The following is a 182188-nucleotide window of genomic DNA, read 5'->3' on the forward strand; positions in this document are numbered from 1 at the left end:
CGATCCATGAAATCGACAACAAGGTCGGGCACCTGCATCGTCGAGCTTTCCGAGATTTCCAGGATCAGTCGATCCCCAATCGTGGAATCTCGTTTCAGGGACCGCTCCAGTACGCGGGACCAGCGGGCGAACCCGATCGACCGTGCCGACATGTTGATGGACAGGCGAATATCCGGGTTTCGGGCAAGGGCGCGCAAACCCATTTCCAGAGCGACGCAATCCAGTTCCCGTCCAATCGGCGTGTTTTCGACCTGAGGCATGAACTCACGGGCCGGTATGACCCGTCCTGTTTCATCGAGAACGCGGATGAACCCTTCGTAAAACGCGATCTCATGCGGGGGCTGCGCCTGTACCACCGGCTGAAACGCCAACTTGCACTGTTTGTGTTTCACCGCATCGGTCGCCATCTGCACAACCGAACGGTCGCGGGCAGAGACCGCCGAGGTCAATGGGTTCTCGGACCCTTCTGGCAGATCTGCGAGTTTCTTGTCGCGCATAGGCGCCGGTCCCAGACTGTTGCTGAAAAAGATTCAGCCCCAATGTCAGAGCAAACAGATGAATCTGCGGTTAAGACGAGACAGATTTCGGGAGATTTGGGTTCAGCGTGCGGCTTGCCAGGCGCGAGTAAAGGACGCCGCTGCGCCAATCAGGGCGCCCATAACGCCAAGCACCATCATGGCAAAGCCCAGGACGATCAATGCAGTCACGGCGCTGCCGATTGCAGCCAACATCGCCAGAACGAGACCCAGAAGCCCAATAAACGTCGATACAGTTGTTACACGGGTCATTCGGATCTCCGGTCACTCATACACAAGTCATGAAGTCCGATATGGCCTATGAGGCCCGGATTTCAAGTCCTCCGAGCCGCGCTCACGAGAGTGTCAGGCGCGTTCTGCCTGTGTATTGGGCGGATTTTCGTCGAATTGCTCGAATCCGGGCGTCCCGCGATCCTCGGGGTGCCGGGCCAAGTGCTTTTGCTTGATCTGTGTGGAGTTGTCCCGGCTGCCATCGTGGCTGTAGCCCGGTGGCGCAAAGCAATAGGCCAATCGTTGGCGCAGTGTCAGGCCCGGCTGCGTTGCATCACGCCAGATGCCGACCCATTCGTGGAAAGCGACACGCAGCGGGTTGAACGTTCCGATATTGTGCACCAGCCCATAGTCGACGCGGTCGTCGTCCTGCTCGGGAACGAAGGTGCCAAACAGTTTGTCCCAGATGATGAAGACGCCCGCATAGTTGCAGTCAAGGTAGCGGGCGTTGCGCCCGTGATGAGCCCGGTGATGGCTGGGCGTATTCATGACCGCTTCGAACCAGCGGGGCATTTTGCCGATGGCCTCGGTGTGGATCCAGAACTGGTAGATCAGGTTTAGCCCGCCCACGAACAGAACCATCGCGGGGTGAAATCCCAACAGGATCAAGGGTGCCCGTACGACCATCATGAAGGTGAACGTGTAGGTCCAGGTTTGCCGCAATGCGGTGGTCAGGTTGTAGTGCTGTGAACTGTGGTGGTTCACGTGGCTGGCCCAGACCCAGCGAATGCGATGGCCAAATCGGTGCACCCAGTAATATCTCAGGTCATCCAGTACAAAACACAGGATAATGACGGGGATCGACGTCCCAAGGTTCAACGGCGTGATTTGCCACAGCCACATGAAAAACGCATAGGCAATGAACCCCAGCAAGAATCCGGACGCGATGTTGCCCGCGCCCATGATCAGTGAGGTCACCGCATCGCGGGTTTCATAGCGCCCGCCTTTGCCTTTGATCGCAATCCACAGAAATTCGATCAATATGGCGGCAATGAAAAACGGTACAGCCCATTGCACGGCGTCGGGAAAGCTAATGGTATCGGTCATGCGGGCTCCATCAGATGTCGCCAGTGACGGCGCTCTATTTCGTCGAGGTGGACGAGGACACTGGGCGTGGCAAAGTCGTGAAACTGAAATTCAAAGCCCTTGGGGTGTTCGATCCAGTCAAAATCCAGCAGATGCCGGGCGACCGTATCCGCGCCGAATGACCACAGCAGGCCTGCCCCTGTTTCCGTCCGGATCAGCGCAGCCAAGCCATCGTGAGAAACCGTGACATCAATCACGGCATCACCGGGGAAATGGCGCGACCAGTCAGCATGTGCCGTATCCTGCGTCAACACACGCCGATCCGACCGCCCGGTCAAATGCAACAGGATGGTTATTCCGGCGATACCTCCGACCACAAGGACCAAAAGAATTTCCAGCGGCATTCCGTCCTCCCCGGCGACAGAGTGCAAAGCGGGCCGGAGACTGTCAAAGGTGGCGTTGCGTCAGCCGCGTTCCAGTCGTTCCAGAATCTCGTGCTGCACAACCCTTTGAACAAAGGGCACCAGCCCTTCAGGGCCAGAGGCCCGATCTTTGAGATGGATGCAGATATCAGGGCGGCGCGCGGCGATGATGCCCACCATTTCGCCGCGCACGGCGTCATCCAACCCGGCGCCCATTATGGCGCAGGAAATGCGCGGCTCAGCCTCCAACTGCCGACGGACCTCGTCCTGGTCATGTGCCCCCAGCCATTGAATCGGCAAATGGTCCAGTTGCCGGGCCACGTCCCCAATCACATTCGGCAGTCGCCCAATCAGCAAAACCACCGGTTTCATCGCAGTCTCCCTTCCAATGTTTGCCAACAAAAAAACCGGCCCATTGGGGCCGGCTTCAGTCTAGCACAAACGATTAAGAAAGGCCTGCGGCGTCAGCTGTTTGCCTCAACCAGTGTCGAAATGATCGCCTTGGCGCTGTCCGAGTTCCACTCGGCATCGCCGATCAGCCGCGCGATTTCATTGCCGTCCGGATCGATGATCACCGTGATGGGCAGGCCGATGACGCCCATTTCCCGGGCGACGGCCTGTTTCGGGTCCTGATGGCGCGGAAGGTTGGTGATCCCGTTTTCTTCGAAGAATTTCTTGATCCCGGCGGGTGAATTGCGCCCGGTCGCCAGTGTCAGAACCTCGAACCTGTCACCGCCAAATTCCTCCTGCAACTCAGCAATCTGGGGCATTTCCTTGCGGCAGGGCGCGCACCAAGTGGCCCAGAAGTTCAGCAGTACATATTTGCCCTTGTAGTCCTCAAGTGTCGCCGTGCCGCCCTCATCCTCGAGCATGAACTCGACGGCTTTGACCGGTTTGGGCTCACTGTGCAGGATCAACCGCTTCAGGCTGTCTTCGCGCAATGGGCCCAGCGTTTCGGCATCGGTGGCCAAGGCCGCGTTTGCACCCAGCGCAAGGGCCATATAAAGGGGGATCAGACGAAATAGGCGCATATCAACTCCGGGTTTTCTTACATGACCGATCAATCCTCGAACCAGATGTGGGGCGGCCGCTTTGCCGCCGGTCCGGACGCGATCATGGAGGCAATCAACGCCTCGATCGGGTTCGATCAGCGGATGGCAGCCCAGGACATTGCAGGCTCGCGCGCCCATGCCGCCATGTTGGCTGCCACAGGCGTCATAAGTGATAGTGATGCGCAGGCTATTCGGGAAGGGCTGCTCACCGTTTTGTCAGAAATCCAGAGCGGCACGTTTCAGTTCTCGACCGCGCTGGAAGACATTCACATGAATGTCGAGGCGCGGCTGAAAGAGGTGATTGGAAAGCCCGCAGGCCGTCTGCACACGGGCCGGTCGCGCAATGACCAGGTGGCGACCGATTTCAAACTTTGGGTGCGCGATCAGTTGGACGCGGCTGAAACCGGCCTGCTGGCCTTGATCCGCGCGCTTCTGGCGCAGGCCGAAGCCGGGGCCGATTGGGTCATGCCCGGCTTTACGCATCTACAAACCGCACAGCCGGTGACTTGGGGCCATCATATGATGGCCTATGTCGAGATGTTTGGCCGCGACCTGTCCCGCGTCCGTGATGCGCGGGCGCGGATGAACGAATCCCCCTTGGGGGCTGCCGCGCTGGCTGGAACGTCTTTTCCCATCGACCGTCACATGACGGCCGAAGCGCTGGGCTTTGACCGTCCCGCAGCCAATTCGCTGGACGCCGTCAGCGATCGGGATTTTGCGCTGGAGTTCCTGTCGACCGCCTCAATCTGTGCCGTGCATCTGTCGCGCTTTGCCGAAGAGCTGGTGATCTGGTCTTCGGCCCAGTTCCGCTTTGTTACTCTGTCCGACCGGTTCTCGACCGGATCGTCGATCATGCCGCAGAAGAAAAACCCGGATGCGGCGGAACTGATCCGCGCCAAGGTGGGCCGGATTTATGGCGCAAATACTGCGCTGATGATGGTGATGAAGGGCCTGCCACTCGCCTATTCCAAGGATATGCAGGAAGACAAGGAACAGGTCTTTGATGCTGCAGACAACTGGATGCTGGCGCTGGCAGCAATGGAGGGCATGGTCAAGGACATGACCGCCAACCGCGCCAGTTTGGCGGCGGCAGCGGGCTCGGGGTTTTCAACCGCGACCGATCTGGCCGACTGGCTGGTCCGCGTGCTGGGTCTGCCGTTCCGCGATGCGCACCACGTTACCGGAGCGTTGGTGGCCATGGCCGAGGACAACGGCTGTGATCTGCCGGACTTGGCCCTTGAGGACATGCAGTCTGTCCATGCCGCTATAACAGATGACGTCTATTCTGTTCTTACGGTCGAAAATTCGGTAAACTCCCGACAGTCCTATGGTGGTACGGCGCCGGATCAGGTGCGTGCCCAGGTCGACCGATGGAAAGCGATAGTATGATGACGTTTCTGCGTGTGATCCTTGTCGTTGCAGCTGCTGCGACGCTTGCGGGCTGCGGCGTTGATGGTGAACCGGTGCAACCAACCGTCAGCGCGAATGTTGGTGTTGGCTCAAGCGGCAGTTATGTTGGCGGCGGTGTCGGGCTGAATCGAGGCCCTCTCGGGATTTATCTGGGTTTCTGACCTCAGGGCTTGTTGTAAACCGGGTTGCCTGGCCTTAGTTGTGAATACATACGCCTTGGTGCTTAAGGCGAGACTATTGGTGATAAAAACAGCATGAAACCCATCGCACTACTCCTGACTCTTGTTGTGTTGGCGGCGTGTGAGCCGTCCACGGCGCCGCGGCCCGAACCAGAGGCTGAACCCAGGCAGTCGGGCACGGGCTTTTCCGTTTCGGGCTATGGCCGTTTTGGAGTCTCGACGGAGTTCTAGAAACGGCGATTGCCGCATTGGGCGCGGAATCAATTGATCTGCTTACCACTTTTGGTCTAAGCGCGCGGTCATGGATCACTTTCTCTACCGCGACGGCGCGCTCTACGCCGAGGATGTCCCGATTTCCGAGATTGCTGCCGCGGTCGGAACCCCGTTCTACGTGTATTCGACCGCCACGCTTCTGCGGCATTTCAAACTGTTTGACGATGCGCTGGACGGAACCGACCACCTGGTTTGCTATGCGATGAAGGCGGCCAGCAATCAGGCGATCCTCAAAACGCTGGCTCAGGCGGGGGCCGGCATGGATGTGGTCTCGGGCGGGGAATACCTGCGCGCCAAAGCTGCCGGTGTGCCCGGCGACAAAATCGTATTCTCAGGTGTTGGGAAAACCGAGGATGAAATCCGCCTGGCGCTGACCGGTGGTGTCAGGCAGTTCAACGTCGAATCCGAGCCAGAGATGGAAGTGATCAACGCGGTCGCGCTGGGTTTGGGAGTGACCGCGCCGATCACTGTTCGGGTGAACCCGGATGTGGATGCCAAAACCCACGCAAAGATCGCGACAGGGAAATCTGAAAACAAATTCGGCATTCCGATCTCACGTGCGTCAGAAGTGTACGCCCACGCGGCCAGCCTTCCCGGTCTCGAGGTGATCGGCATCGATGTTCATATCGGCTCGCAATTGACGGAGTTGGAGCCCTTTGAACAGGCCTATGCCAAGGTCGCGGAACTGACCGAGCGGTTGCGGTCCGAGGGCCACAATATCAGCCGCCTTGATCTGGGCGGCGGCCTGGGCATCCCCTACACCCGCTCGAACGACGCACCACCCTTGCCACTGGAATACGGCGCCATGATCAAGAAGACACTGGGTCACCTGGACTGCGAGATCGAGATTGAACCGGGCCGTCTGATCGCAGGTAATGCCGGGCTGATGGTGTCCAAGGTCATCTATGTCAAATCCGGTGAAGGCCGGGATTTCCTGATTCTGGACGGGGCGATGAATGACCTGATCCGCCCGGCGATGTACGAGGCGTATCACGATATCGTCGCCGTCAACGAGCCCGCACCCGGAGTCGAGCAACGCCCCTTTGATATCGTTGGCCCGGTTTGCGAAACGGGTGACACATTTGCCAGAGCGCGCAATATGCCGCCACTCGAACCCGGTGATCTGATCGCATTCCGCAGCGCCGGGGCCTACGGCGCGGTGATGTCCAGTGAATACAACACCCGTCCCCTTATCCCCGAGGTGATGGTGCACGGGGATCAATTTGCAGTTATTCGTGAACGCCCGAGCTTTGACGAAATCATAAACCGCGATACCATACCTGTGTGGCTTTGACGCGATAACCGCGCGGGCCGGATCAGGAGGCGCGCCTTGACCGACAGATCAAACCTGCCAGTTCCACGTCTGCCCTTGTGGCTGACGCATCTGGGGATGCTGGCCGAACAGGTTTTGCGCGCGTTTTGGCCGGTTTTTTCGATTTTAATGGCCATTTTGGCAGTTTTGATGCTGGGCATGCAGGACCACGTGCCTGTCGAACTGGTGTGGGGTGCCGGCGCTGTTGTTTTGGTTGGTCTCGGTGTGGCTACTGTCACCGGGATCAGGCGATTCCACATCCCGTCCAGCGCCGAGGCACTTGCGCGGCTGGATGAAACCCTGCCGGGCCGCCCCATTCAGGCATTGATGGACGATCAGGCCATTGGTGCGACGGATGCGGACTCTGTGTCGCTGTGGCAGGTCCACAAGGCGCGGATGGCGGACCGTGCGTCGCAGGCGGAGGCGGTGAAACCGGACCTCAGGCTGGCGGCCCGGGATCCCTATGCGCTGCGGTACGCAGCCCTGTTGGCGCTGGTGGTTGCGGTGTTGTTTGGCTCGGTCTGGCGTGTCGGGTCGGTTGCCGATATGGCGCCGGGCGCCGCTGTGGCCGGGCAAGGCCCGACCTGGGAAGGCTGGGTCGAGCCGCCGCGCTACACAGGCCTGCCAACGCTGTATCTGGCAGACCAATCCGGTGCGGACTTGTCCGTACCTCAAGGCAGCCGCATCACCCTGCGGTTTTACGGCGAGGTTGGTGCGCACAGCCTGACGGAAACGGCATCTTCGACAGGGACAGAGGCCGCAACGGAGCCCGAACAGGAGTTCGTCGCGGAAAAATCCGGCCAGTTGCGCATCGATGGACCGGCTGCGCAGAACTGGGCGCTGGATGTGACCGCGGACATGCCGCCGCAAATCTCGGTTGCGGGCAGAGCCGAGTCCGAGGCGGGCGGGCAGATGAAACTGCCGTTTGCGGCCAGCGATGACTACGGTATCGTCTCCGGTTCGGCGCGGATCGAGCTTGATCTGGCGACGGTGGATCGGCGCTATGGCCTGACCGTCGATCCCGAGCCGCGTGACGTGATCGAAGTCGAGTTGCCGATGCCCATCACCGGTGACCGGGCCGATTTCACCGAAGATCTGATCGAAGATTTTTCGCAGCACCCTTGGGCGCATCTGCCGGTCAGGATCACATTGATGGCGCAGGACGCGGACGCTCAGCAGTCTGCGTCTGAACCATATCAGACCGACCTGCCCGCCCGTCGGTTCTTTGATCCGCTTGCCGCGGCAGTTATTGAGCAGCGGCGGGACCTGTTGTGGGCGCGTTCGAACGCAACGCGTGTCGCGCAGATGTTGCGGGCTGTCTCACATCTTCCGGAAGACCTGTTCCGATCCGACACCGCCTATTTGCGGTTGCGCGTTGTGTTGCGGCGGCTGGAGACATTTGATCGCTACGGAGCTCTGGACTTCAAACAACAAGAAGAAATCGCTCAGGCCCTGTGGGAATTGGCCGTGCTGATCGAAGACGGGACGCTGGCGGATGCGCTGGAGCGGATGCGGCGGGCTCAGGAACGTCTGACCGAGGCAATGCAAAACGGGGCCAGCGACGAAGAAATAGCCGAACTGATGCAGGAACTGCGCGAGGCGACGCAGGACTACATGCGGCAACTTCAGCGGCTGGCGCAACAGGACGGCCAGGACGGCGAACAGCAGCCCGGTCAGAACGGTGAAACCCTGCAGATGACGCAGGATGACCTGCAGCGCATGATGGACCGTATTCAGGAGTTGATGGAACAGGGCCGCATGGCCGAGGCCCAGCAGGCGTTGGAAGAGTTCCAGCAGATGATGGAAAACATGCGGGTTACGCAGGGACAGGGTCAGGGCGGCCAATCCGAAGGCCAGCAAGCGATGGAAGGCCTTGCCGAAACCCTGCGTGAACAACAAGGCCTCAGCGATCAGGCCTTCCGCGATCTGCAGGAGCAGTTCAATCCCGGCGCTCAGGCTGGCGAAAGTCAGGGCAACGAAGGCCGATCCGGGGGTCAGGGCCGGGGCCAAAGCCACGAAGGTCAAGGCGGTCAGGGTCAGGGCGCGGACCAGCCCGGAGAAGGCCAGCAGGGCCAGGGTTCGCTTGCGGACCGCCAACAGGCGCTGCGCGATGAGTTGAGACGGCAGGAGCAAGGCTTGCCTGGAACTGGAACGCCCGAGGGCGAAGCGGCGCGTGACGCTCTGGGTCGTGCCGGTCGGGCCATGGATGACGCCGAAGAGGCTCTGCGCAGCGATGATCTGGCCGAAGCCATCGATCGCCAATCCGAAGCGATGGAAGCGCTGCGTGAAGGCATGCGTTCGCTGGGCGAGGCCCTTGCGCAGAACCAGCAAAACCAGCCGGGGCAGGGCACTCAGGAAGGCGACATGCAGGCCAACAACCGTGATCCGCTTGGCCGCAATCCAGGGGCAACGGGATCGATATCGACGGATGAAAACCTGCTTCAGGGCGAAGATGTTTATCGCCGCGCCCGAGAATTGCTGGATGAAATCCGCCGACGCACCGGTGAGCAGGACCGGCCAAAGATCGAACTGGAATACCTCAAACGGTTGCTGGAGCGGTTCTGATCGATCAGAGTTTTGAGCATTGCAGACCTTTAGGTCGTGTTACGCGCTATTCCGAAACATTCAAAAGCGTCGCGTCGCGCATTTTGGGCCAAACGTCTAACATTACTGACCCAATGGCGGCCATGCGGACTAAAGCCGGCATCTGCCCGCAGGAGTTCAACGTCTGCTCATTGAAATTCGATCACCACTGACGGTGCGCTTCGCCGAGCCTCACCATGGTACACGGCTTCGATGTTGTTGCCGTCGGGGTCGAGCACGAAAGCAGCGTAGTAACCTGGGTGATAAGGGCGCTCACCGGGTGCACCGTTGTCGCGGCCACCATGATCCATGGCTGCACGGTAAAACGCATCTACCGTCGCACGGTTCTTTGCCTGGAACGCAAGGTGGTGACGCCCGGTCAGAACGCCAAGGGACGCAGGGCTCTCAGCCGAGGAGACGACGAGTTCATCTGCCCAGAAAAAATCCTCGTTCGTGTTGACGATGGGGATATCCAACACCGCCAGAGCCGCCGTGTAGAAGGTACGGCTTGCCTGCAAGTCGTGCACAACAAGCTGCAGGTGGTCGATAAGCCTACCGCGATGAAGTTGATTGGTTTCCAAGGTCCTTCTCCCTATGCAAAGAACGTTTGAAACGTTCTCCTTAACGGTCGATCCTGGCGAAGATGGTCGAAGACCGAGTGGAGCCAAGAATGCGTCGGGGCATCAGCGATCAACCCCGTAGTTCAGTTCCTGGGAACATATGCAGCTGCCGTCACCAGTCGCCTGACGTCTCTCAAGCCCACCTTGCCTTTATAGAATTTGCTGTCCTTGTTCGCTTCCATGATTGCGTCGCAAAGGCTCTCAGGGTCGGCCTTGGCAACGGATGCGGCACTGACGTGGCCGGTGGCCAGCAATGCCCTCGCGAATTTCGGGCTGACCCACTGAATCCGGCACAGATCAGAGATTGCGACGAGGTCCGTCAATTCGGAGACGGTCACGCCGATTTTGGTCGCCAGCACGTCGACCCCATCTTGCGCAGCATCGAATAGCTTTTTGGTGTTCGTGAGGCCCGCCTCTTTCAGACGCACGGCAAAGCTCCCTTCCAGCCAGTCGATCTCATTCAGGGATCTTGGTTTCGGGAAGAATCCACCGACCGTTCGTTTGAGCAACCGAAGGTAACCTGAATGGACACCGGATGCTTCTGACAAAGATGCCAGCGAGTTTGGTGACTTGAGCGCGGCGCGAAGACCCGCAAGCGACGCTACACCTGTGGTGCGAAGGGCGGTAAGTTTGGCGTCGAGTTCATCAAGCAAAGGCTTCTGGCTTGGAATCAGATCGGAGGTTTCCAGCCGTTTCTGCAAATCGTTCAAATCGGTTGCGTTATCGTCCAGGTAATAACGTGTCACGGTTTTTCCTTGAGGATCGCTTCGGCATTAACAGCCAAAGAACGACCTCCGAAATGAAGCTACGGTCGCAGGTTTACCTTGTGCTTTCTTGGGCAAGTTTTCTGGCCTGTAAAGAGACCCACCAGATCACACCCGCTCCAATCAGGAAGATTCCGAAGCCGGCAAAGAAGAGGCAGATAAAGAGCATCGGTGACATAACCATATGACCCTCGATTCAATGCGTTGAGTTCTCTGTTCTTAAACCGAGCTTAACAGTGGTGCGGTAGGCAAGCGTTGACACATATCAATCAGCACATTGATCTGCAAAGCCGTTTTCGTTCGACGATGTTATTGGAAGAGCATCGGAGCAGTGCTGCAGGCATATCCAGACATTCGGCCTTTTCGCAGCACATGTAACTCTGGGCTCGATCCAGCACAGCCCGAAACCTTGTCCGTATTTGGAATTTGGGTCAGTTTATGACGTGAAGGTCAATTTCGTCTGATGCTCAACACAGATTGCGCGTCAATTTTGTGACGCGCCAGACCCCGCTTGAGTCTCGAGCCAGATACGGGCCTGATCCACTAGCGAAACGTAGGGCTTCAGAACGGGTTCAGCCTGTGGAACGGCTTCGCTGATCTGTTGGGCGTTGCCATAGATCAGGTACAGCACCACCCCGATGATCAGGATCAGGGCAAAGCCACGCACAAACCCGCCGGACTTACGCACGGGTTCTTCGGGCGCTGCCTCAGCCTCGTCGCTGCGGAGGCTGGAATTGATGGCATCAACATCCGGCAGAGCGTCTTTCTGCCCTGAATCCTCTGCCGTTTCGGTTGCAGAAGGGCGTTTGGGTTCGACTTTTGGCTCTGGTGGCGTGTCCAAGGCGAGGTCGGGCTGGCTTTCGAGCGTCACACCTTCCTGCGCGCGCAACTTTGACTCGCGCGCGGCCTCTTCCTGAAGGATAGTCGCGACCGCAGGATCCACGTTCCCCGAAGTGGATGCGGCGGGCTTTTCCGTCTCTGGCTCCGAGTCCGGTTCGGGTTTTGTAGCGGTTTCGGGTTCTGCGTCGGGCGCCTCGTTCGTGGTGTCTGCCTCAGCCACATCGGTGTCAGCGGTTTCGACCTCTGCCGCATCTGCCAATGCAGGCTCCGGTGACGGTTCCGCTTCGTCGGGATACTTGGACTGAAACCATGTGTGATCACAATTCGAACACTGCACATCCCGGCCATCTTCCGGGATGACCTCGTCCGGAACCTCGTATTGGGCACCGCAATTCGGACATGTAAGACGCATGCTGCCTCTCTTGGCCTGTCTGCCGGCCTTATGGTGGTTTTTTCAGGGATGATATTCCGTTAAAACCCAACAGCAAAGGGCGTTTTCGGTTTCACAGGGCAAGTGTCACCAATTCGACCCGGTGCGGGCATTGAAACCGCAACCCTGCTCGGGCATGAAGAGCGACAGAAAAACTTGGGGGCACCCGTGATCGAGCTGGAGAATGTCAGCTACACTTATGGCGACGGTGAATTGCTAAGCAATGTTTCGGTGCAATTGCAGCCGGGTTCATTTCATTTCCTGACGGGCCCGTCAGGGGCCGGCAAGACCACGCTTCTCAAGCTTTGTTACGGCGCGTTGCTGCCGACATCGGGGCGGCTGAGCGCATTTGATCAGGATATCTCGGCGCTTGACCGGGATCAGATGGCTCTGTTGCGCCGTCGTGTTGGCGTGGTCCATCAGGACTGCCAGTTTCTGGATCACATGACACTGGCCGAAAACGTGGCCCTGCCCCTGATGGTATCCGGACGTGCGGAACATGCCGAGCAGGATAACCTGACGGAGCTGTTGAACTGGGTGGGGCTGGGTGGCCGTCTTGAGGCGCGACCGCCGGAACTGTCGGGCGGCGAACGGCAACGCGCCGCGCTGGCCCGTGCTGTCATCCTGTCGCCCGATGTGGTTCTGGCTGACGAACCCACCGGCAACGTGGATTGGGAGATGTCTCAGCGCCTGTTGCGTTTGATGATTGAGTTGAACCGGATGGGCAAAACCGTACTGATCGCCACCCATGACCTCAGCTTGATCCGGGCAGCGAAAAGCCAGGTTCAGGCCCGGGTCCTGCGCATTTCGCAGCGTCAACTGCAACTGGCGGGGGCGGATCTATGAACTCTGGCGACATCCGCAACCTGCTGCACAGGGACAAACGTGCTGATCGTGTGGTCCCTCCAACAGGGTACACCGCTCAACTCACACTGTTTGTGTCCGGCGCAATGGCGTTCCTCGCGGTCTTTGCCCTGGCGCTCTCACTTGCCTCGGGCCGGATCGCGGATCGCTGGGCCACGGAACTGGCCGGGGCCGCGACGGTGCGCATCAACGCACCGGCAGACCAAATGGCCGCACAGACCGATGCGGCTCTGACGGTTTTAGGCCAAACCCCCGGCGTGGCTTCTGCCCGCGCTTTGACAGCTCAGGAGCAGGCGGCACTGTTGTCGCCATGGTTCGGGCCAGATCTTCCACTGGATACGTTGCCCATTCCGCAGTTGATAGAAGTTGTTGAAGGCGACCCGGGACTGGATACCATGGGCCTGCGCCTGCGGTTGGGGGCCGAAGTGCCCGGCGCCGTTCTGGACGATCACACCAGATGGCGCGAACCTCTGGTTGATGCGGCAACGTCGCTGCGACGGCTGGGCTGGATTTCCATTCTGCTGATCGGTGGCGCAACGGCGGCCATGATCACATTGGCGGCGAATGCCTCGCTGGCGGCGAACGCACAGATCATCGGGGTTTTGCGGCAGATCGGCGCGCGTGACCGGTTCATCGCGGGCGCTTTCGTACGGCGCTTTACCTTCCGGGCGTTTTTTGGCGCACTGGTTGGAACCGTTCTGGGCATGATCGGCGTATTGCTCCTGCCGGACGCCTCCGACGCGGGCGGGTTTTTGACCGGATTGGGCTTTCAGGGTATTGGCTGGATTCTTCCAGGCCTTATCCCTGTGTTGGGTGCCGTGGTTGCGTTCTTTGCCACCTGGACTGCAGCTCGCCGCAAGTTGAAGGAGCTTTCCTGATGTCCATGGCCGTTCAATGGGTCCGCTCACTGATCTTCATGATCGTGATCTACATCTGGATGCTGATCCTTGGGATCCTGTTCTTGCCGTATGCCGTCTTTTCCAAGCGTGGTGCATTGCAGGCCTGCAAGACATACGCGCGTACAACCATATGGCTGGCCCGATGGATGGTCGGTATCCGGTGCGAGGTGCGGGGCATTGTCCCGGAAGACGAGGTGGTGGTCGGGGCCAAACACCAGTCGTTTCTCGACATAATCATCATTTTCAACGCGGTCCCGCACGGCAAGTTCATCATGAAACGTGAACTTCTGTGGACGCCGATCATTGGCGTATACGCCCGTCGACTGGGTTGCATTCCCGTTGATCGCGGCAAGAAAGGTGCGGCTGTGGCCAAGATGGTCCAGGACGTGGCCAAGGAGTTCACGGAACCCGGCCAGCTTGTGATTTATCCGCAGGGCACACGGGTCGCGCCCGGCACACACAAACCTTACAAGGTTGGCACCGCAATTCTGTATGAAGGTCTCGGGTTTCCCTGCATCCCGGCGGCCACAAATGCAGGTGTATTCTGGCCGCGCACTGGTGTTCTGCGCAAACCCGGGCTCGCAATCGTCGATTTCCTCGATCCGATTGAACCGGGTGTCGCGCGGGATGATTTTCTGGAACGCCTGGAGTCGGTGATCGAAGCACGGTCGGGTGAATTGATGCGGGAAGTGGGGTTTGATCCGGATGGAGTACATTGAGGACATAACCGCCCTTGAGGCGCTGTATGGCACACCCGGCGCGCCGGCCACGCGCAAAGTCGCTGACCGTCTGACGCCGCTTTACAGAAAGTGGATCATGGCGTCTCGACTGTGCATTCTGAGTACCGTGGGTCCAGAAGGTGTCGATGGCAGCCCACGGGGCGACGATGGGCCGGTTGTTCTGGAGCTTGATCCAAATACGCTGGCGCTGCCGGATTGGCGCGGCAACAACCGTCTGGATTCACTGCGCAATATCGTTCGCGACCCGCGCGTCTCTCTGATGTTCATGGTACCGGGATCGAACAACGTGGTACGGCTGAACGGTACTGCGCGATTGACGGCTGATGATGCGTTGCGGGCCCGGTTCGAGAAGAAAGGCAAACGCCCTGCGACTGTGATTGTTGTTGAAATCAACGAAATCTACACGCAATGCGCGCGGGCTCTGATGCGTGCGGGTACGTGGAGTGGCGATCACAGCGTCACAGAATTGCCGACCGTTGGCGAAATCCTTGCCGAAATGACGGCTGGTGAAGAAGGTGGCGCGCAGTATGATCAGGACTGGGGCCCGCGCGCCGCCAAGACGATGTGGTAAGGGCCAGAGGTCGGCTGCATGTCAAACTGCAGCCGCTCCAATTCTGGACACTTTTTCAATCCAACGCTCGACGCTGCCCGGCTTTGGATAGCTTGCGCCCGCAAAATATGTGAACCGGGTTGGCTTGAAGCCGACGAACCCCAAGATCTGATCGCGAACCTGACGAATAAGGGCCTGGCGATAGATCAGGCGCATGAACCAGCCCGGTGTGTCAGATGTCAGGATCACACGCGCCGTACGCCCGGTCAGCATAGGGGCTGGTAAGCCGATCTTGGTGGTGTTTCGTGTGTCGAATGTACGCCCTGGAATGAACATCCGGTCGATCAGCCCCTTCAGCTTGGCGGGCAGACCGCCCCACCACATGGGCGTTGTCAGGACCAGATGGTCGCTCCACTCGATGTCCTGCAGGACGTTTTCCAAGACCGGCTCCAGCGGCTTGAAGTCGTGATAGTTGCCCTGACCAAAGTCATGATCGAACTGCAAATCGCTCAGATGGACCATCCGAACCTCATGCCCTTTGTTCTGCGCGGCATCCGCGTAGGTCTGAGCAAAGGTGCGCGACAGGCTGCTTTCGGCAGGGTGTCCGTCGAGGATGAAGATCTTTTTGGTGTGCATGGGGTATCTCCTAAAAATGACCACGGTCAGTTTATAGAATCAAAACATGACCACGGTCAATAATAAATTTGACCACGGTCAAAAAACATGCAAACTGGTCGTATGCAAAAGACGATTCAGAAACGTACTCTCAAGACACGCGCCAAACTGCTTGCTGCTTCGGAAGACGCGATTGAGCGCCACGGCTACCAAGCCTTGCGGGTAGAGGAAGTGGTGAAGGCCGCGGGCGTTGCAAAAGGCACCTTCTTTGCGCATTTCCATGACAAAGATGCGTTGATGGAAACCCTCATTGGCCAGCGTCTTGGCGCAATCCTTGATCAGATAGAAGCCAGAAGGGCACCAGAAACGGTGTCCGAACTGATCGAGGCATTGTCACCCGTTCACAGTTTCATGACCTCAGAACGCTATGTTTTTGATCTGCTGTTGCGCTATTCCGGGGCGGCGGCTATCGCCGAGATCGGCCCGATCGCCCATTGTTTCGCGCGTTATTTTCGCGTGGTAGAAAACTGGCTCAGGCAGGCCGATGTCCGCCAAGACGTATCTGCCGATCTGCTTGCGGAGGGCGTTCAGGCCTTTGCTGTTCAGGCGATGTCACTGAAGTTCTGCGCCTTGCACGAGGCGCAGCGTTTTGAGGACAGGCTCGATGACTATCTCGAAGCCTGGCTGACCCCGGCGCAGTAATCGCCGGGGCCAATTGCTCAGCTGTGAATAGGTCCGTCGCCGCAGGCAAGGGCCGCTTCGCGCACGGCTTCGGAATAGGTCGGGTGGGCATGGCATGTCAGCGCCAGGTCTTCCGCCGAGGCGCCGAACTCCATCGCAACGCACACCTCGTGGATCAGATCACCCGCCGCCGGACCGATGATATGGGCGCCCAGAATGCGGTCGGTTTCCTTGTCGGCCAGAATCTTCACAAACCCGTCTGCAGCAAAATTCGCCTTGGCGCGACCATTGCCCATGAACATGAACTTGCCGACCTTGTAGGCGCGGCCCTGTTCTTTCAGGGTCTCTTCGGTTTCTCCGACATTGGCCACTTCGGGCCAGGTGTAGATCACCCCCGGAATGACGCCATAGTTCACATGGCCATGTTTCCCGGCAACCTGCTCGGCTGCGGCGATGCCTTCGTCCTCGGCCTTGTGGGCCAGCATCGGGCCTTCGGTGACGTCGCCAATTGCGTAAATGCCCGAAACATTTGTCTGCCAGTCAGCGCCAACCTTGATCTGGCCGCGCGGCGTCATCTCAACACCCAGCGCCTCAAGCCCCAATCCGTCCGAGAACGGCTTGCGTCCTGTCGAGACCAGAACGGTATCGGCGTCGATCACATGCTCGCTGTCATCTTTGCGAAGCTTGTAGGTCACCTTGGCCTTGGTTTTTGTGGCTTCGGTCTTTTGAACCGCTGCGCCCATAACAAACTTCAGGCCCTGCTTCTTGAGAATGCGCTGGAAGGTTTTCTGCACCTCGGGGTCCATGCCCGGCGTGATCACGTCGAGGAATTCGATCACCGTCACTTCGGTGCCCAAACGCTGATAGACAGAGCCCAGTTCCAGCCCGATCACACCCGCCCCGATCACGACCATCTTCTTCGGAATCTTGCCCAGCGACAGCGCACCGGTCGAGGTCACAACAACCTTTTCATCCACCTCGACACCGGGCAGCGACGCGGGTTCCGAGCCCGAAGCGATGATGATGTTCTTGGCTTCGTGCAGATCGTCACCCACCTTGACCTGGCCAGCAGCAGGGATCGACCCCCAGCCTTTCAGCCAATCGATCTTGTTCTTCTTGAACAGGAACTCGATGCCCTTGGTATTGCTTTCAATGGTGTCCTCTTTGTAGGCCTGCATCTGTTTCCAATCGACCGAAGGGCTTTTGCCCTTCAGGCCCATCTTGGCAAAGTTATGCTCGGCCTCGTGCAACTGGTGGCTGGCATGCAGCAATGCCTTTGACGGGATACAGCCCACATTGAGGCAGGTTCCGCCCAGCGTCTCGCGCCCTTCAACCACGGCGGTTTTCAGCCCCAGCTGGGCACAGCGGATGGCGCAGACATAGCCGCCGGGGCCCGATCCGATTACGATGACGTCATAGTTTGCCATGAAGGGTCTCCTTGAGTATTCGGGCTGTCACAGGGCATAAACCTCTGAACAATTTTGTACATCAGCAGCATCACAATAGCACCGCCAAAAGCATAAAGGTCGTGGCCAGGAACCCGGCGAACCAGATGACAGTCCGCCAGGGTTTCAGGCCGTAGTAGTAGGCCGGGATATAAAGAACACGGGCCGCCAGATAGATCCATGCGCACGCGGCTGTGAAGCCGCTGGCCGTACCGCTCAACGTGACGACCACGCAGGCGATCGTGAACAGGATCAATCCCTCGAAATGGTTGTCCAGCGCCCGGTACAAACGCGCCGTCCCCTGCGACAGCTGATCCTCAATCGGTCCACCCAACCGGTCACGATCCCGAGCCGACGTAGTCTTTCCGGGGCCAAGCTCCAAATTGGCGGGGATTGCCATAAGCACATACTGCACGACCTGCAACAGCGCGGCCAATGTCAGGGCGGTGAGTTCAGGGGTCATGGGCGACCATCTTGGAAAACGTCGCCCAAACAAGTTGGAGGCGGGCAACCGGTCGGGTTTATGTCCAGTCGGGAGTGCATGGTTCAGACAGGTGTCAGCACTTTGACCTGAATATGCGCCACGCCACCGCGCTCGTGATGCATAGCCAGTTCCTCCGACTCGATGAAACTTTGCGCCCGGTCCAGATCGCTGATCTCGAACAGCGCCACCGCGTGGTCTTTTTGGTCAGGATCTTTCCAGATGTGAAGGTCGCGAATGCCCGCGGCCTCTCTCATGGGTTTGTCCTCGCGGAACACTTTCAGCCAGACATCGAAGTCGGCCACATCGGCCTGCCAGAGTACATGTGTTGCCATGATTACAGATCCATCAACAGGCGGCGCGGGTCTTCCAGCGCCTCTTTGACCCGGACAAGGAACGTCACCGCGCCTTTGCCGTCGACGATCCGGTGGTCATAGGACAGCGCCAGATACATCATCGGACGGATCACGACCTGACCGTTGATGGCCATCGGACGGTCCTGGATCTTGTGCATGCCCAGAATACCCGACTGCGGCGGGTTCAGGATCGGCGAGGACATCAGCGAGCCATAGACACCACCGTTCGAGATGGTGAAAGTGCCGCCTTGCATCTCTTCCATGCTCAGCTTGCCGTCACGGGCGCGCTTGCCCTTTTCAGCGATGGCTTTTTCGATCGCGGCGAAGGACATCGAGTCCGCATCGCGGATAACCGGAACCACCAGACCCGTGGGCGTACCGGCGGCCACGCCCATATGGACAAAGTTCTTGTAGACGATGTCGGTGCCGTCGATCTCGGCATTCACCTCGGGCACTTCCTTCAGTGCGTGGCAGCAGGCCTTGGTGAAAAAGGACATGAAGCCCAGACGAACCCCGTGCTTCTTCTCGAACTGATCCTTGTACTGGCTGCGCAGGGCCATCACCTCGGTCATGTCCACCTCGTTATAGGTGGTCAGCATGGCGGCGGTGTTCTGGCTGTCTTTCAGGCGCTTGGCGATGGTCTGACGGAGGCGGGTCATCTTGACCCGTTCCTCGCGCGCTGCATCACTGGCGGCAACCGGTGCACGTGGGGCCGGAGCAGGGGCTGTGGCGGGCGCCGGGGCTGGTGCGGCGGCGGTTGCCACGGCACGCGCCACGTCTTCTTTCATGATGCGGCCATCGCGGCCCGTTCCCGCGACCTGAGCCGCAGACAGTCCGGCCTCGGCCATGGCTTTTTCTGCTGAGGGCGCATTGGCCACGTCCTTGCTTGTAGCGGCTGCCGCCGGGGCTGCGGCCGCGGCAGGGGCGGGTGCCGGGGCAGCACCGGCGCCCGATCCCGAAATTACCGCCAGTTTGGCCGCTGCATCGACAGTAGCGCCTTCGGGTGCGACGATTTCCGCCAGAACGCCAGCGGCGGGGGCGGGGACCTCGACTGACACCTTGTCGGTTTCCAACTCGCACAGCATTTCATCCTGCGCGACTGCGTCACCCACTTGTTTGAACCAGGTCGAGACGGTGGCTTCGGTGACCGATTCACCTAGCGTGGGCACCATCACGTCGACGCTGCCTGCACCAGCTGCCGGCGCGGGCGTTGCTGCAGGCGCAGGGGCTGCGGCCGGGGTAGGAGCAGCGCCTTCTCCTGCCGTTATGGTGGCGAGCAGAGCGTCCACGCCAACGGTCTCACCTTCGGCGGCGACAATCTCGCCCATGACGCCTGCGGAGGGGGCGGGAACTTCGACCGTCACCTTGTCGGTTTCAAGCTCACAGAGCATCTCATCCACGGCGACCGCGTCGCCGGGTTTCTTGAACCAGGTCGCAACCGTGGCTTCGGTGACCGACTCGCCAAGCGTGGGAACACGAACTTCAATCGTCATCGCTTACTTTCCTTCGAGGCTTAGCGCTTCGTTAACCAGCGCTTCTTGTTGGGCTTTGTGTTGGCTGGCCAGACCCGTTGCGGGTGAGGCCGACGTTGCGCGGCCGACGTAACGTGGCCGTTTGTGATCTGCACCGATCCGGGTCAGGACCCATTCGATATTGGGTTCGATAAAGGTCCAGGCGCCTTGGTTCTTGGGCTCTTCCTGACACCATATGATCTCGGCACCCTTGAACCGCTCTAGTTCATTGATCAGCGAATGCGCCGGGAACGGATAATACTGTTCGATCCGCAGCAGGTAGACATCGTCGATGCCCCGTGCATCGCGCTCTTCCAGCAGGTCGTAGTAAACCTTGCCCGAACACATCACGACGCGTTTGATCTTGTCATCGGCAACCAGCTTGGTGTCCGAATTCCCGTGCTGCGCGTCATCCCACAGCACCCGGTGGAAACTGGACCCGGTCGTGAATTCCTCGGCCGTGCTGACGGCCAGCTTGTGGCGCAGCAGCGATTTCGGGGTCACCAGGATCAGTGGCTTCCGGAAGGTGCGGTGCAACTGACGGCGCAGGATGTGGAAATAATTCGCGGGCGTCGTACAGTTCGCGACGATCCAGTTATCCTGTCCGCACATCTGCAAAAACCGTTCCAGCCGGGCCGAGCTATGTTCAGGCCCTTGCCCTTCGAACCCGTGCGGCAACAGGCAGACCAGACCGGACATGCGCAACCACTTGCTTTCGCCCGAGCTGATGAACTGGTCGAACATGATCTGCGCGCCGTTGGCGAAATCGCCAAACTGCGCCTCCCACAAGACAAGCGCGTTCGGTTCCGCCAGAGAATACCCATACTCAAAGCCCAGCACCGCGTATTCGCTGAGCATCGAGTCGATCACCTCGTAATGCGACTGTCCGGGGCGAACATTGTTCAGCGGGTAGAAGCGTTCTTCGTTCTCCTGATGAACGAAGCCCGAGTGGCGTTGGCTGAACGTGCCCCGTGTCGCATCCTGACCGGATAAACGAACCGGATAGCCTTCGGTCAGCAAAGAGCCAAACGCCAAAGCCTCACCGGTCGCCCAGTCAAAACCCTTGCCGGATTCGAACATCTGTTTTTTGTGTTCCAGCAGGCGACCAACTGTCTTGTGCAGCGCGATGTCCGACGGGGCGTGTGTCAGCGCCTTGCCGATCTCGGCAAAGGTTTCCGGCGCAATCGCTGTATCGCCGCGCACATACTCATCTTTGTTCTTGTCCAGATGTGACCAGCGCCCATCCAGCCAGTCGGCTTTGTTGGGTTTGTAATCCTTCCCCGCGTCGAACTCATCGTTCAGATGTGCCTGGAAGGCGGCCTTCATATCCTCGATCTCACCCTCGGGGATCAGGCCATCTTTGACCAGGCGCTCAGTGTACAGAGACAGCGTGGTCTTATGCGTCTTGATCTTCTTGTACATGATCGGGTTGGTGAACATGGGCTCGTCGCCCTCGTTGTGGCCAAACCGGCGGTAGCAGAAAATGTCGATGACGACGTCCTTGTGGAACTTCTGACGGAACTCGGTGGCCACCTTGGCGGCATGCGTGACCGCCTCAGGGTCGTCCCCGTTCACGTGGAAGATCGGCGCTTCAACCATTAGCGCGATATCCGTTGGATACGGGCTGGACCTGCTGAAATGCGGTGCAGTGGTAAAGCCGATCTGGTTGTTCACCACGATATGCATTGTACCGCCGGTTTTGTGCCCGCGCAGGCCGGACAGGCCAAAGCCCTCGGCCACAACGCCCTGGCCGGCAAAAGCCGCATCCCCGTGCAGCAGGATCGCCATCACCTTGGTTCGATCCGTGTCTTTCAACTGATCCTGTTTGGCGCGAACCTTGCCCAGAACCACCGGGTTTACGGCCTCAAGGTGCGAGGGGTTGGCGGTCAGTGACAGGTGAACTGAGTTTCCGTCAAACTCCCGGTCGCTGGATGCCCCGAGGTGATACTTCACGTCGCCCGACCCGTCTACGTCTTCGGGCTTGAAGCTGCCGCCCTGGAATTCGTTGAAGATGGCGCGGTAGGGTTTGCCCATCACGTTGGCCAGAATGTTCAGACGACCCCGGTGCGGCATGCCGATCACGATATCGCTCAGGCCCAATGCACCGCCGCGCTTGATAATCTGCTCCATCGCGGGGATCAGAGCCTCGCCGCCGTCCAGACCAAAACGCTTGGTGCCCATGTATTTGACGTGCAGGAATTTCTCGAAGCCTTCGGCCTCGACCATCTTGTTCAGGATCGCCTTACGACCCTCTTTGGTGAAGGCGATTTCCTTGCCATATCCCTCGATCCGTTCCTTCAGCCATGCGGCCTGTTCAGGGTCCGAGATGTGCATGTATTGCAGCGCGAAGGTGCCGCAATAGGTGCGTTTCACGATCTCGACGATCTGGCGCATGCTGGCCATCTGCAGGCCGAGCACGTTGTCGATAAAGATCGGGCGATCCATGTCGGCATCGGTAAAGCCGTATGTCTTTGGGTCCAGTTCCGGGTGGGTGCTGGCCTTGCGCATGCCCAGCGGATCCAGATCAGCGGCCAGATGACCCCGGATGCGATAGGCCCGGATCAACATCAGGGCGCGCAGACTGTCCAGAACGGCGCGTTTGATCTGATCGTCGCTGACCTCGACGCCTTTGTCCTCTGCCTTTTCCTTGATTTTTTTGCCTGCCGCCTTGGCGTCGATCTCGGCCCATTCCCCGGTCAGCGCGCCCGTCAGATCATCGGTTGGCATCGGAGGCCAGTCGGTTCGCGCCCAGGAAGGTCCTTCGGCCTCACGCTGGACGTCCGGCGTAGCGTCACCCATGGCCTTGAAGAACTCGGCCCAGGCGGCATCCACTGCGCCGGGGTTCTTGGTGTACTGGGCATAGAGCTGCTCCAGATATTCGGCATTGTGCCCTTGCATGAAGCTTGAGGCATGGAACGCGGTGTTGGGCGTATGTTCGGTCATTGGGCTACCTCATATGGGTTGGGACCGTATTGATTGGTGCCGTGGTCAGAGTTTCTGGACAGAAAGAATATGCCGATTACCAAAGCGATCAAAAGAACGACGGCGCTGATTTGCCAAGGCAATACGAAGAAAGAGGCAATGATCAACGCGAGTATTGCGAGATAACCCAAGCCTCGCCAGCCGGAAGTTCCAATGTCGTGCAATCGCCGAGTGAATACGGCGATGAATGGCACGAAAGTGACTAGGGTGAACAAGTTTTCCAACCAATGAGCTTCGGTACTGAGGAAGAAATTCAGACCAAACTTGATGGCTAAAGTTCCACCTCCACTTTGAACATACGACTGGATGACACTACTGATAACTGAAAGGAAAAGTACGAACCACCAGAACTCGGAGCGCGACGCGCGGCCCGAGAAAGTGTAGTATTTTGCAAAGCAGGTTTTGACTGCTTGGCTCGGGCTCATGCGTTTACCTCATTTGGGTTGGGACCGTATTTGTTGGTGCCAGGATCACTGGGCCGTGTCAGCCACCATAACACCAGAAGGGGCGACACCAGCAAAACCAGCAGTGTCGGAATGACGATCAGCAAGGTGGCTTCTGTGAACAGAGTATCGAACCTGCCGCCATGAAACTGGTTGGCGACCCCGATGCCAAAGATCAGAACCGCAAAGGCCCCAACGATCAGCAGGATCGGCAGCAGAGCATAAAGCCCACTTCGCCCGGTATCATGCATCCGTCGCCACGCGACGGCCAGATGCGGGAAAAAGACGATCAGGCCAACGATGCTCTGCACCGGCCCTGAGGAGGTGGCCGCGACGGACTTTGACGCCTCGGTTTCAGTCACTGCGACCTGAGTGAAGAACTGCCAGTCGATGATCCCGGCAATGATGCTCCAGATCATGATGAACAGGAAAAAGAACCAGTATTCGGGCCGCGCGGCACGCCCCGAGAAGGTGAAGAACTTGGAGAAACAGGTGCGGATGGCGTCAGAGAAGGTCATGGGGTTACCTCACTGAGGCTTAGTGGGAGAGATACTGATGACTGCCGGTGGCAGAGCATCGAAGATTTGCGGATCGAATGTTCTTCTGGATTCGGGGAGCTCGATTGTCGTCGACGAATAGAGCGTTCTGAGTGTCGGTTCGTCCAGATTGGCGGCAAAGATCTTTGCGTTGCCCGCCGTTCCAAACAAGGCTGTCACGCCGTCCCGGTTGCTCTTTGGCATGTCCTCGGGCCATTTTTCTGCAAAACTGTCGAACTGTGTTACGGCGTCAAGGATGGTGCTGGGTCCCGCCATGATGCAATAACCCTTACCGAGGCTTACGCCGAGAACTGCCAGTTGGTACTCGCCTTTGCTATATGCGGGCTGGTTTGGAGGCAGCGCAGAGTTGCCCAGAATTGGGGCGGCCATGAAGTCAGCATTTACAATCAAATAACCAAGCTGCGTGCCAAGGTCGTCGCTATTTGCCATTAGCTCGAGGGCTTCATCGCCAAAGACTGTGAAGTCCCGCGCAAACAACGACCAGAACAGCACGTTCAAACTCGTTTGCGGTGTATCAGCAGCCTGCCAGCCGAGATTTTTCAACTCGTCATCAACCGCCGCAACGTTGTTTCCGAGGTCAGAACACAGGCTCAATACATCGCGGACGGTTTCCGGTTCACAGGATGCATATACGGGGCTGCACAGAGTGCTTAGCGCGACGAATACTGCACCCGCCCGACGGCACCGCCGGGCAGCGCCCGACCGCCCCCATGGGCGGGCGCTTTGCGCCCACCCGCGGCCGGGCGCTGCCCTCAGAGCTATGTCTCGGTCATTGAGCATCTTACCCAATCGCTTCCAGCACAGCCTCACCCAGCTGCGCCGGGCTTTCAGCCACGACGATACCGGCACTGCGCATGGCTTCGATCTTGTCCTCGGCACCGCCCTTACCACCGGCGACGATGGCGCCTGCGTGGCCCATGCGACGGCCCGGAGGGGCGGTGCGGCCCGCGATGAAACCGGCGGTCGGCTTTTTGCGGCCCTTCTTGGCCTCATCCGCCAGGAACTGCGCGGCTTCTTCTTCGGCCGAGCCACCAATCTCACCGATCATGATGATCGAGTGGGTCTCGTCATCCGCCAGGAACCATTCCAGCACGTCGATATGCTCGGTGCCTTTGATCGGGTCGCCGCCGATGCCCACGCAAGTGGACTGGCCCAGACCCACATCGGTGGTCTGCTTGACGGCCTCATAGGTCAGGGTGCCCGAGCGCGACACAACGCCGACCGAGCCACGCTTGTGGATGTGGCCGGGCATGATGCCGATCTTGCAGGCATCAGGTGTAATCACACCGGGACAGTTCGGCCCGATCAGGCGTGAGCTTGAGCCTTCCAGCGCGCGTTTCACCTTCATCATGTCCAGAACCGGGATGCCTTCGGTGATGCAGACGATCACTTCCATCTCGGCGTCAATCGCTTCGAGGATCGAATCCGCCGCAAAGGGCGGCGGCACATAGATCACGCTGGCATTCGCTTCGGTCACATGCTTGGCCTCGTGGACCGAGTTGAACACGGGCAGGTCGAGATGGGTCATCCCGCCTTTGCCGGGGGTCACGCCGCCGACCATCTTGGTGCCGTAGGCGATGGCCTGTTCGCTGTGGAATGTGCCCTGCGAGCCGGTGAAGCCCTGACAGATCACTTTGGTATTTTCGTCGATGAGGACTGCCATGAGTACCTGATCCTTATGATGATTTTGATGTATTTTTGCGCAAAAGCACGGAAACGTTGTCGTCCACCGGCAGGCTGACCCAGTTGACAAGTCTGGTTGAGAAACCCGCCCTGCTGGCCAGTTCCCTAAGGCTTTTCAGTGTGAAGTAGTTGACATGATCGGGGTGCCGGAAACCGCACCACTTGGCGCCGACAAGCCTACGGTTGAGAGAGCCAAAATTCGGCACACGAACAAAAACGCCACCCGCCGGTTTAAGCGCGCGGTAGGCACCTTTAAGCACATCCAGCGCGTCAGTTTCGTGTTCGAGATACGAATACATCACGATACCGTCGAACATCTCAGGCTCGAACTGCCAGATAACTTTGGCCCCAGCGCCATGAAGGCAATAGCCGCCGCGTGAGCGCATATTTACATCGGCGCGCCGATGTAGTTCCGATGACAATTCGATGCCGTAAGGCGTCATTGGTTCTGCAATCCGCACGCCATCACCACAACCGATATCCAGAACATGACCGTTTTTGAACCACTTGCGGAACGCGGTATTCTTGTTGCGGTTCATCCGCAGTTTGCCGCGGATTTTGCGCGCGATCGGACTGAACGATGTGGACCCTTTGGAGGTTTGTTTTTTTGCGGCGAAGGTGCGCTCCCACGCGAATTCCTCTTGCAACGCCTCGTGTTTCGGCGGGTCACGGAGGAACACAAAACCGCACGCCTTGCACTGGGCCAGAAACCAATCGACCGGAGAGTATGCCTCCAATCTGGGGGCGTCATCGGACCCGCATGTGGGGCAATCGCGATATGTCGCGGCGGCTGTCACTTTGAAGGTGCGGTTAGTGCCACACGTGCATCTGCCGAGTGCCCTGACAGATCACTTTGGTATTTTCGTCGATGAGGACTGCCATTTTGCGGAGTCTCCTGTAATTAGCGTTTCTTCGGAGAGAGCTCGTAGAACTCCAAATCCGTGATACGACCGGCTCTCTGAGCAGACTGTGCTGCAATCAGCAAAAAATACCGACCTTGATTTTGATAGACGCCAGATAACCCAGAAATCTGGAAGTCTTGTTCCTGTGCTTGTGAGAAGTTTTCGACATACCTGAAGCCACCTTCAGAAAGCGCATTTGAGATCGGTTGTTGCGCTTCGTTTAGCCAAAGGCCGCGAATACGAACCGCACAATATGACTCGTTCTCACGCAATCGGCTTTCAACACTATGTCCAATCTCTCCCGGCTCAGCTTGTCGGGCATAGGCGCGATCGACAAATTCGCCGCCCGGGAAAATACCGTTGGCATAGTTACCTACCTCTCGGTAGATATTCAGGTTGTCAAAAACACGTCCGGCATTCTCGCGAGTTGCGTTTGTCCTAATGCAAGCGTTTGTAAATGCCGTTATGCCGTCGCCTGGTCGCTGCTGCTCTCTTGCTACAGAGTTACCTTCAACTGTGCTTTGACAAGCTGCGACAAACATAATGCTGGCAATTGCAAACCTACTTAGCACTGGAACTTACCCCTTAACCGCCTTCACGATCTTCTCGGCACCGTCTTTCAGGTTGTCCGCCGCGATTACGTCCAGGCCAGAGGTGTTGATGATCTCTTTGCCCTTCTCGACATTCGTGCCTTCCAGACGCACGACCAGCGGAACCTGCAGGCCGACCTCTTTCACCGCGGCGACAACGCCCTCGGCGATGACATCACAGCGCATGATGCCGCCGAAGATGTTGACCAGAATGCCTTTGACCTGCGGGTCCGAGGTGATGATCTTGAACGCTTCGGTCACTTTCTCTTTGGTGGCACCGCCGCCCACGTCAAGGAAGTTGGCAGGCTCGGCCCCATACAGCTTGATGATATCCATCGTCGCCATCGCCAGACCGGCGCCGTTGACCATGCAGCCGATCTCACCATCCAGCGCGATGTAGTTCAGGTCGTATTTGGAGGCTTCCAGTTCCTTGGGGTCTTCCTCGGTCGTGTCGCGCAGCTCGGCAATATCCGGGTGGCGATAGACCGCGTTGCCATCAAAACCGACCTTGGCGTCCAGTACTTTCAGGTCGCCCTTATCCGAGACGATCAGCGGATTGATCTCCAGCATCTCCATGTCCTTCTCGACGAAGGCGGCATAGAGCTGGCTCATCAGCTTGACGCATTGCTTGACCTGCGCGCCTTCCAGTCCCAGCGAGAACGCGATGCGGCGGCCGTGATAGGGTTGATAGCCCGTTGCGGGGTCCACCGAGAAGGACAGGATTTTCTCGGGTGTCGCTGCGGCCACTTCTTCGATGTCCATGCCGCCCTCGGTCGAGCAGACAAACGAGATGCGGCTGGTCTGGCGATCCACCAGCAGCGCCAGATACAGTTCGCGCTCGATGCCCGATCCGGCTTCGATATAGATGCGATTGACCTGCTTGCCTGCTGGGCCGGTCTGATGGGTGACCAGCGTGCGGCCCAGCATCTTTTTGGCTTCTTCGGCGGCTTCTTCCACCGATTTGGTCAGACGGACACCGCCCTTTTCACCGGCATCGACCTCTTTGAACGAGCCCTTGCCGCGCCCACCCGCGTGGATTTGCGCCTTGACGACCCAAAGCGGTCCGTCCAGCTCACCAGCTGCGGTTTTGGCTTCTTCGGCGCGCAGAACGGCGCGACCGTCGGAGACCGGAGCGCCATAGCTGCGCAGAAGCGCCTTGGCTTGATATTCGTGAATGTTCATCGGAACTGTCCCGTCTGACTGCGATTAAACCGTTATAGGGGGGTCTAACGGTCAAGTTTAAAGGGTTTTTTGACAGGAGACAGGTATTTCACGAAGATTTTCAGTATTTGTGATCACAGCATTTTAGGGTGTGATCACAAAACTAGGTGCCAAGCTGTTATGATTCGAAAAACCGAGGGCTGTGCTAGAAAACACATTCAAAGAAGGCATTTGCGGCGTTGGCGCCACCATGTGCGACCAACATGATCTCCCCGCAAACGAAAAAACCGGCCCGAAAAGGGGCCGGTTTCGCAAGTCTTGGTCGTGTGTGCTTTAGGCCAGAGAACTGTCGATGCCCTTGCACGCCTCGATCAGGCCTTTGACGGCGTTGACCGAGTTGTCGAACCCGGCCTGCTCTTCTTCGTTGAGCTTGATGTCGACGATGCGCTCGATGCCGCCTGCACCGATCACGGTCGGCACACCTACATACATGCCTTCGACACCCAACTCTCCGTCGCAATAGGCGGCACAAGGCAGGACGCGTTTCTGGTCTTTCAGATAAGCTTCGGCCATTTCGATCGCCGAGGTGGCCGGCGCATAGAAGGCCGAACCGGTTTTCAGCAGGCCAACGATCTCGGCGCCGCCGTCCCGGGTGCGCTGAACGATGGCGTCCAGCTTCTCTTGTGTGGTCCAACCCATCTCGACCAGATCCGGCAGCGGGATACCGGCAACGGTCGAGTAGCGAACCGAAGGCACCATCGTGTCGCCGTGGCCGCCCAGTACAAAGGCGGTGACGTCGCGCATGGACACGTTGAACTCTTCCGACAGGAAATGCGCAAAACGGCCCGAGTCCAAAACACCCGCCATACCGCAGACCTTGTTATGCGGCAGGCCCGAGAATTCACGCAGGGCCCAGACCATCGCGTCCAGCGGGTTGGTGATGCAGATGACAAACGCGTCGGGCGCATTGGCGGCGATGCCCTCGCCGACCGATTTCATGACTTTCAGGTTGATGCCCAGCAGGTCGTCGCGGCTCATGCCCGGTTTGCGGGGCACGCCGGCGGTCACGATGCAGACGTCGGCGCCTGCGATGTCCTCGTAGGACTGGGTGCCCTTCAGCTTGGCGTCAAACCCTTCGGAGGGACCGGATTCGGCGATATCCAGTGCCTTGCCTTCCGGCGTGCCCTCGGCGATGTCGAACAGGACGACGTCACCAAGTTCCTTCATTGCTGCGAGGTGGGCGAGCGTGCCGCCGATCTGACCTGCGCCGATCAGCGCGATCTTGGGTCTGGCCATTTGGAATATCTCCGGTGGGTTTTGAAATCGCGGTTGTGCTAGTCGTTAATACGGCGTCGCGCAAGGGCCGAGCCACGCGGCATGCGACCGCATACAGATTGCATGTGATCACTTGATTGCGCTAAACCGCTTTTGAAACAAGCTGTTTCGGGGCCACCGCATGTTCGAACTGAACCTGATGTTTTTTGCCGTGGCGATCCCGGCGGTGATCTTCGCAGGCATTTCGAAAGGCGGGTTTGGGTCGGGCGTGGCGTTTGCGTCTTCGTCGATTCTGGCCCTGATCCTGGAACCGGCGCAGGCGGTCGCCCTGATGCTGCCGATCCTGATGATCATCGATTTTGCAACTCTTGGTCCCTACTGGAAGCGGTGGAGCTGGCCGGATTCTCGCTTGCTGATGGCAGGGGCCATCCCGGGCGTCTTGCTGGGATTGTGGCTGTTTCGCGTGACAAACGATGACATTCTGCGCCTGTTAATTGGGGGAATCTCGGTCGGGTTTGTTGTATGGCATGTTGGGCAGTCCCGAGGGTGGCTGCGGGCGGCGAGCAACCGTCTGCCGCCGTCGGCCGGTGTGTTCGCGGGATTGGTCGCGGGCTTCACCAGTTTTGTCAGCCACGCGGGGGGGCCACCCGCCGCCGTCTACCTGCTGTCCCAGCGCCTGTCGAAAACCGAGTTTCAGGCCACTACGGTTCTTGTGTTCTGGGTGATCAATATCGCCAAATTTGTGCCTTACGCCTATCTTGGCCTTTTCACGCTGCAAACAGCCTGGGCAAATCTGCTGCTGGCTCCGTTTGCGCTGTTAGGTGCCTGGCTCGGCGTTCGGGCACATTTCATGCTGTCCGAACGCGTGTTCTTTGGCATTGCTTACGTCCTGCTGACCATCACCGGTACGAAGCTGATCTGGGATGCATTGACCTGAATCAGGCGTCTTCGCCGCGCGGCGGCAGTCCTTCGACAAGAGTCTCGTAGGATTGCCCGCTTGCAACCAGACATGTCACGCCATCAGCCAAGGTTACGGTGATTGTCCAGCTTCCGGTTTCGTCCGATGCAAACACCTCCATGACCGCGCCTTGTCGCGCAATTCCCATGCCTTTGCGTGTCTCGCCATAAGTGCTGGCAAGCCGCTCAATCACATCGGCGCGTGGCGCGCAATTGCGTGATTGTGCCTGTACCTGTTGCGCAGCAAGAACCACGATGGACAACCCCATAGTCATTTTGAACAATGTCTTCTTCATCTCCGGCCCCTTTTGTCACCTGAGTTTGAAAGCTTGCCCAGCGGGTCCCGACATTCGGTTAAAACAACGCACGTTGCGCCGCCGTTGCTGATGATGCTGCAGCGCGGCGATTTTGCGCTTGAACTTTCGCGAAAAAAATGCCCCATTCCGCGCAACAATATTTCTTTCGGAGATGCAAATGGATCCGCGTCAACGCCCGTATCGTTCGGTTCTGTACATTCCCGGCTCGAAAGAGCGGGCGCTGGACAAGGCGCGCACGCTGCCGGTTGATGCGATCATTTTTGATCTGGAAGACGCCGTGGCTGCAGAGGAAAAGATGAATGCCCGTGAGACGCTGAAGGCCGCGCTGGCAACAGGCGGTTATGGCGCGCGGGTCAAGATCGTGCGCATCAACGGGCTGGACACGGAATGGGGTCGGGCCGATGCCGAGGCGGTGCGCAAGATGGATGCCGATGTCGTTCTGCTGCCCAAGGTGAACGCCGCTGCCGATGTCGACGCGCTGGCCGCGATCACCGGAGACCTGCCGATCTGGGCCATGATGGAAACCCCGCGCGGTATGTTGAATGCTGTCGAAATCGCGGCGCACACATTGTTGGCTGGTTTTGTGATGGGCACCAATGATCTGGCCAAGGAACTGCAAACCCGTTTTCGGCCTGACCGCCTGCCGATGATGACCTCCTTGGGACTGTGCCTGCTGGCCGCCAAAGCCGAGGGTTTGATCATCATTGATGGCGTTTACAATGCGTTCAAAGATGCCGAGGGTCTGGCCACCGAATGCGCGCAAGGTCGCGATATGGGGTTTGACGGTAAGACCCTGATCCATCCGGCTCAAGTCGACATCGCCAACACGGCCTTCGCGCCCTCGGAGGATGAGGTTGATCTGGCCCGGCGACAGATCGCCGCGTTTGAAGAGACAGAAGCACTGGGGCAAGGCGTTGCGGTGGTCGATGGCAAGATTGTCGAGAACCTGCACGTTGTAACTGCCCGCGAAATTCTGGCAAAAGCAGAGGCAATAGTAGCTTTGCAAGCGGGGTAGGCCAGCAATGGGCTTTGTTCTTCTGATCCTTGGTGTGGCACTTTGGTGGGCCGCACATTTCTTCAAGCGGCTGATGCCCGAACAGAGGGCCGAGATGGGCAACGCGGGCAAAGGCGTTGTCGCCCTGGCGCTGGTTGTGTCCATCCTGTTGATGATCTTCGGATACCGGATGACGGATTTCATCTATGTCTGGGCGCCGCCGTCGTTCATGATCCACATTAACAACCTGCTGGTGCTGATCGGGGTCTTCATGATGAGCCCCGCGGGAGCCAAGGGGCGTCTTCTGAACAAGATGCGGCACCCGATGCTGGCGGGGTTTAAGCTTTGGGCTTTTGCTCACCTGCTGGTCAATGGGGATCTGGCCACGATCGTATTGTTCGGAGGGTTGCTGGCCTGGGCCGTCGCAGAAGTCATCGTCATCAACCGGTCCGAGCCCGAATGGACCCCGGGGGAACCCGGCACCTACGGCAAAGACGCGATGTTCTTTGTCGCCTCAATTGTGCTGCTGGGTATCATCGGGTACATTCACGGGCTGGTCGGTCCGTCACCGTTCCCGTCGTAAGGAGCTGATTTCATGGCGAAACTCTATCGTCTGTTGACCGAGGTCGACACATCGGCGTTTTGCCACAAAGTCTCTGACGCGCTGGCCAAGGGGTGGGAACTGCATGGCTCTCCCTCTTACGCCTTTGATCCGGCGTCCAACGTGATGCGCTGCGCGCAGGCGGTGACCAAGGAGATCGAAGGCGACTATTCCCCTGACATGCAACTGGGACAGCAATAATGGTCAAAACCAATCCAGGCCGCTTCTTCGAGGATTACCACGTCGGACAGGTTCTGCATCACGCGGTCCCGCGTACCGTAACGGTGGGTGAGCGCGCGCTCTATCACGCGCTGTACCCAGCCCGCCATGCGCTCTATTCCTCGGATGAGTTCGCCCGGAACTGCGGATTGCCGCAAAGTCCGATTGACGATCTGGCGGCATTTCACGTGGTCTTTGGCAAGACGGTTCCCGATATTTCGCTGAACGCAGTCGCCAATCTGGGTTATGCCGAGGGGCGATGGCTGCTGCCGGTCTATCCCGGCGACACATTGCGATCAGAGTCCGAAGTGATTGGCCTCAAGCAGAACTCGAACGGCAAGACCGGGGTAGTGTGGGTCCGCACACGCGGGTTGAACCAGCGCGACGAGGTGATCATCGAATATGTCCGTTGGGTGATGGTGCGCAAATCGAACCTCGACGCCCCCGCGCCCGAGACTGTTGTGCCCGAGTTGAAAAATGTGCTCGATCCGAAGGATCTGGTGGTGCCGCAGGGCCTCGATTTTTCGAAATACGATTTTGGGCAATCCGGAGACTCCCATCGCTGGGATGCGTACAAAACGGGAGAAATGATTGATCACGTCGACGGCGTGACGATTGAAGAGGCCGAACATATGCTGGCGACCCGTCTCTGGCAGAACACCGCCAAGGTGCATTTCGATCTCACCTTCCGGCCGGAGGGGCGGCTCATCTATGGCGGGCATGTGATCTCGATGGCGCGTGCCCTGTCGTTCAACGGTCTGGCCAATGCACAGATGATTGTGGGCCTCAACGGGGGTGCGCATGCCAACCCCTGTTTCGCAGGCGATACGATCAAAGCCTGGTCCGAGGTTTTGGATAAGGCAGAGACCGGTGTCTCCGGCATTGGAGCGTTGCGCCTGCGTCTGGTGGCGACCAAGAGCGGGGCGCCGTTTGAGCTCAGAGGCGAAGATGGAAAGTACCTGCCGGGCGTTTTGCTGGACCTTGATATCTGGGCCCTTGTCCCAATGTAGAGACCGGGTGGGGTAAGGCGCATGATGTTGAAGCGTCATGCGGTCAGCATGTTGCTGACAGCTCCCAAGATCGCTGCGCATCGGAAATTGCACCCTGATAAGAAATTGAATTGAAGCATCGGCAGATGTGCTAGATTTGAGGCATGCAGTTCTTGCGTGCGGCAGCTTTTGCATCTTTTCTGGCAACCCCGACCGTCGCCTGCGACTTGGCTTTGGCTTTGGCCGTGGACGTTTCGGGATCGGTGGATTCCAAAGAATACAGGATTCAGATGGATGGGCTCGCGACAGGGCTGCGCGATCCGGTTGTGTCCGAGGCCTTGGTGCGCGGTCAGGCGCAATTGATGCTGGTTCAGTGGACAGGCGCTTCACGCCAGAGGATCACCATTCCCTGGACCCGCATCGACAGTTTCGACGCGCTTGACGGGTTCGCGGACAAGGTGGCTGCCGATCCCCGGGTCTGGCGCAATTTCTCTACGGCAATCGGCGAGGCACTGGAATCCACATTGGCCAGTTTCGAAACTGTTTCGGATTGCAGCCGCTTGCTTATCGACATCTCAGGCGACGGAATCTCGAACGAAGGGGTCGAGCCAGCGCAGGTACATGCCCTCTTGCGCAATCGCGGTGTCACGGTGAACGCGATTGCGATTGAAGAAAGCGAGCCGGATCTGACGGCCTATTTCTTTGAGAATGTCATTGTAGGAGAGGGCGCCTTTGTTGTTTCGGCGGCAGGGTTTGACGACTACCCCGAGCGGATTCGAAAAAAGCTGTTGCGTGAGGTCACACAGCAAACAGCTGGATTGGAGAGATAATCCGAGATTCGTGATCACATTGCTTTGGCATTGAAATCGCTAACATTGAAGCCGCTGAATACATTATGTGATCACACGAATAATTCTTGTGATCACATAACGTGACAATCCGGTGGTTTGCGGCCGAATTGAGCATTTTTGCACTTGCAGCACGTGACAGTGAGGCAAAAAACAGTAAAACCTACGGTAGCCAACCGAAAAGGAGCCGCCATGGCAGATGTCAATCGGGGCAGTCGCCCGCTATCGCCGCATCTGACGATCTATCGTCCGCAAATGACGTCGGTGTCTTCGATCCTGGTACGTATCACCGGCATCGCAACGCTCATGGTGTCCGGCCTGATCGTATGGTGGCTGCTGGCCGCGGCAACATCGGAAAGCGCATTCAGTTTCATTGATGGATTGATGCGGAGCTTCCTGGGCGATCTGGTTATGTTCGCGGCTGCCTGGGCGCTTTATTACCATATGCTCGGTCGGTTGCGGCATGTGATCTGGGACCTGGGATATTGTCTGGACGTACCGATATCCGAAAAGCTGGGTGTGGGGATGTTCGTGCTGGCGACTGTTCTGGCCGTCGTGACGGCGTTGGTGGCATAAGGATAAAGGCTATGCACTATCTCACTGATCGAAAGCGCGCAGAAGGTACCGGAGCAGGACGTGGCGGCACGCATCACCATTGGCAAATGATGGCAAGCTCCACTGCATTGGTTTTTCTGGTGCCGCTATTTGTGATCACTTTTGCAATCGGACTTGGCGGAACCTACGAAGAGGTGCTCGCCTACTACAGCCGTCCCTTTCCGGCCATTGTGACAGCTCTGACACTGGTATTCGTGACGCTGCATCTGATGCGAGAGGCCCAGGTCGCCGTTGAGGACTATGTGCATGGCGTCGCTGAAAAACTGACCCTCATGGCCGTGTCAGCCTTTGCATACACGGTGATCGCAGTCGGGCTTTTCGCGCTCGTCAGGCTCGCGCTGTAGTGTGTGCGGTAAGGATTTAGAACGATGACAGCATATGAATATGAAACCCACGAATATGATGTCGTGGTGGTTGGCGCCGGCGGCGCAGGATTGCGCGCAACCTTGGGCATGGCCGAACAGGGATTGCGGACCGCATGCGTGACCAAGGTGTTCCCGACCCGGTCCCACACGGTCGCGGCGCAGGGTGGAATCGCGGCATCCTTGTCCAATATGGGACCGGACCACTGGCAATGGCATATGTACGACACCGTCAAAGGGTCGGACTGGTTGGGTGATACGGACGCAATGGAGTACCTCGCGCGTGAAGCCCCCAAGGCTGTGTACGAGCTCGAACATTATGGCGTGCCGTTCAGCCGGACCGAAGAAGGCAAGATCTACCAGCGCCCCTTTGGAGGTCACACGACCGAGTTCGGCGAAGGCCCCGCTGTGCAGCGCACCTGTGCTGCCGCCGACAGAACCGGCCACGCCATCCTGCACACGCTTTATGGTCAGTCGCTGAAGAACAACGCCGAGTTCTACATCGAATACTTCGCCATCGACCTGATCATGTCCGACGACGGTCAATGTCAGGGTGTCGTGTGCTGGAAGCTCGATGACGGCACGATGCATGTTTTCAACGCCAAGATGGTGGTATTGGCGACAGGCGGGTATGGCCGGGCCTATTTCAGCGCCACGTCGGCCCATACCTGCACCGGTGACGGTGGCGGTATGGTTGCACGCGCCGGGCTGCCATTGCAGGACATGGAATTCGTGCAATTCCACCCGACTGGCATCTACGGCTCTGGCTGTCTGATTACCGAAGGCGCCCGCGGGGAAGGCGGGTATCTGACAAACGCCGAGGGCGAGCGTTTTATGGAGCGTTATGCGCCTCAGTACAAAGACCTCGCCCCGCGCGACTATGTCTCACGCTCGATGACAATGGAAATCCGCGAGGGGCGCGGCCATGGCGATGAAGGTGATCACATTCACCTGAACCTGAGCCACCTCCCGGCGGAAGCACTGGCGGAACGCCTGCCGGGGATTTCGGAGTCGGCGCGTGTTTTCGCTGGGGTCGACGTGACCAAAGAACCGATCCCGGTTTTGCCGACTGTGCATTACAACATGGGTGGTATTCCAACGAACTATTGGGGTGAGGTTCTGAACCCCACCGCAGACAATCCGACCGCCGTCGTTCCGGGCCTGATGGCCGTGGGCGAAGCCGGGTGTGCGTCCGTTCACGGGGCCAACCGGCTGGGCTCGAACTCGCTGATCGACCTCGTTGTATTTGGTCGGGCCGCTGCAATCCGGGCCGGCAAGGTTGTGGACGCGGATGCGCCGAACCCTGTGCTGAATCAGGCCTCCGTCGACAAGGCCTTTGACAGGTTCGATGCGGTGCGCAACGCAAGCGGATCGGTTCCGACGGCTGACCTGCGGCTTGAGATGCAGAAAACCATGCAGGAAGACGCGGCCGTGTTCCGGACTGCCAAGACGATGGCCGCGGGCGTTGAAAAGATGACGGCGATTGCGGCCAAGATGGAGGATATACAGGTGACAGACCGATCGCTCGTGTGGAACAGCGATCTGATGGAAACGCTGGAACTGACCAACCTGATGCCAAACGCGCTGGCGACAATTGTCGGCGCCGAGGCCCGCAAGGAATCCCGCGGTGCCCACGCGCATGAAGACTTTGCCGAGCGCGATGACGAGAACTGGCGCGTACACACGGTGTCCCGGATTGACGGCACCAAGGTCGATCTCAGCTATCGCCCCGTGATCATTGATCCGCTGACTCAGGAAAGCGATGGCGGCATCAGTCTCAAGAAAATTGCGCCCAAGGCGCGCACATTCTGACACGCGGTGAACGGACAATGACGGTCGAGGCACTGCATCGGGGACAAAGCGATCCAAAGATCATTCTGATCGGTTTGAACCGGTGTGCCACGACGTCATTTCACAAACTGTTTCAGAAGAGCGGGATTCCGTCCGTGCACTGGCTGGATGACGAAGGTGCCAACGTTGCCCAACAGATGGTGACAAACATCTCAATGGGCCGCAAACCACTGGACGGGTTCGGCGGGATACGGGCCTTTGCGGACATCGCGTTCGTCAACGCGCGCTTCATGTTGGATGGCGCGCGGTTCTTTCGCGAGTTACATGCTGCGTATCCCGATGCGTACTTTTTGTTCAATACGCGAAACCGGGAAGACTGGATTGCGTCGCGGGCGCGCCACTCTGGCGGCGGCTACCTTGCAAAGTGCTGCAAGGCTAATGGGCTACCGGAAGCCGCTGTCAAACGGGGATGGGCGTACATGTACGATGTGCACCATGCCGAAGTCGCTGCGTTTTTTGACCGCTCCGCACGGTACTTGCGGTTTGATATCGACACAGACGACCCGCAGACCGTTGCAGAATGGCTGTCACCGGATTTTGACGTGAACACGGCCCACTGGGGCCACTATAATCGAGGCGCGACCGAGCGCGCCAATACAGGCTGAATGGAGATTTGACATGGTTCAACTGACCCTGCCCAAGAATTCCCGGATCACCACCGGAAAAACCTGGCCCAAGCCAGAGGGCGCCAGCAATTTGCGCAAGTTCCGGATTTATCGCTGGAACCCGGATGACGGACAGAACCCGCGTGTCGATACGTATTTCGTCGATATGGATACCTGCGGCCCGATGGTTCTGGACGCGCTGATCAAGATCAAGAATGAGATCGACCCGACCCTGACGTTCCGCAGGTCCTGCCGCGAGGGGATTTGCGGCTCCTGTGCGATGAATATCAACGGGATCAACACGCTGGCCTGCATTTATGGCATGGATGAGATCAAGGGCGATGTGAAAATCTACCCGCTGCCGCACATGGCGGTGGTCAAGGATCTGATTCCCGACCTGACCCATTTTTACGCTCAGCATGCAAGCATCATGCCGTGGCTGGAAACCAAGACCAACCGTCCGGCAAAGGAATGGAAGCAGTCGATCGAAGACCGCAAGAAGCTGGACGGCCTTTATGAGTGCGTGATGTGCGCCAGCTGCTCGACCGCTTGCCCGTCGTACTGGTGGAATGGTGACCGCTACCTTGGTCCGGCAGCTTTGCTGCACGCCTATCGCTGGATCATCGACAGCAGGGATGAGGCTACGGGCGAACGTCTGGATGAGCTTGAGGATCCCTTCAAGCTCTATCGCTGCCACACCATTATGAACTGTGCCAAGACCTGCCCGAAGGGCTTGAATCCGGCCAAGGCAATTGCAGAAATCAAGAAGATGATGGTCGAACGTGCAGTTTGATCACAGTTAAAAATAACCAAGCCCGGGGTGGAAACGCCTCGGGGTTTTTCGTGTTATGCGGGTATTGAAACATCGGAGAACATCAATGACCCAATCACTGGTTATAGCTTTGTCGCTTGCTGCGATCACCGTTCTTTCAGCGTGCGGTGGATCGTCAGGTAGCAGTCGGGCGGACCTTGTTTTTAAACAGGTGGATTGCGCTAACCAGGCGGGAATTGCCGGTTCCTTTACAACGCAATACGCCCTTAAGGATGGCAAGCAAACAGAAGTGTTCGTTCCCGGTGATGGCGTTAGCGAAGACCAGGCAGCCAAAGCGAACGCATGTATGGCCGCATAGCTTGAACAAATGTAGAAGGCTGGCGGTTCCAGCCGTCGGCCTTTCATGCGTTTTGAGCATACCGAGGCTGCAATAAAGCCTAGTGAAATTACGGGCTTGCCCGCCTATATTGCGCTGGGGAGGAGCAATTAGGCTAGAACTGGGTTTTCCAATGGACAAGAACAACATCAAACCACAGGCGGACAAGGCACTAGAGTTATTGGAACAAGCTTGGGCTTACTACACACCCGAGCCTGCTGCGCCTGCGAAAGAAGATACGCCGGAACTGTTTGAATACGCCAACGCAGCCTGACCGGCCTGCACAGGCTTGAAATCTCCGACTCCATCGGCAATGCAATAAACATGCCCATTCTTCTGCTTATTCTGGCCGCCGGAGTTTTTGCCTATTTCGTGTGGCGTGCACGGTCTTCTTCCCTGACGCGGGATTGCCGGTGGCGGCTGCATCGGAAAGAAGGGGTCTGGATTTGTGCGTTTTGCGGTGCGCAGGAGGAAGGGGCCGAGAGCCCGACGCAATGTTTGCGTGAAAAGCCCGACCAGTAGGCAACGGGCAGGGCACACCCTGCCCGACCTGTGTTATGCGGCCTCGGGAAAGGCCGCCTGTAGTGCGATCTCGACCATTTCGCCAAAGCTCTGTTCGCGTTCCGAAGAGGGCAATGCCTCGCCTGTCAGCAAATGGTCAGACACGGTAAGCACAGCCAGCGCCCGGCACTTGTGGCGTGCCGCCAGAATGTAAAGCTCGGCGGCTTCCATTTCGACACCCAGAACACCATGCCGAACCATCTGTTCATTCAGGTCGGGGCGTTCGTCATAAAAGACGTCAGACGAATAAATCCCGCCGATATGTGTTGGCGGCGTGTCCTTTGCCGCAGCTGCTTGGGCGGCAGCGTGCAACAGGCCCCAGTCGGCGCAGGGGGCAAAATTCAGCTCTTTCATGATACCGCGCGAAGGCGTGCTGAGCGTGGTGGATGTCATGGCCAGAATAACGTCCCGGACCTTGATACTCTCCTGCATCCCGCCGCATGATCCAATCCGGATCAGGGTTTTTGCACCATAATCGCGGATCAGTTCATTCACGTAAATTGAAAGAGACGGCATTCCCATGCCGCTGCCCTGAATTGTTACCGGGTTTCCTTTCCAGGTGCCGGTGAACCCAAGCATTCCCCGGACTTTATTGACTTGCCTTACGTCTTGCAAAAACGTTTCAGCTGCCCATTTCGCGCGATAGGGATCTCCGGGCAAAAGAACGGTTTCTGCAATTTCGCCTTTTTCCGCGCCAATATGAATTGTCATTTTGAGACAACTTCCAATTCAGATTTCCAGTTCGGAAATATCCGCGCCGGCTTTCAAGGCATCATGCAGCCATTGCGGCTTGCGACCACGACCTGTCCAGGTTTGCTCGGGTTCAGCCGGGTTGCGGTATTTTGCCTTTGCTTTCTTGCCTTTTGTGGCGCGAGGCGCATCGCCGGACAACTCAGACAATGAGAAGCCAAATTCCGCTGCTGCTTTCTCAGCGGCCTTTAACGCTTCTTGACGTTCTCTTTTTTCTGCATTGATGAGAGCATTTTCAACATCGGTACGCAATTTCAGCAGTTCTTTGCGCGACATCTTTTCGAGGTTGTTCCCCATTCTTTTTCTCCGTGAGCGGTTATTGATGGTGTATTGGCGCGCACCCTAATTCCGGATGACAGAATAATCTATCCCCAATGTAGAGGGGATAGATACGGGGAAATTTTCAAGCGAAGTGACTGTTATTCTGCCGCGAGATTTTGCGGGTCTACCAGAGTGACGATGTCACCCATGATGGCATTCAGTTCAAAATTCTTCGGCGTGTAGACCTTGGATACGCCCATGGATTTTAGCTTTTCCGCATCCTCATCCGGGATGATGCCACCCACGATAACGGGAATGTGGCCTAGACCTTCGCGGCGCAAACGCGCCATCACGTCCTCGACCAGCGGCAGGTGGCTGCCGGACAGGATCGACAATCCGATGACATGGGCGTCATCTTTGATCGCCGCCGTCACGATCTCTTCCGGTGTCAGGCGGATACCATCGTAGCTGATGTCCATGCCGCAGTCCCGCGCCCGGAAGGCGATCTGTTCCGCACCGTTTGAATGGCCATCGAGGCCTGGCTTGCCAACCAGGAACTTGAGGCGCCGCCCCAACTTGTCACTGACCGCGTCTACAGCGGCGCGAAGGTCCTCAAGCCCTTCGGTCTTGTTCGAGACCGAGCCCGAGACACCCGTTGGCCCCCGGTAGGTGCCATAGACCTTTCGCATTTCTTCAGCCCATTCGCCGGTTGTCACGCCCGCCTTGGCCGCTGCAATGGATGGTTCCATCACGTTGGAACCTGATTTTGCGGCCTCGCGCAACGCGGCCAATGCTTCGGCAACCGCAACGTTATCCCTTTCAGAACGCCAGTCGTGAAGGCGATCGATCTGTTCCTGCTCGACGGCAGGATCGACAACCATGATGCCGCCATCCTCGGTCTGGAGCGGCGAGGGTTCTCCTTCGGTCCATTTGTTCACGCCCACTACGACGGTTTCGTTCCGTTCAATCCGGTTCAGGCGTTCCGCGTTGGAATCGACCAGACGAGACTTCATGTACTCAATCGACGCCACTGCTCCGCCCATCGCGTCCAGATTGGCAAGTTCGGCGCGGGCGCCTTCTTTCAGCTCCTCGACCTTGGTATCTACGGCCGGGTTGCCATCAAACAGGTCGCCAAACTCCAGAAGGTCGGTCTCGTACGCCAGAATTTGTTGCATCCGCATGGACCATTGTTGATCCCATGGACGCGGCAACCCAAGGGCTTCGTTCCAGGCAGGCAACTGCACCGCACGGGCCCGAGCCTTTTTCGACAAGGTAACGGCGAGCATCTCGATCAGGATGCGGTAAACATTGTTTTCCGGCTGCTGCTCGGTCAGACCCAGCGAGTTGACCTGAACGCCATACCGGAACCGACGGAACTTCGGGTCTTCGACGCCGTATCTTTGTTGCAAAATTTCGTCCCAAAGGTCGACGAAAGCGCGCATTTTGCACATTTCGGTAACAAACCGGATTCCGGCATTCACAAAAAACGAAATGCGCCCGCATACGGCCGGGAAATCTTTGGCCGGCACCCTTGGGCGCAACTCGTCCAGAACCGCGATTGCAGTGGCCAGAGCGTAAGCCAGCTCCTGCTCGGGTGTCGCGCCCGCTTCCTGCAAGTGGTAGGAACACACATTCATCGGGTTCCACTTGGGTACGTTCGTATAACAGTACTCCGCCACATCCGCGATCATCTTGAGGGATGGTTTCGGCGGGCAGACATAGGTACCGCGGCTCAGGTATTCCTTGATCAGGTCGTTCTGCACCGTGCCCTGCAGCTTGGACACATCCGCGCCTTGCTCCTCGGCAACAGCGATGTAAAGGGCCAGCAGCCAGGGGGCGGTGGCATTGATCGTCATCGAGGTGTTCATCTGCTCGAGCGGGATCTGATCAAACAGGACCCGCATATCGCCCAGATGACAGACAGGCACGCCGACTTTGCCAACCTCACCGCGCGCAAGCGTATGGTCACTGTCGTACCCGGTTTGCGTCGGCAGATCGAAAGCCACAGACAACCCGGTCTGACCTTTCGCAAGGTTGCCACGATACAGCGCGTTCGAGGCCTTGGCTGTAGAATGACCGGCATAGGTTCTGATCAGCCAGGGGCGATCTTTCTGCATCTGCGTCATGGGTGAGCCTCGCATATCGATGAGTAACAAAATTGCGTACACAGGTTCTAAAGCGCAATTTTCGGGTCATGTCAATTCGCTGCGTTGCGGCATCGCTGGATTGTGCAGATTGTGAGCAGGTCCGATTGATGGCACTGTGCCCGGATGACACAGACTGTGGAACTTCCGCTTTGGCTGTTTGTGCTGATCGTGGTTTTTGCCACGGTCACGCTGGCCTCGCATTTTCTGTTTCCGTCGGTGCGTTGGTTCTTTCGCCGTCGGCTTGAACGCGCCGTGTCAAAGTTGAACCAACGCCTGCAGCGCCCGATCCAACCGTTCAAGCTGGCCCGGCGGCATGACATGATCCAACGTCTGATCTATGACCCTCAGGTGGGGCGGGCGGTGCAGCACCACGCGCAGGAAACCGGCGTCCCCGAAGCCGTGGCCTTTGAACAGGCACGCCATTATGCGCGCGAAATTGTTCCATCCTTTTCCGCTGTCGCGTATTTTAGCATCGCCATCCGCCTGGCCCGCTTACTAAGCAACACGTTTTACAATGTGCGGCTCAGCTATGAAGACGAAAAAGCGCTGCAGGAGATTGATCCCGAAGCCACCGTTGTCTTTGTGATGAACCACCGCAGCAACATGGATTATGTGCTTGTGACCTATCTGGCAGCGCAACAATCAGCGTTGTCCTATGCGGTTGGTGAATGGGCTCGGGTATGGCCGCTCAGCCGCCTAATCCGAGCTATGGGGGCCTACTTCATCCGGCGCAAATCGGGCAGCGACCTCTACCGACAAGTCCTGTCCTGTTATGTACGCCACGCCACCGAGGCTGGTGTGACACAGGCCATGTTCCCGGAGGGGGGTCTGAGCCTGACCGGAGAGTTGGGCCGCCCCAAGTTGGGACTGCTCAAATACATCATCGACGGAACTGAACTGGGTGGCCGTGATGTGGTTTTTGTGCCGGTGGCGCTGAATTATGATCGGGTGCTTGAGGATACGATCCTGACCCGCGCGGCATTGGGAAAGGAACGCCGGTTCCATGCCAGAATTGGTGTCATCACACGGTGGAGCCTGAAACAGATCTGGCGGCGGTTGATTGGTCGCTACACGCGCTTCGGGCTTGCATCGGTTCGGTACGGTATGCCGATCTCGCTGCAAGCCTTTCGTGCCAACGACAGAAATGACGTCATGACGGACCTCGCCCGCGAACTGATGCGGCGCATCGGTCGCGCGGTGCCTTTGGTACCGATTCCGGCGGTGTGCTGGGTGCTGCGCGAAAACGGCCCTATGGCTGTTGACGCTGTTCGGTCTCGTATAGAGACTATGATGAAGCAGGACGGCAGTCCGTCAGGCGCAGACACCGAAGCCATATCAGGTGCCATTGATCAATTGGTTGAACGTCGAATCCTGAGCCGAAACAACGGTGTCTTGTCTTTGTCCGGCCAACGCAAAGAGCTGTTTGAATACTACGCGGCGTCTGTCCCGGACGGAGTAAGGCGCGCTAACGCTGCAGGTGCAGAAGACTTTTCTGCATCTGCTGGGTCATAAAATTACAAATTGCTGCCAAAAAAGGTTGCATTATTTCTTGGCGGCCAATATTTCATCTTGCGAAGGGCGCGATTCTGCATCGCGGCAAAAGCACAAAAAAGGAGGCCAGCATGGCTTTGGACACCGAAAGCGGTATCGCGTCGTACGAGGCACCCGAAAAAGACCTCTATGAGATGGGAGAGATCCCTCCGATGGGGTTTGTTCCCAAACAGATGTACGCCTGGGCCATCCGCAAGGAACGCCACGGCGAGCCAAACACTGCTATGCTGCAGGAAGTGGTCGATGTCCCGGCGCTGGACAGCCACGAGGTGCTGGTTTTGGTCATGGCTGCCGGCGTCAATTACAACGGCGTATGGGCTGCGCTGGGCCAGCCGATCAGCCCGTTTGATGGCCACAAGGCCCCCTATCACATTGCAGGTTCGGACGCGTCAGGCATCGTCTGGGCGGTGGGCGACAAGGTGAAACGCTGGAAGGTGGGCGATGAGGTCGTCATTCACTGCAACCAGGACGACGGCGACGACGAGGAATGCAACGGCGGTGACCCGATGTATTCGCCCAGCCAGCGCATCTGGGGGTACGAGACACCCGACGGATCGTTCAGCCAGTTCACCCGCGTGCAGGCTCAGCAGTTGATGCCGCGCCCCAAGCACCTGACCTGGGAAGAAGCGGCGTGTTATACCCTGACTCTCGCGACGGCTTATCGCATGCTGTTCGGTCACGAGCCGCATGATCTGAAACCCGGTCAGAACGTTCTGGTCTGGGGGGCGTCGGGCGGCTTGGGGTCCTATGCGATCCAGTTGATCAACACGGCGGGTGCTAACGCGATCGGCGTCATCTCGGACGAGAGCAAGCGCGACTTTGTCATGGGGCTGGGCGCCAAGGGCGTTCTGAACCGCAAGGATTTCAATTGCTGGGGCCAATTGCCAACGGTCAACACGCCGGAATATGCCGAATGGTTCAAAGAGGCGCGCAAGTTCGGCAAGGCGATCTGGGACATCACCGGCAAGGGCAACAATGTCGACATGGTCTTCGAACACCCCGGCGAAAGCACCTTCCCCGTGTCGACCTTTGTCGTGAAAAAGGGCGGTATGGTCGTGATCTGCGCCGGGACCACCGGATTCAACTGCACCTTTGACGTGCGTTACATGTGGATGCACCAGAAACGCCTGCAGGGCTCGCATTTTGCGCATCTGAAACAGGCGGCTGCCGCGAACCAACTGATGGTTGAACGCCGCCTGGATCCCTGCATGTCCGAGGTCTTTACCTGGAACGATCTGCCCGAGGCGCATATGAAGATGCTGCGGAACGAGCACAAACCCGGTAACATGTCGGTTCTGGTTCAGGCACCCCGCACCGGCCTGCGGACTCTGGAAGAGGTGTTGGACGCCAAAGGCTAACAAAGCTCTTTGTTCAGACATAATTGCCCGCGAATCGCTCACTCGGTTCGCGGGTTTTCTGTCTTTGCCTCGCCCCCTTCAGAGTTTCAACGTGTTGCAAGTACACCCATCGCTATTTTTGGGGAGTAGAAACCGGTGAATAGGCCGTAAAACATCATACATGTTATGGTTGTGTTAACCCTTCGTTAACTGTTTCAGAGAGACCCTGATGGCGCATAATGAGTGGATATTGGACGTATTGTCGGACCTCAACGCCTTTGCGGTGGCAAACGGGTTGAGTGCGCTGGCCGAACAGCTGGATGACACCAGGCTGATCGCAGCGGCCGAGATCGCGTCCTTGAAGGATGAGGCACGGGCGCCCGCGGATGGGAACAGAACTCGACTTGGGGCAAATCCTGGGGGATTTGGAAAACACCGGCACGCTTGACGAACTGGTCGGCGTTGCCGTCCGATTGCGCGACAAGCTCGGGGTCGAGCATTTAACCTATCATTGGGTAGACGGTGCCGGGGACCAGTACGGTTGCACCACGTACTCCGAGGCCTGGGAAGAAAGGTATCGGGAAAAGAATTATCACAGAATCGATCCCGTCATACTGGGGTGCTTTCAGCGGTTTCATCCGGTCGACTGGAAATCCCTCGATTGGTCCGGAAAGGTGGCAAAAGCGTTCCTTCAGGACGCGCTGGATCATGGGGTCGGAAACCAGGGCTATTCGATTCCTATCCGGGGTCCGAGCGGACAGTTTGCGCTGTTCACGGTCAGCCACAGTTGCGACGATGAGCAATGGCAGGATTTTGTCTCGGCCCACGGGCGCGATCTGATTCTGATTGCACATTACTTCAACCGCAAAGCCCTGGAATTCGAGGAAGACAGGCAACCGGATGCGACGCGGGGGTTGTCGCCGCGCGAAATTGACGCAATGACCCTTTTGGCGCTGGGCTACAGCCGCGCTCAGGTCGCGCATTCCCTGTCGATTTCCGAACACACGTTGAGGGTCTATATCGAAAGCGCACGCTCAAAACTGGGCGCTCAGAATACCACCCACGCCATCGCAACAGCCCTCAGCCGGGGATTAATAGTCGTTTAAGGCGCGCGCGCCCCTAACACCGTAAATTAACCACGAGTTTGTACCCCTTTCGTTCTTGCACAGGACGAAGAGGGGAACAAGTCATGTTGCGCTATCTCTATGCGGATGAACTGCACAGATATCCGGATCTTGCCAAGGGAATGTTTCTGGACCGCGCGGATCAGTTCAAAACCCGGTTGGGTTGGGACGTTAAGGTTAACGAAAAGGGGGAAGAACGAGATCAATATGATGATCTCAACCCGCTCTATGTCATCTGGGAAGAGCCGGATGGCAGCCATGGCGGCTCGATGCGGGTTTTGCCGACAACCGGGCCGGTGATGGTCAATGACATCTTCGGTCATCTGACCGGGGGCCAGCCCATCTGCAGCCCGCTGATCTGGGAGGTCACGCGGTTCTGCCTGTCCCGCACGGCCAGCCCGCACACAGCAGGTGCCATCATGTTGAGCGGCGGGGAAATGATGGAAGGGTTCGGACTGACCCATATTGCCGGGGTCTTTGATGCAAGGATGATCCGTATCTACCGGTTGATTGGATCGTCCCCGATTGTGCTGGGGACCCAGGGACAGGGGCGCGAGCAAATCTCGGTCGGCCTGTGGCCTTACTCTGCCGATGACTGTAACCGGGTGGCCGCGCGTGCGGGTATTCCCCGTGAGTTGTCGCGCCTGTGGTTTAATACTGCATTCGGTGCGGGCAAAGAGCACAGATTTGCTTTGTCTGCCTGAACGCCCGAATTCGCATTTCTGCATCTGGTGAAGGCTGGCGCGGCCCTGTAGGGTCGCGCCATGTCCCTGCCGAACGTGACCTTCTCTGACGATCAGGCCGCCGCCTATGACAGCATCGCCGAGATGTTGCGTTCGGCCGGTGTGGACCTCGAAGACGATGCGCTGCTGAAACTCCCGGGCGCGGGAAAGTCTGGCGTCATGGCGGTTGTTGGCAAAGCCGGGTCCGGCAAGACGCTGTTGCTGGCAGAGCTGTACAAGGCGCTGTCTGACACCGGTGTTCATGTCGTTTCGGGCGATTATGAAAGTCGCAAGTCAAAGGACAAGCGCAGTCTCGCCATCCTGGCCCCCACCAACAAGGCGGCAAGTGTCTTACGTTTGCGCGGGGTTCCGGCGACGACCATCCACCGCATTCTCTACACCCCTGTCTACGATCCGGAATACGAGCGTATTGCGGAATGGTTGGCAGGCAATGGAGAACGTCCCGAGATCGAGGGGCTGACTGACGAAGCGCTGGATCGCGCGGCGGCGTTCTATGAGAATAACAAGTCGATGCCCGGCGCACTTGCCGCAGCCGGTTTGCGCGGGTCCGATTTCATCACCGGGTGGAAGCGCAGGGAAGAACCTTTGGACATCGGTTTTGTTGATGAGGCATCAATGCTGGACGACCGGCAATTTGAGGACCTGCAGGAGATCTTTCCGACGCTGCTGATGTTTGGCGATCCGGCACAGCTGGCGCCAGTGAATCAATCCGGGAATATGGTGTTTGAGGCATTGCCTGAGCCGCGGAAGCTGACGCTCCACAGGGTGCACCGCCAGGATGCGGACAACCCAATTCTGGATCTGGCACATGCACTGGCAGATCCGGCGTTGGGCTTCGAGGAGTTCGAACGTCTGGTCGAACAAACGGCCAGAACCGATGATCGGGTTGTCTGGGGGCAGCGGGTCGAGGTTGATCTGATGGCCCGCAGCCCGGTTCTGGTCTGGCGAAACGCGACGCGCATCCGTTTGATACAAGCGTTTCGTCGCGTTCACAATGCGCCCGATACCGAGTTGATCGAAGGCGAACCGCTGATTTGCGATGGGATCGAACTGCCGCTGAAACACCGCAAGAAACGGTTGGACCTCGAGGCGCGGGGGCTGATCAAGGGCGCGCAGGTCATTTATCTCGGACCGGGACGTAAACCGGGGTTTTCCCGGCTGCATGTGATGGGCGCAGAAGACCCGCAGGTCAGCGCGGCCTCCATCGTCAAGATCGAGATGCCCGACGAAGAAGAGCCTTTCATCCCCTATGCCGCGCGTATGGGGGCAACGTTTCTGCACGGCGCTGCCGTGACCATCCACAAGGCACAAGGCTCGCAATGGGATACGGTTCAGGTCTTTGCCCCAGATATCTACGCCGCGGCCAGGATGGGGCGCACGGAAGCAGGTCAGCCTTTGTGGAAGCGGTTGGCCTATGTTGCCATCACACGGGCACAGGAGCGGTTGATTTGGGTTGTGCGCAACCGATTGTCAAAGCCGACACATCCGTTACGGGTGGATGATCTGCGGGCTGCTCCGGCGGCTTCACTAACGTTGGAGGCGGAAGAGACATGAAGTCGATCATCGTGACCGGCGCAAGCTCGGGAATCGGGCGCGCGACAGCCGAGCTGTTTCTCGCCGAAGGCTGGACGGTTGGCCTGCTCGCACGCAGCAAGGACGTTTTATGTAGGATGGCTGAAGCCCATCGTACCGCGATTCCGCTGGTTGCGGATGTTACCGATCCGAATGCCGTTTCCAGCACGTTTCAGTCTTTTGCCGAACAGGTGGATCGGCTGGACGTTTTATTCAACAATGCAGGTATTTTTGCGCCCGGTGGTACAATCGATGAAATCGCGCTGGAGGATTGGTATCAAAGCGTCAATGTGAACCTGAACGGCATGTTCCTTTGCGCGCGCGAGGCGTTCCGCCTGATGCGCAATCAGGTGCCACAGGGCGGGCGGATTATCAACAATGGCTCAATCGCAGCATATGTTCCGCGCCCGAACTCGGTGCATTATTCGGCCACCAAACATGCAATTACCGGGCTCACCCGCAGCCTGTCCCTGGACGGGCGCGACCTGGGCATTGCCTGCGGTCAGATCGATATCGGGAACGCGCGCACCCAGATGGTTCAGGGCCTTGTCGAGGCCGCTGTGGCCGAGGGCAAAACACCTGACCCGACCATGGCTGTCGAAGATGCGGCCCGGTCGGTATTGCACATGGCCAAACTGCCGCCAGAAGCGAATGTGCAGTTCATGACAGTAATGGCGACAACCATGCCCTATATCGGGCGCGGGTAGGGGTCACTTTTCGCGCAGCAACCTGAACGCGGTCGACGCCCCCCAGCCTGCCGAGATCGCGATGACCAGCGACATCAATCCGTACCAGACCGGCTGCTGGCGAGACATGTTGTACAAGAACCGTTCCAGCCCGACCTTGCGAACGTCGATCGTGGTTTCGTACTGTGACACCACTTCGCCTCCGCGCGTCAGAAAGATGCGGGCGGCATAGTTACCCTCTGTCAGGTCAGCGGGCATGGCGATCGAAGTGCGAAACAGCGTTTGCTCGTCCACGGCGACCGTGTCTTCGCGGATCGAATAAAGTTCTTCGGATTCGCGGATACGCACCACCGCATCCGCAAAATCCTGCGCGCTGCGGATATGCATTGCCGCCCCGACCGAGCGGATGGCGCGCTCAATCGAGATCCGATAGCGCAAGTCTTCGGTATCCGTCAGGATGTCATCCAGCGGACCGCTGGTGGCGACCGCGTAAAAGCTGGGCGCCAGATCGATCAGAACACTTTCGGTGTTGACCCAGATACCCAATCTTCGTTCTTTGCGCCTTACAGTCAGGGGTTCCGAAGGTCCGACTACGGCAACAATCACCTCAAGCGGCGGGCCTGCCGGAATTGGGGCCTCTCGTTTGACGGCACCAAAGATGAGAATTTCCGAGCCGTCAAAATCCGCGGTAATGGCAACCCGGTCCTGACTCAGCCCGAGGACAACCTGTTCTTCGGCAGCCGCCACAGGCAAGCAAAACAGACACAATGCGACGATCAGGGGGCGCAGCATACTCAGTGTCCCCCGCCGTTGCCCAGCGAGTACAACTCGGCCGGCTCCAGAAGCAGATCGAGAGCCAGCTTGCCGCAGACCGCCAGCACCAGCGCAGCCAGAAGGACACGCAGTTGCTCGGCCGGCATCCGTGCGCCGATGACCGTGCCAATCTGCGCCCCTACCACACCGCCCACCAGCAGAAGAACCGCCAGCACCACATCAACGGTGTAGTTGGTTGTGGCGTGCAGCATGGTTGTGAAGGCGGTCACGAATATGATCTGAAACAGAGAAGTGCCGACAACGACCTTTGTCGGCATGCCCAGCAGGTAGATCATGGCTGGCACCATGATGAAGCCACCACCGACCCCCATGATGGCCGATAGAACGCCGACGCACAGCCCGACCAGCACCGGAGGGATTACAGATATGTAAAGTCCCGATGTCCGAAAGCGCATCTTGAAGGGTAAGGCATGAATCCAGCCGCGCTGACGCCGTTTGGCGGGCGCGCCGCCCCCTTTTTTGGCCTTGCGCAAGGCTCTCAGGCTTTCGACGAACATCAGGCTGCCGATCACACCAAGGAAAACCACGTAACAAAGGGTGACCAGCAGATCGACCTGACCGAGGCTCTTGAGATAGTTGAAGACGACAAGGCCCAAGGCAGCGCCAATCAGACCGCCCACCAGCAGGACGGTTCCCATCCTGAAATCAACGGTCTTTCGTCGGAAGTGGGCCAACACACCCGAGAAGGATGACGCCACGATTTGGTTTGCTTCGGTCGCGACGGCAACAGCGGGCGGGATACCGATGAAAAACAGCAACGGCGTCATCAGGAACCCGCCGCCAACGCCAAACATGCCCGAGAGGATGCCAACCATCCCGCCAAGCCCTAAAAGGAGAAACGCGTTCACTGATACTTCGGCGATCGGAAGGTAAATTTGCATGGGTGTTTCTAGACGTGTTGGGCCGTGCCGCGCAACGCGACATAACTTCTATTGGATATGTAATTCGAAAAGTTAATGAGGGGCTCGTATCGTTGCCTGCTATTTCCGGAAATGGATTGCGCGGGACTATCGGGAATGGTTCGGGTCATAGTAAGAGCCGCAGAAGAGTCGCCTTTGGCACAAAGTGTCTTGGCAAGCTGCAGGATGGGATTCACAATTTCGTCTATCGGAGAGTACGCGCGCATACCCCCTTAGAGCGGTTGCGGCATGCAAAATCAACTCTGCATGCCGCTCTGCAGCGAACAGGACCGAACACTGATCCCCAACTGGACTTATCAGCGTTCTTTTACGTAAGGTTCACCGCCCGCACGGGGCGGTATTGCCTTGCCCACAAACCCGGCCAGAATCACCACGGTCAGGATGTAAGGAAGCGCATCCATGACTTGTACAGGTATGACCACGCCGCCCAGATCAATGTTCTGGAATCGCAAGGCGATGGCCTGCAACAACCCGAACAGCAAGCAGGCCCACATCGCATGCCAGGGCCGCCATTTTGCAAAGATCAGGGCCGCCAAAGCGATAAAGCCGCGACCAGCCGTCATTTCCTTGACGAACCCCGCTTGCAGGGCGGTGGCCAGATAGGCACCGGCAATCCCACACAACACGCCGCAAATTGCGACCGCAGCAAATCTCAGGCCGACGACCGAGACACCCGCAGTGTCAACTGCGGCGGGATTTTCGCCCACGGCGCGCAGACGCAGGCCGAACCTCGTGCGAAACAGGATCCACCACGTGGCAGGCACCATCAGAAACGCGAGATACACCAGGATCGAGTGCCCGGAGAGAAGTTCTGAGTAAACTGGCCCAATGATCGGGACCCCGCTCAGCGACTCGGCGAACGGGAACTCGACCGGTGTGAAGCGACCGCCACCAAACAAGGAAGGCGTGCGGCCACCCTGTTGAAACCAGCTTTGCGCCACAAGGACAGTCATACCGGCCGCAAGGAAGTTGATGGCCACGCCTGAGATCAGCTGATTGCCACGGAATGTAATCGACGCCACCCCATGAAGGCCCGACAGTATCAAGGATGAGGCGATACCCGCCAGAAGACCAAGCCAGACTGATCCGGTCACTGCGGCAATGGCAGCGGAAAAGAATGCAGCCATCAGCATCTTGCCTTCGAGGCCGATATCGAAGATCCCGGCGCGTTCGGAATACAGGCCTGCCAGACACGCGAGCAACAAGGGGGTCGCCAGCCGGATTGTGGAATCGAGGATCTGGATGAGTGTTACGAAAAACTCCATCACTCCGCTCCTTTCCTGAAACCCAGGAACAGCCTTTCAAGCGGCATTCGGACCATATTGTCCAGCGCACCGGTGAACAGGATCACCAGAGCCTGAATAACGACAATCAATTCACGTGGGATTGACGTCCAGAGCGCTAGTTCTGCGCCACCCTGATACAGGAACCCAAAGAGAAGGGCCGCGAGGAACACGCCGAACGGATGAGACCGGCCCATCAGCGCCACGGCAATACCGATAAAGCCCGCGCCTTCTGTTGAGTTCAGAACCAGTCGCTCCGCCTCGCCCATGACGTTATTGATCGCCATCAGGCCCGCCAGCGCACCGGAAATCAGCATGGCGACGATTGTGATCCGGACCGGAGAGATACCGGCATAGACGGCGCCGGTTTCAGAGTGGCCATACGCACGAATTTCATACCCCAACCGGGTGCGCCAGATCAGCGCCCAGACCACAACGCACGCGAGGATCGCGACGAAGAAAGAAACATTGGCCGGAGCGCCGCGAAAGACAATGTTCTCGGCTGTCGAGAACATGGATTGGAAAGTCGGCAGATGAACTGCCTCGGGGAACCGTGCCGTTGCCGGGTCCTGCGATCCCGCAGGGCGCATGATATTGACCAGCATGTAGTTCAAAAACGCGGCGGCGATGAAATTGAACATGATCGTGGTGATCACGATATGGCTGCCGCGTTTTGCCTGCAGGTAAGCCGGTATCGCGGCCCACGCAGCGCCAAACAGCGCCGCACCAAGGCCTGCCGCCACCAAGGCAATAGTCCAATGCGGCCAGTCGATGTAAAGGCACACCATGGCAACGCCGAGCCCGCCCAGCATGGCCTGACCCTCGCCACCGATATTGAACATACGTGCGTGAAAGGCCACGGCAACCGCAAGTCCGGTGAACATGAAGTTGGTGGCGTAGTAGAGGGTGTAACCCCAACCGTAGGTCGATCCCAGCGCGCCGGTCACCATCAGGTTCACGGCTTCGACAGGGTTCTCTCCGATTGCGAGAATAACCAGTGCCGAGAGAATCGCGGCCAAAATCAGGCTGATCAGAGGAATCAGGACCACATCGGCCCATTTGGGCATTTTATCCATGGTTCACGCGGCCTCTCCCGCAACACCGGCCATCAGAAGGCCCAGTTCTTTTTCGTCCGTTTCATGAGGCAGGCGTTCGCCCATGATATGTCCGTCAAACATCACCGCGATCCGGTCAGACAGCGAGAAGATCTCCTCCAACTCAACCGAAACCAGCAGGATTGCCTTGCCCTGATCGCGCAGCGCGACGATCTGTTTGTGAATGAACTCGATGGCGCCGATATCGACGCCGCGGGTTGGTTGCCCGACCAACAGAAGGTCCGGGTTACGCTCGATCTCGCGTGCGACGACGATTTTCTGCTGATTGCCTCCAGAAAAATTCTTGGCCGCCAGCCATCCGTCTGGTGGTCTCACGTCGAACTTCTTGATCTTGCGCTCAGTGTCGGCACGAAGGGCGGCATTGTCCATGAAAAGGCCGCGCTTGTAGGCGGGGTCTCGGTGGTAGCCGAAGGCCACGTTTTCCCAGGCGTGGAATTCCATGACGAGGCCTTCACGCTGTCGATCCTCGGGCACGTGCGCAATGTGTTGGGCACGCCGGGCCTGCCCGTCCGATCCCGGACCGCTGAGCGCCAGGGACGCACCGTTCAGCTTGATCGAGCCGGCACCGGGGCGCATCCCGCCCAGAACTTCCAGAAGTTCCGATTGCCCGTTGCCGGCAACGCCCGCGATGCCCACGATCTCGCCGGCGCGCACGGTCAGATCGATGCCTTTGACCCGTTCGACGCCCGCTTCGTCGGTCACCCGCAAGTTTTCGATTTCTAGAACAGGCTTTCCGGGATTCGCGGGCACTTTGTCCACTTGCAGCAGGACCTTGCGGCCCACCATGAGTTCGGCCAGTTCCTGCGGGTTGGTCTCGGCGGTCTTGACGGTCGCCGTCATCTGCCCACGGCGCATCACCGACACGGTGTCCGTCGCCTCCATGATCTCACGCAGCTTGTGGGTGATCAGGATGATGGTTTTGCCTTCCTCACGCAGACGGGCAAGGATGCGAAACAACTGATCCGCTTCGGCAGGCGTCAGCACTCCGGTCGGTTCATCCAGGATCAGGATTTCCGCGCGGCGGTACAATGCTTTGAGGATTTCGACACGCTGCTGGGCCCCGACGCCGATCTCATCGATGCGTTTGTCCGGGTCGACAAAGAGTTCGTATTCTTCCTCCAGCTCTTTCAGCTCCTTGCGCGCCTTGGCCAGAGAAGGTCCCAGAAGTCCGCCATCCTCGGCACCCAGAATGATGTTTTCCAGAACGGTGAAGTTCTCGACCAGCTTGAAATGCTGGAACACCATGCCGATCCCTGCGGCGATTGCGGCTTGGCTGTCTGGAATGTCGGTTTTTTGCCCGTTGATCCAGATCTCGCCCTTATCGGCTTTGTAAAAGCCATAGAGAATGCTCATCAGCGTGGATTTGCCCGCGCCGTTTTCGCCGATGATGCCGTGGATCGTACCGGGGGCGACGCTGATCGAGATGTCTTTGTTCGCTTGAACCGGCCCAAAGGCTTTGGAAATCCCTTTGAGCTCAATGGCGGGGACTGTCATGTCTTGTCCTCATTTGCCGAAAGGGCCGCTGTGGACACGTGCAGGTCATGCACGGCAAACGGCAGAGTGGATGCGGGACGGGGGAAATGTCCCCCGTCCCACGCGATATCAGAACTGCAGCGCAGGGCAGCTGTCGTTCTCGTAGTAGCTGACGACCGCGACGTTGCCGTCGATAATGTCCTGACGCGCCTTGTCGACCGCGCCTTTCATGTCATCGGAGACCAGAGATGCGTTGTTGTCATCCATGGCGACGCCAACACCTTCTTCGGCAAGACCCATGGTGAAGACACCGGTCTCAACGTTTTCCCCAGCGTTCATCGCGTCATAAACAGCGACATCCACGCGCTTGAGCATCGAGGTCAGGACCTTGCCCGGGTGCAGGTGGTTCTGGTTGCTGTCCACACCGATCGACAGAATGCCTTCGTCTGCTGCGGTCTGCAGTACGCCAACGCCGGTGCCGCCTGCAGCCGCGTAGATCACGTCAGCGCCCTGGCTGATTTGTGCTTTGGTCAGTTCCGAACCCTTAACAGGATCGTTCCACGCGGCTGGTGTCGTGCCGGTCATGTTTGCCACGATGTTGATGTCGGGGTTTACAGCCTTTGCACCCTGAGCGTATCCGCAGCCAAAGTGGCGGATCAGCGGGATATCCATACCGCCGATGAAGCCAACGGTGCCGGATTCCGATGCCATGGCCGCCATCATACCAACCAGATAAGATCCTTCATGCTCGGCGAAGCCAATCTGACGGATGTTGGGAATGTCCAGCCAGTTTACGTCGACAGCAACGAACTTGGTGTCCGGATAGTCACCAGCAACAGCGGAAAGGGGATCGGCCATGGCAAAACCCATGGTGATGATCGGGTTGGCGCCAGCTTCGGCAAACCGCCGCAACGCCTGTTCACGCTGGGCTTCGGACTGCAGTTCGATCTCGCGATAGGTGCCGCCGGTTTCGTCGGCCCAACGTTGCGCACCGTTATGGGCGGCTTCGTTAAAGGATTTGTCAAACTTTCCGCCAAGGTCAAAGATCAGGGCCGGTTCGGCAAGCGCCGCGCCGGCTGTCAATGCAACCGCTGCGGCCGCGCCCATCAAGGATTTCATCAGGGTCATTTGTTACTCCCGTTGGTTTTTGTCGGTTCGGAGCCAAGATAGCCCCGTTTACCCACTCAGAGCGAGCATAACCGTTGTGATGGCGGGAATTAAGGACGTTTGCAACAGGCAGGGTCAACAGTATTTTGACCATATGGTCGAAAAAATGGCATTTGCCGTCAGGGCAGGTTGCATTCCATCACGACCGCATCGCATTTATTGCCGTTTTTGCGCAAATAGTAGCCTTTGCGCAGGCCACAGCGCCGATACCCAAAGCGCTCATACAGGCCAAGGGCGGCCGTATTGTCGGCCGCCACGTCCAGAAAAGCCCTGTTTGCACCCGTGGCAACGGCACGGGCGTGCCAGTCTTCCATACAGCGCAAGGCCAATCCCTGCCGTTGATGTGAGGGGTGAGTCGCGATTGTCAGCAGCTCCGCATCATCTTCGATGACCCGAAACAGGGCAAAGCATCGGGCGTTTCCGACAACCTGCGTGAACGGGTTGGCCAAAAGGTCGGCAATTTCATCTGCCGTCCATGGGCGCGACTGCGTAAACGCAGCCGCATGCGTGGAGGCCAAGTCCTGCGGGGTCATCCGTCCAACAGCACAGGTGGTATGTCGCTGGACGGGGCTGCATCCGCCTGCCGCACATAGAGCGGGGCAGGGGGCGTCTGGACAGTTGCAAAGCGGTGCGCTGCAATCCTGGCAATGGCCTGCACGTTCGCATTCGGATCGGCGCAGAAAAACAGCGCACCCAGCGTCTGTGCCTCTGCCCGTGTGGTCAAGTATGGCGGATTGTCAGTGGTTTGGATGTAAACCTGATCCCGCGGCGCTGGGATCGCAGGCACCATTCCTTCAGGCATAAACGATGACAAAACATCGAACCCGGTGACTCCGACCGCAGGAACGGACAGACCGAGCGCAAGGCCGCGCGCGGCGGACACAGAAATGCGAATACCGGTGAAATTGCCGGGACCGGTTCCAACACCAATTGCGTCAAGGTCTGTCCATTTGCAATCCGCCTGGACCAGCAGGTCTTCCAGCAACGGCATCAGCCGTTCGGCCTGCCCGCGTGACATGGCTTCGGCTTGCACGGCAAGGATTTCGTCGCCGCGCAACAAAGCGGCCGCGCAATGCGCGGCCGATGTGTCGAATGCCAATACTGTTGCGTCAGACGGCAACGGGCCGGACCTCGGTCACTTCTGGAATGTAGTGGCGCAGAAGGTTCTCGATTCCCATCTTCAGCGTCAGGGTCGAAGACGGGCAACCCGCGCACGCGCCCTGCATGTGCAGATAAACAACGCCGCGATCAAACCCGTGAAAGGTGATGTCACCGCCATCCTGAGCAACAGCAGGGCGGACACGGCTGTCGAGCAGATCCTTGATCTGATCAACGATTTCGGCGTCCTCTCCGGTGTGTTCTGCATGGCCCGATGCGGGTGTGGCGTCTGCGCCCATAACAGGTTGACCGGATTGGTAATGCTCCATCACCGCGCCCAGAATCGCGGGCTTGATGTGGTCCCATTGAACGTCTTCGGACTTGGTGACGGTCACAAAGTCGTTGCCAAAGAATACACCGGTCACACCGCTCACGGCAAAAATGCGCTTTGCCAGCGGTGACTTTTCACCCGCTTCTGCGGTTGGGAAATCCGCCGTTCCCGCCTCCAGCACCGTCTGGCCGGGCAGAAACTTCAAAGTAGCCGGGTTCGGGGTGGATTCGGTCTGGATGAACATTGGACAGCTCCATTTGCGTTGCTCCTGATATGCGGGCAGGTGCAGGGGAAGTCAAGATTTGGAACCGTTCTAAATTGTTGTCGCGTACCCAAGGGCATCATCCAGCCGGTCGTCCCCCCAGAACAGCTCATCCCCGACCAGAAAACTCGGAGCACCAAACAAACCTTTCTCCTGAGCAACCGCGCCTTGTTCGAACAGGGCGGCTTTGATGTCGGCGTCTTGCGCCCGGTCCACCACATCCGAGGACAAGCCCACCTTGGTGAGACAATCGCCGAGGACGTCTGCTTGCGAAATGTCGCGCCCCTCGCCGAACTCGGCGGTGTAGACCGCCCGAGCAAAAGCAGCCTTTTGATCCTGGCGGGCGATGGCAAGGGTCATGCGCGCCGCCTTCAGACCATTCTGGGGAAACGAACCAGAAGGGTTGAAGGGCAGGCCACGCGCAGCACACAGGCGCTCCATGTCGCGCCACATGTAACGGCCTTTGGCGGGATACAGGTTGAAAGGAGAGGTGTTCCAACCCTGTTCGGCAAAAATAGGCCCCAGGAGAAAGGGTTGCCATTCCACGGAAACGCCCTTGGCGGCGGCAGCGTCTTCGATGCGCATCGCGCTGAGATAGGAATAGGTCGATGCAAACTCGAACCAGAACTGGACCGTCGCGCCCATGCGGTGACCTCAGGTGATTTCTTCCAGCTTTTCCTTGCTCAGATCGCCGGGGACAATGGTGATCGGCATCGGCAGACTGCCGGCATTTCGCGTGAGCTGAGTTACCAGCGGACCGGGTCCCTTTTTGTCGGTTCCTGCCCCCAGTACAAGCACGCCAATCTCGGGGTCGGACTGAACATGTTCGATGATCTGAGGCACCGGGTCCCCTTCGCGGATCGCCAGTTCGGGTTCGATATTCTGTTTGTCGCGCATCCATTTGGCAAAGACTTCAAAATGGGCGTGGATACGTTCGCGCGCTTCCTCGCGCATAACTTCGGCAACACCGATCCAGTGGTTGAACTCATCGGGCGGAATGACCGAAAGAACCGTAACGCCACCGCCGGTATGCGCCGCCCGCATCGCGGCGAAACGCATCGCGTTCAGGCATTCGCGGCTGTCATCAAGAACAACTAGGAACTTACGCATGGATGTCCTCTTTGGTTTCCGGGATCATGCCCGACCGAAAACGTGCTGGCAACTCAGGAGAAACTCTGGCGCTCGGCTAGCGGTTACTTGCGGCCCAGTCCCAGTACAGGCTACGGGCACGTCGGGCAATCGGTCCGACCTGATATTGCGTGTCTTCCAGCGCCGTGATCGGTGTGACCTTGCTCATGTTTCCGGTCATGAACACTTCGTCTGCTTTGTGGAAATCGTCAAAGCTCAGAACCGCTTCGTGAACCGTCACGCCATCAGCCCGTAAGTTTTTGATATGGCGGGCACGTGTGATTCCGGCAAGGAAAGTCCCGTTGGGCGTGGGTGTGAGCACCTCACCATCCCGAACCATGAAGATGTTTGCCGTTGCGGTTTCGGCCACATGCCCAAGGGCGTCTGCGACCAGCGCATTCGAGAAGCCCTTGGCCCGAACCTCCTGCAGCATGCGGGCGTTGTTCGGGTACAGGCATCCGGCCTTGGCATTTACAACAGCTGATTCCAATACCGGTCGACGAAACCGGGTTGTGCCCAGCGTGGCCGAAGCGGTCTCAGGCGCCATAGGGATTTCTTCCAGGCATATTGCAAAGCCTGTGCTGTTCTTCTGCGGCACAATCGCGGTCGGGTCTCCGTCGATTCCCCAATACATGGGACGGATGTAGACGGCAGTATCCGGCGTGTAGGCTTGCAATCCGTCCCAGACCAATTCGACCATCTGTTCGGGCGTGACGGTTGGCGTCAGCATCAAAGCCTCGGCAGAGCGATTGACCCGGGCGCAGTGCGCATAGAGATCCGGCGCCATGCCGTCAAAGTACCGCGCGCCGTCAAAAACCGATGAGCCCAGCCACGCGCCGTGGTCTGCGGCGCGCATGATCGGGGCGTCCCCGTCATGCCACTGACCCTCGAAATAGGTGCGGATGTTCTTTCCGACTGCCATGACGCCCTCCTCTGCTTCGGGCAGAGCCTATGGGCGCGCCGGGCGCAGGTCCAGTGGATTTGTCGCCCGGTTCAGAGCGATTTCGCGCCCATCATGCCGACAATCTCATAGGTCTCTTGCAGGATAGGTGCGGCAATCGCCCGCGCCTTTTCGGCGCCGTTTGCAAGGATCCGGTCAATCTCGGCCTCTTCGCCCATCAGGCGGGTCATCTCAGACGAGATCGGTGCCAGTTTGGATACAGCCAGATCTGCCAGCATTGGCTTGAATTCACCGAATTGTTTTCCGCCGACCTCGGCCAGCACCTGTTCTGCGGTTTGATCGCTGAGGGCTGCATAGATGCTTACCAGATTCCGCGCTTCCGGGCGGTCCTCCAGACCGTCGATTTCCGATGGCAAAGCATCCGGGTCCGTCTTTGCCTTGCGGATCTTTTTGGCGATGGCATCGGCGTCGTCGATCATATTGATCCGGGTCATGTCCGACGCGTCGGACGACGACATTTTGCGGGACCCGTCACGCAGGTTCATCACACGCGGCGCCGGGCCACCGATAACCGGTTCGGTGATCGGAAAAAAATCGACGCCGTAGTCGTGGTTGAATTTGATCGCGATGTCGCGCGTCAGTTCCAGATGCTGCTTCTGGTCCTCGCCCACCGGCACATGCGTGGCATGGTAAATCAGAATGTCGGCGGCCATCAGCGTCGGATAGGCAAACAACCCCAGAGAGGCATTCTGGGCGTTCTTGCCTGCCTTGTCCTTGAACTGGGTCATCCTCTGCATCCAGCCCATGCGGGCGACGCAATTGAATATCCAGGCCAGTTGCGTGTGTTCCGCAACCTGACTTTGATTGAACAGTATGGATTTCTCGGGGTTCAGACCGGCGGCGATGAAGCCTGCGCAGACTTCGCGGGTTTTTTCGCGCAGACGATCCGGATCCTGCCACACGGTGATCGCGTGCAAATCGACCATACAATAGATGGTCTCGAACTCGGGGCCCTGCATGTCCACAAACCGCTTGAGCGCACCCAGGTAGTTGCCAAGATGCAGGTTTCCCGAAGGCTTGATGCCGGAAAACACGCGCGGCGTGAATTGGGTCACAGTCATCAAAGGGAACTCCCGTCTGGAAAAATCAGCCCCCGTCGCTTACCCATGAGGCCAAGGGACGTCAACAGCCGCGAAAGGCAAGCCCAATGAGCAGTGAGCATTACACACCCCCAGTGAACCCGTTACCACCGGTCGTCGTGGCGCTGGCGTTGTTCATCATTGGGATCGAACTGGTGTTGACTCTGGGGACGCGTGGCCTGGTCGGCGGCCCGTCAGCTGTCGGATGGCGGCTTGACGCGCTGCAACACTATTCCTTTTCACCAGATATTTTTAACTGGATGCTGCAAAACGGGCGCTGGCCGTTTGAACACGTGATCCGGTTCGTCACCTATCCCTTTGTTTCGGGCAGCTTCACCCAGGCGATATTTGTCTGTGTTTTTGTGCTGGCCATGGGCAAAATGGTGGCCGAGGTCTTCGGCAGCGTTCAGATGCTGGTGATCTTTGTGCTGTCCGGGATTGGCGGCGCGTTGGTTTATGCCCTGATCCTTGATCCGCGCTACCCATTGGTTGGTGGCTTCCCCCCGGTTTACGGGCTGATCGGTGCGTTCACCTGGATTTTGTGGCGCAAGCTGTCTCTGGTTGGTGAAAACCAGACGCGGGCCTTTTATCTGATTGCCGTCCTGATGGGCATTCAGCTTTTGTTCGGCCTGTTGTTTGGCGGAACGTCCGACTGGGTGGCTGATCTGGGCGGGTTCGCCACCGGGTTCGGCCTGTCGTTCTTTCTTGCGCCGGGCGGCTGGGCGAGGATTGTCAGCAAGCTGAGGCGGGACTGACCCGGCCGCCGAGCTGTTCAGGTCAGCATTTCCCAGGGCAGGTATCAAAGCCCAGTATGCTGTAAATCGGGCAATAGCCGACCAATCCGGTCACCAGCGGGACAAGTCCAACCAAACCCCACATGGTCTGAGGCCCAACAACGGTCAGCGACAACAGGATCAAGCCCAGAACCACCCGGGCTGCGCGGTCAATAGTGCCTTCGTTACGTGTCATAGCGTATCTCCTAATGTGAGTGTTTTAATGAGAGATTGACGCGTTTTGGTGCACGGGTCGGTGACAATGTCACGCTTCACCTGCGGCAAGCTGTTGCAGCCCGTCACGGTCCAATAGGTGGACCTGACCGCGTGTTTGTGTAACCAGACCCTGGCGCGCAAACTCTGCCAACCTGCGGCTGACAAAGGCGCGCCCTGACGCGGTTTCAGTGGCCAGAGCGTCATGCGTGGCATATACGACCCCGCCCTTTGCCAGACGCAACAGAACGCGCGCAAGCCGGGTATCGAAACCGGTCAGCGCCACATCTTCGACCAACCTTTCAAAATCGGCAAAGCGTCGCGCGACCGCAGACAGAACCTCGGCCCTGAACGCGACATCCTCCGCCATGTTTTGGCGGAACGTGTCGTGCGGCAGGATCTCACCCACAAGATCTGTTTCCGCGAGTCCTTCGGCGGAATAGCTTTGACCTTCGGTCAGGCAGGCAAAAGTCTGCAGGCATACGTCCCCCGGACCCACACGGTACAGGACGACCTGCCGCCCGTTCGGCGCGGTCAGGCTGATGCGAACCGTTCCTTTGGACAGGCGTACGAAACCGGGGCATTCCTGTCCCGGGCGGAACAAAACTGTACCGGCGGGGCATTCAAGCCTGCTCATGAGCGGCGCAGCGCGCGTTTGAATTCGGAGACTTCGAACGCCCCGAAAACGTGTCCGAGAAAGAAGTAGGTCGCGGCCGCAACCTTGATCAGAATGATCAGTGCCAAATAGCGCCAACCGGCCATCTCAAAAACCCAGCCAAAGACGTGAATGGCCGTATACAGCACTATACCCATTCCCAGCGAGGCTGCGACGATCCGCCAGGCGCGGCGTTTGAACCGGTCGTCAAAGCGCGCCTCTTCCCCCAGTCGTCTGCCACCGATCGCCAGTAGCGCGACCATGACCCATCCTGCGGCCGATGCCGCAATCGCCGGTGCAATCCAACCCACAATTGGATAAAGGCCAAACGCAAGCCCGGCATTCACCGCCATGGCAACCAGCGCATAGTGGAACGGAGACCGGGTATTCTCGCGTGCAAAGAACAGAGGCTGCAACAATTTCTGCAGCATGAACGCAGGCAGACCGACGCCGTAAACAGCGACGGCGAGTGCCGTGGCGGTTGTATCTTCCGTGCTGAATTGCCCGCGTTCGAACAGGACCGAGACCAGCGGATTGGGAATGATGATAAACGCCACGGTCGACGGGATTGTCAGCAAAAGCGTGAATTCGCCGGCGCGGGAAAAGGCGTTACGTGCGCCTTCCCTGTCGTCCGCGCGCAAGCGTCGTGACAAATCCGGCAGCAGCACAATGCCCACGGCGATGCCAACCACCCCCAGAGGCAACTGATACAGGCGGTCTGCGGCAAACAGCCAGCTGACAGCTTTCTCGGTCTTTGATGCGACCAATTGCCCGACGACGAGATTGACCTGTGTGACGCCCATGGCCAGGGCGGCAGGGATCGCGATCCGCACCAAGTTGCGCATTTCCGGGCTCAGCCTTGGTTTGCCAGGGCGAATACGGATACCGGCCCGTTCCGTTGCAACCCAGACCAATGCCAATTGCGCTACGCCTGCAATCGGAATGACGGTGATCAGCCACCAGATCACCTCACCCCCGGACATGGCGCCGAAGATCAAGGCCGAACAGGCAAAGATGTTCAGCAGCACAGGCGCGGCAGCAGCAGCGGCAAAGCGCCCGGTGGCGTTCAGAACACCGGAAAACAGGGCCGCAAGCGACATGAACAGGATGTACGGGAAAACGACATAGCCATAGTCCACGGCCAGATCAAAGCGTTGATCGCCATAAAACCCCTCGGCCGTGAGCCAGACAAGACCGGGCATGAACACCATCGCCAGGCCGACCAGAGCCAGCACCGCAACGGCCAGCAGGTTGAAGGCATCCTGTGCAAAACCTCTGGCGTCTTCGTCGGCCTCCAGCCGCTTGGCGAACATAGGGACAAACGCGGCATTAAAGGCGCCTTCGGCAAAAAAGCGTCGGAACATGTTGGGCAGGCGAAACGCCGCAACAAAAGCGTCCATGACCGGGCCCGGCCCGATATAGGCGGTCAACAGGATTTCCCGCAAAAAGCCCAGAATGCGGCTGGTCAGGGTCCAGAACCCCACTGTGAACAGGCCCGAAAACAGTCGGATCTGTTTCATGACGCGGCGCGCTCCGCACCTTCGGTGATGGCCGTCCGCAGCTTGGTCTCAAGGCCGCGCTGTTTGCTTTCGGAATGGTATTTCAGACCAAACATGTCCTTGACGTAAAACGTATCGACAACTTGCTCGCCATAGGTCGCGATCACGGCATTGGCGATGTAGACATTTGCGGCCGCCAGCGTCCGGGTCAGATCATACAGAAGGCCGGGGCGGTCGCGTGTATCCACCTCGATGATCGTGTAAATCTCCGAGCCGTCATTATCAAAGGTGATGTGGGTTGGCACGTTGAACGCACGTTCGCGTTTCTTGATCTTGTCGCGGGACCTGAGCGCATCGCGCGCCACAACTTCACCCTTGAGTGTTTTGTGGATCATCTGCGTCAGGCGCGGCAGGCGAGAGGCCTCGAACGGATGACCCTCGGCATCCTGAATCCAGAAGGCATCCGTGACGTAACCATCCTTGGTCGTGTAGCTGCGCGCGTCCACAACGTTTGCGCCGACAAGCGCCAAGGCGCCGGCGATCCGCGCAAAAATGCCGGGGTGATCGCCCATGGCAAAGCAGGCGCGTGTGGCGTCCCGGTCTACGTCCGGGTGCAGCCGGATTTCCATCCCGCCGGGATCACCGCTGTGCTCAAGCGTCCGCAGCATTTCTGCGAACTCGATATGGGTCGCCAGGTTCAAGCCCTGCCAATAGGGGGCGTAGTGGCGGCCAGTTTCGGCCTTGAGGTCGCCCTTGGACCAGTTGTCCAATGCCGCGCGCAGGGCTTTCTTGGCTTCTGTACCGCGGTTGGCACGGTTCAGGTCTTCCATACCGGTTTCCAGCGCACGCTTGGTTTCTGCATGCAGAGCACGCAGCAGGGTGGCTTTCCAGTTGTTCCACGTGGTGGGGCCCACACCACGAATGTCACAGACCGTCAGAACCGTTAGCAGGTCGAGCCGTTTGACCGTCTGCACCGCCTTGGCGAAATCGCGCACCGTTCGTGGGTCTGAAATATCGCGTTTCTGGGCCATATCCGACATCAGCAGATGGTACCGAACCAACCACTCAACGGTTTCCGAATCTGATTTGTTCAGTCCCAATCTCGGCGCGACCTTGCGGGCGATCTGTGCACCCAGGATCGAGTGATCCTCGGGACGGCCCTTGGCGATGTCGTGCAAAAGCAGAGCGACATAAAGCACCTTGCGATTGACCCCACCCTTCAGGATTGACGACGCGAGTGGCAATGCCTCGATCAACTCTCCGCGCTCGATCTGGGCCAGGTTGACGATGCATTGGATCGTATGCTCGTCCACCGTATAGCTATGATACATATTGAACTGCATCATCGCCACGATGGGCTCGAATTCCGGCAAAAAGGCCGACAAAACGCCCAGTTCATTCATCCGGCGCAACGCGCGTTCAGGATTGCCGTGTTTCAGCATGAGATCGAGGAAGATACGTCGCGCTTCTTTGTCATTGCGCATCTCATCATCAATCAGGTTCAGGTTGGCCGTCACCAGGCGCATCGCATCCGGATGGATTAGCATTCCGGTGCGCAGACCTTCCTCGAACAGGCGCAGCAGGTTGAGCTTGTCCTCCAGAAACGTGGTGGGATCTGCGACGTCAAGGCGACCGTGCACCACAGTATAACCCGGCTTGACCTTCGGCCTTCGGCGGAAAATACGCTCCAGCAACGGAGCACCCTTCATATGTGACGCTTCCAGCTTGGTCAGGAATATCCGTGTCAGTTCACCGACGCTGGTGGCTTCGCGGAAATAGCGCTGCATGAACACTTCGACCGCCCGGCGCCCGGCGCGATCCTTGTAGCCCATACGGGCCGCGACCTCGACTTGCATGTCGAATGTCAGCTGTTCAGTCGCGCGCCCGGTCACCAGATGCAGATGAGAGCGCACGGCCCACAGAAAATCCTCGGCCTCGACAAAGGTCTTGAATTCGTCGGGCGTGAAGAGACCCAGCGGCACCAGTTCAGCAACGTCCTGAACGCCGTAGATGTATTTGGCGATCCAATACAGCGATTGCAGATCGCGCAGCCCCCCTTTGCCTTCCTTAACGTTGGGCTCGACCATATAGCGCTCACCCTGTTTGTGGTGACGCTCGTCCCGTTCCAGCAGTTTGGCTTCGATGAACTCGCGTTCACTGCCCTTGAAAAGGTTGGTATGAAGGCGTCGGTCCAACTCGCCTGCCAGTGCCTTGTCGCCAGCGAGGTAGCGTTGTTCCAGCATCGCCGTGCGGATGGTGAAATCGTCGGCACCCAGTCTCAGGCAATCTTTGATGGTCCGCGATGAGTGGCCGACCTTAAGGCGCAAATCCCAAAGGATATAGAGCATGGATTCAATCACGCTCTCGGCCCAGGCGGTTATCTTGTACGGAGTCAGGAACAGCAGGTCCACGTCCGACGAAGGCGCCATCTCCCCTCGACCGTACCCGCCAACGGCCAGTATCGCCATTCTTTCTCCCTGAGTGGGCGTGGCAAGCGGGTGGAGCCGCTGGCTGGATACCTGCATCGCTGTGCAGACCAGTTGATCCGTGAGGTAGGTGTAGGAATGGGTCAGCGGACGGGCATCGAAAGGGCGGACGGAAAAAGCATCCGATATCGCCTTTCGCCCGGCCTTTTGGGCATCGCGCAGGATGCGCACGGTTTCGGCGCGCAGGGATGTATTATCTGTGCTCTTTTCGAATATTTCCGACAGTTGAGCATTGACCCCGACGCTGTCGAAAATGTCTTCGGCTGGGCAGATCAACGCGCCGACGGGCGGTGCGATCTGACCGGGCCGATCAGAAACCGGCGCCAGAGAAGCTTTGTGGGGCAGGGTCAATCACAACCACCTGTTTGTTCTGGATCGTGGCAACGGCCAGACCGCGTTCGTTGGTGCCGTTCGGGCGCAGGCGGAAAATCCCTCCAACCCCTTGAAAACCGGCGTTTTGTGTCAGCGCAGCACCGGTCAGCGCGTCCGATTTTCCTTGACTGACCAAGGCTCCGATCGCCGCGATTCCGTCATAGGCCAGCCCACTGATCGGGTGCGGTGCTTCCCCGTAAGTCGCGTTGTATCTCTGCCGATAAGCCTGCGCTTTTGACGGATCGGGCAGGGCAAACCAACCGCCCTGAACGCCTGGCAACTCCAGCGTTTGCGGGGGGATGTCCCAGCGTGTCAGGCCGATGAACTGTGTGGTTGTCTGTGACACGCCCGCTTCGGGCAGCAATTGGGTATAGAGCGGCAGTGCTCCGGCCGTGGTCGCGGTCAGGAAAATCGAATCCGCGCCGGTCGAATCCACCGTGGCCTTGATGGTCGGAACTGAATTGATCACGCCCTGCTGCGAGCGGTCATAGCCGACCGATCCTGCATTGTTGACGCGGCTGCTGCCCAGTGCATTGGCAATTGCTGTTTGCCCCAATTGTCCGGCGGCGTCGTTGCTGTGCACGATGACCATGCCGGTTTTGCCTTGCCCACCCGCATAGTTGACCAGCCGATTTGCGGTGTTCTGGAAGGTCGGGCCCAGAACAAAAACGTTGCCGCCAGCAATGCTCGTGTTGTTCGAAAAGGACAGGACGTTGACGCCGTTGTTGAGAACCGCAAGGCCTGCGGCATTGGCGGCCTGTGCGTAAACCGGGCCGATGATGATCTTTGCGCCATCCGAAACGGCCTGCTGCGCCACTGTCGAGGCGGTGCCCGCATTGCCAGCCGTGTCGTAAACCCGCAGATCGATCTGCACGTTCTGCAGGTCTGACATTGCAAGTCGGGCCGCGTTTTCAAGGCTTTGCGCCAGCGCCGCGTCGCCTGCCTGCCCTGATCCGCGTGGAACCAGCAGCGCCACGGGAACCGGCTTGGACGTGTTGATCGACGGCCCGCCACCGATTGCGCCGGGTTCACAAGCGGCCAGAAATGCCGCAGTGGCCAGGGCAGCGGCGGCTTTCGCCAGCTTGCTTACGGGCTTGCAAACGGTAAACATCTAAATGAAAACTCCCTGATCCGGCGGCTGAGTATGCTTCTGTTCTGTCGAGCCGCGATAATAGACGTCACGCTGTGAGGGTCCAGCTTTGAATTTCCAAAAGACCAGATTGGCGGCGGGCCTGTACTTTGTTGCAACTCCGATCGGGACCGCGCGCGACATCACGCTGAGGGCGCTGGATGTGCTTGCCTCGGCCGATGTTATCGCCGCCGAAGACACGCGCAGCCTGCGACGTTTGATGGAGATTCACGGTGTTCCGTTGGAAGGGCGACGTATTCAGGCCTATCACGACCACAGTCGCGCCGGCGCCCGCAGCAAAATCCTTGACGCATTGGATCAGGGTCAGTCCGTCGCCTATGCGTCCGAGGCCGGAATGCCGTTGATTGCCGATCCGGGCTATGATCTCGGTCGCATGGCGGCAGAAGCGGGGCATTTGGTGACCTGCGCACCAGGACCGTCGGCAGCGTTGGTTGCGTTGACGCTGGCCGGATTGCCGACCGATGCGTTCTTTTTTGCCGGCTTCCTGCCCAATGCGTCGGGTGCACGGCGCAGCCGGATCAAGGCGTTACGTAACATTCCGGGCACACTTGTACTTTACGAGTCGCCCAAGCGCGTTGCGAGCAGTTTGACGGATCTGGCGGATGTTCTGGGCGCGGATCGACAGGCCGCCTTGTGCAGGGAACTGACCAAGAAATTCGAAGAAATTCGACGCGGGACGTTGGGTGAACTGGTTGACGCTTACCGTGAAAAAGCGGTGAAAGGCGAAATCGTTCTGCTTGTGGACCGCAGCCATTCGCAAAGCGTTAACCAGTCTGACGTAGAAGATGCTCTGAAAAAAGCTCTGGAAACACATTCGGTTCGGGACGCGGCTGATCTGGTGTCGGAAATGTACAATCTGCCTCGCCGTCCGATTTATCAGACGGCTCTGAAACTTGGAAAGGGATGATATGGCGACGCGGTCCGGTCGCGGCTCGGTTTCTTTTCATGCGGGACAGGCTGCGGAATTGCAGGTCGCAGCGGATTATGAACGGCGCGGCTATTCCATCGCGCATCATCGTTGGCGTGGGAAAGGCGGCGAAATCGACCTGATCGCGCGCGACTTCGATGGGCTGGTGTTCATCGAAGTCAAGAAAAGCACCAGTTTTAAGCTGGCTGCGGCCCGGATCACCCGCCGACAATCAGCGCGGATTTTTGCTGCTGCAGCGCAGTTTCTGGAAAACGAACCGGGTGGGCAACTTACGAACGTGCGTTTTGATGCAGCACTCGTCGACGGCTCAGGCGCTGTTCAAATTATCGAAAATGCCTTTGGACATTTTTGACGGCCATTGATCCTCTCGACCGGCTGGGCCATGTATCTGGCGTAAAGTTGAGGGACACGCCATGAAAATAGCCTTTCAGATGGACCCGATTGGGGCCGTAGATATCAACGCCGACAGCTCTTTCCGTCTGGCGGAAGAGGCACAGAAGCGTGGGCATCAATTGTTTTTCTACGAGCCGGACCATCTCGCCTATCAGGAAGGCCGAGTCACAGCACGCGGACATGATATGCAGGTTCAACGGGTTCCCAATGAACCGGCGCTTCTGGGGCCTGTGCGAGAGGTAGATCTGTCGGGTTTTGATGTCGTCTGGCTGCGCCAGGACCCTCCGTTTGACATGCACTACATCACGTCGACCCATCTGCTGGACCGGCTCAGGGGGCAGACGCTGGTCGTGAATGATCCGTTCTGGGTGCGGAACTACCCCGAAAAACTGCTTGTTCTCGACTTTCCGGATCTGACGCCGCCGACGACAATTGCCAGGGATTTGCAGACGATCAAAGCATTCAAGGACAAACACGGCGACATCATACTGAAGCCTCTGTACGGCAACGGCGGTGCGGGTGTGTTCCGGCTGGATGCTGACGACCGAAACCTGTCCTCACTGCATGAACTGTTCACTGGGTTTTCGCGAGAGCCGCTTATTGCACAGAAGTTTTTGCCCGATGTTCGAAACGGGGACAAACGCGTCATCCTCGTGGACGGCGAGGCAGTTGGCGCGATCAATCGCATTCCGGCCGAGGGTGAAACGCGATCCAACATGCATGTTGGCGGGCGACCGGAAAAAATCGGTCTGACGGACCGGGATCTGGAAATCTGCCAGGCTATTGGGCCTCTTCTGAGGGAAAAAGGACAGGTATTCGTCGGAATTGACGTCATTGGGGATTATCTGACGGAAATCAACGTGACCTCTCCAACAGGCATCCAGGAACTGGAGCGTTTCAACGGCGTTAACGTGGCCGAAAAAATCTGGGAAGCCATTGAATCCAAGCTTTAGGCCAGAACCCTGGCGCTGATGCGAAAACTCAGCGCCTCGGCAACATGCGGTTTGCGGACGGTCGTGGCGCCTTCAAGGTCGGCTATTGTACGGGCCACGCGCAGGATGCGGTGAAAAGCGCGGGCCGACAATCCGAACCGATCCGCCGCTTTCAGCAGCAGCTCTTTTCCTTCCGTATCCGGCGCGGCGATGTCCTCAAGCAGTTCGCCTTCGACATCCGCGTTCTGGCGGATTGAAGGCACCTCACTGTATCTCTCTGTCTGAATGGCCCGGGCTTGTTCGACACGGGCGGCAACCACCGCCGTGCTGTCGCCAGAGGGTGGCAGGTCGAGATCGGTAAAGCCCACCGGCGGGACCTCGATCCGCAGATCGAACCGGTCCATCAAGGGTCCTGAAATCCGCCCAAGGTAGTCGTCGCCGCAACCCGGCGCGCGCGAGCATGCCCGGGACGGATCGGTCAGGTATCCACATTTGCAAGGGTTGGCTGCTGCAACCAGCATGAAACGGCACGGGTATTTTACATGCGCGTTTGCCCGGGCCACCATGACTTCGCCGGTTTCGATGGGCTGGCGCAGGGTTTCCAGCACGGTTCGCGGAAACTCGGGGAATTCGTCCATGAACAGAACACCGTTATGGGCCAGGGAAATCTCACCAGGTTTGGCACCTTTACCGCCTCCGACGATCGCTGCCATCGACGCTGTGTGGTGCGGCTCGCGAAACGGGCGTGCACGGCTGATGCCGCCTTCGTCCAGCAATCCGCACAGGGATTGGATCATCGAGGTTTCAAGGGCCTCGACGGGTGTCAAAGGGGGCAAGATACCGGGCAGACGTGCCGCCAACATGGATTTTCCGGATCCCGGCGTGCCGATCATGATCAGGTGGTGCCGTCCGGCTGCCGCAATCTCCAGCGCGCGCTTGGCGCGTTCCTGACCTTTCACGTCACGCAGATCGCGGGTGCTTTGCGCCAGATTCACTTCGCCCGGTTTGGCGGCGGCCAAAGGGGTCTGACCTGAGAAATGACGCACAACGTCGCCCAGCGTGTCCGCCCCGATCACCTGGGTCGCATCCACCCACGCGGCCTCGGCGCTTGATCCACGCGGGCAAAGCAAAGAACGATCCTCGGCAGCGGCTGTCATGGCGGCCGGCAAAGCGCCGACAACGGGTACCAGAGAGCCATCCAGTGAAAGCTCGCCTAGGGCAACGGTGCTTTCCGCAGCGTCCGAGGGAATGATCTCCAAAGCTGAAAGCAACGCAACGGCGATGGGCAGATCGAAATGGCTGCCTTCCTTTGGCAGATCAGCCGGTGACAGGTTGATCGTGATCCGCTTGGACGGCAATGCAATGGTCATGGCGCTCAGGGCGCTGCGTACGCGATCCCGGGCTTCGGACACCGCTTTGTCGGGCAGACCCACGATGGAAAAGGCAGGCAGTCCGGGGGTGACGGCGCACTGCACCTCAACCGGGCGGGCATCGACCCCTTGAAAGGCAACGGTGTGGGCACGGGCAACCATGGCAATCCTGTTGTTGGTTAACAGGACGTTGCTGCCATGGTTGCGGTTTAAGATTGGTTAACGGCGTTGATCATGGCGGCGAATTTTGGCCAGGCCTCGGGGTCCGCTACCGTCTTGTCGCGGCAAACCGGGTTGCAAAATCCCCAGACTTTGCCATCAAGTTCCAGAAAGTCGCTCACAGGTTTGCCGGAATAGGGGCACTTTGTGTTGACGGATGGACCGCTCTCCACAGCTTTGGCGGTTGAGGTCCCACCTACCGGCCATGGAGCAGACGGCAAAGCCTGAGGATAGGGAAACGGATCATACCGAACGGTCATCGCCATCGCGCGCCACTGACGGACTGACACATCCGATAGCAACTGCAGACAGTAGGCGCGATTGGCCTCGGACACAGCCAAGCCATAACCAATAATCCGTGCGGCGACGGGGGTGTAAAAGACATCCGCCAATGAATAGGTGCCAAAAAGGGGACCTGATGCGGCACCCGAGATGTTCCTGGCATGGGCCCATAGCGTCTCGATTCGTTCAAGATCGGCTTGTGTGTCTGCCGAGGGCGCAAACCCCTCCCAACACTGCAGCAACTGCATCGGGCATTCCCCGCGTAGCGCATTGAAACCGGCGACCATCTCGGCGCAGAGCCAGCGTGCGGTCGCTCTGGCAGCTGCGTCCAGAGGCCATAATCCGGCTTCGGGGTGGCGTTCGGCCAGGGTCTCGGCCATGGCCAGGCTTTCGCCGACAACCGTGCCCTCCGGCAACCGCAATGCCGGAACAAGCCGGGCCGGGGACAACGGTTCCATATCCTTAGCCATAGTCCCGGAATACAGGCCAATCATATGGCTGCGATAGGGCAGGCCAAACTTTTCCAGCATCAGCCAGCCACGCAGTGACCAACTGGAAAACAGGCGGTCACCGATATACAGATCATAAGTCATCTCTGAACGATGACGCAGGTTTCAGCCCGGGTAAAACAGTGATTTGTGCGCTGTGTGTTCACGGACAGTGATTGATTTTGCCAACGGACCATGCGCGCCCGTCATGGACAATTTCGGTGACGGAAAGATTGTCGATCCGGTGCGCGAAGGCCTGTTGCGCATCCAGGTCCAGCGCCCGCTGAACCTGTGTCAGGATCACGCCGAAATGAGCGACGATGACCAGAGTCTCGCCGCGGTGATCTGAGATCAACCCGTCGACGGCGGCGTCCACCCGTGCGCGCACGTCATTCCAACTCTCGCCTTGGGGCGGCCGCACGTCGCCGGGATTGTCCCAATAGGCAAATGCAAGCTCGGGGTCTTCGGCTTCGATCTCGGCGAAGCGTCGCAGCTCCCAGTTTCCAAAGTTGATTTCGCGAAGCGCGGGATGGTGCGGCAGGCGCCGACGCGCGCCCTGTATCGCAGACGCCGTGTCAATCGCGCGTGACAAATCCGATGAGACAAGGATCGCTTCGGATGGGATATGGTTGTGCAGCCTTTCGATTGCAGCGCGGTCGCTCAGATCAGCTGGCAGATCGGACCAACCGACCATGGTTTTGGCATGGGTGGGACCGTGTCTGATCAGATGTAATCGGGTCACGGCAGATTGCCTTTCAGAACCAGCGGCAATCCGGCAATGACTTGCACAACCAGATCAGCCTGGGCGGCCAAGGCGATGTTCAAACGTCCCTGCGCCTCACGAAAGCGGCGAGCCAGAGCATTGTCGGGGACGATTCCGTGGCCCACTTCGTTTGAAACGACAACAATTTGAGCCGGAGAGGACCGCAAGGCGTTGAGCAGCGCGTTCTGAGCGTCTTCCAGATTGCTGTCCGCAATCATGTGATTGCTCAGCCACATTGTGGCGCAGTCGATCAGGCACACATGATCCGGCGTCAGACTGGACAGAGAGGGAGCGAGATCCAGTGGAGCCTCGATCGTTTCCCAGTCAAACCCCCGCTGCGACACGTGGCGCTCAATTTTTGTGCGCATCTCGTCATCAAAAATTTGTGAAGTCGCGAGGTAAACTCGGTTTTTCCCTGTTGAAACAACCAGTTGTTCCGCAAAGGCCGACTTTCCCGACGCCGCCCCGCCTAAGACAAAGGTTAAATCGGGATGCAACTTTCTTACCTTTCTGGTGATCCACTTGGTTTTGCACTGCGTATCGACCATAGGTCGGCAAGGCAAGCCCGGCCCGCGCCTGCGAAAAAGGGGAGAGTTTCATGGCACTTGACAACGCGTCCGACTTTTCGATGTCCCGGCAAGCGATGAAAGCCGAGCTTCTGGACGCGGAGACCGAATTGAAGCTGGCCTACGCCTGGCGCGATGACCGGGATGAGAAGGCGCTTCACCGTCTAATAACGGCGTATATGCGTCTGGCGATTTCCATGGCCGCGAAATTCAAACGTTACGGCGCGCCGATGAATGATTTGATTCAGGAGGCTGGGTTGGGTCTGATGAAGGCCGCGGACAAGTTCGACCCGGATCGCGGCGTGCGGTTTTCGACCTACGCAGTCTGGTGGATCAAGGCGAGCATTCAGGACTACGTGATGCGCAATTGGTCGATGGTTCGCACCGGGTCCACATCGTCGCAGAAATCGCTCTTTTTTAACATGCGCCGCGTGCAGGCTCGACTGGAGCGCGAAGCCGCAACCGAAGGTCTGGAACTGGATCGCCATCAGTTGCATCAGATGATTGCCACGGAAATCGGCGTACCGCTGCGCGACGTCGAAATGATGGAGGGTCGGCTTTCGGGATCTGACTTTTCCCTCAATGCGGTTCAGTCTGCGGACGAGGATGGCCGCGAGTGGATTGATGCGCTGGAAGATGATCGAGAACAGGCCGCCGAAACCGTGGAACATACCCACGACACAGAGCAGTTGCGCGAATGGTTGCTGACCGCGATGCGCGCGCTGAATGATCGCGAAAGATTTATCGTGCGGGAACGCAAGCTGCGAGAGCCGGCGCGGACCCTGGAAAGCCTGGGGGACGAGCTGGGATTGTCCAAGGAACGTGTGCGTCAGCTTGAGGCTGCGGCCTTTGTAAAAATGCGCAAGAACCTTGAAGGTCAATCGCGCGAGGTGCAACACTTCATCGCATGAAAAAACTTGCGATTCTGCTGTGCGCACTTACGGTTACGCTCGGTCTGGCCAGACCCGGACTGAGCGAAGATATGATCCCGGAAGATGTGATTGCGTCGATGCAATCCGCCGACGTGGTGATCCTGGGTGAAGTTCACGACAACCCGCGTCACCATCTGGTCCAGACGGATGCCGTATCAGCCATAGATCCATCAGCAATGGTCTGGGAAATGGTCACCGAGGAGGGCGCGCAACGTCTTGCGCAAAAGGCCGTGTCCAACCCTGAAGAACTGGCTGCCATCTTGCGTTGGGCCGAATCCGGCTGGCCGCCGCTCAGCATGTATTACCCCGTGTTTCAGGCATCCGATGCGCCGGTCTATGGCGCCATGGTGCCGCGCACAGCGGCGCGCGCCGCAATGGAACGAGGCGCCGCCACGGCTCTGGGTGCGGATGCGGCCCGGTTCGGGTTGACGGTGCCTCTACCGTCGGCAGAACAGGCTGCGCGCGAGGCGGATCAACTGGCGGCTCACTGCAATGCAATCCCCGCCGAGGCGCTGCCGCAGCTGGTTGCGATTCAACGCCTGCGGGACGCAGTTCTGGCCCGGTCGATATTGCGGGCCATCGATGAAACCGGTGGGCCGGTCGCTGTCATCACCGGCAATGGTCATGCGCGCAAGGACCGCGGTGTTCCGACATTCCTGTCGCGCCTGCGTCCGGGATTGAAAGTGTTCGTACTTGGCCAATCCGAGGACGGTATCGTGAACGGAGAGTTTGACGCGGTGATTGATAGCCCGACTGTTGAGCGCGAAGACCCCTGCAAGGCTTTTGAGACACAGAATTAATCGCTGGAACAACCGGGTGGCGTTGCCTAATGTCAGGACCGACCGGGACCGGAAAGGGTGAGCATGCTGGCATCCAAACGCATTCTGCTGATCATTGGCGGAGGGATTGCGGCCTATAAGTCGCTGGATTTGATCCGGCGGCTCAAGGAACGCGGGGCCTCGGTGACACCCGTTCTGACCCGCGCCGCCGAAGAGTTTGTGACGCCCCTGTCGGTGTCTGCTCTGGCCGGAGACAAGGTATACCGGGACCTGTTCGATCTGACGGACGAGGCCGAGATGGGGCATATTCAACTGTCCCGATCCGCCGATCTGATCGTCGTGGCCCCGGCAACGGCCGACATGATGGGCAAGATGGCCGGCGGGCTGGCAAATGATCTTGCCTCGACCCTTCTAATGGCAACGGATACGCCGGTTTTGTGCGCACCTGCCATGAATGTACGCATGTGGGACCATCCTGCCACCCAGCGCAATCTGGCCCAGTTGCAGGCAGACGGGGTGCGGTTCGTGGGCCCTAACGAAGGGGATATGGCCTGCGGAGAATATGGCCCGGGCCGGATGTCGGAACCCCTGGAAATTGTTGCGGCCATCGAAGCCCATCTGGCGGATGGCCCGCTGAGCGGAAAACGCATTCTGGTTACGTCGGGCCCGACGCATGAACCGATCGATCCCGTGCGCTACATTGCGAACCGTTCGTCCGGTGCGCAGGGTACGGCGGTGGCCCGTGCCTTGTCCGCGCTGGGCGCCGATGTGGTCTTTGTCACCGGCCCGGCGGACGTGCCCGCGCCGGATGGCGTTCAGGTCGTTCATGTTGAAACGGCGCAGCAAATGTCGGACGCGGTGCAGGTTGCATTGCCAGTTGACGCTGCTGTGTTTGCCGCCGCTGTGGCGGATTGGCGCGTGGCGTCAGCCTCGGACCGCAAGCTGAAGAAAAGCCAGGACGGTTTGCCTGTGCTGGAATTCGCCGAGAACCCGGACATCCTTAGACACGTGTCAAACTTCGGATCGGGGCGGCCAGAACTCGTGGTGGGATTTGCAGCGGAAACGCATGACGTCGTTGCAAACGCAACCGCCAAACGAAAGCGTAAGGGATGCGACTGGATTGTGGCCAACGATGTCAGCCCGTCGACAGGCATCATGGGTGGCTCGGAAAACGCGGTCATTCTGATCTCGGATGACGGTGCCGAGGAATGGCCGCGCATGACCAAGGACATGGTCGCGGACCGGCTGGCGCAGAAGATTGCTGCGGCGTTGGCCGGTTGAACCAGCGGTCTACGAGACGAAGGATGTTGCGATGGTTGCAATCCGTGTGATCCGCGAAGCGGGGGCTGACGACTCGGTGGCCTTGCCAAGCTACGAAACCGCCGAAGCGGCGGGTGCGGATGTGCGCGCCAACTTGCCCGGTGGAAAGCCGATTTCTCTTGAACCGGGTCAGCGGGTGTTGGTGCCAACGGGGTTACGGATCGAAATCCCGCCGGGGTACGAGGTACAGGTTCGGCCCCGTTCAGGTTTGGCATTGAAACACGGGATTACGTTGCCGAATACGCCGGGTACCATCGACAGCGACTATCGCGGGCCTCTGGGCGTGATCCTGATGAACGCGGGCCAGGAACGGTTCGAGATTGCCCACGGGGACCGCATCGCACAGCTTGTCGTCGCACCGGTTGTGCAGGCGGTGTTCCAACCGGTCGAGGCGCTGGGCGCAACGGACCGTGGCGAAGGTGGATTTGGCTCCACCGGGCAGGGCTGATGCTGCTGGTTCTGATCCTTGCCGCAGGCCTGTGGGGGATCGGGTATCTGGCGGGCGTGACACGCTCGGCCCGCATGGTTTCGGTCGGAGTTCTGCTAATGGGGGTCCTCACGGCACAGCTGATCCTGCCCGCAGGACATCCGCTGCGCGAGGCGACGGGTGGGTCTGCGGCGATGTGGCTGATCCTGGCCGGTTTCGCGGCGCTGGTTTTGGTGTATGGCAGGGTGCTGAAAGCACTGCGCAACCGTGCAGAACCTGCTGCAGACAAGGAACGCCCGATGCCATCTGACCGCTTCAGCGAAACCGAACTGGAACGATACGCCCGTCACATCGTCCTGCGCGAACTGGGCGGTCCGGGACAAAAAAGGCTCAAGCAGGCGCGCGTGCTCGTCATTGGTGCCGGCGGGCTCGGTGCGCCGGCTCTGCAGTACCTGGCCGCCGCCGGCGTTGGAACAATTGGTGTCATAGATGACGATGTGGTTGAAAACGCCAATCTGCAACGGCAGGTGATCCACCGCGATGCGGATATCGGCATGCCAAAGGTCTTTTCAGCTCAACAGGCAATGGAGGCGCAGAACCCCAGTATCGTCGTCTTGCCGTATCATCGCCGCCTCAACGAGGACATTGCGGCTGATCTGATCGGGGATTTTGACCTGATCCTGGATGGAACCGACAATTTCGACACCCGCTATCTGGCCAATCGAACCGCTGTCGCCCTCGGGAAGCCGCTGATTTCTGGCGCCCTGTCTCAATGGGAAGGACAATTGAGCGTCTTCGACCCCGCCAACGGTGCCCCGTGCTATCAATGCATCTTTCCCGATGCACCCGCCGCCGGACTGGCCCCGTCCTGTGCCGAGGCCGGGGTGATCGGGCCTTTGCCGGGGGTGGTCGGCTCGATGATGGCCGTTGAGGCGATCAAGGTGATTTCGGGCGCCGGGGAAACTTTGCGCGGCGAGATGTTGATTTATGACGCGCTCTACGGCGAAAGCCGCAAGATCACCCTGTCCCGCCGCGCTGACTGTCCGGTCTGCGGCGGCGTCGCAGGCTAACCTTTCGACAAATCGGCGGATCGCTCTGGATCGTCCGAGCAAGCTTGCCTAGCTATAGGGTCAAAGGAGACCTGTATGACCAACCCGATCCTGTCCGACTGGAACACCCCATTTGAAATCGCACCTTTTGGCGAGATATCGGACGATGATTTCGCGCCTGCTCTGGATCAGGCGATGCAGGCCCATAACGCGCAGATCGATGCGATTGCCGTGAACACCGAGCCCGCCAGTTTCGCCAACACGATTGAAGCTTTGGAAGCTGCAGGGGAGCAGATGGACAAGGTTCTGTCGGTCTTTTTCACTGTCGCCGGGGCGGACAGCAACCCGAAACGGGAAGAGCTTCAGCGCGCGTTCTCACCCAAACTGTCGGCGCATTATTCAGGCATATCCTCGAACAAGACGCTGTTCCGGCGGGTGGCCGATCTGTGGGATCGGCGGGACAGTCTGAACCTAAACGAGGAGCAGGCCCGCGTTCTGATGTTGACACATCGAGGGTTCGTGCGCGCGGGCGCGGCCTTGCAGGGTGATGCCGATGACAGGATGCAAGCCATCAAATCCCGGCTTGCGTCGCTGGGAACGGCCTTCACCCAGAACCTGTTAGCCGATGAACGCGACTGGTTCATGGACCTGACAGATGAGGATCTGCAGGGCCTGCCGGACTTTGTCACGGATGCCGCACGCGCAGCGGGGCAGGAAAAGGGCACAGAGGGACCGGTTGTTACCCTTTCCCGATCCCTGATCGTGCCTTTCCTTCAGTTTTCGCCCAGGCGCGATTTGCGGGAAAAGGCCTATCGGGCCTGGGCGGCGCGCGGGGCGAACGGGGGCGCGACGGACAATCGGGATATCGCGGCCGAAATCCTGACTTTGCGCGAGGAACGGGCCAAACTGTTGGGATATGACAGCTTTGCCGACTTCAAACTCGAAACCGAAATGGCGCGGACGCCCGATCGGGTGCGCGAGTTGTTGATGCAGGTCTGGGACCCCGCCAGAACACGTGCGGATGCCGACGCTGAAATCCTGACGCAGATGATGCAGGCGGATGGCATCAACGGCCCACTTGAGGCCTGGGATTGGCGCTACTACGCCGAGAAACGGCGCAAGGCCGAGCATGATCTCGATGAAGCGGCGTTGAAGCCGTATCTGCAGCTGGACCGTATGATTGAGGCCAGTTTTGCCTGTGCGAACCGCCTGTTCGGGTTGGAATTCGCTCCGCTTGACATCCCTCTCTACCACCCCGATTGCCGCGCGTGGGAAGTGACACGGAACGGTCGGCATGTGGCGGTGTTCATCGGAGATTACTTTGCACGCGGTTCAAAACGCTCGGGCGCGTGGTGCAGTGCAATGCGCGCGCAGGCCAAGTTCCCTCAGGAACAGGCTCCGGTCGTTGTCAATGTCTGTAATTTCGCCAAGGGCGATCCGGCCTTGCTGTCATATGACGACGCGCGCACCCTGTTTCATGAATTTGGTCACGCGTTGCACCAGATGCTGTCCAATGTGACCTATGAGAGCATATCCGGCACCAGCGTCGCGCGGGATTTCGTCGAACTGCCCAGCCAGCTTTATGAGCACTGGTTGGAAGTACCCGAGGTTCTGGCCGAGTTCGCAACCCATGCTGAAACCGGCGAACCGATGCCACAGGACATGCTGGACAAGGTTCTCAAAGCAGCCAATTTCGATCAGGGTTTTCAGACGGTCGAATATGTGGCGTCGGCATTGGTCGATCTGGCGTTTCACGACGGGAACGCGCCTGCGGATCCGATGGAAAAGCAAGCCGGCATCCTGTCCGAAATCGGAATGCCTCGTGCCATTGGAATGCGCCACGCGACGCCGCATTTTGCGCATGTGTTTGCGGGCGATGGCTACAGCGCGGGTTACTACAGCTATATGTGGTCCGAGGTCATGGACGCTGATGCCTTTGCCGCCTTTGAAGAGGCCGGAGGCGCATTTGATCCCGAGCGTGCCAAGGCATTAGAGGACAATATCTTGTCCACCGGGGGATCAAGGGAGGCGGAAGACCTTTACCTTGCATTTAGGGGCCGTTTGCCCGGCGTTGAGGCTTTGCTCAAAGGACGCGGCCTGATCGCTGCGTGAACGTTGAACAGCTCAATAGCCCAGTTGACGATCAACCAGATGCAAGAATGGCTCGCCCGCTTCGCCGCGCCGGATGTTTTCGCAGATGACCTGCGCGGCTGTGACCGGACGAGTTTCCGACGCGATATGTGGTGTCACCGTCACGTTGGGATGCGCCCAATAGGGATGCTGTGGGGGCAAGGGTTCCGTCCGAAACACATCCAGTGTGGCGTGGCCGACCTGACCGGAATTCAGCGCCTCCAGTAATGCATCGTCGTCAATCAACGGGCCTCGGCCCGGATTGATGATCCGGGCGCCACGCGGGAGCAACGCCAAAGTTTCGGCGTTCAGCGTGTTTTCGGTTGCGGGTGTATCGGGCAGAAGCAAGACGACGATGTCCGCCTTGGACAAGGCTTCGCGCAAGCCATCGCTGCCGTGCAGACAGGTGACGCCAGGCACCTCCTTGGGTGTGCGGCTCCACCCGGTGACCTGAAAATTCAACGTGGCCAAAGCTTTGGCAGCGGCTTGGCCCAATGCTCCCAACCCCAGCACGCAAACTCGGCGCTGCGTGGCAAGGGGCGGGGCATCGGGTGTCCAGACGCCATTCTGATGCTTGATGTGCCTGTCCATCTCAAGGTGGTACCGCAGCACATGTCCAACCACCCATTCCGTCATGCCCTGCGTCAGCCCATGATCCACCATCCGTGCCAGCGGGACGGTCAGGGTGGCGTTGTCCGCGATGCTTTCCACCCCGGCCCACAGGCTCAAAACAGCTTTGAGGCGTGAATACGGAGTAAAATCCAGCAATCCCCCGTTTGGGGCGTAGACAACATAGTCCACTTGGCCCGGTTCAAACTCCGTTCCAAGACGATAATCCAGCCCGGCATCGCCTAAGCCCTGCGACAACAGCGGCTGATACACTGGCCACAACTCAGGGCGCGCGGAAAACAGAACATTCACGGGCATGTGGGTTTCCTATCAACGGGGGCGGTGGATATGGGCGCTTTGAACGATACCGAACGCGGCCATCAGGACCAGCATGGCCGACCCGCCATAGCTGACCATCGGCAGCGGCACGCCGACGACCGGGGCCAGCCCCATCACCATCGACATGTTGACCGCAAAGAACAGAAAGAAGTTCAGCGAGATGCCGAGTGTGACCAACGAGGAAAACCTGTCCTTAGTGGCCAGCGCCGTCACCAGACAGAAAACCAGGATCAGCGTGTACAGCACCAGCAGGGTGATGCCGCCAACAAATCCGAACTCTTCGGCCAGGGTGGTGAAAATGAAATCGGTGTGTTTCTCGGGCAGGAAGTTGAGCCGGGACTGTGTGCCTTGCATGAACCCGCGCCCGTTCCAGCCGCCGGATCCCAGAGCGATCTTGGACTGCGTGATGTGATAGCCCGCGCCCAACGGATCGGTTGATGGATCCAGGAACGTGTCGATGCGCCTGAACTGGTAGTCTTTGAGCAGTTGCCATTCGGTGCCGCGGCTGTTGAACACCGTTGCAACCAGCCCAACGCCCGCCGCAATGACTGCGGCAAAATACGCCCAGTGAACGCCCGCCAGAAACATCAACCCGCCACCGGCCGCCAGCAAAAGGATCGAGGTCCCAAGATCGGGTTGGCGCAAAACCATATAAGTTGGGATCAGAATCAGGATGACCGGAAGGATCACCCATAGCGGCCGGGAGGTTTTGTGTGACGGCAGCCAGTCGTAATAAGCTGCCAGCAACATCACCAGCGTCACCTTCATCACTTCTGAAGGTTGCAGGCGCATGAAACCCAGGTCGATCCAGCGCTGCGCACCCATGCCGACGGTTCCGAACAACTCGACAACCACCAACAAACCAATCGACCCCAGATAGGCCACAACCGACATGTTTCGCCAAAACCAGATCGGCACGAGTGCCACGATGAACATCACGATGAGGCCCAGACCAAATCGCTCTGCCTGTGGTTCTGCCCAGGGAAACCAAGAACCGCCTGCCACCGAATACAGCATCAGGAACCCGGCACAGGCCGTACTGATCAGCAACAGCGTCAGGGGCCAGTTCATGTACAGAAATTTGCGGACTCCTGATGGCGTAGATTTGACGGCGTATTCGAGATAGCTCATGCGCGATCCTTGTCGTCAGGGCGCGCTTTGGGGCGTCGATCGCCCTCGAGCCTCTTTTGCTGTTCCTTGATGCGGTCGCGGTCGGCGACCGGATACGCTTCAAGCGGCGGGGTGCCTTTGTAGAGCGCCTGCAACATGATATCCCGCGCAACCGGGGCCGCGGCTTTTGATCCGCCGCCGCCATGTTCCACCACTACGGCAATGGCGTATTTCGGATTATCATAGGGTGCAAAGCTGACGAACAGCGCGTGATCGCGCCTTTCCCATGGCAGGTCTTCGTTCCGGATCACCCCAGCGGCCCGTTCGGCCTTGGTGATGTTGCGGACCTGGCTGGTGCCGGTTTTGCCCGCCATTCGGAAGTCTTCGGCGATAATCCGGCTGCGGTAGGCTGTGCCGCGCCTGTCGTTCGACACCGCCCACATCGCCTCGCGAATGTAGCGAAGGTTGGTGGGACTGATCGCCAGTGGGTCGCCTGCGCCCGAGGCTTGTTCTACTCCGTTGATGGATCGCACCAAGCGGGGGGAGACGGTACGGCCGGTGGCGATCCGTGCGGTCATCACCGCCAACTGCATCGGCGAGGCGAGCATGAAGCCCTGACCGATTGATGCGTTGGCAGTATCGCCAATTAGCCATTCCTCACCATGCACGCGCCGTTTCCATTCCTGATTGGGGGCTAACCCGGCGCGAACGGCAGACATCGGAATGTCATGCTTGATCCCCAAACCAAGGATGTTGGACATCTCGGATATTTTGTCGATCCCGACCTTAATCGCGACGTCATAGTAGTACACATCGCAGCTGCGTTTCAGAGACGTGTTGAGATCCACCATACCATGACCGCCACGCTTCCAGCAGTGGAAGCGACGGCTGCCGACTTTCAGGTGACCGGGGCAATAGACAGTGTTGCCGGGACCTATCACACCGGCCTCAAGCGCCGCCAGTGCAGTGACCATCTTAAAGGTTGAACCTGGCGGGTAGGTGCCCTGGACGGTTTTGTTGGCCAGCGGCCGATATTTGTCCTGCGTCAGGAACTGGTAGTCTGCGACTGAGATGCCGCGAACGAACAGGTTGGGGTCGAAACTTGGGGCCGATGCCATTGCGCGCAGATCGCCCGTTTCGCAGTCCATTACAACGGCGGCGGCACTTTCTCCGGCCAGCCGGGCCTGCGCGTATTGCTGCAGGTCGGCATCGATGGACAATTGCAGGTCGGACCCTGCCTCGCCTTCCTGCCGGTCCAATTCGCGCATGACACGGCCCGTGGCATTTACCTCGACCCGTTTTGCTCCGGCCTTGCCGCGCAGGGCAGCTTCCTGCTTGGCCTCAAGCCCGACCTTTCCGATCTGGAACCGCGGGATGCGCAAAACCGGCTCGGGGTCCTGAATCTGGCTGAGATCGTAGTCGCTGACCGGTCCGACATAACCGACAATATGGGCGAAATCCTCATAGCGCGGGTATTGCCGCGTCAGCCCAACCTCGGGTGTAACACCGGGCAGGGCCGGCGCGTTCACTGCGACTTTGGAGATATCTTCCCATGTCACCTGATCGGCGAGGGTCACAGGCAGAAACGGGGCCGAACGGCGCATTTCTGAGCGGGCGCGTTCAATCTCATCTTCGTTTAGCGGGATCAGGTCGGAAAGCTTGGCAATGACCTTGTCGATGTCGCCGGCATCCTCGCGCACGATCACGATGCGGTAAGATGGCGAGTTTTGACCGATAACCTGTCCGTTCCGATCATAGATCCGGCCCCGTGTCGGAGGGATAAGCCGGATGTTGATGCGGTTTTCCTCTGCCAGCAGGCGATACTGATCCGCCTGTTCGACCTGCATGAACCGCATTCGCGCGGCTAGGCCACCGATGAACGCCGCCTGCAGTCCACCCAGCACCAGCGCCCGACGCGGAAGACGTTTATAGGCCAATCCTTGCGATTTGGTTTTGCGCTGTTTCATGCCCGTGCTCCGGTTGCACTGGTATTTGCGACGGAGGCGCGGCGGACGCCAAATACGCTCTGGCTCAGCACGACAACGACCGGGTAGGCCACAATTGTCAGCACCATCTGAATTACCACAGGTGCCAGTGCAGTTTGCTCGACCGAAAGGACGGACAGGATAACCCTGTTTGCCAAAAAGATCACGGTGATGACCGCCGCAACAGAGGTCCATTCCCCGATAAAACCGGTGTCCCGCATGCTCAGCACGGATGAGCGCAGATAGACCGAGCCCATCAAAACCAGAGCCGCCAACAACCCCGGCGGTCTTTGCAGCAGGAGGTCAGCCATCAGCATGACGGCTGCGACGATCAGAGGTGGAACATACTCAGGCCGACGAAGGACCCAAGCAAAAGTCAGCGCGATGAGAAAATCGGGAAATGGCCATCGATCCGGCTGCGTGTCCAGTGGCAACAGATGAAGAAACAAAACCAGAAATGCCAGTAAGACATACAGACCGCACATGGCCCATCTATGCGAGGTGGGTCTATCCATCGCTCGCTTCCTCTGGTGACAGGGCAGCCTCGGGGCGCGGCGGCCCAACGATCCCGCCAGGATCGCGTATGGGAGGTGCGGAATTGAACCGTAGAACACGAAGGAATTCCAATCGCTCAAAATCCGCAGACAGACGCACGCGCAGCCTGCCACCGGGATCAACCGAGATTTGGCCGATCAAAAGGCCAGCCGGGAAAACACCGCCATCGCCGGATGTGATCACGCGGTCGCCGGGGCGGACGAGTTCGCGGTTCTCCAGAAACTCCACTGCGGGGGCCGGGGTGTTATCCCCGGTGATAAGCGCGGTTTGACCGGATGGCTGAATGGTGGCTGGAATAGCGCTGGACGCGTCCGTCATCAGAATGACCCGCGCGGTGTCCGGCCCGACACCCGAGATACGGCCAACCAGTCCAATGCCGTCCATTGTGGCCCATCCGTCGACGATCCCGTCACGCTCGCCCACATTCAAAAGCACCGATTGTCGGAACGGTGACCCACTGTCAGCCATGACGACGCCGGTGATATAGGTCAGGCGGGGATCAAGGCGCACATTGTTCAGATCCAACAGCCGGGCGTTTTCCTGTTCCAGCTGCAGTGCGGCTTCTTTCCAGGCTCGCATCAGGCGCAATTCACTGCGCAACTCCTGGTTCTGCTCGCTCAACCTTTGATAGCTCTGAAAGTCACGCACCAGATTAACCATTCCGGTCCCTGGCACCATCGCCCATTCCATCGAAGGCACGACTGCATCCACAACCTGTGCGCGGAACCGTTCTACGCGGGGGCTGTCAATGCGCCAGACCAGAAAGATACCCAGCAGACACAATACAAGAGTCCCCAAGAGCAATCTGCGCAGGGGGGTTGTGTATTCATCGCGCTGTGATCGGTCTTTTGCCACAGGACTCCTTCCCGTGCTGCTCGCGCCCGATATACTACCCTCGGATCAGAGGGTGCGCGCCTTAGCTTTCGTAGTCAATCGCGTGGCGCAGTTGTTTTTCATATTCCAGAGCCTTGCCAGTGCCCAGGGCCACACAATTCAGGCTTTCATCCGCAATCGATACGGCCAGCCCTGTCTGTTCGCGCAGCGCAAGGTCCAGATCACCGAGCAACGCGCCGCCGCCGGTCAGCATAACACCGCGATCCACGATATCCGCTGCCAGATCGGGTGGCGTAGTTTCCAGCGCGGTCATCACCGCCTCGCAGATCTGCTGGACAGGCTCGGACAGCGCTTCGGCCACCTGTGCCTGGCTGATCTCGATCTCCTTCGGGACGCCATTCAGCAGGTCGCGACCACGAATGTGCATCGACTGACCGCGCCCATCGTCGGGCATACGGGCGGTGCCTATCGTGGTCTTGATCCGTTCGGCGGTAGATTCACCCACCAGCAGGTTTTGCTGACGGCGCAAATACGAGATGATGGCCTCGTCCATCCGGTCACCGCCAACACGAACCGAGCGCGCGTAGACGATATCGCCCAGCGACAGAACAGCAACCTCGGTTGTCCCGCCACCAATGTCGACGACCATGTTGCCGGTGGGGTCAGTGATCGGCATACCTGCGCCGATGGCAGCAGCGATGGGTTCGGCAATCAGGCCAGCGCGGCGCGCACCGGCTGACAGCACGGACTGGCGAATGGCGCGTTTTTCGACCGGGGTCGCACCATGAGGCACGCAAACAATGATTTTGGGCTTCGAAAAAGTCGAGCGCTTGTGCACCTTGCGAATAAAGTGCTTGATCATCTCTTCAGCCGTGTCGAAGTCGGCAATTACACCTTCGCGCATTGGCCGGATCGCTTCGATCGAGCCAGGAGTCCGCCCCAGCATCAGCTTGGCGTCCTCGCCGACGGCCAGGACCTTTTTCACACCATCTTTCACGTGATAGGCCACAACGGAGGGCTCCGACAGGATCACACCGCGCCCTTTGACATAGACCAGCGTGTTTGCCGTCCCAAGGTCGATTGCCATGTCGGCTGTGAACAGGCCGCCCAGATTGCCAAAGATGCCCATTTTTTACCTGATCCTGTATGTCGTTTTTTCTACTGCCCGCGACTCGACGGTTCCGGGACGGATGCCTTATAGGGTGCCAACACGCCCGGTAAAAGGGCTGATTCCATGACAATCAACCCCTTTTCGCCTCATTGATTAGGACTTTAGAAGCCAAAATGCTCTCTTATCAACACATTTACCACGCGGGGAATTTGGCTGATGTACAAAAGCACACATTATTGGCGTGGACGCTGTCCTATCTGACGCAGAAAGACAAACCGATCAGCTACGTCGAGACGCATGCCGGACGGGGGCTGTACCAACTGGATTCGGTTGAGGCGCAAAAGACGGGCGAGGCGGCAACGGGCATCGACCGGGCACTGCGAGAGGCGTGGTTTGACCCATCACATCCGTTGATGCAGGCCATTTCCGATACCCAAACCCGGTATGGCTCATCCTGCTATCCTGGCTCGCCCATTATCGCTGCCAGCCTGTTGCGGGTGCAGGACAGCCTTCATCTTACCGAACTGCATCCGCAAGAGCATGCAGCCTTGTCCCAATGTCTGTCCGGTCAGAACACCCGTGTGTATCGTCAGGACGGGTATGAACTGGCACAATCTTTGCTGCCACCAATGCCGCGACGCGGCGTGATGCTGATTGATCCCAGTTACGAAGTGAAAACGGACTATGTCCGCCTACCAGGCATTATCGCCAAGCTGCACAAAAAGTGGAATGTTGGTGTGATAGCGCTGTGGTATCCAATCCTGTCGGATGGGAGGCACGCGCCCATGCTCTCGGCATTGACAAATCAGAGCTTTCCAAAAGCCATGCGCCACGAGGTACGCTTTCCGGCTGCGCGTGAGGGGCACGGCATGATCGGATCCGGTATGTTTCTGATCAATGCTCCGTTTGGCATCGAAGCGGAAACGGCACGGCTGACAAAACTGTTCGACCGGTTGTGAAGGGTTAGGACAGGTCTCTTCCCGCCCCAACTTGCTGCGTCAGATGTGCACCCAATTGAGGTGGGCCCGGCCCCGCGCTAATTGGCGGGGCCGGGCTCGAAGCCGTAAAGACGTTTGGCGAAGCCGGGCTGACGCGGGTGCCAGGGCCTTTGGCTTACGTCCAGCTTTCAGGTCAGGTCCTTGTAGCTGATCTCGCGCGTATCCGCGCCGGGTCCGGCTTTTGCTCTGCGGACAACCAGCCGGTTGAGGGCATGGATATAGGCCTTGGCCGACGCGACGACGGTGTCGGTGTTGGCGGATTGGCCGGTGGCAATCATGCCGTCTTCTTCCAGCCGGACCGAGACAGTGGCCTGTGCGTCTGTTCCTTCGGTCACGGCGTGGACCTGATACAACTGAAGGTGGGCTGTACTCGGGTGAACCGACCGGATGGCACGAAACGCGGCATCGACCGGACCGTCGCCGGTTTTTGTCGCCAGCACTTCCGCGCCGCCCACTTCCATCTCAATCGTCGCCTCGGCTTTGCCGACTGTGCCACAGGTCACCTTCATCGACACCAATTGCAGATGATCATCGCCATCGTCGTCGTCCAGCATGATCAGGGCAATGAGATCGTCGTCGAAGACTTCCTTTTTGCGATCGGCCAGTTCCTTGAACCGAACGAAAATGTCCTTGAGCTGGTTGTCGCCGACTTCATAACCCAACGTGTTCAGCTTGTCGCGCAGTGCCGCCCGGCCAGAGTGTTTGCCCAAAGGCAGGGAAGTGCCGGACAAACCGATATCCTCGGGCCGCATGATTTCAAAGTTTTCGCGGTTCTTCAACATCCCATCCTGATGGATACCGCTTTCATGGGCAAAGGCGTTCTTGCCGACAATCGCCTTGTTGAACTGCACGTTAAAGCCGGACACGGTCGCAACCCGGCGCGAGATATGCATGATTTTGGTGGTGTCGATGCCCGTGGTCCACGGCATGATGTCGTTGCGGGTCCGCAGGGCCATCACGACCTCTTCCAGCGCGGTGTTGCCCGCGCGTTCGCCCAGACCGTTGATGGTGCATTCGATCTGACGCGCGCCACCGGCCACGGCAGCCAGCGAGTTCGCGGTCGCCATGCCCAGGTCATTGTGGCAATGGGTGGCAAACACCACCTCATCGGCACCAGGCACCGTTTCGATCAACCGCTTGATCAGATCGGCGGATTCCATCGGCGCGGTATAGCCCACAGTGTCCGGGATATTGATCGTTGTGGCACCCGCCTTGATCGATATCTCGATCACGCGGCAGAGGTAATCCCACTCGGTCCGCGTTGCATCCATCGGCGACCACTGTACGTTTTCACACAGATTACGGGCGTGCGAGACCGTTTCGTGGATCTTCTGCGCCATCTCATCCTGAGACAGGTTTGGTATGGCACGGTGCAGTGGCGAGGTGCCGATAAAGGTATGTATGCGGTTCTGGCCTGCGTGTTTCACCGCCTCCCAACAGCGGTCGATATCGGCAAGGTTCGCACGGGCCAAACCACAGATTCGGCTGTTTCTAGACCGCTGGGCAATCTCGGACACCGCCTTGAAATCACCCTCAGAAGCGATGGGAAACCCGGCCTCGATGATGTCGACGCCCATGTCGTCCAACAGTTCGGCAATCTCCAGCTTTTCGTCATGGGTCATGGTTGCGCCGGGGCTTTGTTCGCCATCGCGCAAAGTGGTGTCAAAGATCAAGACGCGGTCTTGCTCGGTTACGTTCGTCATGGGGGTCACTTTCTGTTCTGTCCTAAAGCCAATGGCGCGCAGGCGTCCTCCTCTGAGCGGGCGCGCCGGCTGGCACGCTCAGAGGCGGATTAGGATCAGTAGGCCACGCAGAGCGGCACCGCGAAACGCGGCGTCGGCAATCAGGGTATCGGCGTGGTTGATCATGAGCCGAAGGTTATACAGAGCGCGCCGGGAATGAAAAGAACCAAATTGCGGCAGGGTCGACTTTCGGGGTGTTCGTTACAGCAGATCATTGATAGCCATTTGCGCGCTGCTAGGTATCACATCATGAAAACCGCATTGATCATTGGCGCGTCGGGTGGGATCGGCAGCGCAATCTGTGAAAATCTTGCAGCGTCGGATGTCACGGTGACTGGTCTTTCGCGATCCGTCGATGGGTTCGATTTGACGCAACCGGACAACGCGCTGCAGATCCTCGAAGGCATCCAGGGTCCGTTCGATTTGGTCCTCGTCGCGTCGGGTGCGCTGGAGATACATGGGGCCGCGCCGGAAAAGACAATGCGCGCGCTCTCGGTGCAGGCGATGATGGATCAGTTTGCATTGAATGCCGCCGGTCCTGCACTTGTGCTCAGCCAAGCTCAGCGCTTGCTTCCGCGACACGGGCGGTCAGTGTTTGCTGTCCTATCGGCTCGGGTCGGGTCAATCGGCGACAATCGTCTGGGTGGGTGGGTCAGCTACCGTGCGGCAAAAGCAGCGGTGAACCAGATTGTGCGCACCGCAGCCATCGAACTGGCCCGGACGCATAACGAGGCAATCTGCGTTGCGTTGCATCCCGGCACGGTCAAAACTGCCTTTACGCAAAAATACCTCGGTCGCCACCCCGCCGTTGAACCCGAAGTGGCCGCCCGAAATCTGGTCAGCGTCATTCAAGGGCTAAACGTCGCGGATACCGGCGGATTCTGTGACTGGGCCGGAAAACCGATCCCTTGGTAGTTGCTTAGCCGTCAGACGGAGCGGCATCGTCTTCATGGCCATCCTGTTCGGAAGCCGGGTCCTGTGTGTTTTCCGCTGGGTTGGGCTCTTCTGACGATTGTGTTTCAAGGGCGCCGTTTTCCCAAACGCCGGATGCTTCCTGACCGTTCGCGTATCGCATCGTTCCGTTGCCCTGCCTTTTGTTGTCGACAAAGCTGCCCTCGTACACGTCGCCATTGGAGTAGGTGGCAACGCCGATCCCGGTGATTTTGCCGTCGGACCAGTCTCCGGAATACTTAAACCCGCCGGGGGCTACGATTTCGCCCTTGCCATGACGCTGACCGTTCACGAAATCACCTGTGTACACGGTTCCGTCGGAGTAAGTGGCCTTACCTTTGCCCTGGCGGACGCCTTCAAACCATTCTCCGTCATAGCTTGAGCCGTCCGCGCGGGTCAGAACACCGGTTCCGTGGGTCTGCGCGTTTTTGAATTGACCTTTGTAGATCATGCCGTTGGAGTAAGTCGCCGTTCCCTGGCCTTCAATCACTCCGGCGATCCAGTCGCCGTCATAAGTCGAGCCGTCCGGATACGTGATGCGGCCTTTGCCCTCGGCCAGATCCGCCTTGAAGTCACCGACGTAAATGGACCCGTCGGGATAAGTCGCTTCTCCCAGGCCCTCGATTTGCCCATTGGTCCATTCACCGGAATAGGTGAACCCGTCGGTCCCGGTGAAGGTGCCTTGCCCATGGCGGAGATCATCGGCGAAATCACCTTCATAAACATCACCGTTTGCGTAGGTCACCTTGCCTTTGCCCAGACGCCGGCCGTCGACCAGATCGCCTTCATAAACATCGCCATTGGCCTGAAACAACTGGCCAGAGCCTGTAATCCGGTCCTCGGTCCATGCACCGGAATAGACCATACCGTCCGACATAGTCAGGGTGCCTTGACCGTTGCGTTGACCGGCCAGAACGTCACCTTCGTAGACACCGCCGCCCGCGTAGGTGATCTTGGCCTTGCCCTGCTTGACGCCGTCCACCCAGTCGCCGTCATAGATGTACCCGTCGGTGCCGGTCAGCCGCCCTGTGCCATGATGACGGGCATCCTTGAAGCCGCCTTCATACCGCATGCCGTTTGCGTATTCGGCCAAGCCGGAACCGTTGATCGAACCGTCGGCCCAGTCGCCTTCATAGGTGCCGCCATCCGCGAAGATGATTTTCCCGCGGCCTTCGGGCTGACCCTTGGAAAACTGGCCTTCGTAGATTGAGCCATTGGCATAGCGGGCCATGCCTTGGCCCTGAATTTCCCCCTGGATCCACTGGCCGGTATATTCGAAGCCGTTCGGCAAACGATAGGTGCCGGTTCCGTGGCGCAGGCCGTTTTCAAATGTGCCCTCGTAAACGCCGCCAACTTCGTCATCCTTGATGATTACGGTGCCGTCTTGTGCAGCGGCCGCCGTTGCCGTCAGGGTCAGAATCCCCGCGACAAAACAAGTGCGGATTATGTTCATGGTTGTTCCAGCCTGCCCGGTGGTCATAAGTTTGCATCCTTTCGGGCAAAACTAGGGTACCGCCGTGGGCAGAGCAACGGCTTTTGCCGCATTGGTCTTTCACTCGCGGTGCGATCTGCTAAATGGCATTAAGACTGACGAGGGCAAGAGGGCAGCATGGCCGACCGTTTCCGCATCACTCTGGCGCAACTCAACCCGACTGTCGGGGACATCGAGGGCAACGCGTCCAAAGCGTTCGCCACATGGGAACAGGGGCGCAGGGCAGGGGCTGATCTGGTGGCTTTTCCCGAGATGTTCATCACCGGGTACAACACCCAGGACCTGATCATGAAGCCGGTGTTTCACCGCGCTGCCATGGCCGCGGTCGAGGCACTGGCAAAGCGTTGCGCAGATGGTCCTGCCATCGCGATCGGTGGGCCGTGGGTGGAAGGCGACAGCCTGTACAACGCATACCTGATCCTCAAGGGCGGTCGGATCACCAGCAAGGTGCTGAAACACCACCTGCCCAACGAGACCGTATTCGACGAAGTGCGACTGTATGATGCCGGTCCGCTGGGTGGTCCCTATTCGGTTGGAAATTCCCGGATCGGCAGCCCGATCTGCGAAGACAGCTGGCACCCCGACGTCGCCGAAACGCTGGAAGAAACCGGTGCAGAGTTTCTGTTGATCCCGAACGGTTCGCCCTATTTCCGGGACAAGTACGACGTGCGGCTGAACCATATGGTGGCGCGTGTGGTCGAGACCGGATTGCCGCTGATTTACCTCAATATGGTGGGCGGCCAGGATGACCAGGTCTTTGACGGGGCGACGTTTGGCTTGAACCCGGGCGGCGAGCTTGCTTTTCGCATGCCCGTTTTTGACGAGACCGTGACCCATGTGGATCTGGAACGCGGCGAAGTTGGTTGGCGGATCGTTCCATCCGAGATTGTGCCGCAGCCGGATGCGTGGGAGCAGGACTATCGCGCAATGGTGCAGTCCTTGCGGGATTACATGAGCAAGACCGGCTTCAAAAAGGCGGTGCTCGGATTGTCAGGCGGCGTCGATTCCGCGTTGGTGGCTGCGATCGCCGTGGATGCGATTGGGGCGGACAACGTCCGCTGTGTGATGCTGCCGTCGGAATACACAAGCCAAACCTCTCTGGACGACGCCGAAGCCGTCGCCAAGGCACTGGGTGTGCATTATGACTTTGTTCCGATCTCAGAGAGTCGCGCGGCGGTCACCAGCACGCTGGAACCTCTGTTTGCGGGCCTGGATGAAGACCTGACCGAGGAAAACATTCAGTCACGCCTGCGCGGTGTGCTGCTGATGGCGCTTTCGAACAAGTTTGGCGAGATGCTGCTGACCACCGGAAACAAATCCGAAATTGCGGTAGGGTATGCCACGATCTACGGAGACATGAACGGGGGCTACAACCCGATCAAGGACCTGTACAAGACCCGCGTGTTCGAAACCTGTCGCTGGCGCAACGTGAACCACCGGGACTGGATGATGGGGCCCGGGGGTGAGATCATTCGCCCGTCCATCATCGACAAACCCCCCAGCGCCGAGCTGCGCGAAGACCAGAAAGACAGCGACAGTTTGCCGGATTATCCGGTTCTGGACGGAGTTCTGGACATTCTTGTCGACCGGGACGGGTCAATAGCAGATTGCGTTGCGGCAGGGTTTGCCGAGGCTGACGCCCGCAAGGTGGAACATCTGATTTACATCAGCGAGTACAAGCGGTTTCAGTCGGCTCCGGGCACGCGACTGACCAGCAAGGCCTTTTGGCTGGACCGTCGCTATCCAATTGTGAATCGCTGGCGAGACCGCAGCTGATCAATGATAGGTTCGGGTGCGCATTGATTATCTTTGAATCAAAAACAGTCATATCGATGATCCGATTATTGTTTCTTTTGACTGCTGAAAAACTGTAACTTTATGCGGCCGTTAGTCCTCGCTGGCTTGAGTGGCTGACAATTTTCTGCCACATTTATGCTTGGAAATTGCCCAATGTGGGGCGGATGTGACGCATTGCTGTTGAGTTCGCGGGTGATCGAAAATTGCTTGTTGATTTGAATGCGCCGCATCCTGGGTTGGATGTCTGAGTTAATGGTTTGGTGTTATTATGTATGAAGGATATGACAGACCTCTTCATGCGCCGTGGGGATTAAGCACGATGGAGTCTCCGGCGCAGGATCTGGATGAGGATCGAGTGGATGCGGCGATTGCCGGTATCCTCGGTGAGGAGCCTGCGAGCCAGAAAACAGCGCAATCGCAGAGTCGACCCGAATTCCCTGACCTTCCGTCGCAGGAAAGCGTGAAAGCTGAAACAACCTCCGCGGAGGCAGGTATCTCAGCACTTCTGCGCCAAAAGTGGGCGGAACTGTCCGGGGCAGCGTGAACGCCTGCTTCATCTGACTTTCGGGCGATCCTGTCTTGTCGCCCATCTCTTCTGGCGCGTTGGCCACAGGTTTTGACAAATCTGACCGCGCGGTCTGCTCACTATTGCCTGTACCCTATTTCTGAGCATCCATTGCGGTTCGTGCGATTTAGTAAGAGCAGGTGATGCCCGGCCCAAAACCGACCGCTGTCGAATCCGATCTTTCCTTACCCAAACACGTCGATGTTGTCGTTATCGGAGGCGGCATCATCGGGACTTCGACGGCGTTGGAGCTTGCAGAGCGCGGCGTTTCCGTTCTGCTGTGCGAAAAAGGACAGATTGCCGGTGAGCAAAGCTCGCGCAACTGGGGCTGGGTGCGACTTGGCATGCGCGATCCGAGGGAAATCCCCCTGATGCAGGAAGCCCTGCGCCTATGGCGGGAATTGGACGAACGCATTGGCCGAAAGACTGGGTACACACGATCCGGAATCTTGTTTGGCGCATCTGGTGCGCGGTCCAGTGGCAACCTTGAACGCTGGATGCGTAACGTGGATGAGCTGCAAACCGAGGCGCGTATGGTCTCGGGTTCGGAACTGGGCCGGTTGTTGCCGGGCAATCAGAACGGCTTTAACAGTGCGCTTTACATGCCGCAGGACGGGCGGGCCGAGCCGCAATGGGCCGCCCCTGCCATCGCCGAGGCTGCCCGCGACAAAGGCGCAGCAATCATGACGCAATGTGCTGTACGCAGTATCGATATCCAGGCTGGCTGGGTATCCGGTGTGATTACCGAACGGGGCCGGGTGGCGTGTGATCAGGTTGTTCTGGCCGGCGGCGCGTGGTCGCGCCTTTTCGCCGGAAACGCAGGAATTGAGCTTCCGCAACTCAAGGTCCTGAACACGGTGATGCGCACGTCGCCTGTCCCGCACGGCCCCGAGGCCTCTTTGTGGTTGGATGAGTTCGCCATCCGAAAACGGGCAGATGGCGGGTACACCATCGCGTCGGGTCACGAAAACACGCTGGATATTGTTCCTGACAGCTTTCGGCTTGGGCGTCAGTTCCTGCCCGCCTTTGCGCAAGAATGGAGATCGCTGCGGTTTCGTTTGTCCAACCGCTGGACAGTTGAGGCGCGCCAGGACAGGTCGTGGTTGCCCACCGATGTGACCCCTTTCGAACATTGCCGCGTGCTGGATCCCGAACCCTCTCGCAAAGCTTTGCGATCGGCCTGGTCCAGGGCACAAAGGGGATTTCCGGTGTTGGAACAGGCCGAGATCGTTCAAAGCTGGGCGGGCCTGATAGATGTCACGCCGGACGCTGTTCCCGTAATTTCGGGTGTCGATGATCTGCCGGGGTTGACGATCGCGACAGGCTTCTCCGGCCATGGGTTCGGGATCGGCCCCGGGGCCGGGCGGCTGGTGGCCGATCTTGTCACGCAGGCGGACCCATGCGTGGATCCGACCGATTTTCGCCTGTCCCGTTTCACGGACGGCTCAAAGGTGCGGCCGGACCCCGGTTACTGAGACACTACCCCATCATCTGGTAGCTGACCGGCACAAAGCGGAACCCGTCACCGCGGGCTTCGACATACCCGGCAGCCGGGAAGGGCATGTGGTACCCGATCATCGGGACCTTGTCAGCGGCCAGCAGGCCCAGAACGTTGCGCCGCGAGGCTGTCGCTGCCGCTTTGTCCATGTCGAACCGGACTTCCCATTCGGGATGCGCAAAGGACCAGACGTAGTGGTTGGCCAGATCGGCCGTCAGGATCAGGCGCTGACCATTGCTTTCGAGATGGTAAACCATGTGACCCGGCGTATGCCCAAACGCCGCCATTGCGGTGACGCCGGACGCAACATCGCCGCCGTCTTCTATGAACGTCATCTTCTCGGCCATCGGAGTCACCTTGGCGGCCACCAGATCGCCGACACGGTTACCGGCGTCCTGCGCTGCCCAGAAATCGTATTCGGGCGCCGCCGTGACGTAGCGCGCGTTCGGGAACGTGGCCGCGTCATTGGTTGTCATGCCGCCGATATGGTCAGGGTGCATATGCGTCAGAACAACAATGTTGATCTGATCGGGGGTAACACCCGCGTCCGCCAACGCGGTCTGGATGCCGCCCTGGCCAAGACCTGTGTCGAACAGAACCAGCTCGGCGCCGGTATTGACCAGTGTCGGCGTAAAGAAAAACTGCGCAACATCGGGCGATATGAAGTTGTCGGCCGAAACCTTGGCAAAGTCCTCGTCCGATGCGCCGCCGCCAAAGATTTCCTGCGCACCGTCGCGTGGCAGACTGCCGTCCAGCAGGGTGGTGACAGTGAAATCGCCCAACTGGAAGGATTTGGCGATTGTTGAGTTTGCCTTGGTTTCGGTTCCAGCGGCCAGAATCGGAGTTGCCGCGGATGCGAATGGCAAGGCTGCGGCAGCTCCCAGCGCCGCACGTCGTGTCAATTTGATTGTCATTTCTACGTCTCCCTGTCTGAACACCATGGAAAGAATTAGGTCAGCGCAAACCGCTGGCCACTTTATACCCCAATACATGGGCTGCGTGGCTGAACATTACGTGTTAATTTTTGTTCATGCCGCGATCTCAGAACAAGACGGTCCCCACCACGCAAAGCGCTGATGCCTTTTTGTCGGCGATCCACCCGGCGCGAAAAGCTGAGGAAGCCCGCGCGCTGGATGCGCTGTTTCGCGAAGCCACAGGCTTTGCGCCTGTCATGTGGGGGCCATCGATTGTCGGCTATGGCCGGTACCACTATCGCTACAAATCCGGGCGCGAAGGGGACTTTCTGGCGACCGGGTTTTCCCCGCGAAAAGCGGCGCACTCCATTTACATCATGCCGGGATACGCGGACTTCACGCCTATCCTGTCGAGGTTGGGCAAATACAAGCTTGGAAAATCGTGCCTGTATGTCAACAAACTCGCAGATATCGACATGGGCGTTTTGACGGAACTGATATGCGCCGGGCTCAATGATCTGGGCAATTCCTGGTCTGTCGAACCAACCTGACCCTGCCATTGCTGTGCGGGTCGTGCCGTCGCTGGACAAAACCGTATCCATGTGACAAGAGCCGCGCCAACAGGAGACACCCATGACCATCACCCGTTTCGCCCCGTCGCCCACCGGTTACATCCATGTGGGCAACCTGCGCACCGCCCTCATGAACTACCTGATCGCCCGCAAGGCTGGCGGTACGTTCATCCTGCGTATCGACGACACCGATCCAGAGCGATCGAAGGGAGAATATGTCGATGCCATCAAGCAGGACCTGGAATGGCTGGGCCTGCACTGGGATCGGGTCGAGTGTCAGTCGGAACGTCTGGACCGCTATGCCGAGGCCGCCGATAAACTGCGCGAGATGGGACGTTTTTATGAGGCGTTCGAAACCCCGACCGAATTGGACCTCAAACGTAAGAAACAGCTGAACATGGGCAAACCTCCGGTCTATGATCGCGCGGCTTTGAGCCTGTCGGATGCGGAAAAAGAGGCGTTGCGGATCGAGCGCGGCAACGGTGTGTGGCGGTTCAAGCTGGACCATGAGCGGATCGAGTGGGTCGACGGTATTCTGGGTGACATCTCGATCGATGCAGCGTCGGTTTCGGACCCGGTTCTGATCCGGGGCGACGGTCAGGTTCTCTACACGATAGCCTCGGTGGTTGATGACACTGAAATGGGCGTAACCGATGTGGTGCGTGGTTCGGATCATGTGACCAACACGGCGACACAGATCCAGATCATTGAAGCGCTGGGTGGCCAATGCCCCCGTTTTGCGCATCATTCTTTGCTGACGGGTCCACAGGGTGAGGCGCTTTCCAAGCGCCTGGGCACGCTGGCCCTGCGCGATCTGCGCGAACAGGGCGTGCAGCCGATGGCGTTGCTGAGCCTGATGGCGCGTCTAGGGTCGTCGGATCCGGTCGAGCTTCGATCCGACATGGCCGAACTGGTCGACGGATTTGACATAGGACGTTTTGGCGCCGCACCGACAAAGTTCGATGTGCAGGATCTGTTTCCACTGACGGCGAAACACCTTCAGTCACTGCCGTTGTCTGATGTCTCGCAGGCCGTCGCCGAGGCCGGTGTGCCTGAGGAACTGGCCGAACCCTTCTGGAGCATGGCGCGCGAGAACATCACGACGCTGGGTGATCTCAAGGGCTGGTGGGAGCTGTGCCGTGACGGGGCAGACCCATTGATCGCGGATGAGGATCGCGACTTCATTGCCGAGGCCATGGCACTGCTGCCCGACAGGCCATTTGATGGCGACACCTGGAGCACCTGGACCCAAACGGTTAAAGAGGCAACGGGGCGCAAGGGCAAAGGATTGTTTATGCCGCTGCGCAAGGCGCTGACCGGCATGGAGCGCGGACCGGAGATGGCGACCCTGATGCCCTTGTTGCAGGTAATCCGGGCGCGCGGATAAAGTACCTGCGCACAGCAGATCCGAGGTTCAGCTTTTCTGTGTGAGTCCGGTCTCCCTCAGGCGGGATGCACGATGTGTGCAGCAACGCTCTGCAAGCGGTCATCCACAAAGTCGGTCTCGGCGGAATTCAGTTGCTGGTGACGCGGGTAACGCGGTTCGGCGCGATCATTCAGGATCGGCGCATCCCAACCCTCGGTCGTCGCAAAGAAACGGTCGGCGCCGTCGGCTCCGAATGCGCGCAAATATCCCTGAACCACCACATCGATATAGCTGAGCAGCAGCGGGTGGTGGTTACTGGGCTCATTGTGGCGATCCGCCGGAACCGCATAGACGGCGATTTCAACGTCATGAGTCAGGGGGTGTGTAACCGAACTGGTTGCCGGAACCCGATCATAGGCCCACTCGCGCTCATCCAGAGCATCCCAGTCGTTTCTGGGCACATGGGCGATCATGCCATCGATCTCGGCCTCGGGATCGGGGATTGCCGTCAGGAAGGCAACCGGGCGTAAATCGGTGTGCCGCCAAACCCGTTTCCATCCTTTCAGTCGTGCAGGCCGGGGATCGGGAAAATCGTGCGTGGCCAGATTCACGAGGCTGCCATAGCCAAAGAAATAGGGGTCAGCCATGTAGCACAGGGTCCTTCGTTGACGATTGATGTATGTCAAACCGCTTTTTTGCCAGACATGCAATAAGGCTGCATCTTGAATTTGGGAGGCCATTATGCGGATTACCAAACGGACAAACATTGCTGTGCGCCTGCTGATGTATTGTGCGGCGCATCCGGAGCGACTGGTTACGAAGTCCGAGATTGCCGAGGCGTGCAACATATCGGAGAACCATCTGGCGCAAGTCATCAATCAACTGAGCACGCTCAACTATCTCAGTACACAACGCGGCCGAAACGGCGGCATGACTCTGGCCCGCGCCGCGGATGAGATCCGGATCGGCGCAGTGTTCCGGCATGTCGAAGGATCTCTGCCCATCGTCGAGTGCTTTGCCGATGCGGACAACACCTGCCCGCTCACCGACGCGTGTCGCCTGCGCCTGGCACTGCAGGACGCTGCCGAGGTATTCTACGCCTCGCTGGACGACATCACGCTGGATGCGCTGGTCTGCGACAACGATCCGTTGCTGAGGATGCTGCAGCCCGTGGCCTGTCTACGCTGACCTCAATCGCTGGCGCGCAGGATACCGGCAGGACGCACCGACAAGGGCCTTAGGGCAAAAGCCATACCCGCCCCCAGTGTGACGGCGATCCCGGCGATGACAATGCCCAGTGCCGAGGGCCAGATGATCGAGAAACCGGTATCGAAGATGTAGGTCGCAACGGCCCATCCGCCAAGGATGCCGGTCAGCAGGGCGACACATCCTGCGGCAGCGCCCAGCAGAATGGCGCGTAAGGCAAAGCTGATCAGAATCCGGCGCCGGTCTGCTCCCAGAGTTTTCAGCACCGCCGCTTCGTAGCGCCGCGCGGGCTCGCCTGCGGCAGCGGCCCCGATCAACACCAGAAACCCGGTCAAGAGGGATACGCCGGCCCCATAGGAAGTTGCAGCGGCCAGTCCCGCCAACAGGCCCGAAACCCTGTCGATTGCGTCGCGTACCCGGATGGCTGTGATGTTAGGAAACTGCCCCGCCAGATCACGCAGGATGGCAGCTTCGGCGGGTTCTTCGGCATAAACGGTGGCAATAAAACTGTGCGGTGCCCCTGACAGTGCGGACGGGTTCATCGACATGATGAACCCCATGCCTGCGGTGGAAAAATCGACTTCGCGCAATGAGGTGAGCTCCGCGGTGATGTCGCGACCCAGGATATTGACTGTCAGTTCGTCGCCAAGCTTCAGACCCATCTCGTCAGCCTCTTCGGCGGCAAAACTGACCTGCGGCGTCCCTGAATAGTCCTCGGGCCACCACTCACCGGCGGTGATGCGGGCGTTTTCCGGTGGCTCAACCGAGTAGGTCACGCCGCGATCACCCTCCAGAACCCAATGGCTTCCAGCCACTTCGCGCGCGGGGCGTCCATTGATCTGCGAAATGATGCCCCGCAGCATGGGCGCACTTTCGACGCGGCTGACATCCGGATCCGTTTCGAGGCGCTCGGTGAACCCAGGCATCTGGTCCTTTTGGATATCGACAAAAAAGTAGGACGGGGCCACATCCGGCAGGTTCCCAGAAATCGCGTTGCGCAATGTGCCATCGATCTGTCCAACCGCTGCCAGAACCGACAGACCCAGCCCAAGGGACAATACGACCGAACCAGCGCCTTCCCGCGGATCGGATATGGCGGACAGCGCCCAGCGCAAGGCGGGGCGGCCACGACCCCAGGGCGCCCCGGCGCGTGCAATGCGCCGGATCGCAAAGGCCGACAGGGACAGCAGCAGCAAGGCCCCGGCCAGACCGCCACTGGTCCAAAGCGTCAATTGCGTCGAACCGCTGAACCACGATGCTGCTGCGATCAACACTGCCAGACCCAGCCCGGTGGCTAAAACATAAGCCAGGCGCGGGATACTCCGGGCGGTCGTGAGCGCATCCCGAAACAGGGTCGCGGCGCGCACCTCTTCGGTTCTGGCAAGGGGCCAGAGCGTAAACAGGAATGCCGTCAGAAGCCCATACAACGCGGCCTCGGCCAGGGGTTGCGGGTAGAGCGAGAACACTGCCGGAACAGGCAGGCGGCTTTCGATCACCGGTGCCAGCGCCAACGGGGCCAGACCGCCCAAAGCGATTCCAATCGCGATCCCTGCAACCGACAATATCCCGATCTGGATCATGTATGTCTGGAATATCGTCGCCCGGTCGGCGCCCAACGTGCGCAGGGTGGCAATGGTTTCGGTTTTCTGTGACAGATACGCGCGCACCGCAGCGGACACGCCGATACCGCCAACGGCCAGACCAGATAGGCCGACCAGCACCAGAAACGCGCTCAGCCGGGCGACAAACTCGGCAATGCCCGGCGCTCCGTTCCGGGCATCGGTCCAGCGCATTCCGGTGCCGTCAAATACCTCACCTGCCCGGGACGCCAAGGCTTCCAGATCAGTGCCCGTCTCCAGGTCCAGCCGGTACTTGGTCGAAAACAACGTACCCGGTTCCAACAGACCCGACGCTTGCAGGTCTTCGGTCCGCACCAGTGTTCGCGGCCCAAGACCGAACCCATCGGCGGCGCTGTCCGGTTCGTTAACCAGCGCTGCCGTGAGTACAAACTCCTGTGTGCCGAGGGCGAACCGGTCACCGATTGCCAATGTGAGGCGATCAATCAGAGCCGGGTCCATGACTGCACCCGGCAGGGTCCCATCGCCACTCAGAGCGTCGGGCAGCGATATGTCGGGCTCTAAAACAACCGATCCCAACAGGGGGTAGACATCGTCAACAGACTTCACCTGGGTCAGCGCACGCTCCGACCCAGTGTCGCCCGGCACGACGGCCATGGAGCGGAAATCAACCACTTCGGACACCTGCTGTGCAGTGTCGTCCATCCATGCGCGTTCGTCATCATCTGCAAAGCGATAGGTGAATTCCAGCTGCGCATCGCCGCCCAGCAAGGCAGCACCCTCTTGCGTCAATCCGGCCTGGATCGCGTATCGAACCGAGCCAACAGCGGCAATTGCTGCGACGCCCAGAGCCAGACACGCCAGAAACACCCGAAACCCACGCAACCCGCCACGCAGTTCGCGGCGGGCCAGTCGACCGGCCAGCCGCAAGCTCATTCTGCAGCCTCTTTCTGGATGTCCTGCGCGATACGCCCGTCCCGCAGGCGGACCACACGGTCGCATCGCTCGGCCAGTGAATGGCTGTGGGTCACCAGCACCAGTGTCGCGCCGTGCTTGTCGCGCAATCCGAACAGCAGGTCGACAATGGCCGCGCCATTGGTTTCGTCGAGATTTCCGGTCGGTTCGTCCGCCAACAGAATTTTAGGGCGTGGCGCCGAGGCGCGGGCCAATGCGACACGCTGTTGTTCTCCGCCGGACAGCTGTGCAGGGTAGTGGTCGCGCCGGTGTGACAGGCCCACGGCCTGCAATTCGGCATCTGCACGTTCGAAAGCATCCTTGTGCCCGGCCAGTTCCAGAGGTGTTGCGACGTTCTCAAGCGCGGTCATCGTGGGGATCAGGTGGAAATTCTGAAAAACAACGCCCATCGAGTCCCGCCGAAAGCGGGCCAGCGTGTCCTCGTCCATCCCGGTCAGGTCATGGCCCAAAGCGGTCACGCTGCCGCCCGTCGCTTGCTCCAGCCCGCCCATCAACATCAGCAGCGAGGATTTGCCGGACCCGGACGGCCCGACCAGCCCAAGCGTTTCGCCCTGCGCGACGGTCAGGTTGATGTCATGCAGGATATTAACCCGACCGGCATTGCCATCCAGCGACAATGCGGCATTTTGGAGTTTGAGAACAGGTGTTGTCATGGGTCTTTCCGAAGGGGAGCAGTCACTTGGGATATGGAGCACTTAGAGTTTTGCGCAAGGCTGTCCTATCAGGGCTGTTTTTGTGTTGCGGTTTTGCGGCCACAGCGGAACCGGTTGTAATCGCTGCGCTGGGGGATTCGCTGACCCAAGGATATGGGCTGGTCGAAGAGGACGGCTTTGTCCCGCAGTTGGACCGCTGGTTGCAGGAACAGGGCGCGGATGTCCGCCTGATCAATGCCGGTGTGTCCGGGGATACGACGGCAGGCGGTGCGGCGCGCGTGGAATGGACGCTGACGCCGGATGTGGACGGTATGATTGTGGCGCTCGGGGGAAACGACCTGCTGCGCGGGATTGATCCTGCCATTTCACGCGCCAATCTTGAGAAAATCCTGCGCGTCGCAGCGGCGGGCGACGTGGCCGTTCTGCTGGTCGGGATGCAGGCGCCGGGGAACTACGGTGTTGAATACAAACAAGCCTTTGATGGCATGTACCCGGAGTTGGCTGAGGAGTTTCAGACGCTGTATGCCAACAGTTTCTTCGACGGTCTGGCGGCCGATGGTGACCCGGGTGCGGCAGGCCAGTTCATGCAGTCAGATGGAATACATCCAAACGCGGCTGGAGTGGCGGTGATCGTCGATACGCTGGGTCCGCACGTTCTGGATCTTGCCAATACAGCGGCCAATCAGGAGTGATCGATGCCAGGGCGCTTCTTTCTGACGAGGCCAATATCCGAGATCGCGGAGGCGCTGGGCGTCTCGAATAGCGTGGATGCCCAGCCACCCCGCCGGAACATCCAGCCGGGTCAGACGGTGATCGTACTGACGGAAGCGGGCCTCGTGCCGATGCGGTGGGGCATGATCCCGGTCGGGCGGGTCAACGCACGGGGGCGCCCGGTCATGGAAACCATCATCAATGCCCGGTCTGAAACCGTCTTTGACAAAACTGCGTTTCAGGGCGTTGGGCGCGCCGTTGTCCCCGTGGACGGATGGTACGAGTGGACAGGAGAGAAACGCCGCAAAACGGCCTGGCGCATCACTTCGGCGGATGGCGCGCCCTTGTACTTTGCCGCGATCACCGACACTTGGGAGGCTCCGGGTGGTACCAGGGTCGACCAGTTCGCCGCCGTCACCTGCGAACCCAATGCCGACGTAAAGCCAATCCATCATCGCATGGGTGTTTTACTGGACCGCACCAGTTTTGATACTTGGCTGATGGGAGAGGAAGCAGAGGCGCGGGCCATCGCGCGGCCCTGGCCGGACGGGTTGCTTCACATAGAAGAGGCCAGCGATGTGGATTGGACCGCGCCATAAATGCGCGGTCAGACAACCGTGACCACGGTTCCGATCGGGACCCTGTTGTACAAGTCCACGACATGCTCGTTCAGCATTCGAATGCACCCGTTTGATACGGCCCGGCCAATCGTCTGCGGCTGAGTCGTGCCGTGAATTCGGAAATAGGTGTCCACCCCGTTTTGGAACAGATACAGCGCCCGCGCACCCAGAGGGTTGTCACCCCCGCCGGGTTGAACATAGTCGTTGTCCTTGAACCGCGCGTAAGCCACCGGATCGCGCTCGATCATCTCGTTGGTCGGCCGCCATGTGGGCCATTCCTTTTTCACGTCGATTGTGGCCGTGCCCGAGAATTCCAGGCCTGCCTTGCCAACACCACAGCCATAGCGGATCGCCTTTCGCTGTTCGGTTACGAAATACAGGTAGAAAGAGCGCGGTACGACCAGCAACTGACCCGGCAGGAACTCTTTTTTGATCCGCACGTATTGCGGTGTGGGATCAAACTCGACCGTCTTCTTCGCGCTGGCGATGCCCGGCAGCAGGCTGGCGGCGGTGCCGGCTAGAAACACACGGCGTGTGAACATGGTATGCCCTTTCGCAATGACCACTGAACTCATGACTGCACTGTCAGAATGATATCCGAATTGGTCATTTCTGGGGCATGCATAACGTAAAAGTTATGCGTTCCGCGCACAAAATTGAGACCGCGCAGAACGTACAATGCCTGAAAAAAGAAAAAGGGCAGGGAAATTTCCCCACCCTTTCAACCGGTTACACCAGCTGGATGTCGTCGGCGCTTTCGCGACCGTCACGACCGGCGCGCAGCTCGTACGTGACTTTCTGGTTGTCGGCCAGACCGGTGAGGCCCGAACGCTCGACCGCCGAGATGTGCACAAATACGTCCTTGCCGCCCTCTTCGGGTGCGATAAAGCCGAAGCCTTTGGTGGTGTTGAACCATTTTACGGTGCCTGTAGGCATATCCGTTGTCTCCTGTTTATGTGCTGCCCACGGTGTTGCGGCAGCCCGGCGTCGTCGTCTGTATCGATAGACTGAGCGCCGGAAACGGAGACAGCAGGTCGAAATAGAAAAACGTATGCCCCTTGGATATGGCACCCGAACTGGTGCGTGACAAGAGAATTTGTGGGGTTTGTACAAGGGTTTGAGGGCGCATTTTCCGTTTTGAACAGGAATCCGCCGATGGTTTTGACGCAGCTTTGGTTATCGATTTAGGCTGTTGGTATTGTTTGATCTTATTGGAGACCGCCATGTTTGCCCGCTGCCTTGCCCTGTTGTCCCTGATCGTTTTGACCGCCTGCAGCAGCCGGATCTACGATGACTCGCAACCCGGGGACTTCACCGGATCGCTGTTGGTGATGTGGGTGCGCGGCGACAGCGGATCGGCGGGTGATGGCCAGTTTGTCTATGTGCCGGACGTGGACCGGCAGGGCCGCGCGCTGGCCTTTGCACGTGGGGCGCAGACCGACGGGCGCGCGGTCCATGTGACCGAGATCGAGCCGCAGTGGATGTACACCGACGGGGGCAGCATACCGAAGCTGGTGCAGCCGGTCCGGGGCCTGAACCCGTGGGGTTATGCACCCGCCTATATGGTGCATGACTGGCTGTTTGTTGCGCGAAAATGCCTGAATGACGATATGGCCACCGAAGAAGAGACCGAGATGGAGGACGTCACCTTCCGCGAAAGCTTTGAGGTTATGGCCGAGATGCTAAAGACGCTGGAGACCCGCGATCAGTTGTCGGAAAGCGACGTTCAGCCCCGGGCAATCTCCTGGGCGGTGTCCTCGGGGATCTCCAAACGTCTGTGGGAGGAGGAGGGCGCCTGTGCCCGCAACCGGATCACCGACGACCACCGCAAACAGATCGAGGCCCGGCTGCGGATCGGGCGCGACGGGCAGCAGGCTTTTGTCCGGATGGCGGGCGAGGATGTCGAGCCTGCGCGCGTTGTGCAGGTGATCGGGTTTTAGGCCTTCGTTAACCACGTTTGTTGTTTTGTGCCGGCATGACTAATTACCGGCGCATCCGCATTCCCGGAGCCAAGTATTTCTTCACCGCGTCTTTGGCCGACCGGTCCTCGGATCTGTTGACGCGCGAGGTGGCACATTTGCGGGCGGCCTTTGCGATGACGCAAAGGGAGCGTCCGTTCTGGTGCGACGCGTTTGTCGTGTTGCCTGATCATATCCACGCAGTTTGGACCTTGCCGCCGGGGGATGCGGATTATTCGACGCGGTGGGGTGCGATTAAGGCTCGGTTTACGCGAGGGGTGAAAGCCGGGGAAGTGATGGGGTGTAACCCCATCCTACGAACGGCATCGAAAATTGCGAAGGGAGATGCCGGGATTTGGCAACGCCGGTTTTGGGAGCACGCCATTCGGGATGAAACGGATTACCGCAATCACATGGCGTGTTGTTGGGGCAATCCGGTCAAGCATGGGTTGGTGGAGCGCCCGACCGATTGGGCGTATTCGTCAATCCATCGCGATATTCGCGCAGGCCGGGTTGATCCGGAGTGGAGTGGTGTGGTCACCGATGGCACCTTCGGAGAGCCGTAGGATGGGGTTTTACCCCATCCTACGCTTGCTGGTTTATGGAAGTGGTTTGTCGCCAGGTCCCTCGGCTTGTTCTGGTGGTCCGGCGTAGTTTTCGGTTAAGTCAATAGCGGCCTCATCGAAGCACAATGCTACTCTTTGATAGGTCTCCAGAAGCTTGGGATAGTAGTACCACTCCTGCGTTGCCGTATTTTGCTTCCAGCGTTCTCGTTGCACAAAATCCGCTGCTGCATTCCAGTCACGTACAAACGGGTTTGCCATCCATTGCCGGTAAAACTCGATGTCCAGTATTCCCTTTTCGATACCGATGGAAACAAGCTCATAGTGGCTTAAGAAATCCAGAACATCGCCGCGATCCCTGCTGTCTTTTTCTTCTTTGGGCGCGTGCAGCCGGGCGAAATCCCCGGTTCTTTTGTAGTATGAGAAGGTTGAGTGGAGCCGTCGATAGTAATCATTCGACTCAGCTTTTTCGATTAGATCCAGTGTCGCCTTCTTTCGAGCAATTTCCCGTGCCTGTTTCAAGCTTACTAAGGCGATAATCGCTGATATCCCAATAATCGTGGGTCCTGCCAAAGATATTAAAGCCGAAGATAGCGACATTGAATCAGAAACGGCACAGACTAAAGTCTGTGCCGTTTCTGTCAGGTCGTGCAATTGATCACATGTCAACTGCTTAGTCACGCGCACCCTCTAAGGCCATACCAGCCTCCTCTTCACAATCTAGGTCAGAATAACGATCTCCTGGCAAATATGTGGGTAGTGGAACCTACCGTCAAGCAGATACTGATAATGGACAACTTTCGTTTACAATCCATTGACAATACGCCACAAAATGCCGTTTGAGCAACTCACCGCGCAAATTTCTTATGCTTCAACCGCTTGGGCTCCAGCGCGTCCGGTCCCAGACGGCGCTTTTTGTCCTCTTCGTAATCCTCGAAATTGCCCTCGAACCACTCAACATGCGCATCCCCTTCGAAGGCCAGAATATGCGTGCAAATCCGGTCGAGGAAGAAGCGGTCGTGTGAGATGACGACCGCGCAGCCGGCGAAATCGACCAGGGCGTCTTCCAGCGCGCGCAGGGTTTCGACGTCGAGGTCGTTAGTCGGCTCATCCAGCAGCAGGACGTTGCCGCCCTCTTTCAGCAGGCGGGCCATGTGGACGCGGTTGCGCTCACCCCCGGACAGCAGCGAGACCTTTTTCTGCTGGTCGCCGCCCTTGAAGTTGAAGGACGAGCAATAGGCGCGGGAATTGACCTGCGCGTCGCCCAGTTGGATGATCTCGGCCCCGCCGGTGATCGCCTCCCACACGGTGTCGTTGTCTTTCAGGTCGTCGCGGGACTGGTCGACATAAGACAGCTCGACCGTGTCGCCCAGCGAGATGGTACCGCTGTCAGGCTGTTCCTGCCCGGTGAGCATCTTGAAGAGCGTCGATTTACCGGCACCGTTGGGGCCGATGACGCCGACGATGCCGCCGGGGGGCAGGGCGAAATCCAGCCCTTCGATCAGTTGTTTGTCGCCCATGTGCTTGGACAGACCCTCGACCTCGATCACCTTGCCGCCAAGGCGCTGGCCGTTGGGGATGACGATCTGGGCACGGGTGAGTTTTTCGCGTTCGGACTGGTCTGCCAGCTCGTTATAGGCGTTGATCCGGGCCTTGGATTTGGCCTGACGGGCCTTCTGGCCCTGACGCATCCATTCCAATTCGCGCTGCAGGGTCTTCTGCTTGGACTTGTCCTCACGCGCTTCCTGCTCCAGTCGCTTGGCTTTCTGCTCCAGCCATGCGGAATAGTTGCCCTCGTATGGAATGCCGCGGCCGCGGTCGAGTTCGAGGATCCAGCCGGTGATGTCATCCAGGAAATAACGGTCGTGGGTGACGATCAGGATGGTGCCCTTGTAGTCGATCAGGTGCTGTTGCAGCCACGCGATGGTCTCGGCGTCGAGGTGGTTGGTCGGTTCGTCGAGCAGCAGCATGTCAGGCGCTTCCAGCAACAGCTTGCAGAGCGCCACACGGCGTTTCTCACCACCCGAGAGATTGGCGATGTTGGCATCGTCCGGCGGGCAACGCAGGGCTTCCATCGAGACGTCGATCTGGCTGTCGAGGTCCCACAGGTTCTCGGCGTCGATCGCGTCCTGCAGGGTGGTCATTTCCTCCATCAGCTCGTCCGAGTAGTTCTCGGCGATCTCCATGGCGATCTCGTTGAAGCGATCGACCTTGGCCTTTTTTGCGGCGACGCCCAGCATGACGTTTTCGCGGACGGTCAGCGATTCATCCAACTGCGGTTCCTGCGGCAGATAGCCGACCTTGGCGCCCTCGGCGGCCCATGCCTCACCGGTGAAGTCGGTGTCGAGGCCCGCCATGATCTTCATCAGCGTCGATTTACCCGCGCCGTTGACGCCGACGACACCGATTTTCACGCCGGGCAGGAAGCTCAGGTGGATGTTTTCAAAGCACTTCTTGCCACCGGGATAGGTCTTGGAGACACCCTGCATGTGGTAGACATATTGATAGGCGGCCATGTCGCGTCCTCTGGGTCGGGGAAATTGAGTTGGGCGGGGTGATAGCGGATGGTTTGGGTAGGGGCAATGCGTAGCAATGGCATTCCGGTTTTGCCAGGTGAGCTTAAACACACCACCGCAGTTTCTGAAGATCAGTTCCGGTGTCCCTTTTTCAAAGTTTTCGAAGAATGGGCATGCTTCGGTTCAAAGATACTGTTGCAAGAATTCTTGAGTGAGCTGGTTGGAAAATAATGAAACAAAGCATCCTTCCTGTATATCTGGGTGGTTCTGGTTCGCCGCAGTGAATGAGCGTCCTTATCCGGCGTCAGGTGAAGTGTGATATTGGTACGGATTTCGATGGCAATCAGAACAACGAGCACCGCACTGAAAACAGCCAGCAGGTCGCTGACCTCAAGGATCAGAACGGGTGGGGTGATGAGTTTCTGGTCGGTCGTCAAGGCTGCATCCGCGACTGCAAAGACGATAATCAGTAACATCGACACCGACAGAACATGCACACACTGACGGATGACGCGGTTACATAGACAAACGATCCAATCCTTGTGGTCGGGGTGAAGTTCTGCATGGGCGGAACTACTCTTTTGGGATTGCTCACTTACTATTGGTTCTATTCTGATGTACCACTATCCCAAGCTTTCCTCGATCCTGAGGAGGTGCAGGAAACCTGATGCAACGCGGCTTAGCTTTGTATCAGTCGTCCCCTCTGATCAACGGCAATCGGTGCAATGCGGAGTGCATTAGATTGCATTTCTGTTGACGAAGGTCGGCAAAAATCTGCACTCTTCAAGTCATGAGTTAGCAGGTTTGAGGCAAGCACTTTGCGACAAAGCAATGGAACCTCGCTGGACTCCAGAAATCTATCGCGCAAGAGACGCTGCAGCAAATTGCAACAGCGGTAAACCTGTTAACAATCCAACTTCAGCAACGTTTTGACTTGTTAACCAAAACTGGCTCTCAAGTGGCATTTTCTGAGCTACAAGCAAATGATAACTCTTCAATCGGGTCGCCGGCCGACAGACAGACTAGAATGCACTGCCCCATTTCGTTTTTTGGACCTTCGGGGCCACAAACCGGGGCGGTTTTTGGCCTTTCGCGCAAATACAGTTGCGGGTGGCTTGTCAGGAGCCGTGCTTCAATCGGGGCCAGATTCAGCACTGATGCCAAAAGACGCATTGCATCGCATTTCGAATGGGACACGCTGGACAATATCAGCGATATCTTCGCGCGCATGGAACAGGGCAAGATTCAGGGCCGGATCGTCATGAATTTTCAGGATTAATGCTTACATAGATCGCAGGGTTGTTCTGACGAGGCCGAAACCCACAACCGCTGGACTGTCTGACTTTTAGTGGAGAGACGACATGACCGAATTGAAACCGGAGAAGTTGAAAGTGGACCCTCAGCTTGTGGCGTCAGCCCCTGAGTCTCAGGTGTCACCTCATCCCTATGATAAGCTGGACCGGGCCACGCGTGCTGCACTGGCCCGAGCTACGGCGGGTGTTTCTCCGCATTCGGTAATGGCGACGTGGATGGACTGGGCCGTGCATCTGTCCCGGTCGCCCGGGCGTCAGCTTGAACTTGCCGAGCGCGCGGCCCGAAATACGGCCAAGCTTTGGGACCATGCCAGTAAGCTTTCCGCCGGGGCAGAGCCGGAACCGCCGTTCCGACCGCGCAAGAACGATCACCGGTTCGTGGCGGACGATTGGCAAAAGGCACCTTTTGCGCTCTGGCAGCAGGCCTTCCTAAGCGCGCAGGACTGGTGGCAGGCCGCGACGGATGAGATGCCCGGTATTGCGCCTCGGGATGCCGAGCGGGCACAGTTTCAGATTCGCCAGGCGCTCGATGTCGTGTCACCTTCGAATTTCCCCTGGCTGAATCCGGAAATCATCAACCGAACTGTCGAGACAGGCGGCCGCAATCTGGTGGATGGTGGCGCGCATTTTGTTGAGGACTTTCTGCACACGGTGACGCAACAGCATGATCCCGCGCCCGAGGGCTATGAGATCGGTAAGGATCTGGCAGCGACACCAGGCAAAGTCGTCTATCGAAACACGCTTTTCGAACTGATCCAGTATTCGCCTTCGACCGAAACGGTACAGGCTGAGCCCATCCTTTTCGTGCCAGCCTGGATCATGAAGTACTACGTGCTGGACCTGTCGCCGGAAAATTCGATGGTACGCTATCTCGTCAGCCAGGGGTTCACGGTGTTCATGATTTCTTGGCTCAACCCGACTGCCGAGCATGCCGATCTCAGTCTGGAAGACTATCGCAAGCAGGGTGTCATGGCCGCGATTGACGCTGTTGAGGAAATCGTTCCGGGCAAAAAAATCCACGCCAACGGGTATTGCCTGGGTGGGACGCTCCTTGCGATCGCAGCGGCGGTGATGGAGCGGGAGGGCGATGACCGGTTGGCCAGCGTCACCCTGATGGCGGCACAGGTTGATTTTGCCGAAGCCGGCGAGCTTTTACTGTTCATCGACGACAGTCAGGTTTCTTTTGTCGAAGACCTGATGTGGTTGCAGGGGTGTCTGGACCGGCCGCAGATGACCCGGACATTCACGACCATTCGTGCCGAAGATCTTATCTATGCGCGCGCCGTGCGCAGGTATTTCCTTGGCGAAGAGGACCTGCCATCGGATCTGACCGTGTGGAACAATGACACAACGCGCATGCCCGCGCGGATGCATTCGGAATACCTGCGCGGTCTGTTCCTGGAAAATCGGCTGAGCGCTGGGCGTTTCGCTGTTGAAGGGCGGGTTATTGCCCTGAAGGACATTCGGGTTCCGATGTTCGTGGTTGGAACGGAGACCGATCATATCGCCCCGTGGCGTTCGGTTTACAAGGTCAGGCTGTTCACCGATGGCGATCTGACCTTTGTCCTGACCAAGGGGGGGCACAATGGCGGTATCCTGAGCGAACCCGGGCACAAAAACCGTCACTATCGGATAGATCACCGGCTGGCAGACGCCCTTTATGTTTCACCGGATGACTGGCTGGAGACGAGCGAAGTCAGAAAAGGCTCGTGGTGGCCCGCCATGGCCGACTGGTTCAAGGCGCATTCCACCGGAGAAACAAAGCCGCCGCCTATGGGAGGGAAACGGAGAGATGCAGGCAAACTGCCTGATGCGCCGGGGAGCTATATTCATCAGACTTAGAAAGGGCAGGCCGATCCCAGGCCTTGTCGGATTTGTTGCTGCAGAACGTATCTGGTTTATTGGATTGATGTCATCGAACTGGTCCGATTAGGTGTCGGCGTCGGGGAAATCGACGTCAGTTCAGATACACGTGGACAAAAAGTTATAAGCTGAGCGCGCCAAAGCCACTTGGCGCAGGTTTGTACTTTGACAAGTACAGGCACTTCATCTTTCTGAGCCAGCAAACTGCCTCAAACTGGCTCGGATTTCGTTGGCTTGGCAGCTTTTCGTGCGGCTTTTGAGGCCGCATCCATGCTCTCACCCACGGCCTCGGCCTCGGTTTCGCTCACGTATTTTGCGCACCGGGTCACCATTTCGAACCACTCGCGGGCGTCTTCGACCATGCGTTCGATTGAGTGGCGTTGCCATTCGGCCATTGTGTTCATTGCTTTTGTGGGTTCGATCCTGTCGCCGGATGTTGTTTGCCGCGCCGCTTCAAGGGCGGTCCGGGCCGCTTCGTGGCGGCGTAGGAACCATTGGCGGGAGTATTCCTCGGCCTCATCCAGCAGCTTGTCCTGTGCGTTCCAGAACTGTTCGACTTGCGGTGCGATCAGCGGGTTCGTGGACATCACACCCTGCATGGACCTGAGGACTTCGGTGAAAACTTCCGGCGACTCGGTCTTGGTGGATTTGGTAGGCATCTTCAATTCTCCCATTAAAGATTGCAGTGTGGCGATTCTACCACATCCGAATGACGCAACTTTAAGCGAGATCAATTTTGCCGCCCGCGCACGCGGGACGGACGATGCGAAGCACTAGCTGTTGCTCAATCCATCGGACCGGGCACCCACCCCTATCGATCTTGTGCAACAGACCGCCTGAACAGCGCGAGGCTGGTCGTCAATAGCGCAATTCCCAGCACCGCCATCCATACGAATTCTGGCCAGACCGTTTCCAGCCCTGCACCTTTGAATATGATCGCCTGACTGGCTGCCATATAGTGCCGGGATGGCAGGATGAGTGTTCCGATCTGCAGCCAGTCAGGCTGGCCTTCAATCGGTGTCTCACCACCCGAGAGCATCAACATGGGCAGGATCACCAGCATCACCAAAAGCGCGAATTGCGCCATCGAGCGGGCGACAGTGGCCAGAAAGACCCCCAGCGCCGTCGCGGTGAACAGAAACAGTGCGGTGCCAATGAGAAACAGCAAGTTTGACCCGGCGATGTCGATGCCCAATGCACCTTGCATCACAAAAATCATCGACAGGCCGCTCGCCACAAGCACGACCGCAGCATTGGCCCAAATCTTCGCCATTGCGATGTCAAACGGGGCGAGCGGCATGGCCAGCAGGTGTTCAATTGTGCCGTGTTCGCGTTCCCGGATCATGGCCGCGCCGGTCAGGATTGTCGTCAACCACATGATCTGGCCGATCAGGGCGACAATCCCGGCAAAGCGCACTGTATCCCTGTTTGGATTGAACGCGCTGCGCAGGATGACGTCCACCACAGGAGGGTCCACGAGATCGGCGCCGATCGCAAAACGCCGTATTTCTGCGCTCAGAATATTGGTGATGTAATTTGCGCCAATTCCGGCCTGCTCCATAGCGGTCGCATCGATGAGAACCTGAATTTCTGGTGCGCGCCCGGCGCGTATGTCTTTTTCAAACCCGGGGGGCACGGCAACGACAAAGAGAAACCGCCCGTCATCCATATGTTCCGATCCGGTTCCCGGCACGATCTGCACAACCGGCTGGAACTCGGGCGGAAAGAATGCGGTGGTCAGCGCCCGCGAGAGTGGGGAATTGTCCTCATCGGCAAACGCAATTGAGGCATTGTTCACCGAACTGGCGACGCCTGTCGCCTCCATGATCGGGGCCAGAGTGAAGGACCATGCCAGCAGTGCCATCATGATCCAATCCCGGCGCAGGCTCACCATTTCCTTTAGACCCAGCCAGAAGATGCAATACAGGCGTCGCATTCACTTCTCCTGCGCTCTGAGCAAAAGAACGGCGATCAAAGTGAACGCGGGGCCAAAGCAGGCCAGCGCCAGAATGTCCGGGGCCAAAGCCTCCCATCCCAGCCCTTTGGTGAATGCGCCCACGTTGAGATGCAGAAAATAGGATGATGGCCATAGTGACCCGATGGCCTGCGCGCCGGGTTCAAGCGTTGAAACCGGCTGCAGAAGACCCGAGAACTGAATCGTCGGCACAACCGAGGCGATGGCCGTTGCGAAGGTGGCGGCCACCTGGCTGGATGTGATCGTTGCCATCAGCAACCCGTAGGATGTCGTGGCCCAGACATACAACAACGCCCCCACTGCAAGGGGAATGGGGTCGCCTTTCAGGGGCACCCCGAAAACAACAACCGTCATCCAGGCCAGCAATAGGAAATTGGCAAAGCCAATCGCAATGTAAGGGATCTGTTTGCCGACCAGGAATTCGAGCCGGGTCGTTGGCGTTACGTAGAAATTGACGACCGATCCCAATTCTCTTTCCCGCGCGACACTGACCGCCGTCAGAACGGCGGGCAGCATGATCAAGAGGATCGCGGGCATAGCGGGCGCCATCGCCGCGATGCTTTCGAAACTCTGGTTGTACCGGAACCGTGGTTCGATGTGGGCGATTTCAGAATGGGGTGCGCCGTTTTCGCGCGCCAGGGCGCCCAAAAATGTCCGGTGTAACCCGGCCACGTATCCTTCAACCGTCTCACCCTTGAACGGTATTGCGCCGTCGACCGTCGCCAGCACTTCGGTCGGTTCGCCTGTATGCAGTTTGCGCCCGAAGTCGGGCGGCAGTTCAACGACCAGCGAAACATCTCCGGCAATCAGCCGACTGCGCCCTTCCTCGGCGGAAACCAGCGGAGCGGTCGCATCAAAGTAACGCGATCCCGATATCTCGGCGACGTAGGCGCGGCTTTCCGGGCCCTGTGAATAATCCAGAACCGCGAAATCAAGTTCTTCGATGTCCAGGGTGATCCCGTAACAGAAGACCAGCATCAGGATCGCCGACCCGAGAAAGGCGAAGGCCAAACGCACCGGATCGCGTATCACCTCAACACTCTCCCGCCGGGTATAGGCCAGCGCGCGAGCGACCCCGCCTGCGTCGCTGTGTTTCGGCATGTTCACGTCCACCTTTGGTGCAACAACCGGATCTGGCGGGTCCGCGGCTTTCAGAATGGATACAAATGATTCCTCAAGACTGCCGGTGTTTTCCGCAGCGATCAATTCGGCTGGCGTCCCCTCGGCCAGAACCTTGCCTGCATGCATGAACGAGACCCGGTCACAGCGTTCGGCTTCACCCATGAAATGGGTTGAAACGAAAATGGTCACGTCGTCATTGCGCGACAGTTCAAACAGCAGTTCCCAAAACGAATCTCGCGCGGCCGGATCCACACCCGATGTCGGTTCATCCAGGATAAGCACGCGCGGGCGATGGATGACGGCAACGGCCAAAGACAGGCGTTGCTTTATGCCAAGCGGAAGGTTGGCCGCCAACGTATCGCGATGGGCGACAAGGCCAAAGCGTTGAACCAGTTCGTCGATCCGGGCTGCCCGGTCAGGGATTTCGAAAATGCGGGCGTGCAGTTGCAGGTTCTGATGCACGGTCAGTTCGCCATACAGCGAAAACGCTTGGCTCATGTACCCGATTTCACGGCGCATGTCGCGGTTGCGGGCGTCAACGGGCCGGTCGAACAGCAACGCCTCACCGGAGCTTGCTGGCAGAAGGCCGGTCAGCATCTTCATCGTCGTCGACTTGCCGCACCCGTTCGACCCGAGAAATCCAAATATCTCGCCCCGGTGGATCGAGAAATCGACGCTGTCCACGGCCGTAAAATCCCCAAAGCGCCGTGTCAGGCCCCGCGCCGCGATCACCGGATTTTCGGATGCTTCGTGACTCGGAAAGTGCTCGAAAGGAGATGGTTGCTGATCATGCGTCTGCAAGTTTCTGTAGGCGGTCTCAAGATTTTCTTGATCACCCTGCAACGCCTGCGGCGTCCCCTGAAAGATGACATGCCCGGCATCCATTGCGACGATCCTGTCGAAGCTTTGGGCCTCTTCCATGTAGGCAGTCGACACCAGGACGGTGAGCTCGGGGGTTGCGTTTCTGATCTCATCAATCAGAGCCCAGAACTGACGGCGCGACAGGGGATCGACACCGGTTGTCGGTTCGTCCAGCACAAGAAGCTTTGGGTCATGGATCAGCGCGCAACACAGACCAAGCTTCTGTTTCATTCCGCCCGAGAGCTTGCCCATGAGACGGTTTTCAAAAGGCGCCAACCCGGTTGCCGTCAGCAGGGCCGCAATCCGAATGTCTCGCTCCTCCTGATCTTGCCCGAACAGGCGCGAGAAGAATTCGAGGTTTTCCCGGACAGACAGTTCCGCATAAAGGTTGCGCCCCAGACCCTGCGGCATGAACGCAATAGCCGGGCAAACGCGGCGCCGATGCGCAGTGTCGTCTATCGACCCGCCCAATACATCAATCGTGCCGGATTGCAGCTTTTTCGCGCCGGTGATCAGGCCCAGCAGCGTTGACTTTCCGACGCCATCCGGGCCGATGAATCCGATAAGCTGATTGGTGGGCAGATCCAGCGACACATCGTCCAATGCGATATGCTTGCGATACTTGTGCGTGACATCCGCAATCCGTATCGCTGGCAATTCCGCCGCGACCGTCATTCGAACAACTCAGCCGGAATGCGCCTCTCCAATGCCTCAGGCCAGGCACTGTTGGGATCAAGCTGAATGACGGCCACGCCGCGTAGACCCGTCTTCACGTGTTCGATCCGACCCGAAACCAGGTCTTCCGGAATTCGGACTCGGACGCGAAAAACCAACTGCTCACGCTCGTCCAGTGTCTCCACCTGTTTCGGGGTGAACTGAGCCTCTGGAGAGACGAAGGAAACCGTTGCAGGAATGGCGTAATCCGGCAACGCGTCCAGCACGATGCGCGCTTCGGCCCCTATGGCCAAAAGCCCGGCCTTGCGGGCCGGCAGGAAGACCTCCATGTAGACGTTTTCCAGGCTGAGAAGCGTCAGGATCGGTTCACCGGCCCCGACGACTTCACCGGGTTCCGCCAGGCGGTACAATACACGGCCCAGCACCGGCGCATAAAGCGAACTGTCCTCAATTTGCGCTTCGATCAGGCGCACACCCGCTTCGGCCGACGCGATCCGGCTATCGGCGGTTGCAACCCGGGCTTTGGCTGCACCCAACACAGCTTCGGCAACAAGATAGTCGGTTTCGCGTTCCTCAAAAACGGCTTCCGGAATGTTCTGCCCGGCCAACAGCGCCGTTGCACGATCAAACTCCTGTTTTGCTCTGCGTTGTTCGCTCTCACGCTGCACGACGATCGCCTCGGCCTCGGCCTTGGTCTGGCGCGCCAGCGTGACTTCGGCTTTGGCCCGATCAAGGGCTGCCTTTAACTCGTCGGTGTCCATTTCCACCAGAGTGTCGCCGGTAGAAACCAAGGCTCCTTCAGCGGCTGTTACTTTTTCGACCCGGCCAGCAAGGGTGGGGGCAATCTCCACCTGTTCGGCCTCAATCCGTCCATTGCCTTGCGCGAACCCTTCGGGCAATGCGTCGGTATTCTCGGAAACCAGCAGAAACAACGCCGCTCCCCCGATGAGAAGGGCAACAGCGGCAAGTATTGCTCTTGCACTATTTATCATTGAGTGACTCCGTTTCGGTGCGCACAAATCTGGAGCCTAGTTAGCGCCCGACGTCCTTGCCTTGCGTTGAATCAAAGTGGGCTTCCCCTCAGACAAACGAAACAGCCGACCGGTTCATACCATTTCTTCGTGTAGGGCAAAAAGCGATCCGTTTGAGTCCCATAGAACTGAGAATGGTTCCGCCGCCTGATAGGTGGGGTCGAAGCGCACTGTACGTTCTCCTAAGCGTTCTGCCACAGAACGTGCATTGCTGACGTGTCCAACCCGTAGGGCAGGTATCCAAGTTGCTTCGTCGAGATTGAACGCGCTCGACGGAATGTGCTGTGCAACTGTCCGCGGTGAGTGCTTTTGTTGCAGATACCCAACCGGATTGTTGTTTTGTTGTACATAGGTCCAATCGAACAGTTCATTGTAAAACTGACCGGCGAATTGGCGTTCGTTGGACAGATAGACCTCTGATCCAAATTGGTGCCTGGGCGCAGGAAACTCGTGACGTGAAAATGAAATACCGATGCGCGCACCATGTGGGTCCGACAAAAGGCAATTCCGACCAACCCTAGGAACCTCGAATGGCGGCCTGAGGATCTGCCCGCCGAGTTTCTCGGCGTGAGCTGCGCACCGGTCGACGTCAGGTACTTCTACATAAGGGATCCAGCCATCCGCAAACCCCTCTGGTGTCTCAACAATTCCCGCGCCGGCCTCGCCATCCGACACAGCGAGGACGAAGTCCTTTTCTCCTCCACCCCAGGCAAAGTCCGTCGCATGCTCGGTGACGAAGCTCCAGGACGCGACCTGACTATAGAACTCTTTCGACCGTGCCCGGTTGGCCGAAAAAAGATCGTGCCACACGATTTGTCCTGCTTTGTCGTTTGCCATCATTCGTCCCCTGCGTGCCGCCATTCGGATAGCGACGCGTGCGGGCTCTATCGTTGATGCAAATCAAAGGCAGGCTGTTCGAAGAAGGAACGCAAGATCGCCACTACGGTGCCAGAGGGTCGTGTTTGGGTTCGTCGCTCTTGGCTTCAGCTCTGGATTCCGCTGTCCAGTATAGCCTGAATCTTCGCCAGAGTGACCGTGTTCACCGCGACGCCGTCCGTTCGGGCCGACAGCCGCTTTGCACGACGTCCGTCACCGGGCAAATGCGCGCCGTCCTGAAAGCGGATCGCCTCCACAAGATCAACGATCCCCCTCGAAAAAGCGTCGCCAGAGGTGGCGGACGGATCGATGGCGATAAAGAACTGACCTGTCTTAGGTGGGCCACCGACTGTTCCGGAAAACGGCGAAGCGTTTATGCCGAGGGTCGCACCGGTCAGCGCGGCTGCCATAATTTCAGTGAGCAGAGCGACACCGACGCCCTTGTAGCCCCCGGAGGGAGCCATGCTTCCCTTCAGCCCAACACTTGGGTCTGTCGTCGGGTTGCCTTCAGCGTCCAGTGCCCAGCCAATGGGGATCGATTTGCCTTCACGGGCGTGTTTCATGACCTCGCTTTTGGCAATTGTACTGGCGCTCTGATCAATCAGCAGGGCAGGTTGCCCGTCCGCCCCGGGAACCGCAACGGAGAAGGGATTGGTGCCGACAACCGGCTTTGCACCACCGGACGGGGCGATGGACGCGGGTGCATTAGTGAACCCAAGGCCAACGAGGCCGGCCTGCGCCAGCCGGTAGGTATGATACCCCAACACGCCACAATTGTAGCTGTTCTTGATCGCCAGGGCGGCTAGGCCCTGTTCGCGCGCGGCGGGTACAAGCGTTTCAAAGCCCAGAGCAATTGCCGGATGCGCAAACCCTGTTGCCGCGTCGACGGTCACAACGCCGGGCCGTGGACGCGATAGGACCGGTTTGGCCTGACCATCCACCTTGCCGCACGCAACATGCTCACAATAGATCGGGATGTAGGCCAGACCGTGACTTGCGACCCCATCGGCTTCGGTTGCTGCGGTCGCTACGGCCAATGGGCGCGCGTTTTCCTCGGATGTACCTGCGGCCACGAGGGCCCGAAAGGACAAGTCTTCGATTTCGGCGAGCGACAGGGTCCGGGTTTCAATCATCTGGTTGTCTCACTAGTCGTTGTCGGAAAGCCTGGCACCAGCGCCCAGCAGGCGGGATTCTTCGGTGGCGGGGGCATAGGTGCGATGGCTGTAGTGCAAGAGAATGTCCCAGTCGGCGGGTCGTGGCGTCGCGCGGGTATGGCTGGGTTTAACTTCTGACAGCGCTCCGCCAGGAGAGACCATGACGTGGTCGGCGTCTTCGGGACAATCCTCCGGCATTGACAGGCGGATGCCATCTGTGATGGCCGAAGAACCGTCTATTGTGATGGTGAAGGTCTTATCCTGGGTGCGCGCGGCGTTTGCCACAAAAGGCAGCAACAGCATGGGCATACAGACCCGTTGGATGCGGATCGGACCGGTTTGCAGCAGGCCAGCACTGTCCGAAAGCGCCGCGCCGGTTGTCAGCGGGCACAGGTGCTGCGCACCCTTCCAGACATCGTGCAGATCCGTAGGCGTATGAAATTCCAGAGTAGCTGCACAGTCACGTTCTAAAAGGTGCGCCAAGGCCCCGACACCGTCCAACGATTGAGCGCACAGCCAGCGCGCGGCTTTGCCCGCCTCTTCAGCAATGCCCCAGCAGTACCCGGCCCCGCGGGTTGCACGTTTCGCTGTGGCCTCAACCTCGTTCAGAGAAAAGCTCATGTCGCAACCTCCGGATACACCCAAAGATCGGCGTTTTCTTTGGTTAGTTCATCCGGATAAGGCGCACCGGCATACATGCAAATTCGCACCCAGCGATCCGAACGGGGATCAAAATGCGTTGCTCCGAAGAAGGACAGTTTGGCGCGGAGCATATCAATGGGCATAACGCTAGCGCCGATGGTGTTGTCGTGGATTTCTCCATAGGGCGCGGCCCGGCTGATTTGAGCGCGTCGAACGGTATGACGGTGTTCAGGGTGGCGCAGCAGGAAAAGCGCAACGGGCTTTTGACCGTCCCATTCAACGAGCGCTTTGTGCGCAGCGACCGCGTCGCGAGCGGGAGCCAAGGGTTGTTCGTACTCGGTGATCGGTTCCTGGAACCGTTCACCCAGCCGGGGTTCCAGTTTTTCCTCGGAGACGTACCACGCCCGGGCGCAGTTTTCCGGAGCGTCCCAATCCAGATCCAATGCCCAGTCAAAGCTGCGTTCTATCAAAAGGCGAAGCTCGGAAATGGACATCGCGCCGTCGATCACCTGAGCCGCGCCATTGGAGTCCGCCATGCAACTGCTCAGGCCGTCCACAATGTCGCCGTAGGGTTCTAGGATCAGCGACGCGATCAGTTCCTGTCCTTCTTCGCTGAGCGCCTCGTCTGACCATCGGATCAGCCGGTCCCATGGATGATCCTGAAGCAGGTCGTCGTGTTCCAGATAATCCGAGATCGCTGCCAAATCTCGCTTCAAAGCTGCGAGCTTTGCAACTTGCACAGGATGATCCGAGCGCCACCACGACATCGAAAGCTTGCAACGTTCGAAAACATCGCGAAACGCGCGCGCATCGTCGGTGGACGACGTATCTATCGAGCGCACGCGCGAGATGGCCTCTTCACGCACCATAATCCAGTTGTTGAACAGGATCGGGTGGTTGACGATGAACGGCGCCATACCCAACCCTGTCGAGTTGCCAATGCCGAGTTCGCGGGCAATTGCTGGGTCAAGGTCTGCTGTCTGGTCGCCCCCTTTGGCGTGCGCCATGTGTTGCACCAGGTCTCGCACAAAGGCGCGCGTCAAAAAGACGGACAGCATTTCAGTCTGAAACGGGGCATGGGTTTCGGGACGATCCGATGTTTTTTCGCGATCCGCCGCCCCGAATTTTCCGGACCCGTACACGGCAGTGGTCCGCATCAGATAGCCAACCTTGTGGATGTGCTCCAACTCAGGTTGCTGGCCCGACGCCAGACTGTCGACAACATGCGCCCACAAGCGGACGGACCGGTTCGCGCGGGATAGAGACAACTCGTTTTCGGAAACCCGGCCGGCCTCCTGCAAAGGCACGTTCTTGGCCAACCGGTCGATATCAGCAGAGGTCGGAATGCCATCAAAAAGAGCAAAGGTTGCATCCCATGCTTCGGCAATCACCCGGTCCGAACGTTGGTCGGCCGGCAGATCATGCGCAAAAGCAACCAGGGAATAGGCGCGCTCTGGTCCGTGCATCGTATAGACCGCATGTCCGACGCCCTTTTCGTCAATATCGAAGACGGGCCGGGAGAAGCGCCAACCTTCCCGCGCCATGCTACGGGTCAATTGCCGCATAAAGCTGAGCCTGCATTGATGCAACGAACCGAGCCTTGACAAGCGCATAACGCTGGCTGGATCACGACGGGGGATATGTGGGTGCGTGTTTATCATTTGGTCAACCGCTCAAAGCTGTCGGCGAAGAAACGGTACCAGTTTTCGCCCATAACACCTGCGATTTCCTGATCGCTCATTCCGACCGTGCGCAGGCCGGTTTCGATATTGCCGAAATCCCGATTGTCCCTGAACCACTGCGGCATGGGCGGAAAGCCGGGATTTCCAGCCGATCCTTCTCCATAGTCGATTTCTTTCGTCCAGCGTCCGACACGCATCCATTCAACGACGCTGTCGGGCTGATCCTGACACAGATCGGTCCCAATCCCCAGGTTTTGCGTGCCAAATCTGTCAGCAGTTCGGGCGATCATCTCGCAGAAGCTTTCCAAGGTGCAGTTGGATTTGTCCTTCAGGTGATGAGGGTAGACTGAAAAGCCCAGCATCCCACCGTTTTCGGTGACCGCCTGAAGGACCTCATCGCGTTTGTTGCGCAGGGCGGGCGCCCAATCATGCGGATTGGCGTGCGTGATTGCGATTGGGCGCTCGGATATTTCGGCGGCCTCGATGGTTGAACGATCAGCGGAATGACTCATGTCCACCACCAGACCCACACGGTTCATTTCCTTGATGACCTGCCTGCCCATACGCGTGATGCCGGTGTCTTCGGCCTCGTAGCAGCCGGTCGCCAACAGGGATTGGTTGTTGTAGGTCAGTTGCATGAACCGCGCGCCCAAATCGTGCAGGACTTCGACCAGCCCAATGTCGTCCTCGATCGGCGAAGGGTTCTGAAATCCAAAAAAGACGGCTGTCCGGTCGGTTTGGCGTGCCGTGTCGATATCGCTGGCCCAACGCCCTTTCAGGATGAGGTCCGGAAATTGTTCGAACCAGCGGTTCCACTTCTCAATATTCAGAACCGTTTCGCGAAAGGTCTCATGATACGCGATGGTGACATGGATCGCGTCGACATTGCCCTCGCGCAGTTGTCGAAAGATCTTTTCCGACCAGTTGGCATATTGCAGCCCGTCGATCCGCATCAGACAGGCGATCCCGCGCTGATGTAGGCGGTCTTGACCGTTGTGTAGAACTCTGCCGCCGCCTTGCCCTGTTCGCGTGGTCCGTAAGAGCTGTCGCCTCGACCACCAAAGGGTACGTGATAATCGGTTCCCGCAGTCGGGAGGTTGACAGTGACGACGCCGGTGCGCGCGTTGCGGCGGAAATGGGTAGCGCGGGCCAGATTCTGCGTCACGATGCCCGAGGTCAGCCCGAAATTGGTGTCGTTGACCACGCTGAGCGCCTCGTCATAGCTGTCGACCTTGATCACGCTTGTCAGCGGCGCAAACATCTCTTCACGATTGATGCGCATGTCGTTTGTCGTGTTCAGAAATACGCCGGGCGACATGTAGAATCCGTCATGCGGCATCTCGAGTCGTTCACCGCCGCAGGCCAGTTCAGCCCCTTCGGATTTGCCCAGTTCGACATAAGACAGGTTTTCTGCCAGCTGCTGTTCGCTGACCACCGGCCCCATCTGGGTGCCGTCTTCCAAGGCATGCCCAACTTTCATTGCACCCGCACCGGCAACCAGCTTTTCAACAAAGGCGTCGTGGATGCCAGCGTGGATCACCAGACGGGATGAGGCCGTACATTTCTGACCCGTGCCACCGAAGGCACCGCCCAGAGCCAGCGTCACAGCCAGATCCAGATCGGCGTCGTCCATCACTGCCAGCGCGTTCTTTGATCCCATTTCCATTTGAACCTTGGTCAAGTTCTGGATGGCGGCCGCTGCTATGCCTTTGCCGACCGGAACCGAACCGGTGAACGAAATCGCACCGACCTTCGGGCTTTCGACCAGTCGCTGACCGATTGATCGTCCCGAACCCATAACCAGGCTGAAGAGCCCTTTGGGAATGTCCTGCCGCTCTATGATTTCGGTCAGGGCAACCGCCGAAGCCGGGGTGAGGTTGGCCGGCTTCCACACAACCGCGTTGCCGTAGCACAGCGCTGGCGCGATCTTCCACGACGCGGTCGCAGTGGGAAAGTTCCACGGGCTGATGATGGCCACGACGCCAACAGGCTCGCGGCGGACATCGATCTCGACACCCGGGCGGACACTGTCTGCATTCTCGCCGATCTGGCGCAGGCATTCGGCGGCGTAATAGGTAAAAAACTGACCGGCGCGATAAACCTCGCCCTTGCCCTCGGCCAGCGGTTTGCCCTCCTCACGCGACAGCAGAGTCCCAAGTTCTTCAGCCCGGGCCATTAGTTCATTGCCAATGTTCATCAGAACGGCCTGTTTGCGCTCGGGCAGATAGGCGGCCCATTCCGCCTGCGCAGTCCACGCCTGATCCAAGGTTGCGTCAAGCTGGTCTGCACTGGCTTGGGCAAAGACGCCGACGAGATCACTCAGATCTGACGGGTTTCGGTTTTCGATTTCGCTTTCGCCGGTCAGCCATTCGCCAGCGATCAAATTCAACTTGGTCACGTAAAACCCCGGTATCAGATTCTCGATTTTCAACAGGATGGATTTTGCAGGTGATATCAGTCAAACTCAAATTTCTTAACTTTACTTCAGGATAACTGAAATTTGGCTATCAAAATCGAAATGCTGCGCTGCTTCTGCACGGTCGCCCAGACCGGAAACCTGATCGAAGCCGCCGATCGTCTGGGGCGCACGCAATCCGCCGTGTCGATGACGCTGAAACAGTTGGAAGATCATCTCGGCAAGAAACTATTTGAGGGGGAAAGAAAAAACCACCTTTCGCCTATGGGCGAGCATGTGTTTGACCTAGCGCTCAAACTCGTGCGCCAGTTCGATCAGGGTATTCAGAACATCGAGACCGCCGCGCATGCAGAACACGGGCTGGTCCGGGTTGTGTCTGTCCCGTCCGTCGGTGCTCTGATCTTCCCCTCTTTGCTCGGGCATATGACGTCCAGGTTTCCCGGTCTGAAGATCGAGCTGCGCGATACGGATACGCAACAGGTCCTGGATGCCGTCGCCGAAGACAAGGCAGATATAGGGATTGCGTCCGGCTATCATCCGCTAAAGGGTGTTCGAATTGTTCCGTTGTTAAAAGATCGTTTTGGTCTTGTCGCTGCATCTGACCACCCTCTGATGGTCAGGCCGGACCCGCCAAGGATCTCCGACCTGCAGGCTTTTCATTTTGTGCGAAACACGCTGTGTGAGCTTATTCAGACGACGACGTTTCAACGTGTATTGGACCGATCTGAGATCATTATTCACAATACGCATTCCCTGATCACGCTGGTTCAGACCGGCCAATGGGTGACTGTCCTGCCGCAGACCGTGACGCGGTTTATCCCTGACAGCACCGGATTTCGAACAATATCGGACCTACCCGATAAACGGGACGTGTACCTGTATGTACGGGACCGCGCGCATTTCAAAGAGCCGACGGAGGCTTGCAGTTCTTTCATCCTATCGCACGAGTACGACTGAGACTGTGCTGTTTTGGACCGATGGCCGCACCGGTTCAGACTTCCAGCGGAACATCGGGTTCAGAGTGGATGCTTTGTGAGGCGCACGCCAGAAACTTCAGTTGACAAACCGGTGCAGAAAAATAATTTTACCAACTAAAATAATTTAAAGTGGGGAGCATGGGAGTGTATCTCGGACTGGATTTGGGAACATCGGGGCTCAGGGGACTCCTCGTTGATGATAGCGGCCACGTTGTTTGCGACGCGGAGGCAGTTGTTTCCACCGCGACGCCCAAACCCGGATGGTCCGAGCAGGCGCCTCAGGACTGGATCGAGGCATGCCAGCAGGTCATCGCGCAGCTGCGCGCCGAAAACCAAAAAGCGTTTTCTGCTCTGCAGGGTATTGGCCTAAGCGGGCATATGCACGGGGCCACGTTGTTGGATTCGGACGGCGACGTTCTGCGCCCTTGTATCATGTGGAACGACACGAGGTCCGCCGAAGAGGCGAGGATGCTCGATGAAATGCCGGAGATGCGCGCCATTTCAGGCAATATCGTGTTTCCGGGATTTACCGCCCCCAAGCTTGAATGGGTTCGTGCGCATGAACCGGATGTGTTCGCCAAGACGGCCAAGGTTTTGCTGCCGAAAGACTACTTGCGGTTCTGGCTGACCGGGGAATACATCAGTGAGATGTCCGACAGCGCCGGAACCTCGTGGTTGGATGTCGGTGCACGGCAATGGTCGCAAAAGGCGCTGGACCTGAGCCATATGACGTCGGATCAGATGCCGAGGTTGGTAGAAGGCAGCGCGCCGGGAGGAGATCTAAGACCGGAACTGTTACGAGAGTGGGGTGTAACCGGGCCTGTTGTGGTTGCTGGTGGCGCCGGCGATAACGCGGCGGCTGCATGCGGGATTGGGAGTGTCCATGAGGGGTCGGGGTTTCTGTCCTTGGGGACGTCCGGTGTTCTGCTGGTTGCAAAGAACAGCTACGCCCCGGCGCCGGAAACCGCCGTGCATTGCTTTTGCCATGCTGTGCCGGAGCGTTGGATACAAATGGGGGTCATTCTCTCAGCAACCAATAGCTTGAATTGGCTGTCTCGCACTCTGGGCCAACCCGCAGCATCATTGGCAGCGGGCATGCCGGACCGCGTGAGCGGCCCGTCTTCCATCACGTTCCTGCCCTACCTTTCGGGTGAGCGGACGCCGCACAACGACAGCGCGATCCGGGGTGCATTTCTGGGAATTGATGTTTCGTCCGAACCAACGGACCTCACGCAATCCGTGATGGAGGGCGTGGCCTTTGGCATGCGGGATTGTCTGGAAGCATTGAGAAGTACCGGAACCCAAGTCACCAACCTGATGGCCGTGGGCGGAGGTGCCCGGTCCCGGTTCTGGTTGGAGACGCTTGCAACGGTATTGAACGTGCCACTGTCCTTACCCGCCGGTAGTGAGCTTGGCGCCGCTATCGGTGCCGCGCGGCTTGCGCAATGCGCCGCCAGCGGTGTTCAGCCACAAGACGTCATGACGCCACCGGGTGTCGCAGAGGAAATCGAACCGCGTGGAGATCTCTTGGCGGTGTATGACTCGGAATACCAGCGATACCGTGAATATTACCGGGTGCTGGCACCGTTGGCGCCAAGATGACTGAAACCACAGCCCCAACCTTCGACATTGATGAGGTCATTCTGGAAGACGGCGAGATGCGCGTTTCCCTGCTGAGTTATGGAGCAACCACACGGGGGTGGTGGATTGATGACACACCATTGATCCTGGGCTACGACGACCCGCAGGCGTATCTGAATGATCAGAACTATCTCGGGGCCATCGTTGGTCGTGTTGCCAACCGAATAGAGGGTGCGGCGTTCACTTTGGAAGGCACCTGTTTCGAACTGAGCGCGAACGAAGGTCAGAACACACTTCATGGAGGGCAATCAGGACTGTCCCAACTGAACTGGAACGTTGCCCAAGTATCCAAGCGCGAGGCCGTACTCACGGTTGCCTCGCACGACGGAGACAACGGGTTTCCGGGGCTGGTCCAGTTTGAAGTGCATGTCAGTCTGGACGAACCGCGCCTGACCTACACTATTTCGGCGCTTCCGAGCCGACCGACGCCGATAAGCGTCGCTCAGCACAATTACTATTCGTTGGGCGACAAAACCTCCATATTGGATCACGTTCTGACACTTTCAGCGAGCCGATTGCTCGAAGTGGACGCGCAAGGGATTCCGTCAGGTCGACTGATCGAAGTCGGGGACGTTGGATTGGACTTTCGAAGCGCAAGAGAGAGAGGCGAACGCTCGGGTGACATTGACCATTACTTTGTTTTCGATCCAGACCGCGACCCTCAACGGCCGGTCGCGGTGTTTGAAAACCGATCAGGCCGAGCGATCGCCGTTTACTCCGACCAACCGGGCGCTCAGGTGTATGCGGGAGGTCATCTGAGCGCGCCGTTTCAAGCAGGTGCGGGTTTATGCATTGAACCGTCGGGCTACCCGAACGCCGTCAATATCCCTGCGTTTCCGTCCGTTCTGTGCACGCCTGAAGAGCCGTATCTTCAAACGCTGACAATTGAAGCAACCGGAGGCATGGGATGAGATCTTTTCTGGTAGCTAGCGTTCTGGCCGCAGCGGGATGCAGCGCATTCGCTCAGGATCTTGGTCCCAGACCGGAGTTTGTCGAACCGGATTTCAACAGCGCTGAGTTGGGGCAGTTGTTGTTCTACGACCCCATTCTGTCAGGCAATCGGAACATCAGTTGCGCAACCTGTCATCATCCGGATCTTGGGACATCGGACGGCGTGTCGCTGGGGATCGGAGAAGGCGGAATTGGATTGGGGCCGTCACGTGTTTTGGACCCAAACAATCTGCCCGAACAACGCATTCCGCGCAATTCGCCCGGCCTTTGGAACCTTGGTGCACTTGAGTTCACGACTTTCTTTCACGATGGGCGTTTGGAAACCGATCCGACACAGCCAAACGGCATCAGAACCCCGCTGGGAACACATATGAGGCCCGGGTTCAAATCGGCATTGGCCGCACAGGCCATGTTTCCTGTGTTATCCCCGGATGAAATGGCCGGGCACTATTCTGAAAACGATGTAAGCCGAGCCGTGCGTCTTGGTCTGCTGACACAGGAAGGCGGCGCATGGGATCTGATTGCCGCGCGTGTGGCGGCAATCCCAGAGTACAAGCGCCGGTTCGACGACATTGCGCCGGGTTCAGAAATTTCCTTTACCGCCATTGCAAATGCCCTTGCCGATTTTATTGCGTTTGAGTGGCGCGCGGACAACAGCCCGTTTGATCGCGCGATGCGGGGCGAGGACGACTTGTCCGAGCAGGCCCAACTTGGCCTGCAGCTCTTTTACGGCGATGCGGGATGCAGCACCTGTCACTCGGGTTGGTTTCAGACGGATCATGATTTCCACGCCATTGCGATACCTCAGATTGGTCCCGGAAAAGCAGCGCGTTTTGAGAACCATGCCCGGGATGATGGACGTTTGCGGGTGACTGGCCAGGTCCAGGATGCTTTTGCGTTTCGAACTCCGTCGCTGCGTAACGTGACGCTCACGGCGCCCTATGGCCACAGTGGCGCATACGCCAGTCTGGAAGACGTGGTGCGACACCATCTTTCCGCTTTGGAGTCTCTGCAGTCATATGAGATAGAACTGGCGACTCTGCCAGAGTTCCCAGGCGCGGATGATCTGCGGAATGAATCCGGGTCAGGGGACATCGCGGCTGCAAACCAGCTGGAACCGGTTCCCCTCAGCGACAGCGAAGTCAGTGCGATCCTCGCCTTTCTGAGCAGCCTGGAAGATCCTGCGGTGCGCCTTGGCGTTCCGGATATGGTGCCCAGCGGCTTGCCGGTTGAGCGATGACTAGCGTTCTATGCGGACGATTTGGTTGGTATCCAGTACCTGCCAATTGCCGGTTTCGCCGTCTGGCCAAATGACCCGCACCTCGACCGAGTCAGCCACGCCCAATCCAAAGTGGTGAAAGCCAGCGATACCTCCGGCATGTCCGCCGCCAATCGTGACTTCGCGGGTTTGTGTGCCGAAAGGGGTTTTGACTTCGATAAAGCTGCCTATGGCAAACCGGTTGGATTGGTTCTGCGCCAGGTCAACCAGCAGCCAGTTCCCGGCGATTTCCTGATTTTGATGGATCTCGACATTTGAACCACGATTGACAACCACCAGATCCAACCATCCGTCATTGTTCAAATCCGCCAGCGCAGCACCGCGAGATTTTGCCATCGAGGCGACGCCGGCTTCGGCCGCAGCTTCCAAGAAATGGCCACTATCCGTTTGCATGAGCAGCGAGTTGGGGTCTTGCATAGCAGCATCCGGCATCTGTTCGACATTGCCTTTGGCGACGAAGATATCGTCCAGGCCGTCATTGTTGGCGTCGCCGAATTGGGCATGCCAGCCAGTCGAAGGTCTGCCATCGCCACCAACATGAGGTCGATGTGCAGTTGTGCCGCGTTCATAGGTTGCATCGCGCCAGGTCGGGCCGCTGGCGGCAGGATCAAAAACCTGAAACTTCTGATCCCCCATCGATGTCAGGTACACTTCGGGAAACCCGTCCCCTGTTATGTCCCGGGACGCAATCCCCATCCCCCAGATTGAATAGGGCAACCAGCCTTCGTCCTGTGCGTAAAGCCGAGGGATGGGCCCCATGGCCCATAGCTGTTCCTGACCGTCCCGCACATAGTAATGGCGGTCGTTGCTGATCCGGAGATCGGCCTGACCGGTACGGGACCAGTCCGAAAACAACACGGACAAGGAGCAATGACCCGGAACAAGATGCTCAGGGGGAAGGTATGTATTGCCTTTTGGCCGGTACAACAGCGTTGGTCCGCAGGTTTCAAAGGGTCCCTTGGGATCAAACCGGTCTACATAGGTTCCAAAGGCCAGAGTCGGCAGGTTCTGATCAGCCTCCCAGGTTGCTGTGAAACCGGTGGTCCAATGGTCCTCAGACCTGAATTCAAGGCCGCCGAAAGGGCGGAACGCGCAGTCTGGTTGGCCTTGCATCAACAGGTCTTCGCCCACGCGCAAAATGGCCAGGTCCAATATCCCGTCACTGTCGATATCCAGCGGATACGCACCGGTCACGCCGGTCAGCAGCAACTCTGCAGGCGTATCGGGCGCGAAAGAAACCGCGTCTTCGGACGTATTCAAAAACAATTGCGAAGGGTTTTCGCCACCCGCAAGAAACAACTCCGGAAGATCATCGCCGTTGCAATCGAATACGGCTACGCCGCCTCCGACGAAGTGCTCCCAACCGCCTCCATATATGTGGTCTGGCGCATCGACATGGGCAAAAAGCGGTGTTTGAGGATCCGCCCAGGCCGCCGATGCGGCCAGGAAAAGCACGACAGCTTCAGGACGCATGCGTGGCAAGTTCCCTGACTTTCAGAATCGAGACCTGTTCGATCCCATAGGCTGCAGCCCCTTTGGCCCACATGGAATCCCCCCAATGGTGCACTTTGATCTCCGGCAACGGTGCATCCACGCTGACGACACCGCTTCGGATGCGGTTCATGACCTCATCCGAGCACAAATGTTCAAAACTGACCTGAGTGCCGGACAGAATGATGCATTCGGGGTCAAAAAGATTGATCAGGTTGGACACCCCCATACCGAACATTTGCCCGGCCCGTGCAAGCACGGACATTGCGCGGGCGTCACCCGATCTGGCGCTGCTGTGGATGTCGGAGACAGTCGTCGGTTCGTTGATGTGGCCAAGAACGGTTGCCTCTCGGATCAGAGCGTATTCGCCGACATAAGCCTCCAGGCAGCCGCGTTGACCGCATTGGCATAACGCACCGTCGAGTTGAACCTTGAGGTGGCCGAATTCTGCCCCGCATCCGCGTTCGCCCCGGTAAAGTTTCCCGTCGAGTACGATCCCCAGACCGATACCGTGCTCGATCGTGACAACCAGGAAGTTCTTGAGCCCTTTGCCCAGCCCGAAGAGCTGCTCGGCTTTTGCCACAAGATTTGCGTCATTTTCGATGAATGCGGGGCAGGGGAGTTCTTTGGACAGCACGGTACTCAGGTCAACATTGCGTTCCGTTATCGACGACGACCAGTGAACAATACTTCTTTCGGCGTCTACGAGGCCGGCGATACCGATTGAAACGCCTGATAAATCGTCAACGGTCGCGTCAACCAACGCGCAAACTTCCTCCAACGCACGGCGAATGGCCGAGGCAAATGCCGACGGTGTCATTCGCGCCGCTTCCAACCGGTATTTGCATGACGCGACTTCGCGACCTTCGAAATCCACGAGAATGACCGACACGATCTGGCGCGCCACTTTCAGCCCGGCCACGAGGTATGACCCCCCGTGCAACTGGAGCAGAACACGAGGTCTGCCGCGCCGGGCGGATTTGGACTGCGCTTCGCTTTCGATTTCCTTGATCAGACCCGCTGACAAAAGATCGGCTGTGGCCGCTGTGACTGTTGCGGGGCTGGTTTTGAGAGCTGTAGCAATATCGATTCGCGAAATCGTTCCCGTGCGCCGAATATGCTCCAACACGCGCAGGCGGGTGACGTTTCTTTGGTCCATCGTATTTGGAGAATCATTGCTTTTCAGCATCTTATCCTCGCGAATCTGATCATGTTGGTAACCTATTCGGTTTTTGACGCTTCTAACAGCATAAATATTTTACCGACTGAAATAAATATGGTAGTCAAAATATGAGGGCCGCGAATCAGGATATGACGGCTCACCATATGGGAGGAAAACATGAAACGAATTCTCAGCTTGTCAGCTGTGGTTGCAGTGATGGGTTCAGTTGCATTCGCAGAGCCGACAGTCGGCGTGAGCTGGTCCAACTTTCAGGAAGAACGTTGGAAGACGGACGAAGCGGCGATCAAGTCAGCCCTGGAAGCGGGCGGTGCAGAATATGTGTCAGCAGATGCCCAGTCTTCGTCCGCAAAGCAACTTTCGGATATTGAAAGCCTGATCGCACAGGGCGTCGATGCGTTGATCATTCTGGCTCAGGACGCACAAGCCATTGGGCCAGCTGTACAGGCAGCGGCTGACGAAGGCATCCCGGTGATTGCATATGACCGTCTCATCGAAGACGATCGTGCGTTCTACCTGACATTCGACAATGTCGAAGTCGGACGGATGCAGGCCCGTGCGGTTTTCGGTGCGATGCCCAAAGGCAACTACGTGATGATCAAGGGGTCGCCAACTGACCCGAACGCGGACTTCCTGCGCGGTGGACAGCAAGAGATCATTCAGGCTGCGGTCGACAGTGGCGATGTCGTTATTGTTGGCGAGGCCTACACTGACGGATGGCTGCCAGCCAATGCACAGCGGAACATGGAACAGATCCTGACGGCAAACGAGAACAACGTGGATGCGGTGGTTGCTTCGAATGACGGGACCGCGGGCGGCGTCGTTGCGGCGCTCACAGCGCAGGGCATGGAAGGCATTCCAGTGTCCGGTCAGGATGGTGACCATGCAGCTCTGAACCGGGTTGCGCTCGGCACTCAGACCGTGTCGGTCTGGAAAGATGCCCGTGAACTGGGCAAAGCGGCGGGTGAGATCGCCGTGGCGCTTAGCAGTGGCACCAGCCCATCTGATGTTGAAGGTGCTGTAAGCTGGACCTCGCCTGGCGGTACCGAAATGACCTCGGTTTTCCTGGCGCCTGTGCCAATCACCAAGGACAACCTGTCCGTCGTCGTGGATGCCGGATGGATCCCGCTGGAAGACTTGTGCCAAGGTGTTGAGAACGGCCCCGCGCCCTGTAACTAAACCTCATATTCCCTGGCCCGTGCGAATGGGCCAGGGACCACAGCTGAATATGGAAGATCGGAAATGACCGAAACTTCGTCTCAGCCGATACCTCAAAAAGCAAAACAGAACCTGTTCCAACAGCTTGAGTTGGACATGCGGCTATTGGGTATGATCGGCGCCTTTGTCATCCTGTGCATCGGGTTCAACATCTTCACGGATGGCCGGTTTCTCACGCCCCGGAACCTGTTCAACCTGTCGATCCAGACGGTGTCTGTCGCCATCATGGCGTGTGGCATGGTCTTCATCATCGTGATGCGCCACATCGACCTGTCGGTCGGAGCCCTTTTGGCAACAACATCCGCTATTATGGCCATGACTCAGACCGAACTGCTGCCGAATGTACTGGGTATGGGTCTAAATAACCCGGCAACATGGGCGATCACTCTGGTTGTGGGGCTTTTTGTCGGAACCCTGATAGGCGCATTTCAGGGCTGGATGATTGGGTATCTGACCATTCCCGCGTTCATTGTGACACTGGGCGGCTTTCTGGTTTGGCGCAACGTCGCCTGGTACCTGACAGACGGACAGACTATCGGACCGCTGGACAGCACATTTCTGATGTTCGGCGGCACCAACGGAACACTCGGCACAACGACAAGCCTGTTGTTCGGGTTCGCCGCCACTGCGGCAGCGGTATGGGCCTTGTGGAGCGGTCGCCGATCCAAAGCCGCGCACGGGTTTCCGGTGAAACCTGTCTGGGCCGAAGCCACTCTGGCCGCAATCATCGGTATCGCGATCATGGGATACGTCTTTATCGTCAACAGCTACGCGATCCCCACTCGTAGGCTTGAGCGTATGTTCGAGGCGCGCGGTGAAACCATGCCGGAAGGTCTGATCGTGGGGTATGGCATCCCGATTTCGGTCCTGATCCTGATCCTTGTCGCCGTGACGCTGACCGTCGTGGCCCGGAAAACCCGGTTTGGACGCTACATCTTTGCGACGGGCGGTAACCCCGACGCGGCAGAGCTGTCGGGTATCAACACCCGCATGATGACCGTCAAGATTTTTGCCCTGATGGGATTCCTGTGTGCATTGTCGGCGGTTGTCGCCTCGGCCCGTCTGGCCAACCATTCGAACGACATCGGTACCTTGGACGAACTGCGTGTGATCGCCGCAGCGGTCATCGGTGGCACGGCTCTGTCTGGTGGTCTGGGGACCATCTATGGCGCGATCTTAGGGGCGCTGATCATGCAGGCGCTGCAGTCGGGCATGGCCATGGTGGGCGTGGATGCGCCGTTCCAAAACATCGTTGTCGGCAGCGTTCTGGTGTTGGCCGTCTATATCGACATCGTCTATCGCAAGCGATTGGGGGCGAAGTAATGCAAGCACAAGAAACACAAAACGCATCCCCAAACACCGGCCGTGGCTCAGGCGCGCCACCTCTGGTCGAAATGAGAGACATCTCAATCTCTTTCGGCGGGATCAAGGCCGTGGATCACGTTTCGGTCGATCTTTACCCTGGTGAAGTTGTCGGATTGCTCGGACATAACGGGGCCGGGAAATCGACCCTGATCAAGGTCTTGTCCGGCGCCTATCAAATGGATCAGGGCGAAATCTCGATTGACGGAAAACCGGTCGAGATCAGCAACCCGCGCGATGCCCGGGCCAATAACATCGAAACGATCTATCAGACGCTTGCGCTGGCGGACAACCTGGATGCGACTTCGAACCTTTTTCTCGGGCGCGAGATGACCACGCCCTTTGGGCTGGTCAACGATGCCGCCATGGAGGCTGAGTGCCGCAAAATCATGGCTCAGTTGAATCCCAATTTTCAGAAGTTCAGTGAACCCGTGTCTGCCCTGTCCGGCGGACAGCGGCAATCGGTGGCGATCGCACGGGCGGTGTACTTCAACGCGCGCATCCTGATCATGGACGAGCCGACCGCCGCGCTGGGTCCTCATGAAACGCAGATGGTGGCGGACTTGATCCACCAGCTAAAGGCACAGGGCATTGGGATTTTTCTGATCGATCATGATGTGCATGCGGTGATGGAGTTGTGTGACCGCGCGTCGGTCATGAAGAACGGAAAACTCGTCGGCACGGTGGATATTGCCGACGTGACCGATGACGATCTGCTGTCGATGATCATCCTGGGCAAGACACCAGACCAAAAGGCAGACTGAAGGGGTGGGCATGAAAAGCGGATTTTTTGCAGGGATCGACCAGGTTCAGTACGAAGGCGCGGACAGCCAAAACCCGCTGGCCTTCCGCCACTACAACCCCGACGAGATTGTCATGGGAAAGCGGATGGAGGATCACCTGCGGTTTGCCGTGGCCTGGTGGCATTCGTTTGCATGGGAAGGGGGCGATCCGTTTGGTGGTCCAACCTTTGAACGCCCGTGGCACCCGCAGGATGATGTGGGTCGCGCGCGGATGAAAGCGGATATCGCGTTCGAGATGTTCGAAATACTGCGTCAGCCCTATTTCTGCTGGCATGATGCGGATGTTAGGCCTGAGCAGGGAAATTTTGCCGACAACCTGCGGACCTTGGAAGAAATCACCGACTACATCGGCGACAAGATGCAAACGGTTGGAACCAAACTGCTGTGGGGCACAGCCAACATGTTCAGCCACCGCCGATGGATGTCCGGGGCCAGCACAAACCCTGACCCGGATGTCTTTGCCTTTGCTGCGGCGACGGTCAAGTCCTGCATCGACGCAACGCACAAACTGGGTGGCGAGAACTATGTTCTTTGGGGCGGGCGCGAAGGATACGAGACGCTGCTCAACACGGATCTGAATACCGAACTCGACCATATGGGCCGGTTTCTGAACATGGTGGTCGAGTACAAACACAAGATCGGTTTCAAGGGGGCCATCCTGGTCGAACCCAAACCTCAAGAGCCCTCCAAACACCAGTATGACTACGACGCAGCAACCTGTATCGGGTTCCTCAGAAAATACGGGTTGGAGGATGAGGTCAAGCTGAACCTCGAACAGGGGCACGCGATTCTGGCCGGTCATAGTTTTGAGCACGAGATCGCGGTGGCTGCGGCTGAAGGCATGCTTGGGTCCATCGATATGAACCGAAACGATTACCAGTCGGGGTGGGACACAGATCAGTTTCCGAACAACACACCCGAAGTCGCGCTGGCATATTATTACATCCTGAAGTCCGGGGGGTTCACCACCGGAGGCACGAATTTTGATGCCAAAATTCGCAGGCAATCCATAGATGCTGAAGACCTCGTAGCCGCGCATGTCGGAGGCATGGACATTTGTGCGAGGGGTCTGAAGGCCGCCGCCGCCATGATCGAAGATGGAGGTTTGGAAGCCGAGTTGGCCAAGCGGTATGACGATTGGACGACACCGGAGGCGCAGGCGATGTTGGCATCGGATCTTGAGGGAATTTCCGCACGCGTTTTGGCGGAGTCCATCAATCCCGAACCGCGGTCCGGACGACAGGAAATACTGGAAAACTATGTAAACAGGTTTGTCTGATCGCGCCTTTGGCGCAGTAGGTCGCGCGGCCGGTTCCGGAGGATGTCCCTATTGCCGGTCGCCGTTCTGCAGTGTTTTGCGTCTTGTCTGAATACGCTCGTTGGCCTCGACAGTGCCATCGTGAAAGGATCCGAACCATTTGTCCCATGGCATTTCGAGTGAGCCATAGTTGCACTCAAAATACCGGTGATGCATCTGGTGGTGGAAGGTTCCCAGCGCCAGCCGGTTCTTGTCTTTGACCACAAGGCCCTGGAACCCGGTATGGGTGGTGACTGCTGTCAGCGTGTAGTACTGCAGGTGAAAGATGATGTGCAGCGGATGCGCGCCGATCAGAAAGTGTATCAGAACCGAGCCCAGGTAAATCGCATGCTCGGCCGGGTGCATCGACAACCCTGACCACGGTCCGACATTGATGTTGCGATGATGGACAGAGTGAATGTGCCGATAAAGAAATGGGATATGGATCAGGCGGTGAATCCAGTAGAAGTAGAAACTTTCCCAGAGCGGGATCAAAAGAAAAATCGCGACAAACCACATCGGATGCGCTGCCCAGGTTACCATGGGGACGTAGCCGTTCGCCAAAGCCCAGAACATCAGCACTTCGTAGGCAGACCAAAAGAACACCCCTGACCCGAGCGTCCAGAACATGTTGTCCCTGATCTGACCGCCCAGCGTGAATTGCTTGCCTTTGACCATCAGGGGGCGGGGATCATATTTGAGACGACTGCCCTGCAGGGAATATTTGTAGAACCACAAATGCAGTACCCCTGCGATTGCGAAGATCAGCAGAAAATTCCGCACGTAAATTTGCGCAATCCAGCCGAACTCCAGCGATCTGGTCTCTTCCAGTGAAGGGCTGAACCAAATGTAACAGGCGCAGGAGATGCCCAGGATAATCAGCTTTTCCGATATCAGCAGCCAGGAGTCCCAGACCCAGTGCAAAATCTCGACCGGTCTGAGGGGCCAGGAGAAGAGCGGCGATACCTTGATTGGTACATCCGGGATGTGGTTCCAACCTTTGAGTTGCGGCTCAGTCATTTTGCCTTCTCGGCTTCAATCGTCATCTTATTGTGACACGAAACCGCGTTGCAGACAAAGTTGCTCAAAGGTCAGGTCAAGTCCCCGTAAAGGTTGTCGACAGTGTCAGCTGAAACCGCTTTGCAGGGTTCTGAAATCCTTTTCCAGCCAGGGAAACTTTGCGCTCATGGGATCGCAGAGCTTGTTCTTGATCAGCTTGCTGAGGACCTTGTGAATGAGCAGGGACGTAGAGGTCGGGTAGACGTCGGTTGTGAACAGGGACACGGTGCGTACAAAGTTTCTGCCCGGGAACGGCATGGCTTTGACGCTGTTGTGGAACCGTTGTGCACGCTGGAGGCTGGCGACCGTGGTGACGGCCCATCCGCTGCCTTCCGCCACAAGACCAACGATTGACTGATTGCACTCCAGTTCGAACCTGTTTGGCAGGCTGTACTTGCTCCGGGTCAGTTGGATTTCTATTTGCTTGCCAATTGTGTAATCCCGCGAGTACCGCAGGAACGGAAGATCGGCGTCGGGTTTCAAGACATCCTCGACCTGTCCTTCAAAACTCTTGGGAAGGATCACAATAAACGGGTCTCGCATCAGCGGAAACTCGATCAGGCCGTTGGTTGTGCCGACGGGTCGCGTGGCGACGCCTGCATCCACTTTGTGTTCCTGGAGCTTGGCAATGATTTCGTGGCTGGGCCGGGTGAAGTGGCGAAAGTTGCATCTCGGCAGCGCGTGCGAAAGAAACCGGAACAATTCCGGCGCAACCTGATTGTCAAAATCATCGATCAAGGCCAGCCGGAGTTCCGTCGCGTGTTTCCAGTTGCCGGATCTGATCTCGGCCTCTCCGCGTTTCAGAACCGTGAGCCCATCGCGCACATATCGGGAAAAAACCTCGCCCGCAGGTGTCAATCCCATGGGGCGGCGTCCATGATCCACCAGTTCGACGCCAAGCGCGTTTTCCAGGCTGCGCAAATGGTTGGACACAGTACTGATCGACAGGCCGGTTTCTGATGCGACCCGTTGAATGGACCCGGACTTTGCAATCAACTGGAACACTTCCAGCCAGCGGAGGCTCAGAGATTTTTGCAAAAGTGCAATTCCTGTGGTTCATGATAGCTTCGATAAAACCGAAACAAAGAATTTGCCCTACGGCAATGTTTTTTTGAGGATTCCAACCAAAGATCCGCTCACAGACTGGATTTTGGTGGGCAGAAACTGCTGAGCCGGATGCGAAAACCCTTACAACAGGATTAGCTTCGTACTCTGCTGAGATCTGGATCGTATGGGGATTGGGGTATGACCCGTGCCGCGACACGCTGTCCGCACATGTCGACCTCCAAATCCGAGTGTTCGGTGTCCAGAGTTGCGTCCACAAACGCGTATGCAAGGTTCAGGCCGGTCCTGTGGCCCCAATCGCCGGATGTGACTGTACCAACCACCGTCTCGCCAATCATCAGCGATGCACCTGGATGTGCCGGGGCATCCTGTGCATCCACAGTGAGCGTCACCAACCGCCTGCGTGGCCCAACCGCCTGCCGGGTCAGCAGCGCGTCACGCCCCACAAAGTTCGTTTTGTCGGCTTTCACAAAGCGACCCAACCCCGTTTCATAGGGGTCGTATTCCGTGATCAGATCCGCCTTCCAATGCAGATACCCTTTTTCCAGTCTCATCGACTCTATGGCCCGGGCGCCGAACAACTTCATGCCGTATGCTTTACCTGCGTCCTCCAATGCCAGATAGGCCGCGTAAAGGGAGGCGTTGGGCACGTGAATTTCATAGGCAAGCTCGCCTGAAAAGCTCACGCTCATGACGGCGGCGGGCGCGATGCCGACGAAGCATTCGCGCACGCTCAACCACGGAAAGGCGGTGCTGGACCAATCACCGCGGGCGCAGGAGGCCAGCACCTTTCGGGCATTGGGGCCCGCCAGAACAAGGATCGTCTGGTCATTCGTCAGACTGCAAAACTGAACGTCCTCATCCGCCCCAATGTGCTGCTTCAGCCAGTCCATATCATGGAATTCGCTGGCTGCGGCGGAGCCATACCAAACCCGCGCCGGGCCACGATCGCTGGCTGGCAGATTGGCAACTGTTGCTTCCGCCTTGATCATGCCTTGGTCGTTCAGCAGATAGCCAAGACCAACCCGACCGTCTCTTGTCGAGACCGTGCCGCAGAACAGTCGATCCAGAAAACGATGGCGGTCTGAGCCGGTGATCTCGATCCGGTTGAACCCGTTGACCTCGGCCAATCCCACATTCGTCTGAACGTTCTTCACTTCGGACGCGACGATGTCGAAAGCTTCGTCAAAATCGAAACTGTGTGAGGGCGAGAAGTCCGGATGGGGTTTGATATACTCAACGCGTTCCCATCCGTTGACAACCGTGAACGCGGCACCTTTTGCAGCAAGAACCGGAGTGAGCGGCGTTGTTTTTGCCGGGCGCCCCGCCGGGCGATGCTCATGCGGGAAATGAAACCGAAATTCGTTCTGGTAGTCTTCGATGGCCTTGAGCGCAGTCAGTTCCACATTGGCATGCCCGGTGAACCGCCGGGGATCCAGGCACCACGTATCGTAACACGCCTCGCCATGCACAATCTGCTGGGCCAGCAGCCAGCCGTGGCCACCGCCTTCGCCCAACCCCGCACGCAATCCGATGATACAAAACGCGTTGCGCTTTCCGGGTATCGGACCGACCAAAGGCGCCCCATCAATCGTGTAGGTGATAGGCCCGTTAACGACTGTGTGAATGCCAACCTCCATCAAAGCCGGCATACGGGCAAACGCGCCCTCCAATACGTCCGTGACGCGGTCCAGATCGTCCGGGCAGAGGGCATTGACGAAATTTGGATCAATGCCATCCATGCCCCAGGTTTTACAGTCCTGTTCATAAAATCCGACCAAAAGCCCGTTCTTTTCCTGACGGCAATAATAGTCGCTGATCGGACATCTGAGCAGCGGCATGCGATGGTCGGCATCCCGAATGGCTGCGATCTCCTCGGTCAGAAAATACTGATGCTCCATTGACGCGACGGGGTGATGAACCCCCATCATCGCGCCCACTTCGTTCACGCGATAGCCACAGGCATTGACCACGATATCGCAGTCAATATCGCCATGCTCGGTCTGCACGGTCCATGTATCGTCGCTGTGCTGTCGCAACCCTGTCACCGGCGTGTTGCGATAGACTTCTGCTCCGGCTTTTCGGGCGCGGCGCGCAAGCGCCTGGCACAATTGCGCAGGATCGATGTCACCGTCCAGCGGATCCCACAATCCACCGATGAGGTTGTCGGTGGAGATCAGTGGATGCCGCCGGGCGCATTCCTGGGCGTCAATCACCTCGAAATGCACGTCCATACCGCGCGCCATGGACGCAAAATGATGGTAGCCCTGCATCTGCGCGCCCGTATTGGCCAGACGAATTCCGCCGTCTCCATGGTGATAGTTGATCGGGTAATCGGGGTCGTCCGCGAGTTCCTTGTACAACCGGATTGAATGGGATTTCAGCCCCACCATCGTCTGGTTCATGCCGAAATTGGTGACCTGAGCGGCCGAATGCCAGGTGGTTCCGGATGTCAGCTCATTTCGCTCGACCAGAACTACGTCTGACCACCCTTCCTGGGTCAGGTGGTACAGTGTCGAACATCCGGCAATTCCCCCACCGATGACAACGACCTTTGTGCGCGACTTCATCAAGCTTTCTCCTTGAGATTTGTTCAATTCTTGGAGAAAAATTGCATTGACGGGCAACGCGGCAGTTACCGGTTTCGGAAAATCGAAACTGCGGTTTCAGATTTCGAAAACCGCATCTGAGCTTTTGTAGGTTCGGCAATGTCACATCTAATGTGCGGATATCATTGGCGCAGGAGAGCACCGGAGATGTCGTCGGACGGCAACAAGAGGAGCGGCAGGCGGGCCCGTATTGCGCAGCGTGCCGCCAGGCCAGAGGTAGACCCCTGCGCACCGGGTCAAGTCGGTGGATCCTTCACCCCATTGACAGAGACAGAAATCAAGCAGATCTATGACACAGCTCTGAAATTGCTTGAAAATCTTGGCATGGGCGAAGTGCCAGAGCGACTGCGAACCGATCTGTTGGCGGCTGGTGCGATTCAAGGCGATCAAGACAGGGTGTTGTTTCCGCGATCCCTTGTTGAAGATACAATCGGGCTTGCAGCCAAAAGCTTTGTTTTGCACGGCCGGGACGAAAGCCGGTCAATCGAGATCGGCGGGGACCGTGTCTATTTTGGCACCGGTGGCGCTGCGGTTCAGACGCTGGATCTGGACTCCGGTTTGTATCGCCCGGCGACGCTGGTCGATCTGCACGACTTTACGCGTCTTCAGGATGTCCTGACAAATGTCAGTTGGTTCACAAGGTGCTGCGTGGCCACGGATCTGCCGGATGTCCTGGATTTGGATGTGAACACGGTTTACGCGCTGGTCAGGAATACAACAAAGCCGATCGCGACGTCCTTCACGTTGGCCGAACACGTGACCCCGATCGTGGACCTTTTGGACATTGTGGCCGGAGGTCCGGGGGAGTTTTCAAAGCGCCCGTTTCTGAAGGCGCATATCAGCCCCGTGATTTCGCCACTGCGCTATGGCGAAGACGCCGTGGCGGTCGTTTATGAATGCATCAAGCACAATATCCCGATGTCGTGCATCACGGCCGCACAGGCCGGGGCGACCGCACCCGCAACGCTCGCTGGTTTCCTTGCGCAATCACTGGCCGAGACTTTGGCAAGCCTCGTGATGGTCAACACGATCAAACCCGGGTTTCCAATGGTGTTTTCCAACTGGCCACTCGTTGTTGACCTTAGGACCGGAGCCTTTACCGGGGGTAGCGGAGAGACCGCAATTCTGAATGCAGCCTCGGCACAGATCACCAACTGGCTTGGATTACCGTCCGGGGTCGCGGCGTCGATGACCGACGCCAAGGCGATCGATGCCCAGTATGGGGCGGAAAAAGGGATAACCTCTCTTGCTGCCGCGCTGGCGGGCGGCAACCTGATCTATGAAAGCTCAGGCATGACGGCATCCCTGCTTGGAGCAAGCTTTGAGGCTTTTGTCCTCGACAATGAGATGCATTCGAATACCTACCGCGCTTTACGTGGCATTGAGGTGACCGAGGAAAACCTTGGATATGAGGCGATCTGCCAGTCCGTTCTGGGTGACGGGCATTTTCTGGGCAGCGCACAGACTTATGCGGCGATGGAGCGGGACTATTTCTACCCTGTTCTGGCGGATCGGGATGAACCCCGCACATGGGAAATGAACGGCGCAAAGGATGCGTGGGCCATCGCCCGCGAACGCGCGCGGGATATTCTTGAGACACACCATCCCCAGTACCTGACACCTGCTCAGGACGCTGAAATCCGCAGGCGGTTTCGGATTTTGACGTGATCAAGCCTGAAAATGGCGCCTTGGCGATTTCCTTTGTGTCATCAGGCCTGTACGTTCGATCTGGAAAACTCTTCCGGTCCAGGGGGCATGTATGGAAACTTCGTTTTTTCAACCGGTTTCGGGGATAGAGTTGCCCCGATTTGCTGGCGTCCCGACATTCATGCGACTGCCGAATATGACGCTGGGTCACGAGCGTATCGATGAGGTGGACCTCGCCATTGTCGGTATCCCATGGGATGGAGGCACAACAAACCGTCCCGGCGCACGGCACGGACCACGGCAACTGCGCGATTTCTCGACCATGATCCGCGCCATGAACCCCGTGACGGGTGTCAGCCCTTTCACATTGGTGAACTGTGCCGATCTGGGTGATGTGGCCCCGAACCCCGTGGACATCGAAGACACGCTGGATCGTGTGACGGCCTACTACGCGGAACTGACCAACAGGGGGATTGTGCCGTTGACCGCTGGCGGCGATCATCTCACAACCTTGCCGGTCTTGCGGGCCGTTGCCATGTCGGGTCCGTTGGGACTTATCCAGTTCGACAGTCACACCGATTTGTTCGATTCCTATTTTGGGGGCCACAAATTCACGCACGGCACGCCGTTCCGCCGCGCTATTGAGGAAGGGCTGGTCGATCCAAAACGATTTGTGCAAGTCGGCATTCGCGGGACCGCCTACAACACCGAAGACATCGAATGGGGCGAGGCTCAAGGCGTTCGCATCATCCGGATCGAAGAACTGTTCGACCGTGGCATCGACGACGTGATGGCCGAAGTCAGGCGTATCGTTGGCACCGGTCCGTGTTATTGCACCTACGATATCGACTTTGTGGATCCAACTTTTGCGCCGGGCACAGGAACACCTGAAATCGGCGGGCCGAACAGTTATCAGGCCCAGCAGGTTATTCGACACATGTCGGGTTTGAACCTTGTCGGCGCCGATCTGGTCGAAGTGTCACCGCCCTTCGATCCCGAGGGCGGCACAGCATGGCTTGGGATTTCACTGATGTTCGAACTGCTCTGTGTTCTGGCTCAGGCCATTGATGCGCGCCGCGCTACCGGGCGCTGACGTTCTCAGCGATCATCGAAATCATCTCGAACATAACCGCTGCGGCGGTCAACGCGGTGACGTTGTTGGGGCTGTCCTTGGTGGGCATCATGCACACGACGTCTCCACCAACGATGTTCAGACCACGCGCCGCGCGCAGGATTCCAACGGCTTCATCGATATCAAAACCCTTTTCTCCGGGCTCCAGATTCGACACTGCCGGTGCCACAGTGGGATCGAGGCAATCCAGATCAAATGTGATGTAGACCGGCCGGTCGCCCAGAACTTCGCGGGTTTGCGCCACGACATCTTCCAAACCGCGTTGACGAAATTCGCGCATGGTTACGATGTTGTAGCCATAGTCGTATGAGGGCTGCAGCCAGTCCAGGCTGCGCGGGTGTCCGCGCAATCCGATCTGCATCGAACGGGTTGGATCGACCTGTCCCTGATCGGCCAGGTAGGCGCCCCAATGGGCCGCAGATTTACGCGCCCCGAGGAAGTGGTCGACCTTGGTGAAGACGTCTGTGTGTGCATCGAGATGCAAGAAGCTGACCGGTTCGCCACCGGCCAGGTTGCCACCCCCAAGGGCCTGCACAATTCCGCCGGTGATCGAATGGTCACCGCCAATCGAAACCGGGCGCGCGCCGGCCGCATCGATGTCTTTGTAGAATGCCGTGATACGCTCGATACAGTCTTCGTTGTCATTGGCCCGCGGGAAAGGGACGTCACCAACATCGGCGATCCGTGCGCTTTGCCACGGATCGAGTTGAAAGGGCAGGTGCACCCGGCGCTGAACTGCTGACACATGCCGCAAGGCGCGGGGACCAAGATGCTGATCCCGTTCGGTCGTGCCGTTTCCGGTAGAATGAGGAACGCCAACAAGCGCGATGTCCTGATCCTGTGGTCCCGTATTCGGACATCTGAACAACGTGGGTACACCCCACCAATAAAGATTGTCCATCATGGACTTTTCATAGGGGTCGGTCATCATGTGTCTCTGAAAAGGAATGGCGTCCCCGGTTTGATACCGGAGACGCACCACAAGCTCAAAGCTTTTCGTCTTCCCTGCGGAATGCGCCCTGAACGATCCGGTCCATGACCATGGCCAGGAACAGGATCGCGAACCCGCCCAGCAGACCGGGGCCCTTGGCGGCATATTGCAAGGCTTCGAGGATTTCCTTGCCAAGACCCCCGCCACCGATCAGCGAGATGATCACGACCATCGACAGACACATCAGGATGGTCTGGTTCACGCCGGTCATGATCGACGGTAGCGCCAGAGGGATCTCAACATCCTTCAGCAATTGCCATTTGGATGCGCCAAAGGCGACGGCCGCCTCTTTGATGCTGTCCGGTACGCCGCGCATCCCCAACGCCGTCAGACGGATCACCGGTGGCATGCCAAAGATGATCGTTGCCAGAATGCCCGGCGGGTTGCCCGTGCCGAAAAAGGCGATAATCGGGATGAGGTACACAAAGGCAGGCAGTGTCTGCATCAGGTCCAGCACCGGTTCTGCCGCGCGATAGGCGCGTTTGGATTTGCCGAACCAGATGCCCAACGGAATGCCAAAGACCACGCAGAGCAGCACCGCCGCGCCCACCAGTGCAACAGTCTCCATAGCCACATCCCAATAGCCCAGCAGCGCAATGTACGCCAATGAGGACGCGGTAAAGATTGCCACACGAGGCCCCGCAGCACGCCAGGCTGTTACGCAAATCACCAGCATCACAACGGGCCAGGGCGATCCGATTAAGGCGATGGTCAGAGCATCCAGAACGGATCGAACACCGGCGACAATGCCGTCAAAGACGTCGCCGCCAGCCACCGCGGCAGCGTCAATGCGCGCCTCCATCCAACTGGCGATTGTTGAGAACAGCGTGCCCTGATCTGGACCCAGGATCAAAGCCGAAACTTGTTGCTCGGGAAACGTATCCAGCATCGTCAGAGACGCGTTCACTGTGAATTTGTACACGATGAGCGGACCGATTGCCGCGATCAGAACAGCACCCAAGATGATGTTGTGGGTCGATCGGCCACTTTCTGTGCTCTCTGGATCGATACGCCATTTAGAATACTGCTTTTCGTAGATCCTGTCGGCGTAGAATCCCTGAACGACCTTGAATACCAGCAGCATCAGCAACCCGGTGATCAGGATGCCCGTGGCTTCGGACTGCGCTGCGATGGCACGCTCAGTGCTGGTTTCCGCTGCTCTTTGAATGTTTTCGGCAAGTCGTGTAAATCGATCGATGTCGGCCTGTTCGGTGGCCTCGGCCGCACGCCCAAGCAGTTCATCCGCCCGCTCTAGCTGATCTGCGGCCCGCTGGGCAAATTCGGCCCCCGGATTACCCCATGCGCCCTGTCCGATTTGGACCCAGGCTATGATTTCAAGGATCAGAAACGTCCAAAACATGCCCCAGATTGCGCGGGACGCGGACCAGAACGGACCAAGGACTGCCGCCCACATGTTGAAGGTATTCGGCACTGCGCTGGTTGCGTCATGGATCTTGTGAAACGCGCCGACGTAGTACTCGCCGTTCGGACCGGTAAATTCATGAATCGAACGATCCAGCGCATCACGGTCGACTTCGATGTCCGAGGCCGCTGTGACTTGGATTTCTGCTGCTGTATCAGTCATTCTTGCTTGCCCCCTTGGATACCGCGCAACAAGCGTGGTTTGGTCACGACACCAACATCCGCGCCAGCATCGGTTATGACGACCGGCATGTCGGTATTCACCGCGAGATCGATCAACTGATCCAGATCGGCCCCTTCATCCGCGCGCGGGGCTCCGTCGAGTGCACCGGAATAGCTGCCAACCGGCTCCATGATCGAATGGGCCTTGACCAGTTTGAGTTTTGATATTCCCTGCACAAACTCACGGACATAGTCATCAGCCGGGTTCATAACGATATCTTCCGGTGTCCCGATCTGAACAATGACACCGTCTTTCATGATCGCGATCCTGTGGCCGATGCGGATCGCTTCGTCCAGATCGTGCGTGATGAACAACGTGGTTTTCTTCAACTGTGCAACCAGAGCCTTGAACTGGTCTTGCAACTGCAGGCGGATCAGAGGATCCAAAGCAGAAAACGGTTCATCCATCAGCAGGATTTCAGGGTCCGAAGCCAGCGCGCGGGCAATGCCAACACGCTGTTGCATGCCGCCCGATAGTTCCTTGGGCAGGCGATCCTCGTACCCTGTCAGATCAACCAGACCCAACGCATGATCCGAAACTGCCCATCTCTTTGACTTCGAGATCTTACGAATTTCCAACGGGTACGCCACATTGTCACGCACGGATCGGTGTGGCAGCAGCGCCATGTGTTGAAAGACCATGCCAATCTGTTGCGCGCGAATCCGTCGCAACTCGTTTTCCGAGATCGCCGAAACGTCCTTTCCAAGAATTTCGATTTTCCCGGCGGTGGGCTCGATCAGTCGGTTCACATGGCGTACGAGAGTGGATTTGCCGGAACCCGAGAGCCCCATGATGCAAAAGATTTCGCCGCGTGAGACTTCGAAACTGGCGTCCTGCACGCCGACCACGCATCCAAATCTTTCCAGTACTTGCGGTTTAGTCAGCCCTTCTTTGAGGACCGCGTCCATTGCTTCGGCTGATCGGTTGCCGAAGATCTTCCAGACATTTTCAAGTTTTACGACAGGTTCGTCCATGTGCTCCCCATTAGGCAGTGTTTCGCCCGGCAGATAGGAAAAGGGCCGCTGCGAGTTTTCGCAGCGGCCCCTGGATGTTTGGCTTAGTTGGTCAACCAGCCGATGACGGTGTCTTCGTTCTCGGACACCCATTGGCGGGCGAAGTCCGCCGCCTCTACATTGTCGACGGCCAGGGCTTTGCCCATCGCGCTCAGGTCATCACCCTGCATTTGATAGTTGCTGAACAGGGCGGCCACTTCGGGGTAGCTATCTTCCAGTTCCTTGGCGTAGTGCAGGTGAAGCGTGGCCCCATTCCAGGCGGTCGAGGCCTCGGACTTGGACAGCCAGTCAGGGTCGTCTGTCGGTTGCACAATTGTCCAGGTCGCCGGGTCATGCGGTGGCTCTTCGAGCACGGTCAGGTCCTGGGTTACAAAAATGTAATGCGGGCTGTAGCAGAACCCGATCCAAGGTTCGTTTGCCTTGGTGGCGTTTGCCAGGTTGGCGTAGGCGATGGTTTCCTCGTACTCGGTCAGATCGAAGATCTGATCATAGCCATACGATTTCGCGCGGATTTTTTCCACGACAGTGGAGGCCCAGCCGGGCGCACCGATCCACACTTCCGGCGTGCCGTTGCCGTCTGTGTCGAAGATCGCCATCTTGTCGGGATCGCTGAGATCATCAATCGACTTGATGTTGTGCTCTTCGGCGATATACGTCGGCACGCACATGCCTTGCTCGGCTTGCACCGGGTTTTGGTTCATGACAACGGTGCCGTTGTCCTTGACGTATGTATCGTGCAGGTTCTGCTGGTTTGGCATCCAGACTTCGGGGTGTGCATGCATCGAACCGCTGTCCATCGCCTCAAAAACGATCGGGTTGGTCCCGTTCTGCAATTCCACATCAAGGCCAAGGTTTTCCTCGATGACGACCTCCAGAATATGCGCGGTGGCATTCACAGAGGCCCAGTTCGGCACGCCGATAATGATATCTGCTGCATATGCCGGCATGGCGACTGCTATGGAAGCGCCTCCCAATAGCATCGATAGTTTTTTCATGTGTTTTCTCCATGTTGGGCGTCTTTAGCGGTGACGTCCGACCTGTTAGGACGGTTGCACGCTGTTTTTGTTAGAGAACAGATTAAGGTTCTCAATTCTTTTTCCAAGCTTTGGCCAGTTTCGGTGACCAACTCAAAAACTCAAGCATGGCTTGGTGTAAGCCATCAAGTGTTACGGGTTGGAACTCTATGATATCCGATATTCCCGAAACGGCTTTTCGAGAAAACCGGAACAAGCGATCAAAACTAACTCAATTCTGATTATTGGGACGATTCGTCTCAATAGTGAGAGGCGCCTGCTCGATTCTTTTTTGAAACACTCATTCACGATGATGCACACAGCCGATTATGCCTCAAGTAGAACCGAGGCTAAATGACTTTGCGCACAGAGTGTGCAAAATCCCGGCACATTGCGACTTGATCAGACAAAATCAACTGATTGTCCGAGGTCGAAAACTCGATCAGCGCGGTGCCGATCTCTCGTTATTTGAAGTTTCTGCTGTCCTTGATCTGGTCCCAGGCCCAGACGACCTCCTGCAGCTGCTCCTCTTGGCTGCGATCACCCCCGTTCATATCGGGGTGAAGCACTTTGATCAGCTTCTTGTAGGCCTTGCGCACCTCGGCCTTGGACCAGCTGTCCTGCGCCTCCAGGATTTCAACGGCGCGGCGCTCGGTCGGCGGCAGGCGGCGACCGCCGGAGTTCGCGCGCCCCGGGTTCTTGGTGGCGTTTTCACCCAAGACCTGGTGGGGGTCTTCGATGCCGAGGCGTGCCCAAGCGCGCGCTTCGGGGTCTCCCATGGGTTTGGTTTCGCGTTCCCAAACCTTGTCCTTGGACCGTTGTGCATTCAGCTCTGCTTCTGTCGTGCCGTCGAAGAAATTCCATTTCTGGTTATATTCACGCACATGCTGCTGGCAGAACCAGTAAAAGTCGTCCAGAACGTCTGGTGCCTTGGGCGCGCGGAACTTGCCGGGTTCCTCACATCCGGGGTGATCACAGATTCGTACAGACGTTTCAGAAGCGCCCGACATGCCCCGACGTCCGCGCGGGTTTTTCTTTTTGGCGCTGGAAACGGACATATCAAATCCGAACGGGTCTGATTTAGTCATGCTCTGAACCTCACGAACGTATCTTTTCGACTCGGAGGCAGCAGTTTAATCTAAGCAGCCGAAAGTAGAAGAGGGGTGCGGCAATTTATTTGACGCATAGTAAAAAAATGAGCGTGACTGAAGAGATCCGAACCCGCCTGCAGGCGGCATTTGACCCCCGGGAACTGGAGGTGGTCGATGACAGCGAAAGCCACCGTGGTCACGCCGGGTTTCAGGAGGGTGGCGAAAGCCATTTCAACATCCGCATCCGCGCCAGCGCTTTCGAAGGCCAATCCCGTGTCGCCCGGCATCGCGCGGTGCACACGGCGCTGGGTGACATCGTACCGCGCATTCATGCGCTGGCACTGGACATTGGGACCTGAATTGCTGTCCCTAAATAGGCTCTCACCGACAGATCACCGCCGGCGGGCTTCACCAAGATTCACTGCTTTCGCGTGCTCAGGTACAGGGCACTCTGTTCATGCACGAACGAAGCTTTCAGACGTGTCATTTGATCCTGCGCTTCGGGCTAGGTCCGCAGTTGTGTTCGCCAGCCCACGAGGCTGAAACATGCGAACACAACCGCAGCCACGCACACGATTGACGGACCTGCGGGTGTGTCAAAAACATAGGCTGCTCTCAGCCCGGCCAACGACGATGCAGCCCCGATCAGCGCGGCGATTATTGCCATGGATTCCGGCGAGCGGGCCAGGCTGCGTGCCGCCGCCGCCGGAATGATCAGCATCGCGGCAATCAACAGGACGCCGACGACTTTGATGGCAACCGCAACAGTAATCGCCAATGACACCGTCAGAACCAATTGCTCTCGTTTTGGGTCATAGCCGCTGGCATAGGCCAGTTCCTCATTGAGTGTTGCCGTCAGCAGCCGGGACCAGCGCCACCCAATCAACGCAACGACCAGCGCGGCACCGCCCCAGATGACCGCGAGGTCACCGTGGGACACTGCGAGGATGTCGCCGAACAGATAGGCCATCAGATCGATGCGGACCCCGGACAGGAACGAGACTGCAACAAGGCCGAATGCCAGTGCGGAATGGGCCAAAACACCCAACAGCGTATCCATGGCATAGCCGCGACCGGCCAGTAACGTCACCGTAAATGCCATTAACAGGGCCACAGCGAGCGCGCCGGGGAAAATCGACATCTGAAACGTGAGTGACAGCGCCACACCCAGAATTGCGGCATGGGCCGTCGCGTCCCCGAAATAGGCCATACGGCGCCAAACCACGAAACAACCCAACGGAGCGGCGGCAAATGCTACGCCAACTCCGGCGAGTGTGGCGCGGGTCATGAAGTCATCAAGCATTACTCTGCGGCTTCCCGAGGATTGTTACTGTGGTCGTGGTGGTGATCGTGATCATGTCGATACAGGGCAAGCGCCCCGCCTGTCCCCGTGCCAAACAGGGCTCTGTACTCCGGTGCTGTCGCCACGACGGCCGGAGAACCTTCGCAGCACACATGACCGTTCAGACAGATCACGCGGTCGGACGCGCTCATGACAACGTGCAATTCGTGGCTGATCATGAGAATGGCGCATCCGGTTTCACGGCGTACGTCTTCGATCTGCCGGTAGAAGGCGGCCGAACCGGGTTGGTCGAGGCCTTGGGTCGCTTCGTCCAACAACAGTATCTGCGGTCGGTTGATCAGAGCCCGCGCCAGCAGGACCCGCTGAAACTGACCTCCTGAGAGATGCGACATTTGCCGTTTGAGGAGGTCGGGCACGCCCGCCGTCTCCAAGGCCGACTTGCAATCCTGCCGCGACACGCGATCCGTCAGGCGCATGAAACGTTCCACGGTGATTGGCAAGGTTGGGTCGATGTGCAGTCTTTGCGGCACATACCCAATCTTGAGCCCCGGGTTCAGGGAGACCCGCCCGGCGGATGGTTTTGTCGCACCGATGATGGCCCGCAACAGGCTGGTCTTACCCGAGCCGTTCGGTCCGACAATCGTGACGATTTCGCCCGGGTCAATTGTCATATCGACATGACGCAGGACCGTATTTGCGCCGTAGCGCACGCTGAGGTTTTCAACGGTAACGAGGGCCATTCTTATGCCTTTTCAATGCAGTCTGGGCAGACACCTTCGGCCTCGACAACCGTCCGCTCAATCTCGAACCCGACCGCGCGCGCGGCAGCGCCCAACGCGCCTTTGGCGGGCATGGAATGCGCCTCAGCCACGGCATCGCATTTTCGACAGATCATGAAAGCCGGCGAGTGCGCAGAACCGGGATGCGCGCAGGCAACAAAGGCGTTCAGCCGTTCGATCTTGTGCGCAAATCCGTTCTCGACCAGAAAATCCAATGCGCGGTAGGCGACCGGGGGCTGCGATCCAAACCCTTCCTCGCGCAATTTGTCGAGAATTGCATAAGCCCCGAGGGCCCGGTGGTCGTGCAGCAGCATCTCAAGAACCTTGCGGCGAACCGGTGTCAGGCGCAGTCCTTCCTCGACGCATCGCGCCTCGGCATTTGCAAGGCCGGTTTCGACGCAGGTGTCGTGGTCGTGTTTGTGAAACCCAACCGCGACCGTTTCATCGGCTGGATCGGGTTGTGTATCACTTGTCATGTTATTCCATATCATGTATGTCGCCCGTAACGTTATAAAATCACATAGAGGGTCAGATGTCCAGAAAGCTTCTTCCTGTTTCGATTACCGCTGCATTGTTGGGCGGCACTGCCTTGGCGGAGGTCCCGAAGGTGGCGGTCGATATTGCCCCGGTCCACTCGCTGGTGGCACGTGTTATGGAGGGTGTGGGCACGCCGGATCTGATTGTCCCGCCGGGCGCCTCACCTCATGAATACAACCTGCGCCCTTCCGATGCGGCAGCTCTGCAAGAGGCGAATCTGGTGTTCTGGTTGGGCGAGGACCTGTCGCCTTGGATGGGCGGTGCGGTGGAAACCCTTGCCGGTGGCGCGACAGTTACGACACTGATGGAAGCGGATGGTACGGTTCTGTTGGATTTCCGGGAAAGTGCGTTGTTTGAAGCGCATGAGCACGGTGACGAGGGCGAACATGCGCATGACGACCATGCCGACGACACGGATCACGATGGTCACGATCATGGTGACGACCACGCCAAGGATGATGAGCACGCGCACAACGATGACCATAGTCATGACCACGATCATGATGACCATGGCAAAGACGAAGAACACGGTCACGAGGATCATGCAGAAGGTGATGACCACGGTCACGATGACCATGCCGATCACGATCATAGCGCGCATGCCCATGGCGAACACGATCCTCACGCCTGGCTGTCTCCGGCCAATGCAAACACCTGGCTGAACCTGATTGCCGCGCAGCTGTCATCCGCTGATCCCGACAATGCGGGCGCCTATTTTGCAAACGCTGCGGTGGCGCGCGCAGAGATGGACGCGCTGTCCGCCGAAGTGGCCGAGATTCTGGAGCCGGTACGCGGCGGCCGTTTCGTGGTTTTCCACGATGCCTATCAGTACTTTGAGGATGCCTTTGACTTCCCGGCATCAGGTGCGATTTCACTCGGTGATGCATCCGACCCCAGCCCGGCCCGCATTTCCGAAATTCAAGGCCGCATTCAGGAAGAAGGCATCACCTGCGTTCTTTCTGAACCGCAGTTCAACCCAGGAATTGTTGAAACCGTTATGGGCGGAACAGAGGCAACCACCGGGGTCATCGATCCGCTCGGGTCCGATCTTGAACCCGGATCAGCTCTCTACCCGCAAGTGATCCGAAACATCGCAACCACTTTGGCCGAGTGTCTTTGAAACGGCGAAATCAACCCGTTTGAGCAACTATGTCGAGCGGGTTGAACCTCGTCAGGGGCAGCGCTTGTAAGTGATGCGCGGAGTTAAATAGTTACGTTGCCCCTGACGCCTCGGAGCTTGAGAAAGCAAGTCAGCCGTACACAAAACTGACGCAAGACTTTTGACTTCATATTTCAGGCCCATAATGTAATGTTATTACGTAGCATAGATGGAGAGAGCATTGATGCCTGACACCAGTAACGCCACTAACAGGACCTCGGATCATAGACTTCCGGTCACCGTGCTTTCGGGATTTCTGGGAGCGGGAAAAACCACCTTGCTCAACCGCGTTTTGAACAACCGCGAAGGTAAGCGTGTGGCTGTGATCGTGAACGATATGTCCGAGGTAAACATCGACGCGGACCTGGTGCGCGCTGAAACCGAGTTGAGTCGCACCGATGAGACTCTCGTTGAAATGTCCAACGGATGTATTTGCTGTACCCTGCGCGATGACCTTCTGGCCGAAGTGCGTCGACTGGCCACGGAAGGGCGGTTTGACTACCTGCTGATCGAATCCACGGGCATTTCAGAACCCTTGCCCGTCGCGGCGACCTTCGATTTCCGTGACGAGGAGGGAAATAGCCTGTCTGACGTCGCTCGGTTGGACACGATGGTTACGGTCGTGGATGCCGTGAACCTGCTCAATGACTTTTCCAGTCATGACTTCCTGCGGGACCGTGGCGAGACAATGGGCGAAGAAGATGAACGGACGCTGGTCCACCTGTTGACGGATCAGATCGAGTTTGCGGATGTTGTCATTCTGAACAAAGTCGCGGACGCCGGTCCGGACCGCGCCGATGCCGCGCGCAAGATCATCCGCAGCCTGAACGCAGATGCGCACATCGTGGAAACGAACCATTCAGAGGTTGCCAGCGCGACAATCCTTGACACTGGTCTTTTTGATTTCGAGGCGGCCCATCAACATCCAATGTGGGCCAAGGAACTCTATGGCTTTGCCGATCATGTCCCGGAGACCGAGGAATACGGTGTTTCGTCCTACGTCTACCGGGCACGCCACCCGTTTGAGCCTGAAAAGATCCTGGCGGTACTGAATGGCGACTTGCCCGGTGTAATTCGGGCCAAAGGGCATTTCTGGATCGCAACCCGGCCTCAATGGGTCGCTGAATTCTCACTGGCCGGTTCATTGTCGAGTGTTCAGCCGATCGGCACATGGTGGGCATCTGTGCCGCAAAGCCGTTGGCCCGAACATCCCTCGGTTCTGGACTATATCAAACAACACTGGATGGAGCCTTGGGGCGACCGCCGGCAGGAGATCGTATTTATCGGATCCGGCATCAATTGGCCTGCGCTCAAGTCGAGGCTGGATTCCTGCCTGTTGCCCGAGACGCGCGCACCGGGCCCCGACGCTCTTCCCCAAGACCTGCCTGATCCGTTCCCGCCCTGGCGCCGTGTGGAGGATGCCGCATGACGGTCGCACAGACGGAACTGAGAGACATGGCAACGGGTGTGGGCATCACCAGTACACCGGACGGGCTTGCCGCGATCCACTCACAAAACCACGCCGCCACCATCTGGCGGAGACAGCTCGACACTGGTTTTCAAAACTGGATCAACGCGCTCGACCCTGCGGAACTGCCAAGCGCGAGAATGATCTTGCGCCCGGATGCGGTCCCCGACACGGTTCATCATCTTTGTGATATAGCCGGCATGGAAAACAATACGCATCGGACTTGGCTGGAGAACGACATTGTCGATCTGTCAGCGCGGTTCGCAGATATCATGCGCGCGCCTTTTTTGCGCCTGCGACTGGATGTCATCGACACAAATGCCTGCCGCAAGTTCCATGTTGACGCGATCACTGCACGGCTGATCTGCACCTATCGGGGTACCGGAACCCAATACGGGCTCTCCGCCAACGGCAATGAACCTGCGCGGATCTTTACCGTAGCAACCGGAGCCCCGATGATTATGCGCGGCACACGATGGCCACAGAACTGGCCTGCGGGCTTGCTGCATCGGTCTCCACCGATAGCAGGGACAGGCGAAACGCGTCTGGTTCTCGTGCTCGATCCGGTTTTCGATATCGAAGATGAGAACCATTGATGGGTCGAAATCTTGGTCAGACAAGACTTCGGAAGCGGCGGCGCACAGAGGATCCAATGCGCGAGTTTGACCGCCTTCCTCCGCTACTTCGTGCATGGGTGGCACAGGCGGCACTACCTTGGCGCCCTAAATCAGTTCGGCGGGCGTATGACAACGCACTTGCTCGGACCGGAGACCAAAGCCGCGCCTTGGATGAGCTGGCACGCCTCGAGGCCGCGCTGTTGGCCAGGGATGCGGGGTAGGAGGTGTACCCGTGGCAATGCCCGGCCCTGTCGTTTGCCTTGCGAGCGAGAGTCACGTGGGTTGCTGCCAAAACTCCGTCGAACTGGCTGTGAGGCTTGAGTGCAACTCCGGGCCAAAAAGATGCGGATGAGAAACCGACCGGTACTCAGTGTATTGCGCTCAGGTTTTCACCGCTGGAGCCGATAATTTCTATCTGCCCAGTCTTGGCGAACAACCGAACCACCGTCTGTAGGGCAATCGGGTACGTTATCGCAGCGGTGAGCATATATGATCTCTTGTGGCAAACCGACGCTCCAATGGGACGTCTTGATCCCTGCCTTCCAAAGCCTTCCAATCTGCCATCGCGTCCGACGCGCTCATCATAGACCGGCAACAAGTTGCCCTATACGTGGTCCCAGATGTTCTCTTTTTGTGCTCATTTCATATATGCTGTGTGTCATGCAGCTACTTTTGATCTCTGACGATCGCACCGATCGATTGCGCGATATTCACAGGCGGCTTTTTAACTGTTTCGGTCACCCCGGACCTTTTTTCGCGCTGGATCCAGTGTCGCAATTGGTCATGGGACTCATAGGTGGCAGAACCCATGGAGAGGTCTCGGCTGCAGCATTTTGCCGTCTCCGGCAGCGGTTTTCTAACTGGGAGAGCCTTCGGGATGCTCCTGCCGCCGAGATCCTAAAGAGCATTTCCGATGTCACATTTTCTGAAGTGAAAGCACCAAGGCTCAAATACGCGCTTCAGGCAATCACTGTCAGCCAAAGCGCGCTAACGCTCGATTTTCTTGGAGCGTTTTCGGTGAGTTCCGCACTCAGATGGTTAGAGCAGTTACCAGGTGTTGGACGCAAGACAGCCGCAACGGTTTTGAACTTCAGTACGCTCAGAAAACCTGCCCTTGTCCTCGACACGCATCATTTGCGCGTCCTCCGGCGTCTTGGGCTGATAGGACAGAGCGATAGTACCGTGGAGGCTTATGAACAACTGGTTCCATTGTTGCCTCTCAGCTGGAGCGCACTGGAACTGGACGATCATCATCAGCTTGTCAAAATGCTTGGCCAACGACTGTGTCGTCCGACCCGACCGGTATGTTCTTTGTGCCCCTTGCGGGATCTTTGCGTGAACTGTCCGTCCAATTCAGCGTAGTTGCGACCAAAGTAATGCGCACGCTGGTTCAAAACCTATGAGTGCAAATATGGCGAAACCAAATGGGGTATGGTTGCCTTGCCAGGTTCCGTACCATCCGAAATCCTGCTCTGGCAGAAACGTAGTGGCGCAACATTAATGGCGCTTGGATCATGATCTGGGACGGAGCAGACGGTGAAAACTGTCTTTGCCTAAGGGCAACAAACCTCAGGACAGCAATGCCAGTTTCAACCGGCTCGGCACAGGAAGCATTTAGGGGCTCGGAGAGCCACCCAGACTTAATCCCCCAAAGGTTGCGGGCCTGTTCTCCCGTGATACGCGGTCAGCGACGCCCGAATCCGTCTCAGGTTCTCTTTGGTTTCATCGGTCATCTCCTGCGCCACGATCATTGCCAATGCATCGACAATGGCCAGATGAGCGTATCGGGATGCAGTTGGTTTATAAATGTCACTGTCTTCGGGCAGGTCAGTCATCAGGGCAATCCCGGAGACCTTGGCCAGTCGGGTATTTGGTCGCGTGATGCAGATCGTTGTCGCCCCGTACCCGTTGGCCACCTCTGCGGCTGCGACGATGGCGTCGGCCTCTCCGCTAGCGGACACCAGAAACAAAACATCGTTAATCCCCAGCGCCGCCGCCCGCATTTGCAGCACGTAACTGTCCTGCGTGAAAACCGACGGGATACCTAGCCTGAAAAACCGGTTCGACGCTTCTTGCGCCACGAAGGAAGATCCTCCGCCAATACCCGAGAACAGAATCTGTCGTTTGTTCAGGCAAGCGTCTCTGGCCGCTTCCAGCCTGTCCATGTCGATCTGTCGGCGCATAATGTCCAGCGTTGCGAACATGGCACCCAGAATCTGATCAATGGCCGCGTCTGCAGTCGAACCCTCCACACCTGAAGCGCCATACAAGTACTGCGCGCTGACCGCGATGTTTTGCGCAAGGCGTAGCTTAAAATCCCGAAACCCTTCGCACCCGAGGCTGCGGCAGAACCGAACCACCGTTGGTTTACTGACCGAGCAGTTCTCAGCCAGGTCCCCAATCGTCATCGCGCTGATTTCGTTGAGGTGTTCTTTGACATAGTCGGCGACTTTCTGTTCCTGAACGGCCAGTTTGATCTGTGAACTGTGTAGAGCCGAGATCAGGTCCACCGCACCGGAGCGCCCTTTTTGAGGGAGGGCTTTTTCTCGTTTGGTGTGTTGTAAATCGCTCGGCACGATACATGACCTTTCCTGCTAATCATGAAACTTAGTTACATAATTTTGAGAAAACGCGCAAGAAAGGCGCGTGAATCCTCCATATCACCGCTAAATCTCGTAACTAAGTAACAAAAAGGCGTTGATTTTCAGACGATCAGTAGGCTAAGTGAAACTTAGTTACAGATTCGCTGTCTTGGGAGGGGTGTGCGTGACGGATTGGTTTGCCAAGGCGAGCTCACAGATAAACTCGGTGGTCGAGGGTGTCGTCGCCGTGCTGATGTTGGCTTTGGTTCTGGACGTCTGGTTGGGTGTTGTTGACCGCTATTACTTCCATTGGCAGTTGCCCTGGCCCGAAGTGCTGGCACGTTACCTTATGATTTGGGCCGCCTTGCTTGCAGTGTCCTCGGGGATTGCGCGGCGGGACCACATCGGACTTACAGCATTCGTCATGGTGCTTCCCTACGGCGCGCGCCGGGTCCTGCTCGTAGCCATGGATGTCTTGGCTATTGCCTTGTTTATGTACGTCGCTTGGTTCGGGATCAGCTTTGCGCAGAGCGGGGCCCCCCGACAGGCGATGATATTCGGAGCAAGCCTGGCGCCGTTCTACGCGGCCATACCCGTAGCTGCCGCGCTTTCGGTTGTGCAACTGATCTTGGTCCTCTTTCGTGATCTGGGTACGCATATCGATGAGCCGCCTTTCCTCAGTGAGGCAAAGGAAACGTCGTGATCGTCGCAATCGCCTTTGTTGTCCTGATTCTCTTTGGAATGCCCATCGGGTTTGCCATTGGCCTTGCCGGTGTTGTTGGATTGATCGAGATGGGTGGTACGCAATTCCTTGCGATCGGCCCCAGTAAGGTCTTCAACGGCCTCAATATCTTTCCGTTTCTGGCAATGCCGTTTTTCATTCTGGCAGGCGAGATCATGAACGGCATCGGGATCACCAGCCGTCTGGTGAAACTGGCGCAGGTTCTGGTTGGACGGTTTCGCGGCGGATTGGCCCATACCAACATGCTGGCGTCGGTTTTCTTCGCAGGGTTGACTGGTTCGGCAACGGCGGATGCCGCTGCCTTTGGCCGTACGCTGGTGCCGGCCATGGTGAAGGAAGGTTACAAACGCGACTACGCCTGCGCCGTCACGGCCGCCGGGTCGATCATCGGCCCGACCATTCCGCCTTCGGGTCTGATGGTGGTGTATGGATCGCTGATGGGCGTCTCCATCGCAGGTCTGTTTGCCGCTGGCGTTGTCCCCGGTCTGGTGATTTGCCTCGTGTGCATGACCGTCATCGCCATTGGAGGTAAGCGCGAAAATCTGCCGAAAGCCCTGCGTGGCGCCACGCCGCGCGAAGTGTGGGATACGTTTGTGTCCTCACTGACCGCTTTGGCCATGCCCGTGATCATTCTGGGCGGCATCCTCGGCGGCGTTGTGACACCGACCGAAGCCGCATCGATTGCCGTTGCCTACGCTTTGTTCATCGGTGTTTTCGTATACCGGACACTGACCTTCAAAAGTTTCTACCAAATGCTGGTGCGCACTGCGCGTATCACCGGTGTGATTTTCGTCATCATTGCTTTTGCCGGAATTCTGGGTTGGTGGATGAGTTTCGAGCGCATCCCGCAGTTGATCGCCGAAACTGTCCTGGGCCTATCCGACAACAGATACGCAGTGATCGCGATCATCATCGGGCTTTTGCTGATTGTCGGTATGGTAATGGATATCACCGCAATCCTGATCATCCTCGCCCCGGTTCTCGTACCGCTTACGCAGCAGGTCGGCCTGGAACCCATCCATGCAGGGATCATCTTTATATTGGCTCTGAATATCTCGCTGATGACACCCCCCGTCGGTGCCTGCCTGTTTGTGCTGTCTTCAGTCACCGGCGAGCGGCTGGAGCGGATTTCAATCAAGCTCTTCCCGTTTCTGATCGCGGAAGTCGGCATCCTTTTCATCTTTGCCTTCTGGGAAGACGCGGCCCTGTGGCTTCCCCGAATGTTGGGTTTTGCCCAGTAACTCCCTCGTCAAGACCAAACTAACAGGAGAAGTATCATGAAACACATCCTAACAAGCGCCGCACTGGCAGCGATCATGACGGCTGGCTCAGCCCTGGCCGAAGGCGGCGTTATCAAGTTCGGCCACGACAACAAGACGGACCCGTTTGAAAACCCCGCGCACGCATGTACAGCCGTATTTTCTAACCTTGTGACCTCGGGCACGAATGGCAGCGTGACGGTCGAGGTGTTCGGCTCGAACCAGCTTGGGACGGCTGCCGAGCATGTGCAGCAGGTGCGCGATGGCATTATTCAGGCGACGCTGACTTCGACAGGCGCGCTGGCCAGCTACTACCCGCGCATTGACGTGCTGAATCTGCCTTTTGCTTTCAACGGCAACGCAGCGACCTATGAAGTGTTCGATAGTGAGTTCGGCGAAGCTCTGGCCGCTGATATTGAGGCTGAACTGGGCGATGTCGTTGTTCTGGGCTTCCCGGATACCGGTGGCTTCTTTGCCGTCACAAACTCGCAGCGGCCCATCGCCGACCTGAAGGATTTCGACGGCATCCGCATCCGGACCATGACCCTGCCATCGCACCAGAAGATTGTGCAGGCACTGGGCGCCGAAGCTTATCCCCTGTCGTGGGGCGAGGTCTATTCAGGTCTTCAGACCGGTGTGATCGACGGGCAGATGAATCCGGTTCCGATCATTTCCTTCGCGAACTTCGCCGAGGTGCAGCAGTACCTGACGCTGACCAATCACCTGTTCTCGCCGTATACGTTCATGATAAACCGCGCCTTCTTCGAAGACCTGTCCGAGGCTGAACAGGCCACGATCCGGACGGCGGCAGAGAACTGCGTTACCGCCAGCCGGGGCTTGTCGCGTATCATCGAAGCATCCGATCGGGGTCTTGCCGGTCTGATGGGCCAGATTCAGGTTACCGCACTAAGCGATGACCAGCGCGCCGCAATGGCCGCTGCGACTCAACCTGCCTTTGAAGCGCATGTTCAGGAGAACCTCGACGAGAAGGCCAATGAGCTTCTGACAAGCTTCAAAGCCGCAGTTGACGGAGCCAACAGCGCCTCGTACCTCGACTGATCCTCCCCGACTGCCGGACCCAACCGGCAGCACATCTTGCCGGAGACCAACTTTTGGTCTCCGGCTCAAACAATGAATTGGATTAGACATGCGGGTTTTCTGTGCGTCGCTTGCGACCGAAACAAACACGTTTTCCCCCCTGCGCACGGATTTCTCCGATTTTGAGCAGAGCTTTTACGCACCCCCAGGTCAACACCCGGAAACCCCAACACTTTGTAGCGCAGTGTTCCCTGCTTTGCGGAGAAGGGCGCAATCCGATGAGCTGGAGCTGATCGAAGGAACCGCCACCTGGGCCGAGCCGGGTGGCTTGCTGAACAAGGAAACCTGGGAAGGTCTCAAGCAAGAAGTGCTGGATCAGGTTAGAGCCGCGTTACCTTTGGATGGGGTCGTTCTGGGGCTGCATGGCGCTATGATCGCAGAAGGGTGCTTGGATTGCGAAGGTGTGTTGATCGAGGCAATTCGTGAAATAGTCGGGCCGGATACCGCCATAGGTGCCAGTTTCGACCCGCACAGCCATCTCAGCCAGAAACGGGTCGACAATGCCGATGTCATCACCGTTTTCAAGGAATTCCCCCACACCGATTTCGTAGAGACCGGCGAAGCTTGCGTCGATCTGACCCTGCGCACGATCAGGGGAGAGATCCTGCCCGTCGCTTCGGTTTTTGACGTTCGGATGTTGGATGTCTTGCCCACCAGTCAGGAACCGATGCGCGGATTTGTGGACAGAATAAAACAGATGGAAGCAAGGAATGAGGTTCTTTCGGCTTCTGTCATTCATGGCTTCATGGCAGGAGATTCCCCTGATCTTGGGGCCAAGATCATAGTCTTGACGGACAACGATCAATTAAAGGCGGATCGCATCGCCCAAAATCTGGGCACAGAGCTTTTTTCTTTCCGGGGACAGACCAAACCCGATTACCTGACACCCGCCCAAGCTTTGTCGAAAGCGAGACAGTTATCGCAAGGACCCGTCGTCGTTGCGGATGTCTGGGACAACCCCGGCGGAGGCGTGGCGGGGGATTCGACGCTAATCCTCGAAGAGGCGATTGCGCAGAATATGTCGTCGGTGGCCTTCGGCACGATCTGGGACCCGATGGCCGTGCGCCTGTGCCACGCCGCCGGAGAAGGCACAGAGTTCGACCTGCGCTTTGGTGGCAAGACCTCGGCATTGGCGGGCAATCCGATCGACGCCAAGGTCAGGGTGGTGCGCAACGAATGCAACGCTGTTCAAAGCTTTGGCGCATCCGTCGTTCCATTGGGCGATTGTTCGGTGATCCGTCTGGGCGGGATCGAGGTCGTTCTGAATTCGAACCGCAGTCAGGCGTTCTCGCCAGATCTGTTTACCAATCTTGGCATCGATATCACGTGCAAGAAGGTGCTGGTCGTGAAATCGACAAACCATTTCCATGGCGCATTTTCGGACGTTGCATCCGAGATCATCTATGCCGCCGTCGAAGGCCCCTATCCGAATGATCCGACCAAAACAGCTTACAAAAACCTGACACGCGCCATCTGGCCAATTGTCGAAAACCCCCACACGGAGGCCGCAGAATGAGTTTTTCCGAAATCGATACGCCCGCAGTTCTGATCGACCTGGACATCGCCGAGGCTAATATTGACCGCTTTCAGGCCCATTGTTCCAATCACGGGATCGCCGTGCGACCTCACATCAAAACGCACAAACTGCCGATGCTGGCCAAACGGCAATTGCAGGCCGGGGCCATTGGCATCACGTGCCAGAAGGTCAGCGAGGCCGAGGCGATGATCGCCGAAGGTGGAATCGATGATGTTCTGATTACCTACAACATCCTTGGCGATGCCAAACTTCCCCGGCTGCGCGCGTTGTCCGAGAAGACACGCTTATCTGTTGTAGCGGACAATCACGAAACCATAGATGGTCTGTCGCGTTTCTTTGCGGATGCGCCCGAACCGCTGGGCGTTCTGGTCGAATGCGACACCGGCGCCGCGCGTTGTGGCGTGACCTCTCCCGAACAGGCATGCGAGCTTGCCCGCTACATTCAGGACAAGCCCGGTTTGTTGTTTCAAGGTCTCATGACATATCCGCCAGTGGGGCAGGAGGAAGCGGTTCAGGATTGGCTCAGTACCGCAAAAACAGAAGTCGAAAAAGCCGGGTTGCAGGTCAATGTGATCTCGAACGGCGGCTCTCCGGGGATGTGGCAGGCGCAGGATGTGCCGATTGCGACCGAGTACCGGATCGGAACCTATATCTATAACGACCGCTCCTTGCAGGCGCGGGGCATTTGCACATGGGATGATTGCGCCCTGAGCGTTCTTGCCACGGTAATATCGGTTCCTGCAAAAGACCGTGCTGTCATCGATGCCGGCTCCAAAGTGCTCACGTCTGACCTGCTGGGGTTGGAAGGGCACGGGCACGTCCTGGGTCGACCTGACATTCTGGTTCAGGGTTTGTCGGAAGAGCATGGCGTTCTGAAGGCCGAAAACATCGATCTGAAGGTCGGCGACCGTCTTCGCATTATTCCGAACCATGCCTGTGTCGTAACCAATATGGTGGATCAGGTCGAAACCATCCGTGGCGATCGCGCCTTGGGTGCCTTGCCCGTCGCAGCCAGGGGAAAGGTACAGTGATCCGCAAGAGGCTGATCACGGATTCGAAATACGGATAAGTCTATGAGTGACCTCATTTGCCTGGGTGAACCCCTGTTCGAACTGAATGCCCGACCAGACGGTACCTTCCAAGGCGGCTTTGGCGGTGATGTCTCCAACGTGGCGGTGGCGGCTGCACGACAGGGCATAAAGTGCCTGTTGATCTCGCGCGTTGGGGCTGATCACTTTGGCGAACGGCTCAGGGATTTATGGTCTCGCGAAGGTGTGGACCACACGCATGTCGCGAGCGTTCCCACCGGCGAGACAGGGATGTATTTTGTCTTTCACGACGATGATGGTCATCGGTTTATCTATCGTAGGAAAGGCTCGGCAGCGAGCCGGATGAAGCCGCATCATGTGCCAGATGAGGCAATAGCAAATGCCGGGATGTTCTATACCTCCGGAATTAGCCTCGGGGCTAGTCCTGAACTGTGCGCAACAACGCAGCACGCCATCCAAACTGCACGCTCCGCCGGTGTTCCGGTTGCCATCGACCCCAATCTGCGCACGGCCTTGTGGCCGCTGGAACAGGCCCGGGAGTTCACCCATGACGCGATGCGACATTGCCAAATCGCTTTGCCTGGCCTGGACGATGCCCGTCAACTGACGGGTCTGCATAGCCCCGCGGACATCGTTGGCTTTTACCATGATCTGGGTGCTGAAATCGTGGCTCTTACCCTTGGATCGGACGGTGTCGCACTGTCAGAAGGAGACGGCATTCACACTCTGTCCGGACTACGCGTCGATGCTGTTGATGCCACCGGTGCTGGCGACTGTTTCAACGGTATTTTCCTGTCCTCTTACATACGCACCAAAGACGCCGTGGGCTCCGCCGAGCTTGCAAACCGCGGTGCCGCGCTGTCGACCAAGGGCTTTGGCGCAGTGGCCCCCATTCCATTCCGAAAAGACCTAACAGAAGGAAACCACTTGAATGCCTGAAAAGAAGATCCAACGCTTCGGCGACGATAGAACCGGAGCGGGTGGCCAACCGCTTCCTTTTGCGCCCGCAATGCGTGCCGGAGATTTCGTGTTCATATCCGGCCAGGTCGCGATGAAGGAAAACGGAGAAATCGAACCCGGTGGCATCGAGGCACAAACACGGAAAACCATGGACAACCTGATCGCAGCGCTGGCGCTTGCCGACTGCACGCTGGATGATATCGCCAAGGTCGGCGTTTGGTTGGACGACTCACGCGATTTCTGGACGTTCAATCGAGTCTACGCGAGCTATTTCCCGAATGGCGGCCCGGCCCGCTCGACTGTCCGCTCGCAAATCATGGTCGATGCGAAAGTTGAGATTGATGCGATAGCATACAAACCACTTGATTGATGCATAGGTCTTACGCGGTCTGGTTCTGAAACACGCCCGCCAAGGTAACAAAGCCGCCAGTCATACGGCATTTTGGCGGCGGCTTTGGTGTTCATCACTCATCGGTTTTTTTGCCTTTGCCGCGCTAATGGGATGAACTGCATCGGCCTGTTTCATCATCATTTTTTGGGTTTGCGGGTTGGCACCAACAAAAAGACGTATCGCACCAGCCTCGACATTCCGGAGAACAGGCACATCTCCTCTCCTCTGAAAATGTCTCAAGACGCTTTCCGTCATAAGGGTAAGGCCTGACACCCGGCACGAAGCACCGATGCAATACCGGTCAGGATTTTGGGTTTCTGATGTCCCGGCTGGATTGCGGCAGTCTTGCGACCTCGGATGTGATTTGGCGTACCTCCTGTGTTGGAGACATCTTTTCTGTGAAAGTGCAGCGGACACAAAATCACACGCAGCACAGAAATAGGTGCTAGTCGCGTAAGACCTTGATACATTGTGGGGATTGAATGGTGGGTGATGAGAGACTCGAACTCCCGACATCTTCGGTGTAAACGAAGCGCTCTACCAACTGAGCTAATCACCCGCAACGGTGCATGTAGCCAAGCCTGCGTGCGGGTGCAAGGGGGCTGGGCACAAATTCTTGCACCGAGCCCGGGACACAGGTCAGGCTTTCATGGCATTCAGAGCTGCCAAGAGATGAGCCACTTCTTGTTCCGTATTGTAGTGGCACAGTGAGATGCGAATGCAGTCGTTCAGACCCAGCGGTGTCAGGACGTTGCCGCTGTAGTGGTCCGCTTTGCGGGTATGGGTCCGGATGCCTTGCTCATTCAGTTCGGTTACCACCTGCGCCGAAGGTGTGTTTCCCACGGTGATTGACACCAACCCTTCGCGCGCCGGATTGTCGGCACCGGCCAGAATTGTAATGTGATCCATCTCTCGCAAGCCCGGCAGGTTGCCGGTTCCATTGATCATGGCTTGGGTCAGGTGGGTTTCGTACGCGTGAATTGCGCGGCCCGCTGCCTCGACCCGGGCGCGTGGATCGGTTTCGTCGGAAACCTGCGTGCCCAGCCAGTCGAAATACCCGACAACGTCAGACATCGTGGCATAGGCTCCGGTGTCGCGCGTGCCAAACTCCCAGCCATCGGCCGGAGCGTCGATGAGTTGGTCATGGGGCAGGGCGGTGAGTCTGTCGGAAATCCAGGCGATGCCATACCCGTGGCGCGAAAACACCTTGTAGGGCGAGACCGCGTAGCCATCGACGCCGTAACTGTCGAGGTCTATTTGTCCGTGCGCCGCGTGCTGAATGCCATCGACGATGATGATACAATCCGGGGCAACGCCGCGAATGGTTTCGGCGATCGCGGCCACATCCATCCCCATGCCGGTCACCGGCGAGGCATGCAGGATCGTGGCGACCGAGACGTCCGGTGTCATGAGCGCGCGATAGTCGTCGGCCGTGACCAGACCTTTGGCGTCATCATGAGGAACGTCGATGTATTCCAGCCTGGCGATCTCTGCCCATCGACGCGCCGCACTGCGGCTGGCCGGGTGTTCAATCGAACTGCCGATCACTTTGGTCCCTTGGCGGGCGTTGACGCAGGCCGTTCGGATCAGGCGGAACAGCAATTCCGTACCACTTTCACCAACGAAAAACTGGCCGGATGAGGCGTTCATAAAAACGGACAAATCAGACTTGGCTTTGTTGATGATGTCCACCAACGCGTGACTCGCCACATTGTCGCGTCCTTGATTGTCTGGGATGGCCGCGAATTTGGCCGAAGTCTCAACGACAGACTTCAGTGTCAGGGCGCCGCCCGCATTTTCAAAAAAGATGCGTGACCCCTGAAACGGGCAAGAGTCGACATGTTCAAAGCGTGCGCGAATGGCGTCAATCAAGCCAGGTTGGTTTTGCAGCATGTCGGGTGTCCTGTTCTTCAGAGGCGGAGACCAAATTACGTCTTTACGCTCTACCCGTTCGATATGAGCGATCAATACCGTTTGCGACGGCTCACGCAACTGACTTGACGATTTTGCCGGTTTTCTGTCGCGTCCTGTTTTTTTGGTAACTCCGAACCTCAGCGCATGCATTATGCGGCGAAGGCGCTTGCGTGTCCCGTGCCGCCTCCGATATTCCCTTGGGGACTGTAACCTTTCGGACAGGAGTGCAAATGATCCCGCCCCGCGCCTACCGGTTTCTGATCACGGCACTGGTGGTCGGCGCTGTCGTCCTGACTCCGTTACGGGCGGGCGCTGAAGGGGTACTGGTCTTTGCCGCATCCAGCCTCAAAACGGCGTTGGACGACATCACACCCTTGTTCGAAGAGCAGACCGGGTCGAACGTTACCATATCTTACGCGGCTTCTTCCGTTCTTGCGCGGCAGATACAACTGGGTGCTCCGGCAAACCTTTTCATATCCGCCAATGAAGACTGGATGGACGTTTTGCAGAATGAAGGTCTAATTGACAGGCCCTCTCGCGTCGATTTGTTGGGCAACGGTCTGGTTTTGATCGGAGGTTCTGACCATGCGAAGAGGCAGGAGATCGAGCCTGGCTACGACCTGAAATCTGAACTCGGCGGAGGATATCTGGCGATGGCACTGGTTGATGCGGTGCCGGCGGGCATATACGGTAAGTCAGCGCTGCAAAATCTGGGTCTGTGGGATGCGGTTCGCGATCAGGTGGCGCAGACGGACAACGTGCGCGCCGCGCTGGCGCTGGTTGCCGCCGGGGCCGCACCGATGGGCATTGTTTACCGGTCGGACGCCAAAGTGGAGGATCGTGTGCACGTTGTCGGAGCTTTCCCGGCAGAGTTGCATCCGCCGATCATCTATCCGGCGGCGGTGATTAATCCGCCTCAGGCCGGGGCGGAGGAATTTTTGGACTACCTGCGATCCGAGGCTGCGCAGTCCGTATTTCTGGAGCAGGGGTTCGCCCTGCCGGACGGCTAAACCGTATGGGTTGGTTGGGGCCAGCAGAGCTTGAGGCGTTGAAGCTGTCACTTCGTGTGTCGTTCTGGGCGACACTGGTGACCCTGCCATTTGGCATTTTCGTCGCCTATGCACTTGCCCGGTGGCGGTTTCCGGGACGACAGGTGTTGAATGGACTGGTGCATTTGCCCCTGATCCTGCCGCCGGTGGTGACTGGGTATCTGCTGTTGCTGACCTTTGGCATTCAAGGTCCGCTGGGGGGGCTGTTGGCAGAGTTAGGGATCGTGGTTGCCTTCCGCTGGACCGGGGCGGCGCTGGCGGCGGGCATCATGGCGTTTCCGCTGATGGTGCGCGCCATCCGTCTCTCCATCGAAGCGGTGGACCCGAAACTGGAACAAGCAAGCGCGACGCTCGGAGCCTCCCGTCCATTTGTATTTGCCACCGTAACGCTGCCGATGATCCTGCCGGGAGTGATAGCCGGGGCAATCCTGGCTTTTGCCAAGGCCATGGGAGAATTCGGGGCAACGATCACATTTGTCTCCAACATTCCGGGCCAAACACAGACATTGCCGTCAGCGGTTTACGCCTTTTTACAGGTGCCAGGGGGTGAAACGGCCGCGACCCGGCTGGTTGTCATATCGATCGTCATCGCCATGAGTGCTTTGCTGCTGTCCGAATATGTCGGTCGACGTGCAGCGGCGCGGGTGGCCGGAACATGAGCCTGTCCGTCAAATTGCAACAGACCCTGCCGGGGATCGATCTGGACCTGAGTTTCGAAGCGCCATCAGGCGTGACGGTTTTGTTCGGGCGATCCGGCTCGGGCAAGACAACGATTGTGAATGCGGTTGCCGGGCTTTTGCGTCCAAGGTCCGGACGGGTCGCGGTGGATGACTGGGTTCTGTTCGATACGGATCGCGATGTGTGGCTGCCGCCGCATCGAAGAAGGTTGGGCTATATCTTTCAGGAAGGACGCCTGTTCCCACACCTGACTGTTCGGCAGAATCTGGCTTACGGGCGCTGGTTTGCACCCCGTAACGCCCGAAGGGACAATCCTGACCGTGTGGTCGAGATGCTGGGGATCGGTCACCTGCTGGACCGCCGTCCGGCGCGCCTGTCAGGAGGCGAGAAACAGCGGGTGGCCATTGGTCGTGCATTACTGGCCAGCCCACGCCTCATTCTGGCCGATGAGCCATTGGCAGCGCTGGACGATGCGCGCAAGGCGGAGATTCTGCCGTATTTCGAACGTCTGAGGGATGAGGTCTCGGTGCCGATCCTCTATGTTACCCATTCCGCGTCCGAAGTGGCGCGGCTGGCGACATCCGTGGTGGCTTTGCAGGACGGCAAGGTTGTGCGTCACGGTTCGGCCTCGGAGGTCCTGGCGGACCCGTCTGTAGCACCTGCCGGCGTGCGGGCCGTGGGGGCGGTGTTGCAGGTTCGGGTTCTGGAGCATCACGCCGACGGGTTGACCGAACTGGCCGCAAACGGATCCCGCCTGTTCCTGCCGCGTATCCCTCATCAGATCGGAGAAGAACTGCGCATACGTATTCCGGCGCAGGAAGTGATTTTGTCCAACCGAGCGCCCGAGGGATTGTCGGCGCTGAATGTCCTGAGCGGTGTCGTCGAGTCTGTTCGGGCCGGAGAAGGACCCGGTGCAATTGTGTCGGTCAAAACGGCGGCAGGTGTTGTTCTGGCCCGCGTCACACGTCGCTCGGTCGATGCTCTTGGGCTGCAGCCTGGAACACCTTGTCACGCAGTTATCAAAACGGTTGCGCTGGCTCCGCAAGATGTGGGCGGGCGGGTAAAGTCCAGCGGTTGATGTCAGGTCAGCGCCCGGGCCTCTCGCTCGCGCAAAATGAGACGCGCGGCTTTTCCGAAACTGTAACCCGCTGCGGCAAGACTGTCCTGGTAAATCGACGCCAGCTCCTGCAAGCCTTCGGAAGAAAGGGTGTGCAAGGCCTCTTCGCCCAGAAACAGGCTTTCCGCCTGCGCGCCTTCGGCTGACAGGATTTCGTGGCGGTCCATCAGGACGTGAAAGTATTCGACAGGCTGATCCGAAGGATCGACAAAAATCCCCGGCCACAAGCAGAGATGTCTGGCGGCCACCAACACTTCGGAGGCGCCAAACAGCAACTCGACCTTTGGTCCGCGTATCAGAATGCGGTGTTGTTGCGATACTAAAAGATCGCGTTTCGGAACGTTCGGGCCCAGGCTGCCGGCACAGATGCGAACCGGGCGCATTGCGGGGTTTTTGCGTAATTGTTCTGGCAGCAGGCGGCTGCTTTCAATCCATCGGATCGGTTGCGGCCCGTGATCGGCTGTTAACACAGTGTCGCCGACCTCAAGCGTTTCGATCAGCCGAGCGCCATCATCTGTGTCGATCAAAGTCCCAGCGGTGAAACAGACGCCCTCGATTGTGATTGTGATGATTTCGGTCAGGCCAAATGGCACGGTGAACGGACCAACCACATATTCGCCGGTCACTTGTACAGAAAAAGTGTCCGTGGCGATCTGATTGTCATCCAGGCTGTCGAAAAAGGCTGGATCGACTGTGTAGGTCCACTCTCCCGTCGCCGGGTTAATGCTCGCTGTTCCAAATGACGCAGGTACAGAGATTGTCCAGTTCTGAGATGTCACTGTACCGGGACTGGAAACATCCAAATCGCCACTTGCTTGGTTTGGAGGATTCCCTGTGACCGTTCCGGTTATGTCACCCGTGATAGAAGCCATATCATGAACCCTGCGTTTTCAAGAGCTGCGTGAATTCCTTTTTCTTATATAACTTCATATGGATATCGCCTGCACCGTCCCGCGTCCACTCGACGATGCGGTTTCTGGTCATGTCACTGTCCATGCGGTTGGTCCGCACGCGCGGATGAGGAATCTCGCGTTTAAGGATATCCACGATCTGGTTTGTTTGCCCAAACGGTGCGACCAGATCTATGATCCAAAAGGACGGCCCACTTGTGAAATCCTTGTCCGTCAGCGGTTTTTCCTGAACGGCATAACGATACTCTGCATCGGGGCTTAGACCCGCAAAAGTAACAAAACCTCGTGGAAACCCGTTTTGCCGGAAGATGTGATATTGCCCCAATCTGAACGGGGTTTCGAATGCATAGAGAACCTGCGCGAGGCTGCGTTTCTGGTGCGGCTTTGTCAGTCCGGCCAGATAGAACATCGCTCCGAAATCTGCGTATTTCTCGGGCGATATGTCAAACCAATCTTCTGGAAATGCTTTGTTCAATAACGTACCGCTCACTCAATCACATCAGAATTTTAGCCGGTAACCTGTCTGTTTGATACAGGTTTCTCGGATAGAAAAGCCGAGTGTGACCTTGTCGTTTTGGAAAGGCTGGCATGGCAGCTCGGGTTGGCCGACTTTACTCAGCGGGTTCGCCCGCTATGTTTTGTGGAGATTGAGTTTTCTTTTTCGGTACGCTTCAATGATGCGATTTTCAAAAGTTTTAGCGCTTTCCGCATTGCTGCTGGCGCCAGGGTTGGCGCAGGCCGTTGGCTTTGGGCTCGATATCAGACCTCAGTTCCGAACCGAGATTACGCCTCTGGATGATGGCGCATACCGGGTCAAAGCGATTGGCTCGTCAGCACCTGTAAACTACTGGTGCGGGATCGGGGATTACGCAATCCGTACGTTGGGGGTTTCGAATTCACAACGGATTTACATCTCGAAAGCCTATGTGCCGGGAGAGCGGACGGTGGAGTTCTCGCTGACCCCACCACCGGGCGCCGATACAAACCCGGGATACTCGATCACCGTGAAACGCGTGGGGGAAAACATGTCGGCGGCATCGGCGCAGAACTATTGCTACGAAAACTTCATGGATTTCGACTTCTGACGTTCAGATCCATTTGGCCATCGGGGGCAGGCTCATCAGGACCGCATCCGGATCGTGCCCAGTTTCCAGTCCGAACTTTGTGCCACGGTCGTAGACAAGGTTATATTCGGCATAAAGGCCGCGATGCACCAGTTGGGTCGTCTTGTCTGCATCAGTAAAGCTCTGGACTCGGCGTTTTTCCACGAGAGGCAAAAACGCGGGTAGGAATGCCCGCCCGATATCTTGCGTCAATGCGAAATCGGCCTGCCAGTCTCCGGTGCAGTAATCGTCCATGAAGATGCCGCCGACACCGCGCGCGCGTTTTCGATGAGGAATATAGAAATACTCGTCCGCCCAGTCCTTGAGCCGCGGGTAGTGACCCGGTCCGTGCGGGTCCAGATGGTTCTTTTGCGTGGCGTGAAAATGCGCCGTATCTGCTTCATACTCAATGCAGGGGTTCAGGTCTGACCCGCCGCCGAACCACCAGGCATGCGGGGTCCAGAACATGCGTGTGTTCATATGAACTGCAGGAACATGAGGGTTCTGCATATGCGCCACAAGGCTGATGCCCGAGGCCCAGAACCGCGGGTCCTCGGCCATGCCGGGGATACCCTTTCGCGCTGCCATCGCCCTTTGCGCGCGTTCGCCCAGCGTGCCGTAAACGGTCGAGACGTTCACGCCAACTTTTTCGAACACGCGACCGCCCCGCATGACCGACATCAGGCCGCCGCCGGCATCCGATCCGTCGTCCGACTGGCGCGTGGTCTCGCGGACCTCAAAGCTACCTGGGTCAGCGTCCGAGAAAGGGCCGGTCTTGTGACTGTCTTCCAGCGCTTCAAACGCAGTGACGATCTCGTCGCGCAGTTGACGGAACCAGGCGGAGGCGGTGGATTTTTCTGTTTCAAACATATGTCTTAGTGAGCAGGCGCCGCGACCGGGTCCAGAAGGGTTCGACCGCCATCAATTGTCAGGATTTGTCCGGTAATGAAACCGGCGGCATCCGAGGCCAGATATTGTGCGGTCTCGGTCAGTTCTGTAGGGGCAGCAATGCGCGCAAGTGGCGTGTGTTTTTCAATATCGTCGCGGAAGTCCCGGTTCTCCTTCAGGGTGGATTGCAAGGACGCGCTCATGACCGATCCAAGCGCAATCGAATTCACGCGGATACGGTTGGGTGCAAGGGCCACAGCCAGCGAGCGGGTCATCTGATCCAGCGCTGCGGTAGAGACGGAATAGGCCATCAGGTCCGGATGTGTGCGGCGCGCCGCAATCGAAGACAGGTTAATGATCGATCCGGCCGGGTTTTCATCATTGTCGCCAGCCTGTTTGATCATGCGTTTGGCGACCAATTGGCTGAGACGCAGGGCGGGCATCAGGTTCTGATTGAGCAGGGTTCGCACCGAGTCGTCGTCGGTGTCCAATGGGTCTGACGGGATCACCTGACGGGACCCGTTGATCAAAATATCGACCTGATCGAACGCATCCAACGTGGCCGAGAGCAGATTTGCAATGGTCAGCTTTTCACGCAGATCGCCTGCAAAATATCGGATATTGCCCTCCTCGGCCTGCGTGCCCAGTTCTTCAACCAGGCGTTTCTCGTCCATATCGGCGAACATGACATTGGCACCTGCATCCGCAAAGTGGCGCCCGATGGCCAGCCCGATGCCGTTGGCACCGCCTGTAACAATCGCGGTCTTGCCGGTTATGGAAAATGACATCCGAATCCTCCTGATTGGGGCGCAGGTTAACGGGGCTTAACCCCGGGGGCGAGAGGCATGGAACACCTTGAACCGATTGTCGCCGACGACCTCTCGAACATGGCCAAACAAGTTGCTCAGGGTGGCTTCGTAGGGCAGGTGCCGGTTGGCGACCATCCACAGATCGCCGCTGCGGGTCAGGTTTCGCGCAGCGGATGCGATGAAGTCCTGCCCCAGGGTTGGGTCAGCGTTGCGCCCGGTGTGAAAGGGGGGGTTCATGACCACGGTGTCGATTGGCTCGGGGGCGTTCCAGCCTACTGCGTCAGACCAATGAAACCTGGCCTTGGGGTCTGGAACGTTGGTTCGGGCACAAGCGAGTGCGATGTGATCGGCTTCAACCAGATGCAAGGAAGTGACGGTATCGTTTTTCGATAGCCCTGCGGACAGATATCCCCAACCGGCACCCAGATCGGCGACCCGCGGACCAAGTTTGGCCGGAAGCGATTTCAGCAGTAGGGCAGATGCCGGGTCGATGCCATCCGCAGAAAACACGCCCGGCGCCGTTTGATAACCATCCACTGACCGAGTTCCGGACGCGGCCCAGCCTGAGAAGGCTTGTGCATCCGACTTGAACCAGAAGATCTTGCCATGTGCCTTGGCGATCGGTCCTTCGACCGTGACCCGTTTGCGGATGTCTTTCAGAATGCTGTCCACGCCGTTGGTTTTGGCACCATCGACGACTACGACGCCATCGGCGTGCTCGCAGGCCTCGTGGATCAGCGCGTGAGTCAGCGCCTTGGCGCGCGGAAGAAAAACGATGGCGTCGTGGCACGCGCCGTCCGCCATTGGTGTTGTCCGGAACCCTTGATCCGCAAAGTGGTCATGAAAAGGTTTGAATGGCTGCACCACCTGCGTCCCTTGGGGCAACGCGGATAAATCCTGTTCGGGAGTTGGCCCAAACACCATAACAGAGTGTGACAACGTCAGACCGCTTTGCAGGGCGAGATCAAGGCGTGGGGACATGGGCAAATCCGGAAGAGGTTGACGCGGGTCAGCGTTCTACTCTTCGCGTTCCATTGTGCATTGCAGAGGGTGCTGATGTCGACGCGCGAAATCCATCACTTGGCCCACTTTGGTTTCGGCAATCTCATGACTGAACACGCCGACCACGGCCACGCCTTTTTTGTGAACGGTCAACATGATCTCGAACGCCTGTGCATGCGTCATGCCAAAGAACCGCTCAAGCACATGAACGACAAACTCCATCGGTGTGTAATCATCATTCAGTAACAGCACCTTGTAGAGAGGCGGACGCTTGGTCTTAGGGCGCGTCTGTACCAGGACCGACGAGTCTGCATCGTCGTCCGGTTCGTCAGACATCAACCATGGGTTTTCCAGCATCGCGCAAAACTGTCCGATTCAGGCGTTGGGTTTATCTGAGCGCTTATATAACGTCGATGCTGTCGGAGAAAAGAGCAAGCGAACGTTATCGGAATGACGCACAAGCTGACCACAATTGGATTCGATGCGGACGACACGCTGTGGCACAATGAGCGGTTTTTTCAGCTGACACAGGCACATTTCGCAGAGCTGCTGTCAGAACACGCTGAGCGGGATCACTTGATGGAGCGGCTTTTGGCGGCGGAAAAACGCAACATCCGGCACTACGGATACGGAATCAAGGGTTTTACCCTTTCAATGATAGAGACGGCCATCGAGGTTACCGAGGACCGTGTGCCGGCCCATGTGATCCGGCAGCTAATCGAGGCCGGCCAGGAGATGCTGGCGCATCCGATCGAACTGCTGCCTCATGCGCGCGCTGCGATTGAGGCCGTGGCCGAGACCCATCAGGTCATCCTGATCACCAAAGGGGACCTGATCGATCAGGAACGCAAACTTGCACAATCGGGCTTGGGTGAGTTGTTCGACTGGGTCGAAATTGTCTCGGAAAAGACGCCGGTGACTTACCAGTCGATATTCAACGAGCGCGGCGACGGGCCGGGATCCGCAATGATGGTGGGCAACTCGATGCGTTCCGACGTGGTTGCTCCGATTGCGGCGGGCTGTTGGGGCGTCTACGTGCCGCACGGTCTGGTCTGGGAGATCGAACAGGCGGAGATGCCTGTCGGAAATCCACGCTTCCGAGAACTGAAGGATTTAGGCGGGTTGGCGGAACTCGTTGAAAAGCTGAGTTGATGTTGCCATTCGGCCTCAGTTCAGAAAATTCCCCAGCCACCTCAGCCTCAATTCGGCCATTTTCCCGGATTTTGTGTGTCGCGACTGGAAAGGAGCCAGATATTGTGGGCGCTTGGGCGCGCAATGACCCCGCAAATTTCCCAGCTTTCGGTTTATTTCGCCGGACCTCTGTGCTAGCCTTATCCTTAACAAAATAAATTTCTGCTGACCGGGAAAACCCGGCAGCGCGAGGCAGACAGAGGCAAATATCGTGCAGATTCGGCGGACAGTTCCGGCCCGAATGGGCTTGCTCCTTATAGCATTCTTATGGCTGTTGGTTTTCCTGCCTTTGAAAGGCGTGGCGGCACCTTATGCGGCGATGGTTATTGACGCACGAACGGGTGAGGTCCTGCATTCGCGAAACGCGGACACGCGTCTCCACCCCGCTTCGCTGACCAAAATGATGACGCTTTATATCGCATTTGAGGCAGTGCGGAATGGCGAAATCACTCTGGACACGCCGGTTCGTATCACCAAGAAGGCTGCAGCCGAACCGCCCTCGAAACTGGGTCTGCGCTCCGGTCAGACGATCGCGTTTCGCTACCTGATTCGAGCCTCGGCTGTAAAATCGGCCAACGATGCGGCTACTGCCATCGGCATTGCCATCAGCGGGTCCGAGGCCGCCTTTGCTCGCCGCATGACGCGCACCGCCAAGGCAATGGGCATGAGCCGGACCACGTTCAAGAATGCGCACGGACTGACAGAGGCGGGGCACCTGTCCACGGCGCGCGACATGACCACGTTGGGCCGTCACCTGCTGTATGACTACCCGCAGTATTACAACCTGTTCTCGCGCCAATCGACACATGCCGGAATCAAGACCGTCCCCAACACGAACCGCCGCTTGCTGGCGGCCTACAAAGGGGCGGACGGAATCAAGACAGGCTATACCCGCGCTGCCGGTTTCAATCTGGTGGCATCGGCCAAGCGCCGTGACGAGCGTATCATCGCAACCGTGTTTGGCGGCAAGTCCGGTGCGTCGCGGAACGCGAAAGTCGCCGAACTGCTGGACCTTGGGTTCCGCCGCGCGCCCTCGCGCGCGCCGATCCGCAAACCGGCGCGTCCCGCCTATGCGGGCAACACCGGGCTGGGCGGAACGACACAGGTTGCGCGCCTAAGCGGTGCACCCAAGACAAGCCTGCGCCCGGCTATGCGACCAAGTGCCAGTGTTTTGGTTGCAAGCACTGTCATCGAATCCGCCGACCAAAATCGTGATCGCATCAAGGACGGTATCGCCGCAGCGATCGCTTCGGCGGATATCGCACCAACAGCGCCGCCGGTCGAAAGCTCGGACACACGTCCGGCATTGCGGCCGGAAAACCTGGTTCTGGCGGCAGTAGAGCCCGCCGAGCAGCCCGAGCCGGAACAGGAGGTTGTCACCCGCCTGTCCACCTCCGGCGGACACCTCTGGGGTGTCAACGTGGGTCGCTTTACCACCCGGTATGAGGCGGAAAAGATACTGTTGAAAACGGCGCTTTCGGAAATGACCACTCTGGAAGGAACTCTGCGCAAGGTGAACCAAAGTTCGCGCGGGTTCGATGCAACGTTTCAGGGCATGACGCGCGAACAGGCCGATCTGGCCTGCCGCCGCCTGCAGGCGCGAAACGTGACGTGTTTCATGATCGGGCCGTCATAAGGCTCGGCACTCTCTCTCCTGGATGGACACTGGCTGCGGAGACCCCGCAGCCATTTTTTTCCGATCATGCAGACCACTCAATCGAAGACATGCCCATGTTCGTACTGCTCATCCTGCCCGGCGGCTGCGGTCAGGGCGGCGACGTTGTCCTTGGTGAAGAACCCATCATACTTGTGGCAACGCTCGATATACTCGGTGATCAGCAACGTATTCTTCGAGTGTTTTGAGAAAATCTGCTTCAGGTTCGGATCGTCTTTGCACTCGCCCACCACATGCGCCAGAAACGGTACGCCTTTGTCCTTGAGAGTATTGACCACGAAATCCACGTTCTTCTCCCCGCCAGCGTGATCGCCATCCAGAATCTCGACGGCCATGTGATGCAGGCGACGTCCGAAGTTGCGCACGAAATCCTCGGTCGGCATGGGCAGTTTGGCAAAGGAATTCACGAAAGATGGGGTGTTGTTGGCGGTGAACACTTTGGCCGGTGATTTTTTATCGTCATCCACATTGGCGTTACGGTTCACATTGGTCGAAGAATTCATGTCAAAGATGTTGTACGCGCCCCAGAAGTAATAGGGCACCATCGTCAGAAATTCGAGGATCGCATCCTCACGCTCTCCGGCCAGAACGCGCGTGGCCAGATGGTCAATACCCAGCATAAGCGGTGATATCTTACTGTCCGCGCCAAAGGCGGCAGCGTCGGCCAATTGCTGCTTCTCGGAGTCGTTCAGCAACACGCGATCCCCAAGGCCCAAACTGTCCGGATCGTTGAAATCCAGCGTAGAATATCCAACCCGGTTACAGGTGAAATCGGACGGTGTGGTAAAGCGGAACCCGTCCAGTGTGTAGAACGGGTTTTCCGTGTCGCCGCTGTATTCGAACCGGATGTTCTGATCTTCCAGCGTTTTGGTCAGGTCCTTCAGATCTTTGGCGCCGAATACTTCGCCGACATAGCGCGTTTGCGGTGCCTTGCGCGCCAGCGGGTACATGCGATTGATGCGGAGGATGAAATCCACAAACGCATCGCTCAGCGGTGCCATCACGATCAGCGCGGGAAAATCCGGATGAGAATGCAGAACCGAGAACTTGTGCGTAGACCCCAGATAAGTGGCGGTGTGCCGGTACGGGGTCATGACGTAAAGCTCGATCAGGGTGTCAAACAACGCCGTTCGCTCGACCTGCATCACGATTGCGCGCATCGGCCCAACCTGATCGGCGACCCCTGAACTCGTGCGCCTTTCGTAGATCATCGGAAGGTATTCGTTGAAGAAGTCCGAATTCTTCTTGTCGCCCCGGGGCTCGTAGGACATCAGATCGAAAGACATGTATGTGCCTCCTTGCGTATAACCTGGCTGCGGTTGGTACGGCGTGGCCATCCCGTCGCAAATTACGTTGCTTCAATTACGGTATTGAGAACATGCACTTGACGGCATGCTAGGCGGTGAATTCCGATCCGGCAACAGTAAGAAAAATACATGGCCCAGGTTGCGCCGGTGTGACTATCTGGTGAATTTTGTCACATCGACGCCGCCGGCGATCAGGTTTTCGCGAACCGACCGGGCGATCTGCACTGCGGTTGGGCCGTCCCCATGCAGGCAAATCGTGTCGATCGACGTCTCCAGCCGTTTGCCGCTTTCGGTGATGATCGCGCCCTCTTTAACCATGTTCAGAATGCGGGGGCCTGCCACCTGGGCATCGTGAATGACCGCGCCGGGCAAGCTTCGATCGACCAGTGTGCCATCGTCGTTGTATGCGCGGTCGGCAAAGATTTCGCCCACCCACTTGCACCCTAACTCGCGCACGGCTGCCTCCTGTTGAGTGGCGGCCAGCACCATGATGATAATATCCGGGTCGACGTCCAGCGCGCCCTGATAACAGGCCCGCGCCATGTCGATATCGACCGAGCACATGTTGGCCAGCGCTCCGTGCAGTTTCAGATGACGCACATTTGTTCCGACTGCTGTCGCCATGCCAATCGCAGCACCCAATTGATACCGCACGAGGTTGCGCAGGCTGTCATGCGGCACTTTCATATTGCGGCGACCAAACCCCTGAAGATCGGGGAAGCCGGGATGTGCGCCAATGCCGACGTCATTTTCTGCGGCCAACGCCATTGTCTTTGCCATGACATCCCAGTCTCCCGCATGAAACCCGCAGGCGATATTGGCCGAGGTGATGATCTTCAGCAGGCTTTCGTCATCGCCCATGTTCCAGGGGCCAAAGCTTTCGCCCATATCGGCATTCAGGTCCACGCGAGCCATCGGCAAGTCTCCTTAGTCGGTGGCGGATATCACTCCGCTGATCATTTGGTAGGACAACAGGTCCGGGATGTCATGCGGATCGCGGACCAGAGGTTCAACGCGTCCGGGCAGGCGGGCGAGTTCGGATTGAAACGCCTCGTGCAGGGCCACGGCGTCTTCCAGCGTGACAAATTCAAACCACACGGACGCACCTGCCGGCGTTTGCGCGGCGCGTGGCATGTCGCAGGGCAGGACCGTTGCGATCCGGGGATAGCCGCCAGTTGTTTGACACTCGGGCAGAAGAATAAACGGATTTCCTGTGCCCGTCATCTGGATGTCTCCGGGCGTGATGACCTCGGACAAAATATTCAACTGGTCTTTGGCAGAAAAACCTGCGCCGTCACTTTCCAGTTGAACCCCCATCCGATTGGAGCGAGGGCCTCGGTGGAATTGCGTATGGGCAAACCGGTCGAGTGTGGCTTTGTCAAACAGCGGGGTCTGAAAGCTTGCCACGACATGCAATACGCCGCCCGAGAACCTCGCGGACGGGCAAATTTTCAACCCGACCTCACCGGAGTCGGGTCCGGTTGGCAATGTGTCTTCCGGCTCTACCGTTCGTCCGATCTTGGCCGTCAGATGGGTTGAGCGAGAGCCCAGAAACGGCTCTGTCGCAATCCCGCCGCCTACGTGCAGGTAACCGTAAACGCCTTGCAATGCTGGCCCGATTGTCAGGCGCTGACCCCGCTCCAACCGATGCGACGCATTCCAAGCAATCGGGCTTCCATCAATGTGGGCCTGCATGGACGCTCCT

184 protein-coding genes and 1 tRNA gene (2 of these 185 cut by a window edge) are annotated in these 182188 nt (G+C 58.1%); 83 read left to right on the forward strand and 102 right to left on the reverse strand.

The window, feature by feature from the left end; all coding sequences use genetic code 11:
• The 6 genes from ACR3E0_RS03970 to ACR3E0_RS03995 form a co-directional block, all read right to left on the reverse strand.
• Nucleotides 1-497, reverse strand: the 5' portion of a protein-coding gene (locus ACR3E0_RS03970; RefSeq protein ID WP_480476377.1) for an EAL domain-containing protein. The gene continues 337 nt to the left of window position 1, outside the view; the window shows 497 of its 834 coding nt (coding positions 1-497); it begins with the start codon at nt 495-497; its stop codon lies beyond the left edge, outside the window.
• A 102-nt stretch (nt 498-599) separates the two neighbouring features.
• Nucleotides 600-788: a hypothetical protein gene (locus tag ACR3E0_RS03975; RefSeq protein WP_480476379.1), complete on the reverse strand. Its 189-nt coding sequence runs from the start codon at nt 786-788 to the stop codon at nt 600-602.
• A 93-nt stretch (nt 789-881) separates the two neighbouring features.
• Entirely contained in the window at nt 882-1853 is a 972-nt protein-coding gene (locus ACR3E0_RS03980; RefSeq protein ID WP_480476381.1) for a sterol desaturase family protein, read from the reverse strand.
• Nucleotides 1850-2236 carry a hypothetical protein gene (locus ACR3E0_RS03985; RefSeq protein WP_480476383.1) on the reverse strand — a complete coding sequence of 129 codons (387 nt, stop codon included), beginning with the start codon at nt 2234-2236 and terminating at the stop codon, nt 1850-1852. The genes ACR3E0_RS03980 and ACR3E0_RS03985 overlap by 4 nt, the downstream gene beginning before the upstream one ends.
• A gap of 60 nt (nt 2237-2296) precedes the next feature.
• Nucleotides 2297-2626 (reverse strand): hypothetical protein, encoded by a 330-nt coding sequence (locus tag ACR3E0_RS03990; RefSeq protein WP_480476385.1) that lies wholly within the window; start codon nt 2624-2626, stop codon nt 2297-2299.
• A gap of 92 nt (nt 2627-2718) precedes the next feature.
• Nucleotides 2719-3285, reverse strand: a complete 567-nt coding sequence (locus ACR3E0_RS03995; protein ID WP_480476387.1) for a TlpA disulfide reductase family protein — start codon at nt 3283-3285, stop codon at nt 2719-2721.
• 21 nt (nt 3286-3306) lie between these two features.
• On the opposite strand from ACR3E0_RS03995, the gene argH reads away from it, so the two are divergent.
• The 4 genes from argH to ACR3E0_RS04015 all read left to right on the forward strand — a co-directional run bounded on the left by argH (nt 3307) and on the right by ACR3E0_RS04015 (nt 9045).
• Nucleotides 3307-4695: an argininosuccinate lyase gene (argH, locus tag ACR3E0_RS04000; protein ID WP_480476389.1), complete on the forward strand. Its 1389-nt coding sequence runs from the start codon at nt 3307-3309 to the stop codon at nt 4693-4695.
• On the forward strand, nt 4692-4877 hold the full coding sequence (locus ACR3E0_RS04005; protein WP_480476391.1) for a hypothetical protein: 186 nt from the start codon (nt 4692-4694) through the stop codon (nt 4875-4877). Before argH ends, ACR3E0_RS04005 begins: the two co-directional genes overlap by 4 nt.
• A gap of 319 nt (nt 4878-5196) precedes the next feature.
• Entirely contained in the window at nt 5197-6462 is a 1266-nt protein-coding gene (gene lysA / locus ACR3E0_RS04010; RefSeq protein WP_480476393.1) for a diaminopimelate decarboxylase, read from the forward strand.
• Nucleotides 6463-6498: 36 nt separating this feature from the next.
• Nucleotides 6499-9045, forward strand: a complete 2547-nt coding sequence (locus ACR3E0_RS04015; RefSeq protein ID WP_480476395.1) for a TIGR02302 family protein — start codon at nt 6499-6501, stop codon at nt 9043-9045.
• A 167-nt stretch (nt 9046-9212) separates the two neighbouring features.
• On the opposite strand, the gene ACR3E0_RS04020 is transcribed toward ACR3E0_RS04015, so the two are convergent.
• The 3 genes from ACR3E0_RS04020 to ACR3E0_RS04030 all read right to left on the reverse strand — a co-directional run bounded on the left by ACR3E0_RS04020 (nt 9213) and on the right by ACR3E0_RS04030 (nt 11699).
• Nucleotides 9213-9644 (reverse strand): VOC family protein, encoded by a 432-nt coding sequence (locus tag ACR3E0_RS04020; protein WP_480476397.1) that lies wholly within the window; start codon nt 9642-9644, stop codon nt 9213-9215.
• Nucleotides 9645-9766: 122 nt separating this feature from the next.
• Nucleotides 9767-10429 (reverse strand): DUF4332 domain-containing protein, encoded by a 663-nt coding sequence (locus ACR3E0_RS04025; RefSeq protein ID WP_480476399.1) that lies wholly within the window; start codon nt 10427-10429, stop codon nt 9767-9769.
• A 502-nt stretch (nt 10430-10931) separates the two neighbouring features.
• A complete protein-coding gene (locus tag ACR3E0_RS04030; protein ID WP_480476401.1) occupies nt 10932-11699 on the reverse strand; it encodes a zinc-ribbon domain-containing protein in 768 nt (255 codons plus the stop codon).
• Nucleotides 11700-11885: 186 nt separating this feature from the next.
• On the opposite strand from ACR3E0_RS04030, the gene ACR3E0_RS04035 reads away from it, so the two are divergent.
• From ACR3E0_RS04035 to ACR3E0_RS04050, 4 genes are read left to right on the forward strand one after another with little or no spacing between them, the layout of a single operon-like run.
• The gene (locus tag ACR3E0_RS04035) at nt 11886-12563 is read left to right on the forward strand and encodes a cell division ATP-binding protein FtsE (protein WP_480476403.1); all 678 of its coding nucleotides are present in this window, start codon (nt 11886-11888) and stop codon (nt 12561-12563) included.
• Entirely contained in the window at nt 12560-13459 is a 900-nt protein-coding gene (locus ACR3E0_RS04040; RefSeq protein ID WP_480476405.1) for a cell division protein FtsX, read from the forward strand. Before ACR3E0_RS04035 ends, ACR3E0_RS04040 begins: the two co-directional genes overlap by 4 nt.
• Complete coding sequence (locus ACR3E0_RS04045) at nt 13459-14199, forward strand: lysophospholipid acyltransferase family protein (protein WP_480476407.1); 741 nt, start codon at nt 13459-13461, stop codon at nt 14197-14199. Before ACR3E0_RS04040 ends, ACR3E0_RS04045 begins: the two co-directional genes overlap by 1 nt.
• Nucleotides 14186-14791 (forward strand): pyridoxamine 5'-phosphate oxidase family protein, encoded by a 606-nt coding sequence (locus ACR3E0_RS04050; protein WP_480476409.1) that lies wholly within the window; start codon nt 14186-14188, stop codon nt 14789-14791. The genes ACR3E0_RS04045 and ACR3E0_RS04050 overlap by 14 nt, the downstream gene beginning before the upstream one ends.
• 21 nt (nt 14792-14812) lie before the next feature.
• Here ACR3E0_RS04050 and ACR3E0_RS04055 read toward each other — a convergent pair whose 3' ends face one another.
• A complete protein-coding gene (locus tag ACR3E0_RS04055; RefSeq protein WP_480476411.1) occupies nt 14813-15406 on the reverse strand; it encodes an NAD(P)H-dependent oxidoreductase in 594 nt (197 codons plus the stop codon).
• 102 nt (nt 15407-15508) lie between these two features.
• Between ACR3E0_RS04055 and ACR3E0_RS04060 the strand changes: the two genes are divergently transcribed.
• Nucleotides 15509-16087, forward strand: coding sequence for a TetR/AcrR family transcriptional regulator (locus ACR3E0_RS04060; RefSeq protein ID WP_480476413.1), 579 nt, complete (start codon nt 15509-15511; stop codon nt 16085-16087).
• A gap of 17 nt (nt 16088-16104) precedes the next feature.
• Here the strand turns inward: ACR3E0_RS04060 and lpdA are convergent, their stop codons facing one another.
• The 13 genes from lpdA to mdh all read right to left on the reverse strand — a co-directional run bounded on the left by lpdA (nt 16105) and on the right by mdh (nt 29473).
• Complete coding sequence (gene lpdA / locus ACR3E0_RS04065) at nt 16105-17493, reverse strand: dihydrolipoyl dehydrogenase (RefSeq protein WP_480476415.1); 1389 nt, start codon at nt 17491-17493, stop codon at nt 16105-16107.
• Nucleotides 17494-17563: 70 nt separating this feature from the next.
• Complete coding sequence (locus ACR3E0_RS04070) at nt 17564-17974, reverse strand: MAPEG family protein (protein ID WP_480476417.1); 411 nt, start codon at nt 17972-17974, stop codon at nt 17564-17566.
• A gap of 83 nt (nt 17975-18057) precedes the next feature.
• On the reverse strand, nt 18058-18327 hold the full coding sequence (locus ACR3E0_RS04075; RefSeq protein WP_480476419.1) for a hypothetical protein: 270 nt from the start codon (nt 18325-18327) through the stop codon (nt 18058-18060).
• Nucleotides 18328-18329: 2 nt separating this feature from the next.
• Nucleotides 18330-19841 (reverse strand): 2-oxoglutarate dehydrogenase complex dihydrolipoyllysine-residue succinyltransferase, encoded by a 1512-nt coding sequence (odhB, locus tag ACR3E0_RS04080; protein WP_480476421.1) that lies wholly within the window; start codon nt 19839-19841, stop codon nt 18330-18332.
• 3 nt (nt 19842-19844) lie between these two features.
• Nucleotides 19845-22802 carry a 2-oxoglutarate dehydrogenase E1 component gene (locus ACR3E0_RS04085; RefSeq protein WP_480476423.1) on the reverse strand — a complete coding sequence of 986 codons (2958 nt, stop codon included), beginning with the start codon at nt 22800-22802 and terminating at the stop codon, nt 19845-19847.
• On the reverse strand, nt 22799-23266 hold the full coding sequence (locus ACR3E0_RS04090; protein ID WP_480476425.1) for a DUF805 domain-containing protein: 468 nt from the start codon (nt 23264-23266) through the stop codon (nt 22799-22801). The genes ACR3E0_RS04085 and ACR3E0_RS04090 overlap by 4 nt, the downstream gene beginning before the upstream one ends.
• Complete coding sequence (locus tag ACR3E0_RS04095) at nt 23263-23802, reverse strand: DUF805 domain-containing protein (protein ID WP_480476427.1); 540 nt, start codon at nt 23800-23802, stop codon at nt 23263-23265. The genes ACR3E0_RS04090 and ACR3E0_RS04095 overlap by 4 nt, the downstream gene beginning before the upstream one ends.
• A gap of 9 nt (nt 23803-23811) precedes the next feature.
• Complete coding sequence (locus ACR3E0_RS04100) at nt 23812-24435, reverse strand: hypothetical protein (RefSeq protein ID WP_480476429.1); 624 nt, start codon at nt 24433-24435, stop codon at nt 23812-23814.
• A 187-nt stretch (nt 24436-24622) separates the two neighbouring features.
• Nucleotides 24623-25504, reverse strand: a complete 882-nt coding sequence (gene sucD, locus ACR3E0_RS04105) for a succinate--CoA ligase subunit alpha (RefSeq protein ID WP_480476431.1) — start codon at nt 25502-25504, stop codon at nt 24623-24625.
• 13 nt (nt 25505-25517) lie between these two features.
• On the reverse strand, nt 25518-26261 hold the full coding sequence (locus ACR3E0_RS04110; RefSeq protein WP_480476433.1) for a class I SAM-dependent methyltransferase: 744 nt from the start codon (nt 26259-26261) through the stop codon (nt 25518-25520).
• A gap of 164 nt (nt 26262-26425) precedes the next feature.
• Complete coding sequence (locus ACR3E0_RS04115; RefSeq protein WP_480476435.1) at nt 26426-26968, reverse strand: hypothetical protein; 543 nt, start codon at nt 26966-26968, stop codon at nt 26426-26428.
• 36 nt (nt 26969-27004) lie between these two features.
• A complete protein-coding gene (gene sucC / locus ACR3E0_RS04120) occupies nt 27005-28198 on the reverse strand; it encodes an ADP-forming succinate--CoA ligase subunit beta (protein WP_480476437.1) in 1194 nt (397 codons plus the stop codon).
• Between the two features lie 312 nt (nt 28199-28510).
• Nucleotides 28511-29473: a malate dehydrogenase gene (gene mdh / locus ACR3E0_RS04125; RefSeq protein ID WP_480476439.1), complete on the reverse strand. Its 963-nt coding sequence runs from the start codon at nt 29471-29473 to the stop codon at nt 28511-28513.
• A gap of 160 nt (nt 29474-29633) precedes the next feature.
• Between mdh and ACR3E0_RS04130 the strand changes: the two genes are divergently transcribed.
• On the forward strand, nt 29634-30389 hold the full coding sequence (locus ACR3E0_RS04130; protein ID WP_480476441.1) for a sulfite exporter TauE/SafE family protein: 756 nt from the start codon (nt 29634-29636) through the stop codon (nt 30387-30389).
• A gap of 1 nt (nt 30390) precedes the next feature.
• Here the strand turns inward: ACR3E0_RS04130 and ACR3E0_RS04135 are convergent, their stop codons facing one another.
• Nucleotides 30391-30705: a hypothetical protein gene (locus tag ACR3E0_RS04135; protein WP_480476443.1), complete on the reverse strand. Its 315-nt coding sequence runs from the start codon at nt 30703-30705 to the stop codon at nt 30391-30393.
• 178 nt (nt 30706-30883) lie between these two features.
• On the opposite strand from ACR3E0_RS04135, the gene ACR3E0_RS04140 reads away from it, so the two are divergent.
• The 13 genes from ACR3E0_RS04140 to ACR3E0_RS04200 all read left to right on the forward strand — a co-directional run bounded on the left by ACR3E0_RS04140 (nt 30884) and on the right by ACR3E0_RS04200 (nt 39480).
• Nucleotides 30884-31741, forward strand: coding sequence for an HpcH/HpaI aldolase/citrate lyase family protein (locus tag ACR3E0_RS04140; protein WP_480476445.1), 858 nt, complete (start codon nt 30884-30886; stop codon nt 31739-31741).
• Between the two features lie 7 nt (nt 31742-31748).
• The gene (locus ACR3E0_RS04145; RefSeq protein ID WP_480476447.1) at nt 31749-32303 is read left to right on the forward strand and encodes an NnrU family protein; all 555 of its coding nucleotides are present in this window, start codon (nt 31749-31751) and stop codon (nt 32301-32303) included.
• 12 nt (nt 32304-32315) lie between these two features.
• Nucleotides 32316-32522 carry a DUF1737 domain-containing protein gene (locus ACR3E0_RS04150; RefSeq protein ID WP_480476449.1) on the forward strand — a complete coding sequence of 69 codons (207 nt, stop codon included), beginning with the start codon at nt 32316-32318 and terminating at the stop codon, nt 32520-32522.
• The gene (locus tag ACR3E0_RS04155) at nt 32522-33550 is read left to right on the forward strand and encodes a MaoC family dehydratase (protein WP_480476451.1); all 1029 of its coding nucleotides are present in this window, start codon (nt 32522-32524) and stop codon (nt 33548-33550) included. Before ACR3E0_RS04150 ends, ACR3E0_RS04155 begins: the two co-directional genes overlap by 1 nt.
• 143 nt (nt 33551-33693) lie before the next feature.
• Nucleotides 33694-34359 carry a DUF1194 domain-containing protein gene (locus ACR3E0_RS04160; protein ID WP_480476453.1) on the forward strand — a complete coding sequence of 222 codons (666 nt, stop codon included), beginning with the start codon at nt 33694-33696 and terminating at the stop codon, nt 34357-34359.
• Nucleotides 34360-34569: 210 nt separating this feature from the next.
• Nucleotides 34570-34953, forward strand: a complete 384-nt coding sequence (sdhC, locus tag ACR3E0_RS04165) for a succinate dehydrogenase, cytochrome b556 subunit (protein ID WP_480476455.1) — start codon at nt 34570-34572, stop codon at nt 34951-34953.
• A gap of 11 nt (nt 34954-34964) precedes the next feature.
• A complete protein-coding gene (sdhD, locus tag ACR3E0_RS04170) occupies nt 34965-35336 on the forward strand; it encodes a succinate dehydrogenase, hydrophobic membrane anchor protein (protein WP_480476457.1) in 372 nt (123 codons plus the stop codon).
• 24 nt (nt 35337-35360) lie between these two features.
• Nucleotides 35361-37166, forward strand: a complete 1806-nt coding sequence (gene sdhA / locus ACR3E0_RS04175; protein WP_480476459.1) for a succinate dehydrogenase flavoprotein subunit — start codon at nt 35361-35363, stop codon at nt 37164-37166.
• 17 nt (nt 37167-37183) lie between these two features.
• Nucleotides 37184-37810: a sulfotransferase gene (locus ACR3E0_RS04180; protein ID WP_480476461.1), complete on the forward strand. Its 627-nt coding sequence runs from the start codon at nt 37184-37186 to the stop codon at nt 37808-37810.
• Between the two features lie 13 nt (nt 37811-37823).
• On the forward strand, nt 37824-38603 hold the full coding sequence (locus tag ACR3E0_RS04185; protein ID WP_480476463.1) for a succinate dehydrogenase iron-sulfur subunit: 780 nt from the start codon (nt 37824-37826) through the stop codon (nt 38601-38603).
• A gap of 85 nt (nt 38604-38688) precedes the next feature.
• Entirely contained in the window at nt 38689-38940 is a 252-nt protein-coding gene (locus tag ACR3E0_RS04190) for a hypothetical protein (RefSeq protein WP_480476465.1), read from the forward strand.
• A 151-nt stretch (nt 38941-39091) separates the two neighbouring features.
• A complete protein-coding gene (locus ACR3E0_RS04195; RefSeq protein ID WP_480476467.1) occupies nt 39092-39232 on the forward strand; it encodes a hypothetical protein in 141 nt (46 codons plus the stop codon).
• Nucleotides 39233-39282: 50 nt separating this feature from the next.
• Nucleotides 39283-39480: a hypothetical protein gene (locus ACR3E0_RS04200; RefSeq protein WP_480476469.1), complete on the forward strand. Its 198-nt coding sequence runs from the start codon at nt 39283-39285 to the stop codon at nt 39478-39480.
• Nucleotides 39481-39513: 33 nt separating this feature from the next.
• Here the strand turns inward: ACR3E0_RS04200 and deoD are convergent, their stop codons facing one another.
• The 3 genes from deoD to ACR3E0_RS04215 all read right to left on the reverse strand — a co-directional run bounded on the left by deoD (nt 39514) and on the right by ACR3E0_RS04215 (nt 42656).
• Nucleotides 39514-40230: a purine-nucleoside phosphorylase gene (gene deoD / locus ACR3E0_RS04205; protein ID WP_480476471.1), complete on the reverse strand. Its 717-nt coding sequence runs from the start codon at nt 40228-40230 to the stop codon at nt 39514-39516.
• Nucleotides 40231-40248: 18 nt separating this feature from the next.
• A complete protein-coding gene (locus tag ACR3E0_RS04210; protein ID WP_480476473.1) occupies nt 40249-40566 on the reverse strand; it encodes an H-NS histone family protein in 318 nt (105 codons plus the stop codon).
• A 122-nt stretch (nt 40567-40688) separates the two neighbouring features.
• Nucleotides 40689-42656: a protein meaA gene (locus ACR3E0_RS04215; protein ID WP_480476475.1), complete on the reverse strand. Its 1968-nt coding sequence runs from the start codon at nt 42654-42656 to the stop codon at nt 40689-40691.
• Nucleotides 42657-42800: 144 nt separating this feature from the next.
• Here ACR3E0_RS04215 and ACR3E0_RS04220 point away from each other — a divergent pair, with 144 nt between their 5' ends.
• From ACR3E0_RS04220 to ACR3E0_RS04250, 7 genes are all read left to right on the forward strand, one after another.
• Nucleotides 42801-44189, forward strand: coding sequence for a 1-acyl-sn-glycerol-3-phosphate acyltransferase (locus ACR3E0_RS04220; protein WP_480476477.1), 1389 nt, complete (start codon nt 42801-42803; stop codon nt 44187-44189).
• 110 nt (nt 44190-44299) lie between these two features.
• Nucleotides 44300-45586 (forward strand): crotonyl-CoA carboxylase/reductase, encoded by a 1287-nt coding sequence (gene ccrA, locus ACR3E0_RS04225; protein WP_480476479.1) that lies wholly within the window; start codon nt 44300-44302, stop codon nt 45584-45586.
• Nucleotides 45587-45794: 208 nt separating this feature from the next.
• Nucleotides 45795-46013 (forward strand): hypothetical protein, encoded by a 219-nt coding sequence (locus ACR3E0_RS04230; protein WP_480476481.1) that lies wholly within the window; start codon nt 45795-45797, stop codon nt 46011-46013.
• Nucleotides 45952-46671: a helix-turn-helix transcriptional regulator gene (locus tag ACR3E0_RS04235; protein ID WP_480476483.1), complete on the forward strand. Its 720-nt coding sequence runs from the start codon at nt 45952-45954 to the stop codon at nt 46669-46671. The genes ACR3E0_RS04230 and ACR3E0_RS04235 overlap by 62 nt, the downstream gene beginning before the upstream one ends.
• 83 nt (nt 46672-46754) lie before the next feature.
• Nucleotides 46755-47393, forward strand: coding sequence for an acyl-homoserine-lactone synthase (locus ACR3E0_RS04240; RefSeq protein ID WP_480476485.1), 639 nt, complete (start codon nt 46755-46757; stop codon nt 47391-47393).
• A gap of 60 nt (nt 47394-47453) precedes the next feature.
• Nucleotides 47454-48986 carry an ATP-dependent DNA helicase gene (locus ACR3E0_RS04245; RefSeq protein WP_480476487.1) on the forward strand — a complete coding sequence of 511 codons (1533 nt, stop codon included), beginning with the start codon at nt 47454-47456 and terminating at the stop codon, nt 48984-48986.
• A complete protein-coding gene (locus tag ACR3E0_RS04250) occupies nt 48983-49711 on the forward strand; it encodes an SDR family oxidoreductase (RefSeq protein WP_480476489.1) in 729 nt (242 codons plus the stop codon). The genes ACR3E0_RS04245 and ACR3E0_RS04250 overlap by 4 nt, the downstream gene beginning before the upstream one ends.
• Nucleotides 49712-49714: 3 nt before the next feature.
• Here ACR3E0_RS04250 and ACR3E0_RS04255 read toward each other — a convergent pair whose 3' ends face one another.
• The 13 genes from ACR3E0_RS04255 to trpS all read right to left on the reverse strand — a co-directional run bounded on the left by ACR3E0_RS04255 (nt 49715) and on the right by trpS (nt 61323).
• Nucleotides 49715-50482 carry a TIGR02186 family protein gene (locus ACR3E0_RS04255; protein WP_480476491.1) on the reverse strand — a complete coding sequence of 256 codons (768 nt, stop codon included), beginning with the start codon at nt 50480-50482 and terminating at the stop codon, nt 49715-49717.
• 2 nt (nt 50483-50484) lie between these two features.
• Complete coding sequence (locus ACR3E0_RS04260; protein WP_480476493.1) at nt 50485-51405, reverse strand: sulfite exporter TauE/SafE family protein; 921 nt, start codon at nt 51403-51405, stop codon at nt 50485-50487.
• Between the two features lie 335 nt (nt 51406-51740).
• On the reverse strand, nt 51741-52709 hold the full coding sequence (locus ACR3E0_RS04265) for an ABC transporter permease (protein WP_480476495.1): 969 nt from the start codon (nt 52707-52709) through the stop codon (nt 51741-51743).
• Entirely contained in the window at nt 52709-53803 is a 1095-nt protein-coding gene (locus ACR3E0_RS04270; protein WP_480476497.1) for an ABC transporter permease, read from the reverse strand. The genes ACR3E0_RS04265 and ACR3E0_RS04270 overlap by 1 nt, the downstream gene beginning before the upstream one ends.
• Before the next feature lie 3 nt (nt 53804-53806).
• Nucleotides 53807-55336, reverse strand: coding sequence for an ABC transporter ATP-binding protein (locus ACR3E0_RS04275; protein WP_480476499.1), 1530 nt, complete (start codon nt 55334-55336; stop codon nt 53807-53809).
• A gap of 108 nt (nt 55337-55444) precedes the next feature.
• Nucleotides 55445-56443: a BMP family lipoprotein gene (locus ACR3E0_RS04280; RefSeq protein ID WP_480476501.1), complete on the reverse strand. Its 999-nt coding sequence runs from the start codon at nt 56441-56443 to the stop codon at nt 55445-55447.
• 158 nt (nt 56444-56601) lie between these two features.
• Nucleotides 56602-57015, reverse strand: coding sequence for a GNAT family N-acetyltransferase (locus ACR3E0_RS04285; RefSeq protein ID WP_480476503.1), 414 nt, complete (start codon nt 57013-57015; stop codon nt 56602-56604).
• Nucleotides 57012-57602 carry a tRNA (adenosine(37)-N6)-threonylcarbamoyltransferase complex dimerization subunit type 1 TsaB gene (gene tsaB / locus ACR3E0_RS04290; RefSeq protein WP_480476505.1) on the reverse strand — a complete coding sequence of 197 codons (591 nt, stop codon included), beginning with the start codon at nt 57600-57602 and terminating at the stop codon, nt 57012-57014. Before tsaB ends, ACR3E0_RS04285 begins: the two co-directional genes overlap by 4 nt.
• On the reverse strand, nt 57592-58155 hold the full coding sequence (locus ACR3E0_RS04295) for a NifU family protein (protein WP_480476507.1): 564 nt from the start codon (nt 58153-58155) through the stop codon (nt 57592-57594). Before ACR3E0_RS04295 ends, tsaB begins: the two co-directional genes overlap by 11 nt.
• A 69-nt stretch (nt 58156-58224) precedes the next feature.
• Nucleotides 58225-58818 carry a DsbA family protein gene (locus tag ACR3E0_RS04300; RefSeq protein ID WP_480476509.1) on the reverse strand — a complete coding sequence of 198 codons (594 nt, stop codon included), beginning with the start codon at nt 58816-58818 and terminating at the stop codon, nt 58225-58227.
• Nucleotides 58819-58827: 9 nt separating this feature from the next.
• On the reverse strand, nt 58828-59283 hold the full coding sequence (locus ACR3E0_RS04305) for a universal stress protein (protein ID WP_480476511.1): 456 nt from the start codon (nt 59281-59283) through the stop codon (nt 58828-58830).
• Nucleotides 59284-59359: 76 nt separating this feature from the next.
• Nucleotides 59360-60223, reverse strand: a complete 864-nt coding sequence (locus tag ACR3E0_RS04310; protein WP_480476513.1) for a branched-chain amino acid aminotransferase — start codon at nt 60221-60223, stop codon at nt 59360-59362.
• 71 nt (nt 60224-60294) lie between these two features.
• Entirely contained in the window at nt 60295-61323 is a 1029-nt protein-coding gene (trpS, locus tag ACR3E0_RS04315) for a tryptophan--tRNA ligase (RefSeq protein ID WP_480476515.1), read from the reverse strand.
• A gap of 86 nt (nt 61324-61409) precedes the next feature.
• On the opposite strand from trpS, the gene ACR3E0_RS04320 reads away from it, so the two are divergent.
• Nucleotides 61410-62096 (forward strand): rhomboid family intramembrane serine protease, encoded by a 687-nt coding sequence (locus ACR3E0_RS04320; protein ID WP_480476517.1) that lies wholly within the window; start codon nt 61410-61412, stop codon nt 62094-62096.
• Nucleotides 62097-62118: 22 nt separating this feature from the next.
• Here the strand turns inward: ACR3E0_RS04320 and ACR3E0_RS04325 are convergent, their stop codons facing one another.
• From ACR3E0_RS04325 to ACR3E0_RS04345, 5 genes are all read right to left on the reverse strand, one after another.
• Nucleotides 62119-62310: a YgaP family membrane protein gene (locus tag ACR3E0_RS04325; RefSeq protein WP_480476519.1), complete on the reverse strand. Its 192-nt coding sequence runs from the start codon at nt 62308-62310 to the stop codon at nt 62119-62121.
• 69 nt (nt 62311-62379) lie between these two features.
• Nucleotides 62380-62964 (reverse strand): Crp/Fnr family transcriptional regulator, encoded by a 585-nt coding sequence (locus ACR3E0_RS04330; protein WP_480476521.1) that lies wholly within the window; start codon nt 62962-62964, stop codon nt 62380-62382.
• Complete coding sequence (gene murJ, locus ACR3E0_RS04335; protein ID WP_480476523.1) at nt 62961-64502, reverse strand: murein biosynthesis integral membrane protein MurJ; 1542 nt, start codon at nt 64500-64502, stop codon at nt 62961-62963. The genes ACR3E0_RS04330 and murJ overlap by 4 nt, the downstream gene beginning before the upstream one ends.
• On the reverse strand, nt 64499-67318 hold the full coding sequence (locus ACR3E0_RS04340; RefSeq protein WP_480476525.1) for a [protein-PII] uridylyltransferase: 2820 nt from the start codon (nt 67316-67318) through the stop codon (nt 64499-64501). The genes murJ and ACR3E0_RS04340 overlap by 4 nt, the downstream gene beginning before the upstream one ends.
• Nucleotides 67278-68450 carry a penicillin-binding protein activator gene (locus tag ACR3E0_RS04345; RefSeq protein WP_480476527.1) on the reverse strand — a complete coding sequence of 391 codons (1173 nt, stop codon included), beginning with the start codon at nt 68448-68450 and terminating at the stop codon, nt 67278-67280. Before ACR3E0_RS04345 ends, ACR3E0_RS04340 begins: the two co-directional genes overlap by 41 nt.
• Nucleotides 68451-68538: 88 nt before the next feature.
• On the opposite strand from ACR3E0_RS04345, the gene rsmI reads away from it, so the two are divergent.
• The 3 genes from rsmI (at nt 68539) to gshB (ending at nt 70763) form a co-directional block, all read left to right on the forward strand.
• Nucleotides 68539-69396, forward strand: coding sequence for a 16S rRNA (cytidine(1402)-2'-O)-methyltransferase (gene rsmI / locus ACR3E0_RS04350; protein WP_480476529.1), 858 nt, complete (start codon nt 68539-68541; stop codon nt 69394-69396).
• Nucleotide 69397: 1 nt separating this feature from the next.
• Nucleotides 69398-69769 carry a YraN family protein gene (locus ACR3E0_RS04355; protein ID WP_480476531.1) on the forward strand — a complete coding sequence of 124 codons (372 nt, stop codon included), beginning with the start codon at nt 69398-69400 and terminating at the stop codon, nt 69767-69769.
• 61 nt (nt 69770-69830) lie between these two features.
• Nucleotides 69831-70763, forward strand: a complete 933-nt coding sequence (gene gshB / locus ACR3E0_RS04360) for a glutathione synthase (protein WP_480476533.1) — start codon at nt 69831-69833, stop codon at nt 70761-70763.
• Here gshB and ACR3E0_RS04365 read toward each other — a convergent pair.
• From ACR3E0_RS04365 to cobU, 4 genes are read right to left on the reverse strand one after another with little or no spacing between them, the layout of a single operon-like run.
• Complete coding sequence (locus tag ACR3E0_RS04365) at nt 70760-72274, reverse strand: YifB family Mg chelatase-like AAA ATPase (protein WP_480476535.1); 1515 nt, start codon at nt 72272-72274, stop codon at nt 70760-70762. The genes gshB and ACR3E0_RS04365 overlap by 4 nt on opposite strands.
• A 47-nt stretch (nt 72275-72321) precedes the next feature.
• Nucleotides 72322-73206, reverse strand: coding sequence for a glutathione S-transferase N-terminal domain-containing protein (locus tag ACR3E0_RS04370; RefSeq protein WP_480476537.1), 885 nt, complete (start codon nt 73204-73206; stop codon nt 72322-72324).
• A gap of 58 nt (nt 73207-73264) precedes the next feature.
• Nucleotides 73265-73843, reverse strand: coding sequence for a histidine phosphatase family protein (locus ACR3E0_RS04375; protein ID WP_480476539.1), 579 nt, complete (start codon nt 73841-73843; stop codon nt 73265-73267).
• On the reverse strand, nt 73840-74412 hold the full coding sequence (gene cobU, locus ACR3E0_RS04380; protein WP_480476541.1) for a bifunctional adenosylcobinamide kinase/adenosylcobinamide-phosphate guanylyltransferase: 573 nt from the start codon (nt 74410-74412) through the stop codon (nt 73840-73842). Before cobU ends, ACR3E0_RS04375 begins: the two co-directional genes overlap by 4 nt.
• Nucleotides 74413-74462: 50 nt before the next feature.
• Here cobU and ACR3E0_RS04385 point away from each other — a divergent pair, with 50 nt between their 5' ends.
• The 6 genes from ACR3E0_RS04385 to ACR3E0_RS04410 all read left to right on the forward strand — a co-directional run bounded on the left by ACR3E0_RS04385 (nt 74463) and on the right by ACR3E0_RS04410 (nt 81049).
• Nucleotides 74463-75341 carry an RNA polymerase factor sigma-32 gene (locus tag ACR3E0_RS04385; protein WP_480476543.1) on the forward strand — a complete coding sequence of 293 codons (879 nt, stop codon included), beginning with the start codon at nt 74463-74465 and terminating at the stop codon, nt 75339-75341.
• Entirely contained in the window at nt 75338-76162 is an 825-nt protein-coding gene (locus ACR3E0_RS04390) for a ChaN family lipoprotein (RefSeq protein ID WP_480476545.1), read from the forward strand. Before ACR3E0_RS04385 ends, ACR3E0_RS04390 begins: the two co-directional genes overlap by 4 nt.
• Before the next feature lie 63 nt (nt 76163-76225).
• The gene (coaBC, locus tag ACR3E0_RS04395; RefSeq protein WP_480476547.1) at nt 76226-77422 is read left to right on the forward strand and encodes a bifunctional phosphopantothenoylcysteine decarboxylase/phosphopantothenate--cysteine ligase CoaBC; all 1197 of its coding nucleotides are present in this window, start codon (nt 76226-76228) and stop codon (nt 77420-77422) included.
• Between the two features lie 31 nt (nt 77423-77453).
• Nucleotides 77454-77909: a dUTP diphosphatase gene (gene dut, locus ACR3E0_RS04400; RefSeq protein ID WP_480476549.1), complete on the forward strand. Its 456-nt coding sequence runs from the start codon at nt 77454-77456 to the stop codon at nt 77907-77909.
• Nucleotides 77909-78958 (forward strand): HesA/MoeB/ThiF family protein, encoded by a 1050-nt coding sequence (locus ACR3E0_RS04405; protein ID WP_480476551.1) that lies wholly within the window; start codon nt 77909-77911, stop codon nt 78956-78958. Before dut ends, ACR3E0_RS04405 begins: the two co-directional genes overlap by 1 nt.
• A gap of 75 nt (nt 78959-79033) precedes the next feature.
• Entirely contained in the window at nt 79034-81049 is a 2016-nt protein-coding gene (locus tag ACR3E0_RS04410) for a M3 family metallopeptidase (RefSeq protein ID WP_480476553.1), read from the forward strand.
• 12 nt (nt 81050-81061) lie between these two features.
• On the opposite strand, the gene ACR3E0_RS04415 is transcribed toward ACR3E0_RS04410, so the two are convergent.
• The 6 genes from ACR3E0_RS04415 to ACR3E0_RS04440 form a co-directional block, all read right to left on the reverse strand.
• Entirely contained in the window at nt 81062-81994 is a 933-nt protein-coding gene (locus tag ACR3E0_RS04415) for a 2-hydroxyacid dehydrogenase (RefSeq protein ID WP_480476555.1), read from the reverse strand.
• Between the two features lie 12 nt (nt 81995-82006).
• Nucleotides 82007-83146: a rod shape-determining protein RodA gene (gene rodA / locus ACR3E0_RS04420; protein WP_480476557.1), complete on the reverse strand. Its 1140-nt coding sequence runs from the start codon at nt 83144-83146 to the stop codon at nt 82007-82009.
• Nucleotides 83143-85092: a penicillin-binding protein 2 gene (gene mrdA / locus ACR3E0_RS04425; protein WP_480476559.1), complete on the reverse strand. Its 1950-nt coding sequence runs from the start codon at nt 85090-85092 to the stop codon at nt 83143-83145. The genes rodA and mrdA overlap by 4 nt, the downstream gene beginning before the upstream one ends.
• Entirely contained in the window at nt 85089-85625 is a 537-nt protein-coding gene (locus ACR3E0_RS04430; protein ID WP_480476561.1) for a rod shape-determining protein MreD, read from the reverse strand. Before ACR3E0_RS04430 ends, mrdA begins: the two co-directional genes overlap by 4 nt.
• Nucleotides 85618-86520: a rod shape-determining protein MreC gene (gene mreC / locus ACR3E0_RS04435; RefSeq protein WP_480476563.1), complete on the reverse strand. Its 903-nt coding sequence runs from the start codon at nt 86518-86520 to the stop codon at nt 85618-85620. The genes ACR3E0_RS04430 and mreC overlap by 8 nt, the downstream gene beginning before the upstream one ends.
• 61 nt (nt 86521-86581) lie before the next feature.
• Nucleotides 86582-87628: a rod shape-determining protein gene (locus ACR3E0_RS04440; protein ID WP_039523195.1), complete on the reverse strand. Its 1047-nt coding sequence runs from the start codon at nt 87626-87628 to the stop codon at nt 86582-86584.
• 155 nt (nt 87629-87783) lie between these two features.
• On the opposite strand from ACR3E0_RS04440, the gene ACR3E0_RS04445 reads away from it, so the two are divergent.
• Nucleotides 87784-88569: a 23S rRNA (adenine(2030)-N(6))-methyltransferase RlmJ gene (locus ACR3E0_RS04445; protein WP_480476565.1), complete on the forward strand. Its 786-nt coding sequence runs from the start codon at nt 87784-87786 to the stop codon at nt 88567-88569.
• Nucleotides 88570-88736: 167 nt separating this feature from the next.
• Here ACR3E0_RS04445 and ACR3E0_RS04450 read toward each other — a convergent pair whose 3' ends face one another.
• Nucleotides 88737-90311 carry a 2-isopropylmalate synthase gene (locus ACR3E0_RS04450; protein ID WP_480476567.1) on the reverse strand — a complete coding sequence of 525 codons (1575 nt, stop codon included), beginning with the start codon at nt 90309-90311 and terminating at the stop codon, nt 88737-88739.
• Nucleotides 90312-90599: 288 nt separating this feature from the next.
• Here ACR3E0_RS04450 and ACR3E0_RS04455 point away from each other — a divergent pair, with 288 nt between their 5' ends.
• On the forward strand, nt 90600-91265 hold the full coding sequence (locus ACR3E0_RS04455; RefSeq protein ID WP_480476569.1) for an SDR family NAD(P)-dependent oxidoreductase: 666 nt from the start codon (nt 90600-90602) through the stop codon (nt 91263-91265).
• Between the two features lie 4 nt (nt 91266-91269).
• On the opposite strand, the gene ACR3E0_RS04460 is transcribed toward ACR3E0_RS04455, so the two are convergent.
• Complete coding sequence (locus ACR3E0_RS04460; protein ID WP_480480944.1) at nt 91270-92754, reverse strand: MORN repeat-containing protein; 1485 nt, start codon at nt 92752-92754, stop codon at nt 91270-91272.
• A 156-nt stretch (nt 92755-92910) separates the two neighbouring features.
• On the opposite strand from ACR3E0_RS04460, the gene ACR3E0_RS04465 reads away from it, so the two are divergent.
• The 3 genes from ACR3E0_RS04465 to ACR3E0_RS04475 all read left to right on the forward strand — a co-directional run bounded on the left by ACR3E0_RS04465 (nt 92911) and on the right by ACR3E0_RS04475 (nt 96630).
• On the forward strand, nt 92911-94569 hold the full coding sequence (locus tag ACR3E0_RS04465) for an NAD+ synthase (RefSeq protein ID WP_480476571.1): 1659 nt from the start codon (nt 92911-92913) through the stop codon (nt 94567-94569).
• Nucleotides 94570-94909: 340 nt separating this feature from the next.
• Complete coding sequence (locus ACR3E0_RS04470) at nt 94910-95134, forward strand: hypothetical protein (RefSeq protein WP_480476573.1); 225 nt, start codon at nt 94910-94912, stop codon at nt 95132-95134.
• 164 nt (nt 95135-95298) lie between these two features.
• Nucleotides 95299-96630, forward strand: coding sequence for an NAD(P)/FAD-dependent oxidoreductase (locus tag ACR3E0_RS04475; protein WP_480476575.1), 1332 nt, complete (start codon nt 95299-95301; stop codon nt 96628-96630).
• A gap of 4 nt (nt 96631-96634) precedes the next feature.
• Here ACR3E0_RS04475 and ACR3E0_RS04480 read toward each other — a convergent pair whose 3' ends face one another.
• On the reverse strand, nt 96635-97567 hold the full coding sequence (locus ACR3E0_RS04480) for an MBL fold metallo-hydrolase (RefSeq protein ID WP_480476577.1): 933 nt from the start codon (nt 97565-97567) through the stop codon (nt 96635-96637).
• Nucleotides 97568-97683: 116 nt separating this feature from the next.
• Here ACR3E0_RS04480 and ACR3E0_RS04485 point away from each other — a divergent pair, with 116 nt between their 5' ends.
• Both ACR3E0_RS04485 and gltX read left to right on the forward strand, forming a co-directional pair.
• Nucleotides 97684-98118 carry a DUF1801 domain-containing protein gene (locus tag ACR3E0_RS04485; protein ID WP_480476579.1) on the forward strand — a complete coding sequence of 145 codons (435 nt, stop codon included), beginning with the start codon at nt 97684-97686 and terminating at the stop codon, nt 98116-98118.
• Nucleotides 98119-98200: 82 nt separating this feature from the next.
• Nucleotides 98201-99526 (forward strand): glutamate--tRNA ligase, encoded by a 1326-nt coding sequence (gene gltX, locus ACR3E0_RS04490; protein WP_480476581.1) that lies wholly within the window; start codon nt 98201-98203, stop codon nt 99524-99526.
• A 56-nt stretch (nt 99527-99582) separates the two neighbouring features.
• Here the strand turns inward: gltX and ACR3E0_RS04495 are convergent, their stop codons facing one another.
• Nucleotides 99583-100152 carry a gamma-glutamylcyclotransferase family protein gene (locus tag ACR3E0_RS04495; protein WP_480476583.1) on the reverse strand — a complete coding sequence of 190 codons (570 nt, stop codon included), beginning with the start codon at nt 100150-100152 and terminating at the stop codon, nt 99583-99585.
• A gap of 94 nt (nt 100153-100246) precedes the next feature.
• On the opposite strand from ACR3E0_RS04495, the gene ACR3E0_RS04500 reads away from it, so the two are divergent.
• Nucleotides 100247-100693 (forward strand): RrF2 family transcriptional regulator, encoded by a 447-nt coding sequence (locus tag ACR3E0_RS04500; protein WP_480476585.1) that lies wholly within the window; start codon nt 100247-100249, stop codon nt 100691-100693.
• A gap of 2 nt (nt 100694-100695) precedes the next feature.
• Here ACR3E0_RS04500 and ACR3E0_RS04505 read toward each other — a convergent pair whose 3' ends face one another.
• Nucleotides 100696-103224, reverse strand: a complete 2529-nt coding sequence (locus ACR3E0_RS04505; RefSeq protein ID WP_480476587.1) for an ABC transporter permease — start codon at nt 103222-103224, stop codon at nt 100696-100698.
• A complete protein-coding gene (locus ACR3E0_RS04510) occupies nt 103221-103916 on the reverse strand; it encodes an ABC transporter ATP-binding protein (RefSeq protein WP_480476589.1) in 696 nt (231 codons plus the stop codon). The genes ACR3E0_RS04505 and ACR3E0_RS04510 overlap by 4 nt, the downstream gene beginning before the upstream one ends.
• Nucleotides 103917-103942: 26 nt before the next feature.
• On the opposite strand from ACR3E0_RS04510, the gene ACR3E0_RS04515 reads away from it, so the two are divergent.
• A complete protein-coding gene (locus ACR3E0_RS04515; RefSeq protein ID WP_480476591.1) occupies nt 103943-104608 on the forward strand; it encodes an arylesterase in 666 nt (221 codons plus the stop codon).
• 3 nt (nt 104609-104611) lie between these two features.
• Nucleotides 104612-105226, forward strand: coding sequence for an SOS response-associated peptidase (locus ACR3E0_RS04520; protein ID WP_480476593.1), 615 nt, complete (start codon nt 104612-104614; stop codon nt 105224-105226).
• A gap of 8 nt (nt 105227-105234) precedes the next feature.
• Here the strand turns inward: ACR3E0_RS04520 and ACR3E0_RS04525 are convergent, their stop codons facing one another.
• Both ACR3E0_RS04525 and ACR3E0_RS04530 read right to left on the reverse strand, forming a co-directional pair.
• A complete protein-coding gene (locus ACR3E0_RS04525) occupies nt 105235-105789 on the reverse strand; it encodes a L,D-transpeptidase (protein ID WP_480480946.1) in 555 nt (184 codons plus the stop codon).
• A gap of 187 nt (nt 105790-105976) precedes the next feature.
• Nucleotides 105977-106183, reverse strand: coding sequence for a cold-shock protein (locus ACR3E0_RS04530; protein ID WP_170428128.1), 207 nt, complete (start codon nt 106181-106183; stop codon nt 105977-105979).
• Between the two features lie 287 nt (nt 106184-106470).
• On the opposite strand from ACR3E0_RS04530, the gene ACR3E0_RS04535 reads away from it, so the two are divergent.
• Together ACR3E0_RS04535 and ACR3E0_RS04540 are read left to right on the forward strand one after the other, a co-directional pair.
• On the forward strand, nt 106471-107187 hold the full coding sequence (locus ACR3E0_RS04535) for a DUF1353 domain-containing protein (protein ID WP_480476595.1): 717 nt from the start codon (nt 106471-106473) through the stop codon (nt 107185-107187).
• Nucleotides 107188-107222: 35 nt separating this feature from the next.
• Nucleotides 107223-107771: an REP-associated tyrosine transposase gene (locus ACR3E0_RS04540; RefSeq protein WP_480476597.1), complete on the forward strand. Its 549-nt coding sequence runs from the start codon at nt 107223-107225 to the stop codon at nt 107769-107771.
• 33 nt (nt 107772-107804) lie between these two features.
• Here ACR3E0_RS04540 and ACR3E0_RS04545 read toward each other — a convergent pair whose 3' ends face one another.
• The 3 genes from ACR3E0_RS04545 to ACR3E0_RS04555 form a co-directional block, all read right to left on the reverse strand.
• Entirely contained in the window at nt 107805-108449 is a 645-nt protein-coding gene (locus ACR3E0_RS04545; RefSeq protein ID WP_480476599.1) for a DUF4760 domain-containing protein, read from the reverse strand.
• Between the two features lie 167 nt (nt 108450-108616).
• On the reverse strand, nt 108617-110284 hold the full coding sequence (gene ettA / locus ACR3E0_RS04550; RefSeq protein WP_480476601.1) for an energy-dependent translational throttle protein EttA: 1668 nt from the start codon (nt 110282-110284) through the stop codon (nt 108617-108619).
• Between the two features lie 131 nt (nt 110285-110415).
• On the reverse strand, nt 110416-110760 hold the full coding sequence (locus ACR3E0_RS04555) for a phosphate-starvation-inducible PsiE family protein (protein WP_480476603.1): 345 nt from the start codon (nt 110758-110760) through the stop codon (nt 110416-110418).
• A 551-nt stretch (nt 110761-111311) separates the two neighbouring features.
• Here ACR3E0_RS04555 and ACR3E0_RS04560 point away from each other — a divergent pair.
• Both ACR3E0_RS04560 and ACR3E0_RS04565 read left to right on the forward strand, forming a co-directional pair.
• Nucleotides 111312-111563 (forward strand): hypothetical protein, encoded by a 252-nt coding sequence (locus ACR3E0_RS04560; protein ID WP_480476605.1) that lies wholly within the window; start codon nt 111312-111314, stop codon nt 111561-111563.
• 82 nt (nt 111564-111645) lie between these two features.
• Nucleotides 111646-113439: a PHA/PHB synthase family protein gene (locus ACR3E0_RS04565; RefSeq protein ID WP_480476607.1), complete on the forward strand. Its 1794-nt coding sequence runs from the start codon at nt 111646-111648 to the stop codon at nt 113437-113439.
• A gap of 230 nt (nt 113440-113669) precedes the next feature.
• Here ACR3E0_RS04565 and ACR3E0_RS04570 read toward each other — a convergent pair whose 3' ends face one another.
• The 10 genes from ACR3E0_RS04570 to ACR3E0_RS04615 form a co-directional block, all read right to left on the reverse strand.
• The gene (locus ACR3E0_RS04570; RefSeq protein ID WP_480476609.1) at nt 113670-114119 is read right to left on the reverse strand and encodes a hypothetical protein; all 450 of its coding nucleotides are present in this window, start codon (nt 114117-114119) and stop codon (nt 113670-113672) included.
• 152 nt (nt 114120-114271) lie between these two features.
• Nucleotides 114272-115396 (reverse strand): ABC transporter permease, encoded by a 1125-nt coding sequence (locus tag ACR3E0_RS04575; RefSeq protein ID WP_480476611.1) that lies wholly within the window; start codon nt 115394-115396, stop codon nt 114272-114274.
• Nucleotides 115397-118093, reverse strand: coding sequence for a ribosome-associated ATPase/putative transporter RbbA (gene rbbA, locus ACR3E0_RS04580; protein ID WP_480476613.1), 2697 nt, complete (start codon nt 118091-118093; stop codon nt 115397-115399).
• Complete coding sequence (locus tag ACR3E0_RS04585; RefSeq protein WP_480476615.1) at nt 118090-119085, reverse strand: HlyD family secretion protein; 996 nt, start codon at nt 119083-119085, stop codon at nt 118090-118092. The genes rbbA and ACR3E0_RS04585 overlap by 4 nt, the downstream gene beginning before the upstream one ends.
• Before the next feature lie 114 nt (nt 119086-119199).
• Entirely contained in the window at nt 119200-119961 is a 762-nt protein-coding gene (locus ACR3E0_RS04590; protein ID WP_480476617.1) for a VOC family protein, read from the reverse strand.
• A 146-nt stretch (nt 119962-120107) separates the two neighbouring features.
• Nucleotides 120108-121133, reverse strand: a complete 1026-nt coding sequence (locus ACR3E0_RS04595) for an Ldh family oxidoreductase (protein ID WP_480476619.1) — start codon at nt 121131-121133, stop codon at nt 120108-120110.
• Between the two features lie 12 nt (nt 121134-121145).
• Nucleotides 121146-121775, reverse strand: a complete 630-nt coding sequence (locus ACR3E0_RS04600; protein ID WP_480476621.1) for a DUF3726 domain-containing protein — start codon at nt 121773-121775, stop codon at nt 121146-121148.
• A complete protein-coding gene (locus ACR3E0_RS04605) occupies nt 121772-123457 on the reverse strand; it encodes a hypothetical protein (RefSeq protein ID WP_480476623.1) in 1686 nt (561 codons plus the stop codon). Before ACR3E0_RS04605 ends, ACR3E0_RS04600 begins: the two co-directional genes overlap by 4 nt.
• The gene (locus ACR3E0_RS04610) at nt 123454-124431 is read right to left on the reverse strand and encodes a membrane dipeptidase (RefSeq protein ID WP_480476625.1); all 978 of its coding nucleotides are present in this window, start codon (nt 124429-124431) and stop codon (nt 123454-123456) included. The genes ACR3E0_RS04605 and ACR3E0_RS04610 overlap by 4 nt, the downstream gene beginning before the upstream one ends.
• Nucleotides 124431-125876: an aldehyde dehydrogenase family protein gene (locus ACR3E0_RS04615; protein WP_480476627.1), complete on the reverse strand. Its 1446-nt coding sequence runs from the start codon at nt 125874-125876 to the stop codon at nt 124431-124433. Before ACR3E0_RS04615 ends, ACR3E0_RS04610 begins: the two co-directional genes overlap by 1 nt.
• 102 nt (nt 125877-125978) lie before the next feature.
• Between ACR3E0_RS04615 and ACR3E0_RS04620 the strand changes: the two genes are divergently transcribed.
• The 4 genes from ACR3E0_RS04620 to ACR3E0_RS04635 all read left to right on the forward strand — a co-directional run bounded on the left by ACR3E0_RS04620 (nt 125979) and on the right by ACR3E0_RS04635 (nt 130703).
• Nucleotides 125979-126851 (forward strand): LysR family transcriptional regulator, encoded by an 873-nt coding sequence (locus ACR3E0_RS04620; protein WP_480476629.1) that lies wholly within the window; start codon nt 125979-125981, stop codon nt 126849-126851.
• A gap of 164 nt (nt 126852-127015) precedes the next feature.
• A complete protein-coding gene (gene xylB / locus ACR3E0_RS04625) occupies nt 127016-128473 on the forward strand; it encodes a xylulokinase (protein WP_480480948.1) in 1458 nt (485 codons plus the stop codon).
• On the forward strand, nt 128470-129423 hold the full coding sequence (locus ACR3E0_RS04630; RefSeq protein ID WP_480476631.1) for an aldose epimerase family protein: 954 nt from the start codon (nt 128470-128472) through the stop codon (nt 129421-129423). Before xylB ends, ACR3E0_RS04630 begins: the two co-directional genes overlap by 4 nt.
• Complete coding sequence (locus ACR3E0_RS04635) at nt 129420-130703, forward strand: cytochrome-c peroxidase (RefSeq protein ID WP_480476633.1); 1284 nt, start codon at nt 129420-129422, stop codon at nt 130701-130703. The genes ACR3E0_RS04630 and ACR3E0_RS04635 overlap by 4 nt, the downstream gene beginning before the upstream one ends.
• Here ACR3E0_RS04635 and ACR3E0_RS04640 read toward each other — a convergent pair whose 3' ends face one another.
• Nucleotides 130704-132215: a CRTAC1 family protein gene (locus tag ACR3E0_RS04640; protein WP_480476635.1), complete on the reverse strand. Its 1512-nt coding sequence runs from the start codon at nt 132213-132215 to the stop codon at nt 130704-130706. It abuts the gene before it with no gap.
• Complete coding sequence (locus tag ACR3E0_RS04645; RefSeq protein WP_480476637.1) at nt 132205-133392, reverse strand: ROK family protein; 1188 nt, start codon at nt 133390-133392, stop codon at nt 132205-132207. Before ACR3E0_RS04645 ends, ACR3E0_RS04640 begins: the two co-directional genes overlap by 11 nt.
• A gap of 180 nt (nt 133393-133572) precedes the next feature.
• On the opposite strand from ACR3E0_RS04645, the gene xylF reads away from it, so the two are divergent.
• The 4 genes from xylF (at nt 133573) to xylA (ending at nt 138075) form a co-directional block, all read left to right on the forward strand.
• Nucleotides 133573-134592, forward strand: a complete 1020-nt coding sequence (gene xylF / locus ACR3E0_RS04650) for a D-xylose ABC transporter substrate-binding protein (protein WP_480476639.1) — start codon at nt 133573-133575, stop codon at nt 134590-134592.
• A gap of 63 nt (nt 134593-134655) precedes the next feature.
• Nucleotides 134656-135954: a sugar ABC transporter permease gene (locus tag ACR3E0_RS04655; RefSeq protein WP_480425181.1), complete on the forward strand. Its 1299-nt coding sequence runs from the start codon at nt 134656-134658 to the stop codon at nt 135952-135954.
• Nucleotides 135954-136757, forward strand: a complete 804-nt coding sequence (locus ACR3E0_RS04660; protein ID WP_480476641.1) for an ATP-binding cassette domain-containing protein — start codon at nt 135954-135956, stop codon at nt 136755-136757. The genes ACR3E0_RS04655 and ACR3E0_RS04660 overlap by 1 nt, the downstream gene beginning before the upstream one ends.
• Nucleotides 136758-136767: 10 nt before the next feature.
• On the forward strand, nt 136768-138075 hold the full coding sequence (xylA, locus tag ACR3E0_RS04665) for a xylose isomerase (RefSeq protein ID WP_480476643.1): 1308 nt from the start codon (nt 136768-136770) through the stop codon (nt 138073-138075).
• Between the two features lie 48 nt (nt 138076-138123).
• Here the strand turns inward: xylA and ACR3E0_RS04670 are convergent, their stop codons facing one another.
• The 3 genes from ACR3E0_RS04670 to ACR3E0_RS04680 all read right to left on the reverse strand — a co-directional run bounded on the left by ACR3E0_RS04670 (nt 138124) and on the right by ACR3E0_RS04680 (nt 142787).
• The gene (locus ACR3E0_RS04670) at nt 138124-139113 is read right to left on the reverse strand and encodes a sterol desaturase family protein (RefSeq protein WP_480476645.1); all 990 of its coding nucleotides are present in this window, start codon (nt 139111-139113) and stop codon (nt 138124-138126) included.
• Nucleotides 139114-139218: 105 nt separating this feature from the next.
• Entirely contained in the window at nt 139219-140190 is a 972-nt protein-coding gene (locus ACR3E0_RS04675; protein WP_480476647.1) for a LysR family transcriptional regulator, read from the reverse strand.
• A 161-nt stretch (nt 140191-140351) separates the two neighbouring features.
• Nucleotides 140352-142787 (reverse strand): GcvT family protein, encoded by a 2436-nt coding sequence (locus ACR3E0_RS04680; RefSeq protein WP_480476649.1) that lies wholly within the window; start codon nt 142785-142787, stop codon nt 140352-140354.
• A 186-nt stretch (nt 142788-142973) separates the two neighbouring features.
• On the opposite strand from ACR3E0_RS04680, the gene ACR3E0_RS04685 reads away from it, so the two are divergent.
• Nucleotides 142974-144494 carry a trimethylamine methyltransferase family protein gene (locus tag ACR3E0_RS04685; protein ID WP_480476651.1) on the forward strand — a complete coding sequence of 507 codons (1521 nt, stop codon included), beginning with the start codon at nt 142974-142976 and terminating at the stop codon, nt 144492-144494.
• Between the two features lie 91 nt (nt 144495-144585).
• Nucleotides 144586-145566: an agmatinase gene (speB, locus tag ACR3E0_RS04690; RefSeq protein WP_480476653.1), complete on the forward strand. Its 981-nt coding sequence runs from the start codon at nt 144586-144588 to the stop codon at nt 145564-145566.
• Here speB and ACR3E0_RS04695 read toward each other — a convergent pair.
• The 5 genes from ACR3E0_RS04695 to ACR3E0_RS04715 all read right to left on the reverse strand — a co-directional run bounded on the left by ACR3E0_RS04695 (nt 145553) and on the right by ACR3E0_RS04715 (nt 151355).
• A complete protein-coding gene (locus ACR3E0_RS04695; protein ID WP_480476655.1) occupies nt 145553-146533 on the reverse strand; it encodes an arginase family protein in 981 nt (326 codons plus the stop codon). The two genes, speB and ACR3E0_RS04695, sit on opposite strands and share 14 nt — an antisense overlap.
• A 58-nt stretch (nt 146534-146591) precedes the next feature.
• Nucleotides 146592-148181, reverse strand: coding sequence for an ABC transporter permease (locus tag ACR3E0_RS04700; RefSeq protein WP_480476657.1), 1590 nt, complete (start codon nt 148179-148181; stop codon nt 146592-146594).
• Nucleotides 148178-149215 carry a quaternary amine ABC transporter ATP-binding protein gene (locus ACR3E0_RS04705; RefSeq protein WP_480476659.1) on the reverse strand — a complete coding sequence of 346 codons (1038 nt, stop codon included), beginning with the start codon at nt 149213-149215 and terminating at the stop codon, nt 148178-148180. The genes ACR3E0_RS04700 and ACR3E0_RS04705 overlap by 4 nt, the downstream gene beginning before the upstream one ends.
• Nucleotides 149216-149298: 83 nt before the next feature.
• The gene (locus tag ACR3E0_RS04710) at nt 149299-150249 is read right to left on the reverse strand and encodes an ABC transporter substrate-binding protein (protein WP_480476661.1); all 951 of its coding nucleotides are present in this window, start codon (nt 150247-150249) and stop codon (nt 149299-149301) included.
• Between the two features lie 482 nt (nt 150250-150731).
• The gene (locus ACR3E0_RS04715) at nt 150732-151355 is read right to left on the reverse strand and encodes a J domain-containing protein (protein WP_480476663.1); all 624 of its coding nucleotides are present in this window, start codon (nt 151353-151355) and stop codon (nt 150732-150734) included.
• A gap of 107 nt (nt 151356-151462) precedes the next feature.
• Here ACR3E0_RS04715 and ACR3E0_RS04720 point away from each other — a divergent pair, with 107 nt between their 5' ends.
• Nucleotides 151463-151717, forward strand: a complete 255-nt coding sequence (locus tag ACR3E0_RS04720; protein WP_480476665.1) for a BolA family protein — start codon at nt 151463-151465, stop codon at nt 151715-151717.
• Between the two features lie 146 nt (nt 151718-151863).
• On the opposite strand, the gene ACR3E0_RS04725 is transcribed toward ACR3E0_RS04720, so the two are convergent.
• Genes ACR3E0_RS04725 through ACR3E0_RS04735 form a run of 3 tightly spaced genes read right to left on the reverse strand, consistent with a single transcriptional unit; the run spans nt 151864 to nt 153916 of the window.
• Entirely contained in the window at nt 151864-152661 is a 798-nt protein-coding gene (locus tag ACR3E0_RS04725) for an iron chelate uptake ABC transporter family permease subunit (RefSeq protein WP_480476667.1), read from the reverse strand.
• Complete coding sequence (locus ACR3E0_RS04730; protein ID WP_480476669.1) at nt 152661-153401, reverse strand: metal ABC transporter ATP-binding protein; 741 nt, start codon at nt 153399-153401, stop codon at nt 152661-152663. The genes ACR3E0_RS04725 and ACR3E0_RS04730 overlap by 1 nt, the downstream gene beginning before the upstream one ends.
• Before the next feature lie 2 nt (nt 153402-153403).
• Nucleotides 153404-153916, reverse strand: a complete 513-nt coding sequence (locus ACR3E0_RS04735; RefSeq protein ID WP_480476671.1) for a transcriptional repressor — start codon at nt 153914-153916, stop codon at nt 153404-153406.
• Between the two features lie 56 nt (nt 153917-153972).
• Between ACR3E0_RS04735 and ACR3E0_RS04740 the strand changes: the two genes are divergently transcribed.
• The 5 genes from ACR3E0_RS04740 (at nt 153973) to ACR3E0_RS04760 (ending at nt 158583) form a co-directional block, all read left to right on the forward strand.
• The gene (locus ACR3E0_RS04740; protein ID WP_480476673.1) at nt 153973-155097 is read left to right on the forward strand and encodes a zinc ABC transporter substrate-binding protein; all 1125 of its coding nucleotides are present in this window, start codon (nt 153973-153975) and stop codon (nt 155095-155097) included.
• Nucleotides 155098-155320: 223 nt separating this feature from the next.
• Nucleotides 155321-156565 carry a GTP-binding protein gene (locus tag ACR3E0_RS04745; protein WP_480476675.1) on the forward strand — a complete coding sequence of 415 codons (1245 nt, stop codon included), beginning with the start codon at nt 155321-155323 and terminating at the stop codon, nt 156563-156565.
• Nucleotides 156562-157200 (forward strand): DUF1826 domain-containing protein, encoded by a 639-nt coding sequence (locus ACR3E0_RS04750; RefSeq protein ID WP_480476677.1) that lies wholly within the window; start codon nt 156562-156564, stop codon nt 157198-157200. Before ACR3E0_RS04745 ends, ACR3E0_RS04750 begins: the two co-directional genes overlap by 4 nt.
• Nucleotides 157200-157442, forward strand: a complete 243-nt coding sequence (locus ACR3E0_RS04755) for a DUF6525 family protein (RefSeq protein WP_480476679.1) — start codon at nt 157200-157202, stop codon at nt 157440-157442. The genes ACR3E0_RS04750 and ACR3E0_RS04755 overlap by 1 nt, the downstream gene beginning before the upstream one ends.
• Before the next feature lie 439 nt (nt 157443-157881).
• Nucleotides 157882-158583 carry an endonuclease III domain-containing protein gene (locus tag ACR3E0_RS04760; protein ID WP_480476681.1) on the forward strand — a complete coding sequence of 234 codons (702 nt, stop codon included), beginning with the start codon at nt 157882-157884 and terminating at the stop codon, nt 158581-158583.
• A 278-nt stretch (nt 158584-158861) separates the two neighbouring features.
• On the opposite strand, the gene ACR3E0_RS04765 is transcribed toward ACR3E0_RS04760, so the two are convergent.
• The gene (locus ACR3E0_RS04765) at nt 158862-159797 is read right to left on the reverse strand and encodes a MurR/RpiR family transcriptional regulator (RefSeq protein ID WP_480476683.1); all 936 of its coding nucleotides are present in this window, start codon (nt 159795-159797) and stop codon (nt 158862-158864) included.
• 190 nt (nt 159798-159987) lie between these two features.
• Here ACR3E0_RS04765 and ACR3E0_RS04770 point away from each other — a divergent pair, with 190 nt between their 5' ends.
• The 7 genes from ACR3E0_RS04770 to ACR3E0_RS04800 all read left to right on the forward strand — a co-directional run bounded on the left by ACR3E0_RS04770 (nt 159988) and on the right by ACR3E0_RS04800 (nt 166818).
• On the forward strand, nt 159988-160506 hold the full coding sequence (locus ACR3E0_RS04770) for a TRAP transporter small permease (RefSeq protein WP_480476685.1): 519 nt from the start codon (nt 159988-159990) through the stop codon (nt 160504-160506).
• The gene (locus tag ACR3E0_RS04775; protein WP_480476687.1) at nt 160503-161786 is read left to right on the forward strand and encodes a TRAP transporter large permease; all 1284 of its coding nucleotides are present in this window, start codon (nt 160503-160505) and stop codon (nt 161784-161786) included. Before ACR3E0_RS04770 ends, ACR3E0_RS04775 begins: the two co-directional genes overlap by 4 nt.
• A gap of 36 nt (nt 161787-161822) precedes the next feature.
• Nucleotides 161823-162863 carry a TRAP transporter substrate-binding protein gene (locus ACR3E0_RS04780; protein ID WP_480476689.1) on the forward strand — a complete coding sequence of 347 codons (1041 nt, stop codon included), beginning with the start codon at nt 161823-161825 and terminating at the stop codon, nt 162861-162863.
• Nucleotides 162864-162951: 88 nt separating this feature from the next.
• The gene (locus ACR3E0_RS04785; RefSeq protein ID WP_480476691.1) at nt 162952-164418 is read left to right on the forward strand and encodes a M81 family metallopeptidase; all 1467 of its coding nucleotides are present in this window, start codon (nt 162952-162954) and stop codon (nt 164416-164418) included.
• Nucleotides 164415-165470, forward strand: a complete 1056-nt coding sequence (locus ACR3E0_RS04790; protein ID WP_480476693.1) for a D-TA family PLP-dependent enzyme — start codon at nt 164415-164417, stop codon at nt 165468-165470. Before ACR3E0_RS04785 ends, ACR3E0_RS04790 begins: the two co-directional genes overlap by 4 nt.
• A 42-nt stretch (nt 165471-165512) precedes the next feature.
• Complete coding sequence (locus tag ACR3E0_RS04795) at nt 165513-166427, forward strand: sugar kinase (RefSeq protein ID WP_480476695.1); 915 nt, start codon at nt 165513-165515, stop codon at nt 166425-166427.
• Nucleotides 166420-166818: a RidA family protein gene (locus ACR3E0_RS04800; protein WP_480476697.1), complete on the forward strand. Its 399-nt coding sequence runs from the start codon at nt 166420-166422 to the stop codon at nt 166816-166818. Before ACR3E0_RS04795 ends, ACR3E0_RS04800 begins: the two co-directional genes overlap by 8 nt.
• Before the next feature lie 60 nt (nt 166819-166878).
• Here the strand turns inward: ACR3E0_RS04800 and ACR3E0_RS04805 are convergent, their stop codons facing one another.
• The 3 genes from ACR3E0_RS04805 to ACR3E0_RS04815 all read right to left on the reverse strand — a co-directional run bounded on the left by ACR3E0_RS04805 (nt 166879) and on the right by ACR3E0_RS04815 (nt 168732).
• On the reverse strand, nt 166879-167052 hold the full coding sequence (locus ACR3E0_RS04805) for a hypothetical protein (protein WP_480476699.1): 174 nt from the start codon (nt 167050-167052) through the stop codon (nt 166879-166881).
• A 270-nt stretch (nt 167053-167322) separates the two neighbouring features.
• Nucleotides 167323-167398: transfer RNA gene (locus ACR3E0_RS04810), tRNA-Val, on the reverse strand.
• 80 nt (nt 167399-167478) lie between these two features.
• Nucleotides 167479-168732, reverse strand: coding sequence for an aminotransferase class V-fold PLP-dependent enzyme (locus ACR3E0_RS04815; protein WP_480476701.1), 1254 nt, complete (start codon nt 168730-168732; stop codon nt 167479-167481).
• Nucleotides 168733-168983: 251 nt separating this feature from the next.
• On the opposite strand from ACR3E0_RS04815, the gene modA reads away from it, so the two are divergent.
• Genes modA through modC form a run of 3 tightly spaced genes read left to right on the forward strand, consistent with a single transcriptional unit; the run spans nt 168984 to nt 171558 of the window.
• The gene (gene modA / locus ACR3E0_RS04820; protein ID WP_480476703.1) at nt 168984-169763 is read left to right on the forward strand and encodes a molybdate ABC transporter substrate-binding protein; all 780 of its coding nucleotides are present in this window, start codon (nt 168984-168986) and stop codon (nt 169761-169763) included.
• Nucleotides 169764-169768: 5 nt separating this feature from the next.
• On the forward strand, nt 169769-170461 hold the full coding sequence (modB, locus tag ACR3E0_RS04825; protein ID WP_480476705.1) for a molybdate ABC transporter permease subunit: 693 nt from the start codon (nt 169769-169771) through the stop codon (nt 170459-170461).
• A complete protein-coding gene (modC, locus tag ACR3E0_RS04830; RefSeq protein WP_480476707.1) occupies nt 170458-171558 on the forward strand; it encodes a molybdenum ABC transporter ATP-binding protein in 1101 nt (366 codons plus the stop codon). The genes modB and modC overlap by 4 nt, the downstream gene beginning before the upstream one ends.
• A gap of 2 nt (nt 171559-171560) precedes the next feature.
• On the opposite strand, the gene ACR3E0_RS04835 is transcribed toward modC, so the two are convergent.
• Complete coding sequence (locus ACR3E0_RS04835) at nt 171561-172469, reverse strand: Hint domain-containing protein (RefSeq protein WP_480476709.1); 909 nt, start codon at nt 172467-172469, stop codon at nt 171561-171563.
• 1 nt (nt 172470) lies between these two features.
• A complete protein-coding gene (locus tag ACR3E0_RS04840; RefSeq protein WP_480476711.1) occupies nt 172471-172998 on the reverse strand; it encodes a toxin-activating lysine-acyltransferase in 528 nt (175 codons plus the stop codon).
• A gap of 184 nt (nt 172999-173182) precedes the next feature.
• Between ACR3E0_RS04840 and ACR3E0_RS04845 the strand changes: the two genes are divergently transcribed.
• Entirely contained in the window at nt 173183-173593 is a 411-nt protein-coding gene (locus tag ACR3E0_RS04845; protein WP_480476713.1) for a hypothetical protein, read from the forward strand.
• Between the two features lie 3 nt (nt 173594-173596).
• On the opposite strand, the gene hemF is transcribed toward ACR3E0_RS04845, so the two are convergent.
• From hemF to clpS, 4 genes are read right to left on the reverse strand one after another with little or no spacing between them, the layout of a single operon-like run.
• Nucleotides 173597-174481: an oxygen-dependent coproporphyrinogen oxidase gene (gene hemF / locus ACR3E0_RS04850; RefSeq protein ID WP_480476715.1), complete on the reverse strand. Its 885-nt coding sequence runs from the start codon at nt 174479-174481 to the stop codon at nt 173597-173599.
• A gap of 5 nt (nt 174482-174486) precedes the next feature.
• Nucleotides 174487-175287 (reverse strand): SDR family NAD(P)-dependent oxidoreductase, encoded by an 801-nt coding sequence (locus tag ACR3E0_RS04855; protein ID WP_480476717.1) that lies wholly within the window; start codon nt 175285-175287, stop codon nt 174487-174489.
• Between the two features lie 36 nt (nt 175288-175323).
• Nucleotides 175324-176289: a class I SAM-dependent methyltransferase gene (locus tag ACR3E0_RS04860; protein WP_480476719.1), complete on the reverse strand. Its 966-nt coding sequence runs from the start codon at nt 176287-176289 to the stop codon at nt 175324-175326.
• 36 nt (nt 176290-176325) lie between these two features.
• On the reverse strand, nt 176326-176667 hold the full coding sequence (clpS, locus tag ACR3E0_RS04865) for an ATP-dependent Clp protease adapter ClpS (protein WP_480476720.1): 342 nt from the start codon (nt 176665-176667) through the stop codon (nt 176326-176328).
• Nucleotides 176668-176760: 93 nt separating this feature from the next.
• Between clpS and ACR3E0_RS04870 the strand changes: the two genes are divergently transcribed.
• Entirely contained in the window at nt 176761-177462 is a 702-nt protein-coding gene (locus ACR3E0_RS04870; protein ID WP_480476722.1) for an HAD family hydrolase, read from the forward strand.
• Between the two features lie 280 nt (nt 177463-177742).
• On the forward strand, nt 177743-179137 hold the full coding sequence (locus ACR3E0_RS04875; protein WP_480476724.1) for a D-alanyl-D-alanine carboxypeptidase family protein: 1395 nt from the start codon (nt 177743-177745) through the stop codon (nt 179135-179137).
• Between the two features lie 77 nt (nt 179138-179214).
• On the opposite strand, the gene ACR3E0_RS04880 is transcribed toward ACR3E0_RS04875, so the two are convergent.
• The 3 genes from ACR3E0_RS04880 to ACR3E0_RS04890 form a co-directional block, all read right to left on the reverse strand.
• Nucleotides 179215-180462, reverse strand: coding sequence for a hypothetical protein (locus ACR3E0_RS04880; protein ID WP_480476726.1), 1248 nt, complete (start codon nt 180460-180462; stop codon nt 179215-179217).
• Nucleotides 180463-180636: 174 nt separating this feature from the next.
• The gene (locus ACR3E0_RS04885; protein ID WP_480476728.1) at nt 180637-181398 is read right to left on the reverse strand and encodes a LamB/YcsF family protein; all 762 of its coding nucleotides are present in this window, start codon (nt 181396-181398) and stop codon (nt 180637-180639) included.
• A 12-nt stretch (nt 181399-181410) separates the two neighbouring features.
• Nucleotides 181411-182188: the 3' portion of a 5-oxoprolinase subunit C family protein gene (locus ACR3E0_RS04890; protein ID WP_480476730.1), read on the reverse strand. The gene runs 221 nt beyond the window's last position; 778 of the gene's 999 nt are visible here — the last part of the coding sequence; its start codon lies beyond the right edge, outside the window; it ends in the stop codon at nt 181411-181413.

It is taken from the genome of Ruegeria sp. AJ12, assembly GCF_056536245.1.

Bases quoted from the DNA above. Each gene is read 5' to 3' on its own strand.
- ACR3E0_RS03975 (WP_480476379.1), bottom strand. From the start codon at position 788: ATGACCCGTGTAACAACTGTATCGACGTTTATTGGGCTTCTGGGTCTC.
- ACR3E0_RS03980 (WP_480476381.1), bottom strand. From the start codon at position 1,853: ATGACCGATACCATTAGCTTTCCCGACGCCGTGCAATGGGCTGTACCG.
- ACR3E0_RS03985 (WP_480476383.1), bottom strand. From the start codon at position 2,236: ATGCCGCTGGAAATTCTTTTGGTCCTTGTGGTCGGAGGTATCGCCGGA.
- ACR3E0_RS03990 (WP_480476385.1), bottom strand. From the start codon at position 2,626: ATGAAACCGGTGGTTTTGCTGATTGGGCGACTGCCGAATGTGATTGGG.
- ACR3E0_RS03995 (WP_480476387.1), bottom strand. From the start codon at position 3,285: ATGCGCCTATTTCGTCTGATCCCCCTTTATATGGCCCTTGCGCTGGGT.
- argH (WP_480476389.1), top strand. From the start codon at position 3,307: ATGACCGATCAATCCTCGAACCAGATGTGGGGCGGCCGCTTTGCCGCC.
- ACR3E0_RS04005 (WP_480476391.1), top strand. From the start codon at position 4,692: ATGATGACGTTTCTGCGTGTGATCCTTGTCGTTGCAGCTGCTGCGACG.
- lysA (WP_480476393.1), top strand. From the start codon at position 5,197: ATGGATCACTTTCTCTACCGCGACGGCGCGCTCTACGCCGAGGATGTC.
- ACR3E0_RS04030 (WP_480476401.1), bottom strand. From the start codon at position 11,699: ATGCGTCTTACATGTCCGAATTGCGGTGCCCAATACGAGGTTCCGGAC.
- ACR3E0_RS04040 (WP_480476405.1), top strand. From the start codon at position 12,560: ATGAACTCTGGCGACATCCGCAACCTGCTGCACAGGGACAAACGTGCT.
- ACR3E0_RS04045 (WP_480476407.1), top strand. From the start codon at position 13,459: ATGTCCATGGCCGTTCAATGGGTCCGCTCACTGATCTTCATGATCGTG.
- ACR3E0_RS04050 (WP_480476409.1), top strand. From the start codon at position 14,186: ATGGAGTACATTGAGGACATAACCGCCCTTGAGGCGCTGTATGGCACA.
- ACR3E0_RS04055 (WP_480476411.1), bottom strand. From the start codon at position 15,406: ATGCACACCAAAAAGATCTTCATCCTCGACGGACACCCTGCCGAAAGC.
- ACR3E0_RS04060 (WP_480476413.1), top strand. From the start codon at position 15,509: ATGCAAAAGACGATTCAGAAACGTACTCTCAAGACACGCGCCAAACTG.
- lpdA (WP_480476415.1), bottom strand. From the start codon at position 17,493: ATGGCAAACTATGACGTCATCGTAATCGGATCGGGCCCCGGCGGCTAT.
- ACR3E0_RS04070 (WP_480476417.1), bottom strand. From the start codon at position 17,974: ATGACCCCTGAACTCACCGCCCTGACATTGGCCGCGCTGTTGCAGGTC.
- ACR3E0_RS04075 (WP_480476419.1), bottom strand. From the start codon at position 18,327: ATGGCAACACATGTACTCTGGCAGGCCGATGTGGCCGACTTCGATGTC.
- odhB (WP_480476421.1), bottom strand. From the start codon at position 19,841: ATGACGATTGAAGTTCGTGTTCCCACGCTTGGCGAGTCGGTCACCGAA.
- ACR3E0_RS04085 (WP_480476423.1), bottom strand. From the start codon at position 22,802: ATGACCGAACATACGCCCAACACCGCGTTCCATGCCTCAAGCTTCATG.
- ACR3E0_RS04090 (WP_480476425.1), bottom strand. From the start codon at position 23,266: ATGAGCCCGAGCCAAGCAGTCAAAACCTGCTTTGCAAAATACTACACT.
- ACR3E0_RS04095 (WP_480476427.1), bottom strand. From the start codon at position 23,802: ATGACCTTCTCTGACGCCATCCGCACCTGTTTCTCCAAGTTCTTCACC.
- sucD (WP_480476431.1), bottom strand. From the start codon at position 25,504: ATGGCAGTCCTCATCGACGAAAATACCAAAGTGATCTGTCAGGGCTTC.
- ACR3E0_RS04115 (WP_480476435.1), bottom strand. From the start codon at position 26,968: ATGTTTGTCGCAGCTTGTCAAAGCACAGTTGAAGGTAACTCTGTAGCA.
- sucC (WP_480476437.1), bottom strand. From the start codon at position 28,198: ATGAACATTCACGAATATCAAGCCAAGGCGCTTCTGCGCAGCTATGGC.
- mdh (WP_480476439.1), bottom strand. From the start codon at position 29,473: ATGGCCAGACCCAAGATCGCGCTGATCGGCGCAGGTCAGATCGGCGGC.
- ACR3E0_RS04130 (WP_480476441.1), top strand. From the start codon at position 29,634: ATGTTCGAACTGAACCTGATGTTTTTTGCCGTGGCGATCCCGGCGGTG.
- ACR3E0_RS04135 (WP_480476443.1), bottom strand. From the start codon at position 30,705: ATGAAGAAGACATTGTTCAAAATGACTATGGGGTTGTCCATCGTGGTT.
- ACR3E0_RS04140 (WP_480476445.1), top strand. From the start codon at position 30,884: ATGGATCCGCGTCAACGCCCGTATCGTTCGGTTCTGTACATTCCCGGC.
- ACR3E0_RS04145 (WP_480476447.1), top strand. From the start codon at position 31,749: ATGGGCTTTGTTCTTCTGATCCTTGGTGTGGCACTTTGGTGGGCCGCA.
- ACR3E0_RS04150 (WP_480476449.1), top strand. From the start codon at position 32,316: ATGGCGAAACTCTATCGTCTGTTGACCGAGGTCGACACATCGGCGTTT.
- ACR3E0_RS04155 (WP_480476451.1), top strand. From the start codon at position 32,522: ATGGTCAAAACCAATCCAGGCCGCTTCTTCGAGGATTACCACGTCGGA.
- ACR3E0_RS04160 (WP_480476453.1), top strand. From the start codon at position 33,694: ATGCAGTTCTTGCGTGCGGCAGCTTTTGCATCTTTTCTGGCAACCCCG.
- sdhC (WP_480476455.1), top strand. From the start codon at position 34,570: ATGGCAGATGTCAATCGGGGCAGTCGCCCGCTATCGCCGCATCTGACG.
- sdhD (WP_480476457.1), top strand. From the start codon at position 34,965: ATGCACTATCTCACTGATCGAAAGCGCGCAGAAGGTACCGGAGCAGGA.
- sdhA (WP_480476459.1), top strand. From the start codon at position 35,361: ATGACAGCATATGAATATGAAACCCACGAATATGATGTCGTGGTGGTT.
- ACR3E0_RS04180 (WP_480476461.1), top strand. From the start codon at position 37,184: ATGACGGTCGAGGCACTGCATCGGGGACAAAGCGATCCAAAGATCATT.
- ACR3E0_RS04185 (WP_480476463.1), top strand. From the start codon at position 37,824: ATGGTTCAACTGACCCTGCCCAAGAATTCCCGGATCACCACCGGAAAA.
- ACR3E0_RS04190 (WP_480476465.1), top strand. From the start codon at position 38,689: ATGACCCAATCACTGGTTATAGCTTTGTCGCTTGCTGCGATCACCGTT.
- ACR3E0_RS04195 (WP_480476467.1), top strand. From the start codon at position 39,092: ATGGACAAGAACAACATCAAACCACAGGCGGACAAGGCACTAGAGTTA.
- ACR3E0_RS04200 (WP_480476469.1), top strand. From the start codon at position 39,283: ATGCCCATTCTTCTGCTTATTCTGGCCGCCGGAGTTTTTGCCTATTTC.
- deoD (WP_480476471.1), bottom strand. From the start codon at position 40,230: ATGACAATTCATATTGGCGCGGAAAAAGGCGAAATTGCAGAAACCGTT.
- ACR3E0_RS04210 (WP_480476473.1), bottom strand. From the start codon at position 40,566: ATGGGGAACAACCTCGAAAAGATGTCGCGCAAAGAACTGCTGAAATTG.
- ACR3E0_RS04215 (WP_480476475.1), bottom strand. From the start codon at position 42,656: ATGACGCAGATGCAGAAAGATCGCCCCTGGCTGATCAGAACCTATGCC.
- ACR3E0_RS04220 (WP_480476477.1), top strand. From the start codon at position 42,801: ATGACACAGACTGTGGAACTTCCGCTTTGGCTGTTTGTGCTGATCGTG.
- ccrA (WP_480476479.1), top strand. From the start codon at position 44,300: ATGGCTTTGGACACCGAAAGCGGTATCGCGTCGTACGAGGCACCCGAA.
- ACR3E0_RS04230 (WP_480476481.1), top strand. From the start codon at position 45,795: ATGGCGCATAATGAGTGGATATTGGACGTATTGTCGGACCTCAACGCC.
- ACR3E0_RS04235 (WP_480476483.1), top strand. From the start codon at position 45,952: ATGGGAACAGAACTCGACTTGGGGCAAATCCTGGGGGATTTGGAAAAC.
- ACR3E0_RS04240 (WP_480476485.1), top strand. From the start codon at position 46,755: ATGTTGCGCTATCTCTATGCGGATGAACTGCACAGATATCCGGATCTT.
- ACR3E0_RS04245 (WP_480476487.1), top strand. From the start codon at position 47,454: ATGTCCCTGCCGAACGTGACCTTCTCTGACGATCAGGCCGCCGCCTAT.
- ACR3E0_RS04250 (WP_480476489.1), top strand. From the start codon at position 48,983: ATGAAGTCGATCATCGTGACCGGCGCAAGCTCGGGAATCGGGCGCGCG.
- ACR3E0_RS04255 (WP_480476491.1), bottom strand. From the start codon at position 50,482: ATGCTGCGCCCCCTGATCGTCGCATTGTGTCTGTTTTGCTTGCCTGTG.
- ACR3E0_RS04260 (WP_480476493.1), bottom strand. From the start codon at position 51,405: ATGCAAATTTACCTTCCGATCGCCGAAGTATCAGTGAACGCGTTTCTC.
- ACR3E0_RS04265 (WP_480476495.1), bottom strand. From the start codon at position 52,709: ATGGAGTTTTTCGTAACACTCATCCAGATCCTCGATTCCACAATCCGG.
- ACR3E0_RS04270 (WP_480476497.1), bottom strand. From the start codon at position 53,803: ATGGATAAAATGCCCAAATGGGCCGATGTGGTCCTGATTCCTCTGATC.
- ACR3E0_RS04275 (WP_480476499.1), bottom strand. From the start codon at position 55,336: ATGACAGTCCCCGCCATTGAGCTCAAAGGGATTTCCAAAGCCTTTGGG.
- ACR3E0_RS04280 (WP_480476501.1), bottom strand. From the start codon at position 56,443: ATGACCCTGATGAAATCCTTGATGGGCGCGGCCGCAGCGGTTGCATTG.
- ACR3E0_RS04285 (WP_480476503.1), bottom strand. From the start codon at position 57,015: ATGACCCCGCAGGACTTGGCCTCCACGCATGCGGCTGCGTTTACGCAG.
- ACR3E0_RS04295 (WP_480476507.1), bottom strand. From the start codon at position 58,155: ATGTTCATCCAGACCGAATCCACCCCGAACCCGGCTACTTTGAAGTTT.
- ACR3E0_RS04300 (WP_480476509.1), bottom strand. From the start codon at position 58,818: ATGGGCGCGACGGTCCAGTTCTGGTTCGAGTTTGCATCGACCTATTCC.
- ACR3E0_RS04305 (WP_480476511.1), bottom strand. From the start codon at position 59,283: ATGCGTAAGTTCCTAGTTGTTCTTGATGACAGCCGCGAATGCCTGAAC.
- ACR3E0_RS04310 (WP_480476513.1), bottom strand. From the start codon at position 60,223: ATGGCAGTCGGAAAGAACATCCGCACCTATTTCGAGGGTCAGTGGCAT.
- trpS (WP_480476515.1), bottom strand. From the start codon at position 61,323: ATGACTGTGACCCAATTCACGCCGCGCGTGTTTTCCGGCATCAAGCCT.
- ACR3E0_RS04320 (WP_480476517.1), top strand. From the start codon at position 61,410: ATGAGCAGTGAGCATTACACACCCCCAGTGAACCCGTTACCACCGGTC.
- ACR3E0_RS04325 (WP_480476519.1), bottom strand. From the start codon at position 62,310: ATGACACGTAACGAAGGCACTATTGACCGCGCAGCCCGGGTGGTTCTG.
- ACR3E0_RS04330 (WP_480476521.1), bottom strand. From the start codon at position 62,964: ATGAGCAGGCTTGAATGCCCCGCCGGTACAGTTTTGTTCCGCCCGGGA.
- murJ (WP_480476523.1), bottom strand. From the start codon at position 64,502: ATGAAACAGATCCGACTGTTTTCGGGCCTGTTCACAGTGGGGTTCTGG.
- ACR3E0_RS04345 (WP_480476527.1), bottom strand. From the start codon at position 68,450: ATGTTTACCGTTTGCAAGCCCGTAAGCAAGCTGGCGAAAGCCGCCGCT.
- ACR3E0_RS04355 (WP_480476531.1), top strand. From the start codon at position 69,398: ATGGCGACGCGGTCCGGTCGCGGCTCGGTTTCTTTTCATGCGGGACAG.
- gshB (WP_480476533.1), top strand. From the start codon at position 69,831: ATGAAAATAGCCTTTCAGATGGACCCGATTGGGGCCGTAGATATCAAC.
- ACR3E0_RS04365 (WP_480476535.1), bottom strand. From the start codon at position 72,274: ATGGTTGCCCGTGCCCACACCGTTGCCTTTCAAGGGGTCGATGCCCGC.
- ACR3E0_RS04370 (WP_480476537.1), bottom strand. From the start codon at position 73,206: ATGACTTATGATCTGTATATCGGTGACCGCCTGTTTTCCAGTTGGTCA.
- cobU (WP_480476541.1), bottom strand. From the start codon at position 74,412: ATGGTCGATACGCAGTGCAAAACCAAGTGGATCACCAGAAAGGTAAGA.
- ACR3E0_RS04385 (WP_480476543.1), top strand. From the start codon at position 74,463: ATGGCACTTGACAACGCGTCCGACTTTTCGATGTCCCGGCAAGCGATG.
- ACR3E0_RS04390 (WP_480476545.1), top strand. From the start codon at position 75,338: ATGAAAAAACTTGCGATTCTGCTGTGCGCACTTACGGTTACGCTCGGT.
- coaBC (WP_480476547.1), top strand. From the start codon at position 76,226: ATGCTGGCATCCAAACGCATTCTGCTGATCATTGGCGGAGGGATTGCG.
- dut (WP_480476549.1), top strand. From the start codon at position 77,454: ATGGTTGCAATCCGTGTGATCCGCGAAGCGGGGGCTGACGACTCGGTG.
- ACR3E0_RS04405 (WP_480476551.1), top strand. From the start codon at position 77,909: ATGCTGCTGGTTCTGATCCTTGCCGCAGGCCTGTGGGGGATCGGGTAT.
- ACR3E0_RS04410 (WP_480476553.1), top strand. From the start codon at position 79,034: ATGACCAACCCGATCCTGTCCGACTGGAACACCCCATTTGAAATCGCA.
- ACR3E0_RS04415 (WP_480476555.1), bottom strand. From the start codon at position 81,994: ATGCCCGTGAATGTTCTGTTTTCCGCGCGCCCTGAGTTGTGGCCAGTG.
- rodA (WP_480476557.1), bottom strand. From the start codon at position 83,146: ATGAGCTATCTCGAATACGCCGTCAAATCTACGCCATCAGGAGTCCGC.
- mrdA (WP_480476559.1), bottom strand. From the start codon at position 85,092: ATGAAACAGCGCAAAACCAAATCGCAAGGATTGGCCTATAAACGTCTT.
- ACR3E0_RS04430 (WP_480476561.1), bottom strand. From the start codon at position 85,625: ATGGATAGACCCACCTCGCATAGATGGGCCATGTGCGGTCTGTATGTC.
- ACR3E0_RS04440 (WP_039523195.1), bottom strand. From the start codon at position 87,628: ATGGGCATCTTTGGCAATCTGGGCGGCCTGTTCACAGCCGACATGGCA.
- ACR3E0_RS04445 (WP_480476565.1), top strand. From the start codon at position 87,784: ATGCTCTCTTATCAACACATTTACCACGCGGGGAATTTGGCTGATGTA.
- ACR3E0_RS04450 (WP_480476567.1), bottom strand. From the start codon at position 90,311: ATGACGAACGTAACCGAGCAAGACCGCGTCTTGATCTTTGACACCACT.
- ACR3E0_RS04455 (WP_480476569.1), top strand. From the start codon at position 90,600: ATGAAAACCGCATTGATCATTGGCGCGTCGGGTGGGATCGGCAGCGCA.
- ACR3E0_RS04460 (WP_480480944.1), bottom strand. From the start codon at position 92,754: ATGAACATAATCCGCACTTGTTTTGTCGCGGGGATTCTGACCCTGACG.
- ACR3E0_RS04465 (WP_480476571.1), top strand. From the start codon at position 92,911: ATGGCCGACCGTTTCCGCATCACTCTGGCGCAACTCAACCCGACTGTC.
- ACR3E0_RS04470 (WP_480476573.1), top strand. From the start codon at position 94,910: ATGGAGTCTCCGGCGCAGGATCTGGATGAGGATCGAGTGGATGCGGCG.
- ACR3E0_RS04475 (WP_480476575.1), top strand. From the start codon at position 95,299: ATGCCCGGCCCAAAACCGACCGCTGTCGAATCCGATCTTTCCTTACCC.
- ACR3E0_RS04480 (WP_480476577.1), bottom strand. From the start codon at position 97,567: ATGACAATCAAATTGACACGACGTGCGGCGCTGGGAGCTGCCGCAGCC.
- ACR3E0_RS04485 (WP_480476579.1), top strand. From the start codon at position 97,684: ATGCCGCGATCTCAGAACAAGACGGTCCCCACCACGCAAAGCGCTGAT.
- gltX (WP_480476581.1), top strand. From the start codon at position 98,201: ATGACCATCACCCGTTTCGCCCCGTCGCCCACCGGTTACATCCATGTG.
- ACR3E0_RS04495 (WP_480476583.1), bottom strand. From the start codon at position 100,152: ATGGCTGACCCCTATTTCTTTGGCTATGGCAGCCTCGTGAATCTGGCC.
- ACR3E0_RS04500 (WP_480476585.1), top strand. From the start codon at position 100,247: ATGCGGATTACCAAACGGACAAACATTGCTGTGCGCCTGCTGATGTAT.
- ACR3E0_RS04505 (WP_480476587.1), bottom strand. From the start codon at position 103,224: ATGAGCTTGCGGCTGGCCGGTCGACTGGCCCGCCGCGAACTGCGTGGC.
- ACR3E0_RS04510 (WP_480476589.1), bottom strand. From the start codon at position 103,916: ATGACAACACCTGTTCTCAAACTCCAAAATGCCGCATTGTCGCTGGAT.
- ACR3E0_RS04520 (WP_480476593.1), top strand. From the start codon at position 104,612: ATGCCAGGGCGCTTCTTTCTGACGAGGCCAATATCCGAGATCGCGGAG.
- ACR3E0_RS04525 (WP_480480946.1), bottom strand. From the start codon at position 105,789: ATGTTCACACGCCGTGTGTTTCTAGCCGGCACCGCCGCCAGCCTGCTG.
- ACR3E0_RS04530 (WP_170428128.1), bottom strand. From the start codon at position 106,183: ATGCCTACAGGCACCGTAAAATGGTTCAACACCACCAAAGGCTTCGGC.
- ACR3E0_RS04535 (WP_480476595.1), top strand. From the start codon at position 106,471: ATGTTTGCCCGCTGCCTTGCCCTGTTGTCCCTGATCGTTTTGACCGCC.
- ACR3E0_RS04540 (WP_480476597.1), top strand. From the start codon at position 107,223: ATGACTAATTACCGGCGCATCCGCATTCCCGGAGCCAAGTATTTCTTC.
- ettA (WP_480476601.1), bottom strand. From the start codon at position 110,284: ATGGCCGCCTATCAATATGTCTACCACATGCAGGGTGTCTCCAAGACC.
- ACR3E0_RS04555 (WP_480476603.1), bottom strand. From the start codon at position 110,760: ATGTTACTGATTATCGTCTTTGCAGTCGCGGATGCAGCCTTGACGACC.
- ACR3E0_RS04560 (WP_480476605.1), top strand. From the start codon at position 111,312: ATGCACTGCCCCATTTCGTTTTTTGGACCTTCGGGGCCACAAACCGGG.
- ACR3E0_RS04565 (WP_480476607.1), top strand. From the start codon at position 111,646: ATGACCGAATTGAAACCGGAGAAGTTGAAAGTGGACCCTCAGCTTGTG.
- ACR3E0_RS04570 (WP_480476609.1), bottom strand. From the start codon at position 114,119: ATGCCTACCAAATCCACCAAGACCGAGTCGCCGGAAGTTTTCACCGAA.
- ACR3E0_RS04575 (WP_480476611.1), bottom strand. From the start codon at position 115,396: ATGCGACGCCTGTATTGCATCTTCTGGCTGGGTCTAAAGGAAATGGTG.
- rbbA (WP_480476613.1), bottom strand. From the start codon at position 118,093: ATGACGGTCGCGGCGGAATTGCCAGCGATACGGATTGCGGATGTCACG.
- ACR3E0_RS04585 (WP_480476615.1), bottom strand. From the start codon at position 119,085: ATGATAAATAGTGCAAGAGCAATACTTGCCGCTGTTGCCCTTCTCATC.
- ACR3E0_RS04590 (WP_480476617.1), bottom strand. From the start codon at position 119,961: ATGGCAAACGACAAAGCAGGACAAATCGTGTGGCACGATCTTTTTTCG.
- ACR3E0_RS04595 (WP_480476619.1), bottom strand. From the start codon at position 121,133: ATGATTGAAACCCGGACCCTGTCGCTCGCCGAAATCGAAGACTTGTCC.
- ACR3E0_RS04600 (WP_480476621.1), bottom strand. From the start codon at position 121,775: ATGAGCTTTTCTCTGAACGAGGTTGAGGCCACAGCGAAACGTGCAACC.
- ACR3E0_RS04605 (WP_480476623.1), bottom strand. From the start codon at position 123,457: ATGATAAACACGCACCCACATATCCCCCGTCGTGATCCAGCCAGCGTT.
- ACR3E0_RS04610 (WP_480476625.1), bottom strand. From the start codon at position 124,431: ATGCGGATCGACGGGCTGCAATATGCCAACTGGTCGGAAAAGATCTTT.
- ACR3E0_RS04630 (WP_480476631.1), top strand. From the start codon at position 128,470: ATGACTGAAACCACAGCCCCAACCTTCGACATTGATGAGGTCATTCTG.
- ACR3E0_RS04635 (WP_480476633.1), top strand. From the start codon at position 129,420: ATGAGATCTTTTCTGGTAGCTAGCGTTCTGGCCGCAGCGGGATGCAGC.
- ACR3E0_RS04640 (WP_480476635.1), bottom strand. From the start codon at position 132,215: ATGCGTCCTGAAGCTGTCGTGCTTTTCCTGGCCGCATCGGCGGCCTGG.
- ACR3E0_RS04645 (WP_480476637.1), bottom strand. From the start codon at position 133,392: ATGGACCAAAGAAACGTCACCCGCCTGCGCGTGTTGGAGCATATTCGG.
- xylF (WP_480476639.1), top strand. From the start codon at position 133,573: ATGAAACGAATTCTCAGCTTGTCAGCTGTGGTTGCAGTGATGGGTTCA.
- ACR3E0_RS04655 (WP_480425181.1), top strand. From the start codon at position 134,656: ATGACCGAAACTTCGTCTCAGCCGATACCTCAAAAAGCAAAACAGAAC.
- ACR3E0_RS04660 (WP_480476641.1), top strand. From the start codon at position 135,954: ATGCAAGCACAAGAAACACAAAACGCATCCCCAAACACCGGCCGTGGC.
- xylA (WP_480476643.1), top strand. From the start codon at position 136,768: ATGAAAAGCGGATTTTTTGCAGGGATCGACCAGGTTCAGTACGAAGGC.
- ACR3E0_RS04670 (WP_480476645.1), bottom strand. From the start codon at position 139,113: ATGACTGAGCCGCAACTCAAAGGTTGGAACCACATCCCGGATGTACCA.
- ACR3E0_RS04680 (WP_480476649.1), bottom strand. From the start codon at position 142,787: ATGAAGTCGCGCACAAAGGTCGTTGTCATCGGTGGGGGAATTGCCGGA.
- ACR3E0_RS04685 (WP_480476651.1), top strand. From the start codon at position 142,974: ATGTCGTCGGACGGCAACAAGAGGAGCGGCAGGCGGGCCCGTATTGCG.
- speB (WP_480476653.1), top strand. From the start codon at position 144,586: ATGGAAACTTCGTTTTTTCAACCGGTTTCGGGGATAGAGTTGCCCCGA.
- ACR3E0_RS04695 (WP_480476655.1), bottom strand. From the start codon at position 146,533: ATGACCGACCCCTATGAAAAGTCCATGATGGACAATCTTTATTGGTGG.
- ACR3E0_RS04700 (WP_480476657.1), bottom strand. From the start codon at position 148,181: ATGACTGATACAGCAGCAGAAATCCAAGTCACAGCGGCCTCGGACATC.
- ACR3E0_RS04705 (WP_480476659.1), bottom strand. From the start codon at position 149,215: ATGGACGAACCTGTCGTAAAACTTGAAAATGTCTGGAAGATCTTCGGC.
- ACR3E0_RS04710 (WP_480476661.1), bottom strand. From the start codon at position 150,249: ATGAAAAAACTATCGATGCTATTGGGAGGCGCTTCCATAGCAGTCGCC.
- ACR3E0_RS04715 (WP_480476663.1), bottom strand. From the start codon at position 151,355: ATGACTAAATCAGACCCGTTCGGATTTGATATGTCCGTTTCCAGCGCC.
- ACR3E0_RS04720 (WP_480476665.1), top strand. From the start codon at position 151,463: ATGAGCGTGACTGAAGAGATCCGAACCCGCCTGCAGGCGGCATTTGAC.
- ACR3E0_RS04725 (WP_480476667.1), bottom strand. From the start codon at position 152,661: ATGCTTGATGACTTCATGACCCGCGCCACACTCGCCGGAGTTGGCGTA.
- ACR3E0_RS04730 (WP_480476669.1), bottom strand. From the start codon at position 153,401: ATGGCCCTCGTTACCGTTGAAAACCTCAGCGTGCGCTACGGCGCAAAT.
- ACR3E0_RS04735 (WP_480476671.1), bottom strand. From the start codon at position 153,916: ATGACAAGTGATACACAACCCGATCCAGCCGATGAAACGGTCGCGGTT.
- ACR3E0_RS04740 (WP_480476673.1), top strand. From the start codon at position 153,973: ATGTCCAGAAAGCTTCTTCCTGTTTCGATTACCGCTGCATTGTTGGGC.
- ACR3E0_RS04745 (WP_480476675.1), top strand. From the start codon at position 155,321: ATGCCTGACACCAGTAACGCCACTAACAGGACCTCGGATCATAGACTT.
- ACR3E0_RS04750 (WP_480476677.1), top strand. From the start codon at position 156,562: ATGACGGTCGCACAGACGGAACTGAGAGACATGGCAACGGGTGTGGGC.
- ACR3E0_RS04755 (WP_480476679.1), top strand. From the start codon at position 157,200: ATGGGTCGAAATCTTGGTCAGACAAGACTTCGGAAGCGGCGGCGCACA.
- ACR3E0_RS04760 (WP_480476681.1), top strand. From the start codon at position 157,882: ATGCAGCTACTTTTGATCTCTGACGATCGCACCGATCGATTGCGCGAT.
- ACR3E0_RS04780 (WP_480476689.1), top strand. From the start codon at position 161,823: ATGAAACACATCCTAACAAGCGCCGCACTGGCAGCGATCATGACGGCT.
- ACR3E0_RS04785 (WP_480476691.1), top strand. From the start codon at position 162,952: ATGCGGGTTTTCTGTGCGTCGCTTGCGACCGAAACAAACACGTTTTCC.
- ACR3E0_RS04790 (WP_480476693.1), top strand. From the start codon at position 164,415: ATGAGTTTTTCCGAAATCGATACGCCCGCAGTTCTGATCGACCTGGAC.
- ACR3E0_RS04795 (WP_480476695.1), top strand. From the start codon at position 165,513: ATGAGTGACCTCATTTGCCTGGGTGAACCCCTGTTCGAACTGAATGCC.
- ACR3E0_RS04800 (WP_480476697.1), top strand. From the start codon at position 166,420: ATGCCTGAAAAGAAGATCCAACGCTTCGGCGACGATAGAACCGGAGCG.
- ACR3E0_RS04815 (WP_480476701.1), bottom strand. From the start codon at position 168,732: ATGCTGCAAAACCAACCTGGCTTGATTGACGCCATTCGCGCACGCTTT.
- modA (WP_480476703.1), top strand. From the start codon at position 168,984: ATGATCCCGCCCCGCGCCTACCGGTTTCTGATCACGGCACTGGTGGTC.
- modB (WP_480476705.1), top strand. From the start codon at position 169,769: ATGGGTTGGTTGGGGCCAGCAGAGCTTGAGGCGTTGAAGCTGTCACTT.
- modC (WP_480476707.1), top strand. From the start codon at position 170,458: ATGAGCCTGTCCGTCAAATTGCAACAGACCCTGCCGGGGATCGATCTG.
- ACR3E0_RS04835 (WP_480476709.1), bottom strand. From the start codon at position 172,469: ATGGCTTCTATCACGGGTGACATAACCGGAACGGTCACAGGGAATCCT.
- ACR3E0_RS04845 (WP_480476713.1), top strand. From the start codon at position 173,183: ATGATGCGATTTTCAAAAGTTTTAGCGCTTTCCGCATTGCTGCTGGCG.
- hemF (WP_480476715.1), bottom strand. From the start codon at position 174,481: ATGTTTGAAACAGAAAAATCCACCGCCTCCGCCTGGTTCCGTCAACTG.
- ACR3E0_RS04855 (WP_480476717.1), bottom strand. From the start codon at position 175,287: ATGTCATTTTCCATAACCGGCAAGACCGCGATTGTTACAGGCGGTGCC.
- ACR3E0_RS04860 (WP_480476719.1), bottom strand. From the start codon at position 176,289: ATGTCCCCACGCCTTGATCTCGCCCTGCAAAGCGGTCTGACGTTGTCA.
- clpS (WP_480476720.1), bottom strand. From the start codon at position 176,667: ATGCTGGAAAACCCATGGTTGATGTCTGACGAACCGGACGACGATGCA.
- ACR3E0_RS04870 (WP_480476722.1), top strand. From the start codon at position 176,761: ATGACGCACAAGCTGACCACAATTGGATTCGATGCGGACGACACGCTG.
- ACR3E0_RS04875 (WP_480476724.1), top strand. From the start codon at position 177,743: ATGGGCTTGCTCCTTATAGCATTCTTATGGCTGTTGGTTTTCCTGCCT.
- ACR3E0_RS04880 (WP_480476726.1), bottom strand. From the start codon at position 180,462: ATGTCTTTCGATCTGATGTCCTACGAGCCCCGGGGCGACAAGAAGAAT.
- ACR3E0_RS04885 (WP_480476728.1), bottom strand. From the start codon at position 181,398: ATGGCTCGCGTGGACCTGAATGCCGATATGGGCGAAAGCTTTGGCCCC.